The organism is Rathayibacter sp. VKM Ac-2805 (assembly GCF_009834265.1).
Classification (GTDB): Bacteria; Actinomycetota; Actinomycetes; order Actinomycetales; family Microbacteriaceae; genus Rathayibacter.
On sequence record NZ_CP047185.1, the window covers coordinates 3,164,954 to 3,387,739 of the forward strand.

Below are 222,786 nucleotides of genomic sequence, written 5' to 3' on the forward strand. Positions count from 1 at the left end.
CGACGAGGCCCGAGAGCAGCACTGCTCCGAGGCCGAGCGCGGCGAGCGCTGCGCGCAGCGGCGCTCGCCGCGCGGGGGTGGTGGTGGGCATGGTGCTCCTTCAGTGGAGTGGTGCGGTTCGTGGGGAGGGTCTCGGGGTGCCCGACCCGTGCCGGTCGAGCAGCCCCGCCAGGGGCGTATCGAGACCCGTGCACGACGCAGGGTGGTCTCGATACGCCGCTGCGCGGCTGCTCGACCGGCGGAGGTCGCCGCTGCGAGGCTGCTCGACCGGCAGGAGGGGTCAGCCGCAGGTGAGGGCGGGGTGGCTCGCGGTGACGGTCGCGGTGCGGCCGGCGTCGTCGGCGCCCGCGACGGCGACCGTCGTGGATCCTGCGGGGACGCTCGCCTGGCGGGTCGTCACGGCGGTCGACGTGCTCACTCCGCCGGCGAGCGCGGTGACCCGCTTCGCCGCGGTGCCGGTGCCGATCGTGACGTCGACGGGCAGGTCGTCCGCGTTCCTCACGACCGTGGTGACGACGACCTTGCCGGCGACGCAGCGCGCGGCCGAGGTCGCCACCGGCTGCAGCGGCACCGTCGACGCCGGGGCGCCGAGCGAGACGCGGAAGCGCTGGCAGTCGTTGTTCAGGACGCTCCACTGCCCGATCCGGGTGCCGTTCTGCGCGGAGCAGTTCGACAGGTCGAGCGCCTTGCCGCTGTGCGCGGCCCGCAGCTCGACGGTGCCGTCGTTGCCCGGGCGGAGGCGCCAGCTGCTGCCCGCGACGCCGCACGCGCCCTGGGTGACGGTCGCGCCGTCGGCGGTGGAGCCTCCGGTGACCGCGAGGCACTTGGCGGCGGCCGAGACGGGGTGCATCTCGAGCGCGCCGTCGGCGGCGGAGCCGAAGGTGACGCGCTGGCAGGGCGAGCCGAGCCAGTCCTGCTGCTGGAGCAGGGCGCCGTCGGCCGTGGAGCAGTTCGGCAGGTCGAAGGACTTGCCGGTGACGAAGGACGTGACGGCGACGGGCCCGGCGGGACGCAGCACCCACTCCTGAGCCGCGGCGGAGGTGGCGGCCGCCTGGCGGACGGTCGAGCCGGACGCTTCCAGCAGCTTGCCGCTGGTGCGGTTCGTCAGGGTCGAGTAGCCGCCGGTGGCCGGGGCGACCGTCCACTGCTGGCAGCTCGTGGTGAGCCACGCGGACTGCTGGAGCCCGGCGGTGCCGGTGGCGCAGCCGACCGGGCCGAGCGCCTTGCCGCTCGAGGCGTTCATCACGCGGAGGGTGCCCTCGCCGGTGGCGTCGAGCATCCAGTTCGCGCGCGGAGTCGAGCAGGAGCCCTGCACGACGCCGGCGCCGTCGCCGCTCTGCGCGGAGGAGACGGTGGCGCAGAGGCCGGTGCTGCGGCTGACCAGCTGCCACGGGGCGCCCTCGACGCGAGCGGTGATCGGGGCGTTCTCGCCGCTGGGGACGGGGATGCGGGCCGCCGTGCCGAGCGGGGCGCCGAAGTCGGGCTCGCCGGTCGCGGTCCAGTCCACGATGTGCGCGCGGGCCGAGCGCTGACGGCCGCAGCCGTCGTTCGGGCCGGGGTTCGCGTGGTACAGGTTCCAGGTCTCGGTGCCGTCGGGCGAGTCGAAGAAGTCGTTGTGGCCGGTGCCGTACTCGCCGTTCGCCTTCGAGAAGACGGGCCCGTCGCTCTTGGTCCAGGAGGAGGCGAGCACCGGGTCGCCGGTGCCGTCGTACTCGAGGGTTCCCAGCTGGTAGTCCTCGGTGCCGCAGAAGCTCGCCGAGTAGACGATCCAGGTGCGGCCGTCCTTCTGCAGCGGTATCGGTCCCTCGTTGACGGGCATGCCGATGGTCTCCCACGGCTCGACCGGCTCCGAGAGGACGTTGCCGGTGCTGGTCGCCGTCCACGGGTCCGACATCCGGGCGATGTAGTTGCTCTGCAGGCCGTTCCCGGGCTGGAACTCGGACCAGGTCATGAACAGCTCGCCGTTCAGCTCGAGGTACGCGCCGTCGATGTTCCACCGGTCGGTCGGCACCGGGCGCCCCTTGTAGGTGTACGGCCCCATCGGGTCGTCCCCGGCGCTCTCGATCACCTGCAGGTGCTGGCCGTCGAAGTTCCCCGCGGCCCCCATCGTGTACATGAGGTACCAGCGCCAGCCGTTCGGGCCCTGGAGCCGCTGCAGCTCGGGCGCCCACATGTTGGCGTTCCGGCCGGGGTTCGTGTCGGTGTAGACCGTGGTCGGAGCGGTGGTGCCGAGCGCCGCGAGGGTGGGCGCCTTCCGCATCACGACGCGGTTGTCCCAGGTCGTCGCGACCATGTAGTAGTTGCCGTCGTGGAACTCGATCGTCGGGTCGGCGGTGTCCGGCGCGATCGGGTTGGTGAAGGTCGGCTCGCCGAGCGCGACGGCAGGGGAGGCGGCGGTGAAGGGCAGTGCCACCACCGCGGCGAGCAGGATCAGCAGGCCCGCCGTGAGGCGGCGCCGGAGCCCCGCGGATCGGGGGCGCTCGGCGTCGGCGGGCGTCGGTGCGGTCGTCATCGTGACTCCATCGTCAGGGGGCGGCGTGGGGCCCGGAGGCGCACCGTGGAGCGGCGCGCCCCCGGGGGCGAAGGGGCTCCGGAGGGACGCCGGAGGGCGCCGCGGAGAGAGGCCCGGTGGGCCTCGGAGAGGGACTGGCCGTGCCTCGCAGGATCCGGCGCGACCTCCACCTCGAGGTCTCCGACGCCGCCTGCCGCACGGTTTGTTCACGGTAACAGGGCACTTGCGCAAACTCAACGGCCCCCGTTAGCGGGGGGGCATCGCCTCACGGCGCCTACGGCCCCCGGTCGCGTTCGCAGCGGAGGAAGGATTCGCGGCGCCCGCGGAACGGCGCGGGCGGAGAGGGCCGGATCGGACGTTCTTCCTCCGTTCTGAACACCACCGTCGCCTCGAGCCGCCGCCCCGGCCCCCCACCGCCGCTGTCAAGAGGGGAGAGACGGGCCGCGCCCCTCGCCTAGGGTGCCGGGATGCCCCGCACCCGGACGTCCCGCACCGCCCTCGCCTGGCGGGAGGCGCTCACCGGCGCGCGCCTGATGCTCGCGCTCAAGACGGCGCTGGCGGTGGGCATCGCCTGGGCCGTCGCGCCGCTCGCCCCCGGAGTCGCGGAGCAGTACCCGTACTACGCGCCGCTGGGCGCCCTCGTCAGCATGTACCCGACGCTGATGGGCTCGGTCCGGACCGGGATGCAGACCCTGCTCGGACTCGCGGCGGGGATCGGGCTCGCCGCCCTCGTGGTGGCCACAGTCGGCCCGACCTGGTGGACGATCCCGCTCGTCGTGGGGATCGGCGTGGTCCTCTCGGGGACCGGCTGGTTCGGCGCGGGCCGCGAGTACGTGCCGATGGCGGCGCTCTTCGTGCTGATCATCGGCGGGGCCGACGCCGAGGACTACTCCCTCGGCTACCTCGTGCAGATGGCGGTCGGCGTGCTGGTGGGACTGCTGGTGAACGTGGTCGTCGCCCCCGGGCTCACCGTCGAGGCGGCCTCCGCCCGGGTCGACGCGTTCCAGCGCGAGCTCGCGGAGCACCTGCGCCAGCTGGCCGCCGCGCTCGAGGAGACGTGGCCGCCCGAGCACGAGGCCTGGGCGCGCAACGGCGAGGAGCTGGCCCGGACGGCGGAGGAGGTCCGCGCGGCCCTCGCGGACGCGGACGAGAGCCGCAAGGGCAACCCGCGCGCGCTGCTGCACCGGCGCGACTCCCGGCCCGACCACCTCCGCCTCGAGACGCTCGACGCGATCCTCTTCCACGTCCGCGATCTGAGCGGCGCCCTCGCGGACACCATCTGGGAGCGGCCGGGCGCGCTCCCGTTCGATCCGGCGCTCGGCCCGCCGCTGAGCGAGGCCTGCCGGGCGGTCGCCGACGCGATCGACCGCGACGACGCCGGCTCCCCCGCCGCGCACCGGGCGATCGGAGGCGCGGCCCGCGCGGTCCGGCACCTCGTGCAGGTCGTCGACGAGCGGACCGCCGCGACCTCTCGGACCCTCGGGCCCGGCGTCCTCGCGGCGATGCACCTCCGCCGTGTCCTCGTGCGCCTGCAGCACGACAGCGCGGAGCCGCAGGAGGCGTGAGCCATCGGCTCGGCCTGTGACGACGCCCGCGGGGCGCGTCCCCCGACCTCAGCCCTGGTCGGTCGGAGGGGTCCCGAGCCGCTTCGCGTAGCAGCGGGCGTTCGGCTCGTCGCCCCAGTAGCCGTAGCCCGCGATGGGCTCGTAGCCGGCGCTCGCGTAGAGGGCCATCGCCTCCGGCTGCTCCGTGCCGGTGACCAGCCGGAGCAGCTCCACGCCCTCGCGCGCCGCCAGCCGCTCGACGCCGGCGAGCAGCACGCGGCTGAGCCCGCGGCCCCGCGCGGCGCTCACCACGAACATCCGCTTGATCTCGCCGATGCCGTCCTCGACCGCGAGCGCCACGCAGCCGACGAGCCCGCCGTCGCCCTCGAGCAGCAGGGTCGGGGCCTCCGCCGGGGGACGCGGACCGGTGTCGTCGCCGCCGTAGCGGGCGAGGAGGTCGGCCTCCTGCAGGGCGAAGAGCTCCGTGGCTGCCGGGTCTCCGGCCGTGGTCTCGATCAGGCGGGGCACGGCTCGATGCTACGGCGCGGCGGCGAGACCCGCGGCGATCCCGGTCAACTGCTCGAGCACGACCCGCACGGCCGAGCGCTCCAGCGTCTCGGGTCGGGCGAGGCAGTCGATGTGGCGGCCGAGCCCCGGGATCCCGAGCGGCCGCAGCACCACCTCCGGCGTGCGCCGCAGGTCGGTCGTGTACCGCGGCAGCAGCGCGACGCCTTTGCCCGCCGCCACGACGGCCGCCGCGACCAGGAAGTCGTTGATCCGGTGCGGGATCCGCGCGTCGCCGCCCGCGAGGACCGCGATGGCGTCGATCGCCCGCTCCAGGGGGAAGCCCTCGTGCACCGCGACCCACTCCTCGTCGCGGAGGTCGGCGGGGCGGATCACGTCCTTCGCGGCGAGCGGATGGTCGCGCCGCAGCGCGAGGTCGAGCGGCTCGAAGAGGAGGGGCGTCGACCGCACGGTCCCGGGCCACTCGGCGCTGCCGGCGAGCCGGTGGGCGACGACCAGGTCGTGGTCCGCGGTGAGCCCGGCGAAGGCGCTCTGCGCCACGTCGAAGTCGGCGAGCGCGACGCCCGGCCGCCCGGGTGGGCGCAGCGCCTCCAGCAGCGGGCCGAACATCGCCAGCCCCGCGCTGTGGAACGCGGCGACCGAGACCGTGCCGCTCGGCTCCCCCTCGAAATCAGCGACAGCCCGGGCCGCGCGCTCGAGCGCCACCTCCACCTCGACCACCGCCGCGGCGAGAGCGCGGCCGGCGGGGGTCAGCGCGGTCCGGCGCCCGTCGCGGAAGGTCAGCGCTGTCGGCGTGCGGCGCTGCAGCGCGCTGATCTGCTGCGAGACGGAGGAGGGGGACACCCGCATCGCGGCGGCGACGGCGGCGATGCTCCCGCGCTCGCCGAGCTCCCGCAGGGCTCTGAGCTGTCCGAGTTCCATGAGTTCCAACTTACGCGTCGGCGAAGAAGATGCAGTCTTGTCCTGCGGGTCTTCGTGCCGCCACCATGAGCCGTGCGCGCTCTCCTCTCCCGCTTCCGGGTCGACCTCCTCCTGCTCGTGGTCGCCGCTTCCTGGGGCTCGACCTACTTCGCGGCGAAGGAGCTCGTCACCGACTCCAGCGTGATGGCGCTGCTCGGCTCCCGGATGACCCTCGCCGCCCTGTGCCTGGCCGTGATCGTCGCGGCGCGGCGGCACCGGATCACCGCGGCGGAATGGCGGGTCGGCGTGACCATCGGGGCGCTGCTCGCGACGATCTTCGCCCTCGAGACCTACGGCATCGCCGGCACCTCCGCCACCAACGCGGGCCTGATCATCAGCCTGACGATCGTGATCACGCCGATCCTCGACTCCGCCGTCTCGAAGCGCCGGCTCCCGGGCCGCTTCCTGCTCGCGTGCCTCGTCGGGGTCGTCGGAGTCGCGCTGCTCGCGGGCAACGGCGCCCTCCGCCCGCTCTCCCCCGGCGACCTGCTGATCCTCGGCGCCGCCGTCGTGCGGGCCGTGCACGTCACGTCGATGCACCGCCTCTCGGCGCGGGCGCCGATGGACTCCCTCCGCCTGACCACGGTGCAGCTCGGCACCTGCGCCGTCGTGTTCAGCGCGGCCTCGCTCATCGTCGGCGTGCCGATGCCCGAGTACGTCGCGGGGCTCGATCCCGTGGGCGCCGGCCTGTTCCTCTACCTCGTCCTGGTCTGCACCGTCTTCGGCTTCCTCGTGCAGACCTGGGCGGTCCGCCGCACCTCGCCCTCACGGGTCAGCCTGCTGCTGGGCACCGAGCCGGTGTGGGCCGCGGTCGTCGGAGTCGCGCTCGCCCGCGACCCGATCGCGCCGGTCGGCTTCCTCGGCATCGCGCTGATCCTCGCGGGCACCGCCTGGGGCCGCTCCCTCGAGCAGCGGATGCCCGCCGACGTGCCGACCGTGGCCGCCGCCCCGGAGGCGCTGCTCGCCCCCGCGCCGGAGGACGAGCAGCGGCGTCCCGTCGAGCGGTAGCCGGGTCAAGGGACTCGCGCGCGGCGCCCCGATGTGGGGGAATCGGGTCGGAAGGCGTCCGCCGCGGGCGCCGCCGGAGGAGGATCCATGTCGCTCAGCGTGCTGTTCATCGGCGGGACGGGCATCATCAGCGCCGCCTGCGTCCGCGAGGCGCTGCGGCTCGGCCACGACGTGACCGTGCTGAACCGGGGGCGGACGTCGCTCCGCCCGCTGCCCGAGGGCGTCCGCGAGGTGCAGGCCGACGGCCGCGACCGCGACTCCGTCACCGGCGCCCTCGGCGACCGGAGCTTCGACGCCGTGATCGACTTCGTCGCCTTCACCCCCGAGCACGTGCAGCAGGACATCGACCTGTTCGCCGGCCGCACGGGCCAGTACGTCTTCATCAGCTCGGCCTCGGCCTACCAGAAGCCGCCGCGCAGCCTCCCGGTCACCGAGTCGACTCCGCTCCGGAACCCCTACTGGCAGTACTCCCGCGACAAGATCGCGTGCGAGGACCTGCTGATGGCCGAGTACCGCGCGAGCGGCTTCCCGGTCACGATCGTCCGCCCCTCGCACACCTACGACCGCACCGCGCTGCCCGTCGACGGAGGCTGGACCGTCGTCGACCGGATGCGCCGCGGCCAGGAGGTGGTCGTCCTCGGCGACGGCACCTCGCTCTGGACGCTCACGCACGCGGACGACGTGGCGGTCGGCCTGGTCGGCCTGCTCGGCGCCTCCGCGGCGATCGGCGAGGCCTTCCACATCACCGGCGACGAGACGCCGACCTGGGACCAGATCCACCGCGACCTCGCCGCGGCGGCCGGAGTCGAGCCGCGCCTCGTGCACGTCGCCTCCGACGCGATCGCCGCGGCCGACCCCGAGCTCGGCGCCGGGATCATCGGCGACAAGGCGCACTCGATGGTGTTCGACAACGCGAAGATCCGCCGACTCGTGCCCGCCTACTCCCCCTCCGTGCGCTTCAGCGACGGCGCCCGCGAGATCGTGGAGTGGTACGACGCCGACGAGTCGCGCCGCGTGGTCGACGAGCGGATGAACGGCCTGTTCGACGCGCTGATCGAGCGGTACCGGCCGCGCCCGCTGTGAGGGTCGGGCGGAGGGGGTGCGCGAGTCCGCCGGCTCCGCCCCTCCCGGCCGCTGCACCCCGCTCGGCTCCTCCACCTGCGCCGGCGCCCCCGCTCAGCCGATCGGCTCGAGCCGCACCAGGAACCCGCCCGGCACTCCCGGCTGCAGCTCCTGGTACTCGGACGGCACGCGGTAGGAGCCCTCGCCGACCGCGGTCACGGTGAACGCGTCGTCCGTGCGGGTCCCCGCGAGGAAGACGGTGTAGACGTCGGTGCCGTCCTCGGTGGTGCGCTTCCCGGCCGCCGCGCCGACCCAGCGGTGCCCGCCCGGATCGGCCGTCGCCGTCTCCCCGAGGGTCGCGTCGATCGCGGCCGGGTCGACGCCCACAGTGCGGATCCCGTCCTGGCACTCGCGCCAGACGCCCGTGAATCCCGGGTCGGGGTCGGAGTAGCAGAACATCATCGACCCGTCGGGCGCGACGTGCAGGTCGCCGTAGCCGCCGACCACCTGCCCGGAGACGGGGGCGGCCGTGGGCCCGGTCGTCGGCTCGGGGTCGGCCGGCGCGGTGCACCCGGCGAGCGCGAGGACGAGCACCGCCACCGCTCCTGCTCGCCACCTCATGTGCGCAACCTACTGGAGCCGCGCCCCCGCCCGTCCGTGTGCCGAGCCGAGCGTCGGCCGAGCGTCCGCCGGGAGGCGGCCCGCCCTCAGACCAGCCGGCGGCCGCTGAAGCGGTCGACGGGGGCGTCGTGGCGCATCGCCCGCTCGTACATCCGCCGGAACGGCTCGGTGAGCACGCCGTTCGTGCGGTCCAGCGAGTCCTGCCAGGCCACGATCTCCCCCAGCTGCGCGGCGAGATCCGCGCGGAGGGCCGCCTCGTCGACGGTGGTCGAGACGCCCTTCGAGACGACGATCCGGCCCGCGACGATCACGGTGTCGATCGACGAGCCGTTCTCGGAGTAGACGAGCTGGTTCTCGAGCCGCTGGCGCGGGGTGAAGTTCAGCGTCTCGAGGTCGTAGACGACGAGGTCGGCCTGCTTGCCGACCTCGATGCTGCCGGTGACGTCGTCGAGCACGGCGCTGCGCGCGCCTCCGATCGTGCCGGCGGTGAGCACCTCGGACACGGTCGGCCAGGTGGCGATGTCCGGATCCGTGACCTTGTGCAGGAGCGCCGCGGCCTTCACGACGTCGAGCATGCGCGGCGAGTCGCTGCTCGAGCAGCCGTCGGTGCCGAGGCCGAGGTTCACGCCCGCGTCGTGCAGCGCGCGCCACGGGGCGATGCCCGAGCCGAGCTTGAGGTTCGAGATCGGGTTGTGCGAGACGGACGTGCCGGCGGCGGCGATCCGCTCCATGTCGGAGTCGGTGAGCCAGATCCCGTGGGCGAAGGTCGTGTTCGGCGAGAGCGCGCCGATCCGCTCCATGTACTCGACCAGGGTCGAGCCGTAGGACAGCTCGCCGGTCACCAGCTGCGTCTTCGTCTCGACGACGTGGATGTGGCACTCCGCCCCGTGCTCGAGCGCCAGCTCGGTCGCCCCCACGAGCAGCTCGGGCCCGCACCGCTGAGGAGCGGACGGGGCGACCATGTAGCGCAGCCGCCCGCCTCCCCTCCCGTGCTGGGTCGCGAACGCCTCGCGGCTGAAGGCGAGGTAGCCCTCCGTCGTCGGGCGCGACGCCGACCGCGCCTGGTCGAGGATCTCCGCGGGCACGTACTCCTCGAGGAACGGCATCGTCTCGTGGAAGGGCCTGCTGATCACGTGGCCCGAGATGTTGGCGCGGACTCCGATCTCGTCGTACGCGTCGAAGACCGCGGCGAGCTGCTCCGCGTCCTGGTCCGGGTTCTCGAGCACGTCGTCGACCAGGGTCGTGACCCCGGCCTTCAGCGATTCGAGGGCGAAGAGCGACGAGCGCAGCCGCACCAGATCCGGAGCGACGCGGCTGTTCCCGAGGATCGGGTACGACAGCAGCATCCACAGCTCGAGCGGCAGGTTGTCGTAGCGGCCCTTGTAGAGGTACTCCCACGAGTGGGTGTGGGCGTTGACGAAGCCGGGGACGACCAGGCGGTCGCGCCCGTCGATCACCTCGTCGCCCGGCTCGGGGACGAGGCCCGGGCCGATCGCGACGATCAGCTCGTCGACGATGCGGATGCTCGCCGTGATCGGGACGGCGCCCGAGACCGGGTCCATGGTGATCACGGCGGCGTCGGAGAGGAAGAGGGGCATGGCGGTTCCGTTCGTGGTGCTGGAGGGGACGGGGCGGGCCGGCTCGCGGACGAGCCGACCCGCGGACGGGCGGGCGGGGTCAGCCGCGGACGGGCTCGGGCTGCGCGGCGCGCGGAGCCGCCTCCGCCTCCCTGCGCTCGACCCAGCCGGGGGCGTCCCGCCCGAGGAGGAGGTACGCGACGCCGGCCGAGACGCCGCCCGCGAGCCACGAGACGTCGATCCCGCCGAGTGCGGTCGCGGCTGGACCCTGCAGGGCGGGCACCGAGCCGTTCATGAACAGCCAGGTCAGGGTCGCGCCGATCGCGAAGGAGAGCAGCGCCCGCCAGCGGACGTCCGGCAGCAGCGGCGAGCCGACCGGGGCGAAGAGGTGGCCGAACGAGCGGACCCGCGGCTCGAACACCGTGTAGTGGACCAGGACGATCGCGCCCCAGGGGGCGACCCAGCCGACGAGGCCGACGAGCCACGCGTCGAGGGTGGTGGCGAGGTCGTCCTGGAAGACGAAGAACACCGAGGCGGCGAACGCCAGCACTCCGACGATCAGGCTGAGCGTGCGGCGCCCGAGCCGGATGTCGAGGGCCTGCGTGGCCATCCCGAACGAGTAGATGTTCAGCACGTTGGTCGCGATGGGTCCGTGCACCACGAGCAGCAGCACCGGGATCGCCAGCGCGCCGAAGTTCTCGACGATCAGCTGCCCGGGGTCGACCGAGCCGTTCTTCGTCGCGAGGGTCGCGCCGAGAACGCCCAGCCAGACGACCGGGATGAACTGGCCGAGGACGCTCGCGAAGTAGAGCTTCCGCTTCGAGGATCGGGGGCCGACGAAGCGGGAGTAGTCGCCGGCGTAGGCGAGCCAGGTGAGTCCCCAGCCGATGCCGATCGCGGTCATCACGATGGACATGGCCGCGAGGCGGTCGGCTCCGGTGAGCGCCCCCTCCGCGGGACCGGCGTAGGACCAGTCGATGTCGAGGAAGAACCAGGCGACGATCGACATGATCGCCAGCACGAGGAGGGTCGGCGGCACGGTCCACCGCTCGAAGGCGGCGATCGCGCGGTAGCCGAGGAAGGAGATCGCGACCTGCACCGCCATGATCACCGCCGCCACCGCGATCTTCCAGCCGACGTTCGCCTGCTCCGGGTCGACGACGCCGACGGAGCCGAGGAGCGCGATGACCAGGTCGAGGACGATCCAGGTGTTGATGGCGCACCAGCCGATCACGACCACGGCCTGGATCGCGGCCGGGACGTAGTTGCCGCGCCGGCCGAAGATCGCCCGTCCCACGAGCATCCCGGTCGCCCCCGTCCGCTGGCCGAGGAGGACGAAGAAGCCGAACACCGCCATCCCGACCACGTTGCCGAGCACGAGGACGGTGACGGTGTCCGCCAGGCCGAGGCCCATGTTAACGCCGAGGGCGCCGAGCACCCAGTTGATGGGGGCGATGTTGGCGCCGGCCCAGATCCAGAACTGCCCGTCGAGCCGGGCGGTGCGCCGGGAGTCGGGCAGGGGACTCAGCGCGTCCTCGGCGTCGGCGGTGCCGTGCAGGGTGTCGGTGCTCATGGCGGATCCTCTCGGGGAGGGGGATGGCGGGGAGGGCGGGGCGCCCGGTGAGGCTCCACTCTCGTGCGGACCCGTTTCGGGCGGCGCGTCCGCGTGTAAATTCGCCGTGACGCGAGAGGACGTTCTGTATGGCCTACCTGCTGTCGGACGCGATGCGGGATCCGCGCCTCGCCGCCATGCTCCCGGTGGTGGCCGCCGGGCACGCGGCCGCCGAGCGCGCCGTGATCCGCTGGGCCCACACGAGCGAGCAGCTCGACATCGCGCCCCTCCTCCTCGGAGGCGAGCTGCTCCTGATGGAGGGCGCGCTCCTCTCGACCGACCAGGACCCGGCGGAGTGCCGCGAGTACGTGCGGTCTCTGGTCGACGCGGGAGTCGGCGCCCTCGCTCTCGAGCTCTCGCCGCGCCTGCCCGCGGTGCCGCCGGCGATCGTCGCGGCGGCGGACGAGCTCGGGCTGCCGGTGCTCGCCCTGCCGCGCCGGGTCCCCTTCGTGCAGGTGTGCGAGAGCATCAACACCCACCTCACCGAGCAGAAGTTCCGGAGCATCCGCCTGGCGGACAGAGTGTCCGGCCTCCTCGCCGACGCGGCCTCCTCGGACGCGGGTATCGACGAGCTCCTGCAGGTCGTCGCCACCGCGACCGGCGCCTCCGCCTCACTCGTCTCGCTCACGGGCGACGAGATCGCCCGCGCGTCGCCCGGGCCGGAGATCGACACGGAGCCGACGGCCGGGACGTTCTCGAACGTGCTGCACGCGGGCGACTCTCTGCTGGGGACCCTGCACCTGCGGGCCCACGCCGACGCCGACCTCCACGCCGTCGCCGTCGCGCTCGACCGGGCGCCGGACGTCCTCGCGATCGCGGTGCTCCGGCACCGTCCGCCGTCGGTCACCGAGCGGCTGACCGCCCAGCTCTTCGCGATCGCATCTGTCGAGCGCGCGGACCCGGCGGCCGACCTCCAGATCGACGCCTTCCTCGGCCGCCTCGGCGCCGGCTCCCGGGAGCGCTACCTCGGCGTCCGGGCCGACACCGGTCACGACGACCGGCGGCTCCGCGCTCTGCTCCGCCTCCTGACGGGCGCAGGAGCGGATCCCGGCCCGGTGCTCTGCGTGGTCGGCTCCGAGCTGCTGGCGCTGCTGCCGTTCGCCACCGCCGCCGCGATGGAGGAGGGCCGCGCGGAGCTGCTGCGCCTCGGCGCCGCCCTCGACTCGGACGCTCTGCTCTGCGTCGGAAGCGGGCTCGGCGGGCAGGAGCGGGTGCCCCGGGAGCTGGCGGAGGTGCGCGGCGCGCTCGAGTGGGCGCCCGCGGGCGGAGTCGTCGACTCGCGCCAGTACCGCCTGGAGCGGTTCGCGAGCTCCCTGCAGGACGACGCGGAGGCGGACGACCTCGTCGAGGAGGTGCTCGGGCCCCTGCGCGCCCAGCGCGGCGAGCTGCTCGCCACCCTCGAGGCCTTCGCGTCGCTGTGGGGGAGCAAGACGGCGACGGCGTCCGCGCTCGGCATCGGCCGGCAGACCCTCTACGACCGGCTCGCGCGGATCGAGGAGCTGATCGGCCCGCTCGACTCGTCGCCGGCCCGCGCCCGGGTCGTCATGACCGCCGTCTTCCTGCACCGGGCGCGAGCGGCGCTGCCGGCGGGCTCGCCACCGGTCGGGCGGGCGTTCCCGCCTCCCGCCGATCGCTGACGCGGCCGGACCGATCAGGCGGGCAGCAGCTCCGCGACGAGCGCCTGCACGCGGGCCCTGATGTCGTCGCGGATCGAGCGGACCTCCTCGAGCGGTCGGCCCTTCGGGTCGGCGAGGTCCCAGTCCTCGTAGCGCTTGCCGGGGAAGACGGGGCAGACGTCGCCGCAGCCCATCGTGATCACGACGTCGGAGGCCTGGACCTGCTCGGTGGTCATCAGCTGCGGGACGGCCTGCGAGATGTCGATGCCCTCCTCCGCCATCGCCTCGATCGCGATCGGGTTGATGCTGTCGCCGGGCTCGGAGCCGCCGGAGCGGACCTCGACGGCGCCGCCGGAGAGGGCGCGGAGGTAGCCGGCGGCCATCTGCGAGCGGCCGGCGTTGTGGATGCAGACGAAGAGGACGGTGGGGGCGGCCATCGGGGCTCCTGGTGTCGAGGGGCGGTGCTCGGAGGAGCACGGGGCGAGGGTAGCGCGCCCGGGCGAACGGCTCGCGCGCCTGCGGAGCCGCAGGAGACTCCGACGGCCGGGTCGGGAATATACCCCCCGGGGGTATGTTGCACTCCCCTGGACCGAACCGGAGGAGACACCATGACCGACCACGCCCACCACCACCCGACCACCTGGCGCGCCGCCGCCCTCGCGACCCTGCACTGCCTGACCGGCTGCGCGATCGGCGAGGTCCTCGGCATGGTGATCGGCTCCGCCCTGGGTCTGCCCGCCCTGGCGACGGTCGCCCTCTCGATCGTCCTCGCGTTCGTGTTCGGCTACGCGCTCACGCTGAGGGGCGTGCTCCGCTCCGGAGTGACGTGGCGCGCCGCCGTCGGCATCGCTCTGGCGGCCGACACCGTCTCGATCGCCGTGATGGAGGTCGTCGACAACACGGCGGTGCTCGCGATCCCCGGAGCGATGGACGCGGGCCTCTCGTCCGGCCTCTTCTGGGGCTCGCTCGCCGGCGCCCTGGCCCTGGCCTTCGTCGTCACGACCCCGGTGAACCGCCTGCTCATCTCCCGCGGCCGCGGCCACGCGGTCGTCCACGGCCTGCACGGCTGAGCCGCGCGGGTCTCGACAGGGCGCCTGCGGCGGCTGCTCGACCAGCAGGAGGCGCGTGCCGATCGAGCCGCCCGGGCCGCGGGCGCCGCGAGATCCCGTCGGCCGTCAGTCCTGCAGGCGGCGGTAGTGGCGGTTGCGGACCGAGAGGATCGCGCCTCCGATCACCGCCGCGAGGAACGAGCCGGCCAGGACGCCGACCTTCACGTGGTCGTCGGACTCGCTGCCCGCGCCGAACGAGAGCTCGCCGACGAGCAGCGACACCGTGAATCCGATGCCGGCCACGAACGCCATGCCGATCACGTCCACCCAGCGCAGCGACGGATCCAGGCCGATGCCGCGGAACCGGGTCAGGAGGAAAGTGCTCCCGGCGATGCCGAGCGGCTTGCCGAGCACGAGGCCCGCGATGATGCCCACGGCGATCGAGTCCTGGAACGAGTCGACCAGGCCCGCGACTCCGCCGACCGTCACTCCGGCCGAGAAGAACGCGAAGACCGGCACCGCGACCGCGGTCGAGAGGACGCTCCAGCGATCGGCGAAGTGCGCGGCGAGGCCGTCGTAGACCGGGCGCCCCTCCGCATCCGACCCCACCTGCACCCGGGCGCGCTTCGTCGCGACGACCGGCACGGTGAAGCCGAGCAGCACGCCCGCGACCGTGGCGTGGATCCCCGAGGCGTGCACGAGCGCCCACGTCGCCACTCCGAGCGGGATCAGCACCCACCAGGCGCGCACGCCGCGCTGCACGCAGACCGCGAAGGCCGCCAGCGGCACCAGCGCGAGCAGGAGCATCACCACGTCGATGCCGGCGGTGTAGAAGACGGCGATGATCGTGATCGCGATGAGGTCGTCCACCACGGCGAGCGTGAGGAGGAACGTCCGCAGCGCCGGCGGGAGGAACCGGCCGACCACGGCGATCACCGCGACTGCGAAGGCGATGTCGGTGGCGGCGGGGATCGCCCAGCCGTCCAGCGCGGCTCCTCCGCGGGGCAGGTTCACCGCGGTGAAGATCAGGGCGGGGACGGCCACGCCGCCGACGGCCGCGACGATCGGCACGAGCGCCGTCTTCGGGTCGCGGAGCTTGCCGGCGACGAACTCCTCCTTGAGCTCGAGCCCGACGACGAAGAAGAAGATCGCGAGCAGGCCGTCGGCCGCCCACGACCCGACGCTCAGCTCGAGGTGCAGGGCCTCGGGGCCGAAGCGGAAGTCGCGGACCGCGCTGTAGAGCGCGGACGCGGGGCTGTTGGCGACGATCAGGGCGAGGAGGGTCGCGGTGAGCAGGAACGCTCCGCCGACCGTGTCCTTCTGGAGGGTCTGGCGGAGTCCCCGCCAGATCGAGTGGGGGGCCTGATCGGCGGGCAGGGGCTGGTGCGGCATGAGGGGTTCCGTCCGGAGGGGTGGGCGTGCGCGGGGACGCGGCCGCGGGCTCCGGAGGAGGGGCGGTCGCGGGTCAGCCGCGCGGCGGCGGGCAGCCGGCGATCTCGCCGTGCGCGTTCGTCCCCCACGAGCTGAGCCATCCGTTCGTGCCCGAGGCGCGCTTGGTCAGCAGCAGCCGGGCCGGGTACGCCGCGGCGGCGCGCGCGCGGGCGCGGCTCAGCGGAGGGAGGGTCAGGGGCACCGGACCAGGGTACCGGTGGCACCCGCGAGGGGGCCGGGTGTGCACGAGCGCTCGGAGGAGGAGCCGCCCCTCCCGCAGCCGAGCCACCCCGCCCCGTCCGCTCAGGGGACCTCGTGCCCCGGGCCCGGCTGCCCGCCGAGCAGCGGGCGCAGCGCGGTCGCGACGGCGTCGGCGCGCTCCTCGCCGCCGAACCACGCGTTGCCGGCCCGCACGAGCGGGTAGGCGGCCGCGAGGAGGTCGCGCCCCGCCGGGGTCAGGGCGATCCGGGAGTGACGGCCGCGGCCGCGCTCGGCGCCCCGGTCGAGCAGGCCCCGCTCCGCCAGCCCGGCGACCAGGGCGGTCATGCTCTGCGGGCGGACGCCGACGGCGCGGGCGAGGTCGGCCTGCGTCAGCCCGTCGGCCGCCGAGAGCTGCGCCAGCACGCCGAACTCGACCGGGCTGAGCCCGACCGGCGCGAGCGCGTCGCCGACCCGCCTCGCCAGGTCGCGGGCGGCGCGGATGACCGTCCAGGCGGCGATCGCGTCGACGTCGTCGCGGGTCAGGGAGAACTCCGAGGACATGGACCGAGCGTAGCGGCGTAGTCTTCGAGTATCAGTTAGGTGATACCTGGGAGGAATCATGAGCGACGTGATCGCGATCACCGGAGTCACCGGCGACGTCGGCGGAAAGACCTTCGAGCGGCTCGTGGCGGCCGGCGCGCCCGTCCGGGCGATCGTCCGCCGGCCGGAGCAGGCGGCGGCCCTCGCGGCCCGCGGCCTCGACGCGCGGATCGCCGACCTCGGCGACGGGGCCGCACTGACCGCCGCCCTCCGGGGCGCCGACCAGCTCTTCCTGGTCACCGCCGCCACCCCGCGCCAGGCCGAGCACGGCGCCACCGCCGTCCGCGCCGCCCAGGAGGCGGGCGTCCGCGCGCTCGTGCAGCTCTCCGGCGGCGACGCGGCCGAGCACTCGCCGCTCCCCTGGGGCCGCGCGATCTGGCGGACCGACGAGCGGGTGCGCGCCTCCGGGCTGCCCGCGACGATCCTCCACGCCTCGGGCTTCCTGACGAACCTCGAGCCCTCGGCACCCGCGATCTCGCGCGGTCTGCTCCCGCAGACGATGGGGCGCGGCGTCATCCCGTGGATCGACACCGCCGACATCGCCCGGGTCGCCGCGCGCGTCCTCGAGGCGGGAGGGCACACCGGCGCCGAGCCCGTCCTCACCGGACCGGCCCTGCTCGACGGGCCCGGCGCCGCCCGCGAGCTGACCGCGGGCCTCGGGCGGCGCGTCCGCTACCTGCACCTGCCCAGCCGCGTGTTCGCCGGTGTCCTGCGCCTCACCGGCATGTCCGCGTGGCAGGCGGAGGGGCTCCGCCGGCAGTTCGGAGTCGTCGCCCGCCGCGGCCTGGACGGCGTCGACGTGCTCACCGACGAGGTCGAGCGGATCACGGGGACGCCGGCCCGCTCGACGGCCGACTGGGCGCGGTCCCGCTGCTCCGTGCTCCTCGGGCGGGAGCAGCCGCGACCCCTGCACGCTCCACCCGGCACCGGTACCCCTACCCGTGGATCCGCCGCAGGCGCATCGTAGGGCTGTGAAGCAGATCCAGTACGCCGGCGCGACCTTCCAGGTGGGGGACGCGGTCGCCGACGCACTCGTCTCCTACGCCTCCGGGCTCGCCGCCCACGGCCGCACCGACAGTGTCGAGCTCCCCGTGCTCGGCGGCGACGGCCACGCGACGGTCGTGACGCTGCTGCTCAACTCCGCGACGAGCCTCTTCGTCTCCGGCGCCGCAGGCCTCCTGCCCGGGCTCGACGAGAAGGCCGTCGCCGCCGACCTCCGCCAGCGGACGCAGTGGCTGGACGCGGTCCCGGCGGTCACCGCCGTGGAGCCGAGCGCTCCGGAGGACCTGATCTGGCTCGAGTTCCCGGAGGTCGCGGCCCTGATGGACCCCGAGACCGGCGCCCACTCCCCCGCGACGCTCCACCTCGTCGAGCACTCGCCGCGGCGCGACTCCCTCGTCTTCACCGTCGTCTACGTCAGCACCCTCGACCGCGACCTGGGCTCGGGGGAGATCCGCCGGCTGCTCGAGACGAGCCGCCGCAACAACGTCGAGCACGGCGTCTCGGGGATGCTCGTCTTCCGCGGCCGCCGCGTGATGCAGCTGCTCGAGGGCGAGGAGTCCGACGTGCGCTCGCTCTACGCGCGGATCCTCGCCGACCCGCGGCACGAGGGAGTGGTCACCGTCTGGACCAGCGTGCACGAGCAGCGCCGGTTCCCGGACTGGTCGATGGGCTTCGACGAGCTCGACCTGCCCGTCGAGCGGCCCGCCTCCTGGCCCGAGCCGGACCTCCCCGAGCAGTCGATCGACGCCGTGGCGGACGACTACCTCCGCCGCCGGTCGGAGGCGCTGCGGAGCGCGCTGGTGAGCAGCGACCCCCTCGTCGCGAGCCTCGCCGTCATCCTGCACGGGCACCGCCCCGAGCGCGTCCTCGAGGGCGGCGCCGGAGTGCGGCTGCGCTGCGCCGAGTGCCGCGCCTTCGACGCCCACGACGGGTACGACTCCTACCCCTGCGCGACCGCGAGGACCGCGATCCAGGCGCTCGAGGCGGCCTGACGCGAGCCGGGCGGCCGTGCGGGATCACCGTCCCGGGGCGCTCCGAGCGCACCCCCTTCCGGGTCTGCGCAAGCCCGTCCGCTCGCCCCGGCGCGCCCCTAGGGTGAGGCCATGACCGATCCCGGCGCGGCCCGCCACGACGTCCTCATCATCGGCGGCGGCAACGCCGGACTCTCGACCGCGGGGCGGCTGCGGCGCTCCGGAGTGGACGACGTCGCGGTGATCGAGCCCCGGTCGACCCACGTCTACCAGCCGATGCTCTCCCACGTCGCGGGCGGCACCGCACCCGCCTCCGCGGCGACCCGGCCCCAGGGCTCGGTGACGCCGAAGGGGGTCGTCTGGATCCAGGACCGCGTCGAGACGCTCGACCCGGTCGCGCACACGGTCACCCTCCTCTCCGGCCGCACCGTCGGCTACGGGCAGCTCGTCGTCTGCCCCGGGATCCAGAAGGACTGGGCCGCGGTCCCCGGGCTCCAGGAGGCGATGGACTCGCCGTTCGGAGTGTCCAACTACGAGTACGAGTACGCCCGCAAGGCGTCGCAGGTGCTCCGCGAGGTCCGCTCCGGCACCGTCGTCTTCACGCAGCCCGGCGGCCCCGGCACCTGCTCCGGCGCCTCGCAGAAGCCGATGTACCTCGCCTGCGACTACTGGCGCGCGACCGGCGTCCTCGACCGCATCCGCGTCGTGCTCGTCGTGCCGACCCCCACCCTGTTCGGGATGCCGCTGATCGACTCCGAGCTCGAGCGGAAGGTGGCGGAGTACGGGATCGAGGTCCGCTACGGCCGCGAGCTGGTCGAGGTCGACGCGGCCGAGCGGCGGGTCGTCCTCGCCGTCGACGAGCGCGCGACCGCCCTCCCCGGCCCCGACCGCGCGCGGCGCTCGACCGACGGCCCGCGCGAGACGCTGTCGTACGACGTGCTGCACGCCGTGCCCCCGCAGTCGGCCCCCGACTGGCTGGCCGGCACCGGACTGGCCGCCGAGGGCGACGAGGGCGGCTTCGTCGAGGTCGACCCGCTGACCCTGCGGCACCCGCGGTTCCCCGACGTGTGGGCGCTCGGCGACGCGGCAGCCACGGTCAACTCGAAGTCCGGAGGAGCGCTGCGCCAGCAGACCACCACGCTCGCGAAGAACCTCGTCGCCGCGCAGAAGGGGCGCCCGCTCCCCCGCGTGTACAACGGCTACTCCGTCTGCCCCTTCGTGGTCTCGCGCTCGAGCGTGGTGTTCGCCGAGTTCGACGACCGCTACCGCCCGAAGCCGACCGTCCCCTTCTGGACGGGCCTGGCGAAGGAGCGGCGCCTCACCTACCTCGCCGACCGCCGCGTCCTGCCGTGGGTGTACTGGAACCTGATCCTGCAGGGACGGGCCTGAGCGTCCTCTTCCGGACATGTCCGGAAGAGGCGCTTGCCGCTGCCGGAGGCGCTCCCGAGACTGAGGGGTCGGAACCATCGTCCGACGTGCCCCCTCGTCTCCTGGAGGACCCGATGCGGCCCAGCCCGACTCCCGACCGCTCCGGCACCGCGCGATGACGACCGCGCAGGACTGGGGGCCCTCGACCGACGCGGACTCCGCCGGCGGTCCGCCCGCGTCGCGGAGGCAGCGCGTGCGCGCCTGGATGCGCGGCGGCTCCTTCGGGCCGACCGGCCTCACCCGGCGCGGCTGCCTCCTGGTGCTGGCGTCGGTGCTCGTGGTGGCGGTGCCGATCGTCGCGCTGACGCTCGCGCATGTCGATCCGCACGCGTCGCTCAAGGTCTGGATCCTGGCGATCACGCTGATCGCGCTGGTCGGAGCGCTGCTCCGGGTCGTCGCCGACGCCGGTCCGGACCCGCAGGCCGACCTCGACCGCGCGGGCAAGGCGGTCGGAGCAGTGGCCGCGGCCTACACGGCGCTGGCCGTGATCATCGACTGGGGGATGCTGCACCTCTGAGGCGCGGTCAGCGGGCCTCGTCGCGCGGGTCGTCCGTGCCGTCGGGAGCGCTGCCGATCACGTCCGGTGTGCCGCCGGTGCCGCCCTGCGCGCTCCCGGTCCCGCCCTGCGCCGCTCGCTCGTCCTCGCGCCGGCTGAGCCAGCCCGGGCCCTCGCGCCGCAGCCGCTCCGCCTCCGGACTCGGGACGGGCGGCGCCGCCGGCCGCCGCAGGAGCCGCACCTGCCGGACCGCGCCGAGCACCACTCCGGCGCCGAACAGCGGCAGGCCGAGCAGGAGCACCAGCCACAGCGGCGCGTGCCGGCGTCCGCCGCCGACGACCGCGCCGAGATCCCAGCCCGCGTCCGCCGCCAGCCAGAGCATCCCCGCCACGAAGACGGCGCTCACCAGCGAGAGCGCCCAGGGCTGCGCGAGGAGGAGCGCCTGCGTGCGCTCCGTGCGGAAACCCTTCGCCATGCGCCGATCCTAGGCGGGCGTCAGCCGGCGAGGATCCGGTCGACCAGCCCCTGCGCGTCGCCCTCCGCGGGAACGATCTGCACGGTGTCGCCCTCGATCGGCTGCATCACGGAGAGCGCCGACTCGACCCGGTCGCCCACGCGGAGGAGGAGCCGGGCGTCGGCCCCCTCGTCGATGGCCGCCTGCGAGCCGCGGCGCAGGAGGGCGGCGCCCGCCTCGTCGAACCGGACGTCGACGACTCCCGTGCTCGGATCGGCCTCGACCGCGGCGACGCCCGCGCGGGTGAAGTCCTCGGGATCGACGAGGACGTCCTGCCCGCCGACCGGGACGCACTGCGGATCGGAGCCGGGCTCGCAGAGCGCCGAGACGGCGACCCCGAGGCCGCCGACGGGCTCCGGAGTGGCGGACGGGGACGCCGCGGGCGACGACCCGTCGGAGCAGCCGGTCAGGGCGAGCAGGAGGAGCGCGGCGGCTCCGGGGGCGGTGCGGCGGATCACGGGATCTCCTCGGGTCGCGTCGGAGCGCGCCACGATACCGAGGCTCCGGCGCTGCGGCCACTCGGCGGCACGGCTCGGGCGGAGCGGCTGCGGCGGGCGGCGGCGGACCGGAGGAACCCGGCCGGATCCCCGGGCTGGTCGCTCGGGGCCGGACCCCGCTCGATCCCTCCGCACGGGTCCGGTCGGAGCCCGGCCTCCCGGAGCCCGCCCCTCAGAGGCGGACGACCAGCTTCACCGCCGACACACCCTCGTGCAGCCGGTCGAGGGCGGGCTGCAGCGCGGCGAGCCCCTCACCCACCACCTCGGGCGCCGGGGCGCAGACGTGACGGCCCTCGGCGAGCGCCGCCGGCAGGTGGTCGCGCCACAGCATCGGCCCCACCTCGTTCGTCATCAGCGAGCCGCCCCAGACGAAGCGGGCGCGGATGCCGCGGCGCCGGGCCGCGATCTGCAGCGCCGCGGTGCCGCCGGCCACGCGCAGCATCGTCCGCACGAAGGCGGCGCTGACACCGCGCCGACGCGGGAGCGAGCCGAACGAGACGGAGGGGCTGGCCAGGGCGACGCGTCGCGCTCCGGTGCCCGCGGCCACCGCCACCGACGGGGCACCGGAGCCCGTCCCGATCGCGAGCACCCCCGCGACCTCGTGGCCCGCGAGCGCCGCCACCAGGTCGGCGACGACGGTGGGGCTGCGGTAGTCGAGCACGATCTCGGCGCCCAGCTCGCGCATCCGCTCGTGGTTGCGGGGCGACGCGGTCGTCGCCACGCGGTGCCCGGAGGCGACGGCGAGCTGGATCGCGTTGCTCCCCACGCTCGTCGTCCCGCCCCAGACCACGACCGTCCTGCCCGTCGGCCGGACCGGGACGCTCGGGTGCGGCAGGGCGAGGTGGTCCCGCTGGAACAGCGCCGTCGCCGCCGTCGAGACCGCGAGCGGCAGCACCGCCGCCTCCTCGAAGCCCAGCCGGTCGGGGATCGGCGCCGCCAGGTCCTCGCGCACGACCGTGTACTCCTGGAAGGCGCCCTCGTCGCGGTTCCGCCGCCCGCGCTCCATCCCGACCGCGTAGGCGACGACCCGGTCGCCGACGGCGAAGCGCGTCACTCCAGGGCCGACCGCCTCGACCACTCCCGCCACGTCCTCCCCGAGCACCGCCGGGTACGGCACCCATCGGAACATCAGATCGCCCGTCCACTGCTTCATCTCGTCGACCGGATTCACGGCCAGGGCGCGGTTGCGCAGCAGGACCTCCCCCGGACCGGGGACGGGCATCGGAGCGGGGCGGACGACGAGGTCGGCGCGCGGGGCGGTCAGCAGGGCGGCGGCGTTCTCGGGCACGGGCGGCTCCAGTCGGAAGTGATGGCAGGACGTGTCGTCACTCTACTCCTGATGACACGTCGTGTCGTCAGCTATCCTGGGCGGATGTCACGCTGGGCTCCCGACGCCGCCCTCCGCCTCGAGCAGGCGGCGATGGAGCTCTTCGCCGAGCACGGCTACGCGGGCACCACCGTCCCCGCGATCGCGGAGCGCGCCGGGCTCACCACCCGCACCTTCTTCCGCCACTTCGCCGACAAGCGCGACGTCCTCTTCCTCCGCGAGCGCGAGCTCCCCGAGGTCGTCGGCCGCCTGCTCGCCGGCGCCCCCGCCGGCCTCGCGCCGATGGACCTCGTGATGCACGGCCTCGAGGCGGCCGCCTCGGGCGACCTCCAGACCTGGCGCGCTCCGATCGCCGCCCGCCGTGCCGTCGTGCGCTCCGAGCCGCAGCTCCGCGAGCGCGAGCTCCTGAAGTCGGCCGCCCTCGCCGAGAGCATGCGCGCCGCCCTCGTCGACGCCGGAGTCGCGCCGGAGGACGCGGCCCTCGCCGCCCTCGCGGCCTCCGCCCTCTTCGACCTCGCCCTGGAGCGCTGGCTCGCCGCGCCCGAGGGGTCCCTCCTGGTCGACGTCCTCCGCGCCGAGCGCGCACGCCTCGGCGCGCTGCTCGCGCGCTGACCCGCACGACGCTGTCGAGGCGTCGCGAACGGTCGTCCTCCGCGGCGGGAGGCGGCCGTTCGCGACGCCTCGGACCGGCGAGCGGGGGACGATCCGCTCAGAGCGCCCAGGGGAACGCGGGGGCGTTCGAGCGGGCGCCCTGCGCGGCCTTCGAGCGGCCGGGCTCGCCGAGCTCGGCGAGCAGCGACTCCGACTCGCCGACGAGGACCGCGAGCGCGCCGGGCGTGAACCAGTCGGGGCGCAGGGCGAACAGGAGGTCCTCGGTCGCCGTGTTGCCGCTCGCACCCGGCGCGAAGGGGCAGCCGCCGAGGCCGCCGAGCGCGCCGTCGACCACCGCGGCCCCGGCCTGCACGGCCGCGATCGCGTTCGCGACGCCCGAGCCCCAGGTGTCGTGCCCGTGGAACACGATCTCGCGGGGCGGGGTCTCCGCCGCCACACGCGAGACGAGCGACGCCACCTGGCCGGCGTGCGCCTGCCCGAGCGTGTCGCAGACGACCACGTCGGCCGCTCCCTCCGCCCGCGGGTCGCGCGCGATCGCGAGCACGCGCTCCGGGTCGACCGGGCCCTCGAACGGGCAGGTGAAGGAGGTGGCGATGCACAGCTGGATCCGCCCGCCGACGCTCTCGGCGAGCGCGACCGCCTCCGGCATCGCGGCCAGGCTCGCCTCGGTCGGCCTGCCGACGTTGGCGAGGTTGTGCGAGTCGGACGCCGAGAAGCAGTACTGGAAGCGGCGCGCCCCCGCGGCGGCCGCACGCTCGACGTGGCGCGGAGTCGCGACCCACACCCAGCACCGCTCCAGCTCCTCGGGAGTGAGCGCGGCGATCACGTCGAGGGTGTCGGCCATCGGAGGGACGAGGTCGCCGCGCGCGAGCGAGCCGATCTCGAGCTCGGGCACTCCCGCGGCGAGCAGCGTGCGCGCGAGGTCGACCTTGCGCTCGGTCGTCAGGAGCTTGCCGGTGAGCTGCAGGCCGTCGCGGAGGGTGACGTCTCGCAGGCGCGCGGAGGCGAGCGCGGTCACCGGCCGGCCTCCTCGGCAGCGGCGGCGGAGGGAGGAGCAGCAGGAGCCCCGGCGGCGGAGGGAGCAGCAGCAGCGGCCGGAGCTGCAGCAGCAGCCCCGCCGGCGGAGGGAGCAGCGGGACCGGTGCGCCGGAGCATCCCCAGCACCTCCTCGGTGTCCTGGCCCAGGTCGGGCGCGAGCGAGCGGATGGGGAGGGAGCGGCCGCCGAGCACCGGCACGATCCCCGGGAAGCCCACGCCGCGCAGAGTGCCGCCGGCGTCCTCGACGTCGAAGGGCTGGATCATGTCGCGCGCCGCGTACTGCTCGCTCGCGCTGATGTCGGCGGCCGTGTAGATCGGGCCGGAGGGGACGCCCTCGTCGTCGAGGACCGCGAGCGCCTCGGCGGCGGTGCGGCCCGCCGTCCACGCGCCGATCGCCGCGTCCAGCTCGTCGCGCCGGGCCCAGCGCTGCTCGTTCGAGGCGAGCGCCGGGTCCCCGCCCAGGTCGGCGCGGCCGATCACCGCCATCAGCCGCTGGAAGATCGCGTCCGCGTTCCCCGCGATCACGATGCTCGCCCCGTCGGCGCAGGTGTAGGCGTTGGTCGGGGCGATGCCCTCCATCCGCCCGCCGACGCGCTCCCGGACGATGCCGTGCGCCTGGAAGTCGGGGATCAGCGACTCCGTCATCGAGAACATCGCCTCGTGCAGCGCCACGTCGACGACCCGCTCCGCCAGCGGTGCCGGATCCAGCCCGGCGGAGCGGCGGGTCTCGCGCTGGAACAGCGCCATCATCACTCCGTAGCCCGCGTACAGCCCGGCGATCGAGTCGCCGATCGAGACGCCGACGCGCACGGGCGGCCGGTCCGGGTCGCCGACCAGCTCGCGGAACCCGCCCATCGCCTCCGCGACCGCCGCGAACCCGGGCCGGGCCGACAGCGGGCCGGTCTGCCCGAAGGCGGAGATGCGGCCGATCACGATGCCGGGCCGGGCCTCGTCGAGCACGTCCGGCCCGATCCCCCAGCGCTCGAGCGTGCCGGGCCGGAAGTTCTCGAGCACTACGTCGCACTCGGCGACCAGGCGGCGGACGGCGTCGCGCCCCTCGTCCGTGCGCAGGTCGAGCGCGATCGAGCGCTTGTTGCGGTTGATCGTGTGGAACAGGAGCGAGGTCTCGGACCCCTCGTGCAGCCGCCAGCGGCGCAGCTCGTCCCCCGTGCCGGGCCGCTCCACCTTGATCACCTCGGCGCCGAAGTCGGCGAGCAGCCGGCCAGCCGTGGGCGCCGCGATGAAGTTGCCGAGCTCGAGGACGCGGACGCCCGCGAGCGGGAGGGGTGCGGTCATGGCACGGCCTTTCGCTCCCGTCGAGGCTAGCGCGGAGGACGGCGCCACCCCCTGCCCTCACGCGGACGCCCGACCTACACTTGCCGGACATCATGCGCAGACACACCCTCACTCCGCGACCGGACTGGCGAGCCCGCTGCGACGAGATCGGCTTCAGCTTCTACGACCTCCCCTCCGAGGGCGGCCGCCCCTACTGGAACGAGTCCGCGGCGTACTCCTTCGAGCCCGCCGAGATCGACCTGCTCGAGCGCACGACCTCGGAGCTCTTCGACCTCTGCATGGAGGCGTGCGAGCTCGTGGTGCGGAAGGGCCGCTTCGCCGAGTTCGGCATCCCGCCCCGCTTCCACGACCTGGTGCGCACCTCGTGGGACGAGGACGACCCCACGGTCTACGGCCGCTTCGACCTCGCCTACGACGGCGCGGGCGCGGTGAAGCTGCTCGAGTTCAACGCCGACACCCCGACCTCGCTGGTCGAGACGGCCGCGGCCCAGTGGCAGTGGCTCGTCGAGACGAAGGGGCCCGACGCCGACCAGTTCAACAGCCTGCACGAGCAGCTCGTCGAGCAGTGGCGCCACCTCCGCCTCGAGCGCTGGAGCCTCGACGAGGGCGCCCGCCTGCACCTCGCGTCGCTGCACGACTCCGGAGACGGCGAGCTGATCGTCGAGGACGCCGACACCGTCGCCTACATGGCCGAGACCGCGGCGCAGGCCGGCTTCGACCCCAAGCTGATCTTCGTCGAGGACATCCGCTACGAGCTCGACGGCGCCGGCTTCCTCGACGGCGACGGCGAGCCGATCCGCCACGTCTTCAAGCTGTACCCGTGGGAGTGGATGCTCGGCGAGCAGTTCGGCGGCCTCCTCCTCGACCGGCGCGAGCGCACCCGCTGGGTCGAGCCGGCGTGGAAGCTCCTGCTCAGCAACAAGCAGCTGCTGGTGGTGCTGTGGGAGATGTTCCGCGGCCACCCGAACCTGCTGCCCGCCTCCGTGCATCCGCTGCCCGGCACCGCGCAGGTGCGCAAGCCGCGCCTGGGCCGGGAGGGCGCCAACGTGACGGTCCTCGACGCCGACGGCTCGGTCGTCGCCGAGAACGGCGGGAGCTACGGCGCCGAGGGCTTCATCCACCAGGAGCGCGCCGAGCTGGCCCGGGTCGACGGGAAGACCGTCGTCATCGGCAGCTGGATCGTCGGCGAGACCCCGGCCGGCATCGACGTGCGCGAGACGAGCGGCCTGATCACCGGCGACCTGGCGGAGTTCGTCCCCCACTACATCGAGGGCGGACGGAGCGACGGGGCCGCGACGGACGCGGACGCCGCGTCGGCCGCCTCCCACCCCGAGCACGGCGCCGCCCCCGCCTACGGCGCTCCCGCGCCCGGCACCCCCGCGCCTGAGTACGGCGCCCCCGAGCACGACCGGCCGCAGGACACCCGCGCGGCCCGCCCGCAGGACGAGGAGACCCGATGACGGACGACGACCGCACCCCCGGCGATTCGGGGACGCCGAGCTCCGGGAACGACTGGGGCAGCCGCGAGCCCGGGGCGGGCCCCGGCACGTCGAGCGGCGGCTCGAGCGGCGGTACCGGCCGCGGCGACGGCTCAACCCGCACCGCTCCCCACCGCTCCCGGAGCGTCGGCATCAGCGGCATCGCGAAGAACCGTCGCGGCCTGCTCATCGGCGGCGCGGTCGCGGTCGGCGCGGTCGGCCTCGCCGTCGCCCTCGCGAACGGCGGCCCCTCGACCGACGGCGTCGTCGCCACGGGAGCCGACGGCCAGGACTACGTCATCCCCGAGAACGCCGAGCGCCCCGTCTACGCGAGCCGCGAGGACTGCCTCGCCGACGTGCGGGAGCAGATCGCCCAGCTCCAGGCGCAGGGCGAGGAGGTCGGCGACGACCCCGAGCAGCTGTGCGAGGCCACCGACGAGTACCGCGGGCACTACGCCGGCGGCTTCTGGCTCGGCCCGCTGATCTTCGCGTCCTCGCGCTGGAACTCGACGCGGGCGACCAGCTGGGCGCCCGTCGCGTCCGGCGGCTTCGCGGCCCGCGGAGCGACCCAGCCCGACGTCGTGCAGCGCGCGCCGGCCGGCTCGACCGTCGGCTCGAAGGCGACCCTCTCCGGCGGCTTCGGCTCCTCCGGCAAGTCCGGCTTCGGCTCCACCGTCGGCGGCTGACCCCGCCGCACCTCCGCCCTCGCGCCCGCGACGCGCGGCGAGGCGTCCGCCTGCCGCCGGGACACCGCTCGCAAGCCGGCGTCTCGACGATCACCGGGACGGCTCGCCGCCGCTCCCGCTCTCAGGAGGAGGGCGTCGCGCTCGGGAAGAAGTGCCGCTCGACGGGATCGCCGTCGGCGTGGGTCAGCGCCGCCGCGCGGATCTCGCGGTCGCGGCCGGTCAGCCGCTGGGTCTCCTGCCGCCGGAACTCGCCCCACGAGGGCACCATGAACGTCTCCAGCTGCACGTCGGCCTCCTCCCCGCTCCGGTAGAGCGCCCACCGCGAGGCGCCGGTCCGGCGGCGGGAGCTCTCCAGCAGCCGCATGGCCGATCGGAAGTCCGCGAGGGAGTCGGGGCGGACCGTCCACGAGATCTGCACCATCACCGGCCCGTCCGTCGGCTCCGGCTCGAACACCAGCGTGGGCGTGGGCCACGACATCGAGATGCTGCGGTCGACGGTGCCCGTCCCCGGCAGCAGGGGCAGCACCCGCACGCTGGCCGCCACGAGGAGGAGCAGAGCGGCCGCCGCGGCGTACGCGGGCGCGGTGCCGAGCACCTGCGCGGCCAGGCCCCAGCCGATCGAGCCGACCGCCATGGTCCCCATGAAGACCAGGATGTAGATCGAGGCTCCGCGGGACCGCACCCACTGCGGCAGTGTGAGCTGCAGCGCCGCGTTCAGCACGGTGAGGGTGCCGATCCAGGCCAGCCCCGCGAGGACCAGCAGCAGCAGCGCCGGGACGAGGGGCAGGAAGGCCGCCGCGAGCGTCCCCGCCGCGAACAGCACGGCGCTCGCCCCGATGACGACGTCGTCCGAGAGCTTCCGGCGGGCGAGCGGCAGGGCGAACACGCCGAGCACGGCACCGGCCCCGAGGGCCCCGAGGAGGAAGCCGTAGCCGCTGGAGTCGAGCTGGAGGCGCTTCGCGGTGAGCGGCAGCAGCGCCCAGAGCGCACTGGCGGGCAGGGCGAAGAGCGCGGAGCGGAGGAGGATCCGGCGGACGAGGTGCGCGGAGGCGACGTACCGGATCCCTCCCTTCAGCGCGGCGCCGAACTGCTCGCGGTCGTCGAGGCCGGTCTGCGCCGGCCGCTTCCACCAGAGCAGGGCGAGCACGGCGCCGATGAAGCTCAGGGCGTTGATGCCGAAGACCACCGGAGCGCCGAACGCCGAGAGGACGACTCCCGCCAGGGCCGGGCCGACCGCGCGGGCGCCGTTCACCGTCACCCCTCCGAGGGCCGACGACGCCGCGATCAGGTTCCGGGGCACGAGCTCCGGCTGGATCGCCTGCCAGGCGGGCGAGGTCAGGGTGGAGGTGATGCCGAGGAGGAAGGTGAAGGCCAGGATCGTCCACGGCGTCAGCGCGCCGACCGCCGCCACGACCGTCAGAGCGGCCGCCAGCAGGGCGCTGGCCGACGACCCCCAGATGAGCAGCCGCCGCCGGTCGAGCGAGTCGGCCAGCACGCCCGCGGGGAGGGCGACGAGGATCGAGGGCGCCAGGCTCGCCGTCTGCACGAGCGCGACGACCGCCGCGCCCGCGGCCGCCTCGACCAGGTACCACTGGGCTCCGACGGTCTGCATCCAGGTGCCGATGTTGCTGCCCAGCTGGGCGAACCACAGCACGCGGAAGGCGGTGATCGCCATGGGCGCCCAGGCCGACGGCTGCGCCGGCGCGGACGTCTGCGCCGGGGCGGCGGGAGCGGGAGCCGGAGCGACGTCCTCAGTCACGGGGCACGGCCTGCCGCACGGAGAAGAGGTTGCCGAACGGGTCCAGCAGCTGGCACAGCCGCTCCCCCGTGAACACCGTCTTCGGACCGCGGTGGGCGACGGCGCCGTTCGCCGTCCAGTCGGCGACGACGGCGTCGACGTCGGGGACCGTCCAGTACGGGCTCGTGCCGTCGGGTCCGGGCCGGTTCAGCTCGTCCCGCTCGTGCAGCGTCAGGCGGGTGCCGTCCAGGTCGTAGGCCACGAGCGCCCCGCCGCGGACGACGGGCTCGCGCCCGAGCCGCGCCGAGTACCAGGCGATCGCGGCGTCGAGGTCGTCGACGAAGTAGAAGACGTTTCCGACTCCGGCGAACTCCGTCGTCGTCATGCTCGGGCCGGCGGGAGGGCGTCGCGGAGGAAGGCGAGCGAGGGGCCGATGGCCGCCTCCGTGTACCCCTCGGCGTGACGGGTGCCCGGGATCAGCTGCAGCGTGCTGGCGACTCCGACCGCGGAGAGCGCCGCCTGCATGGCCTGCGCGTCGCTCACGGGGACGAACTCGCCGAGCGAGTTGGCCAGGAACACCGGCCCGCCGTCCGGGGAGGCGTGGCGCGTCGTGGAGGCGGCGGTGAGCAGCCCGCGGTCGCCCCCGACCTCGTTGAGGATCGTCCAGCGCAGGAAGGCGTCGTTCCGGCCGGTCTGGTTGATGTCGGCGCTCTTCATGGCGTCGAGGTCCTGCGTCGTCGGCGTGGCCGGGAGGTCGTCGGTCGCCTCGACGATGCCGAGGAGGTCGAACATCCCCGACCAGCTGACGGCGGGCCGACCGGTGGCGATCGCGGCCTCCACGACCAGGTTCCCGCCCGCCGATCCGCCGAAGAACGCCAGCCTGCTCCGGTCGAACGCCCACTCGGACGCGACCGCCCACCGCTCCGCGGCGAGCACGTCGTCCCTGCTGGCCGGGAAGACCGAGTCCGGAGCCTCGCGGTAGTCCGCCGCGAACACGAGGTAGCCGGCGTCGACCAGCATCGTCGCGAGCGCCCGCTCCTTGCTCTTGTCCCCCCGGAACCACCCGCCGCCGTGGATCAGCACGACGGCCGGCCGAGCAGCGTTCTCGGCCGGGGACACCGACCTGCTGTACACGTCCAGCACCTGTGGCGACGACCCCCCTTCGACGTACGGAACCCCGATGCTCACTGACGGCTCGTCCGACACGGTGACCCCCTCCGGTCCGGATTCTCGACTGCAGTCAGACCGTAGGAGCCGGGGGCGGCGCGAGCCAGGCCCTGCCGGGGTCACCCAGGAGGGCGGGCGCAGGCCCGCCCGCCGCGGCTGGGCGGATCGCGACTAGCCTCGGAGGGTGTTCCTGACCGAGCCGTACGGCTTCCGCGACCGCTCCGCCCTCGACGAGCGCCGGGCCCTGCTCGAGGACGAGCCCTCGGTGCAGCCCCTCCGGGCGTTCCGCGAGGAGCTCCTCGCCCGGCGCACCCGCAGGCATCCGGGTGCCGTGGTGCCCGACTTCGACCCGGCCGAGGCCGGCGTCGAGGCGCGTGCGCTCATCGTGCTGGAGGCCCCGGGACCGATGTCGACCGGCCCCGACGGCTCCGGCTTCGTCTCGGTCGACAACGACGACGCGACGGCCGCTTCGACCTGGACCCTCCGCGACGAGGTCGGACTGCACGCCCGCACCCTGATCTGGAACATCGTGCCGTGGCAGCTCGACGGCGCCCCCGACGCGGACGAGGTGCGGCAGGGCGCGATGGAGCTGCGCCGGCTCCTGCCGCTGCTCCCCGACCTGCGGGTCGTCGTCAACGCCGGGACCGCGCCGACCAGCGGCTGGAAGAAGAACATCGAGCCGTACCTGGTCGACGGCCCGACGGTCATCGACTCCTGGAGCCCCGGCCAGCGGGCGATGAGCCAGCCTCGCAAGCGCGACGAGCTGAAGCGCGCCTTCGAGCGCGCGACGCACCTGGTCGGCTGAGCCCCCGGGGCTCCGAGGCGTCACGAACGGTCGTCATCGGAGCCGGGAGGCGGCCCTTCGCGACGCCTCGACCGCCGGCGGGCGGTCCGCTCAGGCCGAGCGGGCGTCCCGCAGCGCGTCGGCCGACTGCTGCGCGGCGCGGCGGACGTCGCGGTCCGGGTTGCGGAGCATGCCCGTCAGGACGGCCTCGACGCTCGCCGCGAACTCGCCCTTCGCGTCGCGACCGGAGGAGATCCCCGCCAGAGCGGCCGCCACGAGAGCGCGCGCTCCGGCCGCGCGGACCCGGGGGTGCTCGTCGGTGGTCAGGCGGGACAGCTTCTTCTGCCCGCCCAGCACGCGCTCGGCGCAGACGCGGGCGCACATCTCGCGGACGCGCCAGGAGGGGTTCGCGAGTCCGGCGGTCACCGCGTCGGCGGCGGCGTCGTCCCAGACGTAGAGGAGCGCGCGGGCGCCCCAGAGCTCGGGCCAGTAGAGGGAGGGCGCTCCCTTGAGGATCCCGTCGGCGTGCTCGCCGCCCACGGTGAGGAGGAAGGACTCGCCCTCGTACCCGCCGGTGAGCAGGGCCGCGGATCGCAGAGCGACGTTGCGCTCCCCCTCCCGGGCGACCTGCGCGCGCAGGCGCTCCTCGAGCGGATCGGTGAGGGTGACGGTCGGTTCGTTGTCGCGTGCCATGAGGCTCCCGAGAGTACTCGCCCGCCCCGCGCCTTCGAAGACCCGCAGCGTTCGGCGCCGCGGCGGTCGGCCCTCTCCGTCCTGCGGCGATGGTCCGATCAGCACTCGTGCCACCTGCTGGTCGAGTGGCGCCGCAGGGACCACGGCTGAGGGACGCCTGGTAAATTCGATCCGATCGACCCCCTCCCAAGCCTCTCCGCGATGCTCACATGGGAGGGGCCTTTTTCTTCGGCACCGAGGTACTGCGATGGCACGGAAACCGAGCCTGTCGTGGAAGCAGCAGGTCCAGCTCCTCCGTGACCGCGGGCTCGGCATCGCCGACGGGGAGGCCTGCACGAGCTACCTGGCCGCGCAGAACTACTACCGCTTCTCCGGGTACGCCCGCTACTTCCAGCGGGCTCCGCACGACGGGGACGACTCGTTCGCGGACGGAGTCTCGTTCGAGGACGTCCGAGCGGTCTGCGACGCAGATGAAGCGCTGCGGCAGAGCCTGCGTGCTCGACTGGCCCGTGCCGAGATCCTTCTCCGCAGCCGTACGGCTCATGTCATCGCTCGTGAGCACGGCCCGTACGAGTGCTATCTCGAGAAGAGCTTCTACTCCGAGTCTCCGAACGCGGAGTCGACAGTCGATTCGTGCCTCCGCGACATCGAGCGCAGCAGGGAACGGCATGTCCTTCGCTTCACGGAGCTCCCCGGCGGCAGGGGCGCGGCCGCCTTCGGCGAGCTACCGGTGTGGTCGGCCGTCGAGGCCTGGTCCTTCGGAACTCTGTCGAGATGCATCGAGCGAGGGGCACGAGGATCGCTTGCGGGGGACGTCGCGTCCGGTCTGGGAGGCGCCCGAGCCGGTTTCGCCTACCGGGTCCGCGCACTCGTCTACCTGCGCGACCGGTGCGCTCACCACAGCCGGCTCTGGAACCACTCCGTGATCGATGCGGGCCCCACGCCCAACAACGTCCGCGCGAAGGCGAAACGTCTCGCCGGGCAGTTCACTCCGCGCTCGGTCGTGGACGTCATCGCTTCGTTGGACGACATCCTCCTACGAGGAGCGGACGCGGCCCCGATCCTTCCGGAGCTCGTCGCCGAGCATTCCCTGCACGACGTGTTCTGGCGAGGGCTCACGACGCTCCGGAGCCCCCTCGATCATCGAGGACCGCAGTGAGAGCGACGCGACCGGGACGGTCCCGCCCGCCCCGCGCCACGGCGGATCCCGCAGCGGAACGGACGATGCCCGCCCGCTCAGGAGGCGCCCACCGGGAGGTCGGCCCCGCCTGACTATGCTGGTGCCACCCCCGGCAGCCGAGCCCTCTGAGCCTCGTCCGCGCCGGGGTGGCGCGGCTCACCCGCCCGGGGAGCGGAGGAGGTCCTCTCATGGCCGATCGGCCGAACCTCCGCCATGTCGCGGCGGTCGCGGGCGTCTCGCACATGACCGTGTCGCGTGTGCTCAGCGGGCACCCCAACATCAAGGAGTCGACCCGCCAGAAGGTCCTCGAGGCGGTCGACGAGCTCAACTACCGGCCGAACATCGCCGCCCGCTCCCTCGTCACGCAGCGCACCGACCGCATCGGCGTGATGATCGAGAGCGGCGCCGAGTACGGGCCGTCGAGCACCCTCCGCGCGATCGAGCGCGCCGCCCGCGAGAAGGGGTACTCGATCACCTCCGTCGCGCTGCGGCCGGACCTCGAGATGACCCCCACCGACGCGATCGACCACCTGATGGGCCTCGGGATCGACGCGCTCTGCGTGATCGCGCCGCGCTCCTCCTCGGTGGCGACCCTCCGCACCGTCGAGATCGGCGTGCCGACGCTCGTGGTGAAGAGCGACAAGGACCCGAGCTTCCTCACCGTCTCGGTCGACCAGCAGGCCGGCATGTTCCAGGCCGTCGACCACCTGGGCAACCTCGGCCACCGCGACGTGCTGCACCTCTCCGGCCCCCTCGACTGGCTCGACGCACGGGCCCGCGAGCGCGCCTTCCACAGCCGCGCGAAGTCGTGGGGGATGCACGAGCGCCCGATCGTCATCGGCGACTGGACCCCGGATTCCGGGTACGACTTCGCCGCGAGCCTGCAGTCGGTCCCCGACTTCACCGCGATGGTCGTCGCGAACGACGAGATGGCGCTCGGAGTGATCCACGGCCTCGTCGAGCGGGGGATCCGCGTGCCCGAGGACGTGAGCATCGTCGGCTTCGACGACCTGCCCACCGCGCGCCACTTCCTCCCGCCGCTGACGACGGTCCGCCAGGACTTCGACAAGCTCGGGACCACGGTCGCCGAGGTGATCCACGCGCGGATCCGCGGCCAGGAGATCCCGCAGCGCACCCGGATCCCCACGGAGCTGGTGATCCGCTCCTCCACGGCCGCTCCCCGATCGTGACCCTCCTGTTCCCGTCCCGCCGCACGCGCTCGCGTATCATCGGCGGCAGCCCCTGGCACGCCGGACCCTGACGGCGCGCCGCACACGAACCGAGGACGGCACGTGGCGATCTCATCGAGGACGACCCGGAGTTCCGCGGCACCCGTCGTCGAGATGACCGGCATCCGCGTCTCCTTCGCCTCCGGACCCGCTCTGAAGGACGGGAACCTGCGGCTGGTGCCGGGCGAGATCCACGGGCTGATGGGCGAGAACGGCGCGGGCAAGTCCACGCTGATCAAGACGCTCACCGGCATCCACCAGCCCGACGCGGGCGAGATCCTCGTCGACGGCGTCGCCCGGCGCTTCAGCGGCCCGGCGGAGGCGAAGGCAGCGGGCATCACGGCCGTGTTCCAGGACGAGCGCCTCACCGACAACCTCAGCATCGGCGAGAACGTGATGCTCGGCCACGAGGTCCGCGGCCGCTTCGGCATCTCCTGGTCGCGCACCCACCACCGCGCGGCCGAGATGCTCGCCGAGCTGGGCCTGGAGGACCTCGACTCCCACCTGCCGCTGCGCTCGCTCTCGCCGGCGATCCGCCAGCTGGTCGCGATCAGCCGGGCGATGGTGGACCGGCCGCGCGTGCTGGTGCTCGACGAGCCCACCTCGAGCCTCGACCTCAGCGACGTGGCCCGCCTCTTCACCGTGCTGCGGAGGCTCCGCGACCAGGGTGTGGCGATCCTGTTCGTCTCGCACTTCCTCGAGCAGGTCCTCACCCTCAGCGACCGGCTGACCGTTCTGCGCGACGGCGGCACCGTGGGCGAGTACCCGGCCCACACCATGGACCGCGCCGAGCTGATCGCGAAGATGATCGGGAAGGACATCGACGCGCTGAGGCAGATCGGCTCCGACCGCCGCGAGCACCGCCGCCAGCCCGTCGGCCCGGCGATCTACCGCGCGCACGGCATCGGCCGCCGCGGCGCCGTGGGCCCGACGGATCTGGAGCTGCACCGCGGCGAGATCGTGGGCTTCGCGGGCCTGCGCGGCTCGGGGCGCACCGAGCTGGCGTCCCTGGTGAGCGGAGTGGAGAAGCCGGACACCGGTGAGGTGCTGATCGACGGCGAGCCCGCCCACATCTCCGATCCGGTGTCGGGCCTGCGCCACCGCATCGCGCACTCGAGCGAGAACCGGCGCGAGGACGGGATCATCGGCGACCTCTCCCTCCGCGAGAACCTCGTGCTCGGCCTGCAGGCGCTGCGCGGCTGGGCGCACCCGCTCTCGGCCGCCGAGACGGACACGCTGGTGCGCACCTACGTCGAGGCGCTGAACATCTCGCCGGCCGACCCGGACATCCCGGTGAAGTACCTCTCCGGGGGCAACCAGCAGAAGGTGGTGCTCGCGCGGTGGCTCGCGACCCGTCCGCGGCTGCTCGTGCTCGACGAGCCGGCGCGCGGGATCGACGTGGCGTCGAAGGTCGAGATCCAGGCGCACATCGCGCAGCTCGCGAAGGAGGGGGTGACCGTCGTCTACATCTCGTCCGAGCTGGAGGAGGTGGTGCGCCTCAGCGACCGCATCGTCGTCTTCAAGGACCGCGAGAAGATCGGCGAGGTCAGCAACGGCCCCTGGCTCACCGTCGACACCATCGTCGAGATGATCGCCGCCGACCGCGACGACGACCTCGACGACGACGAGGACTGACCTCCCCCGCGGATCGAGCGGGTCCCGCTCGGGCGCCGGGCCTGCGAGGATCCGGGGGTGGACGATCAGCGACCGGACGAGCTCGCGGAGCTGCAGCGGCGCGCGTACGGCCGCGGCTCCGACATCGAGCGGGACCCCGGCGCGCTCGCCAGGCTCGCCGCGCTCGAGGCCCGCGCGGATTCCGCCCCGGACGCCGTGCAACCGGACGAGGCGGCTCCCGAGGAGACCGCACTTCCCGCGGACGCCCCCGCCGATGATGCGTCCGACCCCCTCGACCACGTCCCGCCCTGCCGCTCCCGTCGGCGCGGCCTCCTCCTCCTCGCCGCGCTGGCCGCGACGGCCGCCGTCGCCGCGGGGGCCACCCTCCTCGCCACCGCCGAGGACGGACAGCCCGGCCGCGAGGTCGCCGTGCTGCCGCTGTCGAACGGCACCGACCTCCCCGGCTGGGAGGGACTGGAATTCGACGGCTCGGTGACCACCGAGGACTTCGGCGGGCTCACCGTCGTGAGGCAGAGCAGACCCGCCGACACGGGGCTCACCGTCGTCCGCCAGCGCCGATCCGCGAGCGACGGCTCGTGCCTGTACATCGTCCGCACCGCCGAGCCGCAGGACGGCCTGTTCTTCCAGGGGTGCACGGCCGGCGTGTTCCCCGCCGTCGCGCAGTTCACCGTCACCTCGACGGCGCCGGAGGCCCTGCGGGAGCGCTTCGCGGTCGGCACGTCGCTGCGCTTCACCCTCGAGGGCGACGAGATCCGCGTCCGATCCGACGCCCCCTGAGAGCCCCGCGACCGGATCGTTACCGAAGCACCGTGCCGCGCTGTTGCGTGACAAGAATTGTTCACGGTAACATTTCGACGCGGCGCTGCTTCGGCCGGCGCCCACTGCACATCCTGCACTCACCGCACCTCGGGCCGCTAGGCCCGCATTCGAGGCCCTTCGGGGTCCACCATCTCGGGCGCGCTCTTCGTGCCCGCGATCTCAAGGAGGAGATCTATGTCCAAGACGAGGCGTATCGGCCAGTTCCTGGGTTTCGCAGCAGTCGGCGCACTCGCGTTCGGGCTCGCGGGCTGCTCGGGCGGTTCCGGCTCCGATTCGGGCTCCGGCTCGAGCGGTGACCTCACCACCGTCGGCTTCGTGGCCGTCGGCCCCGAGGGCGCGTGGCGCCAGGCGAACGAGACCAACATCGAGGACACGTTCACCAAGGACGCCGGCTTCGACCTGAAGTACGCACCCGCCACCAACGGAGACCAGAAGTCGCAGATCGACTCCTTCACCTCCTTCGTGGACGAGGGCGTCGACATCATCCTGCTCTCCGCCACGGAGGGCTCCGGCTGGGAGGACTCGCTCGAGCGCGCCCAGGAGGCCGAGATCCCGGTCATCCTGATCGACCGCGGCATCGAGCCGGACAACACCGACCTCTACGTGACCCGCATCGCGCCCGACAACATCGCGGTCAGCACCTCGGTCGCCGACTGGGCCAAGACCACCTTCCCGAGCGGCGCGAAGTACTTCACGCTCGAGGGCCCCGCGGGCGTCTCGGTCGTCAACGAGCGCAACGAGGGCTGGGACGAGGTCATCGGCGCCGACTCGAAGTTCACCAAGATCGGCGCGCAGACCGCGAACTGGTCCACCGAGGAGGCCAAGAGCGTCTTCGAGACCGTCCTGAAGTCGAACAACAACGACGTCCAGCTGGTCTTCGCCCAGAACGACGAGATGGGCCTCGGCGCCGTCCAGGCCGTCCAGGAGGCCGGCCTCACCCCCGGCACCGACGTCAAGATCGCCACGATCGACGGCACCAAGAACGCCCTGCAGGCGCTGGCCGACGGCGAGCTGAGCTTCGTCGCCGAGTACAACCCGCTGTTCGGCGAGACCGCCCTCGACGCGGTCGAGAAGACCCTGGCCGGCGAGACGGTCGAGTCCTCGATCGTCGTCCCGAGCGAGACCTTCGACTCGCCCGAGGCCGCCGCCACCGCGCTGCCCGACCGCAAGTTCTAGTCGCTCAGCACCACCGGTCGCCCGGCGTCGTCCTCGACGCGGCACCACTCCCCCGGAGCGACCGGGGCCGGCCCTCCCGCCGGTCCCGGTCGCTCCGACCCTTCGGCGCACCTGTTCGGCTGCGCCCCGCTCGAGAACGGAACGACGCGACATGACAGGTTCGCCTCCGATCGTCGAGATGAAGAACATCTCGATCAGCTTCCCCGGCGTGAAAGCCCTCGACGGCGTCGACTTCCGCCTGTTCCCGGGCGAGGTCCACACCCTCATGGGTGAGAACGGCGCCGGCAAGTCCACGCTCATCAAGGCCCTCACCGGCGTCTACCGCATCGACAGCGGCGACATCGTGATCGACGGGGAGACCCGTCGCCTGACCGGCACCGCCGACTCGCAGGCCGCGGGCATCTCCACCGTGTACCAGGAGGTCAACCTGGTCACGAACCTCTCCATCGGAGAGAACGTGATGCTCGGCTACGAGGTCCGCGGACCCTTCGGCATCAACTGGAAGGCCACCCACCAGGCCGCGAAGGTCGCGCTCGAGAAGCTCGGCCTCGGCCACCTCAACACGCGCCAGTCGCTCGCCTCGCTCTCGATCGCGATGCAGCAGCTGGTCGCGATCAGCCGCTCGACGGTGAGCGACTCCAAGGTGCTCATCCTCGACGAGCCGACCTCGAGCCTGGACGCGAACGAGGTCGAGAACCTCTTCGTCGTCATCCGCCGCCTCCGTGCGGAGGGCGTCGCGATCCTCTTCGTCTCGCACTTCCTCGACCAGGTCTACGCGATCAGCGACCGCCTGACGGTGCTGCGCAACGGCACCTTCGTCGGCGAGTACCTGACCCACGAGCTCGACCGCACCTCGCTGATCTCGAAGATGATCGGCAAGGACATCGCGGCGCTGCGCTCCCTCGACTCCGAGCGCGAGAGCCAGGACCACCTCTACCGCGACGCCCCGCTCTACACCGCGAAGGGCATCGGCAAGAAGGGCTCCATCGAGAGCACCGACCTGACGCTGCACCGCGGCGAGGTCGTCGGCTTCGCCGGGCTCCTCGGCTCCGGCCGCACCGAGCTCGCGCGCCTGATCTACGGCGTCGACAAGCCCGACACCGGCGAGATCACGATGCACGGCAAGAAGATCGACGTCCCGACGCCGACCGCCGGTCTCGCCCACAAGATCGCGTTCTCGAGCGAGAACCGCCGCGACGAGGGCATCATCCGCGACCTCTCGGTCCGCGAGAACCTCATCCTCGGCGTGCAGGCCAAGCGCGGCTGGGCCCGCCCCCTCTCCAAGAAGGAGAAGGACGAGATCGTCGGCAAGTACCTCGTCGAGCTCAACGTGCGCCCGGCCGACCCCGACCGCCCGATCAGCAAGCTCTCCGGCGGCAACCAGCAGAAGGTCCTCCTCGGCCGCTGGCTCGCCACCGCCCCCGAGATCCTCATCCTCGACGAGCCGACCCGCGGCATCGACGTCGGAGCGAAGGCCGAGATCCAGGAGAAGGTCGTCGCCCTCGCCGGCGAGGGCGTCGCCGTGGTCTTCATCTCGTCCGAGCTCGACGAGGTCGTCCGCCTCAGCGACCGCATCATCGTCCTGAAGGACCACCGCGTGATCGCGGAGATCCTCAACGGTCCCGCTGTCACTGCGGAGTCGATCGTCACTACCATCGCCGCAGAGGGAGTCGTCGACGAGGACGTCGTCGTCCTCGAGAGCGCCACGCAGGAGGCCGCATCATGAGCAGCGACACCCGACCCGCCCGGGGATCCGTCCTCGGCGGGATCATCCGCCGCCAGTACTTCTGGGGAGTCGTGGCGATCGCCCTGCTCCTCCTCGTCAACGTCGTCAAGGACCCGGGCTACCTGGCCGTCTCGGTCAGCCCGACCACCGGCTACCTCGTCGGCAACGTCATCGACATCGCCCGCGCCGCCGCTCCGATCCTGATGATCGCCGTCGGCATGTGCCTGGTCGTCGCGACCGGGGGCATCGACCTCTCGGTCGGCTCGATCATGGTCGTCGCCGGCGCCGTCTCGATGGAGTTCCTCAACTCCGCGGGAGCGCCCGACTCGCTCGGCGCCGCAGCGGGAGCCTTCGCACTCGCCCTCCTGGTGGCCGCCGTGCTCGGAGCCGTGAACGGCGTCCTGGTCTCGGTGGTGGGCCTCCAGCCCTTCATCAGCACGCTGGTCGTGATGCTCGCGGGCCGCGGCCTGGCGAAGGTCATCACCGGCGGCCAGAACACCGCCGCCACCAACGAGCCCTTCCGCTGGCTCGCGAACGGGTACGTCTTCGGGCTCCCGGTCGTGTTCCTCCTCGCCATCGCCATCGTCGTGGTCGTCGGAGTCCTGGTGCGCCGCAGCGCCCTCGGCCTGATGATCGAGGCCATCGGCATGGACCCGAAGGCGGCCCGCCTCGCGGGCATCAACCGCCGGGGCCTGCTGATGACCGCCTACATCGGCAGCGGCATCCTCGCCGGAGTCGCGGGCGTGTTCGCCACGGCGAGCGTGATGACGGTCGACGTCTCGCGCACCGGCTACCAGCTCGAGCTCGACGCGATCCTCGCGGTCGTCATCGGCGGCACCTCGCTCGCCGGCGGCAAGTTCAACATCACCGGTGCCGCCGTGGGCGCGATCCTGATCGCCACCCTCGACAAGACCGTCGTGTTCCTCGGAGTCTCGTCCTCCGCGACGCCCGCCTTCAAGGCGATCGTCATCGTCGCGCTCTGCCTCCTGCAGTCCGAGCGCGTCCGCTCCGCCTTCAAGTCCCGTCGCGAGGCGCGCCGCAGCGTCCCGCAGAAAGAGGCGATCCCCGCATGAGTGCCGTGATGACCCGCTCCGCCCCTCCGGCGAGCACCAAGCGCACCTCCGGGGCGCGCGGCTGGCTGAGCCAGCACCTGGACAAGCTGCCCACCCTGGCCGCGCTGATCATCTTCTTCGGGATGATCGTCTACGGCGAGGCCGCCTACGGCCGCATCCTGCAGGCGAGCACGATCTCGAACCTGCTGGTCAACAACGCGCACCTGATCATCCTCGCCGTGGGCCTCACCTTCGTGATCCTCACCGGCGGCATCGACCTCTCGGTCGGCGCGGTGATCGCGTTCAGCAGCGTGAGCGGCGTGCTCCTGATCAACGCCGGCTGGAACCCCTGGCTCGTGATGGTCCTCATGGTCGTCATCGGCGCCCTGTTCGGCGTGATCTCCGGCGTCCTGATCCAGTACTTCAACGTGCAGCCGTTCATCGCGACGCTCGCGATGATGTTCCTGGCCCGCGGTCTGGCCTCGATGCTGAGCACCGTCCCGGAGCGCCTCCCCGAGGACTCGGCCGTGCTGAGCCTGGCCACCCCGATCAAGCTGATCGACGGCCCGAAGGTGAACGACTTCGTCATCAGCCCCGGCGTGATCATCGCGATCCTCGTCGTGGCCGGCGCGTTCTTCGTGCTGCACCGCACCCGCCTGGGCCGCACGGTGTACGCGATGGGCGGCTCCGAGCAGTCGGCGGCCCTGATGGGCCTCCCGGTCGTGCGGACCAAGCTGTTCATCTACATCATCAGCGGCACCCTCGCCGGTCTCGCCGGCGTGGTCTACACGGCCCGCCTCGGCAGCGCGCAGAACATCACCGGCACCGGCTGGGAGCTCGACGCCATCGCGGCGACCGTCATCGGCGGCACGCTGCTCACGGGCGGCGTCGGCTTCGTCCTCGGCTCGGTGGTCGGCGCCCTGGTGCTCGGCCTGATGAACGTCCTGATCACTCGCGACGGCGGCATCCCGCCGGAGGCGACCACGATCATCACCGGAGGCATCCTCCTGGTCTTCGTCCTCCTCCAGCGCGCCGTCATGGCCCGCAGCAAGACCTGACCGGGCTCGCGCCCGAGCACCCGACGCCCCCTCGTCCCCCGCGGACGAGGGGGCGTCGTCGCGCTCGGACCGTCGGGCCGTGTCAGCGGGCCCCGGCGAGCCGGTCGAGCGCGCGCACGGCCTGCCCGACCGACGCGAAGCCCGACTCCTCGGCGAGCCGCGCCAGGTCCGCGGCGGTGCGCGGCCGCGAGCCGATCCGGCGCCGGAGGGTCCCGGCCCGGCGCGTCTCGATCTCCGCGCAGGGCTCGCGGCCGAGGACCGCGAAGGCCTCCCGGAGTGCGCCCGCCGACACCTGCAGCTCGCGTTCCAGCAGGTCGGCGGTGAAGCCGGGATCCCGATGGCGCTCCTCGATCACCGCCAGGGCGTCGGCGTAGACGTGATCCGGACGGCGGCCCGAGCGCCGCGGAGCGCTGTGCTCGACGATCGCCTCGAGCATCAGCTCGCCCGCCCGCATCGCGCTCGGGGAGGCGTCGGCGCCGAGGCCGCTCTCGAGCAGACTGTTCGCGAAGGCGCGCAACGGGGACCAGACCGGCTTCGGCACCGGCACCACCTCTCCGAGGCGGTCGCAGACCCACTGGCTCCGCCGGGCGGACCCGTCGAGGTCCCAGACGTACGCGAGGGTCGACCGGGTGAAGTCGACCCGTCCGGGTGACCGGGCGTCGAGGACGACGACGGTGTCAGGCCCGAGATCGAGGCTCTCACCCCTGTGCTCGACGGAGGCTCCACCCTCGACGATCAGGACCGCGTGCACACCGGCCGAGGCGCCCGAGTGCTCGGCGCGCTCCGGGTCGAGACGGAGCCCCCTCGGCGCCCACACCCTCGTCAGGCTGCGTCCGGGCCACCCTGCGACAGCGATCCGCAGCCCCGACGCCCCCGCCGCGTGCTCCTTCCACGCCTCGACGACCTGCTCGCGAACCGCCTCCGACCGACCAGCCATCACTCCCCCTGAATTCCGAACGACAGCTTGCTTCGGGGCGTTGCGCCCCGCAGGCATGCCGACCGATCTCCCAGGAGCGGGATCGAACCGGTTCGTTCCACGGCCGAGCGGTGTCACCGCGTCAGGGACGCAGCGGAGCCCGCGGCTCGGGCGGTGCGTCAGCGGCCGTCCGCCAACCTGCGGAGCGCCCGTTGCGCGGCCTCGACGGAGGTGAACCCCGCTTCCTCCGCCTCGCGCGCGAACTCGGAAGACGCCTGCAGCCGGAGGCCCGTCCGGAGGCGGAGCGCTCCCGCCCGGCGCCGGTCGAGCTCCTCCCGGGCGGTCCTGCCCAGGAAGGAGAACGCCCGGGCGACCGTCCGCTCGGACACGAGCAGCTCCCGAGCGAGCTGCCCTGCGCTGAAGGCGGGATCGCCGTACCGGTCCTCGATCAGCGCCATCGCCTCGCCGTAGACCTGGTCGGCACCGCGACGCGTCCACGGGGCACTGCTCTCGACGACCGCCTTCAGGAGGGCCTCGCCTGCCCGCGCGATCGCCGGCTGGTCGGTGAGAGCGGGATCGCCGTCGAGGAGCCCGTTGGTCAGGCCGCGCGCCGGCGACCAGATCGCCTCCCGCACCGGCAGCACCTCGCCCAGCCGCTCCCTGATCCAGCGGCTCCCGAGCACGCTCCCGCCCAGTGACCACGCGTAGGTGACGCTCGGGCGGGGGAAGTCGATCCGCGTCTCGAGCTCCGCGTCGAGGATCACCACATGATTGCGGCGCGCCTCGAGCACCCGCCCCTCCTGGTGGACCCGCCCTCCGCCCTCGACGACCAGGAGCAGATGCGCGCCGGGACCCCGCTCGGCGTGCGGCGACGGATCGAGGCGGCAGCCCTTCGGCGCCCAGATCCGCGCGACCGCTCGACCGGGCGCGCCCGCGCCCTCCATCCGCAGCCCCGGAGCCCCGGTGCCGGCGTCCGGCCACTGGTCGTGGAGGTACTCGTACATCTCTGCTGTCCTCGACCCCATCGAGCGCCCCCCTCCGCGTGGGCACCCTGACGCCGCACCACGTGAAGGATTCGCAGACGTCGCACGCTCCGTTTGTCACGGAACCGGTCACAGCGGGCGTCGACGCTCCCATCGACCGCACCGGCGGAGTCCCTGCGGAACGGGCGATGGCCAGGACCACCTGATCAGGGCTACTTTCGCCTCCTCCCCGTCTCTCGGGACGGCGGTGGAGTCCACCCTCCCCTCCTCACCGGGACGCCACTTCCTCCTCACCTGGCCCCGACCGCTTGGGTCGACCGAGTGCCCGCGGGAAGACTCCCCCACGGTGCGGCGCCCGTCGCACCCGCCGAAGCAGCCGAGCTGACGATCCCCGTCCTCCGAGCAGGCCGCCGGCGAGAAGACAGACCGAGGAGCTTCACCGTGACTTCCGACACCACCCCCGCTGGACAGGGTCCGCTGACGCGACGCACCGTCGTCGCCGGCGCCACCTGGTCCCTGCCCGTGATCGCGGCAGCGACGGCCACCCCGGCCGCCGCCGCTTCGACCACCCAGACACTCGCCTTCAGCTCCGTCCCGTCGAACAGCATCGCCTGCACGGCCACCACGGCGCCGATCACGATGACGCTCAGCGGCGGCACCGTCTCGAACGTGCCCGTGCGGGTGACGCTCCCGGCCGGCTTCCGGTTCCGATCGGGCGCGACCGGCACCTACCTGACCGATGGGAGCGGAGTCGCCACCATCCCGGCGGGCGACGTCATCGCCGGCCCCTCGACCGGCACCGTCACCGCCGCCGGCGGCTCCGCGCAGACGAGCACCTCGCTCCCGGTCCGGCAGACCGGCGTGCTGCAGTACGGCCAGGGACTCGCCTCCGTCCCGGAGAACTCCGGATTCGTGCGCACCTACTCGCAGGGCGCGGGCGGCAACGTCTCGATCAAGGCGAACGGCGATGTCTGGCAGTACACGAGGGCCAAGTCGTGGGAGAAGATCGGCACGGGCGCCTCGTCGGAGCCCGACACCGCCGGGATGACCCAGCAGAATTCGGACGGGTCCTTCAACGCCCACTGGATCAAGAACGGGGTCCTGCAGTACTACAAGGGCGCCGCGACGGTCCCGAGCAACTCCGGCTTCGTCCGCACCTACAGCAAGGGCGCGGACGGGAACGTCTCCGTGAAGGCGAACGGCGACATCTGGCAGTACGACGGGAGGAACTGGAACCCGATCGGCACCGGCGCCAGCACCGAGCCCAGTGCCGCCGGCATCACCCGGGACCCTGCGGGAGTCCTGAAAGCCGTCTGGATCAAGAACGGAGTGGTCCAGCTGGGTGACGGTCCCGCTGCAGTGGCGGGCAACTCCGGATTCGTCCGCGTCTACGCCCTGGGAGAGCGAGGCGCCGTCGCCGTGAAGTCGAACGGCGACATCTGGCAGTACACGCCCCGGAGGGACACTCCGTGGGTCCGGATCGGAACGGGCGCCAGCACCGAGCCGAGCGCAGCCGGCTTCACGCAGCAGCAGGACGGCACGTTCAACGTCCACTGGATCAAGAACGGGGTCCTGCAGTACAGCACCGGACTCGCGTCCGTCGAGCAGAACTCCGGGTTCGTCCGCACCTACGGCCAGGGCGCCGATGGGAACGTCTCTGTGAAGGCGAACGGCGACGTCTGGTACTTCGACCGCCCGGCGAACCGATGGCGCCGGATCGGCACCGGCGCCAGCACCGAGCCCAGCGCCGCCGGACTCACCCTGGCGCAGGACGGGACGGTGAGCGCCCACTGGATCAAGACGACGACCGCCTGCGCCTGATCCGCGCCCGGCGGCCCTCTCCGCCCGCGTCCCGCCGGACCGCGGGCGGGAGGGCCGCCTCCGCCCTTCCGCCACGTACGGGCGCCTCGTCCGCCGAGGAACGCGCCGCCCCGCACCGGCACCCCCTTTCCCTGCCTAGCGTGGTTCCCGCCCGCCCATCCCGTCCCCGCTGCGAAGGAGCCCGGTGACCGCTTCCGAGCAGCCGGCCGCCCTGCGCGGTCTCGTCGAGACGCTGCAGCTGAGCGGCCCCCGCGTGGAGGCCTGGCTGAGGAGCATCCGGTGGTCGGCCGATGGAGCTCCGCCCCTGCACCTCGCCGGAGACGTGCTCGCCGTCGACGGCTTCCGGCTGAGCCGCCTCTGGCACACGCCCGGCACCCTCCGGACGGATCCGCCCCTCCTCCCCCGCGACCGGGCCGAGGTCGACCTGATCGTGCCGGTCGCGGGCGAGGTCGTCGTCGACGGCCCTCTCGACTCCGCTCGCCTGCGGCCCGGCGGGCTCGCCCTCCTCCGGCGCGACGACTCCGCGCGGTTCCAGGCGGAGGAGGACTCCGCCTGGCTGGCGCTGAGGACGTCCTGGGGCAGACTCGGCCTCACGAGCGCGCTCGCGGACGAGCCGTCCTGCACGCTGCCCGCCGCCGACAGCTACAGCGGGGCCTTCGTCTCCCTCATCAATGCGACCCTCAACGCGGATCTCTCGGCGGGCGACCCCGGATTCGGCGAGCTGCGCCGGGCGCTCGAGGCGGCCGCATCGGCCCTCGTCAAGCAGAGCCTGCACCCCTCCCTCCCCGAGGACGGACTCGAGGGCGTGCTGCTCCGCGCGATCGCCGTCATCGAAGCGGAGGCGGGTGACGCGGACTTCACCGCGAGCGAGCTCACGAGGCGGCTCGGCGTCTCGCGGGCGACACTGGACCGCGCCTTCCACCGCTGGGGCACGACCGTGGCCGCGACCCTCCGCGAGCGGCGCGTGCACCTCGCCGCGTCGCTGCTCGCCGCGAGTCCGTCGCTCTCGCCGTCGGCCCGCGCGGCCGTGGCCGAGCAGGCCGGCTTCCGGACGCTGAGGGCGATGGACCGCGCCCTGAGCCGTTCGCGCGACGACCATCGCGACTGAGCCGGCCGGACACCGCCGACTGCTCCGCTCAGAGTTGCGCGCGAGATCGTCGAACCGGTTCGCTTCCATCGGGAGTGTCGGGAAATGTTCCGGTTAGGCTCTTCACGTTGACGTCAACATAGTGTTACCGTGAACATCGCCGCGTACGAAGCCGGCACACTCCCTCCCTCAGCAATGGTGCCGACCCTGGAGCAAAGCGCGATGAAGCCTTTCCTACGACCACTCGTCCTCGTGACGGCCGTGGCCCTCACCGTCCCCCTTCTGACGGCCCAGTCGGCGAGCGCCGCTCCCTCCGACAGCCTCGTCCTGCGCTACGCGCTCGACGAGACGAGCGGCACGACCGTCGCCGACAGCTCGGGCAAGGGCCGCACCGGCACGCTCGTCAACGGAGCCGCTCCGCGCGGAGCCGCGGGCGTCGCCCTCGACGGGACCGACGACTACGTCAAGCTGCCCGACGATCTGCTCGCGGGCCTGAACTCGATCACGGTCAGCACCGAGGTCCTGGTGAACGCGAACCAGGGCACGCCCTACTTCATCTGGGGCCTCGGCAACACGACGAACGGCGCGGGGAACGGCTACCTCTACACGACGGGCAACGGCTACAAGGCTTCGATCGCCACCGGCAACTGGACCACCGAGCAGACCGTCAACTCCAACGCGAACCTCGCGCGCAGCGTCTGGAAGACCCTCACCTACACGCTCGACGACGCGAGCGACACCGCACGCCTCTACCTCGACGGCACCCAGGTCGCGCAGCAGACAGGAGTGACCATCACTCCCGCCGCGATCGGCAACGGCACCACCACAGCGAACGCGATCGGCCGCTCCGTCTACACGGCGGACAAGACCCTCGCCGGCTCGGTCCGCGACTTCCGCGTCTACAGCACGGCGCTCAGCGCGGCCGACGTCGCGACCCTCCAGGCCCCGGACAGCACGCGCGTCTCCCGCGACTCCGCCGCCCTGGACCTCGGGAGCCTCTCCTCGGTCTCCGCGAACCTCACCCTCCCGACGACCGGCCCCAACGGCTCCGCCATCGCCTGGGCCTCGAGCAACTCCGCGGTCGTCTCGACCAGCGGAGTCGTCACGCCGCCCGCGACCGGGGTCGCCTCGGTCGAGCTGACCGCCACGACCACCCGCGGCTCGGCCACGGCCACCCGCACCTTCACCGCCACCGTGCCCGCCAAGGACGTGAACGCCGACGCCCAGAAGGCGCTCGACGCCCTCTCGATCGTCAACTCCGGCGACGTCCGCGGCAACGTGACGCTGCCCGCGAAGGCCGGCTCCTACGACGTCGCCTGGTCCTCCTCGAACACGGCCGTGCTCAGCACGACCGGCGTCGTGAAGCGCCGGTCCGCCGCCACGCCCGTCACGCTCACCGCGACGATCGCCGGCACGACCGCGACCCGGCAGCTGCCCGTCACGGTGACCGCGGCTCCCGCGGACCTCGACACCGAGTACGACGCGGGCTACCTCTGGACCCACTTCGCCTCGACCGACTACGAGAAGATCTACTTCGGCTCCAGCACCGACGGTCTGCACTGGTCGAAGCTCAACAACGACAAGGCCGTGCTCGCCAACCTCGGCGGCACCCTCGGCGTCCGCGATCCGCACCTCGTGCGCTCCCCCACCGGCGACGAGTACTGGATCATCGGCACCGACCTGCACGCCGAGGGCACCGCTCCCGGCGGCACCTGGGACCAGACCAACGCGAGCAAGAACCTCGTCGTCTGGCGCTCGACGGACCTCGTGAACTGGAGCGATCAGAGCATCGTCTTCGCCGGCTTCCCCGACGCGGGCAACGTCTGGGCTCCCGAGGCGATCTGGGACGACACGACCGGCCAGTACTACGTCTACTGGGCCGCCCGCGACAAGACGCTGACCGGCGGAGCCTCCGCCCAGCGCGTCTACGTCTCGACCACGCGCGACTTCGTCGGCTTCTCCACCCCGAAGGTCTGGCTGGACGAGAACCCCGCCGCCGGCGGCGGGAGCCGCGGCAGCATCATCGACACGACCATCGCGAAGGAGGGGGACACGTACTACCGCTTCTCCACCGCCGACTGGCGCACGGTCGTCGACAAGGCCCCGAGCCTCGCCGGCCCGTGGACCCGCGTGATCGGCTTCGGCGAGGAGAAGTCCCGCGGCCTCTCCGACCACCTCGAGGGCCTCACCGTCTACCAGCTGCCCGACGGCCGCTGGGTCGTCATGGGCGACTCGTTCGGCTACTCCGCCTACGTCACCGACACCCTCGCGGACATGCGGTTCACGGCCCTGCCCGTCGGCACCACCGGCGCGAACACGTACTCGTTCTCGAAGCCCTTCCGCCACGGCTCGGTGCTCCGCCTCTCGAGCGCCGAGGAGGCGCGACTGACGGCCGCCTACGGCACCAGCAGCACCGGCCCCGCCGCGAAGCCGGTCAACGCGGCGGGTGAGATCCTCCGCTACACCTTCGACGGCGGCTCGGGCACCACGGTGCGCGACAGCTCGGGCAACAACCAGAACGGCACGCTGCCCTCGGGCGGCACCTGGAAGGACGGCGCCCTGCAGCTCGACGGCACCGACGACTACATCAAGCTGCCGAACGACCTGCTCGCCGGAGTGACGGACCTCACGATCCAGTCCGACGTCTGGATCGACCCCGCGCAGGGCGGCGCCTACTTCCTCTACGGCCTGGGCAACACCACGAACGGCGCCGGCGACGGCTACCTCTTCACCTCGGGCAACAACTACCGCACCAGCATCGCGACCGGGAACTACACCACCGAGCAGACCGTCGCCGGCGGCTCGGCACTCCCCCGCGGCACCTGGGCGCACCTGACGTACACGCTCTCCGGCACCACCGGCACGATCTACCTCGACGGAGTGAAGGTCGCCAGCGGCACCGTCACGACCGACCCGAAGGACATCGGCGGCGGCTCCACCTCGGCGAACTACATCGGGCGCTCGAACTACGACGCCGACAACCGCTTCCGCGGCCAGATCCGCGAGTTCTCGGTCTACAACCGGGCCCTCAGCGCCTCCGAGGTGCTCGCCGCCTCCGGCAACACGTCGGCCCTGGTCGACCTGTCGCTCAGCGGCGACGTCCTGAAGACGGCCCCGATCGTCGACTCGGCGAGCAGGACGGTCACCTTCCCCGTGAAGCCGGGGACCGACCTGACGAAGCTCACCCCGACCTTCTCCACCGCGGCCGGCGTCACGGCGAGCCCCGCCTCCGGCACCGTCCGCGACCTCTCCACCCCGCAGACGGTCGTGCTCACGCCGGCCGCCGGCGGCACCGCGACCACCTGGACCCTGAAGGCCGTCGTCATGAAGTCCCCCGTCCTCGCAGGCCTGAACGCCGACCCGAACATCGCGGTCTTCGGCGACACCTACTACCTGTACGCGACCTCGGACGGCTTCGCCGGCTGGGGCGGCAAGACCTTCTACGCCTGGTCCTCGAAGAACCTCATCGACTGGACCCGCTCGGAGCAGCCCTTCCTGACGCTGGACGGCGCGAACGGCAACGTGCCGTGGGCGACCGGCAACGCCTGGGCGCCGACGATCATCGAGAAGAACGGGAAGTACTACTTCTACTTCTCCGGCGAGAACTCCTCGCTGAACCGCAAGACGATCGGAGTCGCCGTCGCGGACAGCCCGATGGGCCCGTTCACGGCGCAGCCGACCGCGATGATCACCAACGGCGAGTCCGTGCGGTCCGGCCAGGCGATCGACCCCGCCGCGTTCACCGACCCGAAGACCGGCAAGAGCTACCTCTTCTGGGGCAACGGCGACCCGCTCTACGGGGAGCTGTCCGACGACATGCTCTCGATCAAGACCGGCACGATCAAGAAGATCAGCGGTCTGACCGACTTCCGCGAGGGCTCGTTCCTCAACTACCGCGACGGTCTGTACCACCTCACCTACTCGATCGACGACACCGGCTCCGAGAACTACAAGGTCGGCTATGCGACCTCGACCAGCGTCGACGGACCGTGGACCTACCGCGGCGTGGTCCTCGAGAAGGACCCGTCGCAGGGCATCCTCGCCACGGGCCACAACTCGATCGTCAACGTGCCCGGCACGGACGACTGGTACATCGCCTACCACCGCTTCGCCATCCCCGGCGGAGACGGCCAGCACCGCGAGACGACGATCGACCGGGTGACCTTCGACAAGACGACCGGTCTCATGCAGAAGGTCGTCCCGACCCTCACCAGCGTCGCGGCGCAGACGATCGTCGACACCGCGCCGCTCGCGGCCTCGATCACGGGGAAGGCGACGGTGGGCAGCACGCTGACCGCCTCCGCCTCCTCCCCGTGGACGGCGACCGGCTTCCAGTGGAAGCGCGGCGGGACCGCGATCAGCGGGGCGACGGCGTCGAGCTACACGCTCACCGCCGCCGACCGCGGAGCGACGATCTCGGTGGCCGTGACCGCCGCGAAGCCGCAGTGGACGCCGGCGACGGCCTCCGCCTCCGTCGGGCCCGTGACCGACTCGGCACCCGCGATCGCCGTGACCACGACCTCCACGACGCGCTGCGTCGCCGGGAGGATCGTCGTCACCGCGACCGCCACGAACCCGAACGCCTTCGCTGCGAAGATCGTGATCGGCACGACGTGGGGCTCCAAGAGCTTCGCCGACGTCGCTCCCGGCGCCACCGTCTCGGCCGCCTTCACCACCCGGGCGACGAGCGTGACCGACGGATCCGCGACCGCCACGGCGACCGCGTTCGTCAACGGGAAGCCGGCCACGGCCTCCTCGACCGCCCCCTACTCCGCGGCCGGCTGCAGCTGACCCGCGGGCACGACCCACACCCACTGAGATCGAGCCGGCGACGACGCCGGCCGGAGAACGGAGAACACCCGACATGAACACCCGATCCCTTCTGATCCGCGGAGCCGCCGGACTGGCCGGAGGCGTCCTCCTGCTCGGAGTCGCCGGAACGGCCTTCGCCGCCGACACCAACTACGGCAGCGACGACGTCGACGTCAACGTCGACATCGCCGACCTCCCCGGGACCGGCGCCCTCTCGATGACCGTCGCCGGCGACTCGACGACCCTGGCCGAGGACGGCTCGGACAACGTCCGCCGCCAGTTCACCGGCACCCTGCCGACCGTCACGGTCACCGACACCCGTGACGCCGAGGACGTCTCCCCCGACTCCGCCTGGTACGTCCTCGGCACCGCCGACGACTTCACCTCGGCCGACGGCTCCATCATCGGCGCCGAGAACCTGGGCTGGGCCCCGGCTCTCGTCGACGGCGGCGAGCTGGGCGAGGTCGCCGCGGGCCAGGTCGTCGACACCGCCATCGACGGCGGCGCCAACGGCCAGGGCCTGAAGGGCGAGGAGCTGCTCGCGATCGTCGCCAGCAACTCCCAGCAGGTCAACCCCGAGGGCTCCTGGAGCGCCGACGCCGACCTCTTCCTCCGCACCCCCGTGAACGTGGACGCCGGCGCGTACTCGTCCACCATCACCCTGTCGCTCTTCGAGTGACCCGTCGCGGCCGGGGGACGCACTCCCTCGGCCGCGATCCCACCACGGCCGACGCGGCCGGGCCCGCCCGCCCGGCCGCGTCGTGCTTCCCCCGTGCGACCATGAGGTTCTGATGACTGCTCCGCGCCGCTCCGCCGCTCCCCGCCGCCCGCTCCTCCCCGCGCTGCTCGCGCTGATCGTCGCCCTCCTCGGCGCGGGCGTCGCCCCGCAGGCCGTCGCGGCCGACGGAGCGATCACCTGGGCGGTCAGCCCCTCCACCGACGGCGTCCCCGACAAGCGCGCGTGGGTCGAGCTCGAGCTCGCCCCCGGCGCGAGCGCCTCGGACGAGGCGGTCGTGCGGAACCTCAGCGACCAGCCCGTGACCTTCAGCATCACCAGCGCCGACGGCTACTTCACCGACACCGGCCGCTTCAACATGCTGAACTCCGACCAGGAGTCGGTCGACGCCGGGCTGTGGATCTCCGCCCCCGAGACCGTGACCGTCGATCCGGGCAGCAGCGGCGTGGTGCCGTTCACCGTGACGGTCCCCGACAACGCCACCCCCGGCGACCACGCCGCCGGCATCGCCGCCTCCGTGCTCTCGCAGGGCACCGAGGCGGGAGGCGCGAACGTCGGAGTGGAGAGCCGCATCGGCTTCCGCGTGATGACCCGCGTGACCGGCGAGGTGACCCCCTCCTTCTCCGTCGAGGACCTGGCCAGCGACTACCGCCTCTCCTGGAACCCGTTCCAGCCCGGCTCCCTCTCGCTCGTCGCCGACGTGGTGAACACCGGCAACGTGCGCCTGCTGCTCGACGGCACGGCGAGCGCCCAGGGCGCCACCGCCCCCGTCGTCGCGGCCGACGCGCCCCAGCAGGAGCTGCTGCCCGGCGACCGGCGCAGCGTCTCGGTGCAGCTCGACGGCATCTGGCCCCTCTTCGGAGTCGGCGCCGACCTGACCATCGCACCGACCGTCGCCGCCGCCGATCAGGAGCCGGTCGCCACCGCTCCCGTGACGGAGTCGATCACGGTCGCCGCCGTGCCGGTCCCGCAGCTGCTCGTGATCCTCGGCGTCGCCCTCATCCTCGCGGCGCTGCTCGCCGGGCGCTCGCGCTCGCGCCGCCGCATCGCCGCCCTGGTGCAGCAGGCCAAGGAGGAGGGCCTGCGCGAGGGCGCGCGCGTCTCCTCCTGAGCACCCCCTCCGCTCGCTCCCTCCCCCTCCGTGCCGCCGAGGGGACGCCGGGCCGTCGGGGGGACCCGCTACACCGGGTTCCCCCGACGGTCCAGGGTTCGCTCACCGCGCGGCCATGCGTCAGAGTGAGCGGATGACCACCACCTCCCTGGAGGCGCCGACTCGGCGTCTCGGCCTCATCGCGCTCATCGCGACCCTCGGCGGCCTCCTCTTCGGCTACGACACCGGCGTCATCAACGGCGCCCTCGAGCCGATGTCGGCCGAGCTGGGCCTCACCGCGCTGACCGAGGGGGTCGTCACCAGCTCGCTCCTCTTCGCCGCCGCGATCGGCGCGATCTCGGGCGGACGCCTCGCCGACGCCCTCGGGAGGCGGACCACGATCCGCCTGCTCGCCGTGCTCTTCCTCGTCGGCGCCCTGGTCTGCGTGGTGGCGCCGGGCTTCGGCGTGATGGTCCTCGGGCGGGCGGTCCTCGGGCTGGCCGTCGGCGGCGCCTCGGTGGTCGTGCCGATCTACCTCTCCGAGATCTCCCCCTCCGAGATCCGCGGCTCGCTCGCCGGCCGCAACGAGCTGATGATCGTGATCGGCCAGCTCGCCGCCTTCGTGGCCAACGCCGTCATCGGCACCGTCTGGGGCGAGCTGCCCGGCGTCTGGCGGATCATGCTCGCCGTCGCCGCGCTCCCCGCCGCAGCGCTCCTGCTGGGCATGACCCGGGTCCCGGAGTCGCCGCGCTGGCTGATCGCGCACGGCCGCCGCGACGAGGCGCTCGGCGTGCTCACCACCATCCGGACGCCCGACCGGGCCCACGCGGAGGCGGAGACCATCGCCCGCTCGATCGGCGCGAAGGACGGCCCGAGGATCCCCCTGCTGCAGGCGCTGCGCGAGCGCTGGGCGGTGCGCATCCTGCTGGTGGGCATCGGGATCGGAGTCGCCCAGCAGCTCACCGGCATCAACTCGATCATGTACTACGGCCAGTCGGTGCTGAAGGAGGCGGGCTTCGACCACGACGGCGCTCTCGTCGCCAACATCGCGCCCGGGGCGATCGCCGTGATCGGCGGCCTGATCGGGCTGCGGCTCATGCAGACGATGAACCGCCGCACGACCCTCCTGCTCGGCTACTCCCTGACCACCGCGATGCACTTCCTGATCGGCATCGCCTCCGTCGCGCTCCCCGTGGGGAACCCGGCGCGGCCGTACGTGATCCTGGTGCTGGTCGTCGCGTTCGTGGGGAGCATGCAGACGTTCCTCAACATCGTCACCTGGGTGATGCTGTCCGAGATCTTCCCGCTGCGGATCCGCGGAGTCGGCGTCGGCATCGCGATCTTCTGCCACTGGATCACGAACGCGGTGCTCGGCCTGTTCTTCCCCACCCTCGTCTCCGGGGTCGGCATCACCGGCACGTTCTTCCTGTTCGGCGCCGTCGGCCTGCTCGCGCTCGTCTTCATCTGGAAGCGCGTGCCCGAGACCCGCGGCCGTGCCCTCGAGGAGGTCGAGGCGGGCGTCGTCTCCGGCGAGCTCCTGCGCCGCTGACGCCCGCCCCGGGATCCGCCTACTGGTAGGTGACGAGGTCGGGGAGGGGGCGGACCTCGGCCATGGTCTCGGCGGGGGTGAGCATGGGCGCGTCCTCGTCGTAGAAGTTCTTCCAGCCCCAGCCGATGCCCTCGGGGGCGCCCTCGTGCAGCGCGTCCCAGGTCGCCTGCTTGTCGGGCTGCGAGCCCTGGCCGTCGACGTGGATGAGGAACTCCAGCTCGGGCCGGTCGCGGCGGATGCTGTCGCGGTCCTGCAGCATCGACAGCCGGAACTGGTGCAGCACGAACATCTTCGGCGGCAGCCCCTCGCTCTGCACCAGGTCGGCCAGCCACTCCGACACGCTGTCGACCTCGGCGGCCGAGACGCGCCCGATCTGCTCCAGCGGCTTCTGGCCGGGCAGCAGGCGCCACTCCGGGTCGAGCGCGAGGCCGACGTTGGGCAGCGTCAGCAGATCCGCGTACTGCTTCGCCTGGGTGAGGAAGTCGGTCAGCCCCGACTGCAGGTCGAGCACCACGTACATCCCCGCCGCCTGCGCCGCGTCGATGTAGGGGCGGATGTCGGCGGCGTCGAGCTCGTTGGAGTAGTCGCCGTCCTTGCCGGGGTCGCCCGCCGCGACCGTGGTGATGATCTCGAGGCTCGGCACGACCTGCTTGTCGGTGAGCGCCCGGTACGGCTCGGCCACCGCCTCCGCCCGCGCGACCGTGGGCTCGAGGCCCTGCTCCCCCAGCACGCCGAGGACGGGAGCGCCCGGAGTGCCGTAGATCGCGACGAAGAGGTGCCCGCCGAACATCCGCTGCCCGCCGCCCGGCAGCTGCCAGCCGCTCGCGGCCGCGCGCACGGCCCACTCGGGCTCGGGCTGGGCGGCGAGCACGGGGCCGAGCAGCAGCGTGCAGGAGGCGTCGGCCTCGGCGATCGCGGTCACGGCTCCGCCCGAGGCGAGCAGGTCGTCGCCGTCGATCACGGTGACGGGGACGCCGGCCGCGCGGGCGGTCGCCAGAGCGGCGACGTCGGCGTCCTGCGCGCGGGCGAGGGCGTGCAGGCCGGTCAGGGCGTCGGCTCGGGCCGGGAGGGCGCCGAAGGGGGCGTCGGAGGCGGTGGACGGCGCGGCGGCGGCGAGGTCGGCGAGCGCCAGGTCGGTCACGGTCAGGCCGGACGCGGTGCTGAGGGCGGCCGCGTCGGAGGCGGAGGCGACGACGTCGACGCCCTCGGGCGCGGTGACGTCGCCGATCGCGAGCACGCGGGTCACGCCGAGGCGGGCGAACTCGGCGGCGAGGGCGTCGGAGGTCGGAGCGGTGGAGGACGGAGCGACGGACGGGGTCGCGGATCCGGTCACGGAGTCGGACGGGATCGCCGAATCGGACGGCGTCTCGGAAGCCGTGGATCCCACGGCCGCGGCGTCCGCGGTCGGGGCGGCCGTCGCTCCGGATCCCGCCGAGCCGACCAGCAGCGGCACGCCCCAGGCGATGCTCACCTGGGCGGCGCGCAGGCGCGACTCGGCGACGTCCTCGACCAGGACGACCAGCGGAGCCGCAGCGAACAGGGCCGCACTCGCGGCGAGCGCGTCCGGGGCGAGCGCCACCGGCCCGCTCGGAGCCGCAGTGCGGGTGCGGGGCGCCTCCTGCTGGGCGTCGTCCGGAGCGGAGGAGTCGGGCGTGCAGGCGCTGAGCAGCGGGAGCACCGCGAGACCGCCGATCACGACGCTGCGGCGCGAGAGCCCGGAGCGGGAGGGGACGGAGCGGGGTGTCGAGGGCATGGCAGGCCTCTCCTCTCGGAGCCCGATCGGGGCTCTCTGGTGCGTGGCTGGTCCTCTCGACTATCGCAGGCTCGGCGGCGGTGAGCGCCGAGGGGGCCGTCCCGGGCGCGCCTCCGAGGCCGTCCGGACAGGCAGAAGGGGAGCGGCGCCGCAGCACCGCTCCCCTCCGAGAGGCTGGATCAGACCGTGCGGGGAGCCTTCGCGAGGTTGGCCTCGAGCTCCTCGCGGTTCTGCCGCACCACGTAGGCGGGGCGGTCGCGCTCGACCCGCCACGACTCGCTCAGCGGCGTGATCGCGACGGTGTCGAAGCCGATCCGGTCGTAGAGGTCGGTCACGAAGTGGATCGCCTCGGGGTAGTCGCTCGACGTCGCGAGAGCGCGGCGGTCGGGCGTGCCGGCCGGGGTGCCGTCGGTGGTGATGTCGGCGGCCATGATGTGGTTGAACGCCTTGACGACCTTCGACTCCGGGAGGTGCTGCTGGAGCATCTCGCTGGTCGTGGTCTCGCCCTTGTCGAGCGCCTCGATGCGGCCGTCGCGCTCGAAGTAGTAGTTGTTCGTGTCGAGGACGATCTTGCCGGCGAGCGGGGCGACCGGCACCTCCTCGAGGTTCTTCAGCGGCACCGTCACCACGGCGATCTCGGCGGCCTCGGCCGCCTCCTGTGCCGTGGCGGCGCGGGCCTTCGGGCCGAGCTCCGCGATGAGGTCGGCGAGGGTCTCGGGGCCGCGCGAGTTCGCGATGACCACCTCGTCCCCGAGGGCGATGACCGCCCGTGCGACCTGGCTGCCGATGTTGCCTGCTCCGATGATTCCGTACGTCGTCATGCTGAGGAGAACGCGGAGGGTGCCCCGGCATTCCGCTCTGCGGTGTTCTCCCACGCCGCACACAGGTGGGCCCGTCCCTCCAGTAGCCTCGGTCCTCGGGCGCCGCTGCCCGAGAAGGAGTCCGTGATGCCGCAGTACGACCTCCCGCTCGACCTCCTCGAGCAGTACGCCCCCGAGATCGCCGAGCCCGCCGGGTTCGCCGAGTTCTGGCGCGACACGATCGCCGAGGCGAGGGCCGTCGCGACCGAGCCGCGCCTCGAGCGGGTCGACGCCGGCTTCGGACTGCTCGACACCTTCGACGTCACCTACTCCGGCTTCGGCGGCCACCCGATCCGCGCGTGGCTGATCCTCCCCCGCGGCGTCGAGGGCCCCCTCCCCGGGCTCGTGACCTACATCGGCTACGGAGGCGGCCGCGGGCAGCTCGCGGAGTGGACCGCGATGTCGGCCGCCGGCTACGCGCACCTGGTCATGGACACCCGCGGCCAGGGGTCCGGGCACCGCTCCGGAGCCACGCCCGACCCAGTGGGCAGCGGGCCGCACGTCTCCGGCTTCATGACGCAGGGCATCGAGTCGCCCGCGGAGCACTTCTACCGCCGCGTCTTCACCGACGCCGTCCGCGCGCTCGACGTGCTGCGCGCGCACCCCGCGGTCGACGCCTCCCGCGTGGCCGTCTCGGGCGGCAGCCAGGGAGGCGGGATCGCTCTCGCCGTCACCGGGATCCTGGGCCTGCTCGGCGAGTCGGAGGCGGCGCGCGCCGCGATCGTCGACGTGCCGTTCCTCTCCCACATCCCGCACGCCGTGCGGCTGGTCGACACGATGCCGTACGGCGAGATCGTGCAGTACCTGCACACCCACCGCGGCGCCGAAGCGCGCGTGTTCGACACCCTCTCGTACTTCGACGGCACCTCCTTCGCCCCCTACGCGCAGTCCCCCGCGCTGTTCTCGGTGGCGCTCCGCGACGACATCTGCCCGCCGTCCACCGTCTACGCCTCCTACAACCGCTACGCCGGACCCCGCGAGATCCGGGTCTACCCCTTCAACGGCCACGAGGGCGGCGAGGCGTTCCAGATCGGCGAGCACGTGCGCTTCCTGGGGCGTGAGCTGGCGTAGGAGGAGGAGCCGCTCGGTCTGCGGACGGGGGCGGTGCTCCCCGGCGCATCACCCGTTCCGACTCTCGATCATCGCGCTGCCGATGCGGTCCTCGAGGTCGACCAGCTCGTCGAGGACGTCGCCGACCACCCAGACCTGCCGGGCGCCTCGACGGGCGCCGCTTTGTGACGCCGTGCGTCGCGCTCGGTACCCGTTCGCGGCTCCGCTGGGCACTATCGACTCCATGACCCGCCAGATCCGCTTCAACGCCTTCGACATGAACTGCGTCGCCCACCAGTCCTCGGGCATGTGGCGCCACCCCCAGGACCAGTCCTGGCGGTACAAGGACCTCTCGTACTGGACCGACCTGGCGAAGCTGCTCGAGCGCGGCACGTTCGACGGCATCTTCATCGCCGACGTGCTCGGCACCTACGACGTCTACGGCGGCTCGAACGAGGCGGCGATCCGCCACGGCGCGCAGGTCCCCGTCAACGACCCGATCCTCCTCGTCTCGGCGATGGCCGCCGCGACCGAGCACCTCGGCTTCGGCATCACCGCCGGCACCGCCTACGAGCACCCGTACCCGTTCGCGCGGCGCATGTCGACGCTCGACCACCTGACGAAGGGCCGCGTGGGCTGGAACGTCGTCACCGGCTACCTCCCCAGCGCCGCCCGCAACATGGGCCACGAGGACCAGCTCGAGCACGACGACCGCTACGACGTCGCCGACGAGTACCTCGAGGTGCTCTACAAGCTGTGGGAGGGGTCGTGGGAGGACGACGCGGTCGTCCGCGACCGCGAGTCCGGCGTGTTCACCGACCCGGCGAAGGTGCACGAGATCGGGCACCGCGGCAAGAACTTCACCGTCCCCGGCATCCACCTCTCGGAGCCGTCGGTGCAGCGGACCCCCGTCATCTACCAGGCGGGAGCGTCGCCGCGCGGCATCCGCTTCGCGGCGGGCAACGCGGAGGCGATCTTCGTCGCGTCCTCGACGAAGGCCGGCCTGAAGGCGACCGTCTCGCGCATCCGCGACGCCCTCGAGGCGGCAGGCCGCGACCGCTACTCCGCGAAGATCTACACGCTGCTGACGATCATCACCGCCGAGACCAGCGAGGCCGCGCACGAGAAGCACCGCGACTACCTCTCCTACGGGAGCGAGGAGGGGGCGCTGGTCTTCATGTCGGGCTGGATGGGCATCGACCTGTCGCAGTACGACCTCGACGAGCCGATCGGCAACGTGAAGAGCAACGCGATCCAGTCGGCCGTCGCCAACTTCCAGGAGGCGAACGAGGACGGCTCGGAGTGGAAGGTCCGCGACATCGCCAAGCTCAGCGTGATCGGCGGGCTCGGCCCGTTCGTCGTCGGCTCGCCCGCGGAGGTCGCCGACCACCTCCAGGAGTGGGTCGAGGAGACCGACGTGGACGGGTTCAACCTCGCCTACGCGATCACGCCCGGCACCTTCGAGGACGTGGTGGAGTTCATCGTGCCGGAGCTGCGAAGCCGCGGCGCGTACCCGGAGGAGTACGTCGAGGGGAGCCTCCGCCAGAAGCTGCACGGCCGCGGCGACCGGCTGCCGGAGGAGCACCTCGGCGCCGGCTTCCGCTACGCGCCGGCGGCGGTCTGACGACAGGGGGCGCCGGGCGGCCGGTGGGGGGCAGGGGTCTCGATACGCCGCTCCGCGGCCGCGCCGGACGCACGAGCACCCCGCCGCGATGCGCGACGGGGTGCTCGTGACGTGCGGAGGGGCTCAGCCCTCGAAGGTGGCGTCGAGCGTGATGTCGACTCCGGTGAGCGCCTTGCTGACGGGGCAGGTCTCCTTGGCCTCGTCGGCGGCCTTGAGGAAGGCGGCCTCGTCGATGCCGGAGACCTCGCCGCTCACGACGAGCTTGATGCCGGTGAGCTTGAATCCGCCGGCCGAGTCCGGGCCGAGCGAGACGTCGGCGCGGACGTCGAGCGCCTCGACGGTGCCGCCGGCCTGGCCGAGGACGGCCGAGAACTGCATCGCGTAGCAGGCGGAGTGGGCGGCCGCGAGGAGCTCCTCGGGGCTGGTCGAGCCGTTGGCGTCGTCGGCGGCGCGCTTGGGGAACGAGACGTCGTAGGTGCCGATCTTCGAGCTCGAGAGCTCGACCTGGCCCTCGCCGGTCTCGAGCGAGCCGTTCCAGGCGGTGCGTGCGGTACGAGTGGGCATGAGTCCTCCTTGGGGGGGCGGGGAGAACCGTAGAACGATCGTTCTCCCCTGATGAGCCGAGCCTAGGTGGAACGCGCGGCGTCCTGCAACCACCGGCCTCGGACCCTCGGCGAGATGCCAGTCCGCGCGCCTCCGTCGGCGTGTCGCGTACGGGAGCGGCCTCGCGGAGGAGAGGACGGGGCCTCGGTTCAGTGCACGAGCTTCAGGCCGACGACGCAGCCGACGATCCCGAGGACCAGCAGCGTGCGCACGAGCGAGAAGCCCTCGCCGCCGAAGAACATGCCGTAGAGCACGGTCAGCGAAGCGCCGATCCCGACCCAGACCGCGTACGCGGTGCCGGTGGGCAGCTCGCGCATCGCGTAGGCGAGGCCGGCCATGCTCGCGACGACGCCGACGCCGAAGACGACCGACGGGCCGAGCCGCGTGAACCCCTCCGACTTGCCGAGGGCGGTGGCCCACACGGCCTCGAGGACACCGGAGAGGATGAGGACGATCCAGGACATGACAGCTCCTACGAGTCAGTCTTGTCGCGTTCCGGGTACTGCTCCCTCGTCCGGTCGCCGTCATCGGCTCCGGACAGTCTGCCCGTGCGCGCTGAGCAGGCCCTGGGCAGCGCGCGGCGGGAGCGGAGCCGCCGCGACCGCGACTCCGCCCGCCGCCGTCAGCGCGGCTGAGCCGGGTTCGTCGGCACTCCGTGCGAGGGCGGATTGATCGGCGGACCGGACGTCGCCGGCGAGACCGGCGATCCGGACGACGAGCGGGACACCTCGGGCAGCGACTCCGGCACGGTGCCCGCCGGCTCCGCTCCCCCGCGCAGCTGCTCGAGTCGCGAGTGCAGGATCGTCGTCACCGGCAGGCGGTGCCCGTGCGCCTCCTCGTAGGCGAGCAGAGCGCCGAGGCCGGCCTCGTCGAGCGGGCGGATGCGCTCCGCGAGCGTGCCGAGCGGGATGTCGTTCCAGTCGGGGAGCGGCAGCTCCTCGCGGGAGGGTGTGTCGGTCATTCGTGCTCCTTCCGTTCCCCCCATCCCACGCCCCGGACGGCCGTCCGCCCAGGGGCTTGACCGGTCGCGGGGCGAACGGGGCGGTCGGGAGGGACGGTCCGGCGGAGCGGCGGCCCCGCCGGGACCGTCAGCGGATCAGGCGGTGCGGCGGGACGAACGACGGGTCGCCAGGTGCACGAGGACTCCGACCACGAGGAGGATCCCCGCGTAGAGCCAGACGATCGGGTCCTGCTGGCTGAGGAGCAGCACGCACGAGGCGACGCCGAGCACGGGGATCGCCGTCCACACGCGGAAGTGGTCGTGCTCGACCTTGTCGCGCCGCAGCACGAGCACCGAGACGTTCGTGCTGATGAACACCAGCAGGAGGAGCAGCACCACGGTCTCGGCGAGGGTCGCCAGATCGCCGACCAGGGTCAGGAGGCACGCCGCCAGCGTGGTCACCGCGATGGCCACCCACGGCGTCCGGCGCTTCGGCAGGACGCGGCCGAGCACGTCCGGGAGGAGGCCGTCCTTCGCCATGCCGTAGGTGACACGGCTCGCCATGATCATGGTCAGCAGCGCTCCGTTGGCGACCGCGACGAGCGCGATCAGGCTGAACAGCCATGCCGGCACCCCGGCTCCGCTCGCCGTCACGACGTCGAGCAGCGGGGCGGAGGATCCGGACAGCTCGTCGGCGGGCAGCGCGATCGAGCTCGCGAGGCCGACCAGGACGTACACCGCACCGGCCGTCAGCAGCGAGCCGAACAGCGCGCGCGGGTAGACGCGGCTGGGGTCGCGGATCTCCTCGGCGATGTTGGCCGAGGTCTCGAAGCCGACGAAGGAGTAGTACGCGATGATCGCCGCGCCGAGCACCGCCAGCGCCGGCGCCTGCTCGGAGCTGAGCTCGACCGTGCGGGCGAGGTCGCCGCCTCCGCCCGCCACCAGCAGCGCGACGCATCCGATCACGATCAGCAGGCCGCCGACCTCGATCACGGTCATCACCGTGTTGCTGAGCAGCGACTCCGCGACGCCCCGCGCGTTGAGGCACGCGACGAGGATCAGGAAGACGATGGCCGTCGGCCCGGTCGGCACGTCGAGGAAGGTGCCGAGGTAGTCGCCGGCGAACGCGAGCGACAGACCGGCCGCGCTGGTCACTCCGGCCGCGAGCATGGCGAAGCCGACCAGGAACGAGACGATCGGGCGCTGGAAGGCCCGCTGCGCGAACACCGCCGCGCCTCCCGCCTTCGGGTACTTGGTCACCAGCTCGGCGTAGGAGCCGGCGGTCAGCAGCGCGAGGCCGAGCGCGAGCAGGAGGGGCATCCAGACGGCTCCGCCGACCTCCGCCGAGAGCGTGCCCATGAGGGCGTAGATGCCCGCGCCGAGGACGTCGCCGAGGATGAAGAAGTAGAGCAGCGGGCCGGTGATGCGGCGGCGCAGGGAGGTGCCGCCGGCCTCTCCTGTCGCGGGGGCGTCGCTCGTGGTGGCCATGTCGTCCTCTCGTCGCGCGCTCGGGAGCGAGCACGACGGGCCACGCTAGGGAGGAGGGGGCCGGGAGGTCGAGAAGGTTGACCGGGTGGGGCCGAGGGCGCTACACGCGCGGGGCGTCTGCGGAGCGGGCGCCTGCGGGCCGGGGCGTCTGCGGAGCGGGCGCCTGCGGGCCGGGCGCGAATTGCGGGCCGGGCGCGAATTGCGGGCCGGGCGCGTTCCGCGGGCCGGCGGCGTTCCCCGATCGGGCACCGCATGCCGCGCCCCGCGCCGGCCGCTAGCCGAGGACGACGTGCTCCCCGCCGCGCTGCTCGGCGATCTCCTCGCCGACCTCCTCCGCCTCCTGGCGCGACTCGTGGTGGCTCAGCGGGACCCGGGCGTGGGCGATGCGGTTGTGCCAGCCCTGCTCGTCGGAGTAGGTCTCGATGGGGAGGACGGTCGTGGTGCTCATGGTGCTCCTTCGTGGTGGTTCCTCCATGGCACCTCGCGCCCCCGCCGCTCGGGAGAGGGTTGACGCGAGTCCGTGTCTCGAGCAGGACGGAGGCGTCTCGGCGGCACACCAGCGAGCGGCGGCGGCGCGGCGTGTCAGGGCGAGACCATGCCGCCGTTCACGTTGAGGGTCTCGCCGGCGACGAAGCTCGACTCGGCGGACGCCAGGAACACGTAGGCCGGGGCCTGCTCGGCGGGCTGCGCGGCACGGCCCATCGGCGACTCGCTGGAGCCGAAGTCGGGCAGGCTCTCGGGGTCGACGCCGCCGCTCACCTGCAGGGCGGTCCACGTCGGGCCGGGCGCCACGACGTTCACGCGGATGCCCTTCGCGGCGAGCTGCTGCGCCAGGCCCTTCGAGAGGTTGTTGATCGCGCCCTTCGTCATCGCGTAGTCGAGGCGGTCGGGGGCGGGCTTGTGCGCCTCCGCCGACGCCGTGTTGATGATGGTGGCGCCCGCGGGCAGGTGCGGGAGGGCCGCGCGGATGATCCGGAACGGAGCGAAGACGTTGACCGCGAAGGTCGCCTCGAACTGCTCGTCGGTGATGTCGAGCAGGTCCTCCTTCCAGATCTGCTTGCCGGCCACATTGACCACCGCGTCGAGCCCGCCGAGGCCCTCGACCGCCTCCGCCACGAGCCGCGTGCAGTACTCGGCACTCGTGAGATCGCCGGGGATCGGCACGGCGGTGCGCCCCTCCGCGCGGATCAGCCCGATCACGTGCTGCGCGTCCTCCTCCTCGCTCGGGAGGTAGGCGAGGGCGACGTCGGCCCCCTCGCGGGCGAAGGCGATGGCCACGGCTGCGCCGATCCCGGAGTCGGCTCCCGTGATGAGCGCGCGGCGGCCCGCGAGCCTGCCGGTACCGCGGTAGCTCTCCTCGCCGAGGTCCGGCACCGGGGTCATCCGCGACTGCAGCCCGGGCTCGGGCTGCTGCTGGACCGGCGGAGTCACGTCCGGGTACCGGGTGGCGGGGTTCGTGAACGTGTACTGGTCGGGCATTGCTCCTCCGTCCGCGGCACCCGGATCGGGCCGCTCCCCTCCATCCCAGGCGAGCCGCGCCTCCGGGGCCACCCCGTGCACGGGCGGGCGGCGCTGTGGTAGCCGGCGCCGCGCCTGCGCTGAGGACCGGCACGGCGACCCGGACGTGCCGGTGCTCCGCTCCGCGGATGAACACCGGACGACAGTGGGCTCCCCCGCGCGCCGACGCCGCGCGGGCGTGCGAGGCTTGATGGTCGTCCCCCTCCCGCCCGCCCCCGACCTCAGGACACCGTGAACCCTCAGGACACCGCGAAAGCCCCCGCCTTCCCCTGGATCGGCCTGCTCACGCTCGCCGGCGCCGTCTTCGTCTCCGTGACGAGCGAGTTCCTCCCGACCGGGCTCATCCCCGACATGTCGCGCGACCTCGGGGTGAGCATCTCGCTCACCGGCCAGCTCGTCACGATCTTCGCCGCGACCGTCGTCGTCGCGACGACTCCGCTGACCCTGGTGACCCAGCGCTTCTCGCGCAAGAGCCTCCTCCTCGTGGCGCTGTGCACCATCGCGGTCGCCAACGTCCTCGCCGCGCTCGCCCCCACCTTCGGGCTGCTCATCGGCGCGCGCATCCTCGGCGGGCTCGCCCACGGCCTCTTCTGGGCGATCGTCGCCGCCTACTCCGCGCACCTCGTCGCTCCGGAGCAGCTCGGCCGCGCGACCGCGATCACGGCGGGCGGCGGATCCGCGGCCTTCGTCCTCGGCGTCCCCCTGGGCACGGCGCTCGGGCACGCGTTCGGCTGGCGGCCCACCTTCGCGATCCTCGGCGGCGTCGTGCTCGTGCTCGCGCTGATCGTGGTGAAGTTCCTGCCCGCGGTCGACCACCACATCCCGCTGCGGACCGGCGAGATCCGCCTGCCGGCGCGGAAGGACCGGACGCTCCCCCGCATCATCGGCGTCTGCGTCGTCATCCTGCTGGTGCTGATCGGCCAGAACACCCTCTCCACCTACATCACGCCCTGGCTCGAGAACGCCTCCTTCGCCCCCGACACGGTGCCGCTCGTGCTCTTCGCGTTCGGCGGCGCAGGGGCGGTCGGACTCGTCCTGGCCGGCTTCGCGACCGACCGGTTCCCCCGCTCGGGCTTCGTGGTCGCCGCGATCGCGGTCGTGCTGGCGCTCGCGGGCCTGGCCGTCGCCGCGGGCACCGGCGCCGCCACGGCCGTGGTCGTCGCCGCGGTGATCTGGAACATCGCGTTCGGCGGCATTCCGGCGATGCTGCAGACCCGGATGCTGCGCACCTCCTCCTTCCAGCTGCGGAGCCTCGCCGCGGCGCTCCAGACGACGGCGTTCAACATCGGCATCGGCGGCGGCGCGGTCGTCGGCGGGCTGGCGATCGACGCGAGCGGGCTCGACGTGCTGCCGTGGGTCGCGATCGTCATCGTCGCTGTGGGGCTCGTCGTCAGCCTGATCGTCGACGCCCGGGCGACGGCGGCGGTGCGGGCGGAGGCGGTTCCTACTCGCTGATCCTGTTCACAACGAAGGTAGAACGTGCTCCGGCGCGCGCCGATCCGCGTGTTCACGCTCGAGCTGGAACGTTCTTCCTCCGTTGTGAGCACGGCGACCCTCCTCCGCCGCGAACACAGCGGCGTTCCTCCGGCGCGAGAACGACGCCTTCCTCCATTCCGTCACGGCGACGTTCCTGCGTCGTGAACGCCGGCATTCCTCCGGCGCGAACACCGGGATGTCGTCCGCACGGCCGACGCGGCGCCGCTGGGAGCACGGGATACGGTCGAGGGATGAGAGACGGAACCCGATGAGCTCGAGCACCCTCGAGCCGCCGCTGGCCCTCCCCTACTACGGGGCTCCGCCGATGGCGGCGCTCCGCCGCTTCTTCGGCAACTACCTCCGCTTCCGCGGGAGGGCGAGCCGGGCCGAGTACTGGTGGATCATCCTCCTCGGCAGCGTCCTCACAGGGCTGATGCAGCTGGCCGACGGCGGTCCGTGGCGCCTCGACTTCACGCTGACCCCGTACCCGAGCGGCGCGCCGTTCCAGACCTTCTGGGTGTCGCTCGCCGCGGGCGCGATCGCCCTGGCGACGTTCCTCCCGTCGCTCTCGCTGATCTGGCGGCGACTGCACGACGTGAACCGCAGCGGGCTGTGGATCCTCGCGATCCTCGTGCCGATCGCCGGCTACGTGTTCCTGCTGATCCTGTTCGTGCTGCCGCCGCGGCCGGAGGGCGCGCGGTTCGACTGAGCGGCGGACGCGTCGGCGGTGGGGTGCCGGACCCGGTCGCCGAGTCGGCAGCCGGCTGCCAGGCCGGCACCTCGGCAGTCAGGTCGACGAGCCGGTCGTCAGACCGGCCCCCTACGCGCACCAGTCGCGCGACCGCCCGTTGACGCTGCGCGCGGTGTCGCCGGTGCCGAGGTCGACGAGCACGGTCGAGGTCGCGCTGAAGCCCGGCTCGCCCGGGTAGTCGTCCGGCCGGCCCTCCACCGAAACGGTCTCGACGGCGAGGTACTGCCCGTTCGGCGAGAGGCAGACGCCGCGTATGCGCCCCGTCGGCGAGGTGCGGAACACCTCCGAGGTGCCGGACGCGTCGACGCGGACGACGGAGTACTGGGTCGCGCCCGTCTCCGGTGCGTACTCGGCCTCGAGCTCGACGTAGCTCCCGGAGTCGAGGAGCAGGATCTGCACGGGCGACGCGGTCGCGCTCACGTCCGCCGGGGGGAGGGCGAGCGTCTCGACCGAGCCGTCGGCCAGGTCGATCAGCGAGCCCGACTCCGGATCGGCGACCACGAGCCGGTTCGCGCCGGGCACGAATCCGCGCAGCTCCGCGTGCTGCCCGAGCGGGCTGATCGAGCCGGGCGTCAGCAGGTCGAGCAGGAGCACCGTGTCGTCGAGCGAGTGGGTGACGACCGAGGTGGTGCCGGGCACGAACATCCAGTCGCGCGCCCGCAGCGGCCCGCCGTCGATCCCGAGCACGGGGACCGCCTCGGCCTTCTGGTCGGTGAGGTCGTAGGAGTAGAGGGCGCGGTCGAGCGGGCCCGACGGCGCCTGCCCGGTGAAGGTCCAGCCGAGCACGCCCTTCTCGGGCGAGGAGTGCAGCTCGCGCACGGTCCCGGGGCCGGGCAGCGGAATGACGCCCTCGGAGCCGGTGTCGAGCGTGACCGTGCGGAGGAGGTTCGTGTCGTCCGGCTCGATGGTCACGACGACCAGCACCGGGCCGACGACGGCGTAGTCCTGGATCCGGTCGGCCGCGACGAGGACCCGGGCGTCGCCTCCGGAGAGCGGGCGGACGCGGACGGCGTCGGGCTGCGAGGGGTCGTCGGCGGTGCGATCGAGGGTGAAGAGGTCGGGGTCCTTCGTGGTGAAGGAGGCGGAGACGTCGGCGGCCGAGCCGGTCGCGGCGCTGCGGGCGTCGTCGATCCCGATCTCGTAGCGGGTGGCGTAGCGGAGGGTGTCGGTGAAGGTGACGGTGAGCACGCCGCCGTCGAGCTCGGCGGTGTGCGGGGCGTCCGGAACGACGCGGACGCGGTCGAGCGCGTCGGGCTCGAGCGCCTGGTCGAGGTGCAGGCGGGCTCGGGAGCCGTCGCGCTCGACCACGCCGTCGGTGCTGACCTCGAGGGAGGCGACCCGGGGCCCCTTGGCGACGGTGGCGGCGGTCAGGCCTCCGACCGCGAGGACGAGCACCGCGACGACCGCCCAGAACAGGCGGGGGAAGCGGGAGGCGCCTGCGGAGTCGAGGCCGGGAGCCCGCCGCGCGCCGCCTCCGGCCCGTCGCCCGCTCTGCGCCGACGTGCCGCCGCCGGGAGACGCGCCGCGCTCGGGAGTCGCGCCGCGCTCAGTAGACATACGGCATCGCCGGCTCGTCGATCGGAGTGAGCGCCTCCGGCTCCAGCACGACCGCCTCGGCGCTGGTGACGCTCGGGTTCGCGCCGAAGCCCCCGCTCGCCTCCAGCCACTGCCCCTCCGACCAGGTGTCGGCCCAGCCGGCCTGGTAGACCGGCACGCCCACCGGCTGCGCGTCCACCGCGCAGCAGGTGACGACGAAGCGGGCGATGTAGAAGACGTTCTCGGGGTCGGAGGCGTCGGGGGTCACGAATCCGCTCACCGTCGCCGTGCGGCCGGCGAGGAACTGCTCGCTCGCGCCCTGACGCAGCAGGGTCGCCCAGTCGCGCACGCTGAAGGAGGCCGTGTCGCCGGTGGGCGCCGCGGCGGTCACGGAGGCGTCGACGGCGCTGGTGTTGACCTCGCGCTGCGTCGCGGTCGAGGCGGTGAGGGCGGCCGGCGGGAGCACGAGCAGGGCGACGGCGGCGGAGGCGATCACCGCGACTCCGGCCGCGACCGCGACCACCCGGCGCCAGGGGCGGGCGGGCACGGGGGCGTGGAGGTGCTCGACGTCGTCCTCGTGCTCGTGGGCGTCCTCCTCGGCGCCCGGCACGACCGCGAACGCCGCGATCAGCAGCACTCCGGCGATCACCGCGAGCACCACCGAGAACTCGAAGTAGCGGGGGTGGATGTAGAGGCCGAGTCGGCCGGTCGCCGCGAGCCACAAAGTCGAGACGACGCCGATCAGGCTGAGGACGACGCCCTTCCAGCGAGCGAGGAGGCGCTCAGAGCGCATAGTTCACCGCCAGTCCCAGCACGGCCGCGGCGAGGGCGACCAGCACGGTGACGCGCACCAGCGTCGCGGCCGAGAACGTGGTGCGGAGCAGCGCGAGCATCTTGACGTCGATCATCGGGCCGAAGACGAGGAACGCGATGATGCCTCCCGGCAGGAACGTGGAGCCGAACGAGAGCACGAAGAACGCGTCGACGTTCGAGCAGATCGAGATGACGAAGGCGAGCACCATCAGCGCCAGCACCGACCAGAGCGGGTCGCCGCCGAGCGTGGTCAGCACGTCGCGCGAGACGCCGACCTGGATCAGCCCCGCGATGGCGGCGCCGACGAACAGCGCCGGCATCATCGCCCCGGTCTCCTCGGCGAACAGCAGCACGCTGCGCCGGGAGCGGTCGCGGAGGGAGCGGGAGGGCCGCTCGCCCGCCTCGCAGGCAGCGCGGAAGCGGTCGGTGAGCAGGCTCATCGGCTCGGAGTGGCGGCTGAAGATCCAGCCGACGAGGTTCGCGATCGCGAAGCCGCCGACGATGCGCCAGACGAGGATCCCGTCGGCCCAGCCGAAGGCCTGGTAGGTCGTGACGATGGTGATCGGATTCACGATCGGCGCGGCCAGGAGGAACGTCATCGACTCCGACACCGAGAGGCCCTTGACGATCAGCCCGCGCGCGAGCGGCACGTTGCCGCACTCGCAGACCGGGAGGAGCACGCCGAGCAGCGAGATCACGAGGCGCCGCGGGAGCGCCCGCTTCGGCAGGATCCTCAGCAGCACGGCCTCGGGCACCCACAGCTGCACCGCGATCGAGAGGACGATGCCGAGGAACACGAACGGCAGCGACTCGATGACGACGCTGATCGAGAGGGTGAGGAAGTCGCGCACCGCGTCCGAGAGGGCGTCGCCCGCCGCGTCCGGGGCGAGCAGGCGCGTCGCCACGAGGACGGCGACCAGGGCGAGCCCGAGGAGCGGCCCGCGCCGCGACCGCCGGGCGCCCGGGGACGCGCGGGTCGGTGCGGCGAGCGCGGATTCGGGGGACATCCCGACCCATCGTAGGCGGGGTGCGGGCGCGGGCCCCGGGCAGGCGTGCGGCGCTGCCGGGTACGCGGACAGAGGGTCAGCGCACGACTGTCCAGAAGTTGTCGCACTCGAGGGGCGAGTGCGACAACTCGTGGACACTCGCGGGAGCAGGCACGTCCGGGGCGGGGCGGCCGGCGGGTGCAGGATGAGCGCATGCCCGCCTCCCCCGCGCACCCCCTCCGCGTGCGGATGCAGCCGCGCGCGATCGACGAGGCGCACCGCGTCTCGAGTCCGCTCGAGCTGCTCGTCGACCTGACCTTCGTCGTCGCGATCGCACAGATCGCCCAGCAGCTCGCCCATGCGACCGAGGAGGGGCACCTCGCCGAGGGGCTCCTCCCCTTCGGCATGGTGTTCTTCGCGATCTGGTGGGCGTGGATGAACTTCACCTGGTTCGCCTCCGGGTACGACACCGACGACGTGCCCTACCGGCTGCTGACCCTCGCTCAGATGGGCGGCGTCCTGGTGCTCGCGGCCGGAGTCCCCGCCGGCTTCGAGGAGGGCGACTACCGCGCGATCACCATCGGCTACGCGATCATGCGTTTCGCGCTGGTGAGCCAGTGGATCCGCGTCGCCGTGTCGACTCCGGAGCACCGCACCTCCGCCGTGCGCAACGCCGTCGGCTTCTCGATCGTGCAGGTCGGCTGGCTGCTGAGGCTGCTCCTGCCCGAGGAGGTCGGGGTGGTGAGCTTCCTGCTCCTGGTCGCCTGCGAGCTGGCGGTGCCCCTCTGGGCGCAGCGGGCGGGCGACGCGAACTGGCATCCGCACCACGTCGCCGAGCGGTACGGGCTGTTCACGATCATCCTGCTCGGCGAGGGCGTCCTCGCGGCGGTGATGGGCGTGCAGCGGGCGGTGACGGAGTCGGGCGTCAGCACCTCGCTCGTGCTGGTCGCGGCCTGCGGGCTGGTGATCGTGTTCGCGCTGTGGTGGCTGTCGTTCTCGCATCCCTCCGGCGAGCTGCTGGAGCGGCGGCGCGGGCTCTCCTACCGCTGGGGCTACGCGCACTTCGCGGCGTTCGCGGCCCTCGCGGCGCTGGGATCCGGGCTGGAGGCGGCCGTCGCCGCGACCGCGGGCCACCTCGAGGCGTCCGACACGGTGATCGGCGCGGCCGTCGCGGTGCCGGTCGCCGCCTTCGTGCTGACCCTGTGGGCGGTGCACGCACCGCTCGGCGAGCACCAGCCGATGCCCGCGCGCCTGGCGCTCCCCGGTGTCGCGCTGGCGCTCGCGACTCCGCTCGTGGCGGGACTGCTCGGCGTGGGCGGGGTGCTGGTCGCGCTGGCCGCGGTGTCGGCGGGGCTGGTCGCCGCGGTGGTGGGGCGCGGGCGCACCGCGGAGTGACGGGGTCGGCGGGCGAGGCGCGGAGCCGTCGCGAGAGGCGCGTCCGTCACCTCGAGACACCGCCCTCGTCGGCGAGACGCCGGCCTGGCGGCGGTGTCCCGGCGGGGGCGGAACGCCTCGGCGAGCGCACCGCGGCAGCGGCTACCCCCGGCGCGGCAGCGGCTCCGGGCGGCGGGGCACCCAGCAGCGGACGCGCGAGCGGTAGCGCTCGAAGTCGGCTCCGAAGCGGGCGGCGAGGTCCGCCTCCTCCAGCGGGCGCACGGCCTGGTTCCAGACGACGGCGCCGAGGAGCGCGTACAGCACGACAAGCCACGACGAGAGCAGCAGCCCGACCGCCACTCCCTGCACGATGCCGGCGACCGCCATCGGGTTGCGGACCCAGCGGTAGGGGCCGGCGATCACCAGCCGGTTGGTCATCGCGATCGGCAGCGGCGTGCCGTCGCCGAGGAGCGACATCGTGAGCCCCGACCAGATCCCGAGCGCGCTCGCCGCGACCAGCAGCAGGACGCCGACGCCGACGACCGCGGGCGGCGCCACTCCGAGGCCCACGCCCCAGCGCTCCTCCAGCGCGGCGATCACCAGCGGGACGACGACCAGCGCGCCACCCCAGAACACCGCGATCTGCCCGAGGGTCGCGGCGAGGTGCGATCCGGGTCGGCGGCCCGCGGTCGCGACCCGGAAGGAGAAGGGACCGGAGGCGATCCAGCGCGTGGGCACCCGGCCGAGCAGGAGCAGGCACGCCGCGACGACGGAGCCGCCCGCCGCGGCGAGCATCGCGACGACGCCCCAGCCCGCCTCCCCCGTCGGGGTGGCCCAGACGGCCAGGGCGACCGCGACGAGGAGCGTCCAGGCCGTCGCGGTGACGGCCGCCCAGCGGATGCCCGTGGCGGCGAGAGCGGAGGCGCCGACGAACAGCGGGAGGTCGAGAGCCGCGACAGGGACGGGATCGAGGCTGCCGAGCGTCGCGATCCGCACGGCGGGGACGAGCGCCACGGCGACCCACCAGGCCGCGCCGCCGAGGGCCTGCACGGCGAAGTAGAGGCGTCCCCAGGGCATGGCTGCACGGTACTTCATAGCTGAACCCAAGGAACGACCCAGGGCGTTGACGGGCTCGGCGCCCTAGGCTCGGAACCAGTTCCCGCCGCCTCCACGAGAAGCGGCCCACCACGACGCCAAGGACGACGCCGATGAACCGCACGACCGTGATCACCGCACTCGCCTGCGGGCTCCTCCTCACCGCCGCCGCAGCCACTCCCGCTGTCGCCGCGACCTCGGACACCGCCGGGGACTCCACCCGCTCCGTCGACGAGTTCGGCGTTCTCGCCGCGACCGACGGCGACACGCTGCTGATCAACGGGCGCGCCTTCCTCCTCGAGTAGGCCCTCCGCGCCGGGCACGGCCGCGAGGACGCCACTCGCGACGCCTGCCTCCTGATCCGCCACTGCGTCGACGTCGACGCCACCCCGGCCGTCGTCCCGTCGGCCGTCACCGAGGCCACCGACGCCGACTTCCTGCCCGTGTTCCCACCGGCCGTCACCGAGCCCGCCGATACCGCGCCCCGATGGCCGGTGGGCGAAGCCTCGAGCCGGGCGACCCCGGATCGTCATCCACCCCCACTAGGGTGACGCTACTCATGCCCGGTCCTCCGGCCGTGGACCGGATCCGACACGGATCCCGCGAGGGGTGCCGCCCGGCAGTCGTCTCGCCCGTTCGCGGACCGCCCTCCCCGGGAAGGCTCCGCCTCCCCGCGGCTGGAGTCAGCATGGAGTCCCCCTTCCCCCTCGCGCACCGGCGATCCGGCACCACCGTCGGACTGCTGTCGACCTTCCCGCCCACGCGGTGCGGGCTCGCGACCTTCACCGAGGCCCTCGGCGGAGCACTGGCCGACGACCACGGCGCCGGCATCCGCACCGTCCGCGTGATGGACGAGCTCGCCGTGCCCGGATCGACGCCCGGTACGAGCGTCGTGGCCGAGCTCGTCGCGGGCGACCCGGCGAGCACCGCCCGCGCGGCCGCCGAGCTCGACTCCTGCGACGTCGCGATCATCCAGCACGAGTACGGCATCTACGGCGGACCCGACGGCGACGAGGTGATCGCGCTGATGGAGCGGCTCGCCGTGCCCGTGATCGTGGTCCTGCACACGGTGCTGGAGACGCCCACCCCCTCGCAGCGCCTCGTGCTGGAGCGGGTCGCCTCCCTCGCCGACGCGGTCGTGGTGATGACGGCCGTCGCGGCCGAGATCCTCGAGCGCCGGTACGACGTGGACGCCTCGCGCGTCGTCGTCATCGCGCACGGCGTCCCCGTCTGGAACGCGGCCGCCCGCCCCGCCGCCGCCGCGGATCCGCAGATCATCACCTGGGGCCTGATCGGCCCGGGCAAGGGCATCGAGTGGGGGATCCGCGCGATGGCCGTCCTGCGCGACGCCGGCGTCTCCGCCCACTACACCGTCTACGGGCAGACGCACCCCAAGGTCGTCGCGCACGCCGGCGAGGCCTACCGGGAGTCGCTGGCCGTCCTGATCGCCGAGCTGCGGCTCGAGGACCGGGTCGTGCTCGACGGCCGCTATTTGGATCCCTCCCAGCTCGCCGCGGCGGTCGCCGACGCCGACGCCGTCCTGCTGCCCTACGACTCCCGCAACCAGGTCACCTCGGGCGTGCTCGTGGAGGCGCTGGCCGCCGGACGACGGGTCGTCGCGACGGAGTTCCCCCACGCTCTCGAGCTGCTCGGGAACGGCCGCGGCCGCACGGTCGCGCACGAGGACCCCGCCGCGATGGCCGCGGCGCTGCGCGAGGTGCTCGCCGACTCCGCCCCCGCAGCCGCTCCGGCCGCCCTCTCCTGGCCCGCGGCCGCCGGCCTCTACCTCGATCTCGTCGAGCGCCTCCGCATCGAGCACGCGGCGTGACCGCGGGGCCCGCCCTCGCGACGGCACTCCCCTACGAGCACCTCGACGCCCTCACCGACGAGCGCGGGCTGCACGAGCACGCGCTGCTCGACGCGCCCCGTCCCGAGCACGGCTACTGCGTCGACGACGTCTCGCGCGCCCTGATCGTGGTGGCGCAGGAGCCGGAGCAGACGTTCCGGACCCGACGCCTCACGGAGCAGTACCTCCGCTTCCTCGAGGCGGCCGCCGAGCCGGACGGCACCGTGCACAACCGGCTGTCGCCCGACGGCGAGTGGGCCGACGCCTCCTCGCTCGGCGACTGGTGGGGCCGCAGCGTCTGGGCCGCGGGGGTCGTCGCCGCGCACGCCGAGCTGCCGCTGACCCGCCGCCGCGCGATGCGGCTCTTCCTCCACCTCGCGGAGGAGCGCTCGCCGGACCTGCGCGCCATGACGTTCGCGGTGCTCGGCGCGGTCGAGGTCGTCGCCGTCCGCCCGCACTCGCTGGTCGCGGTCCAGCTGCTGCACGACGCCGCGCCGATGCTCCTCTCCTGCACGGATCAGGCCTGGCCCTGGCCGGAGGCGCGCCTGCGCTACGCCAACGGCTGCGTCCCCGAGGCGCTCCTGGCGGCCGGCGAGGCCCTGCAGGATCCGCCGCTGCTCGCGCGCGGTTTCGCCGCTCTCGCCTTCCTGCTGGGCCTCGAATCGCGCGACGGCCGCCTCTCGGTGACGGGCGTGGCCGGCCGCGGGCCCGACGAGCTCGGAGTGCTCTTCGATCAGCAGCCGATCGAGGTCGCCGCCATCGCCGCCGCGTGCGCCCGCGCCCTGACGCTCGACGAGGATCCGCTCTGGCGCGAGGGCCTCGCCTCCTGCTGGGCCTGGTTCCACGGGGTCAACGACTCCGCGACCGTGATGGTCGATCCGCTCTCCGGCGCCGGGTACGACGGGCTGGAGCCGCAGGGGCGCAACGAGAACCGGGGCGCGGAGTCGACGATCGCCGCCCTGCACACCTCGCTCGTCGTGCGGCGGGCCGGCCTGCAGCCGACGCGGCCGAGCGTCCCGGCGGCCCCCGCGGCCGTCGCCGCCCGATGACCGCAGGACCCGGGGACCCGGCGGCCGGGCTGCGGATCGCGATGCTCGCGCCGGTCGCGTGGCGCACGCCGCCGCGCCACTACGGGCCGTGGGAGCAGGTCGCGAGCCTCCTGACCGAGGGGCTGGTCCGCCGCGGAGTCGACGTGACGCTCTTCGCGACCGGCGACTCCGTCACGACGGCCGCGCTCGAGTCGGTCACTCCGACGGGCTACGCCGAGTCGGGCCGCGACGGCCGCGTCTGGGAGGCGCTGCACATCGCGGCGGTCCTCGACCGCGCCCGCGAGTTCGACCTGGTGCACAACCACCTCGACTGGCTGCCGCTCGCCCTGTCGGCGCAGTGGCCCGTGCCACTCGTGACGACGGTGCACGGCTTCTCGGGGCCCGAGATCCTGCCCGCCTACCGCGAGGCGCTGCGGCATCCGCGCACCGCGCACCTGGTGTCGATCTCGGACAGCGACCGCTCCCCCGAGCTCGACTACGCGGCGACGGTGCACCACGGGATCGACGTGGACGGCTTCCCCGCCGGATCCGGAGGCGAGGACCTCGTGATCCTCGGCCGGATCCACCCCGACAAGGGCACGGCGGAGGCGATCCGGATCGCCGCCGCGGCCGGGCGCCGACTCCTCCTCTGCGGCATCGTGCAGGACGAGCGCTACTGGCGCGAGGAGGTCGAGCCGCTCGTCGACGGGACGCGCGTCGTCTACCGCGGCTCGGTCGGGCCGGAGGAGCGTGCCCTCGTGCTCGGCGGAGCGCTCGCGCTCCTGCATCCGATCGGCTTCGACGAGCCGTTCGGCCTCTCCGTCGTCGAGGCGATGGCGTGCGGGACGCCGGTGATCGCGTACCGCCGCGGATCCATGGCCGAGATCATCGACGAGGGCGTCACCGGGTACGCGGTGGGCTCCCTGTCGGAGGCGGTCGCCGCGGTCGAGCGGGTCGGACTCCTCGACCGCGCGGCCGTTCGGGAGACGGCGCGCCGCCGCTTCGCCGTGGACCGGATGGTCGACGAGTACCTGGCGGTGTACGCGGGAGTGCTGGGGCGCTGAGGCGGGCGGGGTGCGCGGCGTCGTGACGGGGGCCGGGCGTGTGCCGGGCTCGCGTGGTTCCGCTGACGCCGGGAGTCCTGCCCCGCGCTGACAGCTTTTCTCGCGTGGATCCCAGGACCGCCGTAACGAGTGACGGAGCAATCCTTCGTGAGCCGACAGTCATCTTCCGCCCGCGCCGTGGCCCACTTCTCCTCCGATCCGAGCACATGGTGGGATGAGCATCATGTGTTCCCAGAGGAGCGCGATCGAACCGACAGGAGCCGACTATGGACGACGACATTCAGCTGATCGAGGACGCTGACGGCATAGCCGTGATCGGAGAGCCTTCGGCTGTGGACCGATTTCTGCATTCGGAGGGTCTCGAATCGAAGGACCTCGGACTCGAGCGCCTCCGACCGGCAGCCGGCGCGGCGGCGGGCGTAGTGCAGGCAGCGGCCGCGATCTCGGCCGGTTCCGGTCGGTGGGTGAAACTGACCGAGCAATCCGCCACTGCGCTCCGGAAGCACGGCCACATGGTGAACTCCAAGAGCGGACTCGCGATGGGTGTCGTGCAGGGCAAGGACGGCCGGATCAAGAGCATCGTCCAGTTCGCGCAGACCGGCCCCGGGGCGCTCCTGACCAACCCGGCAGCGTTGTCGAGCGTGGCGGGGATGATGGCGCAAGCTTCCATGCAGCAGTCGATCGACGAGATAAACGACTATCTCGCGACGATCGACGAGAAGGTGGACGATCTTCTCCGCAACCAGAAGGACGCCGTACTGGCCGACATGATCGGCGTCGACCTCGTGATCGAGGAGGCGATGACCATTCGCGAGCGGACTCGTCGGGTGTCCGAGGTCACGTGGTCCAAAGTGCAGTCGACCACTTTGACCCTCGCACGCACTCAGGCCTACGCCCTGCGACAGCTCGACGCCCTGGCCGAGAAGCTCGAGCGGACGACGAAACTGGGAGACATCGCGAAGGCGACCCGGGAGGCCGAGCCGAAGGTCCGCGAGTGGCTCGCCGTGCTCGCCCGATGCATACAGCTGCAGGAATCGACCGCGATTCTCGAGATCGATCGAGTCCTGGATTCGGCTGCGGACGATCTCGATGAGCACCGCATCGGCCTGCAGACTGCTCGGAAGAACCGGCTCGACACGATCGCTCGCAGCACGGAGCGCCTGATCGCTCGTATGGACTCGGCTGCGGGCAGTGCAAATGCGCGAGTTCTGTTGAATCCGCTCGGCGCCCGTGCTGTTGTCGAATCGAGCGACCGCCTCGCGAGCGGTGTGGTCGACTTCCACCTCCACGTCGGCCTTGAACGTCTCCGCGACTCGATGAAGGCCAGGGGCTGGTTCGCCGCTGTGGCCGACGCCCGCGACAAGGTCCTCGAGACGGGCGCTGAAGGATTCGATGCAGCCCGTCGCTTCGGCGACGAGGCGGTGACTCGTGGCAGAGCAGCGACAGACGACCTCTCCATCCGCCTCGCAGAAGGCGCCTTGCGTCGTCGCGCGAATGGATCGCAGGGCGAAGACGATGCGGCTCAGACCGCGCCTTTCGACGCGCCGTCGCGAAGGAGCGACCCAGCCGAGCGGGACGAGTGACCACGGATGGGGGCTACCCCGCTCGACCCGGTCGTCCTAGGGGGGACAGGCGAGCGGGGTCGACGTCGTCGTGTCGAGACCATCTCGCGTCACCGCGTCGAGCCGGTGCGGATCGATGTCACGAGGCCGCCGGGCGAGATGCTCGCTCAGCTGGCCCGCATCGGGCGAGCGGCTGTCTGGCGGGCACGAAGCGAAACTTCTTCCGCGCTCTGACCGAGGTACCCCGTCACCGGGCTGGTCTCTCCATCGATCGACTCAACCCCGTCGGCCCCCGCCCCGCACCCCACTCCCCCAGCAGCTCCCGCTCCCGCTCCTCCCCCAGCCCGGCGCCGCGTCCCGGCACGTGCGCGGCCGCCGCGTCCCTCAGCGTCTCGGCGAGCTCGCGGCGCTCGAAGCCCGCGGCCTCGGCCCGTACCGTCGAGCGGGTGTTCATGCCGCGCCAGTCCGGGTCCGCGATCCACAGCGGGAGCGAGTCGGGGCCCGCCCACTGGCCGACGCCGCGCTCGAGCAGCCACTCCTCCGGCACCGCGACCGCCTCGGCGGACGATCCGCCGCGCGCCAGGGCCAGGTGCTCGCCGAACGGCACGGGGGTCCCGCAGACGTTCATCACGCCCTCCACCCGCGCCTCGGCGGACGCCACCAGCCAGGCGGCGAGGTCCCGCACGTCGACCACGGACGTCGGCAGCTCGGGCGCATCCGGCACCAGCACGGGCCCGGACCGCGCGCTGAAGCGCCAGGGCCAGTAGGAGGAGCGGCTCGTCGGGTCGCCGGGGCCGCCGATCAGGCCGGCGCGCGCGATCAGGGACGGCGCGGATCCGGCCAGCACGGCCTGCTCGCAGGCGGCCTTCGCGGCGCCGTACGAGGCGGAGTCGTCAGAGGGAGGGAGCAGCTCGGCGTCCTCGTCCGCTCCGACGACCGCGTTCTCGGCGTAGACGCTCGTGGTCGAGACGAGGACGAAGGCGCTGCAGCGCAGGTCGCGGACGGATCGGCGGACGTGCTGCGGGGTCGACGACACGTCGATCACCGCGTCCCACGATGCCGCAGCCACGGCGTCGAGGGCGTCCTCGCGGTCGCGGTCGGCCCGGACGAGGGACACCCCCGCGGGCACAGCCGTCCCCCGCGCGAGGCAGGTCACGTCGTGGCCGCGCCGCAGCGCCTCCGCCGCGAGGTGCCCGCCGAGCCAGCCCGTTCCTCCGAGGATCAGCGTTCTCATCCCCGCATGCTCGCACGGGCCTCCCCGCGCGAGGCCCGCTGAGGTGCCCGAGACGGTTCCGAGAACGCTGAAACAGCTTCATCCTCGGGCGACTCGACGCGGTGCGCGCCGAGCGAGCGCCTCAGCGACAAGGGCCCCCTCCACGAGCCCCCGCACACCCGACCACCCGAGCCCGCCCGCGTCCTCTGTCCGGAATCAGGCGGGCGGCTCGGGCGCCCGAGCGGCTCACACGACGACGAAGGCGTCCAGGATCAGCGAGTTGCCCGTGGAGGCGGCGTTGCGCTTGCTGCCGCGGCGGATGGTGATGGTGTGCTCGCCGGCGCTGAGGGTGCTGCTGGTGAACACGGTGCGGGCCGAGCGGTTCGTGGCGCTGTAGCGGTCGACGGAGGCCACGAGGACGCCGTCGATCAGGACCTCGTTGATGCCGGAGGTCGGGGTGACCCGGCTCACCCAGCTGACCTTCGTGCCCCGGAAGCGGAGGGTCGCCGAGGCCGTGGAGGTGCTGGAGTACGAGATGCTGCCGCCGCTGTCGGCGGTGCTCGAGAGCGTCGCCCAGGTGCCGACGGTCGCGATGACGGCGGCTCCGTTCTGGTACGTCCCCGCCGCCGGCAGCGTCGAGGTCGGGGTGGGCGTGGACGTGGCCGTCGGGGTCTCGGTCGGAGTGGGGGTGTCGGTGGGGGTCGGCGTGTCCGTCGGCGTCGGCGTGCTGGTCGGAGACGCCGTCGCGGTGGGGGTGGGGGTCGACGTGGAGACGGTGCCCGCGGTCACGACGAAGGCGTCGAGGATCAGCGTGGATCCGGTGGACGCCGGGTTGCGCGTCGTCCCCCGGCGGATCGTGACCGTGTGGGTGCCGGCGGCGATCGGCCCGCTCGTCCACACCGTCTGACCCGAGCGGGTCGTGGGGCTGTAGCGGTCGACGGTGGCGACGAGGACGCCGTCGAGCAGCACCTCGTTGATGCCGGAGGTCGCCGTCATCCGGCTCACCCAGCTGACGCCCGTGCCCGAGAAGCGGAAGCTCGCGGACGCTCCGGCCGAGCTGGAGTAGCTGATGCTCCCACCACTGTCGGCGGAGGAGGAGATCGTGCTCCAGGTGCCCGCGGTCGTGATGAGCGGCGAGGAGTTCTGGTAGGTGCCCTCGCCGGGGATCGACGAGGCGGGCTCGTCGGGCAGCGGAACGACCGGCTGCTCCGCGAGCCAGCGGTCGAACGTGTCGAGCATGTCCTTGTTCGTCAGGCTCGGCACGTTGTGGCCGTTCGGAGCGCCGTCGGTCGGCGTGTAGAGGACCACAGCCTCCTTCGCGACGGGCTTCGCGAGCGCGACCCAGGCCCCTCCGTGCACGGCGATCGGGACGAGGACGTCCTCCGTCGAGCCGGTCGTGCGGATCCGCGCCCCCGCCCACGAGGCCTGCGGCAGCAGCGCGGGGTCGGTCGCCGGGATCGTCGAGGGGTCGTTGTCGTAGTCCGGCAGGACCCGCTCCGGGTCGCGGCGGGCCATGTCGGCCATGTCGTAGACGCCGGCCGCGTGGTACGCGCCGCGGATCTCGGGGACCAGCTTGTTGCCGTACGCCCAGCAGAGCAGTGCGCCACCGCCGGAGTTCGAGCGGAGGAAGCTCGCCCCGATCCGCCACGTCTTCTGGAACCAGGCGACCGCGTCCACCTGCAGGGCGACGGCCCGCTTGTTCGTGTAGATGCTGCCGCCGTAGTTCGGGCAGATCGAGATGACGCCCTTGTCGACGGCCTGGTCGGCGCTGTACTGGTAGGCGCCGGACAGGGCCGCGTAGGTGCTCCCGTTGGCGTGGTAGTACCAGTAGACGACCCGGCCGATCCGCTGCGACGGGACCGCGGTGTGCGGGACGAAGAGCCGCGCACGGTCGGTGCCGATCATCACGTCGATGATCTGGTACGGCTTCTTCCCCACGCGCGAGATCGCCGTGTCGCTGCGCCCGAGCTCGTTGGGCAGCGGCGGGATCACGCTGTAGTCGGGCGCCGCGGACGCGGTCATCGCGTAGGCGAAGGCGGATCCGACGCCGAGGGCGGCTCCGGTGAGGACGAGACGGCGGCTGTGGCGCGCAGGAGAGGACATGGGATCCCGATGTGGATAGGGCTGCTCGGTCGGCGGAGCCTGACCGGAAGGAGTGAGGGGGGTGCTGCGGTCCGGATCGGACCACCGTGGAGGGGGCGCAGTGCGGTCCTTCGGGGGACCGTGCGGGCGGGCAGGCGCGAGTGCATCCTCCCGCGTCCGCCGCGCGACCACCAGACCCGCTTCAGGGACACCCGCGGCGGCGCTCCCACCTGGCGTCGAGCGGCGGAGCGATCCGGAGAAGGTCCTGGTGAGAGCGCTATCTCGCGCCACTGCTCTGGAGATGCCCGCCACGGGGGCGGAACTGCAACGTCCCGGTGGCGGGACTCCGGGGCGGCACGGGGCTGGCACGGATCCGGGCCGCGTTGCGCCCGGAGCGAGGGCCATGCGCACGTCAACACTCTCGCGGGAGACCCCCGGATGAGTCTCGTTATCTGAGCACGACCTGATCGCTGGTTCAGCGCCTGCTCTCCCCCTTCTGAGTGCCGACCGGATCGAGGGTCCGTCGTCCGCCGCCCACGTCCCGTCTCAGGGGGACAGGGCGACTCCGAGCCGCGACCTATCGTGATCCCGCTCCATCCGGAAGGCCCGGCGAGGCGCCCCGGGGGGAGGTCGATCCGTGTCGAACGCGCATGCCCGACCGAGCCAGGACCGCTCGATCGCCCTCGGCCTCGTCCTGCTCCTGCTCGCCGCCGTCCTCGTGGTCCTGCCCGCGTCGAGGGCCGCGGCGGCCACGGTCCTCCTCCAGGAGGGGTTCGGCGGCACCAGCGTCGCGGACTCGGCCTGGCAGCCGCTCGACGCCGCGTGCCTCACCCGGGCGACCGCGACTCCGCCGACCGGCAGCTCCCGGCTGGGCACGTGCGTGACCCCGAAGAACGCGGCGCCGGCGACCTCGACGGATCCGGGCTTCCTGCAGCTGACGGACAGCCGCGGATCCTCGAAGGGAGGCGCGGTCTTCAACCGGCCGATCCCGGCCACCGGCGGACTCGATGTGCAGTTCGACCAGTACCAGTACCAGGGCACGCTCGACGTCACCGGCGGTGACGGGATCGGGTTCTTCCTGACGGACGGCTCCCGCAGCCTCACCGCGGCGGGAGCCTCCGGCGCCTCTCTCGGATACGGGCAGTCCTCGACCAGCGACGGTGTCAGCGGCGGCTACCTCGGGATCGGACTGGACGCCTACGGGAACTTCTCGAGCACGGCGAACGGGCTGGGAGCGGGCTGCCCCACCGCTCCTCCCGGGGCGCTCGCCAACCGGATCGTCGCGCGCGGACCCGGCGACGGGAGGACCGGCTACTGCTTCATCCAGAGAGCGTCGCCCGGAACTCTGCAGTCCCTGCGCCCGACCGTCAACCTGGGGGACCCGACGAATCCGCCGGCGTCGAACGGACGCACCATCCGCATCACGGTGTCGGCAGCGGCCACGCCGGTGGTGACTGTCTACTACGGCTCCACCGCAGGCCTGGCGGCCGCCTCACTCGCGCAGGTGATGCAGTTCACGATGCCGACCGCAGCTCCGTCCACGTACAAGCTCGGCTTCACCGCCTCCACGGGAGGTTCGTTCGACACCCACCTGATCCGGAACGTCTCCGTCTCGTCCATCAACACGCTCGACGACATCACCCTCGTCAAGCAGATCGACCGCACCACCGCGCAGCCCTCCGCCTACACCGAGGGCGCTGCGATCCCCTACCAGTTCGTCGTGACGAACGGCTCGATCAAGGCGTCCCTCAGCGGGATCGTCGTCACCGATCCGAAGGTCGCGACGATCACCTGCGCGGCCACGACGCTCGCTCCGCTCGCCTCCACGATCTGCACGGGATCCCATACGGTCACGGCCGCAGAGGCGGTGGCCGGCTCCCTCGTCAACACGGCGACGGCCTCGGCCACACGGACCGCGACCGGCGAGACGACGACGACCGTCACCAGCAGGACCGCCACCGTCACCGCCCCCATCGCCGCCCCGGCTCCCGCTCTGACCCTCACCAAGACCGCCCTGCTCACCGACACGAACGGCAACGCCCAGGCCGACGCCGGAGAGCAGATCCGCTACTCCTTCCTCGCCCTCAACTCCGGCAACGTCACACTGCAGACGGTCGCCGTCGCCGACCTCAAGGTCTCCGGCATCACGCCCGCCTCGACGCAGCTGGCCCCCGGAGCGAGCGCCACCTTCACCTCGGCGGCGTACACGGTGCTGCAGACCGACATCGACAAGAACACGGCCGTCACCAACACGGCCACCGTCTCCGGCCGCACCCTGGCCGCCACTCCCGCGACGGTCACCGCGACGTCCACAGCCACCACGCCGATCCGCTACGCGCCCTCGATCTCGCTGACGAAGAACGGCACGGTCCCGACCGGGGCCGGTGCCGGCTCGACCGTCTCCTACAGCTTCACGGCCACCAACACCGGCAACACCGGGCTGGACTCCGTCGCCGTCAGCGACCCCAAGAGCGGGCTCTCCGCGCTCGCCTACTCCTGGCCGGGGACCGCCGGGCGCCTGGAGATCGGCCAGTCGGTCACCGCGACCGCCTCGTACACGCTCACGCAGGCCGACGTCGACGCGGGCCAGGTCCTCAACACCGCGACCGCGACCGGCACCCCTCCGACGGGCGCCGCCGTCACGGCCACCGCCTCGCGGACGGTGACGATCGCCCGCACGAACGACCTCGCGCTCACCAAGACCGCGAACCCCGCCTTCATCAGCGCCGCCGGCACCGTGGTGACCTACACCTTCCGCGCGTCCAACACCGGCACCACCACCCTCACCGCGGTCGCGATCAGCGACCCCAAGAGCGGGCTCTCCGCTCTCACCTACTCCTGGCCGGGCACTTCCGGACGACTGCTGCCCGGCCAGGTCGTCACCGCGACCGCCGCCTACACGACCACCGCCGCCGACGTCACCGCCGGCACGATCGCCAACACCGCCACGGCGACGGCGACCGGCCCGACCGGCGGGGCGTTCACCCGCACCGCCTCGGTGAGCATCTCGGTGATCCCCGATCCTGCCGCCGACGCCGCGACGGTCGTGCAGGGCGGATCGGTCGTGATCGACGTGCTCGCGAACGACGGGCCCGCCGCGACCGGCGCGACCTTCTCGCGCGCTCAGCTCTCGGCGACCCCGAAGGCGATCGGAGGCGCGGCGACCCCCGCCCCCGCCACTCCCGTGCAGGGGTCCGTCTCCTGCGTCGCGAGCGGAGCGACCCGCGGCCAGTGCACCTACCGCCCGATCGCCGCCTTCGTCGGCACCGACGTCTTCGACTACTCCCTCTCGGGCCAGTACGGCACCTGGAACGTGCGGGTCACGGTCACCGTCACCGCGCTGAACCGCGCGCCGGTCGCCCGACCCGACCGTGTGGTCGCGACAGCCGGCGGCCCCGCCGTCACCGTCGCTCCGCTCGCGAACGACACCGACGAGGACCCGGGCACGACCCTCGCCCTGGTCGGCACGAGCGTCTCGGCCGGGCTGCGCGGCACCTTCTCCTGCTCCGGATCCACGTGCACCTACACGCCCGCGGCCGACGGCTGGACCGGGAGCGCGACGATCGCGTACACGGTCACGGACGGCGCGCTCACAGCGGGCGGCACGATCACGGTCTGGGTCGATCCCGCTCCCCTCGTCCGGCGCGGATTCTCCGGCACCGGCAGCACGAGCGGAGCGGTCGGGCTCGGCGCCTGGACCAGCTCCTCCGTGGTCGCCACGCCCGTCGCGAGCTGCACGGCCGGTCGGCCGAGCACCCTCGTGAGCTGGTCGGCCGCCGCCGGAGCGACCGGCTGGACCCTCGAGCGCCGCCTCGCGGGGACGACGCCCGGCCCCTGGACCGTGATCGCGGCGCCCGCCGCCTCCGCGACGAGCTTCACCGACGACCGCGTCGGCGAGGGCCGCAGCTACCAGTGGCGGGTCCGCCCGGACCTGCAGCGCTGGCTCGGAGTCGCGTCCGCCGCCTCGATCGCCGTCGCCCAGCCGGCCGTCACCACCGCCGGAGGCTGCTGATGCCTCCCCGCCGACACCCCTCTCGTCCTGCACGTGTCCTCGTGAGGGAGACCACGCCCGCACCGGGCACCACCCACCAGAAAGGAACGGTCGCCATGACCACCACAGCACCCACCCGTCGCAGCCCCTGGAAGAAGATCGCCCTCACCGGCGGCGTCCTCCTCGCCGCGGGAGCCCTCGCCGGCGCCGGCGCCTTCGCCGTGTTCACCGACTCCGGGACCGCCGTCGGCAACGTCGACGCCGGCCAGACCGACATCTCGGTGACCGGAGCGTTCACGGTCGCGAACATCGCGCCCGGCGACACCGTCCAGCGCCCGATCAGCCTCGTGCTGCCGAACGCGACCAACGACGGGGACCTCGTCTCGTCGGTGCGCTTCTACCAGGACGTCACCAACGACGTCGTCGGCACGGACGCCACCGACCCGGGCCGCCAGGGCGCGTCTCTCGTCACCGGCACGAACGGCCTCGACTACCGCCTGCTGACCTGCTCCACCGCCTGGGTCCCCGCCGCCGCTCCCGCGGAGGCCGGCCCCTACACCTGCGCGGGCACGCAGACCGTCACCGGCACCGGCAAGCTCTCGACCATCGGCGGAGTCGCCAACGCGGCGAACTTCACCCCGGCGAACTTCGGCATCACCCCCACCGCGACCGGGACCTTCCCCTCGGACGCCGGTGACGTGACGCTGAACACGCTGATCGAGCTCGTCCTGCCGACCGCGGCCGACAACGCGTACGAGAACGCCTCCGCCACGGTCACCTTCACCGCCGCCGCGATCCAGCGCGCCGGCATCCAGAAGTAGACCGTCCCCCACCGCCTCCGCCCTGCCCGGCCGCCACCGGCGCGGGGCGGAGGCATCCCCCTTTCCTCCCGGAGTCGTCCCCATGCCCCACGCCCGTGCGCTCGTCGCCGTCCTCGCGGCGGTGCTCCTCGCGCCCGCGGCGAGCGCCGAGCCCGTCGGCGTGCTCGACGTGCGCGAGCTCTCGGCACCCGGATCCCTCACCGACCTCGCTCCGGGCGACCGCGCCGAGTGGGCGGTCGAGGTGACCAGCACCGGCCTGTCGCCGCAGGGGGTCTCCGTGGCCTTCGCGGTCGACGGAGGGACGCTGGCGCAGGACCCGCGCGACGGCCTCCAGCTGTCCGTCGAGCTCTGCGACTCGGCGTTCACCGTCGCCGAGGTCGTCGACGGGGGGCGCACGGTCGAGCGCTACCTCTGCCCCGACGACGCTGTGCCGCTCGGATCCGGGCCCGCGGCGACGCTCGGACGGCTCGACGGTGTCCGTCCGCTCGAGCGCGGGGCCACCGCGGGGGTGCGCGTCCGCGTCCTGTTCCCGGAGTCGGCCGGCAACGGGACCGAGCTCGCGGCGGCGTCGCTGCGGGTGCTCGTGGGCACGACGGAGGAGGATCCCTCCGCGACGCCCGGCCCCGGCTCCTTCCCCGGAGCGGCGGGCGGCGGGCTGGCCGTCACCGGCCGCGACCTGGGCGCTGCGCTCCTGGGCGGGATGCTCGCCCTCGGCTCGGGCGCCCTGCTCGCCGCGGCCGCGCGCCGTCGTCACCGGAGGGAGCAGGCGTGAAGGCCCTCCGCGCTCTCCTCGGCGGACTGGTCACGATCGTGGCCGTCGCCGGCATCGCCGTCTTCGTCCTCTCCGCGCTCGGTCTCGTGCGGCTCGTGCCGGTGCTGTCGAACTCGATGGCGCCCGGGATGCCCGTCGGCTCCCTCGCCGTCACCCTGCCCGTCGACCAGGCCGCGATCCGCGCCGGCGACGTGATCGTCTTCACCGACCCGGACGATCCGGGCCGCCGCGTCATCCACCGCGTCACCCTCGTCTACTCCGAGGAGGAGGCTGCGGCCCTCCGCGGCCGCGAGCCCGGCCAGCTGGCGCTCACCACCAAGGGCGACAACAACGAGTCGGCCGACCCGTGGATCGTGACGATCGCGGACGAGCGGATCTGGCGCGAGAGCTCGGTGGTGCCGCTGCTGGGCTGGCCGAGCATCGGCCTCGCCCACCCGGAGGCGCGGTTCGCGCTCTTCGCCGCGGGCGGCGCGGTCATCGTGGGCGCGCTCCTGATCGCCATCTGGCGCCGCCCCGCGGAGGTCGCCCCATGAGCGGCGCGCACCGCTCGTCGGACGGCACGCCGCCCCCGGAGCCCCTGCGTCCGCCCGCTGAGCACGGGCGGCACAGCGCCCGGCCGTCCTCCCGCGACCGCGGAGCCCCGCGCCACTCCCCCGAGGTCCGCCGCCGCGTGGTCTCCCGCGCCGGCCTCGCCGGACTCGTCGCCGGCGCGCTCGTCCTCGGCGCCGCCGCCACCGCGACCGCCGTGCTCCTGGACCGGGGCTCCGTGAGCGCGCGGGTCGCTTCCGGCACCGTCATCGCGACGTTCACCGGCACCGGAGCGACGACCGTGCCGGTCCCCGTCGCGGGACTCGTCCCCGGCGGCACGGCCCGGCGCCTCCTCGACCTGACGAACGCCGGGACCCTGCCGATGTCGGCCCTCCAGCTGCAGACGGCCACCGGCACCGACCTCTCGGACGGCCTGCAGCTCGCGATCGAGCGCTGCTCGCTGTCCTGGTCGGCCGACGCCGCGACCTGCCCCGGCACCGTCACCACCGTGTCGGCCGACCGCCCCGCCGCCTCCCGCCTCGACCTGCCCGGCTCCCCAGCTCTGGCCGTCGGAGCGACCGACCACCTCCGCCTGACCGTGCGCCTGTCGGAGTCCGCGCCGTCCGCCGCGCAGAGCACCTCCGCGACCCTCACCGTCACCGTCGTGGGCCTGCAGCGCCCGGGCCGCCAGCTGTAGGGCGCGAGCGGCTCACTCGGCGGCGGCGAGCCCGACGGAGTCGCACATCACGTCCGAGTCGCTCGCCTCACCGGGCAGCACCACCGCCAGGCCGTCACCCTGACGGCAGGCCACCAGCGGCGGAACGGGCCTGCGCACCCCCTGCTCCGCAGCCGCGTTCGCCGCGGCGCGGTCGAGCTCGAAGCCGCCGTCCTCCCAGACGCCGGCGCAGAGACCGACCGCGGTCTCCGCCGACAGGGGTGCACCCTCCTCCAGGGGCCGCCCGTCCTGGTCGAGGAGGGACTCGGACACCTCCCCCACCAGGCCGGTGTCCACCGGTCCTCCAGCGCCTCGGACACCTGCCTCGAGGGAGGCGGTCGGATAGCACCGCGCCCCGATCTGCGTGAGAGCAGGGGGAGTGAGCACCGCGGCAGCCGCTGCGAGGAGCACGCCCCCGGCGAGGGTGCCGGTCACCGCGACCACGGTGCGGCGACGACGGATCGCTCGGCGGTGGTCCCGCACTCTCCCGAGCACACGCTCTCGGACGAGCAGCGCGCGATCGCGTCCGGGGTAGTCGTCCGTGTTCACAGGGCACCTCTCACGTAGTCGTCGTCCCGGATCCTCCGGCGGAGGCGGGAGAGTCTGTTGCGGACAACCGAGGTGGTCACGTCCAGTTCGGCGGCGGCCTCGTCGTAGCCCAGCCCGCGCTCGAGGCATGCCGCGTAGACCCTCCGGTCGAGCTCGGGGAGCGTGGCCACGACGGCGTCGACCGATCGGAGCAGCGCGGCCACCTCGGCCGCTCGCTCCGGCCCGTCGACAGTGGGCCCGTCGAGCACGTCCGCCCCGCTCGCGAGCGGCCTCCGAGAGCCCGCTCGGATCTCGTTCATGGTCAGGTTCCGTGCGGTCACCATCAGCCACGGCAGAAGCGAGTCGCCCGCGATCCTCACCAGGTCGCGTTTCCTCCAGAGCACGACGAACGCCTCCTGCACCACGTCGTCGACGGCCGCGGCATCCGTCACCCGGCTGCCCACCAGCCGGAACACCGCCGGCGCGTGGCGGTCGTACAGCGCCCGCATCGCGGCCTCCCCTCCGCTGCCGGCGAGCCGTCGGAGCAGCTCTCGATCCTCGACCTCGTCCGTCATGTGCGCCCGTCCTGCTCCCTCGTGCCCTGCCCGGCTCGGTCCGCCGGCGGCCGGTCGGCGACTCACCCTGCCGCGGCCCTCGCTGAGAAGTCTCCGGAGGCGAGGATTCGTCTCGAAACAGTGACCTCGTCGACGAGGAGGCCTTCGTGAGCGCGCTGACGCAGCGCTGGGGTGCCCGAGACGGTCGGCGACACGCCGGAGCGGGCGACCATCTCGGGCACCTCAGCGCGAGGGCGCAGGCGGGGCTACTCCCAGAAGCCGAGGTGCGCGCTGGAGGCCTCCTCCTCGAGGTGCGGACCCGAGACGACGATGGAGCGCTGCCCGCGGGCGAACACCTCGCGGCACGGGAGCGAGAAGGTCGGGTTCTCGGGGTGGTCGCCCGTGAGCCCCAGGAGGCGGTGCTCCGAGAGGGCGTAGACCACGCGGTCCACGCCGGTCCAGTAGACGGCGCCCGAGCACATCGCGCAGGGCTCCGCGCTCGTGTAGAGGGTGCTGCCCGGCATCCCCTCGGCCCCGAGCTCGCGGAACGCGGCGGCGACCGCGCGCAGCTCGGCGTGCTGCGTGGGATCGCCCTCCGGCGGGAGGGAGTTGTTGCCGGCCTCGGCGACGACGCGGCCGGCGGCGTCGACCACCAGGGCGGCGAAGGGGTGCCTGCCCTCGGCACGGGAGCGCTCGGCGGCGGAGATGCTCCGGCGCAGGAACGCGAGGTCGTCGGTGCTGAGCTCGGTCATCGTGTCCTCCGCCTGTGTACAAGTCGTCGATCCGACGTCGAGGGGGAGCCTACTCGAGCCGCCGTGTCGCGGATTGTTACGCCGTCATTACAGGCTTCGAACTTCTCCGGACACACTTGTTCACAACTGGCCGGCGTTCCGTAACGTGCTCACCACGTCCCCTGCGGACCGACCCGCCCCCTCGCCGACCGGAGCCAGCATGCCCTCCTCCCTCACCGCTCCCCCCGCCTCCGTCCCCGCGGGGACCGGCCGGGAGCAGCGGGTCGACGAGGAGGCCGTCCGCCTGCTGCCGAAGGCGGAGGTGCACGTGCACCTCGAGGGCACGTTCGGCCTGGGCGAGATCCTCTCCCTGGCCAAGGAGAGCGGAGTGCCGCTGCCGGGACCTGCGGCCACCCTGTTCGACATCGGCACTCACGACTCGTTCGAGCGCCCCGAGGTCACCACAGGAGGAACCGCGGGCGGAGTCGGCGGCGCCGGGCTCAGCGGGTTCCTCCGCTACCTCGACTGGCAGTGCGGCCTGGTGCGCACCGCCGAGCAGGCCGCCCGCGTCGCCTACTCCTTCGCCGCCCGGCAGACCGCGTCCGGCATCCGCTACTCCGACGTCATCGTGAACCCGACGCACTGGAACGCCTGGCGGGGGCGCGAGACCGAGCTGCTCGCGGCCCTCGCGTCCGGCCTGGACGAGGCGGAGCAGGACGGGCTCTGCGTGGTGAGCATCGCGTGCTCGCTCCTGCGCTCGCAGACTGCGCTCGAGGCGGAGGCGCTCGTCGACGCACTGCGGCGGGCGCGCCCCGCCCGAGTCGTCGCGCTGAGCATCGACGGCGACGAGAAGGTCACCGGGCTCACCGGCGAGAAGTTCCGGCCCGCGTTCCGCGCAGCCGAGGCGGCCGGCCTCCGCCGGACCGTCCACGCGGGAGAGTCCAGCGGGCCGGAGGGGGTCTGGGACGCGCTCGACCAGCTGCACGCCGAGCGGATCGACCACGGTGTGCGCTCGATCGAGGATCCGGTGCTCGTGCAGCGCCTCGTCGACGAGGGCATCGCGCTCGATCTCTGCCCGCGCTCGAACGTGACGCTCGGCCTCTACCCCGACTGGGAGTCGCACCCGCTGCCGCGCCTGGTCGAGGCCGGGGTGCGCGTCACCGTCAACACCGACGACCCCGCGCCCCTCGCGAGCACCCTCGACCAGGACTGGGCGGTGACCGCCGCCGTCTTCGGCTTCGACCACGCCCGCCTGGTCGGCTTCGCGGCCGACTCGATCCACGCCTCCTTCGCCGAGGACGACCTGAAGCGCTCCCTCCTCGCCGAGCTCGACGCCCTCGTCGCCGCTCCCGACGAGGGCGGACCGTCGTGAGGCGCCGGACGCCGCTGGGCGCGGGCCTGCTCGCCGGGATCTGCGTGCTCGCCGTGGCGGGCACCGCGCCCGCCTCCCCCGCGGAGCCGGAGTGGAGCGACGGCGCCCCGGTCGCGCTCGCACCGCTCGTCGCCGCCTGGCCCGACTCCTACTCCGTCTCCGGCACCAAGTCCGAGCCGCTCTACGTCGAGCACATCACCTCCACGCGCGTCGGCCGCGACTTCGCCCTCACGATCGAGGTCGTCGCCCAGGGCGACAGCGCTCTGGGCACCCAGCGGAGCGCGGTGGAGCTCGCCGGCGACGGCAGGATCCGCTGGATCGAGGGCTGCCCCGGCTCGGCGCAGTGCTCGGACGACACCGGGCTCCGCGGCTTCCTGTCGCAGGCGGCTCTGCTCGCGACCGCTGCGCGCGGGGGTCTGCCCGACACTGGCACCGGCCGGACGCTCCACGGCCACCGCGTGGTGTGCCTCCCGGACGAGGTGCTCCACCCCGACCATCCGCCGGTCGTCCCCGGCCTCAGCCCCTGCTTCTCGATCGCGACCGGCGCCCTGCTCGGGCACTGGTCCGAGGACAGCAGCGCCTTCGTCGGCGCGACGCTCGCCGCCGGCCTGACCGACAGCGCCGGCTGACCCCGACGGCGTCGGCCGACCCCGACGACCCCACCCCGCCTCACCCCACCCCCTCCTCCGAAAGGCCCCGCCATGACCAGACGAACCGCCGGCCCTCTCCGCTCCCTCCTCGCCCTCACCGCCGCGACGCTCACCCTCGCGGGCTGCTCCTCCGCCGCCTCGTCCGGCTCCGACGCCGCGGGCTCCTCCGACGGCCCCCGGGTGATCAAGGTGGGGGCCCTCACCCCCGGCACGACCACCGACGGCGCCTTCAACCAGGCGCTCAGCGATGCGCTCGCGAAGCTGCAGAGCGAGGGCCTGATCGAGTACGAGCTGCGCGACCAGATGTCGGACCCCGCGGCGAGCGAGCCCGTGATCGCCGACTTCGCGAGCCAGGGCTACGACCTGATCATCGGCCACGGCATCGAGCTCGGCGACGCCGTCTTCTCGGTGGCCGAGCAGTTCCCCGACGTGCACTTCACCGCCTCGGGCGGCACCGACATCCTCGACAAGCACACCGCGAACGTCGAGACCTGGACCTACAGCACCCCCCAGGTCGGCTACCTCTCGGGCTACATCGCAGGACTGACCGGCGCCTCCTCGATCGGCCGCGTCGAGAGCCTGGAGCTCGACTTCGTCACGGCGACCGACTCCTACTTCCAGAAGGGGGTCGCCGCGGCGAACCCCTCGGCCACCCTCCTCCCCGTGGTCTACGCCGGCAGCTTCGACGACGCCCAGGCGGCGGCCGCCGCGACCACCGGTCTGATCGGGCAGGGCGCGGACCTCGTCTACACGACGGGCGACGGCATCGCGACCGGCGTCGGCTCCGCGGCCTCGGAGGCCGGCGTGCTCAGCGTGGGCGTCTCGCCCGCCGCCGGCGACGCCGCCCTCGCGACCAACGTCTCGACCGTCGACCTCGACATGTACCCCATCGTCAAGGCCTGGGTGGAAGAGGTCGCCGCGGGCGGCTTCGGGGACAAGGGCGTGACCTCCACGGTCGAGAACGGCGGCATCTCGTACCAGGACGTCAACACCGTCGACGGCGAGGTCCCCGCCGACACCGGCGACAAGGTCGAGCAGCTGATCGCGGGTCTGTCCGACGGCTCCGTGAGCATCGACGGCTGAGGACGGACCGGCCATGAGCAGCGGCGTCCTGGAGGCGCGGGGCGTCTCGAAGAGCTTCGGGCGCGTCCGGGCCTTGACCGACGTGGGCATCACGGTGCGGCCGGGCGCCGTGCACGCCCTCGTCGGCGAGAACGGCGCGGGCAAGTCGACGCTCGCCCGCGTCCTCGCGGGACTCGAACGCCCGGACTCGGGCACCCTCCTGCTCGACGGCGCGCCCTACGCCCCCCGCGATCGCGCCGGCGCGAAAGCGCGCGGCGTGGACCTCGTGCCGCAGCAGCTGAGCCTCGTCGGCGAGCTGAGCCTGGTCGAGAACTACCTCGTGGTGGGGCGCCGAGCGCTCGTGCGCCGGCGCTCGGCCCGGGCCCTTCTCGCCGCGACGCTCGAGCGCGCCGGAGTGCAGGTCGATCTCGACGCGCCGACCGGCTCGCTGCCGCAGGCGCACCGGCAGCTCGGGGAGATCGTCGTCGCCCTCGCGGAGGGAGCGCACACCCTGATCCTCGACGAGCCGACCGCGAGCCTGGGCCCGCTCGAGGTCGGCGGGCTGATCGCGCATCTGCGCTCCCTCTGCGCTCTCGGCACCGCGATCGTGCTGATCACCCACCGGCTCGAGGAGGTGCGGGACGTGGCGGACGACATCACGGTCCTCTCGCACGGCGCGCTCGTGCACCGCGGCAGCGCCGAGGGACTCGACGCCCCGCAGATCGCACGCCTGATGGTCGGCGACCTCCCGGCTCCCGCGCCCCGCGCCCGCCGCGCGCCGGGGGACCCGGTCCTCGAGTGCTCCGGCCTCGTGGCCACCTCGACGAGGGATGCGGATCTCGACCGAGTGACCCTCTCCGTGCGTGCGGGGGAGGTCGTCGGGATCGCGGGCGTCGCCGGCAGCGGCCAGAACCTCCTCCTGGACGTCCTCAGCGGCGTCGTCCGACCCGACGAGGGCACGGTGCGGATGGCCGGTGCGGCGCCCGGCGCCTCCGCCGTCGACCTGCTGAACGCCGGGCTCGCCTGGATGCCCGAGGAGCGCGGCGACGCGATCGTGCCCCGGATGACCCTGGCGGAGAACCTCGCCGTCTACCGCAGCGCGGTCGGCGCCCCGCGCTCCGGCGACGCACCGGCCGCCGCCGACCTCCTGGAGGCCTTCGACGTCCGCCCCGCCGACCCGCGGCTGCCCGCCGGGGGCCTCTCCGGAGGCAACCAGCAGAAGCTGCTCGCGGCCCGCGAGCTCGGCGGCTCGCCCCGGGCCGTCCTCGCGCACGGCCCGACGCAGGGGCTCGACCTCCGCGCGTCGCAGGCGATCCGCTCCCGCCTGACCGGGCTCGCCGACGGCGGGGCCGCCGTGATCGTCGCCTCCCACGACCTGGAGGAGGTGCTCGCCGTGGCCGACCGGGTCCTGGTGATGTTCGCGGGCCGCGTCGTCGCCGATCTGCCGGTCGCCGAGGCCGACACCGCCCGTCTCGGCCGCGCGATGGCCGGCCTCTCGACCACCTCCGAAGGAGACCCCCGATGACCGACCGCTCCGACCTCCTCCCGACCGCCGCCGAGCTCGGCCGGCTGCGCGCCGTGGCCGTGGGCGCCGAGCGCCCCGATCTGATCGTGCGCGGCGGGCTCGTGCAGTCCCCCGGCACCGAGGAGTGGCTGGAGTGCGACGTGCTCGTGGCGGGCCGGCACATCGCGGCACTGACCCCGTGGGGCCACGTCGCCGAGGGCGGCGAGGAGATCGACGCGCGGGGCGCCCACGTCGTCCCCGCGTTCCTCGACGCGCACCTGCACATCGAGTACACCAACCTCACTCCGGGAGAGCTCGCGCGCCTCAGCGTGGCGCGCGGCACCGGGACGGTCCTGACGGATCCGAACGGCGCCGCCAACGTCTGGGGACCGCCTGGCATGGATCTGCTCACGCGGACGACGACGCCGCTGCGGATCTTCCAGCAGGTCTCCCCGACCACCCCCGCCTCGCAGGTGCTCGAGCGCGGCGGCGCCGTCATCCCCGAGGAGACCGTCCACGCCCGGCTCCTGGACGACGTGACCACGAGTCTCGGCGAGGGCAACCCCTTCGACTACGGCGAGGTGTCGACCGCGCGCTTCGCCGCCGCGCTCGCGGCCGGTCGGAGGATCACCGGCCACACCGCAGCGCAGACGCAGGAGTCGCTGTGGGGCTACCTCGCGGCGGGGGTCGGCGACGACCACAACTCCGCCACCGTCGAGGAGGTGCTCGAGCGCGTGCGTCTCGGAGCGATGATCACCGTGATGGGCGCCTCCCTCACCGACAACACCGTCCCTCTCTTCTCCGATCTCGACCGGATCGCGCCCGCCCTGCGGAGCCTGTGCTTCTGCGCGGACGACAAGCACGTCCTCGACCTGCACGAGGAAGGGCACATCGACCACCACGTGCGCCAGGCGATCCGCTTCGGGGTCGACCCGCAGCTGGCCTACCGGATGGCGACGACGCAGCCCGCCGGGTACTACCGGCTCGACCAGATCCTCGGCCTGATCGCTCCGTCGCGTCTGGCGGATCTGCAGGTGATCCCCGACCTCGCCGAGGTGCGCCCGAGCGTCGTCGTGATGGGGGGCCGCGTGGCCGCGCGGGACGGAGTCGCTCTGTTCGAGAACACTGACACGGTCCCCGACTGGACCGCCGGCACCGTCCGGCTCCCCGAGGTCCTCGATCCCGGGCTCCTGGCCCTGCCCGCGCCCGAGGAAGGTCCTGAGCGCGTGCGGGTGCGGGCGATGGAGATGCACAAGGGCTACTTCAAGCGGGCGTTCGATGCGGAGCTGCCCGTCTCGGACGGCCTGGTGCAGTCCGACACCGCGCAGGACGTGCTCAAGGTCGCCGTGATCGACCGCCACCACGGCGAGGCCCTGGCCGGCATCGGCTTCGTGAAGGGGTTCGGGCTGCGCCGCGGTGCGATCGCGATCACGATGAACTGCCCGAACATGAACGTCGCGGTCGTCGGCGCGAACGACGCCGACATGCTGGCGGCCGTCGAGGAGCTGCGGCGGATGCACGGAGGCTTCGTCACCGTCGCCGACGGGGAGGTCCTCGCGCGGGTCCCCCTGGAGGTCGGCGGCATGATGAGCGCCGCGCCCTTCGAGGAGACCGCCGAGGCCCTGCGCCGCGGACACGCCGCGACGCACGCGCTGGGCTGCACGATCCCGTCCCCCTACATCGTCCTGTCCTTCGTCGGCCTCTACGTCGTCCCCGATCTCGGCATCACCGAGCTCGGGCTCATCGACACTCCGACCCAGGCCTTCGTCGACGTGCTGCTGCCCGGGCCCGCCGACCGCTGCGCCCACGAGGGCGGGCACCGGTGAACGGCCTGGACCGCCGGCGCTGGCTGCTCGGCGCGATCGTCGTGCTGGCCGTCGTCGCGGTGGCCGCGGCGCTCATCCTGTTCGCGGGAGCAGACCCGCTGGTCGGCCTGCGGGGACTCGTCGAGGGCGTCTCCTCCTCCCCGTACCGCGTCGGCGAGGTGCTCGTCGGCGCCGTCCCGGTCGGCGTGGTCGCCCTGACGCTCGTCCCGGCCCTCCGGGCCGGCGTCTTCTCGGTCGGCGCCGAGGGGCAGATCGTGATGGGAGCGATCGCGGCGACGGCGGCGACCCTCGGCGTCGACTCCCTCACCGGCGGAGCAGCGCCCGGGCCGGTGCTCTGGCTCGCCGGCCTGCTCGCGGGAGCGGCAGGAGGCGCCGCGACCGCGCTCCTCCCCGCGTTCCTCGCCGTGCGCTGGCGCGTCAACGAGATCCTCAGCACTCTGCTGCTCAACTACATCGCGGCCGGCTTCCTCGGCTTCACCCTGCGGACCTGGCTCTCCAGCGGAGAGGCCACGGCGACGCCGCAGAGCGCGAAGCTGCCGGAGGCGGCGGCCCTGCCGATCCTCCTGCCGGGCACCCGCGCGCACTGGGGGCTGGTGATCGTCCTCGTCGTCGCAGTCCTCCTGATGCTGTGGCTCCGTACCGCGAGCAGCGCACGCCTGCGCGTGTTCGCGGAGCGGCCGACCCTGGCGCTGAGGCTGGGCTCCTCGCGGGCGCGGACCCTCTACTCGACGATGCTCGTCTCGGGAGCGGGGGCCGGAGCGGTCGGCTGGATCCAGGTCGCGGGAGTCAACGAGCGCCTGCTGAACTCCGTGTCCGGCGGAGTCGGCTTCTCGGGGCTCGCGGTCGCGCTGCTCGGCGGCCTCGCCCCGGTCGGCGTCGTCGTCGCGGCGCTCTTCTTCTCGGCGCTGACCGCCGGTGCGGTCGGCATGCAGTCCGCGACCGGCACCGTGCCGTCCTCGATCGCCGAGGTCGTCAAGGGAGTCCTTCTGATCGGAGTCGCCTGCATCGCGGCCTACCAGCGCCGCCCGGTCGTGGCGCCCGCCGAGCCGGAGTCCGGGATCGTCGAGCCGCCCGGCGAGGGGATCGCCGGCACCGTCGTCGAGGCCGAGCGAGAGGGGAGCGGGCGATGAGCGTCGACCTGTGGCTGTCGATCCTCGCCGGGACTCTCGTCCTGGCCTCTCCGCTCGTGCTCGCGGGCATCGGCGAGGGCGTCGTGGAGCGCGCCGGGCGGATCAACCTCGGCATCGAGGGGATGATGATCCTCGGCGCGTTCGCGGGGGTCTGGGCGGGCAGTGCCGCCGGGCCGGTCGCCGGGCTCGCCGCGGGGGCGGGGGTCGGCCTCCTCCTCGCCGCCGTGATGAACGTCGTCGTGCTCCGGCTGCGCGCGAACGAGCTGGTCATCGGGCTCGCCGTCACGATGCTCGGCCTCGGGCTCAGCACGTACCTCTTCCAGCTCTGGGTGCCGGCCGGCACGACGAACGTGACCGTCGAGACCCTGCCCCGAGTCCCCCTCGGGCCGCTCGCGGACCTCCCGCTCGTGGGCCCGGCGCTCTTCGTGCAGAGCCCCCTGGTCTACCTCGCGGCGGTCCTCCTCGTGGTCGCCTGGTGGGTGATGCGCTCGACCCGCTTCGGGCTCGCCGTGCGCGCCGTCGGCGCCGACCCCGCCTCGGCGGCGCTGCGCGGGGTGCGGGTGCAGCGGACCGGTGCCGCGGCGTTCCTCGTCGGAGGGACTCTCGCAGGGCTCGGCGGTGCGGCGATCACGGTCGGCACCATCGGCTCCTTCGCCCCGGACATCACGGCCGGACGCGGGTACATCGTCCTGGCCGTGGTGATCATGGGCCGCAGCCGTCCGCTCGGGATCGCTCTGGGCGCGCTGCTGTTCGCGTTCCTCCAGAGCTTCGCCCTGCTCGCGCAGTCCACCGCCCTGACCCTGCCGAGCGAGGTCTACCAGTCGCTGCCCTACGTCGTGACCCTCCTCGTCCTCGTCGTGACGTCGCGGCGCCGGCTGCGGCACCTCGGCCGCGCACGGCCCGCGCCCGCGAGTCCCCAGGAGCGGGCAGAATCGTCCGCGGAGAAGGCGGGGACGGGATGACGACCGACAACAGGAGGGTGCTCGCGGGCGTCCTGAGGTTCGTCCGCGACGCGGCGGCGGCGGGGGCGACCCTGCGCGGAGAGGTCGAGATCGCCGAGACGCTCGGCGTGAGCCGCAAGCAGGTGCGCGATGTGCTGGCCTCGCTGGAGCAGCAGGGCATCGTCCTGCGACGCCAGGGTGCGGCGACCGAGGTGGATCCCGTCGCGACGCGGTTGAGCGTGCGCTTCGAGGACCAGCTCGAGTACAGCCTCCTGCTCCAGCAGCACGGCTACGACAGCAGCGTCGAGGTCCTGGAGGTGTCGACCGTCGCCCTGCCCAAGCCGAGCGCGGATCTGCTGCGCACTCCGGCCGAGCAGCCCGCCGCCCGGATCGTGAAGCGGTGGCGCGCCGACGGCGAGGTGGCCATGCTCTCCTTCGGCACCATGCCGCTCCCCTACCCCCGCGCGGACGTCGACCTCGGGGACTCGATCTACAGCGCGGTCAAGCAGATGTGGGGCGAGGCGATCGCCTGGGAGGTGACGACGCCCTCCGCCGAGGTCCTCGGCGAGGCCGAGTCCGAGCTCTTCGAGCACCCCGCGGGCACCGCCGTCCTGACCCTCGACATCGTGGGCGTCGGCCTCAGCGGCCGCCGCCTGTTCCACGCGCGCGAGCTCCACCATCCCGGGCTGGTCTCGTACTCGATCATGCGCACCGTCCGGCCCCCGCAGGTCTTCTCGACCGCGCGGTACCAGTTCTGACCCCTCCCCCACGAACGGAGTCGCGATGCACGCTCGACCCTCCCCCTTCGCTCCGCCCGAGTCCGAACGGCGGTGGCTGGAGGTCGCGGCGACGATCGCGGCCGAGTGCGGGGCGACCGCGGAGTCGGACGACGCCTCGGGCGAGCTGCCGCTGCAGCACCTGCGCGCACTCTCCGCGAGCGGGCTCGACGCGGCCTTCCTCCCACGCGAGCACGGCGGCGAGGCCCTCTCCTACGCGGCGCTGGCGCACACCGTCCGGCTGCTCGCCTCCGCTCACCCCGCCGTCGCGGCCGTGTGGCTGATGCACCTCGGGGCGGCGCACGCCCTGGTGATGCAGTCCTCGCCCGAGGAGGCGTCCTTCTTCGCCGCGGAGCTGCGCCGGGGAGCGCGCTTCGCGAACGCGCTGTCCGAGGCGGCCGGCGGCAACCACTTCCTGAACTCGCACCAGGACGCGCCGTCCGTGGACGGCGGCTGGTCCCTCACCGGCCGGAAGCTGTTCGTCTCCGGTGCGGAGGCGGCCGAGCACTTCCTCGTGAACGTGCGGATCGACGGGGGGCCGGCCTTCTTCGGCGTCACCCGCGACGAGACCGTGTCCCTCCCTCCGCTGGATGCGACGATGGGGATGCGGGCGACCCGCAGCCGTGCCGTCGCGTTCGAGGGCACGCTCCTGTCCGCCTCGCGTCGCTGCGGGCCGCCGCCGGCCGACTACGCGAACCTGATCACCATCGGCTTCCCCGCGCTCTCGATCGGCATCGCGGAGGCGGCGCTCGATGCGCTGGTGGCCGGAGCACAGCGCGTGCGGACTCCCGGCGCCGCGCCGCTCGCCGAGGCTCCGTGGGTGCGCTCGGAGACCGGCGCGGTCGCCGCCGAGCTGCGAGCAGGACGACTCCTCGCCGAGAGCACCGCGTGGCTCGCCGATCAGAGGGACCCGTCGGCGCGCGACGCGGCGACCGAGGCCAAGATGCTCGCCAACGAGCTCGCGAAGAAGGCCGCCGCGCTCGCGCTCTCGGTCGGCGGCGGAGGCGCCTACCTCGCGCGCTCCCCCGTGCAGCGGATCTTCCGCGACGCGCAGGCCGGCGCCCTGATGGCCTACTCCGTGCCCTTCAGCCGGGAGGCCGTGGGAGCCGCGCTGCTCGACACCTGACCGGGCGGGGGCGCTGCGCCGAGGTGCCCGGGACGGTCGTCGACACGCCCGAACGGGTGCGGGCACGTCAGCGCCCGCTACTCGCGCAGGGCCTCCACGGCCTCGTGGAAGCTCGTCACGTCCGCCCGCACCCCGTCCGGCCCCAGCACCGTCCAGGTCGTGCCCGTGCGGATCAGGACGCCCAGCTCCTCGGCGGGCCGGCGGCGGGTGCGGCGCAGCTCGAGCACGAAGACTCCGGGACGCGCCTCTCTGATCTCGGGAGTGCGCCGGTCGGGCAGCATCACGAGTCCTCCCCGAGGGTCAGCGGTAGACGCTCCACTCCTTCTTCACGATCCGGCGCTCCTCGCCGTCGACCGCGACGATCCACTCGCCGTCCTTCTTGGCCACGACCCGCCCGCGCAGGTACTGCGGCTCCCAGCCGTCGGCCTTGTTGACCCACTTCACGAACCGCGCGAACCGCCCCGGTGCCACGTCGTCTCTGGACATCTCTCGACTCCCCTCGTCGTCACCGGCACGTCCATCGCCCTCCGTCAGGAGAGCACCTCGCCCAGCGCGAGGGGGACCTCTCCTGTGAGGTCTCGAAGCCGGTTCACCGACGGTAGAACGCGCTCCTCACTACGGACGAGACCGTTGACTGATCGACGATCGTCTGGCAGTGGGGTCAGGATGCGGCAGCGGAATCAGGAGTCGAACAGCACGTGCGGCCGTCCGGCGTCGACGATCACGCGGGCGCGCACCCCGTAGACGTCCGCGATCAGCGCCGGGGTGAGCACCTCCTCCGGGGTGCCGCCCGCGACCACGCGCCCCTCGCGCAGCACCAGCAGCGCGTCGCAGAAGAGGGCCGCGAGGTTGAGGTCGTGCAGCGCGACGACCGTGGTCACCGGCAGCGCCCGCACCAGGGCCAGCAGCTCCAGCTGATGGCGGATGTCGAGGTGGTTGGTCGGCTCGTCCAGCAGCAGCTCGCGCGGCTCCTGCGCGAGCGCCCGGGCGATGTGCGCGCGCTGCCGCTCGCCGCCCGAGAGGGTGTGCCAGAGGTCGTCGGCCTTCGCCTCGAGGCCCACCTGCTCGAGGGCGCGATCGATCGCGCTCAGGTCCTCGGCCGTGTCCCCGCCCAGGAGGGAGCGGTGCGGGGTGCGCCCCAGCCGGACGACGTCGCGGACGGGGAGGTCCGCCTCCGTCTCGGCCTGCTGCGTCACCGTGGCCACGGCCCGGGCGACCTCGCGGCGGCGGAGCGAGCGGAGCGGCGCGCCGTCGAGGGTGACGACGCCGGCGTCCGGAGCCGCGGTGCCCTGCAGCAGCCGCAGCAGCGACGACTTGCCCGAGCCGTTGGGCCCGAGCAGTCCCACGGTCGAGCCGGGAGCGGGGCGGAGCGAGACCCCGTCGACCACCAGGCGGCCGCCCCGGCGCCACGAGACCCGGTCGGCCTCGAGCGTCACGAGCGGCCCCTCCGCCGCAGGAGCAGCAGCATGAACACCGGCACGCCGACGAGTGCCGTGCCGACCCCCACCGGCAGCGGAGTCGGCGCGAACGCCACCCGCGACCCTGCGTCGACCCACACCAGGAACACCGCGCCGAGCAGGATCGTCGCCGGGATCACCCGCGAGTGCCGCTGCCCGAACACGAGTCGCGCGGCGTGCGGCAGCACCAGCCCCACGAAGCCGATCGCGCCGGCGATGCTCACCAGGGTCGCCGTCAGCAGGGCCGTCACCACCAGCAGGAGGAGGCGGGTGCGGCCCACGTGCACGCCGAGCGACGCGGCCACGTCCTCCCCGAAGGCGAACGCGTCGAGCGTGCGCGCCGCGGCGAGGCAGACCACGGAGCCGAGCAGCACGACGCCCCCGCTCAGCGCCGCGTCGTCCCAGCGCATGCCCTCGAGGGAGCCGAGCAGCCAGAACATCACGCCGCGCGTCTCGTCCGAGTCGGCGAGCGCGAACACGATCAGCGAGGTCAGCGCCGAGAACAGCTGCGTGCTCGCCACCCCCGCCAGGATCACGCCGGAGGTGCCGCCCGCCGAGAACCGCGTGAGCAGCAGCACGAAGCCGAAGGCGACCAGCGCGCCGACGAAGGCGCCTCCGGAGAGCCCGACCACTCCTCCGCCGACCCCGAGCACGCCGACGAGCACCGCGCCCGTGGACGCTCCGGAGGAGACGCCCAGCACGAACGGGTCGGCGAGTGGATTGCGCAGCAGCGACTGCAGGATCACTCCGCACACGCCGAGCCCCGCCCCGCAGGCCGCGGCCACGAGTGCGCGCGGGAGGCGCTCCTGCCAGACGATCGCGTCCTCGGCCGCACGCACCGGGACGGAGGCGAGCCCGAGGTGGTTGAGGAGGATGTCGCGCACGTTCACGAGCGAGACGTCGGCCGGGCCGAGGGTCACCGCGACGCCGACCGAGAGCGCCAGCGCGAGCAGCCCGCCGACGACCAGCGCCGCGGCGACCAGGCCCCGCGGCACCCGGCGGACGAGGACCGTGCTCGTGCCCGTGCCCGTGCTCAGAGCGAGGCCCCGTTCTCGTCCCACCAGGCGCGGATCTTCTCGAGCCCGTCGACGAAGCGGATCGACGGGTTCATCTCGGCGCCGTGGAGCGCGATGAAGCGGCCGCCCTGCACCGCGGGCAGGCTGCTCGTCAGCGGGTCGGAGCGGAGGAATGCGGTCTTGTCGTCGAGGCGGTCACCGGGGAAGCGGTCGCGCTGCAGGTCGCCGAGGACCAGGACGTCCGGGTCGGCCGCGACGACGCTCTCCCAGCCGACGGCGGGCCAGTCCTCCGTGCGGTCGGCGAAGACGTTGGTCATGCCGGTCGTGGTGCCGAGCATCGAGGCGAAGTTGTAGCCGCCGGCCATGTAGGGCGTCTTGGTGTCGGCGAACCAGAAGGCGACGCTCCGGCCGCCGAGGTCGACCCCCTCGGTGGCGGCGGCGGCGCGCTCCTGCAGCTGCGCGACCAGGGCGTCACCGCGCTGCTGCACGTCGAAGACCTCGGCCAGCTCGTGGATCTCCTGATAGAGGACGTCGACGGTCAGCGGGACGGTGCGCGTGCCGCTCCCGCCGTTGACGCTCGCTCCGTTGTCGCAGTCGGAGGGGGCGAGGTAGGAGCCGATCCCCGTCTCGGCGAGGCGGTCGCGCGAGGCGACGCCCTCGGGCGCGTAGTGCCGGCCGAAGGAGGCCGTGACGAAGTCCGGGTCGGCGCCGAGCAGCACCTCGTAGGTGGGCGCGTTGTCGGCCAGGCGCGGCACGCTCTCGTTCGCGGAGGCGAGGGTCGCGAGCACGGGGTCGGTCCAGGAGGCGGTGCCGACCATCCGGTCCTCGAGGCCGAGGGACAGCAGGATCTCGGTCGAGTTCTGGTCGAGGGAGACGACCCGCTGCGGAGGGGCGGTGACGGTGGTCGTGGTGCCGCAGTCGTCCAGCGTGAGCGGGTACGAGGTCGTGCCCTCCCCCGCGGCGGCCGTGCTCTCGGGCTCGATCTGCTCGGAGGCGCCGCAGCCGGTGAGGGCGAGCAGGGTCAGGGCGGCGAGGGCGAGGGCGGCGGGGCGCCGTCGGTGCGTGGACATGGATCTCCCGTGGTTCGTGGGCGTCGGTCGTCGGCCCGGTGCGCGGGCCTTGTTCGTGGGCCCGGCGCGGAGCCGGGGTAAGCATAGCCTTACCTCACTTCGACCCGTCCATTCGCGCCAGTCGATCCGCGCCACCGACCCTCGGCCGCCCTCGGCCCGGCCCGCCGGCGACTCCGGAGGAGTCGCCGTGGTCGCGCGCGAGGACGGCGGCTGCCGAGTCCTCACCGCGCTCAGAAGGCCCGGAACAGCCGAGTAAGCGGACACCTGTCGCGCACCTCGCCTCCGCAGCCCCCAACCAGGTGGACAGCACCCCGGACACGGTTCCCCTGGGGGCGGGAGAGCGCGATCCTGGACAGCGACGCTCGACGGCGCCCGCCCCACCGCCCTCCGACCGTCACAGAAGGATCCTGTTGCCCCGCCACTCCGCCCGCACCGCCCCCTCCGGCCGGTCCGCGCTGGTGCGCAAGGCCGATGCGTCCGGCTACCGGCCCGAGATCGAGGGACTGCGCGCCGTCGCGTCCCTCCTGGTCGCGACGTTCCACATCTGGCTGGGCCGCGTCTCCGGAGGCGTCGACGTCTTCTTCGTGATCGCCGGGTTCCTCACCACCCTCACCCTCCTCGGCCAGATCCGCCGGTTCGGGCGCGTGCGTCCGATCGCCTTCCTCCGGAGGCTCGCCTCGCGGCTCTTCCCGGCGGCCGCGGTGGTGCTGGTCGTCGTCGCGGCGCTCGCTCCGCTCCTCCTGCGCCCCTCGCAGCTGCTGCAGACCTTCACCGAGGTGCTCGCCTCGACCTTCTACGTCGAGAACGTCGCGCTCGCGCGGGCCGGAGTGGACTACCTCGCGCAGGACGACTTCCACTCGCCGGTGCAGAACTTCTGGGCGATGTCGGTGCAGGGGCAGTTCTACCTGGTCTGGCTCGCCCTGGTGCTCGTCGCGACCCTCGCCGCCGTGCTGCTGCGACGACGCGCGCAGCTGCCGCGGTTCCTGCTGGCGCTCGTCGCGGCGCTCACCGTCCTCTCGTTCGCGTTCTCGGTCGTGCTGGTCGGGATCGACCAGCCGACCGCGTACTACAGCACCCTCGCCCGCTCGTGGGAGTTCGGGCTCGGCTCGCTCGCGGCCCTCGTGCTCCCGGGACTGGCGATCCCGGCGACCCTGCGGACGGTCGCCGGGTGGTTGGGGCTGATCGGAGTCGTCTCCTGCGGGTTCGTGCTCCAGGTCTCGAGTGCGTTCCCCGGCACCGCCGCGCTCTGGCCGACCCTCTCGGCGGTGCTCGTGCTCGTCGCCGGGACCGGCCCCGCCCCGGAGCGCGGCGTCGGCCGACTGCTGGCCCTGCGCCCGCTCGTGTGGCTGGGCGGCCTGAGCTACGGGATCTACCTCTGGCACTGGCCACTCCTGGTCTTCTGGCGCGAGAGCACCAGCGAGGACCCGACCGCCCTCGCGGGCCTGGGCGTCATCGCCGCCGCGATCCTCCTGGCCGCCGCCTCGAAGCGCTTCCTCGAGGACCCCCTCCACCGCCGCGCCCCCGCCGAGCGCCCGCACCGCCTCCGCGCGCTCGCCCCGGCGGCCCTGCTGGCCGTCGCCGCCCTGGTCGGAGCGACGGGCCTCACCGGAACGAACGCCGCGATCGCCGCCGACCTCACCCGCGCGCACGCCCTCCCCGTCTCGACCGAGGGCTGCGTCGGAGCCGCGGCGCTCGCGAACGCCTGCCCCGACTCCTGGACCACGAGCCTGCCCGCCGTCGACGCCTCGGAGGACGGCTCCGCCCTGAACACCGACGAGTGCAGCACGGGCAACTCCGGCACCGCGCTCAAGGAGTGCCGCTTCGGCGATCCCGACGGCCTCCGCGTGCTGCTCATCGGCAACTCGCACGCGGCGTCGTTCTTCCCGGCGCTGCGCGGCGTCGCGGAGGAGCGCGGCTGGGACCTGCACACCTACTACAAGACGGGCTGCGTCTTCTCGACCGCGGAGCGGCGCGACGACTCCGCCTCCTCCCGCCGCTCCTGCGACGTCTGGAACGGGAAGCTGCAGGAGGAGCTCGCGGGCCAGGAGCCGTACGCGCTCGTCGTCACCGCCTACTCCGCGAAGAAGTCCGTGTTCGTCGACGCGTCCGGCACCCCCGACGAGCAGGCCGGCATCGACGGGTTCCACGAGTCGTGGGCGCCGCTGATCGCCCGCGGATCCACGGTGGTCGCGATCCGCGACAATCCGGTGCTGCCCTCGCTCTCCCTGCTGGCCTGCGCCGAGGAGCCGGGCTCCGCGGCCGACTGCAGCGTGCCGCTCGACGAGGCCTTCGCCGACCGCGAGCTGATGGCCGCCGCCGCCGAGGACTGGCCGGGCGCCGCCGCCGTCGACCTCACCCGCTGGTTCTGCGACGACCGCGGCTGCCCCCTCGTGATCGGCGGAGTGAAGGTGTACCGCGACCTCGGGCACCTCACCGAGTCCTACGCCCGGACCCTGGCGCCCTACCTCGGCGAGGCGCTGGACCCGCTGGTCGGCTGAGGGCCCTCGCGCTCGCCTCCGGACGCATGCAAGACTGTTTATACGAACAGGGATCGGAGGAGCCGATGGGCCACTCTCACGGCGTTCCGGCCGGCTCCGCCGCCGCGCGGCACCGGCGTCCGCTCGTGGCCGCCTTCGTGCTGACCGCGGCGTTCATGGTCGTCGAGTTCGCGGTCGGAGTCGCGACGGGCTCGCTCGCGCTGCTCTCGGACGCCGCGCACATGGGCACCGATGTGCTGGCGCTCGGGATGTCGATCGCCGCGATCTCGCTCGCCGCCCGCCCCGCCGCGAAGGGCCGCACCTACGGCTCCTACCGCCTCGAAGTGCTGGCCGCCCTCGCCAACGGCCTGCTGCTGTTCGCTGTCGCCGCGTTCGTGATCGTCGAGGCCGTCCGCCGCTTCGCCGAGCCGCCCGCGGTGCCCGGCGGCCCCCTCCTGATCACCGCCGTCGTGGGCCTGGCGGTCAACCTCGTGAGCCTGCGCCTGCTGTCGGCCGGGGCGAAGGAGAGCATCACCCTCCGCGGAGCCTCCCTCGAGGTGCTCGGCGACGCACTCGGCTCGATCGGCGTGATCGTCGCGGCGATCGTGCTGCTCACCACCGGTTGGGCGTGGGCGGATCCGATCGTCGGCGTGCTGATCGGGCTGCTGATCCTTCCCCGCACCTGGTCGCTGACGCGGCAGGCGCTGGGGATCCTGATGGAGTCGGCCCCCGCGCACGTCGACCTCGCAGCGCTCGAGCGCGACGTCTGCGCCGTCCCCGGCGTGCTCGCGCTGCACGACCTGCACGTGTGGACGATCACCTCGGGCATGGAGAGCGCCACCGGCCACGTGGTCGTCGCCCCCGACGCCGACTACCGCACCGCGCTCTCGCGGGTGCTCGCCGTCCTCCGCGAGCGCCACGGCATCGACCACGCGACCATCCAGTGCGAGCCCGAGGCCTTCCCGGAGACGACGCACCGCGTCTGAGCGCGGGGGTGTCGCGGCGCGCGGCCGCACGCCTCCGCATGCCCACGACACTCCAGGAGTCGTCGCACCCGTCGCCGACTGCGACGACTCCCGGCTTCTCGACGCTGCGGGGCCCCGCCCACCTCTGAGCACCTTCCGATTGTTGACGTGAACATGTACAGTCGGCCGTCAGGGCGCGTTCACGTGAACATGCCCGCATTTCGATGGCGAAAGAGAGACCGCATCAATGTCGATGTCCTTCAGAAGGGTCGCCGCGCTCGCCACGAGCGCCGCCCTGGCCACAGGAGCACTGCTGGCGATCCCCGCCGCAGCGGCCCCCGCTCAGGCCGCGGACGCGTTCCGCATCACGCCGAACCCCGCCGCCGCCGGTGAGGCGTTCGAGGGCTGGGGCACCAGCCTCGTCTGGTTCGCGAACGCGACGGGCAACTACCCCGAGGCCCTCCGCGAAGACCTCTACCAGAAGGTCTTCGGCGACAGCGGCCTCGACCTCAACATCGCCCGCTACAACATCGGCGGCGGCAACGCCTCCGATGTGAAGGACTACCTCCGCCCGGGCGGCGCCGTCGAGGGCTGGTGGAAGCCGAACCCGGCCGGCGACGCGTCGACCTACGGCGGCACCTCCACGAAGCTCGCCGACCGCGACGCGCTCCTGGCCAAGTGGAACGCGGACGACCCCGCCGGCTACGACTGGACCGCCGACGAGACGCAGCGCTGGTGGGTCGAGAGGCTCGCCGAGGAGAAGCAGATCTCGCACTGGGAGGCGTTCTCCAACTCCGCCCCGTACTTCATGACCGAGAGCGGCTACGTCTCGGGCGGCTTCGACGCGAACAGCGAGCAGCTGAAGCCCGCCGCCGAGGAGCAGTTCGCGAAGTACCTCGTGAAGGTCACCGAGCACATGGAGGACGAGTACGGCATCGAGTTCGACACGCTCGACCCCTTCAACGAGCCGAACACGAACTACTGGGGCACGCAGCTCTCCAACGGCGTCCCGACCGGCGGACGCCAGGAGGGAATGCACGTCGGACCGACGCGCCAAGCGGGTCTGATCCCCGACGTCGCCGCCGCGCTGGACGCCTCGACCACCGACGCCGGCCTCGCCGCGATGGACGAGACCAACCCCGACATCTTCGCCACGAACTGGGCCGCCTACTCCGCCGCGATCCGCGCCGAGGTCGACCGGATGAACGTCCACACCTACGGCACCTCGGGCCGCCTCAAGGTCCGCGACCTCGCGAAGCAGGCCGACACCGACCTGTGGATGAGCGAGATCGAGGGCAACTGGGTCACCGGCTTCGACCCCACCAACATGGAGAACGGCCTCGGCATCGCCGGCCGCATCAACGACGACCTGCGCGAGCTCGAGCCGAAGGCGTGGGTGCTCTGGCAGCCCGTCGAGGACTACTACAACATGCAGCAGCCCAAGCCCAAGGGCGAGAACCTCAACTGGGGCTCCGTCTACATCGACCTGGACTGCAAGCCGTACCAGGAGAACGGGACCGAGGTCTGGAAGTCGGTCCGCCGCGTCGCCGACGCCGGTGGCGACTCCACCAAGGCCCCGGTCTGCGGCGTCGAGACGAACTCGAAGTTCAACACCATCCGGAACTTCACCAAGTTCATCCACGAGGGCGACCACCTGATGCCCTCGAACGACACCTCCTCCACCGCCGCCGTCCGCGGCGACGGCTCGGGCGCGACCGTCGTGCACACCAACAGCACCGCGACCGAGAAGACCGTCGTGCTCGACCTCTCCCGCTTCGGCACCATCGCCGACACCGCGACGGTCACCCCCTACGTCACCACGAAGGCCTCCTCGGCCGCCGCTCCCACGAGCAACGCCCTGGTCGCGAAGACGCCGGTGAGCGTCGACCGCATCTCGCGCACCGCCACGATCACCGTGCCCGCCAAGTCGGTCACGAGCTTCTCGATCGACGGAGTCTCGGGAGTCGCCGACTCCGCCCCCGCCCTGCGCGACGGCCACCGCTACCAGCTGGTCGGCACCCAGAGCGGCAAGGCCCTGACCGGCAACCCCTCGGGCGCCGCGACCACGATCACCGGCCTCGCCACCGACTCCGCCACGGCCGCCAAGCAGACCTGGACGGTCCGCGAGGTCGCCGCCGGCGAGCGCGAGGCCACCCGCCGCGTCGTCCTCGTCAACGGCGACGGACGCGTGCTCGGAGCCACGACCGCCGGCACCGACCTGCGCTCGCTGTCCGTCGACGCGGCGAAGACGACCGCCGCGACCCGCTGGATCGTCAACACCACCGACGGCGTGAACTTCTCGCTCGTCAACGAGTCGATCGCCCAGTCGCTCGACGTGAACGGCGGCTCCAGCGCCGACAACGCGTCGGTCGGCGTCTACACCTCCAACGGCGGAGCGAACCAGTCGTGGTCCCTCCGCGACCTCGCCCCGGCCGCCGGCCAGACGATCGCGATCCGCACCACCGCGGGCGTCGCCCCGACCCTGCCCGCGAGCATCACCCCGCAGTACTCCTGGGGAGCCGGCGCACCGCTCGCCGTCACCTGGCAGCGCCCCGCGGACTCGGCGTACGGCGCGGCCGGCCGCGTCGAGGTGCCCGGCACCGCGACCGACCTCTACGGCCAGACGATCACGGTCACCGCGCTCGTCGACATCGGCGGGCTGACCGCGACCGACCCCGTGTCGGTCACGGCCGCCGCGGGCGCCTCGGTCGCCGGAGTGAAGGCCTCGGCCCCGACCACGGTCCCCGCCCGCGTGGGCGCCTCGGCCAGCACCTTCCCGGTGCCGGTCGTCTGGGACTGGACGCCGCTCACCGCCGCCTCCCTCGCCCAGCCCGGGCAGGTGACGGTGTCGGGAACGGCGACCGCCGACGGCGCGACGCTCCCCGCCACGCTCACGGTGCTCGTCACCCAGGGCACGCTCCGCAACTTCAACCCGGACGCCGGCATCGTCGCGACCGCGTCGTCGTCGGAGTCGGGCTACGGACCGGAGCGCACCCGCAACGGCGTCGACGGCGACAAGGGCTGGTCGAACTGGACCAGCGGCACCAAGGCCGCGCAGAGCTCGCTGACCTACACCTTCCCCTCGACCCACCAGGTCGAGAAGGTGTCGGTGCAGTTCCTGGCCGACGGCGGCACCAGCTGGGCGCAGACCTACCAGCTGCAGTACCAGGCCGCTGACAGCACGACCTGGACCGCGGTCCCCGGCTACGAGTCGGCCGTGGCCCTCGCGTCGCCGGCCGGCGGAACGGCTCCGACCCTGGTCGCGTCGTTCGCGCCCGTCACGGCCAAGGCCTTCCGCGTCGTGATGAACGCCTACGACAACACGCACCTGATCGTGGCCGAGACCAAGCTCTACGAGTCGGTCGCCTCGCCCGCCGCGGTCGCCACCCTGGGCGCCCTGCGCGTCGGAGGAGCAGGCATCGCCGGATTCGACCCGGCCCGCACCTCCTACGCGGTCACCGTCGAGGGCACGGCGATGCCGGTGATCGGAGCAGTGGCGACCGACTCGGCGGCCACCGTGCGGATCACCCAGCCGACGACGGCGAACGGCGGAGTCGCGACCATCGCGGTCCGCGCGGCCGACGGCTCCGTCACCTCGACCACGACGGTGACGGTGACCCTGAAGGCGCCCGCCGCCCTCGCGGTCGCGGTCACGGCGACCACCCGCTGCATCGCCGGCAAGGTGACGCTCACCGTCGCGGCGAAGAACGAGTCCGGCGTGCCGGTCTCGATGACCATCGCGACGCCCTCCGGGTCGAAGCAGGTCACCGGAGTCGCGCCCGGCGCGAGCGGCAGCGCCGCGTTCACCACGCGCGCGGCCTCGGTGCCGGCCGGCCAGGCCACCGTCACCGCGACGGGCACGGTCGACGGTGAGCAGGTCACCTCGGTGGCGACGGGAGCGTACGCGGCCCGCAGCTGCTGACGCCCCCTCCGACACGGACCGCCTCCGCCCCTCCGGGGACGGGGGCGGTCCGTCGTTCATCGAGAGCGGCGCTGCGGGGGCGGCGCGTCGCGGGATCCCGATACGACCGCGGCGCGGGCTACTCGATCAGCGTGGATCCGTGCCGGTCGGGCAGCCGCACACCTCCGCGCCGGTGGAGCGACCGCGCACCCCCATGCCGGTCGACCGGCCGCCGCACGCGGAGTACCGAGACCCCGCTCAGTGCCCCGCGGCCGCCTCGTCGCGGGTGCGCAGGCGCGAGACGCCCAATACGACGGCCGCGATGACCAGGCCCAGCACGAGGCCGAAGATCATCGACACGAAGGTGTCCGCCAGCCACACGACGACCGGGCCCGCGCCCTCGACCGCGTGGGTGACGACGTGCACGAGGTCGTACGGACCGTGCCACACCGTCTCGGCGAGGTTCGCGACGACCAGGTGCCCGCCGACCCAGAGCATGGCGAGCGTCCCGATGATGCTGATCGCGCGGAACACGACCGGCATCGACGCGACGATCCTCGCTCCGGTGCGCCGCACGCCGCGGGCCGCGTTCTTCATCAGGCGCAGGCCCACGTCGTCGATCTTCACGAGCAGCGCGACGGCGCCGTACACGAGCACGGTCATCCCGAGCCCGACGACCAGGAGCGCGCCGAGCGTGGGCCAGATGCCGAAGTCGGGGTCGAGGCCGTCGAGCGCGATCAGCATGATCTCGGTGCTCAGGATGAGGTCGGTGCGGATGGCGCCGAAGACGAGCTTCTTCTCGTCGCGCGCCTCCGTCTCGTGGCCGCCGTGCGAGACGCCGAACCACTCGAGCACCTTCTCCGCCCCCTCGAAGCAGAGGAACGCGCCGCCGAGGATCAGCAGGTACGGCAGCACCTGCGGCGCGAACGCCGAGAGCAGCAGCGCCAGCGGGATGATGATGACGAACTTGTTGAACAGGCTCCCCAGCGCGATCCGCCCGACCACCGGGAGCTCCCGCGCGGGCGTGAGCCCCTGCACGTACTGCGGGGTGACGGCCGCGTCGTCGATCACGACGCCCGCCGTCTTGGCGCTCGCCTTCAGGGCGGCGGTGAGGATGTCATCGACAACCGCGAGCAGGCCGACCGACATGTGCGTCTCCTTGGCTGGGGTGGGGCGCCCCGCCGAGACGGCGATGAGCGGATTCACAGTATCGCGGCCTAGGCGCGCGGCTCCTCCGTGGCCTCGTCGTAGACGGCGAGCAGCCGGTCGAGGAACGACAGCACCGCGGCGCTCTCGGCCGGATCGAGGCTCGCGACGAGCTCCTCCACGCCCGCGATCAGCGGAGCGACGCGGGCCTGGGCGCGGGCCGCCGAGCGGTCGGTCGCGGTCACGATCAGCTTGCGCCCGTCGGAGGGGTGCCGGTCGCGGCGGACGTGCCCGGCCGCCTCCAGCCGGTTCAGCACGAGCGTCGTGGCGGCCGTCGAGATCCCGAGGCGGCGGGCGAGCTCGGTCGGCGTGAGCGGACCCGCGGCGAGCAGATGCGTCATGGCCGAGAGGCCGGGCGCGTCGACCGACAACGAGCGGCTCAGCGACTGCTCGAAGAGGCGCTGCCGCTCCGTCACCTGGCGCACGCGGGTGCGGATGCCGAGGTCGCCGTCCCGGGATTCCGCTGCCATCCCCACAGGATACCGGTGTAGTTTGCCAATCTCATTGATAATCAACGATTGGAGCGACATGCGCGTCCTCATCTCCGGAGCGAGCATCGCTGGCCCGGCGCTCGCCTTCTGGCTGCACCGCTACGGCTGGGAGACCACGATCGTCGAGCGCGCCCCCGCCCTGCGCCTCGGCGGCCAGAACATCGACGTCCGCGGCGCGGGCCGCGAGGTGGCCCGCCGCATGGGTCTCGAGGACGACATCCGCGCCGCGACGACGGGCGAGGTCGGCACCCGCTTCATCGGGCGCGGCGGACGGACGCTGGCGGAGTTCCCCGCGGGCACCTCCGACTCCGGAGGCGCCACCGCCGAGCTCGAGATCCTGCGGGGCGACCTGGCAGAGCTGCTCGTCGCCCGCACGGCGGAGCACACCGAGTACCGCTTCGGCGACACGATCACCGGCCTGGACCAGACCCGGGGAGGCGTCGTCGCATCCTTCGCGCACGCCTCCGACGAGCGCTTCGATCTGGTCGTCGCCGCCGACGGCATCGGCTCGAGCACCCGCCGACTCGTCGTCGGAGACGAGCCCGAGATCCGCTCGCTCGGCCTGGAGACCTCCTGGGCGACCATCCCGCGCACCGCTGCGGACGACGACTGGTGGCGCTGGTACGTCGCCGGGCGCGGCCGCAGCATCACCCTCCGCCCCGATCCGCACGGCACTCTGCGGGTGGCGTTCTCGTACCTGAGCGATCGGACGGTGCGCCGCGGCGTCGACGAGCAGCGGGCGCGGCTGCGCGAGGTCTTCGGCGACGCCGGCTGGGAGGCGCAGCGCGCGCTCGACGGGATCGACGCCGCCGACGACCTCTACTCCGAGGCCGTCGGGCAGGTGCGCGCCCCCCGCTGGTCGAGCGGCCGAGCAGTGCTCGTCGGCGACGCCGCCTACTGCGCGTCACCGGTGAGCGGGATGGGCACGAGCCTCTCGCTCACCGGCGCCTACGTCCTCGCCGGCGAGCTGGCGGCCCACGTCGATCCGCGCGACGGCCTCGCCGGCTACGAGCGCCGCCTCCGCCCGTACGTCGACCAGGCGCAGAGCCTCCCGCCGGGCACCCCGCGACTGGCCCACCCCCGCACGCGCGCCGGAGTCGCCGTGCTCGGAGCCGGCGTGCGCCTCGCAGCGACCCCTCTCGCCGGCCGGCTCGCGGGCCGCTTCTTCACGCCCCCCGCCGAGGCGATCGACCTGCCCGACTACGGCCATCTCGAACAGGCCTGACGCCGCAGGATCAGGCCGGCGCCGGTCCGGTGCTCTCGCGGACGATGAGTCGGGTCGGCACGAGCGAGACGCCGGTGCGCTCGCCCGACTCGAGCTCGCGCAGGAGGATGTCGACCGAGCGGCGGCCCGTGTCGCCGAAGAACTGGCGCACCGTCGTCAGCGGCGGCCAGAAGCTCGCCGACTCCTGCATGTCGTCGAAGCCGACGACGCTCACCTCGCCCGGCACGGCGCGTCCGGCCTCGTGCAGCGCGCGCAGCACGCCGAGCGCCATCTGGTCGTTGGCGGCGAAGATCGCGGTGACCTCCGGATCGGCGGCCAGGCGCTTGCCGAGCCGGTAGCCGGAGTCGGTGGACCAGTCTCCGACCAGCACCTCCGGCACCGGGGCGCCGCGCTCGATCAGGGTCGACTCCCACGCCTCGTGGCGGCGCTCGGCGGAGTAGGAGCGGTCCGGGCCGGCGATGTGGTGCACGGTCCGGTGGCCGAGTCCGAGCAGGTGCTCGACGGCCTGGCGGGCGCCCGACATCTGGTCGGTGTCGACCACCGGGTACTTGTCGCCCCCGGCGGAGTCGACGACCACCACGGGCAGGTCCGGAGGGAGGACGATGTCGGCCTCGTCGAGCAGGTGCGCCTCGACGATGATGATGACGCCGTCGACCGCCTCCTCGCTCAGCCGGTGGAATGCGACCGACACCTCGCCCTGGGTGGGGTGGGAGACGGGGATGAGGGTGATCGAGTAGCCCGCATCGGCGGCCGCGATCGCGATGGCGTCGAGGGTGCGCATGTTGCCGAACGAGGACAGTGTGAACATGATCACCCCGATGCTGTGGAAGCGGCCCGTCCGCAGCGCCCGCGCCGCGCTGTTGGGCCGGTAGCCGAGGGCCCGCATCGCCTCGAGGACCCGCTCGCGCGTCTCGCCGTCGACGTTCTGCTTGCCGTTCGACACCCGCGAGACCGTCTGGCCCGAGACGTTCGCGCGCCGGGCCACGTCGGCCATCGAGACGCCGCGTCGCGGCCGGGTGGACGGGGACGGGCGGTCGGTCTCGAGTGACATGGGCTTCCCTTTATAGCGCGCCGCCCGTCAACCGTGGTGCATCGTGCGCCGGATCGTGACGCAGGATCAGTCGCGGGTGGCGACGTGAACATGCTACGGTGACGCTCTGCCATGTTGACGTGAACATGACGGACCCGCACTACTCCCCCGAACGGAATCCCATGACGACGACGTCTCCCCCCGTCCCGCTGAGCGAGGTCGCCCCTCCGGCGTCCCCCCTCGCGGCCCCGAAGTCGCGGGCGAAGAGCGAGTGGAAGGGCCTGGCGTTCGTCACCCCCTTCCTCGTCGTCTTCCTCCTGGTCTTCATCGCCCCGGTCGTCTACTCGATCTACCTCAGCCTCTTCCGCGAGCAGCTGGTGGGCGGCAACTCCTTCGTCGGCTTCGCGAACTACGCCGCGATCTTCACCGACCCGAACTTCTGGGAGGGCTTCGGCCGCGTCCTGCTGTTCCTGGTCGTGCAGGTCCCCGTGATGCTCGTGCTGGCCCTCGTCGCGGCCCTTGCGATCGACAGCGGGCGCCTCCACGGCACCGGCTTCTTCCGCATCGTGGTCTTCCTCCCCTACGCCGTCCCCGCGGTCGTCGCGGTGCTGATGTGGGGCTTCATCTACGGCGACAACTTCGGCCTGGCCGCGAACGTCAACGACCTGCTCGGCTCCGACGTCGTCCAGCCCTTCTCGCGCGACTGGATCCTCGCCTCGATCGGCAACATCGTCACGTGGGAGTTCGTGGGCTACAACATGCTCATCTTCTACTCCGCGCTGAAGACGATCCCCGGCGAGCTCTACGAGGCGGCCGAGATCGACGGCGCCGGCCCGATGCGCGTCATCCGCTCGATCAAGCTGCCCGCCCTGCGCGGCGCGATCGTCATCGCCACGATCTTCTCGATCATCGGCAGCTTCCAGCTGTTCAACGAGCCGAACATCCTCCGGACGCTGGCGCCGAACATCATCACCACCTACTTCACCCCGAACATGTACGCCTACAACCTGTCCTTCGCCGGTCAGCAGTACAACGCGTCGGCCACGGTCGCCATCGTCATGGGCGTGATCACCGCGGTGATCGCCTACGTCGTGCAGCTCCGCGGCGCGCGGAAGGAGAACTGATGGCCCTCGCGACCGCTCCCCGGACGCCCGCCCGCGCCCCGAAGCGCCCGGCCGCCCGCCGCGGCTCCTCGGTGCAGCCCAAGAAGTCGATCGCCTTCACCCTGCTGATGTCGGTCTTCATCCTCTACAGCCTCGTGCCGCTGGCCTGGCTGGTCATCAACGCGACGAAGACGCAGGCCGGCCTGCTCTCGAGCTTCGGCCTCTGGTTCGACGGCGACTTCGTCTTCTTCCAGAACATCGCCGACACCCTCAGCTACCGCGACGGGATCTTCCTCCGCTGGCTCGGCAACACCCTGCTCTACGTCGTCGTCGGCGCCGGAGGAGCGACGCTCCTGGCCACGCTCGCCGGCTACGGCCTCGCGAAGTTCCGCTTCACGGGCCGCAAGGCGGTCTTCGCCGTGGTGCTCGGAGCGATCGCGGTCCCCGGCACGGCCCTCGCCGTCCCGACGTTCCTCATGTTCAGCCAGCTCGGCCTGACCAACACCCCGTGGGCGATCATCATCCCCTCGTTGATCAGCCCGTTCGGCCTGTACCTGGTGTGGGTCTACGCGGTGGAGTCGGTGCCCACCGAGCTGCTCGAAGCGGCGCGGATGGACGGGGCGGGCGAGTTCCGCACCTTCTTCACCATCTCCATCCGCCTCCTCGCCCCCGGCATCGTGACCGTGCTGCTGTTCTCGGTCGTCGCGACCTGGAACAACTACTTCCTCCCGCTGATCATGCTGAGCGACCCCACCTGGTACCCGCTCACCGTCGGCCTCAACCAGTGGAACGCGCAGGCCACCGGCGTCAGCGCGCAGCCGATCTACAACCTCGTGATCACGGGCTCGCTCCTCACGATCATCCCCATCGTCGTCGCCTTCCTCGGACTCCAGCGCTTCTGGCAGTCCGGTCTGAGCGCCGGCAGCGTCAAGGGCTGAGCCCTCCCCCTACCCATCCCCCGGCCGGAGCGTCCTGCCCCGTCCACAGCACCCGCAGCACGAAGAAGTGAAGGGAAACACCACCATGAAGATCGCCCGTTCCGCCCTCAGGCGGACCCTGACGGTCGCGGCCGTCGCGGCCCTGGCCGCCGGCTCCCTCGCGGCCTGCTCGTCCACCTCCGGTGGCGGCACGACCACGAGCGCCGGCTCCGCCGCCGACCTCGACTCCGCCCTCGAGGCCGGTGGCAAGATCACGTACTGGAGCTGGACCCCCAGCGCCGAGGCGCAGGTCGCCGCGTTCGAGAAGGCCTACCCGAAGGTCGACGTCGAGCTCGTCAACGCCGGCACCAACAAGGACGAGTACACCAAGCTCGAGAACGCGATCAAGGCCGGCTCGGGCGCCCCCGACGTCGTCCAGATCGAGTACTACGCCATGCCGCAGTTCGCGCTGTCGGACTCGCTCCTCGACCTGTCGCAGTACGGCATGGGCGACCTCGAGGACAAGTACTCCGCCTCCACCTGGGGCAGCGTCAACATCGACGGCAAGCTCGTCGGCCTCCCGCAGGACTCGGGCCCCATGGCGCTGTTCTACAACAAGACCGTCTTCGACCAGTACGGCATCGCCGTCCCCGCCACCTGGGACGAGTACGTCGCCGCGGCCGAGAAGCTGCACACCGCCGACCCGTCGAAGTACATCACCGCCGACACCGGCGACGCCGGCTTCGCGACCAGCATGATCTGGCAGGCGGGCGGCGAGCCGTTCACCACCGACGGCACGGACGTGAAGATCGACCTCGCCGACGAGGGCACCGCCAAGTGGACCGGCGTCTGGAACCAGCTCGTCGAGAAGAAGCTGCTCTCGGACACCCCCGCCTGGGGCGACGAGTGGTACAAGGGTCTCGCCGACGGCTCCATCGCCTCCCTGGTGACCGGCGCCTGGATGCCCGGCGTGCTGGAGTCCAGCGTCCCCGACGCCTCCGGCGACTGGGCCGTCGCGCCGATCCCGACCTACGACGGCACCGCCGTCAGCGCCGAGAACGGCGGTGGCGGCCAGTCCGTCACCAAGCAGAGCGAGAACCCGGCGCTGGCCGCCGCGTTCCTGCGCTGGCTGAACAGCGACCAGGCCTCGGTCGACGTCTTCCTGCAGAGCGGCGGATTCCCGTCGACCACGGCCGACCTCGACAGCTCGGACTTCACCGGTCAGGAGTCGGAGTACTTCGGCGGCCAGAAGATCAACGAGGTGCTGACCCAGGCCTCGAAGGACGTCCGCTCCGGCTGGTCGTACCTGCCCTACCAGGTCTACGCGAACAGCGTCTTCGGCGACACCGTCGGCCAGGCGTACGCCAACGGCACCAGCCTCGACCAGGGCCTCGCCGACTGGCAGAGCAAGCTCGTCCAGTACGGCAACGCGCAGGGCTTCACCGTCTCGGAGTAGCACCACTGCTCGACGAGGGGCCGGCCGGATCGCTCCGGTCGGCCCCGCGTCGTTCTCACGCTCGGACACACCGGGCACCGATCCTGAGGGGGATCCAGATGACCACCGCTCCCGAGAGCCGCTTCGCCATCGGCACCGCCGACTTCGAGCTCGACGGCCGCCCGCACCGCATCCTGTCGGGGGCGCTGCACTACTTCCGCATCCACCCGGACCTCTGGGCCGACCGGATCCGCAAGGCCCGCCTGATGGGCCTGAACACCATCGAGACCTACGTCGCCTGGAACGCGCACGAGCCGCGCCGCGGCGAGTGGCGCGAGGACGCCGGGCTCGACCTGGGCCGCTTCCTCGACCTGATCGCCGCCGAGGGCATGCACGCGATCGTGCGCCCCGGCCCCTACATCTGCGCGGAGTGGGACAACGGCGCCCTCCCGGCCTGGCTCTTCCGCGACCCCGAGGTGGGCGTGCGCCGCTCGGAGCCGAACTACCTCGCCGCGGTCAGCGACTACCTGCGCCGCGTGTACTCGATCGTGGCCCCGCGCCAGATCGACGACGGCGGGCCCGTGGTCCTCGTGCAGATCGAGAACGAGTACGGCGCGTACGGCTCCGACAAGGAGTACCTCGCCGAGCTCGTGCAGGTGACCCGCGACTCCGGCATCACAGTGCCGCTGACCACCATCGACCAGCCCACTCCGCAGATGCTCGCCGACGGCAGCCTGCCGGGCCTGCACCTCACCGGCTCGTTCGGCTCGCGGACCACGGAGCGCCTCGCGACGCTGCGCGAGTTCCAGCCCACCGGGCCGCTGATGTGCATGGAGTTCTGGTGCGGCTGGTTCGACGACTGGGGCACCCAGCACCACACGACGGACGCCGACGCCTCCGCGCAGGAGCTCGACACCCTGCTCGCGGCCGGCGGCTCGGTCAACATCTACATGTTCCACGGCGGCACCAACTTCGGCCTGACCAGCGGGGCGAACGACAAGGGCCGCTACGCCGCGATCACGACGAGCTACGACTACGACGCTCCGCTCGACGAGGGCGGCGACCCGACCGCGAAGTTCTGGGCGTTCCGCGACGTCATCGCGCGCTACGCGCCGGTGCCGGAGGAGGTGCCCGCGGTGCGCCCGCCGGCCCCCGCCCTGACCGCTCCGCTCGTCCCCGGCCCGGCGCTGCTCGGCCTCGGCCAGGCGTTCGGACCGGCCGCGCACCTCGACGCGATGGCCAGCTTCGACGACCTCGGCCACGACGACGGCTTCGTGCTCTTCACGACGACGCTCGACGGCTCCTCCGCTCCGGTCCGCCTCGTGGTGGGCGAGGAGGTGCGCGACCGCGCCTGGGTGCTGCTGGACGGCGTGCCGGTGGGCGTGCTGGCGCGCGACCACCACGAGCGGGCGCTGACGCTGCCGAGCGGACGCGGCGAGCTCGCGATCCTTGTCGAGAACCAGGGCCGGGTGAACTACGGCACGCGCATCGGCGAGCACAAGGGCCTGATCGGAGGCGTGACGCTCGACGGCGCCCCGCTGACCGGCTGGGCGGCGCGCGCCCTCGCGCTCGAGTGCCTCCCCGACCTGGCCGTCGCGGCACCGGCGTTCTCGGCCGGGCCGCAGCTCGCCTCCGGCTCGTTCGACCTCGACGAGCAGGCCGACCTGTACGTGGACACGCTGCACTGGGGCAAAGGCCTGGTCTGGGTGAACGGCTTCCTCCTCGGACGCTACTGGCGCCGCGGACCGCAGCGGACGCTGATCGTCCCCTCGCCGGTCACCCGCGCCGGCCGCAACCGCGTCGTGGTGCTGGAGCTGGAGGGCATCGCCGAGCCGGAGATCCGCCTGCTCGCGGGAGCCGAGCTCGGGCACACCGAGATCTGAGCTGCGGAGCGGAGGCGGCGGGAACGGCCGTCGAAGGCGCGGGTTCGGGGTTCCGGGCTCCGTTGTGCGGGAGGGGCCGGGCCGACTCCGATCTGCACGCGCTGTCGGACCGCCTCCGGTCTGCGGGTGCCACCGGGCCGCCTCCGTCCTGCGGGCGGTGCCGGGCCGCCTCCGGGACGCTGGGCTCTGCTAGCCTCAGGCGCCCCGGTGCGGCGCCGGCGGGCGAAGGGGGAGACATGATGTCCAAGGCACTGCTGCGCACGACTCTGATCGGAGGCGCGCTGCTGCTCGCCCTCTCGGGCTGCGCAGGGACCGCGACGAGCGGATCGACCCTCCGCCCGTTCACTCCGACGCTCCCCTCGTCTTCGGCCGCCCCGTCCGCCACCGCGACGGCCGCCGCCCCTGCCGCCGACACCGCTCAGAAGACCGGCGAGCAGGTGGCCGCCGTGCTGACCGGCGTGCAGTTCGTGCCCGGCGAGTACGCGAGCATCCAGGAGATGCTCGACTCCATCTACCCCGGCCTCACCGCGACCGACGCGAGCTGCCTCTCGCCGTTCGGCCTGGGCTGGGACACCGCGCAGCCCGCCGCCGGACTCTCGTACGGCACCAGCGCCGACCGCTCCATGACCGCCGTCGTGTCGAGCACCGGCACCGCCGACGCGGCCGCCTCACTCCTCGCGAGCGCCACCGACGCGACATCGCGCTGCGCCTCCGGCTCGACGCTCTTCGCGATGCAGGGTGTGCCGGTCGAGACGACCGTCGAGCGCACCGAGCAGACGCTGACCGGCGCCGACGAGACGCTCGGCTGGAAGGTGTCCGGAGCCGTGGGCGGCAAGCCGTTCTCGCTCGTGGGCATCACCGCGCGCGTCGGCGGCGACGCGGTCGCGCTCGTGGGCTGGGACCCGACGACGAACACCTCGTACGTCCCGCGCGCGACGCAGCTCGTCGTCGACGGACTGTAGGGCGCTGGGAGCTGGGCGCTGGACGCTGGACGCTCTGAGCTCTGGCTCTGAGCTCTGAGTCCTGCGCTCGACCGTCCTCCCCTCCGCGAGAGTCCAGGAGTCGTCGCACTCGACGCCGAGTGCGACAACTCTTGAACAGTGGGCGCGGGTCGAGCGCCGGGACTCCGAGCTCTGAGCACTCAGCGCTGCACTTCGACGCCCTCTCCTTCGCGACTGTCCAGGAGTTGTCGCACTCGACGCTGAGTGCGACAACTCGTGAACAGTGGGCGGACGATCGGGCCGAGCGCCTGAGCTCAGAGCGCTGGTCGCTGCGCGTTGGGCTTCGGGCTTCGGGCTTCGGGCTTCGACGCTCGCTCCTCCGCGAGAGTCCAGGAGTTGTCGCACTCGACGCTGAGTGCGACAACTCTTGAACAGTGGGCGCGGGTCGAGCGCCGGGGCGGAGCGGGCACCGGGCGCCGGGCACCTCGCGAGCTTCGGGCAGCCCGCACACGGCGCGGGAGCGCGGCTCAGGCCAGCCAGGAGAGGGTGCCGCCGTGGGCGGCCGCGCTCGCGAGCGGGACGCCGTCGGCGGCGAGCAGGAACGGCGTCGGCTCGGGGGCCGTGCGGTCCCCGCGCGCGGCGACGAGGTGCGGGAGCAGCGCCTCCGCCTCGAGCGTCACCAGGCTCGCGCCGCGATCGGCGACCGTCGCCAGGACGCTCTCGCGCGCGGCCCACGGCAGGTAGACCAGGGTCCCGAGCGAGACGACGACCGTCCGCAGACCCGGCGGCACCGCGTCGAGCAGGGCGGGCAGCTCGGCGGCCGCATCGCCCGCGACGATCGTGGGCGGGTCGTCCTGCAGAGTCTCCACGGCCGAGCGGAGCCGCGCGGTCCGCTCCGGGCGGTCGGGCGGGAGCAGCGCTTCCAGCCAGGCGACGTCCTCGGGCGAGCGGACGTCGAGCGGCGCCAGGTCGAGCCCCCGGCGCCACGCGACGACCGGCAGCCGTGCCGGCGCCGCGCCTCCGCTCACCGCGCACCGCAGCAGAGGCGCGCCCGACCCGAGCCGCGTCTCGCCGTCGCTCGCCGTGAAGGCGTAGGAGTACCGCTCCGGCGCCAGGCAGAGCCCCGCGGAGGCGCCGATCTCGACGAGCGCCACCGGCTCGCCGGGCTCCGTGATCCGCTCCAGCGCCGCGACCAGGGGCGCGCACCGCAGCGCCTCGTTGGTCTGCGTCCTCCGCTCGGCGGCGATCGGCGCCACCCGCGCCCATTCGCTCCGGAGCCACGCGGCGAATCCGGCGCCGTCGACGTCGGGCACGCCGAGCAGCCGCGCGACCGAGAAGAGCAGGGACGGCTGCCGGTGCTGCGCGGGCAGCTCGTCGATCAGGGCGAGGAGGCGCGCATCCTCCGCGACGGCGAGCGCCCACTCGACCTGCCGCTCGGAGGTCTGCGCGAGCTCGACGGCGGCGCGGCGGAAGCGGTCGGCGGAGGAGGGCATGCCTCCATCCTGAGGGAGCGGCGCCACGGTGCCTGCAGCCGGGCGGAGGACCTGCGCGCCGGGCGACGGCCCCGTCCCCGCGGATGTCGGTGGTCGCCGGTAGAACGGACTCATGTCCGACACCGCTCCGAACCCCGCGTCCGCGCCGGTCCGCGAGCGGCGCCTGCTCGACATCCGGCGGATCTACGCCGAGCCGGCCGCGCTCGAGCTGCCCCGCGGGCAGGATGTCGTGGCGCGCTGGCCGGGCGCCGAGATCGTGCCCGTCGAGTCGCACTGGCTGATCCCGGAGGTGCACGGCGACGAGGCGAACGTCGCGCGCTGGGTGCGCATCAAGACGGAGGCGCTCGTGCTCGGGGTGAAGAAGTCGCTCGTCACGCGCCCGAACGGCCGCTCGGCCGACTTCATCGCCCCCTCCACCGCCAACGGCTGCGCCATGGCGTGCGTCTACTGCTACGTGCCGCGGAGGAAGGGCTACAGCAACCCGATCACGCTCTTCACGAACATCGAGCAGATCCAGCGCCACCTCGCCCGGCACATCGGCAAGCAGGGCCCCAAGGCCGAGGCGAACCAGTGCGACCCGGAGGCCTGGGTCTACGACATCGGCGAGAACAGCGACTGCTCCGTCGACGCGCTGCTCAGCGAGAACGTCCGCGACCTCTGCGAGCTGTTCCGGATGTCGCCCACCGCCAAGGCGTCCTTCGCGACCAAGTACGTCAACCGCGAGCTCCTCGAGTGGGACCCGCTCGGGCGCACGCGCATCCGGTTCTCGCTGATGCCCGCCGAGACGGCGAAGGTCACCGACATCCGCACCTCGCCGATGGCCGAGCGGATCGCGGCGATCAACGACTTCGTCGACGCCGGCTACGAGGTGCACGTCAACTTCTCGCCCGTGATCCTCACCGAGACCTGGCAGCAGGACTGGACCGAGCTCTTCGACCAGCTGGACGCCGCCCTCCACCCGCGGGCGAAGGCGCAGCTCGCGGCCGAGGTGATCCTCCTCACCCACAACGAGGGCCTGCACGAGGTGAACCTCGGCTGGCACCCGAAGGCGGAGTCGCTGCTCTGGCAGCCGGGACGCCAGGAGCAGAAGGTCTCCGAGAACGGCGCCGTCAACATCCGCTACCGACGCGACCTCAAGCGCGCGGCCCTCGACCGCTTCCGCGCCCTCCTCGCCGAGCGCCTCCCCTACTGCCGCGTCCGCTACGCCTTCTGAGCGTCGGCACCCCCGCCGAGCGGTGGCGCGACGACTCGCGGAGGAGCGCACCCTCCCGCGCACGCCGAGTTACCGCCGCGGAGGCGGCGTCTCGACGGAGCCGCACGCCCTGTCCAGTGAGCGCACCGTCACGCCTCCTCCCGCTCCACACGCCCCGCCGAGACACCGCCGGCCCGCCCGACACACCGCCGTCGAGACGGCGTCTCGCGCACGAGCGCGCCGTCTCGACGCAGCCGCACCGCCCACCGGCGGCACCCCGCAACTGAGCCTCGGAGTCGCCCGGCTGGGAGTCCGCCCGGCGGCCGGGGCCACTGCTTCGCATTCCGGATAGCGGCACGTGCCCTCCGAACGAGGGGCGTACTTTCGGAGAACAGCCGGAGGGACGGCCCGACCGCCCGACTCCACGGGCCTGCAGAGCAGGCGTCAGCGGGGCTCGGCGCGACGGCATCCGGGCTCGACATCCCGGAGCCCGGCACCCCCGGATCGACACTCCGGACACTCGACTCGGCGGCACAGCACACCCCGGGTCCTGCTCCCCACGAACACCCCCACCATCTCGCACTCCCCCTCCCGGCGGCACTCGCCGGGGCACCCCACCGTCGCGGCCGGCACCCGCGACACAGCACAGAACGGCGGCACGCACCATGGGCGCTCTCCTCTACGGCACTCCCCCCACCTCGCACGAGATCGACGACCGCGCGCTCGCGCACCTCCAGATCGTCATGATCAACAAGTTCCGTCGCGACGAGGCGTTCGCCTTCCAGCTCGACGCCTCGAGCGCGCACGGCACCGGACGCCAGACGCTCTGGCTGCACCCGACCATCCCTCTCCAGTTCTCGTTCCACGGAAGCCGCATGCCGGCGATCAACGCCACCTGGGTGCGCGCACTGATGGAGGAGGCCAACAGCGGCCGGGGCCTGCGGATCGTCACCGAGCCGGCGCAGCAGCCCGAGTCCTCCGGGCTCACGCACGCTGCCTGAGCGCGCCGTGTCCAGGCGCGACGACGACGAGCCGATGGAGGTCACCGACTTCGTCGAGCTCGCCGGTGCGGTGCACGACGACGCGGGCTTCGAGTGCTCCTCCACTGTCGACGGTGTGACGGGCGCGCTCTGCGTGCTGCCCGACTCCCTGGTGCTGCGGAGCGCCGGCACCGGCGACTCGACCCGCGTCGGCACCCGCGACATCCGCTCCTGGCGGGCCACTCCGGCCGGCGCCACCTTCTCGCTCGCCGTGGAAGCCGGAGCGCGGCACACCGTGGTGCTGCTCACGCAGTTCCAGGCGGCGACCGTCCAGGCCATGACCCGCGCCGCCGGACCCGCGACTGGTTTATCCGCTTAACGAATTCCCCGTTCGGGGCACGCGGTGAGGAGCGCTCCTCGTGCGACCCTGATCGGGATGAACGAGAAGGACGAGGTCATGCGCTCCGACATCGGCGGGCGTGACATCGAGCAGGCGCGGGCCCTCTTCGAGCAGTCGTACAACGGGCACCGCTTCGTCGTCGAGCCCGGCGAGGACTTCTCGTACCGCTACACCTCCGTCGGCGACGGCGATGTGACGCTCCGCGGCAGCCAGTTCGCCGGCTCCGTGCAGGGCTCGATCCAGACCGAGGGCGAGTACGTCGTCTCGTGGCTGACCGCCGGCGCGGGCGTCACCGATCTCGACGGCGACGCGGTGACCCTCGGATTCGGGCAGCCGGCGATCTTCGTCAACGACCGCCCCAGCCGGTTCGAGTTCCACGACTACCGCCAGAACCTCATCCACTTCGACGGCGCGTACCTCGAGGGCATCGCGGAGGAGGTCGAGGGCACCCGCGGCCCCCTCCTCTTCGACACGACCTCACGGCCCGAGGGCGCGGCGCTGCGGCGCTGGTCGGCGACCGTCGCGACGGTCGCCCGGGTGATCTACGACGCCGACAGCTCGCCGCTCCTGCGCCGCGAGGCCGACCGAGCGGTCGCCGTCGCCCTGCTCGAGACCTTCCCGCACGCGACGCTGGACACCCCCGGCGACCTCGGAGTGCCCCGCTCGGGGCGCCTCCGCCAGGCGGTCGAGTACATGTACGAGCACGCCCACGAGCCGCTCCGGACCGAGCAGATCGCCGACGCGGCGGGCATGGGCCTGCGGACGCTGCAGACCGAGTTCCGGCGCGAGTTCGGCTTCACCGCGGTCGACTACCTGCGGCGGATCCGGCTGGACGGCGTGCAGAAGGAGCTGCGGGCGGGCGAGTCCGGAGTCGTCAGCGTCAGCGAGGTCGCACGGCGCTGGGGCTTCGCGCACCTCGGCCGGTTCTCGGCCTCGTACGCCCACCGCTTCGGCGAGCGCCCCAGCACCACGCTCGACACCTGAGGCGTCAGAGGTAGTCGGTCCCGCCGTCGTCCTCGCTGTCGTCGCCCTCGCCGCGCGGCTGCACGGTCGGCCGCGCGGGCTGGAGCCGTCGGGTCTTCTCGCGCATCGACTCCACCGCCTCCGGGTCGTCGAGGTCGACGCCGCGGTCGAGCGCCGGGCTGGTGAAGAGCTGGCTGGCCGGTCCGACCAGGAGACGGGTCTCGCCGCGCAGCCCCTCGTCCGAGAGCGACGGCACCACGACCAGGTCCGACTTCCCCACGTTCGCCAGCGCCTGCGCGTACTCGACGACCGCCGAGCACACCTCGTCGCCCAGCAGCACGAATCCGCTCGCGTAGTACAGCTTCTGCATCTCGCCCTCCCCTGGATCCCGGACCGCCCCTCCGGTCGGCCCGTCCCCCGACGCTAGGACGGCGCCGACCGGGCGCCCCACCCCTTGACGGGGGTGGGGAGGAGGGGTCAGAGTCCGCGCGGAGCGGGCAGTCGCAGCGCGGTCGCGAGCGCCTCGACGACCCGGGTCGCGCGCACGTCGCCGACCCCCTCCATCCGGTTGGTGAGGAACGCGAAGCCGACTCCCGCGTCCGGGTCGGCGAAGGCGACCTGTCCGCCCGCGCCGTCGTGCCCGAAGCCGCTCGGCGTGAGGTACCGGCGCGCGTCCGTGCCGAGCTGGAAGCCGCAGCCCCAGGCCGGCCACGGGCCCGGCACCGGCCACACCGGCGGGCCGCTGCTGAGCGGAGCGGTGGCCCGCTCGATCGTCGCGTCCTCGAGCAGCCGCACGCCGTCCGTCTCGGTGAACGCCGCCGACCAGATCGCGGCGAGCGCCCGGGCCGAGCCGATGCCGCCCGCTCCGGGGATCTCGGCGGCCTGCAGCACGGGGTCGTTGAAGCCCGTGCCCGGTCCGACGAGCTCGACGGGCAGCGCACCGCCGAGAGTCATCGCCCGCTCGCCCCAGTCGACGACTCCGGGGGTGCGCGCCGCGGCCTGCGCCGCCGTGAGCTCGGCGAGGGTGGGGCCGACGAGCATCGTCGCGACGCGGCCCTGCTCGGAGGCGGGCAGCCCGATCCACGCCTCCGCGCCGACCGGTCCGGCGATCCGCTCCTGGAACGCGGCGCCGACGCTCCGCCCGGTCACCCGGCGGATCACCTCGCCGATCAGCCAGCCGTGCGTGATCGGGTGGTAGGCGTACCCCGTGCCCGGCTCCCACAGGGGCTCCTGCTCGGCGAGGCGTCCGGCGACGAGGTCCCAGTCGGCGAGGTCGGCGGTCGTGAGCGGGAGGCGGGGGGCCGAGAGCCCGGCCCGGTGGGCGAGCAGGTCCTGCACGCGCACGTCGGCCTTGCCCGCCGCGGCGAACTCGGGCCAGTAGTCGGCCACCCGGGCGTCGTAGTCGAGCAGCCCCTCCTGCACGAGACGTGCGGCGAGGAGGGAGACGAGGCCCTTCGTGCACGAGAAGACGACGCTGAGGGTGTCCTCCCGCCACGGCTCCTCCGCCCCCGCCTCTCCCGCCCAGAGGTCGACGATCGGCCGGCCGTGCAGCCGCACCGCGACCGCCGCTCCCGAGCCGGGCCGGACGGCCTCGCCGAAGGCGTCTCGGACCCCCTCGAACCCGGGCTCCACGACTCCGTGCACCGCGGTCACCCCTTCACCGCGCCCTGCAGCAGAGCGGTGATGAACTGCCGCTGGAAGATCACGAAGACCAGGATCGTCGGCACGATGATCAGCAGCGCGCCCGCGTTGAGCAGCGGGATGCTGTTGCTGTACTGCCCCTGGAAGAAGGTGAGCGCTCCGGCGACGGTGCGGTCCAGCGGATCGGAGACGAGCACCACCGGCAGGAGGAACTGGTTCCAGGTCCAGAGGAACAGCAGGATCGCGAGCGCCGACAGGGCCGGGCGCGCGAGCGGCAGCTGGATCCGGCGGAACTCCTGCCAGGTCGTCGCGCCGTCCACGCGCGCCGCCTCCGAGAGCTCGGACGGGATCCGGACGAAGTGCGCGCGCATCCAGACCACGCTGAAGGGCATGTAGAGCCCGATCAGCGGCAGGATGATCGCCCACTGCGTGTTCAGCAGGCCCAGCGACTGGATCTCGTAGTACAGCGGGATGATCAGCGACTCGAACGGGATCGTGAGCCCGAGGATGAGGAACACGAAGACGAACCCGCCGCCGCGGATGCGCAGGTTGCCGAGCGCGTAGCCGGCGAGGGTCGCGAAGAGCAGGCTGATCGGGACGACTCCGAGCACGATCAGGGCGCTCGACCCCATGAGCTGCAGGACGTGCCCGGTCTCGAAGGCCTGGGCGAAGTTGCCCCACTGCGGGTCCGTCGGCCAGGCGAGGCCGGTCGGATTCACGTCCGCCGGCTGCAGCGCCGCCGAGAGCATGTTGACCAGCGGGATGACGGTCAGCACGAGCACGACGATCAGGACGACGCGGCCGATGACGACCTCGGACTTGGTGACGATCATCGGTCGCTCACTCTCGAGAGGCGCTGGAGGGGGAGGACGCAGGCGAGCACGAGCACCATCAGCACGATCCCGAAGGCGGAGGCGAGACCCACGTCGCTCTGGGTGAAGCCGATCCGGTAGATCGAGATGCCGGGCACCAGGGTCGAGCGGCCGGGGCCGCCGAGCGTGGTCGTGTAGATGATGTCGAAGCTGCTCAGCGCCGCGATCACGGTGATCGTGGTGAGCACCGAGATCTCCTGGCGCAGGCCCGGGACCGTGATGGTGAAGAACTCCCGCAGCCACGTGCCCCCGTCGAGACGGATGGCCTCGTAGAGCGAGACGTCGATCTTGCCGATGCCGGTGAGGAAGAGGACCGTGCAGAGCCCGGTGAGCACCCACGAGCCGATCAATCCGACGGCGGGGAGGGCGGTCTGGAAGTCGCCCAGCCACGGCCGCGCGAGCGAGCCGAGCCCGACGGCCTGCAGGATCTGGTTGACCGCTCCGGTCTGCGAGTACATCCACGACCAGGCGATGCCGGCCGCGGCGAGCGGGATGATCTGCGGCAGGAACAGGATCGTCTGCGACACGCTCGAGAAGACGCCGGGGCGCATCGAGCGCAGCAGGCTCGCGAGGACCAGGCCCGCCGAGACCGGGATCACCGTGAAGTAGAGGATCAGCACGAAGGCGTTGCCGATCGAGCCGAGCAGGTCGGGATCGGTGAACACGCGGAGGTAGTTCGAGAAGCCGACCCACTCGGAGGGGCCGACGCCGTTCCACTTGTAGAACGAGTACTGCACCCCGGTGATCAGCGGGTAGATGACGAACGCGATGTAGACGAGCAGGGCCGGCACGACGAAGAGCCAGCCGACGAGGGTCGCCCGCCGCGCCGCAGTGCTCCTGCGGCGCGGCGTCCCGCTCCGGCCCCCGCGGTCGACGGCGCTCGAGACGAGAGGGCCGGCCGCGGTCATCCGGCGAGTTCCTTCGCGTAGAACTCCTGCACGGCCGTGACGAAGTCCTGGCCGGAGATCTGGCTGGTCACCAGCAGCTGCGACTCCGGGATGATCGCGCCCGCGTAGATGCCGGCGGTCGCGTTCGACATGAAGTCGACCTGGCCGTCCTCCGCGCCGATCTGCGCCGACATGGCGAGCGCCTGCTCGAGCAGCGAGCCCGACTCGACCTCGGGGAGCGCCTGGGCCGGGTCGCCGCCGGGAGCGGCACCGGTCACGTCGACGACGATCTGGCGCGCGGCCTCGTTCGTGTGGATCCAGTTGAGGAAGAAGACGATCTCGTTGAGGTGCGACGACTTCGCGGCGACCGAGAACGAGTTGGCGGCGCCCATGGCCACGTGGTTCCCGCCCTCCTCGGCCGGGGGCACCAGGAAGAAGTCGACGCCGTCGCCCATCTTGGTCTGCGTGTCGGCGGCCGCCCAGTTGCCGTTGAAGGCGAACAGGCCCTCGCCGCCCTGGAAGCGGCTGACGAAGGAGGAGTAGTCGATCGCGTTGATGTCCGAGGGGAAGTAGCCCGCGTCGGCCCAGGTGCGGACGAGCTCCGCACCCTTCACGTTGCCGTCGGTCTCGTAGGTGGCGCCGGGGACCGTGAAGATCCAGTCGGCCATCTCCTGCTTGTCGGCGTACTGGTTCATCGCCGCCTGCACGACGAAGTTGACCACTCCGTCCTTGTCGCCGGCCATGATCGGCAGGACGCCGCCGGCCTTCGCCTTCGCGAGGTCCTCCTCGAACTCGGCGAGCGTGGTCGGCGGGGCGTCGATCCCGAGCTGCTTCGCGAGCTCGAGGTTCATGTAGATGCCGGTGACGCTGTAGCCCAGGCCCAGCTGGTAGAGCGAGCCCTTCCCGCGGACGCCGTCGGAGTCGACGCGGAGCGGGGCGAGCTGCGAGGCCGACCAGGCGTCCCAGCCGTAGGCGTCGAACCACGGGTCGAGGTCGGCGAGGAGGCCGTCCTTGACGGTGTCGCCGATGGTGGGCAGGCGGATGAGGTCCGGCGGGGTGTCGCTCGCGAGCAGCTTCGGCGAGTTGGCGGTGAGGTTCGCGAAGGTGTCGCGGTTGATGGTGAAGGTGACGTTCGGGAACTGCTTCGTGAACTCCTCCGTCAGCTTGTCGGTGACGGGGAAGCCGGTCTCGTCGGCGATGACGAGCTCGACGGTGTCGCTGGTGAGCTCGGTGCTCACGTCGACCGAGGAGCTCGCTGCCGGAGCGCTCGAGCCTCCGGGCGCGCAGGCGGCGAGGGTGAACAGGGCCGCGACCGAGCCGGCGCCGACCAGGACGGTCCTGCGGCCGATCGGCGTGCCGGGGGTGGGGAAAGACATGCGGTGACTCCTTCGTCGTGGGTGCAGGTGCTGCTGGTGCCCGGCCGCCCGGAGGGGCTCGAGCCGCGGCTCCGGACGGCCGCCTGAAACCTTTGAGCGGGGGACTAAAAGGTTTCAGGTGTGGATATAGTCTGTGCACACGGAAGACTTGTCAAGGGCGACGGCAGGAGGCGACGGGCATGGCGAAGAAGCGCGTGACGCTCGCTGACGTGGCCCGCGAGGCGGGGCTGTCGATCTCGGCCGCGTCGATGATCCTCAACGGGAAGCCCGAGACCGGGCTGTCGAAGGACGCCCACGAGCGCGTGTTCGCCGCCGCCGAGGCGCTGCACTACCGGCCCAACGTCGCCGCCCGCGGGCTCCGCACCGACAAGACCCGCACGATCGGCTTCATCTCGGACCAGATCGCGACCACGCGCTTCGCCGGCGGCCTGATCAAGGGTGCGCTCACGGCGGCCGAGGCGGCACGGCACGTCGTCCTGCTCCTCGAGACCGGCGGCGATCCGGCGCGCGAGGCCGAGGCCGTCGACGCGGTGCTCGACCGCCAGGTCGACGGCATCATCTTCGCCTCGATGCGCTCCCGCGAGTTCTACGTGCCGGAGCTGCCCGCCTCCACCTCCGTGGTGATGCTCAACGCGACGAACTCGCAGCACCCGGCGTCGATCCTGCCCGACGAGTACGCGGGCGGACGTGCCGCGGTGGAGCTGCTGCACGCGCACGGCTACCGCGACGGGATCGCGCTGATCGGGCAGAACGACGAGGTCGAGCGCGACCGCTTCCGCTCGGCGACGGTGGCCGAGCGCGTCGCCGGAATCCGCGACGCCATGACCGAGAAGGGGCTCGCGTTCGTCGCCGAGGAGTCGATCCCCGACTGGGAGCCCGAGCACGGCCACCGCGCGGTCGCCGACCTGCTGGCCCGGCGCGACGACATCCGCCTCCTGCTCTGCCTCAACGACCGGATGGCGTTCGGCGCGTATCAGGCGGTCGCGGAGGCGGGGCTCTCGATCCCGGGCGACGTCGCCGTGGTGTCGTTCGACGACGACGAGCTGGCCGCCTACCTCCGCCCCGGGCTGACGACCGTGGCGCTGCCGCACGAGGAGATGGGCCGCCGGGCGGTCGAGCTGCTGCTGAGCGGCGCTCCGGGAGAGCGGGTGCTGGTGCCGATGCCGCTGGTGGAGCGGGCGTCGACGCGGCGGGTCTGACGGGCGGGGCCTGGGGCGGGGCTGATCGGGGACGGCGGGCGGGCCGGGTCGAGTCGGGCCAGCCGCCTCAGCCGGCCGAGCGGATCCCTCCGGTCGGACCCCAGGCGACTCCGGTGCCGCCCGCGTCGCCCTGGTAGTCGTCGGGCGAGAGGGTCATGCCGCTCGCGACGAAGTCCGCGGTCGCCGCGCAGTCCGTGACGACGACGTCGCCGTCGGAGCGCGCGAGCCCGTAGAGGCAGACGGACTCGTCGGCGAGCTCCGCGGCCGAGAAGGAGTCGAGGCTGAGGGTGGCGAAGTAGTCGACTCCGGCGATGCTGCCCAGGTAGCGCGTCGGGCCCCAGTGGAAGACGCGGAGGCTCGCGAGGGTCGACAGCGGGCGCGTGGCGACGTCGTCCGGGACGGCCCAGGGCTCGGTGAAGACCTCCAGCGACGGGCGAGGGGCCAGCGCGACGGAGGCGGCCGTGCCGAGGGCGGCGAGCCCGAGCACGGCGACGAGCGCAGCGATCACCCCGAGGCGGCGGCGCGGTCGGGACGTGGCGGAGGTGCGGGAGTCGGCGTCGTCGCCTCCGGTGGTCTCGCCGTTCTCGTCCCCACCGGTCCGGCCGCTCGCCGTCCCGCGGCCGATCCGGCCCTGGGCCGCTGCGGGCCCGACGGACGCGGCCAGTCCCGCGACCGCGGCGTCGAGCGCCTCCTCCCGCTCGCGGCGCTGCGCCCGCAGCAGTGCCAGCTCCTCGAGCGCCGCGGGGTCCGCCTCCGCGCTGAACGCCCGGCGCTCGAGCGCGGCCCGCTGCCTCCGCTCCTCCGGCGACGCCCCGTCGCGGCGCCGCTGCAAGGCGGCCCGGCCCCGACCGCGACCGCCCAGGGCCACGTCGAGCGCCGCCTCCGTCGCGGCATCGAGCTCGTCGAGCAGCCGCGCCGCGCGGGCCGGCGTGACCGCGGTGCCGACGGACGCCGGCACGTCAGCCCCGGTCGCGGACGGCGCGCGCCAGCGACTCGAGGCGCTCCCGGTACTCCGGCCACCACTTTTCCGGCACCGGCGGGAGGTTGTCGCCGGGCGTCCGGAGCCCGACCCGCCCGTCGATCAACTCGCGGACGATGTCGGCGTGGCCGGCGTGCCGGTGCGTCTCCGCGGTGATGTGGACGAGGATCCGGTGCAGCGTCACGTCGCGGTTCGTCCACCAGGGGACCTGCCCGGGAGCGTCGAGCGGGAGGGCCGCGACCGTCGCGTCGGAGTGGGCCCACACACGGCGGTACAGCGCGACGACGTCGGCCGTCGACTCGTCGGCCGTCGCCCACATGTCCGAGTTCGGCTCCGACTCGTCCTCCATCCACGGCATCGGCTCCGGGAACGGCCGCCCGAACACGGCGCCGAGGTAGCCCGCCTCGGTGCCCGCCACGTGCTTCACCAGGCCGAGCAGGTTCGTGCCCGTCGCGACCAGCGGCCGCCGCACGTCGTACTCGTCGAGCCCGTCGAGCTTCTGCAGCAGGGCGTCGCGCCCCTCCTGCAGGTAGCGGAGGAGGGTCTGCTTCGCGTCGTCGCTCATCCCCCCAGCCTGCCGCGCCCGTCCGAGCCGCGCCAGAGCGGTGCCGGAGCCGCGCCGTGCTCAGACCGCAGGAAGGAGCGCCCCGCGGGCACCGGGATCCGCGGATCCACGGCCCGCCGGAGCGATCCTTCCAGCGTTGTGCACGGGTCAGGCCGGGACGCCCGCTCCCGCCCGCTGGACCCGCGTGCCGACGAGGCGCTGCGAGGAGGCGTCGACAGCGGCGGCCGGGCCGACCAGCTCGAGCGCCGTCTCCGTCTCGCGCGTCGCGCAGTCCGGGCCCACCCACAGTTCGACGCTGCCGGGCTCGACGATCCGCACGCCCTCGCGTCCGGTGAAGGCCAGGCGCGCGGCCGGGACCTCGAACCGGACCTCCGCCTCCTCGCCGGGCTCGAGCGCGACCCGCGCGTAGCCGAGCAGCTGCGCCACCGGCCGGGTCACGCTCGCGAAGACGTCGCGGGCGTACAGCTGCACCAGGTCGGTGCCCGCCCGCTCGCCCGTGTTGCGCACGCGCACGGTCGCCGTGAAGGAGCCGTCCGTCGGGGCGGACTCGTCGACCGCCAGCTCCGTCCGGGCGAAGGCCGTGTACGAGAGGCCGTGGCCGAACGGCCGCACCGGCGTGCTGTCGGCGGAGGTCACGTCCGACGGCCCGCCGAGGATCGGGTGCAGGTACGAGAACGGCTGCGCTCCGGCGGAGCGCGGCAGCGAGACCGGCAGGTGGCCGGAGGGGTCGACCCGTCCCGAGACGACGCCCGCGATCGCGCCGGCGCCCTCCTCCCCCGGGAAGAACGCCTGCAGCACGGCGGCGGGAGCCGACGGCCCGTCGAGCGCCCAGCCCACGGCGTAGGGGCGGCCGGTCAGCAGCACGAGCACGACCGGGGTCCCCGTCGCCACGACGGCCTCGACCAGCTCGCGCTGGCGGCCCGGGAGCTCGAGGCTCTCGACGTCGTTGCCCTCGCCGACCGTGCCGCGGCCGAACAGGCCCGCCCGGTCGCCGACGACCACGATCGCCACGTCGGAGTCGGCGGCCGCCCGGACCGCCTCGGCGATCCCGGAGGCGTCGTCCCCCTCGACCGAGCAGCCCTCGGCGAGCAGCAGCTCGGCCGAGCCGAACTCGTCCGCCAGCGCGTCCGCGACCGTCGGGATCTCGAAGCCCAGCGGCACGCCCGGGTGGTGCGCCAGCACGTGGTTGGCGAAGGAGTAGCAGCCCATGAGCGCCGGCGCGCTGTCGGCGTTGGGGCCGATCAGCGCGAGGCGGCGCGGCGCAGCGAGCGGCAGGACGCCGTCGTTCGCGAGCAGCACCACCGACTCCTCGGCCAGCCGGCGGGCGATGTCGCGGTGGGCCGGCGAGTCGAGGTCGATCGACTCGGGGGCGTCGTCGAAGCGCGCGTCGAGCAGGCCGAGCCGCTCCTTCTGCGCGAGCACCCGCAGCACGGCCCGGTCGACGAGCGCCTCGTCGGCCTCCCCGGCCCGGATCCGCGCGGCCAGCGGCGCGAGGAACGCGTCGCCCGTGGGAAGCTCCACGTCGATCCCCGCGGCGAGCGCCAGCTCGGCCGCCTCGCCCAGATCGGCGGCGACAGCGTGCATGAGGTGGAGGAACGCGACCGAGAAGTAGTCGGCGACGACCACGCCGTCGAAGCCCCAGCGCTCGCGCAGCACGCCCGTGAGGTAGGCGGGCGTCGCTCCGACCGGGTCCCCGTCGATCTCGGCGTAGGAGTTCATCACCGAGCGGGCGCCCCCGTCGCGGATCGCCATCTCGAACGGCGGCAGCAGCACGTCCGCGATCTCGCGCGGTCCGGCGTGCACCGGCGCGTGGTTGCGGCCGCCGCGGGAGGCGGAGTAGCCGATGAAGTGCTTCAGCGTCGCGTCGACGCCGGTGGACTGCAGTCCCTGCACGTACGCGGTGCCGATCGTGCCGACCACGTACGGGTCCTCAGCGATGCACTCGTCGACCCGGCCCCAGCGGGGGTCGCGGATCACGTCGAGCACGGGCGCCAGGCCCTGGTGGATCCCGAGCTCGCGCATCGAGCCGCCGATCACGGCGCCGAGCTCGGCCACGAGCTCCGGGTCGAAGGAGGCGCCCCAGGCGAGCGGAGTCGGGAACGTCGCGGCCTGCCAGGCGGCGAGCCCGGTCAGGCACTCCTCGTGGACGATCGCCGGGATGCCCAGCCGCGTCTCCTCGACGAGCCGGCGCTGCTCCGCCCACAGCCACTGAGCGCGCTCGAGCGGATCGACGGGGCGCGTGCCGTAGACGCGGGTCAGCTGGCCGATCCCCTCGCGGGTCGCCTCGGCGTACCCGGTCGAGGTGGCCATCTCGCCGGCGAGCGGGGCGACGACCTCGCCGCCCTGGTCGACCCAGTATCCGACCAGCTGGGAGAGCTTCTCCTCCAGCGTCATCCGGCCCAGCAGCTCGGTGGTGCGGGCGGACGGGGCCTGGGGGTCCTCTGGTGCGTGCGGTGCGGTCACGGTGCGACCCTCTCTGCGGGTGGGGCGACGGGTGCGGACGGGACGGGGGACGCGGCGGACGGGCGGAGCGATCCGCTCATCCCTTCACCGCCCCCGTCAGCCCGCCGACGATGCGGCGCTCGAAGACGCTGAAGAAGATCAGCGCCGGGATCATCGACAGCGACACGAAGGCCAGCACCTTCGCCGTGTCGACCGAGTACTGCGACGAGAACGCCTGCACTCCGAGCGGGAGCGTGAAGGTGGACTCGTTGTTGAGGATGAACAGGGGCAGCAGGTAGCTGTTCCAGCTCGCGATGAACGCGAGGATCCCCGTGGTGATCACGCCGGGCATCGCCAGGCGCACGACCATCCGGAAGAAGAAGCCGATCCGGCTGCAGCCGTCGATGAAGGCCGCCTCCTGGATCTCGTCCGGGATCGCGCGGAGGAACGGCACCAGGATGATGATCGTGGTCGGCAGGCCGAACGCGATCTGCGGCAGCACCACTCCGGCGAGCGAGTTCATCAGGCCGAGGCTCTTGATCACCAGGTAGAGAGGAGTGATCGCCACGGTCATCGGGAACATCAGGCCGGCGGCGAAGAGCGCGTAGAACACGCCGCGCCCGGTGAAGTCGTAGCGGGCCAGGACGTAGCTCGCCATCAGGCCGAGCACGACCACGCCGAGCGTCGTCGCGAGGCCGGCGATGGTGGAGTTGCCCACCTCCTGCCAGAAGACGCCGCCGGTGATCACGTCGAGGTAGTTCTGCACGTTCCACGGCGAGGGCAGGCCCGCCGGGTCGGTGGTGATCTGCGCGTTCGTGCGGAAGCCGCCGAGGATGATGTACGCCACCGGGGCGAGCATCAGCGCGATCACGACGATCGCCACGACGTAGGCGATCGTGGTGCCGCGGCCCAGGGGCTGCCGGCGCCGCTTCACCGCGAGAGGCCGAGGGGTCTCCGGAGTGATCGGCGGGGCCGTCATCGTCGTGCCGGTCATCGCTTGTCTCCCGTCAGTGCGCCCGCCGTGTCGCGCCGGAGCACGAAGCGCTGGTAGAGCAGCGCCACCACGAGCGAGATCAGGAACAGGACCACCGCGACGGCGTTCCCGTACCCGTAGTTGCCGGCGTTGCGGCCGTTGGTGACCAGGTAGATCGCCATGGTCGAGGTGCCCGCGGTCGAGGACACGTACTGGCCCCAGATGATGTAGACGAGGTCGAACAGCTGCAGTGCGCCGATGATCGACAGGAACGCCCAGATCCGCAGGGTCGGCGCGAGCAGGGGCAGGGTGATCCGCCGCTGCACCTGCCAGTAGGAGGCGCCGTCGATGGCCGCGGCCTCGGACAGCTCCTCGGGGATGCCCTGCAGACCCGCGAGGAAGAGGATCACGGCGAAGCCGATGTACTTCCACGTGATGATCAGCATCAGCGTCCAGATCGCGATCGCCGGATCCGAGAGCCAGTCCTGCTTCAGCGCGCCGAGGCCGACCTTCTCGAGCAGGCCGTTGACCGCGCCGCTGGTCTGGAGCATCAGGCTCCAGCCGGTGCCGACGACGACCTCCGAGATCACGTACGGCACGAAGATCAGGACGCGGATGATCGACTGCCCGCGCAGCTTGCGGTTCAGCAGCAGCGCCAGGAGGATCGCGACCGGCCCCTGGAGCACGAGCGAGAGCACCACGATGATGCCGTTGTGCGCGAGGGCGTCGTGGAAGGTGGAGTCCTGCAGGATCGTCAGGTAGTTGCGGAAGCCGACGAAGTCCGTCGGCACTCCGTAGCCCTGCCAGCTGAAGAAGCCGTAGTAGGCCGCCATCACGACCGGGAAGATAACGAAGGCGAGGAAGACGATCAGCGCCGGGCCGACCAGGAGCGCGATCTCGAAGCGCCCCGCCCAGCCCACGCTGCGGCGGCGCCGGCGCACCGGAGGCGTCGAGGTGACGCCTCCGGTGCGCGCGGTCCCGCGGGGCTCATCCACTCCGAGGAGCGGGCTCTCGCGGAGTGCCATGGTGGCTAGGCCTTCGCCGCGGCGGCGTTGACGGCCTCGACCAGCTGCTCGGGGTCGCTCTTGCCGGCCAGCAGGTCGACGACTCCGACGTTCAGCGCGTTGCCGACGTTGAGGCCGTAGACGGTGTCGAGCCACTGCGAGACGTACGGGGCCGAGTTGTAGGCCTCGAGGATCTGCTGCAGGTACGGCTCGGTGACCGCCTCCTGCGCCACGGTGTTCACCGGGGGCGCGTTGAAGGCCGCGTAGTACTCCTTCTGCACGTCGGAGGTGGCCAGGTAGTTGAGGAAGTCGACGCACTCGTCGGGAGCGCCCGCGGAGCAGGAGTAGCCGTCGACGCCGCCCATGATCGCGCCGGCCTCGCCGTCGCCGCCGTCGATCTCGGGGAACGGGAACCAGCCCAGGTCGGGCAGCGGCTTCTCGTCGGGGGTGAGGGAGGCGATCACGCCCGGGTCCCACGCGCCCATGAGCTCCATCGACGCCTGGTGGTTGGCGAGGAGCCCGGCCGAGCTGCCCGCGCCCTGCTGGGCGGCGGTGGTGAGGAAGCCCTCGTTGAACGGCTCGGTCGCCGCGAAGTCCTGCAGGTCCTCGCCCGCGCGGACCCAGCAGTCGTCCGAGAAGTCCTTGGTGTCGGCCGCCTCGGCCATGGTGTCGGCGCTGCACTCGCGCAGCGCGAAGAAGTAGTACCAGTGCGCGGCGGGCCAGGCGTCCTTCGCGCCGAGCGCGACGGCCTGGGCTCCGCTGCCCTTGATCTTCGTGATCGCCGAGTCGAGCTCGTCGATGGTCTTCGGCGTCTCGGTGACTCCCGCCGCCGTGAAGACGTCCTGGCTGTAGAACAGGCCGCCCGGGAGGACGGCGACCGGCATCGCCCAGACCTTGTCGTCGAGCGTGTTCGCCGAGAACGAGCCCTCGGGGATCTCGCTGCGCGCCTGGTCCGAGATGCCGCCGGTGAGGTCCTTCAGCTGTCCGCCCGCGACCATGGCGGCGAGCTTGCCGCCTCCGCGCTGGAGGAAGACGTCGGGGGCGTCGCCCGAGTTGAGCGCCGTCTGGAGCTTGCCGTCGAGGTCCTCGTTCTGGATGGCCTGCGACTCGATGGTCACTCCGGGGTTCGCGGCCTCGAAGTCCGCGATCGTCTTGTCCCAGAACTCCTGGCCGGGGCCCGTGGTCGAGTTCTGCCAGAGGGTCATCGCGACGGTGCCGTCGCTCGATCCCGAGTCCTGGGCCGAGCAGCCGGTGAGGGCCGCGACCGTGCCGAGCAGGGCTGCTGTCGCCACTGCGATCTTCCTGAACTTCATCGTCCAACCGTTCTCTTCATCGAGGGCGCCGCCTGGTGCACCGGCGCCGTGGGGGTTCCCGCCTTCGCGGGTGGAGTCAGTGTCCGCAGTGCTTGCGAAAGTGGTCAAACGTTTTCGAAATGGTTTTCGAAGCACGGGTTACAGTCGGCCACATGACCACCCGACCGACCATCCACGACGTCGCCGCTGCCGCCGGCGTCTCGGTGGCGACGGTGTCCAAGGCCGTGAACGGCCGCTACGGCATCGCCCCCTCCACCGCCACCCGCGTGCTCGAGGTCGTGCGCGAGCTCGGCTACGAGTCGAGCCTCGTCGCGAGCAGCATGCGCTCCCGGCGCACGGGCGTGATCGGCGTGCTCGTCGCGGGGTTCGAGCCGTTCAGCGCCGAGATCCTGAAGGGCGTGGGGTCGGTGCTGGCGGAGTCGCGGTTCGACCTGCTCGCCTACTCGGGCTCCCACGAGGGCGAGCAGGAGGACTGGGAGCGGCGCTCGCTCAGCCGGCTCAGCGGCACCCTCATCGACGGGGCGATCATGGTCACGCCGAGCGTGGTGAGCGCGCCCTCCGACATCCCGCTCGTCGCCGTGGACCCGCACACCGGCCGCGCCGACCTGCCGACCGTCGAGTCCGACAACTTCGGCGGCGCCCTGCTCGCCACCCGCCACCTCGTCGCCCTCGGGCACCGCCGCATCGGCTTCGTCGCGGGTCGCGGCGACCTGCGCTCGGCGCGGCTGCGCGAGGCCGGCTACCGGGCGGCGCTGGCGGAGGCCGGCATCGCCTTCGACGAGCGCCTGCTGCGGGTGGGCAACTACCACCGCGACACCGCCCGGCGGCCCGCCTCCTCGCTCCTGTCGCTGCCCGACCGGCCGACCGCGGTCTTCGCCGCCAACGACGTCTCGGCGCTGGCGATCATCGAGACCGCCGCGCACCTTGGCCTCGCCGTGCCCCACGACCTGTCGGTGATCGGCTTCGACGACGTGCCCGAGGCCGCTCGCTTCGATCCGCCGCTGACCACCGTCCGCCAGCCGATGCAGACGCTCGGAGCGACCGCCGCCGAGATGCTGATCGCCCTGATGGCCGGGCGCGAGCCGCGCTCGCTGCACGTGCAGCTGCCGACGCAGCTCGTCCGCCGCGCGACGACGGGACCGCCGGCATGAGCGGCGACGGGACCGCCGGCAGGGGCGACGAGCTGGAGGACGACGGCCCGACCGCGGTGCACGCCGCCCTCTTCGACGCGCTGGAGCTGGTGGACCTGCCCGCGCTCGAGGCGCTGCTCGACGAGCGCTTCGTGATCGAGCACCCGACGGGCATGGTGCAGTCGCGGGAGGAGTGGCTCGCCGACATCGACGAGGCGCGCAAGGAGTACCACGAGATCGACCACGTCGAGAGCGCCCTCTCGGGCGGCGCCGCGCACCCGGTGCTCACCTCCCGCACCATCACCGAGGCGACCATCGGCCGCCTGCACGCGACCTGGCGGCTCCAGCTGACGAGCCGCCTCGTCCGCCGCGACGAGGGCTGGGTGATCACGCGGACCGTGGTGACGAGCTGGTGAGGCGGGCGGACCGGCGCGTCCGCGGCCGGCTGCAGGCGCGGCGGGCAGGATCGACACCGTGCTCCTCCAGGTCGTGACCCGCTCCGCCCGCCCGGCCGCCGAGATGTTCGACCGGGCGCGCGACATCGACCTGCACACCGCCTCGCAGGCCGGCGCTCGCGAGCGCGCGGTGTCCGGGACGACCACCGGGCTGATCGGGCTCGGCGAGCACGTGACCTGGAGCGCCCGGCACTTCGGCGTCCCGCTCCGGCTGACCAGCACCGTCGCCGCGCTCGACGCCCCGCACTCCTTCGTCGACGAGCAGACCCGCGGGCCCTTCGCGACCTTCCGGCACGAGCACCGCTTCGAGTCCGACGGCTCCGGCTCCGGCTCCGTGATGATCGACCGGCTCGAGTACTCCGCCCCGCTCGGCGTCCTCGGGCGGATCGCGGAGCGGCTGGTGCTCGACCGGCACCTGCGGCTGCTGCTGGAGGAGCGCGGCGCGTTCCTCGCCGGACGCGACCGGTGAGGCTCCTGATCCGGACCCTGCTGACGCTCGTCGCCGTCGCCGGCGTCCTCTCGCTCGCGACGACCTCGGTCCTGTTCGCCCTGTCCTCCCTCGACACCGGCCGGGACGCCGGCGATCTGCTCCTCCCGCTGGCCCGAGCGCTTCTGGCGACCGCCGTGACGGCGGCCGTCGGCGGGCTCCCCTACTCCGCGGGACGGGGTCGCGCGCCCTGGCCGGTCCTCTGGACCGCTTCTACGGTCTGCATCCTCGCGATCGCCTGGATCGTGGTCTCGATCGCGGCGTGGACTGACGCGGGCGACGGGACGGACGCCGTCGTCACGCTGCTGACCGTGGTGCCCGCGGCCTGCTGCTCGATCGCCGCGGTGCCGGTGACCGAGCTCGTCCTCCGGGTGGGAACGCGCAGGATCGGCGCCCGTTAGCGGATCCGTCCCCGCCGCTTGACGTTGACGTCGCGTCAACCCGTACCGTCGCTTCCATCGCCGCCGGAGTCCCCGGCGACGCGGAGACGGAGGGCGCTGTGGAGCAGGAGTGGACCGTGCACCAGGTGGCGCGGCTGGCCGGCACGACCAGCAGGACGCTGCGGCATTACGGGGCCGAGGGGCTGCTGCCGCCGAGCCGGGTGGGCGCGAACGGCTACCGCTACTACGACGGCGCCGCGCTCGTGACGCTGCAGCGGATCCTGCTGCTGCGCGACCTCGGTCTCGGGCTGCCCGAGATCGGGCGGATCCTGCGGCGCGACGCGGAGCCGGTGGCCGCTCTCGAGCGGCACCTCGACGTGCTCCAGGAGGAGAGCCGACGGCTCGACCGCCGCATCCGGGCGGTCGCCGGGACGATCACCACGATGAGAGAAGGGAACGGGCCGATGGCCGAGGAGATGTTCGACGGGTTCGACCACGCGGAGCACCGCGAGGAGGTGGAGCGCCGCTGGGGTGCCCCGGCGTACGCCGTCGGCGACCGCTGGTGGCGCTCGATGAGCGCGGAGGACCGCGAGCAGTGGCAGCGGCGGCAGGCGGACCTCGCCGACGCGTGGATCGCCGCGGCGGCGAGCGGGGCGGATCCGACCGGGGAGGAGGCGCTCGCGCTGGCCGAGCGGCACCGCGCCTGGCTCGCCGAGGTGCCGGGCACGCCCCGCGACGCGACCGGCGGCCCGAGCGACGAGTACCTGCTCGGGCTCGGCGAGATGTACGTCGACGACGAGCGGTTCGCGGCGCACTACGGCGGAGTCGCCGGCGCCCGGTTCGTCCGCGACGCGCTGCGGGCACTGGTCGAACGGCGGGGATGACGGAGGTTCCGTCGGCCGGGCCGGGGCCCCGCTCCGGAACGGCATGATCGCCTCATGGGACGCATCCGATTCAGCAGTCCGGGCTGGGACGAGGACACTGATCGGGGGCCTGCGCCCGACCCCGACCGTGCCCGGTACTCCCGGGACGACGGGGCGAGGTTCACCGCGATCACGCTCACCTGCCTGTCGGTCCTCCCCGCGATCGTCCTCACGGCCACGCTCCTCCTCGTGCGGCTCCCCCCGCTCGACCGCGACGACCAGCCCGACTGGACGGCGTCAGGCGCGGAGGTCCTGGCTCCGTGGCTGCTGCTGTTCCTGCTCCCGCCGCTGGTCACGGGGTTGCTCGCCCGTCTGGTCGGTGGGCGGGACTCCTCCCACGGGTTCGGTCGCTCCGCCGCGGTCTGCCTCGTGGTGATGGCGCCGTTCCTCGGGCTCTCGGCCCTCTCGCTCCTCGGCTAGGCGCCGCCGCTCACGCCTGCAGGACCACCGCGCCGTAGTGCGTGCCCGCGCCCGTGCCCACCAGCAGCACCGACTCCCCCGGCCGCACGCGCGAGCGGTGCAGGGCCAGCGGGATCGCGCTGCCGATCGTGTTGCCGACCTCGCCGAGCGTGATCGTCATCCGGTCGCGACCCCAGAGGCGGGCCATGCCCTCGAGCCCGGCCGCGCTGGTCTGGTGCGGGACCACCCGGTCGATGCCGGGGAGCCCGCTCGAGAGGCCCGGCCGCACCTCCTCGAGGAACGCCGGGAAGTGCCGCAGCGCGTCGACGAGCAGCGCCTTGCCCTGCATGTCGAAGCGGAAGTCGGCGAGCCGGTCGGGCGCCTCCTCGATGCGGATCCGCGAGCCGAAGCCGCGCAGCTCCGCGTGGCGCACACCGCTCGGGCGGGTGCGGAAGTGCGTGGTGACCAGGCCCTGGCCCGGAGTCTCGGCGCGCCCGATCACGACGGCGGCGGCCGCGTCGCCGAAGAGCAGGGCGCTCTCGGGCTGGCCCGGGTCGATGCCGCGGCTGCCGCAGTCGGTCGAGACGATGAGCACGGTGTCGGCGCGACCCGTGGCGAGGAGGAACCCCGCCTCCTGCAGAGCGAAGAGGAACGACAGGCAGGTGGCGCCGACGCTGTACGCCGAGACGTCGTCGAGGCCGAGTCCCGCCGCGAGCAGCGCGCCTCCGTCCGGGATCGCCTGCAGCTGAGTGCCCGAGGCGTTGAGCACCACGTCGACCGTGTCGAGCCCGGCCGCCGCGAGCGCCCGGCGGGCGGCGAGCAGGCCGAGCTCCAGCGGGTCCTCGTCGTCGGTGACCCAGTGGCGGGTGCGCACGCCGGAGCGGCGCTCGGCCTCGTCGGCGGGCAGGCCGCAGAGCGCGGCGACCTCGGCGGTCGTGACGATCCGCTCGGGCAGCGCTTCACCCGTGCCGAGGATGCGGAGCGGGAGGAGGTCGGGCACGCGGGCCCCTTCCTGCCCCGGGACGTGCGGAGCGAATCCCTGTATAGCGCGCCTCTGCACTTCTTCGTGCCGTGTCGGCGCGGTTTGACGGCACGGGCCCCCGCCGACACCATGGTCCCGGAGCGGGGGACGGATGGACGCGCGCGGTTTCTGGGTGGTCGTGCCCTTCCTCGACGAGGAGAAGCTGCTCGGCGGCGCCCTCGACGCGCTCGCCCGCCAGACCGATCCTGACTTCACCCTCCTGCTCGTCGACAACGGCAGCACCGACGGCTCGCGCGCCGTGATCGAGGAGTTCCGCCGTCGGCGCCCGGAGCGCCAGGTCGCCGTGATCGACGAGGCGCAGAAGGGCACGGGAGCCGCCTCCGACACCGGCTTCCGCCACGCGATCGCCGAGGGCGCGTCGGCCGTCGCCCGCACCGACGCCGACTGCCTGCCGAACGCCGACTGGGTGGCGCGCCTGAAGGCCGACCTCCGCGGCGGCGCCCGCTTCGTCGGCGGCCGCCTGTCCCCGCGGCGGGACGAAGCCGTCTACCGCTGGTACGACGGCGTGCTCGGCACCGCGCTGATCCGCCTGATGGAGCACGCGCCGGCCGTCTTCTACCGCCGCCGCGGCCAGCGGTACCGGATGTTCATGGCCGCCGGGTGCAACCTCGCGATCGACGCCGCGCTGTACCTCCAGGTCGACGGCTTCCCGCGCTCGAGCATCGACGACACCGACGAGGACCTGGAGCTGCACCTCAAGGTCTGCCAGGTGATCGGGCGGAGCGAGGCGGTGCTCGACACGCGCGCGGTCGTGCTGATGTCGATCCGGAAGGGCAAGGCGCTCGGATACCTCGGGATCCTGCTCTGGTACTGGGGCCGCAAGCGCGGGCTGGAGGTCGTCGATGTCCGCTGAGCGCCGGCGCCGCGTGCTGATCACCGGGGCGACGGGCTTCCTCGGCGGCTACGCGGTGCGCGAGTTCCTGGCCGCGGGCGACGACGTGCTCGCCACCGGTCGCGCCCCCGAGGCGCTGGCGCGGCTGGAGGAGGAGGGCGCCACGGTCCTCCGCGCCGACCTCGCCGAGCTGGGCGCGACGGACGTCGACGCCGACGTGCTCGTGCACGCCGCGGCGCTCTCGAGCCCGTGGGGCACGTGGAGCGAGTTCGAGCGCGCGAACGTCGCGGGGACGGAGGCGATGATCGCGCTGGCCGAGCGCTGCGGGATCCGCCGCTTCGTCTTCGTCTCCTCGCCGAGCATCTACTCCGCCCGGCGCCACCAGTACCTGGTGCGGGAGGAGGAGGTCGACACCGGCAGCCGGATGAGCCTCTACATCCGCAGCAAGATCGAGGCCGAGCGGCTGCTGCAGGAGGCGCACCGCTCCGGCCGGATCCCCGAGCTCGTGATCCTGCGCCCCCGCGGCCTGATCGGCGTCGGCGACCCCAGCCTCCTCCCCCGCTTCGTCGCCGCGAGCCGCCGCCGCGGCATCCCCCTCTTCGACGGCGGCCGGAACCCCGTCGACATCACCTGCGTCGAGAACGCCGCGCACGCGCTGGTCCTCGCGGCCGACGCTCCCGTGGCCGACGGCGGCGTCTACAACATCACCAACGGCGAGCCCGCTCCGCTCGGCGACCTGCTCGAGCGCTTCTTCGCCGCGATGGGCGAGGAGCCGCGCTTCATCCGGGTGGACCTGCGCGTGCTGACCGCGCTCGCCGAGATCCTGGAGCGCGTGTACCGGCTGCTGCCCGGCCGCGAGCCGCCGTTCACCCGCTACACCGTGGCGACCCTCGCCTACGCGCAGACCCTCGACATCTCGCGGGCGCGGACCGAGCTCGGCTACGAGCCGACCGTGCCGCTGGCCGAGGGCATCCGCCGGGTCGGCGAGCACCTGAGGGGGACGCGTGGCTGAGTCGTCGCTGCAGGTGATGGCGTGCGGGAGCACCGTCTTCCCGCTGTCCCGGGTGTTCCGCGGGAAGGGGCTCCCCCGCCGCGTCTTCCCCTCGAACGTCTTCCTCTACACGCACGCGAGCGGCCGGCGGGTGCTCGTGGACACGGGCTACCCGCCGACGTTCCGCGGAACGGGCCTCGTCGGACGGCTGTACGAGCGCATCCTGCCCGCGACGGTGCCGGACGACGAGACCGTCGACCAGCGGCTGCTCGCCCTCGGCCTGACCCCGGCCGACGTGGAGTTCGTGGTGCTCACGCACCTGCACCCGGACCACGTGGGCGGCGTGCGCTGGTTCCCGGACGCGACGTTCGTGCTGTCGTCGGGCCAGGTCGCCTCCGTGCGGCGGAACCGGGTGCGCGAGGGCATCTTCCGCGCGCTGCTGCCGCCGTGGTTCGGGGCCGGGATCGTGGCGGACGAGCAGCCCGTGACGACGATCAAGGGGCTGACCGGATTGGACCTGTTCGGCGACGGATCGCTGCTCGTGGTGCCGCTCCCGGGGCACGCACGCGGTCACCTGGGGGCGCTCGTCGAGGGTCGCGTACTGGTCGCGGGGGACGCGGCCTGGGGACGGGAGTTCCTGGGCTGGTCGGCGCGGCTGCGCCGGCTGCCGCGGTTCATCAGCGACGACGCGCGGGCGCACGAGCGGACGTCCGCGATGCTCGAGCGGGTGGAGGCGGCGGGCGTGCGGCTGTGCTTCTCGCACGATGCGTATCCGGAGGGGGATGTCGAGCTGGGTGGGGCGGCGGCGAGTGGCGGACAGGACCTCATCGACCTCGACGGTGAGAGCTCCCGTCTCCGCTAGACGGGAGGCGACTCAGGTTCACGCGGTCCTCGGCGGATCAGCCGTTCGGCCGTCCCGCGAGAGGGCCTGTCACCGGGCCTGTCGTCGGGCAGGTCTTTCGGGGCGCTGCGGGCCGCGAGATCTCGAGTTCCGAGGCTCGACCAGCCGGCGGTCGTCAGCGGGGCAGGTGCTCGTAGGGGACGCGGCGGCTCAGCCAGGCGAGCAGCCCGGCGGCGAGCGCCGCGATCGCCGCCGGGATGAGCAGCAGCCAGAGGGCCGATGTCACGGCGACGAGGACGAGCGCCGCCGTGGCGACGCCGGCGCCGATCGCGAAGTTCCAGCGCACATCCGTCGCCACTCCGCCCTCAGGACGCGCCCACAGCACGACGAGGGCCGTCGCGATCGGCCCGAGCAGCAGCCCCAGCACGAACCAGCGCCAGCGCGAGCGGCCCTTCTGCTCGGCGAGACCGGCGGTGACGATCGCGAGTCCGAACCAGATCCAACCGGAGTCCTCGGTGAGTGTCATGCGTGGAGCCTAGGGCGCCGACAGGATCGCCCCGGAGAGGTCGCCGGTCGGGAGCGTGGGCCTGTCGCCCGCGTCTCCCGCCCAGCGGTCCACGGCGCGGCCGCTGACCCCCACCGCTACCCGGGCACCACCACGAAGGCGACTCCGACGACGACGCCCAGCACGAGAGCCACCGAGCCGAACCCGATCAGGAGGGCGAACGTCAGCGGACGGGTCTCGCGGAAGCTCATCGTCCCGGGGATCAGCTCGTTGATCTCGGAGGGGCTGAGCGTCTTCTCCGCGGCGGGCGGCGCCTCGATCTCCTGCCGACGAGCGGCTCCGGTCAGGCGCGCCCACACGCTCCGGCTACCGGTGTGCACGCCACGCGCCGCCGGCAAGAGCGGCGTCGTCACGGCGGCGACGACGGCCCGCAGATCCTCGATCTCCCAGTCCGCCCCGCGGAGCCGCAGCGACCGGCTCCCGTCCGACAGGAACAGGATCAGCGACGGGGGGAGATTGATCCCCTCACTGTTGGGGCCGGCGGGCACCCACGCGAGCAGCGCCTTCACCGACGGGTCGGCGCGCTCGAAAGTCACGACCCTGCCTCGAGCGTCTGTGCACTCGATCGCCCGGTCCGAGATCCGGAGCGACGCGGTGGCGAGGAACCGCCGGTTGCGAAGCGCCAGCACTCCGACGATCACCAGAGCCACCACGGTGGCGAAGCCGAACAGCCCGAGGTAGACGGCCAGCGCGGCACCGCGGTCGTCGGCGACGACGACTCCCCAGACGCTCCCCGCCAGCAGGACCAGCGCGGGGAGGACGGCGACGGGCCTCAGCCGTCGCGACTCGTTCTTCTGCCGGGCCCTCGAGGGCCGGAACTCGCGAACCGGCTCCGAGCGGTCCGTCCGTCGCCGCTCCATCAGGCGGACGCGACGGACGGAGAGCCGGTGCGGACGCGGTTCCGAAGAGGGTCGTCGAGGCTGCGGCGCATGGCGTCAGGGTAGCGGTGGCGCATCGTCGGGCCGCGCTCGCGACCCAGCATTCGCGTGGTTCCGGCTTCGCGCGATCCACGTCGTGTCCTCTCCCTCCTTCGACGCCCCTCGCCCAGTCACCGGAGGGTGAGCGGACGCGGCGCGCCTGTCGATCCGCGGGACGTCACCGCACGACAGGTCGACCTCTCCCGAGGTGCTGCCGCCGAGCACGATCATCCGAGCGAGGGCGCGTCCGGGTCGACAGACTGGGCTGGTGTCCTCACCGACGACGATCCGAGCAGTGCCGACCTCGGCCCAGCGTGAGGAGATGCACCTCAGGCTCCGTCGCACGGAGATCAGCCCCGCGCGAGGCCTCGCGGCATTCCCCGGCGATCGGCCTCCTCAGGACGTCGCGTGCAGGACCGCGCACTCGACGCACGCGCGACGCCGGGCGCGGCGGCAGCCCGCCGGGGGCCGAGCGCCCTGACGCGACTCCCGCGCCGCCGGCGACACGACGCCCCCACTCGACGCACGCACCTACCCACTCCAGACAGGACCCGCCATGACCTCCTCCCTCTCCCACCCGGCGAGCCGCTGGGCTCTCGACCACATGCCCCTCACCGCGCAGGCCGTCCGGGAGCTTGCTCCGGTGCTCTCCAGGAAGAAGCTGGCGATCTGCCTCCACGTCGAGCCCAAGACCGCTGCCCTCGTGTCGCTCCTCGTCGAGGCCGGGATGGACATCGCTCTGACGGGCTCGCCCGGAACCACGAAGGACGACGTCGCCGACGACCTCCGCGCCCTCGGCGTGCACGTGCACACGAAGCAGAGCGACGGCGAGGCGGAGCACCTCCGCAACATCGAGGAGGTGCTCGAGCACGACCCCGACCTCACCCTCGACAACGGCGCCGACCTCACCCTCCGCCTGATCAAGTCGGGCGTCCCGGACCACTACCTCGGCGGCACCGAGGAGACCACCACCGGCGGCATCCGCCTGCGGGAGAACAGCGCGACCCTCTCGCGACCGGTCGTCGTCATCAACGACTCGCCCCTCAAGCTGATCGTCGAGAACGAGTACGGGGTCGGCCAGAGCGTCGTCCAGGGCTTCATGAACGCCACGAACCTCATGATCCCGGGCACCCGCGCCGCGGTCGTCGGCTACGGCCCGTGCGGACGCGGAGTCGCCGACACCCTCGCGCAGCTCGGAGCCCGGGTCTCCGTCGCCGACGTCGACCCGATCCGCTCGCTGCAGGCGATCCTCCGCGGCCACCGCGTCGGACCCGTCGCCGACGTCCTCTCGGACGCGCAGTTCGTCTTCACCGCCACCGGCGCACCCGGCGTCATCGGCGCGGCGGAGATCGACGCGTTCGCCGACGGCGCCGTGATCGCCGGCGTCGGCCACTTCCCGTGGGAGATCGACGAGGACGCCCTCGCGGCCGCCACGGAGTCGACCACCGAGTTCGCCGACGGACAGCGCCGGCAGGGCATCCGCCTGAAGAACGGCAAGCAGATCGTCCGCCTCGAGAACGGCCGGATGATCAACCTCACCGCGGCCGGCGGCAACCCGATCCAGGCGATGGACCTCGGCCTGACCCTGCAGGCCCGGAGCCTCGCCGCTGTCGTCACCGCGGACCTCGACGCCGCCGTGCAGCCCGTCCCGGCCGACGTCGAGCACCGCATCGCGACCGACCTCGTCGCCCTCCTCAGCCGCTGAGGGGCGCCGGGCAGGAGGGGCTCGCCGGGCGCAGCGGGTCGGGATCGCGACCCGGCTGCGCCGACGTCGGCGCGGTTGCCGGCAGCAGGAGCAGGCGTCCGTGGCCGCTCCCGCGAGGCCGAACCAGCGGGCCCGCCCGGCTCACGGGACCGTCACTCGCGGCCGAGCCAGTCCGTGATCGCACCGACGACGCGGTCGAGGTGGGACTCGAGCAGGAAGTGACCGCCGTCGACGAGCTCGATGCGCGCGTGAGGGGCGTCGCGGAGGAACGCCTGGGCGCCGGCGGGGGCGAAGATCTCGTCGTTCCGGCCCCAGACGGCGAGGACGGGGACTCCGGACTCGCGGATCCAGGCGTGCACGGCGGGATAGAGCTCGCGGTTCGTGGCGTAGTCGCGGAAGAGCGCCAGCTGCACGTCGTCCTGGCCGGGGCGGGCGAGGAGCGCGAGGTCGTGCTCCCAGGCGTCCGGATCGACGGTGGTGGTGTCGGGGACACCGTGGGTGTACTGCCATTCGACGGCCTCCCGGCCGAGAGCCGGCCGGAGGGCGTCGCGCGTCCCGGCGGTCCGCTCGGCGGCGTCGGCCCAGATCGGGTCCCAGAAGCCGGGCACGAAGCCCTCCTCGTAGGCGTTGCCGTTCTGCGAGATCACGGCGACGACCGCGGACGGATCGGTGAGGGCGAGGCGCCAGCCGACGGGGGCGCCGTAGTCCTGGACGTAGATCGTGTACCGGGTCACCCCGATGGTCTCGAGGAAGCGGCCGGTCACCGCGGTCAGGGCGGCGAACGTGTAGTCGAAGTCCTCGATGGAGGGCGCGGACGAGCGCCCGAAGCCGATGTGGTCGGGGGCGATGACGCGGTAGTGGCCGGCGAGGGCGGGGAGGAGGTGGCGGAACATGTGCGAGCTGCTCGGGTACCCGTGCAGCAGCAGGAGGACGGGCGCGTCGACGGGCCCGGCCTCGCGCCAGAAGACGTCGAGTCCGTCGACGGACACGGTGCGGTGATGGACGACGACCATGGCTAACCCCTTAAAGTAGATTTACTGGTTAGTCGGACGCTAGCATGGATCGAACGGGCCGCACGGCGCGGGAGGACGGGGAACGATGGATCGGGACGAGGAGCTGCTCCTGGCGGTGCTGAACAGCGCGCCCGTGGTGGACGGACGGCCGACGGACGACCTCGGCGACGCGGCCGGTCGCGAGCTCGCCCGGCGGTGGGGCGGAGTCGGCACCGAGGACGAGCTCGAGCAGCTGCGCCGTGCCCGCGACGCGCTCCAAGCGGTCGTGCGCTCGGGCGCGCCCGAATCCGTCGCGGAGCTCGCGGACCTGGTCGCGCACGCCGTGCGCACCCCGCGCGTCACCGGTGAAGGCGTCGTGTGGGAGCTGAGCGCTCCCGAGCCGGATCGCCTCGCGGTGCAGGCGGTCCTCGCCTGGTCCGCTGTGAACGCCCGGTTCCCCGGGCGGCTCCACGCCTGTGCGAACGACGAGTGCAACCTCTTCCTCCTCGACCGCAGCCGCCCCGGCACCGCCAAGTGGTGCTCGATGGCGACGTGCGGCAACCGGATGAAGGCCCGCGCGCACGCGAGCCGGTCGCGGGACTGAGCGCGGCCGGGAGGCGGACGCCGTCGATCTAGCGGGGTCGCACGTCGTAGGTGACCCGGAGGAGCCCGTCCCCCTCGCTGCTGTGATGGCCTCGGAGAGTGAGGAGCACGTCGCCGGTGAGGTCGCCGAAGAGGCGGTGACCCTGTCCGATCAGCACGGGAGCGATCGAGACGGTCAGCTCGTCGACGAGGCCCGCCCTCAGGAACGCCTGGATGGTGCGGCCTCCGTCGATGTAGACGCGGTCTGCCGCTCCGGCGTCGAGCAGCAGCGCCGCCTCCTCGACGGAGTGAGCCACCTCCACTCTGCCGTCCGCCTCGATCGTGGTGCTCAGCACGACGACCCGCTTCCCCTCGAACGGCCAGGCGTCGAAGCCGAGGACCGTCTCGTAGGTGGAGCGCCCCATGACGAGGGTGTCGATCGTCGGGAAGAACGTTTCCCAGATGAGCGCGGGGTGGGCCGTCGCCTCCGCGGTGTGAGGTCGCGGGGCGGGATCGGTGAGCCAGTCGAGGTCTCCGCCCGGTCGCGCGATGAAGCCGTCGAGACTCGTGCCGATGAACACGCATCCCGTCCACGATCGGTTCTCTGCCATGTCCAGCCTTTCCGAAGAGCGTCGAGTGCGAGGGCAATGATGGCAGGGGAGGCGTCGCGACCGGACGGCCATCGGGGTCCCGGCGCGGCATCGGCGGTCGGCCGTCCGAGACGCTCGGCCGCGCGCGGATCCGCTGAGTACGCTCGGGCCATGCAGCGCACGGTGGGCGGAGTCGTCACCGAGGTCGTCCACTCGAGGACCGGTGACGCGACCCGGACTCCCGACGGCCCGATCCAGCTGTGGAGGATCACCCTCTCCGGAGCAGGCATCGATCACACCGCGACGGTCGCCGTCGCCGGCACGTCGACGGAGCCGGACGACGACGTGCTCGCCACCGTCCTCGAGGTGGCCGTCGTGGAGTACGTCCCCGTATCCGAGGATTCGAGCACGACTCCGGCGTTCCGCGAGTGGAAGCGGGACCACGCGTCTGAACTGCGGCAGCTCGTGGCGGCACTTCGATCGGGCAGCTGACTCCTGCCGGGCGCGCGACGGATGCTAGGCGCCGCGCAGCCGGGCCGTCGATGCGGACGCCTGCGCTCGAGCGCGCCGCAGGGCCTCCTCGCGTACGGCCGCGTCGAGGCGGGCGGGACCGTAGGTGACCACCGGGGGCAGGACGTCGTACCCGACGAACTCGAGCATCCCGCGATGGATGTGGAAGAGGAACGACTGCAGGTCGCCGTAGCCGTCGGCGGCGCCGGGCGCGAAGGCCGCTTCGCCGCCGCCCGTCGTCAGCAGGAGCATCGCGCTCCTGCCGCGCAGGCCGCCCTCGGCGAAGACGCCGTGCTCGCCTCCGAACGTCGCGCCCATCACGAAGACCCGGTCGATCCAGCCCTTCATGATCGCCGGCATCGAGAACCACCACAGGGGGAACGAGAGCACCAGGAGATCCGCCTGCAGCAGCTCGTCGAGATCGCTCGCGACGGGCTCCCCGAGCGTCTTCTCGAGGACCGCGGTCATCTGCTGCGCCTGCGGCTTGAAGTAGCCGGAGCCGGACGCGAACTGGTCGCGGTGCAGCACCGGGTCCCGGCCCTCGGCGTACAAGTCGAGCCGACGCACCTCCATGCCGTCGGCCCTCAGCTGCTCGAGGACCGCGTCCGCCTGCGCCGAGGAGAAGGACCGCTCCTCGGGATGGGCGTGGACGAGCAGAGCACGGCGAGCGGGAGCGGCCTCGAAAGCATCGGTCATGCGGCCGATCATATCGACGATTCGCGATATGTCGCTAGATCGAGGCTCCGAGCCGCTTCAGGAGCCCGTCGACGTCGGGGTCGCTCCTCCGGTAGTGGGTGTACTTCCCGACGCGCGTCGAGCGGACGAGGCCCGCGCGCTCCAGGGATCCCATGTACGACGAGATGGTCGACTGCGCGAGACCGCTCTTCGCGGCGAGATGCGTGACGCAGACCCCGAACTCGGCGCGGTCGGCGATCGGCTCGAACTCGCTGAACGACGCCTCGGGAGAGCGGAGCCACTCCATGATCTGCAGTCGCGTGGGATTGCCCAGCGCCTTCAGCACCTCGACCAGTCCCGTGTCCACCGCGCCATTCTCCCCTGCTCGCCGCCCGGGCGCCTCCGCGCCGGAATCACCCTCCGCCCGGACGCACCCCGCTCATGGCAGCAGGATCACCTTGCCGTCGAGCGTCCGGGACTCGGCGAGCTCCATCGCCTCGACGATCCCGGTGAGCGGGAAGCGGGCGGCGATGTTGGCCGTCAGCGAGCCGTCGGCGAGGAGTCCGAGCACGCGGCCGAGGTCCTCCTCGAGCCGCGCACGGAAGCGCGCGGGGCGCATCGAGTGGCCCGCCCAGAGGTCGTAGAAGGCCGCGCGCCGGCCGTTGGGGGCCAGCTGGTAGGCCTGGATCCGCGCGAGCTGGCGGAGGAACGGGGGCCAGATGCTCCCGGTGCTCGCGCTGACGATCGCGTACGCGACGAGGGTGCCGCCGGGCGCGAGCAGCGACCACGCCAGCCGGGTCGTCCCTCCGCCGACGTTGTCGAAGACGGCCTGCACTCCGCCGGGAGTGAGCTCGCGCACGCGAGCGGCGAGGTCGGGATCGGCGTAGTCGACGGGCTCCACTCCGGCCGCTCGGAGGGCCTCGTGGTGGCGGGGCGAGGCGGCGCCGATCACGCGGATCCCCTCGAGGCGGGCGAGGCGGTGCACGAGGCCGCCGACTCCGCCGTTCGCGCCGAACAGGAGGATCGTGTCGCCGCGGGAGACCCGGGCCGAGCGGTGCAGCATCTGCCACGCCGTCACTCCGTTGACCACGACGGCCTCGGCGTCCTCGGACGCGACTCCGTCGGGGACGAGAACGCAGTCGCGGGCGGCGACGCGGGCGTGACCCGTCCAACCGCCGGTCTTGGTGAGGGCGGCGACCCGGCGGCCCTCGAGCGACGCGTCGCCGCCGGGGCCGACCGCGAGGACCCGGCCGACGAGGTCGTAGCCGGGCGTGAAGGGGAACGGCGGCTGGGCGAAGTAGCGGCCGCGGCGCATCGACTGCTCGGCGAACGAGATGCCGGTGGCCTCGACGGCGACGAGCAGCTCGCCGGCCGTCGGCGGCTCGACCGGTGCCTGCTCGAGGAGCAGTCCGGACGGCTCGACGATCCCGGGGAGGACGACGCGGGTGGTGGTGCGGGGAAGGGTGGTGGACATGAGGGGCTCCTGGAGGTTGTCGTGAGTGACTGGACAGTCACAAACGCGGACATGAAAGGGGAGGGTGGTGAAGAGGAGGAGAAGGAGGAGGGGAAGGAGAAGAGGGCAGACGAGAGGACCGCGGACTCAGTCGCGGTGCCGGATGCCGTCGGAGACGATGCGGGCCCACTCGGAGTCGACGCCGCCGAGGTCGGTCTGCACGATCAGGTGGCAGAGCTGCCCGTAGGCGACGAAGCGCTGCACGGCCGGGCCGTCGGCTCCGGAGACGACGGTGACCGTTCGGACGACCGAGGAGATCCCGCGGCGCACTGCCTCGCGGATCTCGGGGACCTCGCACGCGCTCTGCGCCTGCGACTGCAGCATGATCAGGTCACGGTCGGCGATCAGGTCGATGTAGGCGACGGTCATCGCCTCGAGCCGGTCGGCCGGGTCCGAGGAGGGCGAAGCCTCCCCCGCCGCCGCGAGCGTGGACGCCACCTGCTCGTAGCAGCGGTCGACCGCGGCGACGAAGACGCCGAGCTTGCCCGGGAACAGGCGGAAGACGTAGGCGGGCGAGACGCCGGCCTCGGCCGCGACCTCGGTGATCGGAGTCGCGGCGTAGCCGGTGCGCGCGAACACGTGGAGCGCCGCCGCGGTGATCCGCTCGCGCTGCGCCTCGGCGGTGGAGCGGGAGGAGAGTGAAGGCATGTGACTGATCGAACACTTACTTCGCTCGACTGTCAAGAGGGGGACGGTCTGATCGAGGCGACGAGCCGACCGATGATCATCCCGCACCACCTCATAATCCGATCGACATCGCCGTCGACTGGGATACACCGCGCCATCGGCCTGCCCAGCGACGGCAGTCGCGATGTCCGCGTCGCACCTCGCATCCTCGCGCAGGCCCCGACGTGCCGTCGGCGCCCTTGGGGAGGCCGGGTCGCCATCCTCCGCCTGCGATGCCGGTCTCCGCAGCGAGTCCTGTCAGAGAAATAGATAGCACACCCCCGCGGCAGCGAAGCTGCAGCCGGTCAAGATCCTGAAAGAGAGGATCCACCTGTCCGGGATCTTGGCATAAAGGCTCACGAGGACCGCCGACAGCCAAGCCAGCCACAAGACGCCCATTACGACCGCGATTCCAGGATGACGCGGGAATGCTCCCGTCTGGTGATACCCGAACGTCAGAATCGCAACACCGAACAAGCCCGCCGAAGAAAGGATCCGCAGCCTCTTCGATGCGTTTCGAGGTGCACGTTGCTCGTTCATCGCAGATGACTTCGTTTCGGTGGCTTCGGAGTCAGTTGGAGCAGCATGCGTAGACCCAGCCGCGACAGTTCTGCGACATGCACACTGAACAGAAGATCATTGCACAAGCCACGAAGGCGGGAAGATTCCCTGTGAAGACACAGGGTCCGCAGCAAGTGAAGACCTTCCCTACGTCGAATTCTCGACACGTGCGGCAGGAATGAGTTCCAGATCCGCAAGCAGCACGCACAACACCACTTTCAGTGGCGGTGTAAGCGGTCTTTCCAGACGCGGCGATCACAGCAGTGCTGTCGGCCGTGACCACATCCACGATGGTGACAGCCGACTGCGCAATCCGGCCTCGCCCTGATATCCGAGCATGTTGCACATAGACCCGATCACGCTCGGGGATCACTCAGCGCGATCACGGCGTTCGGACCATCGGTGATCGACATATTGGTGACACCATCCGCACGCCTCCCGAATCGAGCTTCCGCCTCTTGGAGGTCGCTTTCGAAGTAGCGCGAGTATTCGGCGCGCTCTTCTGTTGTCATCTGGCGGGCCGCATCAGGCTGCCACTGCCAGGCTTCCCTTCCGGCCACCGACAGGGGCGAGGTGGTGCTGTCAGCGCGAGCAATCTCTGGAAACAGAGTCGCGATGATCGCCCCCGCGCCGGCATCGAAAATCGTACGTCGATTGATCTTCACACTCACATCTCTTCTCTTCACTGATGAATTAGGGGACTATCGGACCGGGCTTCTGTAGCTGTCGTTGTCAGTCACCGCTCGACCGACACGCACGAGCCGCCAACCGCACGACGCGATGATGCATGCGATCATCGCTAAATTCAATGACATGCTATTCACACTCGCACCCCACCAGAGACTGGGTGCTAGCAGCGCCATGAAGACCGCGTTGCGCACAACAAGAGCGGGGCTCGATCTGCGCCGCATAACGGCCCCGAAGCAACCACAGTCGTTCGTCATCCGTCGCGCCAGAGCTGCGATAATCGCCAACGTGTACGCCGCGAGGAGGCCGAGGCCGGCGGTTGTCCACATGACGCCCAGGCCGAAGATGATTGCCACGCCTACGACGACCTCGAGTGGCGGGAGGACCGCCGAGGCCACGGGCAGGAGATGTGACGGCAATATTTTGAAAGAGTCGATGGACGCCTGGAGTCGTCCGCTCCCCTCCCGATACTTGATGATTCCCGCGACAACGATAAGGGCACCGACGAGCACTCGAGCAATGTCGACATATAACACGATTGATCTCCAAAGCCGTTGATCCACCTTGAGACGTCTCTGCGACCGAAGTCATGTGGACGCACTTCTTCAACGTATAGATTCATCGGCGGAATTGCACCCCTTCTCAACGTGTTGGCGCGCTACAGCCATCACACGGCGCACCTACCGTTCTTCAGCGGGAGCCGTCGGCGACGAGAACGAATAAAGATGGTTCATCTCTCGGCATGGCGGTTTTCACGACGACTCGCTGGGTTTTTCGACAGATGGCCTTTCCATTGCAAACAGGCCCATGCACGCAGCTACCGCCGCGAACACTCAGGGGCGCGTCTCCTTTACGGCTGCGTCCTTCCGCAGAGCGCGCTACGGCCGGTAGTGGCGCCCTCCTGCTTCCGCATACACCCCCTACCCCGCACCCCCATCCCGCCCCTAGGTTGGGGGGACCCGCATCGCCGACCGCGCACCACTGAGTTCCGATGGAGGAACGCCATGGCCACGACACCCGTGCTTCGCAGGATCGCGATCGCGCTGGTCGCGGTCGTCGCAGTGGGAGTGGCGGGTGCCGCACCGGCGTCCGCTCTCGACAGGCCCGTCTCCGGATACCTGAAGGACAGCGGGCTCACGCCCGAGAAGATCCGCGACTTCCTCGGCGGACCCCTCATCTCGCCCTCGACGCAGGTGGGCTACGGCGGAGCGGTCTCGAGCGTCGACGCGAACGCGAGCCGCGTGGGAATGGAGGTGCTGAAGCGCGGCGGCAACGCCGCCGACGCCGCCGTCGCCACGGCCGCCGCCCTCGGCGTGAGCGAGCCCTACAGCGCCGGCATCGGCGGCGGCGGGTACTTCGTCTACTTCGACAAGGCCTCCGGCGAGGTCAGCACCATCGACGGACGCGAGACAGCGCCGGCCGGCATCACCTCGGACGCGTTCCTCGACCCCGCGACCGGAGCCCCGTACCCGTTCACCCCGGACCTCGTCTCCTCCGGCGTCGCGGTCGGCGTGCCCGGCACGGTGGCGACCTGGGACACCGCGGTCGACCGCTTCGGAACCCTGCCGCTCCCCGTCGTGCTGGCGCCCTCTATCGCGCTCGCGGCGAAGGGCTTCCGGGTGGACGAGACCTTCCGCAACCAGACGCTCGACAACCTCGAGCGGTTCCAGGCGTTCCCCGACACGGCCGAGCTCTTCCTCCCCGGTGGGGACGCGCCGAAGGTGGGCAGCACCTTCCGCAACCTCGACCTCGCGAAGACGCTGACCTCCATCGCCGTCCACGGGCCGGACGCGTTCTACGAGGGCGCGCTGGCCGCCGAGATCGCCGACACGGTCCAGAACCCGCGGATCGCCGAGGGGTCGGACCTCCCCGCCCCGGCCGGCACGATGACCGCCGCCGACCTCGCGGCGTACTCGGTCGCCGAGCAGGCGCCGACCCGCGTCTCCTACCGCGGACTCGACGTCTACGGGATGGCACCCTCCTCCTCCGGCGGGATCGCGGTCGGCGAGACCCTCAACATCCTCGAGAACCACGACCTCGCGGCCGAGGACACGGGCAGCGCCCTGCACCTCTACCTCGAGGCGTCCGCCCGCGCCTTCGCCGACCGCGGCGCCTACGTCGGCGACCCGGCCTTCGTCGACGTGCCCACCGAGACGCTCCTCAGCCAGGAGTTCGCGGACTCGCGGGACTGCACGATCGACCCGGCGACCGCCTCCGTCCGCCCGGTCGCGCCCGGCGCTCTCGACGGCTCCGGATGCGCGACCGCCCCCGCCGCGGAGGAGTCGGACACCGAGAACCTCTCCACCACCCACCTCTCGGTCGTCGACAAGTGGGGCAACGCGGCCTCCTACACGCTGACGATCGAGCAGACCGGCGGCTCGGCGATGACCGTCCCCGGACGCGGCTTCCTCCTCAACAACGAGATGACCGACTTCTCCCCCACCTTCGTCGACGGGGACCCGAACCGGATCGAGCCGGGCAAGCGCCCGCGCTCGTCGATGTCGCCGACGATCGTGCTCGACGGCGGGGACGTGCGGTTCGTCGTCGGCTCGCCGGGCGGATCCACGATCATCACAACGGTCCTGCAGACCCTGGTCAACCGCATCGACCTCGGCATGACGCTCCCCGAGGCGGTCGCGGCGCCCCGCGCCTCCCAGCGCAACGGCGCGACGACCTCGGCCGAGCCCGAGTTCATCGAGGCGTACGCCGACGACCTCGCTCCCTTCGGCCAGCAGCTGGTCCCCTCGGGCGACACCTTCACCTCGGCCGCGCAGATCGGGGCGGTGGCCGCCATCGAGGTCGACCCCTCCGGCCGGATGACCGCGGTCGCCGAACCGGTGCGGCGCGGCGGCGGCGTCGGGCTGGTGGTCCGGCCCGAGAAGTGACGCCCCGGAGCCTCCGCGGCCCGCTGAGAGGAACCGTCGCCCGGCCGCTCCTCTCGCCCGGGAGCGGTCCTCCGGGAAGGAGGCTTCTGCGACACTGGGGAGATGTCGTCGTCGCGCCCGCTGCGCACCCTCCGGGGTGTCGTCGCGGCGACGGTGGCGACGCTCGTCGCACTGTTCTCGCACGTGGCCGGCGGCGGCCAGATCCCGGGTCCGCTCGGTGTCGCGATGCCGCTCGTCCTGTCGGTCCTGGTGTGCGTGGCGCTCGCCGGGCGCAGGCTCTCCCTGGTCCGCCTGGCGGTCTCGGTGGGAGTCAGCCAGTTCCTGTTCCACACGCTCTTCACGATCGGGACCTTCACGGGGCCGGTCGATGCGCCGATGGTGCACGCGCACCACGGTGCCGTGATCGACGTCAGCGCGGCGATGACGCACAGCGGGATGACCGGCTCCTCGATGTGGGCGGCGCACCTCGTCGCCGCCGTCGCGACGACCGCGGCGCTCCACCGCGGCGAGTCCCTCCTCGTCAGGGTCGCCGCGACGACGAGCCACCTCGTCACCCGCCTGGTGCGGGTCCTGCCGACTCCGGTGGCCGCTCCTCGACCCGCGCGACGCTCCTCCTTCGAGCTGCGCGACGTGCTCCCCCTCGCCTCGGGCGTCTTCCCCCAGGCGGCGCTGCGGCGCGGCCCCCCTCTGCAGCCCGCCTCCTGATCATCGACGCGAGCCGCGGCGAGGACCTCCCCGGAGGTCTCCGCGGCGTCTGACCGACCCGTCTCCTCCCCCGCAGGGGTCTCCGAGGGACGCCGGCCGGTCGGCGTCTCGGCGACTCCTCCCGGACGGATCGTCCTGGCCCGGCGCTCCTGCGCGCCGGCGGAGGGGTCAGTGGAGCGTCCCCTCGGGGACGCCCGTGAAGGGAGCCACGCCTGTGGCACAAGCATCGACACCGGTCGACGACGACCTCCTCCCGCCTCAGCGGCCGCTCGCCGCTCCTCTCCGCGGGGCGGAGGCGTCCCTCCTGCTCGCGATACCGGCGGCGGTCGCCGTCGCCCTGCTGGGCCTGTCGTACACCGGGGCGTTCTCGGTGGAGACGCGGCTGATCGACCCCGGCGACCTGGTGACGCGGGGCCTGCCGATCGCGCGGGTCCTGCACGACTCCGCCGCGTCTCTGACCATCGGCCTGCTCACCGCGGCCACCTTCCTGCTGCCCGGGCAGCGCATCGCGCCGGGCGTCGTCTCGTACTCGCAGAACCGCGCCCTGCGCTGGGCGACCTGGTCGGCCGCGGTCTGGGTGGCGTCCGCGATCGCTGTCCTCGTGTTCACGGCGGCGAACACGATCGGGCAGCCGCTGGACGCGCCGGGCTTCCGGACGCAGCTCGTGTTCTACGCCACGCAGATCGAGCTGGGGCAGACGCTCGTGGCCTCGACGGCGTGCGCGACGGCCGTCCTCCTCCTCACCCTGTTCTCGCGGCGGCTGGCCTGGGTGGCGGCGGCGACCGCGATCGCGGTGCTGGCGCTGCTCCCCCTCTCGCTCTCCGGGCACGCCGCCGGCGCCGACGAGCACGCGAACGCGGTGAACAGCCTGGCCGTGCACCTGATCGGAGTGACGGCCTGGGCCGGCGGGCTCGCCGCGGTGATCCTGCTGCGGCGGACCGTCGGCGCCCAGCTCGGCGTGGTCGTCGCGCGCTACTCGGTGCTGGCCGGCTGGGCGTTCGGGGCGGTCGCCTTCTCGGGTCTGGTGAACGCGTCGCTCCGGATCGAGGACCTCGACGACCTGGGCACGCCCTACGGGCAGCTGCTGATCGTCAAGGCCGTCGCGCTGCTCGCCCTCGGCGGCGCGGGCCTCGGGCACCGGCTGCGGCTGATCCCGCGGCTGCGCGCCGACCCGGCCGACCGCCGCGCGTTCGTCGCGATCGCGGTCGGCGAGGTGGTGGTGATGGCGCTGACCATCGGCGTCTCGGTGGCGCTCTCGAACAGCGCGCCGCCGGTCTCGCAGGACCCGATCAGCGGAGACGTCCGGCGCAGTCTGCTCGGCTTCCGCTACCCGCCCGAGGTCACGCCCGAGCGGATGCTCGACCAGTGGCACCTCGACGCCGTCTGGCTCGGGATCGCGGTCGTCGGCGCCGCCCTCTACGTGTCGGCGGTCCTGAGGCTGCGGCGCCGCGGCGACGCCTGGCCGCTCGGGCGCACCGTCGCCTGGGTGGCCGGCTGCGCGGCCCTCGCCTACACGACCAGCGGCGGCCCGGCCGTGTACGGGCAGGTGCACTTCAGCACCCACATGATCCAGCACATGCTGCTGATGATGGTCGTGCCGCCGCTGCTCGTGCTCGGCGGACCGGTGCTGCTCGCTCTGCGGGTGCTGCCGGTGCGCCGCGACGGCGGGCGCGGGCTGCGCGAGTGGATCCTCGCCGTCGTGCACTCCCGCTACCTCGCCGTGCTGTCGCGGGCGCCCGTCGCCGCCGTTCTCTTCGCCGGCAGCCTGGTCGTCTTCTACTACACCGGCTGGTTCGAGTGGGCGATGTTCAGCCACCAGGGCCACGTCCTGATGACCCTGCACTTCCTCGCCACGGGCTACCTCTTCTTCTGGGTCCTGATCGGCGTCGACCCCGGCCCGAACCGGCCCGGCCACGTGCTGAGGCTGCTGGTGATGCTCGCGACGCTGGCGTTCCACGCCTTCTTCGGCCTGGCGATCATGTCGCAGACCACCGTGCTGGCCGCGTCCTGGTGGACCGCGCTCGGGTTCACCGACACGGAGGCGCTGATCGCCGACCAGGGCGTCGGCGGCGGGATCGCCTGGTCGGCGGGCGAGATCCCGATGGTGCTGATCGCCCTGGTCGTGGTCGCGCAGTGGGTGCGCTCCGAGGAGCGGACCGCGAAGCGCTACGACCGGCGCGCCGACCGCGACGGCGAGTCCGAGCTCACCGCCTACAACGACCACCTGAACCGGCTCGACAGCCGGAGCACTCCCCGTCCGACCACCACGAAGGAGACCGACCGATGACCTCTCGACCCCTGCGACGGCTTCCCGCCGCGCTGGCAGCCCTCGCCCTGGCGGGCGTCCTGATCGGGACGGCCGGGCCCGTCCAGGCGCACGACCAGCTGATCAGCAGCACTCCCGGCTCCGGTGAGCACTTCACGAACTCGCCCGCGGAGGTGACGCTGACGTACTCCGAGGACGTCCTCACGATCGGCGCGCTGGTCCTCGTCACCGACATGGACGGCATCGACCACGTGTCCGGCCCGGTCGAGCTGACCGACTCGACGGTCACCGCTCCGCTCGAGGCGGCGCTTCCGGGCGGCTCCTACGACCTCAAGTGGCGGGTGGTCTCCGCCGACGGCCACCCGATCGCGGGCGTCGTCCCCTTCACCGTCGGCGACGGCGCCTCGGCGCAGGCCGCGGCCGTGGCGGAATCGACCCCGACCGTCGAGCCGACCGTCGTCGCAGCCGCCTCCTCGCAGGCCCCGCCGGACGTCCTCCGACCGGTCCTCATCGGTCTGACCGGCGCGGTCCTCGCCGTCGCTGCCTTCCTCCTCATCACCCGCCGCCGCGGGCGGCCCTCGACCACCACCGAAGACCGGACGTCGTCGTGACCGCCGACGTCCTCCACCCACCGCACCACCTCACAGGAAGGCGCCACACCATGCGCACTCGACACATCACCGCCCTCTCCGCCCTCTCGACCGCAGCCCTGCTCGCCCTGACCGGCTGCAGTGCCGGAGCCTCCGGCAGCACCTCCGCCGAGGTCGCGCCCGCTGCGACCGAGGTGAGCATCACCGACGGCTGGGTGAAGGCCGCCGACTCCGGCATGTCCGCCGCGTTCGGTGAGCTGGAGAACTCCGGCACCGAGGACGTCACCGTCGTGTCCGCCACCTCCGCCGCGTCCTCCGAGCTGGAGCTGCACGAGACCGTGGCGAACGAGTCGGGCGAGATGGTGATGCGCGCCAAGGAGAGCGGCTTCACGATCCCCGCCGGCGGCAGCCTCGAGCTCGCCCCCGGCGGGAACCACATCATGCTGATGGACCTCGCCGCGCCGATCGTCGCCGGAGACGAGGTCACCGTCACCCTCACCTTCTCGGACGACTCCACGACGGAGTTCACCGTCCCGGCGCGCGACTACGCCGGCGCGAACGAGGACTACGAGGGCGGCGACATGGACATGGACATGGGCGGAGAGGGCTGATGAGCGAGGACCGCGAGACCGGCCACGGCGCCGACGAGCGCCCGCGCAGCGCCGTCAGCCGGCGACGGCTCCTCCTCGGCGGAGCAGTCGCCGGCATCGGCGCGGCCGGTGCGATCGGAGCGGACCAGCTGCTCGGCCGCGGCGGCGCTGCGCCGGCAGCGGCCGCGGCGCTGAACGGCGACGAGACGATCCCCTTCCACGGTGCGCACCAGGCGGGGATCGCCGCGACACCGCAGGCGCACGCGACCTTCGTCGCCCTCGATCTGCGCGAGAGCACCGACCGGGACGGGCTGCGGCGGATGCTGCGCATCCTGTCCGACGACGCCGCGCGCCTCACCCAGGGGCAGCCGGCCCTGGCCGACTCCGAGCCCGAGCTCGGCGTGGTCCCCGCCCGCCTCACCGTGACCTTCGGGTTCGGGCCGAGGCTCGTGTCCCTCGCGGCCGGCGAGGCGGCGAAGCCGGCCTGGCTGGCACCGCTGCCCGCGTTCGGGATCGACCGGCTCGAGGAGCAGTGGAACGACGGGGACCTGCTGCTGCAGTTCCACGCCGACGACGCGTTCACGATCGCGCACGCGCTGCGGATGCTGCTGAAGAACACCCGCACCTTCGCGACCGTCCGCTGGACCCAGACCGGGTTCCGCCGGGCGCACGGCTCCGAGAAGGCCGGCACCACGATGCGGAACCTGTTCGGCCAGGTCGACGGGACCGTCAATCCGCGCCCCGAGGACGTCGACTTCGACGAACTGGTCTGGGTCCGCGACGGCTGGCTCGCCGGCGGCACCGGGCTGGTGCTGCGCCGGATCCGGATGGACCTCGACAAGTGGGACCGCCTGGACCGCGGCGGCCGGGAGCAGTCCGTCGGGCGGACCCTCGCGAACGGCGCGCCCCTCACCGGGACGGCGGAGGCCGACGAGCCCGACTTCGAGGCGACGACGACCATCGGCTTCCCGGTGATCCCCGAGTTCTCGCATATGAGGCGCGCCCGCTCGGAGAACACCGCCGAGCGCTTCCACCGCCGCGCCTACAACTACGACGACACCCCGACGGGCGAGGACATCTCGAACTCCGGGCTGATCTTCGCGGCGTACCAGGCCGACGTCACCGCGCAGTTCGTGCCGATCCAGAAGCGCCTGGACGAGCTGGACCTGCTCAACGAGTGGACGACGCCGATCGGCTCCGCCGTCTTCGCGATCCCGCCGGGCTGCGTCGAGGGCGGCTACATCGGCGACACCCTCCTCTGACCCTCACCGGCACCCGCCACAGCACCGAAGGACCAGAAGCATGACCACCACCGCCACGAGACCCCGCGACTCCGCCGACACCCCGCCCCCGCCGCGCAGAAGCAGCACAGGCTGGCTCGGACAGCTGCTGCTGCGCCTGCACTTCTCCGCCGCCCTGTTCGTCGGGCCGTTCATCCTCGTCGCCGCGACCAGCGGAGCGCTCTACGCACTCACCCCGCAGCTCGAGCAGGTCGTCTACGCGCAGGAGCTGCACGCCCCCGAAGCGGACACCTACCTGCCGCTGGCCGACCAGATCGACGCCGCCGACGCGTACACCGGAGGCGGGCAGAGCATCGTCGCCGTCCGCCCCGCACCGAACCCCGGCGACACCACCCGGGTGATGTACGCGGACCCGTCGCTCGGCGCCAGCGAGACCCGCGCGGTCTTCATCGACCCGGCCACCGCCGACGTCCGCGGCGAGCTCACCGCCTACGGCACCAGCGGCGCCCTGCCGTTGCGGACCTGGGTCAGCGACCTGCACCGGACGCTGCACCTCGGGGACGTGGGCCGCTACTACAGCGAGCTCGCCGCCTCCTGGCTGGGGATCGTCGCCCTCGCCGGCCTGGGCCTCTGGATCATCCGCCTCCGCCGAGCCCGCGTGAAGAGGGACCTGCTGCGCCCCGCGCCGAGGACCACCGGCTACAAGCGCCTGTTCTCCTGGCACGCCTCCACCGGCGTCTGGCTGCTCGTCGGCGCCCTGTTCCTCTCGACCACCGGCATCACCTGGTCGCTCTACGGAGGCGGGAACTTCGAGACCCTCCGCTCCGCAGTCGGCTGGACCACGCCCTCGCTGGGGACGACGCTCGGCGACCGGACCGGCGAGGTGGCCGACGAGCACGCCGGGCACGCCGGACACGGCGCGGCCACCGGCGACGCCGTCGAGTCGACGGCGGGCTACTCGCCGGCCGCCTACGACTCGGTGCTCTCGGTCGCCCGCGAGGTCAACGTGAACACGGGACTGGTCGAGATCCGGCCACCCGCGGCGGAGGGCTCGGCCTGGGTCGTGCAGGAGATCCAGCGCAGCTTCCCGACCGAGGTCGACGGCGTCGCGATCGACGGGAGCACGATGCAGGTCGTCGACCGGGTCGACTTCGCCGACTTCGGCCTCGTCGCCAAGCTCTCCCGCTGGGGCATCGACACGCACATGGGCTCGATGTTCGGGCTGCCCAACCAGCTGCTGCTGTTCGTCACCGCGGCCGGCATCGCCACGATGGTCGTGCTCGGGTACCTGATGTGGTGGAAGCGCCGCCCCACCCGCGGCCCCCGACGGCTCGGCGGCACCCCGCCGGCCCGGGGAGCGCTCCGGCGCGCGCCGTGGTGGGGAGTCGCGTCCGTCCTGGTCGTCGCCGCCGCGGTCGGGCTGTTCCTCCCGCTCCTGGGGGCGAGCCTCGCGGCCTTCGTGGTCGTCGACACGCTGCTGGGGCTCCGACCCGCGCACCGCTGAGCGCGCGGGCGCCGGCCCGGTGAGGTGCACCGGGCCGGCGTCACAGCCCCTTCGGGAAGCCGAGGGAGCGCAGCGCGGGGGCGAGGCCCTCCCACTGGTGACGCCGCTCCGCGTCCCGGTCGGCGTCGCTCCCCCGGAGTCCGACCGCCTTCGCGGCGTACACGGCGGCGTGCGAGCAGTGATCGACCATGTGCGCGACGGCTGCGGCCTGCCCGGCCGCCCGCGCGGCAGCGGTGGCGGCCCGCTCGCCCGCCTGCGTCGCGGCACGGGCTGCGGCGTGCGCCGCGAAGGCCGCCGTGCGGCACTCCGTCATCGGAGCCTCGCCCCGCCCCCAGGCGAGGAGGACGTCGAGCGCGCGCCGGGGCCGGGGATCGTCCGGGTCCCACTCCTCGAACGCCGGGAGGGCGCGCTCCGCGCACTCCGCCGCCCACCGCGCGAGCGCCCGGTGGACCTCCGGCTCCGGATCCGCCCAGGCCGGCTCCTCCGCTCCGCTCACCTGTCTTCCTCCGGTTCCAGCGCTCAGCTCAGGCGCTCGGTCAGGTGGACGGTGACGACGTCGCCGAGGTCCTTGCCGATCGTCTTCCGCAGTTTCGCGCTGATCGACAGCATGTGACCGCCGGCGCCGGTCGGCAGCAGGCCCGCGGTCACCGGCTCGCCGTCGACGGTGGCGACCACCTTCACGGACCTCCCTGTGCCGAGCATCTCGACGGAGCCGGGCACCTCGACGCACGACCAGAGGTCGCCCTTGACGGTGACGCCGATCGGAGCGGTGAAGGCGAGGTCCAGGGGGCCGGCGCTCATGCGCTCTCCTCCGCGGACGCCGCGCTCTCGCCGGAGGAGCCCTGCCCGCTGTACCGGTCGAGGATCTCGTCGTACATCGCGTCGTCGAGCAGACCATGGGACAGGGCCCGGCGGACCTCCTCGAACTCCCCCGGGTCGAGGGTCGTCCAGTCGAAGCCGTCGCTCGGCGATCCGGGCCGGTAGCGCCGGCGGCCGAGCTCGTCGACGGCCTGCTCCCGCGTCAGCTCCCCCGCGGCGAAGCGCTGCGCGATCCCGTACGGTGTCGCGCCGGAGAAGCCGGAGCGCACGTGCGGCAGCGCGGCGGCGGCCTCGATCCCGTCGGACACCTCGTCGATCGACATGCGGACCCCTCCCGTCCGAGGGTCCACCGACCCTCCCGTCGACCCTACGACGAGACGTCGCATCCCGGTCGGGCCGGGCGACGCGCACTGCCCTCGACTTGCGGCTACCGTTCCTCCATGACCGGACGCGCCGCTACGTCCCGGCACGAGTTCCGCGTCGACTCGCGCACGCTCGTCGCCCACGACCTCCCCGGCACTCGAGCCCCCCGCGCTGTCGTCGTCTGGTGCGGAGGGACACCGCACACCGGCGCACTCCTCGCTCCCCACGTCGACGCCGCTGCGGCGCGCGGCATCCGGCTCGTCTCCGTCGCCCGTCCCGGCTTCGGCGGCTCGATGCGGGCTCCCGGACGGAGCATCGCGGACGCGGCCGCCGATGTGCTCCGCGTCGCCGACCTGCTCGGGATCGAGCGCTTCGCAGTGACGGGCTACTCCGGCGGCGGCCCGCACGCGCTGGCCGTCGGGGCTCTCGGAGGTGATCGCGTCCGGGGCGTCGCGACGTTCGGCAGCCCGGCGCCCTTCAGCGACGACGGAGCGTGGTTCGAGGGCATGCAGGATCCGGGCGCTCTTCTCAGCGCGCGCGACGGCCGGGCTGCGCGCGAGGAGTGGGGGGCGACTGCCCGCTTCGATCCGGAGCAGTTCACCGGTGACGACTACTCGGCCCTCGACGGCCCGCTGACTGCGCTCGGCGCAGAGGCCGGACGCGCCTCGGAGCTCGAACAGGGCGGGAGCGTCGACGACGACCTCGCTCTCGTCATGCCCTGGGGAGTCGACCTCTCGCGCCTCGCGGCGCCGGTCCTCCTCCACCACGGCGCGGCGGACAGGGTGGTCCCGGTCGCGCACGCGGAGCGGATCCGCCGCCTCCACCCGGCCGCGGAGCTCACGATCCGGCCCGGTCGAGGCCACATCGGCGTCCTGCTCGACTGGCCGGACGTCCTCGACCGCCTCCTCGCGGACGGGTTCCCCGGGGACCGCTCCGGCAGCGGAGGCTGAGCGTCTCATCGCGGCCGGCAGCGGATCCGACGCGCAAGGTGGGCCTGGAAGGGCCACGCTTCGGGAGGGCTCCCTCCGCGAGGATCACGGCATGGCCCCCCACACGGATCCCCGCCGATGACTCTGCAGGACCTCGCCGACGAGCTCGCCCAGGCTCTCGACCGCCCGGTGACGATCGAGGACGCCTCGAGCCGGGTGCTGGCCGCGACGCGCGCGCGCGAGGAGGCTCCTCACGACGGCGTGTTCCCCGTCCAGGATCCGCGGGGCCGGCTCGCGACCCTCCTCCTCCCCCGGGAGCGGCCCGCGCCGCTCACTCCGGCCGAGTACTCGCTCATCGACGCGGCCGTCGGAGCGATCCGCCGCCTCCTCGGCCCCTCGACGCGGGCGGGCGGCAGCTCCCGGCGCGCGGACGTCCTCGCGGCGCTCCTGTCGGGCGACGGCGGCACCCGGCGCGCCTCCTTCGCCGAGGCGGTCGAGCGCCGCTGGCTGCGCCGGGACGCCCAGACCGTGGTCCGCGCGGTGCGGCTGACCGGCCCGACCGGCTCCCTGCAGCGGACGGCGCTGGCGCGGCGGATCGACGCGAGCGCCGCCTCCGGCCTGACGTTCCTCGGCGACCAGGAGGGTGTGCTGTTCTTCGTGAGCGTGGAGGCGCCCGAGGCCGCTGCGGAGGCGGACGACGTCCTGCGGGCGGAGGCGCGCGGCCGCGGCACGGCCGTCGACGCGATCGGCTCGGCCCGCTTCGACGTCCGCGACGACGACCTCCTGCCGACCGCCGAGCGGGCCGCTCTCGCGGCGACCATCGTCGGCTCCCTGCCCGACAGCCGTAGCCGGGCCGACATCGCCGAGCTCGGGGCCTGGGTGCTCCTCGCCTCGATCGGGGCGGACAGCTCGCAGCTCGCCATGCTCTCGCCGGCCGCGGCGACGCTGCTCGAGCGGGGCGACGAGGTGCAGCGGCGGACCGTGGAGGCCTACCTCGACGTGCGCGGCAGCGTGCGGGAGGCGTGCGGGCTCCTCCACATCCACCGCACCACGCTCTACTACCGCCTCGACAACCTGCCCGAGGCGGTCCGGGACGCGCTCGACGACGGCCTCGCCCGCAGCACGCTGCACCTCTGCCTCAAGCTGATGAAGTTCCGCGACGGGCTCGAGCGGCGGCGTGCCTCGTGACCGTGCCCGGGGACCTCCCGCAGGTCCGCCTCTACGGGCGGCGCGAGAGCCGCGACGCGTGGGAGATCCGCGACCTCCTCTCGCGCAGCGTCGTCTCGTTCTCGTGGACGCCGATCGACACGGACGAGCAGTGCCTCGCCGTCGCCGGGCACCCGCTCGCCACCGCGTCACTCCCCCTCGTGGTGTTCCCGGACGGCAGCCGCGCCTCCGATCCGACGCTCGCCGAGGTCGCGGCCCGGCTCGGCTGGGTCGGCTCGCCGCGGCTCGCGGAGTACGACCTCTCCATCTACGGAGCCGGCCCGGCCGGGCTCTCGGCCGCCGTGTACGCCGCCTCGGAGGGGCTGAAGGTCGTGGTCCTCGAGCGCTCGGCCATCGGCGGGCAGGCCGGCTCCAGCAGCCTGATCGAGAACTACCTCGGCTTCCCGCACGGGATAGCGGGAGCCGATCTGGCCGAGCGCGCGCGGCAGCAGGCCGTCTCGTTCGGCGCCGAGCTGCTGCGGATGCGCGAGGGGATCCGCGGGCGCTTCTCCGACGACCGGATCCACGCGCTGCTCGCCGACGGGACGACCGTCGTCGCCCGCACCAACATCTGCGCCACGGGCATCCAGTGGCGCCGGCTCGGCCTCGAGCGCGAGGACGAGCTGCTCGGCGTCGGCCTCTACTACGGCGCCGGCACGAGCGAGGCGCCGCTCTGCGAGGGCGAGGACGTCGTGGTCGTCGGAGGCGGCAACTCGGCCGGGCAGGCCGTGATGAACCTCTCGGCGCACGCTCGGCACGTGACCATGCTGGTCCGCGGCCCGGATCTGGCCGACAGCCTCTCCTCCTACCTCGCGGAGCGCGTCGTCCGGCAGCCGAACGTGACGATCCTGCTCGACTCCCGCGTCACCCGCCTGCACGGCGCCGACGCCCTCGAGTCGATCGAGGTCGAGAACTCGGCGACCGGCGCGCACGGGGCGCTGGCCACCTCCCACCTCTTCGTCTGCATCGGCGGCGAGCCGGACACCACGTGGGCGGCGGAGACCGCGATCGTCCGCGACACCGGCGGCTACCTCGTGACCGGACCGGATCTCGCCGGCGAGCACGCGGCTCGCGACTGGCCGCTCGAGCGGGCGCCGTTCTACCTCGAGACCAGCGTCCCCGGCTCCTTCGCCGCGGGGGACGTGCGCCGCAGCTCGGTCAAGCGCGTCGCCTCCGCCGTCGGCGAGGGCGCGATGGCCGTCACCTTCGCCCACCGCCACCTGCAGGAGACCTCGTGAGCCGCCGGCTGCCGACGGTGCGCCACGGCGTCGGCTTCTGGATCGTCGCCGCGACCTTCCTGCTCGTGATGGCCTACTCGACGGTGCCGACTCCGCTCTACCCGCTCTACCAGCAGCTCGACGGCTTCCCGCCGTTCGTGATCACCGTCGTCTTCGCCGCCTACGCGGTCGGAGTGATCGTGAGCCTGTGCCTCGCCGGTCACGTCAGCGACTGGCTCGGCCGCCGCCGAGTGCTGCTGATCGCGGTGCTCGTCTCGGCGATCTCGGCCGTGCTCTTCTCGCTGACGACGGAGGTGCCGGGGCTGATCGTCGCCCGCTTCGTCAACGGCGTCAGCATCGGGATGCTCACCGCCACCGCGACCGCCCATCTGGGCGAGCTGCGCGCCCGCGCCCGGCCGGACGAGAACACGATCGTCGCCGCGTCGATCTCGGGCGCGGTGAACCTCGGCGGACTCTCGCTGGGCCCGCTGCTCGGAGGGGTCTTCGCCGAGTTCCTGCCCGATCCGCTCCTCCTGCCGCACCAGGTGTTCCTGGTCGCGCTGCTCGTGGCGGGCCTCGCGCTGCTCCTCGTGCCCGAGACGGTCGACGTGCCGGAGACGGCGCCCGCCTACCGGCCGCAGCGGCTCTCGGTGCCGGCGGACGCGCGCAGGGCGTTCCTGCTCGCGGCGTTCGGAGCGTTCTCGGCCTTCTCCGTCCTCGGCCTCTTCACCTCGCTCGCACCGACGTTCCTGGTGCAGACCTTCCAGGTGCGCGACCACCTGCTGGCCGGCGCGACGTCCTTCGCCGTGTTCGCCTCCGCGGCCCTCGGCCAGCTGCTGCTCGTGAAGGTGGGGACGCGCCTGCAGCTCTCGATCGCGGTGGCGGGCTGCGCGGTCGGGCTCGCGGCGGTCGCGGCCGGAGCGATCGCTCCGCAGCTGGGGGTGTTCCTCGCCGGCGCCGTCGTCTCGGGCTTCGGGGTGGGGCTGCTCTTCAAGGGGTCGATCGGCACAGCGGTCGCGCTCGCGGATCCGGCCCGCCGGGGCGAGACCCTGGCGGTGGTGTTCCTGGTCGCGTACACGGGGCTCGCGGTGCCCGCACTGGCAGCGGGAGCGGCGCTCGACCTCGTCGCCGCGACGACGGTGCTGACGGTGTTCGCGGCGCTCGTGCTGGCGGCGACCGCGACGGCCGGCGTGCTGCTGCGCGCCCGCAGCGCGGCGGCCGGGCGATGAGCGGCGGAGCGGGGTGGCGCTGCGGGGTGCGGGCCGGCGGCCGTCCGGGTGCCGGCCGCGTGCACCCCGGACGGCCGCCCGCCGCGTCAGAAGTCCTCGCGCCGCTCCTGCTCGGCCTCGGCGGCCGGCTCGAGCGCGGCGAGATCCCCGAGCGCGAGGCGCAGCTGGCGCAGCAGCCACTCCTCGGTCAGCGCACCCGCGTCGAGCGCGTCCAGCCGGCGGAGGCGCTCGGCCGCCGACCCGGTGAGGTCGGCGGGCGTCCCGGCGCTCATGCGCCGTACCCCGCTCCGCGGAGCAGGCGGCGCAGGTCGACGAGCTGCTGCTCGTCCACGTCCTTGCGGTGCGGCCGGTGGAGGGTCTCGGTCGTCGAGCCGACCGTCACCGAGAAGGCGCCGTCGTGCTTCTCGTGGACGGTGCCGACGGCCTCGAGCAGCGTCAGCACGTCCGCCCAGAGGACGTTGTGGCTCGGCGAGTCCTCGAGCAGCCGCTCGAGGGTGTCTCGCTGGTTCGAGTGGAGGTGGCGGGTGTCGGTCATGAACGGCCCTTCGGTGTCTGCGCACGCGCCCTGGTGGCGGTGCTCGGCGTCGCGTCCGACGGTAGGCGCGCGGGTGGAGCCGGTGCGCGAGTCGGATGACTCGAAGAGCGGACGCCGCGGGGCGGCCCCGCGAGAGGTGCGGCCGTGAATCCGGAGCCGGGCGACCGCCTCGACGAGGAGGACTCTCCCCGCACGCCCGCGCTGCCCGAGGCCGCCGTCTCCGCCGCGTCGCTCCCCGACCGTCCGGCCGCGTTCCTCAACGCCCTGCTGACCGAGCACTTCGTGCTGGAGTCGGCGCGCGGCATCACCGTGACGGAGTCGAGCAGCCGCGCCTCGCTCTACCTGACGATGCTCTCCAGCTCGCTCGTGGCCTTCGGCTTCCTCGCCCCGACCCGGTACGCGATGGGGTTCCTCGCGGTGATCATCCCGGTCGTCGTGCTGCTGGGGGTGTTCACCTACGAGCGGCTGGTGCAGACCTCGATGGAGGACGTCGCCGCGCTGACGGCCATCCAGCGCATCCGTCGCTACTACGGGACCCTGCTGCCGGGCGCGGGCGCCTACTTCGCGGTGCCGCGCGGCCGCCACGCGCCGAACGAGCTGCTCGAGATCGGCCGGCGGCAGAGCTGGCGGGGCATCTTCTTCACGATGTCCTCGGCGATCGCGGTGGTCAACTCGATCGTGGCGGGCGCCGGAGTCGCGCTCGCGCTGACGCAGAGCGGCGCGGACGAGGTCCCCGCGATCGCGTGCGGGATGGCGGCCGCCGTCGTCCTCGCGGTGCTGCACGGGGTGTACCAGTTCCACCGCTATCGGCAGATGCGGCTGCGGATCGCCGAGGCGGAGGCGCTGGACGGGGTCGAGAGGGGGTGACGGGGCGGGGCTCGGCCGGCGGGGTCCGGAGCTGACGAACGCCGATCAGGCGCGGCGTCGGCCGCCGGCTGGTCAGCTGGCTCCGACCTGCTCCCGCGACTGCTCCCGCGACTGCTCAAGAGTTGTCGCACTCGACGCCCAGTGCGACAACTCCTGGACTCTCGTGGCGATCGCTCGTCGGCGGGCCGCCGCGAACATCCAGAAGTCGCCGTGGTCGGTCGCGAGCACGGCGACTCCTGGCTACTCGCCGTCTGCGGACGAGCGTTGGGTGTCGGCGGCTCCGACGGCCGCGACTGCTCGAGAGTTGTCGCAGTCGACGCCCAGTGCGACAACTTCTGGACTCTCGTGGCGATCGCTCCTGGGCGGGCCGCCGCGACCATCCAGAAGTAGCCGTCGTCGGTCTCGAGCACGGCGACTTCTGTCTGCACGCCGCCTGCGGACGTGCGCAGGGAGCCGGCGGCCGGCGACTGTCCAGGAGTTGTCGCAGTCGATGCCGAGTGCGACAACTCCTGGACTCTCGCGAAAGTCCTGCGCTCTCGCGGAGGCGCGCGGCTCAGCCGCGCTCGGCGCGCTCGGCGAGGAGGTACTGCCAGTCGCGCGGCACGCGGTCCTTGGGCCCCGGGGTGGTCTGGCTCGCCGGGTGGCTCTGCGGATCGGCCAGGGCGGGGCCGTCGGCGTAGTCGTCGGTCCGGTAGTCCCAGAACCAGTCCTCGCCGGGCTCGAAGCTGCGGATGACCGCGTGGCCGGTCGAGTGGTAGTGGGCCGTCGCGTGGCGGTTCAGCGAGTCGTCGCAGCAGCCGATGTGCCCGCAGAGCGCGCAGCGGCGCAGGTGCAGCCACCACGAGCCGGACTGCTCGCACTCGACGCAGCCGGGGCCGCTCGGCGGGACGGAGGGGTCGATCATCTGCTGCGACGTCATGCGCTCAGCATGCGCCTCCCGCGGCGGCAGGCACCAGGTCGGATGACTCGATCCTGCGGCTCCGTCACGCGCTCCGGGCGTCCTCGAGGCTGAGGAGCGCGTCGCGGAGCCCGGCCCGCGAGGTCACCCCGAGCTTGGGGAAGATCCGGTACAGGTGCCCGCTGACGGTGCGGGGCGAGACGAAGAGCTGCTGGGCGATCTGCTTGTTCGACAGGCCGGCAGCGGCCAGGGAGACCACGCGCCGCTCCTGCTCGCTGAGGTCGGCGGCGACCGGCGCCTCCCCCGCTCCGCCCGCCGCCCGCAGCTCGTGCCGGGCGCGGGCGAGCCAGAGCTCGGCCCCCACCGCGGCGAACCCCGCGGCGGCCTGGCGGAACCGGGTGCGCGCCTCCAGCGGGCGCATCCGGCGGCGCAGCCACTCGCCGTGGCAGAGCTGGACGCGCGCCCGCTCGAACGGCCACTCCTCGGAGGCCGGGTCGAGGGAGCGCTCGAAGAGGGCGTCCGCGCCGCCGGTCGGATCGAGGACCGCGGTCGCCGCGAGGGCGAGCATCCGCCCGCGGGGAGCGAGGGGCCGCGCGGCGAGGTCCGCCGCGGCCGCCGCCAGCTCGGCGCAGTGCTCGGGCAGGCGGAGGCGCGAGGCGGCCTCGGCTGCGTCGAGGAGCTCCAGCGGATCGCCGCCGAGGCGGAAGGAGGAGCGGGCGTGCGCCTCCTCGAAACGGCCGCCGCCGAGGTCGAGCGAGCACAGGGCGTGATCGGCGGCGCGCGCGACCGACGCCGCTCCGTGCCGCAGCGCCCAGGCCGTCGCGCGCTCGGCGCACTCGAGGGTGCGTTCCCGGTCGCCCTGCACGGCGTGGACCCGGGCGCGAGTCGCGTCGATCAGCGCGCGCACGGCGGGCAGGTCGTCGGCGCGGGCGGCCGCGCGGTCGAGGTCGGCCGAGGCGTCGTCGAGGCGACCGCCGTCGAGGGCGGTGGTGCCGCGGCGGAGGAGGGCGAGGGCGCCGGGCAGGCCGTCCGCCTCCTCCCCGCCGTCGAGGAGCCCGGCGAGGCGGTCGCGGCGCTCGTCCGAGACCTCGAGCAGCGACCAGGCGAGGTGCAGCGCGACCGTCTTCCACGGGTCGCCCGTGACCACGGAGTCCTCGGCGAGCCGCAGGCGACCCTCCCACTCCTCGCCAGGGACCGGCCGCACGCAGGCCTCCACCAGGCGCAGGACGGGATCGAGGGGGTGCTCCTCGCCGACGGCGAGCGCCTCCTGCCACCACGCGGGATCGCCGCGGAGCGTGCAGGCGATGTGGAGGACGGTCGCCAGCAGGTCGACGGCGGCGTCGTGAGGGGCTGCGTGGTCGGCGGAGATGCTGCCGGCGTCGTCGCGGGAGGCGTCGGTCTCGGAGGGAGAGGCACCACCGACAGGAGAGGCACCACAGACAGGAGAGGCACCACCGACTCCCGAGTCCCCTCGCCCCACCCGAGCGCCGAGCCCCCGGAGGGCCGCGCGGCGGACCCCGCTCACGTCCCCCGTGCGGAGCAGCGCATCGGCCAGCCGCGCCGCCTCGACGCCGGTCCCGGGAACCCCGCCGTCCTCCCGCGAGCGCTCGACCACCCGCTCGAGGGCCGCCGCGTCGCCGGTGAAGGCCGCGACGGCGGCCGCGCGCGTCTCGAGCTCCTCCCGCAGAGCAGCACCGCGCGCACTCGAGCGCGCCTCGGCGAGGAGGAGCAGCGCCTCCTGCGGCCGACCCGCGCGGAGTCGCTCCTCCGCCGCGTCCCTCAGCAGCCGCGCCCGCTCCTCCGGCCCGGCCGCGTCGTCCGCCGCGAGCAGCAGGCGGAGGTGCGGGGCCGACTCCGGGCGCTCGGCGAGCCGCCTCCGTGCCGCCCGCAGCGCTCGGGGCATCGCCGTCGAGAGCACCACGGCGCGGACCACCGGGTCGCGGAACGCACGGCCGCCCGCCGTCAGGATCCCCGCCTGCACCAGGGCGCTGTCCCCGTCTCCGCGGGCCGACCCGATGCTCTCCGGGAACTCGGCGCCCGCCACCGCGGCGACCAGGAGCGCCTCCCGGCTCGGCTCCGACAGCGGAGCCAGCAGATCGAGCACCCGGGTCTCGGCCTGCTCGAGCCGCGGGTAGACCGGGAAGGGCGAGGGAGCGTCCTCGTCGGCCCAGGCCCGCCCGAGGACGTCGAGGAGCAGCGGATTCCCCTCCGCGACCCGCAGCAGGCGCGCCTCGACGGCGAGCGGCCGCCGGCCGCCGTGGGCGCGCAGGAAGCCGCGGGCCGCCTCCGCGTCGAGGGGCTCGGTGCGACGGTGCCGGAGGCCCTCCCAGCCGGCGAGGACGCGACGGTCGCTGGTGGCGAGGAGGCAGGCGGCACCGACCTCGTCGACCAGCCGGGTCACCAGGGCCTGGAGGGTCTCGCGGGCGGCGACGTCGAACCGCTCCCAGTCGTCGACGACGATCAGGAAGCCGGGGTCGCAGGGCGAGGCGGAGGAGTCGCGCACCCGCTGCAGACGGCCGATCAGCGTGGCGAACAGCGCGAGCGAGGACGCGCCGATCACGGCGTCGCCCCGGTCCGGCCGCACCTCCACGACCTCGCAGCCGGCGGCGCGAGCGGTGGCCGCGGCGGAGCGCAGCATGTGCGTCCGGCCCGAGCCGATCCCGCCCTCGACCACCAGGAGCCGCTCCCGCGCGGGCGACGCCGAGCTCAGCATCCGGACCACCACGTCCTCGGGTGCGCTCGGGTGCGCGGGCGGCGAGGAGAGTGCACTGATCGTCATAGCGACTCCTGAGGGACGGGTTCCGAGGACCCCATGCTGACCGCCGGGCGCGGCCGCGCTCTCCTCCCTCTGTCGGAACCCTCCGGAGCGCTCCCTCTGTCGAACCGTCCCGACCGCCCGGCCCCCGGTGGGCGCCGGGCAGGAGGCACAGGAGGGCAGTGGGCCCCGCGAGCGCCCGACGGTACTCTGTGTCCCACCGGACGACCGGTACGGCCCCACCCCCGCACGACCGCCGCTCGACCCGGCGGGTGATCCGATGGAGTCGCACGATGAGCTCTCGCAGCCCCCTCGCGGAGTTCCTCCGCGCTCGCCGGGCGGCGCTGCGGCCGGAGCAGGTCGGCGTGGCGACCGCGGGCACCCGGCGGCGGGTGCCGGGCCTGCGCCGCGAGGAGGTCGCCGACCGCGCCCGGATCAGCCGCGACTACTACCTCCGCGTCGAGCAGGGGCACGCGGTCGCCCCGTCCGACCAGGTGCTGAACGCCCTCGCCGAGGCGCTCGCCTTCGACGAGTTCGAGCGCGCCTACCTCTTCCGGCTGGCCCGGCTGCGCCCCGGCCCGCGCGATCCCGACTCCCCTCCGCCGGGCCAGGGCGTGAAGTCGCTGCTCGCCCACTGGCCGAGGACCCCGGCGTACGCGTTCGACCGCAACCTCGACGTCCTCGGCGCGAACGACCTGATGAGCCGTCTCGCCCCCGACAAGGGCGTGCCCGGCGCCAACATGCTGCTCTCCACGTCCCGCGGCTACGTGCGCGCCGTGGCGAACGGCGACCCGCCGGACCAGCTGCAGGCGTGGGGCCAGGTCTTCCGTGAGCTGATCGCCGCGCTGCGGTTCTACAGCGACCCCGACGATCCGCGGCTGCACGAGATCGTCGGCGAGTGCTCGGTCGAGAATCCGCTGTTCCGGTCGATCTGGGCCGAGTACCAGGTCCGCCCCTTCACCCACCGGTGGATCCGCGTCCACGTCGAGCCGTTCGGCTGGCTCGACCTCGAGATGCAGACCCTGGAGCTCGCCGGCGCTCCGGGCCGGTACGTCGTGACCTACCTCGCGGCAGCGGGGACTCCGGCGGCCGCGGCCGTCGACGTCCTCGCCTCGCTGCGGCCCGCTCCGGAGGCGGGCACCGCGCTGGCCGCCCCGGCCGGCGCCTGACGCGTGCCCGCGAGCCGGGCGAGAGCCTCGCGATCCGTCGCGTCACCCGCCTCGAACAGGAGCAGGAGGCGCGCGCCGTCCCGGACCAGCCGGTAGTCCATCGGAACAGAGCCGACCACGGTGTCGAGGAACACGACCGAGCCGCGCGCCCCGGCCTCCGCCCCGGCCGCCCACGAGTCCGCGAACCGCGGGCTCCTCGCCGAGAGCTCCCCGACGACCGTCAGGAACTCCCGGTCCCCCCTGTGCCGGTCGAGCGAGTCCCGGAGCATAGCCGCGACCTGGTCGGCGGCGGAGCCCCAGCAGGGCAGGTCCTCGACCTCGGACGAGTCCAGGAAGGTGAAGCGGGCGATGCTCACTCCCGCGGCGAAGGCGGGCGAGAGCGCCTGCGCGAGCGGAGTCGCGGCCAGCACCCGCAGGTGCCGGTCCAGCAGCACCGCCGCCCTCCCCGCCCACGGCGCCGGCGCCGCCTCGTGATCCTCGGCCATGTCCCCCTCCGTCCGACCCGCCCGTTCCTCCGTCAGCGCAGCGGAGTGATCCCCTGCGTCCCGGGCGGGAAGGTCGCCAGCACCTCCTCCGGGATGTTCAGGTGCTGCGCGACCAGCGACGGCGGCAGGTGGCTCAGCCACTGGGCGAGCGACACCTCCTCGTAGCGGGAGCTCTTGAAGGTCTCGATGTAGACGAGCGTGTCGTCGCCGGTGTTCTCCACGTAGTGGCCGAAGTTGCGGCGCACGACGCCCACGTCTCCGGCGTGGAAGTCGGTCGTGTTGGCGTGCGGGCCGGTGTTGAAGACGGTCATCCGAGCGGATCCGCGGAGGTAGTACTGCCACTCGTCGGCGTTGGGGTGCCAGTGCAGCTCGCGCATCGAGCCGGGCTCGACGGTCGTCAGCGCGGCCGAGACCGTGCGCGAGGCCGGGAAGTTCGTGCTGTCGGCGATCTGGATCCGGCCGCCGCTGTTCTGGTACACGGGCTCGGAGCGGGAGAGCCGGAAGATCACCGCCTCGTCGCCGTCCTGCACCCCGGCCGCGGCCCGGTCGGCCTGGAGGTCGCCGGGCACGTCGCCCGGGAAGATCCAGAGGTCGTGCAGCGGGATGTCGCGGAAGACCTCCTGCGCGACGCCGAAGTTCTTCGCCAGCACGTCAGGCGGCGTGTGCGCGAACCAGTCGGTGAGCAGGAGCGTGTTGCTCTCGGACTGCTCGCCGTCGTCGAACGCGAGCACGAACTCCGCCCCGTCCGGGCCGAGGCCCTGCAGGGAGTGCGGCAGGCCGGGCGGGAAGTACCAGAGATCCCCCTCCTGCACATCGTCGACGCTGGGCCGGCCGGTGCGGCTGAGCGTGGTGATGCGGCAGTTCCCCTTGGTCATCAGCGCCCACTCGGCGCTCTGGTGCCAGTGCAGCTCGCGGATCCCGCCGGCCTCGAGGTACATGTTCACGCCGGCGATCTCGTTCGAGATCGCGAAGTCGGCCTGCGTGAGCTCGCGCGCCCAGCCTCCCCGCTGCACCCGCCGCGGCGAGATGTTGAAGGAGGACCAGAAGAACGGCTGCGTGCTGATGTCCGTCGCGGGCGCGGCGATCTGGTTCGGGAACAGTCCCTCCAGGACGCGGTTCTGCGGGCCGGTCATCGTGTTCGCCGAGGGATCGCCCTCGGTGTTCACGATCCCCTCCTGGGGGAGGTCCGGGTCTCCGAAACCGGGGGTCTCGTGGTGCGGAGCGGTGCTGTCGTCGGGTTCCACGGCGTTCTCCCTGCTGATCGTCCTGCGCGCCTGCGCTGCTCCGATCCCACCGCTCCGGCCCGGGCGGCACCACGGTCATCCGACTCGATCCGCCCCCCGACGACCGGCCGCGCTCAGCCGCCCAGGCCCTCGAGCACGTCCCGCGAGGGCACGAAGTAGACCCCGCCGGTCGTCGCGGTCGAGAAGTCGAGGAGGCGGTCGTGCCGGCCTGCGGGCACGCCGACGAACATCCGCGTCAGCATCGTCTCGATCACCGACAGGTCGGCGGCCAGGCCGAGGAAGTAGGTGCCGAACTCGCCCCTGCCGGGTCGGCCGAAGGGCATGTTGTCGCGGAGGATGTCGTGCTCGGTCCCGCCGGCGTCGACCACGGTCGCGAGCCCCTTGTGCGAGAGCTGCGCCGGATCGTCCTCGCGCTCGACGTTGTCGGCCCTGCTCCGGCCGATGACCCGCTCCTGCTGCTCGGTGGTGAGCGCGTGCCAGGCCGTCAGGTCGTGCAGGTACTTCTGCACGACCAGGTAGCTGCCGCCCGCGAACGCCGCGTCCTCCGCGCCGATCAGCGCGACGCGGGGCAGCGCCTCCCCGGTCGGGTTCTCGGTGCCGTCGACGAAGCCCAGCAGGTCGCGGTTGTCGAAGTAACGGAAGCCGACCACCTCGTCGCGGACGACGACGTCCTCGCCGAGCGCGTCGAGCAGGAGTCGCTCGAACTCGAAGCAGGCGTCGTCGCGCTCCGCCCGGATGTGGAACAGGAGGTCGGTCTGCGTCGAGACGGCCGTGTGCGCCGCGCCCACCACCTCCCTGAACGGGTGCAGCTGCGCGGGGCGCCCCTCCCCGCCGAAGCGGTCCCACGCGTCGCTCCCGATCCCGACCAGGCAGGAGAGGCGCAGGCCCAGGTCGCGGAAGCCGACCGCGCGGAGGATCCCGCCCACGTCGGCGACGACGTCCCGCACGCGGTCCGCGGCGTCCTGCCCGCCGACGATGTCGAGCGAGAGGAAGACGGCGGACCGGCTGAGCGGAGCGACGACCGCCTGCGGCTCGATCGGGACGCGGTCCTCGACGGTCACCGGAGCACCGCCGGCCGGGGCGTCGTCGTCCTGGGCGTCGGCAGGGCCGTCGTCGTGGGCGTCGTCGTGGGCATCGCGACCTCCGATCCGCGCGCCGAGGGAGGGCGCGTCCGCCGCGATCCTGTCAGCGTCCGCGGTGCGGGTCACGAGTCATCCGACCCCACACGGCGTGCGCGGCCGGCGGCCTCGCCACCGCCCATGCGACCAGGTCTGGACGATCGTCGGAACATCTCCCCGCGCTCTTCAGGGAGCGCTCCCACGCGCCTATCGTGGAGCCGCTCCCCACCCTCATCCGGGGAGGCACCACCTTGGACACGACCCGGGCCGGGCTCGGGATCGACACGAGCACGGAGGTTCGAAGATGCCGTTTGTGACCACGGACGACGACGTCGAGATCTACTACAAGGACTGGGGCAGCACCGACGCGCAGCCCATCGTCTTCCACCACGGCTGGCCGCTGTCGTCCGACGACTGGGACGCGCAGATGCTGTTCTTCCACGCGCACGGCTACCGCGTCATCGCGACCGACCGCCGCGGGCACGGACGCTCGACCCAGGTCGGCACCGGACACGACATGGACCACTACGCCAGCGACGTGAACGCGGTCGTCGAGCACCTCGACCTGCGGAACGCGATCCACATCGGCCACTCCACCGGAGGCGGTCAGGTCGCGCGCTACGTCGCGAAGTACGGCGAGCCCCAGGGCCGCGTGGCCAAGGCCGTCCTCGTCTCGTCGGTCCCGCCGCTGATGGTGCAGACCGAGGCTAACCCCGAGGGCACGCCGATCTCGGTGTTCGACGGCTTCCGCGACGCTCTCGCGGCGAACCGCGCCGAGTTCTACCAGGCCGTGGCCTCCGGGCCCTTCTACGGCTTCAACCGCGAGGGCGTCGAGCTCTCGCAGCCCGTGGTCGACAACTGGTGGCGCCAGGGCATGACCGGATCCGCGCTCGCGCACTACGAGGGCATCAAGGCCTTCTCGGAGACGGACCAGACCGAGGACCTGAAGGCGATCACCGTCCCCGTCCTCGTCACCCAGGGCGACGACGACCAGGTCGTCCCCTACAAGGACGCCGCGCTCAAGCAGCACGAGCTGCTGCAGAACTCGACGCTCAAGATCTACGAGGGCTACCCGCACGGCATGCTGACCGTCCACGCCGACGTCATCAACCCCGACCTGCTGGCCTTCATCCAGGAGTAGCGCGGCACGCTCGCAGGCGCGTCCCGGCCGTTCCGGGGCGCGCCTGCGCGTCTGCGCTCGAACGGGGGCCGGGTGCCCCTGCGAGCGGAGTCCGGCCTCAGGCGTCGGCGCCCGCGTCCCTCCCGAGCACCGCGGCGAGCTCGCCCCGCCCGCCGATCCCGAGCTTGCGGTACGCCGCGTACAGGTGCGCGCCGACCGTGCGCGGCGAGAGGAACAGGTTCTGCGCGATCGCGCGGTTCGACAGCCCCGTGCTCGCGAGAGCGCAGATGCGCAGCTCCTGCGGGGTCAGCGTGGCAGCGGCCGGCGACGGCGCGTCCGCGATCCTCCCTCCGGCGGCCCGGAGCGCGTCACGGGCCCGATCGGCCCAGGCGTGGATCGGCAGCTCCTCGAGCATCGCCAGTGCCTCGCGGAGGAGGGGCCGCGCCTCCGCCGCCCGACCGGCCCGGTGCAGCCCGTCGCCCACGAGCAGCAGCGCCCGCGCCCGCACGTACGGGAGCGGCGGCGGAGTCCGGCGGAGCAGCCCGGCCGCGGCGTCCGGCGCTCCATCGGCGAGCGCCACCGCGACCTGCGCGTAGCGCACCGCCGCCTCGATCATCGGCTGGTGCCAGCGCTCGAAGAGCGATTCCAGCCTCGCGGCGTGCAGGCGCACGACTCCGACGTCCCCGGTCGCGAGAGCCGCGTCGACGAGATCGGGCGTGGTCAGGATCGCGAAGCCGGGGTTCAGGGAGTCGTCGTCCGTGTCGAGGAGGGGCAGGAGCTCCGGCACGGCGTCGCCCGGTCGAGACTCGAGGACCGCCACCGCCGCTCTCGATCCGCGGAGAGTCGCCCGCATCACGCTCGAGCAGAGGACGGCCGCGCCGATCGCGCTCCCTGCGCTGATCGCCTCGGGATCGGGCGCGACGCCCTCCATCGCGTCGAACCAGGCCAGGCAGGCCCGGGAGGCGGTCTCGAAGCCGACGTCCCCCAGGTCGCTCCCGAGGACGAGCGCCTCCTCGGCGAAGGAGCGGGCGCGCGAGAAGCGGCCGGCGAGCGACGTGGTCATCGAGGCGGCGAGGAGCGCCTGCGGGAGGATCCGGATGTCGCCGCGCGCGCGCAGCCCGGTGATCGCCTCCTCCAGGAGCTCCCGGGCGACCTCGACCTCGCCCGCCGTGTTCAGCGCGTAGCCGAGCCACCACGCCTCCTCCGGACCGCTCGCCCCGCCGGCCGCCGCGAGCGCCCGGCGGACGACCTCGTCGCCGCGGGCGATCGGCTCGGTGACCGCCGCGAGCAGGACGGCGCGCGGGTCGGAGTCGTCGAGGGCGAGCGCGCGCACCGCCTGGATCATCGGCTCGCCCGGCGACGCCTCTCGGTTGTGGTCCCAGGCGATGGCGGCGAGGTGCAGGAGCGCGGCGGTCGCGGCGTCGACGGCTCCGTGGCTCTGCAGCGCGGTCACCGCGGCGAGCGCGGGCGAGAGGTCTCCCCGCGAGAGGGCCGTGCGCCCGGTCGGCAGCGTCTCGCGCGTCCAGGCGGCGCGGGCGGTGAGCACCGGATCGACGGTCTCGCCCGCCGCGCGGTGCACGAGCAGCGCCGCCTCCGCGGTCCGGCCGGCGAGTCCGGAGTACTCGGCCGCGTCGATCAGGCGCGAGACGCGCAGCGGCCCCGCGGGGGTCAGCTCCGCCGCCCGCTCCATCGCCTGAGCCGCAAGGACGACGTCGCCCGTCGCGAGGCCGGACGCCGCGAGACCGGCGAGCTCCTCGCCGACCGGCCCGTCCGAGCCGGTCGCGAGCTCCGACCGCCACCAGAGCGTCCGGCTCGGGTCGTCGCGGTGCTCCTGGACGAGCGTGCGGAGCACGGCGGCGCGCTCGGAGGGTCGGCTCACGCTCGTCACCGCGGACTGCACGAGAGGGTGCCGGAAGCGGAGTCCGCTCCCCGGCGTCCAGCTGAGCAGCGACGCGGCGACGGCCCTGTCGATCCAGGAGGGGTCGGGGTGGCGGCCGATCGCCAGGTTCGCCAGCCGGCTCGCCTCCTCCGCCGTCGCGACGTCGCCCAGCGCCACGGCCAGCACGGCGAGCCGCGAGGGCTGGTCGAGCTCCGCGAAGCGCTCGGCGAAGGCCGACTCGAGGCGTCCGGTCACCGCGCGGTCCTCCGCCTCGTCGGCGGACGGGTCGCGCCCGGTCAGCTCCACCAGGGCGAGCGGATTCCCGCGGGCGAGGTCGAGCAGAGCGCGCCGGGCGGCGCCGCGAGGAGGATGCGGGAGCGTGTCGAGGAGGGCGGCCGAGTCGGCGGCCGACAGCGGCCCGAGGTGGAGGTGCTCGAGGCCGGAGTCCTCCTCGGGCCGGTCCCGCGTCGTCATCACGACGACGACGCGGTCCTCGCCGATGCGCCGGGCGAGCATCCGCAGCGCCCACGCCGACTCCGGGTCGATCCGGTGCAGGTCCTCGACGACGACCAGCAGGGGCCGATCGGCGGCGGCGTCGCTCAGGAGGGTCAGGGCCGAGAGGCCCGCCAGGAGCGGCGTCGGCTGCACTCCGTCCGCCAGGTGGAAGGCCACGCGGAGCGCGTCCCGCTGCGGCAGGGGCAGGCCGTCGAGGCCCGGGCGGAGCGGGTGCAGGAGGAGCTGCAGCGCCGCGTACTGGTCGCCCGACTCCGCTGCGGAGCCCGCGGTCCGCAGCACCCGCACGTCGCGTGCGCGGGCGTAGGCGACGACCTCCTCGACCAGGGTGGTCTTGCCGACCCCGGCGTCCCCGTCGATGACGAGCGCCGACCCGTGGGCGGCGATGCCGTCGACCATCAGACGGAGCCGCGCGAGCTCCGATCCCCGACCGACGACGAGCGCGTCCCGCTTCACGCGTCGAGTATCGCACCCTCGCGCAGACACTCCTCGACCCGGTGGCGGGCCCGGATGAAATCGATCGCGGCGGCCGCGGCGCTGCCGGGGGCGCCGAAGAAGGAGGTCAGGAAGTGGTCGCCTCCGTGCACCTCCAGGGTCTGCCAGCGGAAGGCGATGAAGCCGAAGGGGTCGACGCGCACCGGCGACGAGCCCTCGCGGAGCGGATACGCCTCCTGGCTCGCCCAGACGCGGCGGAAGACCCGCGAGCGGCCGCCGAGCGAGGCGACCAGGACCCGCAGGCGCGGGTCCGCCGGGTCGGAGTGGAAGCGGAGGGCGGCCGCCATCACGGCGATCGTGCGGTCCCAGTCCTCGTGCCGCTCGGCGTCGGTCTCGAGCGCCGCGGCGTCGATGACGGCCTCGATCATGTTGGTCCCCTGCTCGCAGGCCAAGGGCAGGAACAGGCGGCCGAGCTCGTTCACGGCGACGAGGTCCTGGTAGCGGTCGACCACGTAGGCGGGCGTCGTGGTCCAGGACGAGACCATGCTCGTCAGGCTGCCGACCTGCGCCGGCGTCGGCCCGGCCTGTGCCCAGCCCGGCGAGCGGCGCGGCGCGGCGTGCCCGCCGAGCCGGAAGAGGTAGTCCCGCCCGTCCGCGTCGAGACGGAACGCGCGGGCCAGAGCGTCCAGGACCTGCGCCGAGGGGCGGCGGTCCTTGCCCTGCTCGAGCCGCAGGTAGTAGTCCGGGCTGATCCCCGCGAGCACCGCGACCTCCTGCCGGCGCAGCCCGCTGACCCGGCGACGTCCGTCGGTCCCCAGGCCGACCTCGTCGGGGCGCAGCCGGTCGCGGTGCCCCCGGAGGTAGGCGCCGAGCCGTGCGGTGTCCGTGTCCACGATCCCGCCCTTCTCTCCCTTCGAGGCTAGGGAGGCGGCGGGCCAGGCTCCACGCGACGCCGACCTAGATCCGCGGCGGGAGTACCTAGATCGGCGGGGCGTGCTTCAGGGTGGGGGTGGTGCGCGGCGGGGTGCGGAGGAGCGCACCGGAACGCAGCGCACCCCTCCGCGATCGGTAAGACTCCGCGGTCAGCTCAGCTCCGCCGCGGCGTCGGTGATGACCCGCGCGACCTCCTCCGGGTGCGAGCGCATCACCAGGTGCGGCGCGTCGAGCTCGACGACCGAGCGCACGCCCGCCCGCCGGTAGCCGAACCGCTCGACGTCCGGGTTGATCGTCCGGTCCGCGGCCGCGACGACGCCCCAGCTCGGCCGGGTCCGCCAGGCGGCGACGGGAGCGGCCTCACCGAAGGCCAGAGCGGCGAGCGGGCGCTGGCCGACCGCGAGCACGGCCGCCTCGGCCGGATCGATCCCGGCCGCGAACACCTCCGGGAACGCCGACACCGCGACCGACACGTCCGTGCCCGGCTCCGCTCCGTCGATCGGGAACGGTGTGTAGACGAGGTTCGCCGGGAGGTCGGAGTCGGGGAAGGCGCCCTGCAGCTGCCCGAGGCTCTCCCCCTCCTCGAGCGCGTAGGCCGCGAGATAGACGAGGCCGACCACGTTCTCGGCGGCGCCCGCCACCGTGATCACGGCGCCGCCGTAGGAGTGGCCCGCCAGCAGGACCGGCCCGTCGAGCTGCTCCACGAAGGAGCGGAGGTACTCCGCGTCGCCCAGCAGGCTGCGGTTCGGCACGGCCGGGACGCGCACGGCGTGGCCGGCGTCGAGCAGGATCCGCGTGACCGGGGCGAAGCTCGCGGCGTCGGCGAACGCTCCGTGGACGAGGACGATGGTGGGTGCGGTCATGGGGCTGTCCTTCCGGTCGGGCGGCGGTCCGGCAGCCGGCTGCGCAGCCGATCCGGACCCGGACCGAACCTAGGACGGCGCACGGCGCGCGTCGTGACCCCGCGACTCCCCTGCCGACCGGGCGGCCGCCTGTCGCCCGCCCGAGGACACGCTCCAGCGCTCGTCCCGCCCGCTCACGGCGGGCCCGGCCCGCCGCTGCGTCCGCGTCCTGGTCCCGGCGGGGTCACCCTTCGACGGCTGGACCGCCCGGGATCGCGGCGCGGTCGGCCAGCGGCCTCTCCGGCCGGATCGCCGGCGACAGCGGCGGATCGGCTCGCGGACTCCTGCGGCTCGAGATCCGGGCCGCGGTGCGTCAGCTCGCGAACTCCTCCGGCCAGCCCAGCGCGGCCAGCGACCGGCGCACGCGCTCGATGTCCTCCTCCGAGGGCAGCTCCGAGGTCACTCCGGCGATCGCGGTGCCGACGTCCGCGCGGGAGGCGGGCGCGTCGGCGGCGAGACCGGCGGCCACCTCGGCCACCTCCTCGTCGCTCAGACGGCGGCGGAGGAGCGCCAGCAGCGGCACGAAGTCCTGCTCGGGCAGCCCGGCCGGATAGCCGGCGCGCAGCCAGCGGACGATGCGCGCGACCAGGCCCTCGCGGGTGTCCGGCTCGGCCAGCGACTCCGGGCCCGCCAGCGGCCAGCCCGCGCTCGCGAGCCGCGAGGAGACGCGGGCGACGTCCTCGGGCATCGCCGGTCCGAGCAGCAGCTGCTCGATCCGCTCGCGGACCACGGCCCGTGAGACGACCGTCTCGGCCCGCTCCGACTCCGACAGGAGCCGCGCGACGACCTGCTCGACCTCGTCCGTCGTGAGGCTGCGGCGCAGCAGGCCCAGCAGCGGCAGGTAGTCCTGCTCCGGCACGCCGGACGGGTAGCCCGCGCGCAGCCAGCCGACCACGCGGGCGACGATCCCCTCCCGCGCCGCGATCGGATCGGTCGAGGCCATGCTCAGCCCTTGGGCACGAAGGTCGGGATCACGTGCTCGAAGCTCACCGACTGGCCGAGGCCCGTCGCGATGATGACGCTCAGGCCGATCACGACGGAGCCGACGACGAGGGCGAAGCAGAGCACGCCGATCCCGCGCAGCACCGGGGCGGGCAGACCGCTCGGGACCGCGGGCGCGTCGGACCCGCCCGAGGCGGGAGCACCGGCGGCGACGGCGAAGGAGCGGACGCCGACGGCGAACAGCACGGGCAGGCCTGCTCCGAGGAGCACGGCGACGAGGGCCACCTGGCCGGCGGCGGAGAGGAAGAGGGAGAGCACGGTGCGGATCCTTTCGCTCAGACGCCGGCGGTCTCGGGTGCGGGGCGTGCCGCCGCGTCCTGCCACTCGTCGTTGACGTTGTGCGCGCCGATGCTGTCGCGGCGCGAGCGGATGTAGATGAGGGAGGCGACGGCGACGAGGATCGCGGCCATCAGGAGGCCGCCTGCCGCGCCTCCGACGAGGTGGCCGATCCACCACATCACGGCGCCGACGAGAGCGGCGGCCGGGAGCGTGATGACCCAGGCGATCACCATGCGCAGCGCCACGCGCCAGCGCACCTGCGCGCCGGGGCGGCCGACTCCGGAGCCGAGGATCGAGCCGGTCGCGACGTGGGTGGTCGAGAGGGCGAAGCCGAGGTGGCTGGAGGCGAGGATGACCGCGGCGGAGGCGCTCTCGGCGGCCATGCCCTGCGGGGTGTCGATCTCGACGAGGCCCTTGCCGACGGTGCGGATGATCCGCCAGCCGCCGATGTAGGTGCCGAGCGAGATGGCCAGCGCGCAGCTGAGCTTGACCCAGAAGGGGACCGACTCGGTGTCGCTCCAGCCGCCGGCGGCGATCAGCGCAAGCGTGATCACTCCCATCGTCTTCTGCGCGTCGTTGGTGCCGTGCGCGAGCGAGACGAGGGAGGCGCTGCCGATCTGGCCGAAGCGGAAGCCGCGGTGGAGGCTCTTCTCGGCGAGGTTGCCGATCACCCGGAAGACGAGCCAGGTGCCGATCGCCGCGACCGCGCCGGCGAGCACGGGCGACATCAGCGCCGGGAGGATCACCTTGCCGACGACGCCGTCGAGCTTCGTGCCGTCGCCGGCCCAGTTCACGCCGTTGAGGCCGAGGCCCGCGAGAGCGGAGCCGATCAGGCCGCCGAAGAGGGCGTGCGACGAGCTCGAGGGAAGGCCGAGCAGCCAGGTCAGCAGGTTCCAGACGATGCCGCCGATGAGGCCGGCCAGCACGATCAGCAGCAGAGCGGATCCGCCGTCCTCGAGCAGCGCCGGATCGGGTGCGCCCGAGGAGTCCTGGATCTTCACGACCGCGTTGGTGACGGTCAGCGCCACCTCGATGCTGAGGAACGCACCGACGAGGTTCAGCGACGCCGAGAGGGCCACGGCGGTGCGGGGCTTCAGGGCACCGGTCGCGATGGACGTGGCCATCGCGTTCGCCGTGTCATGGAAGCCGTTGGTGAAGTCGAAGGCGAGAGCCGTGACGACGACGAGCGCGAGCAGGATGAAGGGATCCACGCAGACATGATGCTCCCGCGGCGGGAGGCGTTCCGGCGTGGTCGCGAGGCTTCACCTGCTGTTCACCTCGCGGGGCACGCCCGCCCGAGTAGTCTGTGCGGATTCTCAGGCGGGCGGCGCTTCTGAGGGTGCGATCCACCCGAGCCCGCACTGACGTGCGGCGCTCAGACGGGTGCGCTCAGGAGGCCGAGCGCGGCATCGGCGGGGTGAGGTCCGGGGTGTGCGCGGGGTCGGAGTCGGGGGCCGGCTCCTGCTGGGCGGTGGACTCGGCCGCGGCGCCGGCGTCCTCGGCGGACTCCTGATCCTCGGCGGGCTCCTGCGAGCCGGGCAGCGGCGGGGTGAGGTCGAGGGCGCCGACCGCCGGCTCGGCGGCGTGCTTCGGCGTGGTCGGGCGGTTCTCGGCCGCGGCCGCCTTCTTCGCCGCCTTCTCCTGGGTCCGCTTGAGCTTCTCGGTCTGCTCGGCCAGCTTGCGGGCCTTCTTGCGCAGCTTCTTGCTGGAGTCGCGGACCGCCTCGTGCGCCGCGCGCACCGACTTCTCGGCCTTCTTCAGCGCCTTCTTCGCGCGCTTCTGCGCCGCCTTGTCGCGTGCGTCCTTGTCCTTGCCGGTCCCGGCCATGTCCGCTCCTCCGCTCGTCGACCGCTCCGGCCGACTCCCCCACGCTACCGAGCGGCACCCGCCCCGCGAACCCGCTGGCGAGCGCGCCCGGGCCGCGCTAGGCGCGCGGCCGGCCCCGCGAGATGCCCCCCCCGCCGCGAGATGCCACCCCCGTTCCGCGAGATGCCACCCCGCGTGCCGCGAGATGCCACTTGTGCGGGCGACACGCCGAGCCGAGCGGACCCAAGTGGCATCTCGCGGGGAGCCGGGTGGCATCTCGCGGGGAGAAGCGCGCACCGGAGGGGGCAGCGCCGTGGAGGGGGCGGCGCCATTCGCGGCTGGGAGTCGCGGGCGAGTCGGCCCCGAGAGGAGCGCGGGTTCGGCAGGCTGGGCGGATGGTCTTCCAGCACGATCCCGGCGGCTACCAGGGCCGCGCCGGCCTCCGGCGTCCCATGCGCGGACCCAGGCGCGACAAGTGGATGTGGTGGCGCCTGGGCTCCGGAGTCGCGGCGACGGTCGCCGGCGTGATCGCCCTGCTCGTCTTCACCGCCAACCGCTGAGCACGCCTACCGCTGAGCACGCCCACCGCCGATCCCGCGCACTCCCGTCGCCGCTCGTCGAGCGCTCCCGCCTCGCCCGCGCCGAAGCACCGCCGAACGCACCGAGACGCCGGCGAGAGGGCGGCGTCTCGGCGGTCGGCGGCGTCTCGGCGGCAACCGTTGCGCCTCCCGTGGCCGCTCGCTCCTGACGCGCGGGGTCGAGATCCGATCGTTCGCGCGCACCCGGAAACGGCGACGCCGAAGTACCGCCGAACGCACCGGGACACCTGCGAGTGGGCGGCGTCTCGACACGTCGACGGCGTCTCGTCGGCAGCCGAAGTGTCGCCCCGCGCGACCGCCCCGCCCAGCACCCTGCACCGCCGCGCCGACCCGGCCACCACGGATCGAGAGCCGATCGATGCGCTCAACCGCTTGACTCCGGAGGTTTCTCTCAGGTCGGATCCGGCGGAACGCGGGTAGCTTGGAGGGTCGCATCGGCTCAGCCGTGCGATCAGCCCCACTGCCCCACCCGGCGCTCGCCTCCCCCCTCGAGCGTCGGCAGACCTGGAACCTCCTCTGCATGCACCGTTCGTCACGCGCCTCGACTCCCACCCCCGCAGGAGCCGAGACCGGCAGTCCGTCCGCCCTCCCGACCCGTCGCTCGCTCCGTGACCAGGAGTCCCGCAGCCGCCGCGCCTCCCGCCGCCCGTCGCGCCCCCGCGTCTCCGCCGTCGCCGCGATGACCCTCGTGGCCGGCATCGCGATCACGTCGACGATGCCCGCGTTCGCCGTGGGCGGCACCGCCGACTCCGAGCTGACCCGCGACACGGCCACCGCCGTCGCTGCGGCCCGCCCGCAGAGCTTCGTGGCGGCCGGAGTCGTGCAGCAGAGCGTCACCCGCGACGCCTTCGCCGCCGAGGCCAAGCCCGAGGTCCTCGTGCCCACCGCGTCCCTCGACGCGATCACGGCCACCTCCGGCGAGTCGACCGCGGCCGCCGCCGGAGCGTCCGGAGCGTGGGTCGTCCCGATCTCCGGTCACATCAGCAGCAGCTACGGCCCCCGCCCCGACGCGCCGGTCGCCGGCGTGAACCTGTTCCACAAGGGCACCGATCTCGCCGGCGCCTGCGGCACGCCCGTCCTCGCGGCCTCCAGCGGCACCGTCGAGGAGGCGTCGTACCAGGGCAGCTACGGCAACTGGATCCTGCTCGACAACGGCGGCGGCATCGAGACCGGCTACGCCCACAACAGCGAGCTGATGGTGTCGGTCGGCGAGACCGTCACCGTCGGCCAGGTCATCGCGCTGCGCGGCTCGACCGGCGCCTCCACCGGCTGCCACCTGCACTTCGAGACGCGGGTCGACGGCGAGGCGGTCGACGCCGTGCCGTTCATGGCCGAGCTCGGCGTCCCGATCGGCTGACGCCCCGGGCGACTCGAGAACCCGGACGTCGCGGTGGCCGCTCTCGACCACCGCGACTTATCTGTTCTCGTGAGCGCGCAGGCCGGCGTCAGGGCCCGGGGACGGCCCGCGCCCCGGTCGAGACGGCGGCCGACCAGTGCGCGTCGTCCGGCACCGTCGTCACCCTGATCTCGGCGTCCTGCTCGACGGCGATCTGCATGGTGCCCGTGTTGCCGCCTCCGGTGCCGGTGCGGGTCGTGCTCGGGCTGTAGACGCACGACGATCCGCTCGTCATCAGGCCGACGACCTCGATCGTCACCTCGGCGTCCTCGGTGTCGCAGGCGACCGAGACGGTGATGTGCAGCGGGTCGCCGCTGAGGTACACGCTCTGCGGATCGACGGGGCCGACCTGGTCGGTCCAGCGCACGGCGGCGGTCGCGCCCTCGGGCAGCGTCACGGGCCCGAGCGGAGCCTCGGTGGGCGTCGCGGTCGGAGCGGCGGTCGTCGGAGCAGCGGTGCCGGGAACGGCGGGTGTCGCCTCCTCCGCCTGGTCGGCGCCGCTCGTGCAGCCGCTCAGAGCGAGCGCCGCGAGCAGTGCCGAGGCGCCCAGCACGGTCGCGCGCCGTCCGGCCCGGAGTCCCGTCGCCCGGCGCGGAGCGGTCGTTCTCGTGGTGTCCATGGTGGTTCCCCCTGTCCACTGGCGTCCCTCCGGTCTACCCGAGCCCGCGCGGCCGCGGATCGCACTCTGCGGCGGTTGCCAGGGTCGGGAGCCGTGCTGCGGATCGATGTGGAGCTCCTCCGTACCGGCGCGGCGGCCCGTCGATCCACTCGGGTGCCGCGGATGATCGGCACCGGGCGGATCCGACGCCCGCCGCACCCGGCGCACCCCGCCGAGCCGCCCCTCTGCACCCGGCGCACCCCGCCGAGCCGCCCCTCTGCACCCGGAAGGCACCGCCATGATCGCCTCGAACACCTACCCCTTCGCCGGACGCACCGTCCTGATCACCGGAGCCGGCTCCGGTATCGGCCGCTCCATCGCACGCGCCTTCCTCGAGCAGGGCGCGAGCGTCGCGGTCGCCGGGCGCACCCCCGCCACGCTCGAGGAGACCGTCGCCGGCTTCCCGGCCGAGCGCGTCCTGGTCGTGCCCACCGACGTCTCGGTCCGAGCCGAGGTCGACGCGCTCGTCGAGGGCACCGTCGCGAGGTTCGGCGGGATCGACGTCCTCGTGAACAACGCGGCCGGCCACCTCGGCGGCCCGATCGAGGAGGTGGAGGACGACGCCTGGCGCTCGCTCTTCGCCACGAACGTCGACGCCCTCTTCTACGCGGTGAAGGCGGCGCTCCCGCACCTCAAGGCGAGCCGCGGCAACATCGTCGTCGTCTCCTCCGTGTCGGGCATCCGCGGCGACTGGGGCCAGGCCGCCTACAACGCGACCAAGGGCGCGATCACGACCTTCGTGCAGTCGCTGGCCCTCGACTTCGGCGCGCACGGTGTGCGGGTCAACGCCGTCGCGCCCGCCTTCACGCAGACGCCGCTGACCGAGTCGATGGCCTCGACCCCCGAGGAGCTCGCGCCCTTCATCGACCGCATCGCCCTCGGACGCCCCGGGCAGCCGGACGACATCGCCCCGCCGGTGCTGTTCCTCGCCAGCGCGGACGCGGCGTACATCACCGGCGCGATCCTCGCCGTGGACGGCGGAACGAGCGCCTCGACGGGGCAGCCGCACCTGTAGGCGGGCGTGCGGCGGATCGGGGTCGGGGGGGGCGGGGCCGGGGGCTCTGCCCAGAACCCGAGTGCTCGCATCGGATCCTGCGGCCCCGCTCGCGAGGGTCCACGGGCTCGACTGCGGGCGCCCACAGCCCGGATCGCTCCCTCCCTGACCGCGCACTCAGACTCAACCGACACCTGTGGCGTATCGTGGAGTCAATTGCATGCAGACGCATGGATACGGACTCGCCGACCGCACGGCCTCCGAGCCCATCCCTCTTCGAGCAGGAGTCGTCATGACCACCACCAGCACCCGCTTCACCGACCGCGTCGTCCTCATCACCGGAGGTGGATCCGGCCTGGGCCGCGCCGCCGCCGTCCGCCTCGCCCAGGAGGGCGCGAAGCTCGCCCTCGTCGACATCTCCGAGCAGGGCCTCGCCGCCACGGTCGACGTTCTGCCCGAGGGCACCGAGTCGATCACCGTCCTCGCCGACGTGTCGAAGGAGGCGGACGTCGACGCCTACGTCGCGCGCACCCTCGAAGCGTTCGGCCGCATCGACGGCTTCTTCAACAACGCCGGCATCGAGGGCCGCCAGAACCTCACCGAGGACTTCACGGCCGACGAGTTCGACAAGGTCGTCGCGATCAACCTGCGCGGCGTGTTCCTCGGCCTCGAGAAGGTGCTGAAGGTGATGCGCGAGCAGGGCTCGGGCATGGTCGTCAACACCGCGAGCGTCGGCGGCATCACCGCGATCGGCAACCAGTCCGGCTACGCGGCCGCCAAGCACGGCGTCGTCGGCCTCACCCGCAACTCCGCGATCGAGTACGGCGAGTTCGGCATCCGCATCAACGCGATCGCGCCCGGGGCCATCTGGACCCCGATGGTCGAGAACTCGATGAAGCAGCTCGACCCGCAGAACCCGCGCAAGGCGGCCGAGGAGTTCATCCAGGTCAACCCGACCAAGCGCTACGGCGAGGCCGACGAGATCGCCTCGGTCGTCGCGTTCCTCCTCTCGGACGACGCCTCCTACGTGAACGCGACCGTCCTCCCCATCGACGGCGGGCAGTCGATCAAGTACTGAGGCCTGCTCCGCGGAGGGAGCGCCTGCCCCGGCGGGCGGCCCCCTCCGCTCCCGCTGCCTCTCCCGTGGGACCCGGCCCGACGGCTCCTCCACACGGCGCTTCCCGCTCGGGGGTCTCCTCGAGCGGCACGTGCCGCGCATCGCCCGTCGCGCGGCGGGAGCAGAATGGGGTCGGTCCCGCCGGACCTCGACCGCTACGGAGACATGCATGAACCCCACCGGGAGCTTCCGCGCCGCCCGCGACACCCTCCTGCAGCACCGCACCGATGCGGTCGCCGCGAACGAGGCCTTCCAGTGGCCGGACGTCGGGCCCCGCTTCAACTGGGCGGTGGACTGGTTCGACGCGATCGCCATCGGCAACGAGCGCCCCGCCCTCTGGATCGTGGAGGAGGACGGCTCCGAGGAGAAGTACTCCTTCGACCGGATGCGCTGGCGCTCCGACGAGGTCGCCGCCTGGCTTCACTCGGTCGGCGTCGAGCAGGGCGATCACGTGATGCTCATGCTCGGCAACCGCCTCGAGCTGTGGGAGTCGATGCTCGCGATCATGAAGCTCGGCGCGGTCATCCTCCCCACGACGACCCTGCTCTCACCCGCCGACCTGGCCGACCGCCTCGAGCGCGGCGAGGTCGCGCACGTCATCGCGGACGCCTCCGAGACAGCCAAGTTCGACGAGATGGAGGGCGGCTTCGGCCGCATCGCGGTCGGCGGCGCCGTCGAGGGCTGGCTCGACTACGCCGACTCGCTCGAGCCCTTCGGCATCAGCCCGACGGTGGTCGTCGAGAGCTCCGATCCGTGCCTGATCTACTTCACCTCCGGCACCACCTCGAAGCCCAAGATGGTCGTGCACACGCACGAGTCGTACCCCGTGGGGCACCTCAGCACGATGTACTGGCTCGGCGTGCAGCCGGGCGACGTGCACATGGCGATCAGCTCGCCGGGCTGGGGCAAGCACGCGTGGAGCTGCTTCTTCGCGCCGTGGAACGCCGAGGCGACGGTGTTCGTCTACAACTACAGCCGCTTCTCCCCCACCGCTCTGCACCAGCAGCTCGACCGGGCCGAGGTCACCACGTTCTGCGCGCCGCCGACCGTGTGGCGGATGCTGATCCAGTCGGCGCTCGGAGCGAAGCCGCGCGCGCTGACCGAGATCCTCTCGGCGGGCGAGCCGCTCAACCCCGAGGTCATCGCGACCGTCGAGCGGGAGTGGGGACTCACCATCCGCGACGGCTACGGCCAGACCGAGACCACCGCGATCATCGCGAACCCGCCCGGCGCTCCCGTGGTCCCCGGAGCGATGGGCCGCGCGCTGCCCGGCGTCGCCATCGCCCTCGTCGATCCGCTGACCGGCGAGCCCGCCTCCACCGGTGAGATCTGCCTCGACCTCTCCGTCGAGCCCGTCAACCTGATGTCCGGCTACCTCGGCGACGAGGACCGCACCGAGCGCGCCCGTGCCGACGGCTACTTCCACACCGGCGACGTGGCGGTCCGCGCGGTCGACGGCACGATCACCTTCGTGGGCCGCACCGACGACATCTTCAAGTCCTCCGACTTCAAGATCTCGCCGTTCGAGGTCGAGAGCGTGCTGCTGCAGCACCCCGCCGTCGCCGAGTCCGCGGTGGTGCCGGCTCCGGACGAGGTGCGCCACAGCGTGGTGAAGGCGTACGTCACCCTCGCCGAGGGCTGGGAGCCGACCGCCGAGACGGCGAGCGCGATCTTCGCCCACACCCGCGAGCTGCTCTCCTCCTTCGAGCGGGTGCGGCGCCTCGAGTTCCACCCCCTGCCCAAGACGATCTCGGGCAAGATCCGCCGCGTCGAGCTGCGCGAGCGCGAGGAGGAGGCGTTCCGCCGCGGCGAGGAGATCCCCACGGAGTGGCGCGCCGACCGCCTCTAGGCGCGGCGGCCCTCGTCCGCCGGGACACCGCCGAAGCACCGCCGAGACGGCGGCGTCTCGGCGAGGCGGTGGTGTCTCGGCGGGATGCGGTCGGCCGGGACGTCGGCCGCCGGTGACCAGCAGGAGCGGGTGCCGTCAGCGCGGAACCAGCGCGGTGTCGGCGGCGTCCGGATCAGAGGCCGGCGATCAGCTCGGCGTCAGCGCGGGAGTACAGCGATCAGCTCGCCGTGGTCGCGGACGCCGGGGGCGCTGCGGCGGAGGGAGTGGGTCACCTCGAGGCCGGCCTGCTCGGCGAGCGCGCGCATCTCGGCGAGCGGGTGAAACCACGCCGGTGCGACGGCGTGCGCGAACGCCTCCGTGCGCGGCCCTTCGAAGAAGCCGATCAGCAGGCTTCCGCCCGGTCGGAGGTGCGCGGCGAGCGCCGCGACCGCGCCGCGCAGCTCCGCCGGCGGCAGGTGGATGAGCGAGTACCACGCGAGAACGCCCCCCAGGCCGTCGACGTCGAGTTCGAGCGCCGAGCCGAGCCGGAACGGGACGTCCGGGAACCGCGCTCGAGCCAGCGCGACGAACTCCGGCACCGGGTCGACGCCGACCGCGGCGGCTCCGCGGCGCTGGAGGAACTCCGTCCAGTGCCCGGGCCCGCAGCCCACGTCGGTGACCGTGCCCTCCAGCCCGTCGGCCCACGACCCGATCAGCTCGCGATCGGCCGCGGGCCCCGCGTCGACCGATCCGAGCAGCGCCGCGTACTCCTCCGCCCGCGCGCCGTACGCGTCCCGCACCTCGTCCATCCGGTGAGCGTAGGCCGTCTCGAAACGGCGCGCAGCGGGCACTCGGAGGCGCGTGGCACGTTCCGCGGTGCCGTTGGCACGGCTCTGCGGCACGGTCCGCTGGCGCGTTCTGACGTTCTGGCGCGCCTGCCTCGTGAGCGTTCGCGCCCGGCGTCCCGAGGCGCTTCGCGAGGACGGATCATCGAGGTGCCGCGCGCCCCGTCCCCGCCCCGAAGGAGACCCGATGACCCCTGCCGACGCCGCCCCCGCCCTGCCCGCCGCCGCCCTCGTCTTCCCTCTGCTCGTCGGCGTCGCGCTGCTCGCCTCGGGCGCGACCGCCCTGCTCCGCGCCGCTGGTCCTCATGGCGTCCGGAGGCGCCTCGAGGAGTCCCGCGCCCGCGCCGCGGCCCTCGGCGGAGGTCCGGGCGCGCGCGGATGCAGCGCTCCCGGCGTCCTCCCGGCCTGCCTGCGGGTCGTCGTCGGCGCCCTCCTCCTCCTGGCCGCCGGCCCGGCCTACACCGCGGCCGCCCTCGTCGCCGCAGCCCTCTGCGCACTCGCCCTCGCGCACGCCGTCCGCCGCTTCGCCCAGGACTCGGAGGGCGACCCGCCCACCCCGGCCGCGGTCGCCGCCACGGCCGCGATGCTCGCCTTCGCCACCGTCGCCGCGGCCCAGGGGATCCTCGGATTCACTGGCGTCCCGGCGCACCTCCGGGAGTTCGACCAGCAGGACCTGAGCTGGGCGGCCGCCCTCGTCGGAGTGGTCGCCGCGTGCGGCCTCCTGCAGTTGGCGGGACGCGCAGCGCAACCGGTGGCCGCACCGGCGGCGGGCGTCAGGCGGCGCGGCTGATGCTCGGAGCTCCGACGCTCGATGCGCCCCCGCACCTCGTCCTCGACGGCAGCGCGGTGCGGCTCGCGCCCGCCCGCGGGTCCGTCGCCGTGATCACCTTCTGGATGCAGTTCCACAACTCCGGCACCGCCGCCCTGCACGATCTCGCCCTGTTCTGCGGCTCCTTCACCGACGGCTCGGGCGTCGAGCTCGACTACGACGAGGCCCCGGTCACCGTCGTCGGCCGGCCCGAGCGGGTCGCCCCGGGAGCGGGATTCGTGGCCGTCGCGCACTACACGATCGCGCCGCTGCGGGCGCCCCGGACGCTCCGCCACTCCATCGTGCTGCGGGGCCGCACGAGCGACGACCGGCCCTTCACCGACGTCGCCGCGCTCGAGGTCCACGTCGATCCGAGGCGCACCCCGGAGGTGCGGTTCCGTCCCCCGATGGCGGGATCCGACACCTTGCGGTGGAGGTGAGCGACGATGCGATCGCATGAAGACTTCTCACCACCGGACCGGATCGGCCAGGGTAGAGGGATCGCGTCGTACGGAGGACGCGCCAGAGGAAAGGACTCCGCCGTGAGGGGAATCGCAGAAGGCAGCCGACCGATCGTCGATCGCGGGGTGTCCCGCCGGGACACCGCGGCGGCCGCGTGGCTGGCCCAGAGCGGCGTCGACGTCCGCGCGAACGGCGCGTTCCGCATCGTGGCCGACACCCTCTGCAGCGACGGCGTCGACGTGCTCCGGATCTGGCACTCGCCGGCCCGCCTGCACCGCACCTCCGCCATCGGCCCGGGCGTCCGCCTGATCATCCCGCTCGAGGGCGCGCTCGTGATCCAGCCGGACGATCCGGCGGCGCTCGAGGTCCGCGTCGCGCCGGGCGACATCGCCTTCCTCCACTGCGACTCCCCGTTCACGATCGTGACCGACACCCCGAGCGCCCGCACCGAGATCGCCCTCGACCGCCCGCTGCTGGGCCTGGTCGACTCGGCCGACCGTGGCGCCGTCGTCACCGAGGCCGACCCGGCCAGCCGCGGCATCCTGCTCTCGACCGTCAACGCGACCTTCGGCTCCACCCTCGACGCCGACTCCCCCGCCTTCCCCCTGGTGCGGGCCGCCGTCGAGCAGCTGGCGGGCGCTGTGCTGGCGACCTCGCTGCCGCGCGAGAGCAGCGAGGACGTCTACACGCGCGCCCTCGCCCTGATCGCCGCGATGTCCACCGACCCCCGCCTCTCGGTCCAGGAGATCTGCGAGCGCCTCGGCGTCCCGAAGCGGACGCTGCAGCGCACCTTCGCGCGGAACGGCACCACGGTGTTCGACGAGATCCGCCGCGCACGCCTCACGACCGCGCGCGCCCTCCTCGGCGGGAGTGACTCCCCGCCCTCGCCCGAGCACGTGCTGAGCAGCTACGTCCGCTCGCAGCGCCTGCGCCGCGACCTGCTCCACCTCGAGACGGTGCCCGCCTCGAAGCTGGGCTGACCCCGGGGCCGCAGCGCTCGCCGCGTCGACAGCCCCGTCGGCGGCGGAGGTCACCGCGCGGGCGCACGCCCCCGGTCCGGACGCTCCGGCTCGGAGGCACCGTCGCCGCCCCCGCGCTCAGCCCGGGTACGGCACCGACGCCGCCGGCCACCCCGACGCCGCGAGCTCCGCGCGCAGCCGATGGTGGTGCTGCACGGCGCCGAGGGAGTCGGTGCGGAAGGCGATGGCGAGGGCCGCGTCGGCCCAGTAGGCGTCCCAGCCGGAGTAGCGCTCGAAGACGCGGTCGCCGACCGCGGCCAGCAGCTCCCAGGCCCGCGCCGCCGGGAGGTAGCCGGCGACGTAGGCGTAGCGGATCGCGCCGATCGTGCGCTCGGCGTCGCCCGCGAGCAGGAGGAGCGGCGGACGCCCGTCGACCGCCTGGGCGAGCTCGAGGAGGTGGAACTCGCTGCCGCCCGTGAGCGCGGCGACTCGGGAGCGCATCCGCTCGGCGTCGGCGGAGGCCGAGACCTCGGCGAAGCGGGTCGAGAGCGGCCCGCGGGTGAGCACGTCGGCGACCAGCAGCTCGACGTCGTCGGCCGAGGCGATGCGGAAGTCGCGGTCGAGCGCGACCCGGTGCTCGACGAGCGGATGCAGCGGCAGCTGCTGCCACGGCGCTCCCTTCGCTCCGTCGGCGTATCGGCGCCGCAGCTCCTCCGGGAGCTCGGCCCACGAGGGCTGGAACGCGAGGGAGGAGTTCCAGCCGGCGAACGAGAAGTCGCTGACCGCGTCGAGCGCGAGCAGCTGCTGCTGGCGGAGGGACGGGGTCGGCGAGCCGGCCGCGCCGAGGTACGCGAGCTGCTCGCGGCGCGGCGCGCGCGCATCCCACTGCTGGAAGCCGACCGTGGCGGCGAGCAGCCCGAAGGCCAGAGCGAACGCGAACGCTGTGAACGCGACGACGCTCTCGCCGCCGCCGAGCGCGAGCCCCCATGCGAAGCCGACCAGGCCCACCGGAGCCGCGAAGGCGGTCACCAGAAGCGCGCGGCGTCCGGCGCCCTGACCGCGCCGGTGGGCATCGGCCGCCCGCGCGTAGCGCAGCCGGGGTCGGACGGGGAACTCGACGTCTCCGGGATGGTTCTGCAGCGGCACGGTCGCAGCCTAGGGGCGCGGGTCGCGTCGATGTGTGCTTGCCTGGTCGCATGACTCTCGCCGAAGCACTCCTCGAGCGGGCCGACCTGCAGAAGCGGATCGAGGCCCTCCAGTCGCGGATCGTCGCGAACGCCTCCTACCAGGAGGGAGAGGAGCCGACCGAGGACCCGGCCGAGCTGCTCGCCGACTGCACGCGCGCACTGGGCGAGCTCGAGCGGCTGGTCACGGCGATCAACCTCACCAACGCGACGGCGACCACTCCCACCGGAGAGGTGCTGACCGCGGCGCTCGCCCGGCGCGAGGCCCTGCGCGCCCGGCACAGCCTCCTGACCCGCGCGGCCGACGCGGCCGCCGGCGAGCGCGGCTACCGCCAGCTCCGGAGCGAGCTGCGCCGCCTGCCCGCGCTGCCGGTGCGGGAGCTGCGCGAGCAGGCCGACGCCGTGGCGCGCGAGCTGCGCGGGCTCGACGCCGACGTCCAGAGGACGAACTGGGGGGTCGAGCTGCAGAGCTGACACGAGACGCGGTGAGTCGGTAGGCGCACCGGAGCGAGCACGCACCGTCGGGCCGGCGGTTCATCCGGCCCTCTGTCACGCGGTGGGCAGCGTCCCGGCTCCGGCCGTCACTCACAGCCCAGCACCGAGGACCGGTGACCGCGCAGACAGGACACCTCATCACCATGTGCTGGCCGGTGCGCCGAGGGCGGGTTCGGGGACCTCACCGCGTCTCGGGCGTGCGCGGACGCACGTCGAGTCGGGCCGGGACCTTCCCGAACGGGCGCGTGGGCGCACGCCGGGCTCGGGGCTGCGGCTCCTCGAACGGACAAGTGGACGCCCGCCGGGTCCGGGCCGGCGTCCGGCCGCCTCCGCCCGGCCGCGCCCGCCCGCCCCACCGCTCAGTACTCGATGCGCCCGCGCCGGTCGTGGAACTCGCCCGTCGGCCCGTCGGAGCCGAGCAGAGCCAGCGCGACGGTCGCGTCCGTGCCCTCGGTGACGGTCTGGTGGCCGCCGTGTCCGTTGAAGTCGGTCGCGGTGTAGCCGGGGTCGCTCGCGTTGATCCGCATCGCCGGCAGGTTCTTCGCGTACTGCACGGTGAGCGCGACGACCGCCGCCTTCGAGGCCGCGTAGGGGATCGCGGTGACGGGGAACTCGTCGTGGCCCTCGGTGCTCAGCCAGCGCGGCCAGCCGACTCCGGACGCCACGTTCACGACGACCGGGGCCGCGGAGGCCTGCAGCAGCGGGAGCGCGGCCTGTGTGACGCGGACGATGCCGACGACGTTCGTCTCGAGGACGCCCGCCATCGCCTCCGGGGTGAGGTCGTCGACGCCGAACGAGGTGCCCAGCACTCCGGCGTTGTTGACGAGCACGTCGAGCCCGGGCAGGGAGGCGATCGCGGAGTCGACGCTCGCCTGATCGGTGACGTCGAGGCGGACGGGGTGGGCGCCGAGCGCGCGGGCGGCGTCGCCGTCGGCGGTGTCGCGCATGCCGGCGTAGACGGTGTGGCCCGCCTCGAGGAGTCGGCGGGCGGTCTCGAGGCCGAGGGAGCGGTTCGCTCCGGTGATGAGTGTCGTGGTCATGCGCCCATCCTGCGCGGGTGGTCGAGCCTCGACCAGGCCGCGCTCGACGGGGGGACCGGCAGTACCTGGCTCGGCGATGGCGGGCGGAGGAGGATGGGCGGCATGGAGGAGTTCGCCACGGTGCTGCGCTCGTGGCGCGACCGCATCCGTCCCGCCGACGTCGGCCTGCCCGCGGGCTCGGGCCGCCGAGCCACGGGCCTGCGCCGCGAGGAGCTGGCGGCGCTCTCGGGCGTGAGCGTCGACTACCTGGTGCGGCTCGAGCAGGGACGCGCGCGGAACCCCTCGCCGTCGATGCTCCGCTCGCTCGCAGTCGCGCTCCGGCTCACGGACAGCGAGCGCGACCACCTCTACCGGGTCGCCGGTGCCGCCGTCCCCTCGCCGGGCGTCGTGCCGCAGCACGTGAGCCCGGGCGTGCAGCGGATCGTCGACCGCCTGGGCGACGTGCCGCTCGCGGTGTTCACGGCGGCCCACGACATCCTGCTGTGGAACCCGCTCTGGGCCGCCTTGAACGGCGACCCCTCGGTGTACACCGGGCTGGAGCGGAACCTCGTCTGGCGGCACTTCACCTCCGGACACGCGGGCACCGAGTTCGACGCGCAGCACGAGGAGGACTTCGCGAGCGACCTCGCGGCCGACCTGCGCGCGGCGACCGGGCGCTACCCGCGCGATCCGGCGCTCGCCGCCCTCGTCGCCCGGCTGCGGGAGGAGTCGCCCGAGTTCGAGCGGCGCTGGGCGGAGGCGCGCATCGCCGAGCACCGCGCGAGCCGGAAGACGGTGACGCGGACGCCCGTCGGACCGGTCACGATCGACTGCGACGTGCTCACGGCTCCGGGCACCGACCTGCGGATCGTCGTCTACACGGTGGCGCCGGGCAGCGAGGACGAGGCGCGGCTCGACCTGCTGCGGGTGACGGGGCTGCAGGCGCTGAGCACGGCGCCGGCGTGAAGCGGACGGGCGCGGCTGGGGCGCGCACAGCGGAGCGGGGCGCTGAACCGGGCTGAGCTGAGTCGAGCGGGCTGAGCCGAGCCGAGCCGGGCGGGGCAGGCCGGGCTCGTCCCACGGCGGGCGGGACCGGCTCGGCGCGGCCGACGGCGCAACCTGCCGATGCGGGCGAGCGGCGGCGAGTGACGGCCGAGGTGCACGGCGAGGCGCGTCTGCGGGGACGTCCGCACCCCCGGACCCCCGCCTCCCCGCTCAGGACGCGCAGTACGCGGTGATGAACGCGTAGAGCTCGCCCTTCTGCTCGGGGGTCGCGGCGACGACGACGGTGCCCTGCCGGCCCGCGGTCTCGACGGTGACCGGCAGGCGCGTGCCGACCTTGTCCTCGGCGAGCGCGTGGGTGTCGCAGCGGGTGGGGACGGCGTCCAGGACCACGGAGTCGAGGGTCCCGGCGGGCACGGAGCGGTCGAGGGTCCAGGCGTCGGCGGCGTCGGGCGGCTGCAGCAGGATCGTGGCGTCGACGCTGCGGAGCACGACGGGGGTGCCCCGTACGTCGGCGGTGATGGTGAGGCGCGCCGGCTCGTGCGCGGCGCCTCCGGACGTGTCGATCCGCAGGGCGAGGTCGGCGTCGACGGTGCGGGCGAAGCAGCCGGACCGGGCGAGAGCGTCGACGAACGAGAACGGGTCGTCGGCGGGGTACGCGTGCTCGCCGTGGCCGTCGATGGCGAGGACGACCTCGAGCGCAGTGGGCGCCTCCGCGACCGGGCAGGCGGGCTCGGGCACGTCGACGCGGAGGTCGCGCGAGGTCCCGTCGGGGACGCCCGTGCCGCCGGTCCAGGTGAGCGGGACGGCGAGGCGCGGGTCCGTGAGGCGGGCCGCCGTGACCTCGATCGGGGCGCCGCTGCCGTTGTGGACCTCGAAGGCCATGGTGCCGCCGGCGATGTCGGAGCGGTTCTGCTGGACGGAGACGGTGACCCCGGGAGCCGGGGCGGACGAGGCGGAGGAGCGGGCCGGGTCGGGGGCGGCCTGAGACGGGGTGGCGGTGGTCGGAGCCACGGTGGCCGCCGGGGTGCCGCTCGGGGCGCCTGTCGCGCCTGCCGGCGCGCAGGCCGCGAGGGCGGGCAGGAGGAGCAGCGCGGCGGCGAGGGCGCGGAGGCTTCGCATCGTGCCTCCCTCCGCTCGCCGTCAGTCTGGCGCCCCGGCCCCCTCTCCGCGAGCGCCGCCACCGGAGTCTCGACGTCAGTCCCAGACCGATCGATGCGTCACGAACGGTCGGCACGGCGGCCGGATGACGGCCGCTCGTGACGACTGAGACGTCGGACGGGGGAGAGAGGGGCGCGACGCCGCTCCGCTCGATCGCTGCCGCGGGGGCGGGGCACTGCGTCAGGCGGCGCCGCCCTGTTCCGCGGCGCCCGCCCACGGACCCTTCGTGTCCCGCGGCTGCGCGGCGACCGGAGCGAGGACGGCGCGGACGGATCCGCCCGACTCCGAGGTCCGCACGGGCCGGCCGAGCTCACGGGCCGCAGAGCGCGCGATCCAGCGCCAGTCCTCGACCGAGACGGTCAGCGCCGCGATCGAGGCCTCGGCGGACTCGGCGAGCGCGTAGGCGGCGAGGATCGAGCGGCGGAGGTCGCGGCGGGCCTGCACGGACGATTCGCCGCGCATCGGCGGTCGGGGGCCGGGCAGGAGGGCGGGGACGGCCGCCATCGGCACCACCCGACCCGGTCGTGCAGGCGCGCCGCTCATGGGATCAGCCCTCCTGGTTGTAGTAGGGCCAGGGCAGGAAGCGCCGCTCGCCCCTGCGGTCGGGACCCGTCAGAGTGACCTCGCCGGTCGCCGCCCACTCGACACCGCGGGGGAGCATCCGGATGAACTCGATGCGGCGGAAGGTGTCGATGTCGTGTCCGATCGTGATCGTGAACGAGCGGCCCGCGCCGTACTCGTTGATCCAGGCCAGGGGCTGGTCCGTGTTCATGCCGGGGAGGTCCGCGAGGCCGGTCTCGGGGATCGCGACCGGGTAGTGCGACATCGGCCACATCGGGGCCCGCTGGTACGACTTCAGATCGTCGAAGGTCGTGATCAGCACCTCGGCACCGTCGTACATCTCGACTCCGGTCAGGATGTCGTCGCCGGTGACGGTCCAGGTGGCGCTGATCCCCTCGGTGATCGCGTGACGCGGCTCCGCTGTCGAGAGGAGCGCCTCGCCCCATGGGCGCGGCCGAATGCCGGTGGGCACGCTGAGCTTCGCGCCGCGCATGACGTTGTACTCCTCCGGGTACCCCCAGTCGTCCTCCTGCACGGCCGAGCCGTGGAACCAGACGATCCCCTTGCCCTCGTCGTGGATGAAGCGCAGGATCGCGGCGTCGGTCTCGGGGCCGAAGCCGGTGGCCCTGTCGCGGTAGCCGTCCCGTCCCTCGTACACCACGATCAGGACGTCGTAGCGGTCGATGACGGCGGAGGTGAGACCGCGCGGATCCTCGGTGACGCGGACCCGGAAGCGCCCAGTGTCCTCGAGGAGGGTCGTGAGCCACTGGTTGTGCGCACGGAAGCTGCGGAACTCGTTGTCGTGCTCCACCGTCATGTGGCCGGAGAGGATGAGCACGTCGAGGGTGTCGGGCATGGAGGCCTCCAGAGGTGAGGTGCGCGGGCGGGTCCGTCTCGTCGGTGAGCGGCCTGTCGACCTCTAGTCCATTTACTACAGACTATTGTCTGAAACCAGCAGAACGAAGGAAGCGCCTACAACGATCCGTGATGCGCGGCATCGCCGTTCACTATTCGGGGCCGCTTCTGACGAATTCAGACATAAGCTGGCGTGACCGCCGCGATCGCGAGCGGCCACCGAACCGAGGACTCCCATGGCGACGCACAACATCCTGATCGACGACCACAGCCTGCGCGTCCACCCCGAGGGGGCCGTGCTCCTGCTCCACCTGCCCTGGTACCGCAGTCTCTGGCTGTCGTCCGTGGACGGCCTCGAGGTCTCGATCGACGGGACGACGGTGCCGGGCGACCGCCTCCGGTTCGAGCTCGGCGGCTCCGTCTTCCGCGTGGACCAGCTCCGCGAGCAGTGGGACGTGCTCTGGTTCCTCTCGGACGCGGCGGTACTGGTCGTCGCCCTCGACGAGCCGCTCGCCGCGGGCTCGGTCCACCGCGTCGTCGCCTCCGCCCGGCTGAGCCTGCCCTACATGCAGATCAAGCCCGAGACCTACGTGCCCCAGGTGGTCCACCAGACACGCGACCTCGTCGTCCGCACCGCCGATGAGCCGGTGCGCGACGAGCTGCGGCTGGAGACGACGACGGTCGAGGCGGTCGAGGCGCAGCCCGGTGAGCCGTTCAAGCTCGGCCTCACGCTCTACTCGGCGACGTCCGAGCTCAACGCGGGGCAGTACGACCTCGAGTCCCTCCTCGACCGCGTGGCCGCCGAGGGGGTGGGGCCGGGGATCGAGATCGTCGCCTCGCAGACCCTCCGGCAGTACCCGGTGGTGACCCCCGACTTCGTCTCGACCTGGCGCGCCGCGTTCGACCGCCACGGGTTCGAAGCCAGCGCGTTCGGCGCGAACCTCGACATGGGGCGCCTGCGCACGCGCGACATGGACGACGACGAGGAGTACGAGTTCTCGGCGGAGCTGCTCCGGGGCGCGCACCGCCTCGGGTTCCCGCTGATGCGGATCCAGAGCGCTCGCCGGACGCTGCTCCAGCGGCTGCTCCCCCTCGCGGAGTCGCTCGACGTCGCGCTCGGCTACGAGATCCACGCCCCGTCCGGCCCCAACGCGCCGGCCGTGCAGGAGATCCGCGAGCTCTACGCCGAGCTCGACTCGCCGCTGCTCGGCTTCGTCGCCGACTTCTCCTCGACGATGCACGCGATGTCGCCGGCCCTCCTCCGGACCATGCGGCGCATGGGGCTCGACGCCGAGGCGACGGCGGAGCTGCAGCGGATCTGGGCGCAGGACGCCCCGGGCCGGGAGCGGCAGGGCGAGTTCCTCGCCTACCTGGGATCGCGGGGCATCGACCCGGGCGACTTCGGCTCGTTCGCGTTCCTCGCCTTCAACATGCACGGACACGTCCCCGTCGAGGAGTGGGCCGACATCATGCCGCAGATCCTGCACGTGCACGCGAAGTTCTACGACATCGACGACGAGGGCCAGGAGCCCGCGATCGACTACCCGGCGATCGTCGACGTGTTCGTACGCGGCGGCTTCCGCGGGTACATGTCGAGCGAGTGGGAGGGCCACGCCTTCCTCGATCTCGGCGAGGTCGACCCGATCGCCCTCGTGCGCCGTCAGCACAACCTGATCCGGCGGTCGATGCACGCGAGCCTCGCAGCGGTCTGAGGGACGCGGCGGCCTGAGCCCCACGGGCGGTCCGGGCGGACGCGGACCGCCCGGCCGGCTGAACGGCGCCCGGACGGGCGCCACGTCGAGCACGAGCGCACTCCTGCTGGCGACCCCACCTCGCCGGCCGGGTCCACCCGTAGGCCGTCTCTCCCCCGCGGGCGGCCCCGGCTTGCAGGCGGCCCCTCCCCCGCGCCGTCCTTCCTCCGCAGCGGCTCCTATTCGCAGGCGGCCCAGACCGCCGCGAGCCCCTGGCCGCCGCCGATGCACATGGTCTCGAGGAGGTGGCGGCCGCCGGTGCGCACGAGGTGCCGGGAGCCGGTGGCGAGCATCCGCGCCCCGGTCGCGCCGACCGGGTGGCCGAGCGAGATGCCGGAGCCGAGCGGGTTGGTCCGCTCCCAGTCGTCCTCGGTGAAGCCCCACTCGCGGCTCACCGCGAGGACCTGGGCGGCGAAGGCCTCGTTGAGCTCGATCAGGTCCATGTCGGCGAGCGAGAGGCCGGCGCGCTGGAGGGCCCGCGCCGTCGCGGCGACGGGGGCGATCCCCATCCGCTCCGGCTCGACGCCCGCGCGCGCCCACGAGACCAGCCGGACGAGGGGGCGCAGGCCCAGCTCGGCGGCGCGCTCGGGGGTGGTGACGATGCACGCCGCGGCCGCGTCGTTCTGGCCGGAGGCGTTGCCCGCGGTGACGGTGGCCTCGGGATCGACGTCGCGCCGCACGGGCGAGAGCCGGGCCAGCGCCTCGAGCGTCGTGTCGGCGCGGGGCCCCTCGTCGTGGTCGACGACGGTGACGGCGCCCCGGCGGCCCGGGACGGAGACGGAGACGATCTCCTCGGCGGAGTAGCCCGCCTCCGCCGCCGCGACCGCCCGGCGGTGCGAGCGCAGCGCGAGGGCGTCCTGCTCGTCGCGGGGGATGCGGTACTCGCGGCGGAGGTTCTCCGCCGTCTCGATCATGCCGCCGGGGATCGGGTGGTGGCGCCCGCCCGCGGTCTCGCGGCCGCGGCCGAGCGCGTCCCGGAGGAGCAGCCCGTTCGTGCCCGGCACGCCCCACCGGGCGTCGACCGAGTACAGCGGCGCCGAGCTCATGGAGTCGACCCCGCCCGCGAGGCAGAGGTCGCTGACGCCCGTCTGGATCTGCATGGCCGCATCCAGCACCGCCTGGAGGCCGGAGCCGCAGCGCCGGTCGACCTGCGACCCGCCGACCGTCACCGGCAGCCCCGCGTCGAGAGCGGCGACCCGGCCGATCGGCGGCGCCTCGGCCGTCGGGTAGCCCTGGCCGAGGATCACGTCGTCGACGTCCCCGCCGTCGAGCCCGGCCCGCTCGACGATCGCCAGGAGAACGGTCGCGGCGAGCTCCGCCGGCGCGACCGAGCGCAGTGCCCCGCCGAAGCGGCCGATGGGCGTGCGCAGCGGCTCGCAGACCACGACCTCGCGCAGCAGCGTCATCGTGCCGCCTCCGCGAGGGCGACGATCAGCGGTGCCCCGGTCGCGGCCTCGACCTCGGCGACGCTCACTCCGGGGGCGGTCTCGCGCAGGACGAGCCCCTCCTCGGTGACGTCGATCACGGCGAGATCCGTGATGATCCGGTCGACGACCCTCCGCCCGGTGAGCGGGAGGAGGCACTCGGGCACGATCTTGTGCTCGCCCGTCTTCGTCACGTGCTCCATCAGCACGATGACGCGGTCGGCGCCGTGGACGAGGTCCATCGCCCCGCCCATGCCCTTGACCATCCGGCCGGGCACGGCCCAGTTGGCGATGTCGCCGTGCGCCGAGACCTGCATGGCGCCGAGGACGGCGACGTCCACGCGGCCGCTCCGGATCATGGCGAAGCTCTGCGCGGAGTCGAAGTAGGCGGCGCCGGGCTCGACCGTGATCGTCTCCTTGCCCGCGTTGATGAGGGTCGGATCCTCCTCGCCCTCCCACGGGTAGGGGCCCACGCCCAGCACGCCGTTCTCGGAGTGCAGGGTCACCGTGACTCCGGCGGGGATGTGGTTCGGGATGAGCGTGGGCAGCCCGATGCCGAGGTTGACGTACGCGCCGTCGGTGAGCTCGAGGGCCGCGCGGGCGGCCGTCTCGTCGCGGGTGAGCGGGGTCATGCGCGGTCCTCCTCTCGCGAGGCGCGGGGCCTCACGGTGCGCTTCTCGATCGGCAGGTCGGCGGCCTCCTCGGGCGAGAGCTCGACGATGCGGTCGACGTAGATGCCGGGCAGGTGGATGTCGTCGGGGTCGAGCTCGCCCGGCTCGACGAGCTCGCCGACCTCGGCGATCGTGATCCGCCCCGCCATCGCGGCCGGCGGGTTGAAGTTGCGGGCCGACTTCGAGAAGACGAGGTTGCCGTGGCGGTCGCCGCGGGCGGCGCGGACGAGGGCGAAGTCGGTGACGATGGCCTCCTCGAGCACGTACTGCGTCGGCTTCCCGAGCGACTCGAAGACGCGGACCTCCTTGGGGTCGCTGCGCACGAGCACGCTCCCGTCGGCGGCGTAGCGCCAGGGGAGCCCGCCCTCGGCGACCATCGTGCCGACGCCGCTAGCGGTGTAGAACGCGGGGATGCCGCTGCCGCCCGCCCGGAGGCGCTCGGCGAGCGTGCCCTGCGGGGTCAGCTCGACCTCGAGCTCGCCGCCGAGGTAGCGCCGCGCGAAGTCCTTGTTCTCGCCGATGTAGGAGGCGGTGACGCGGTCGATCCGGCCCGCGGAGAGCAGCTCGCCGAGTCCCCAGCCGTCGACGCCGCAGTTGTTCGAGACGACCGAGAGCCCGCGCGTGCCCTGGGCGAGCAGCGCGCGGATCAGCACGATCGGCACGCCGACCAGGCCGAAGCCGCCCACGGCGATCGAGGCCCCGTCGGGGATGTCGGCGACGGCCTCCGCCGCGCTCGTCCTGCCCTTGTCCAGCGTCATCGTCGGTCCTCTGCTTCGTCGTCGGTGGTCGTGGCGGCGGCCGGCTCGTCCGGTCCTCCGTCGGCGTCGAGGTCGGCCAGGACCGCCCGGAGCCGCGCGAACGCGGCGTTGGCGGCCGGCAGTCCCGCGTAGAGCGCGGTGTGCAGCAGCACCTCCGCGATCTCGGCGCGGGTGACGCCGTTGCGGAGGGCTCCGCGCAGGTGCATCGGGATCTCGTCCTCGGCGCGGAGGGAGACCAGCGCGGCGAGCGTGATCATGCTGCGCTCGCGGCGGCCGAGCCCGGGCCTCGTCCAGACCTCGCCCCAGGCGTACCGGGTGAGGAACTCCTGGAAGTCGGCGGTCTCGGGGGTGATGCGGGCGGCGGCCGCGTCGACGTGCGCGTCGCCGAGCACCGCCCGCCGGGTCGTGCCGCCGAGGGAGGCGCGGCGGGAGACGATCGCCGCCAGCCGCTCGGGCGCCTCGTAGCCGGGGAGGTGGCCGACGCCGTCGAGCACCTCGACGCGGGCGCCGGGCATCGCCTCGGCCTGCTCCCGGATGCTCGCGAGCGGCAGGGCGGCGTCGAGTGCGCCGGCCACCAGGAGCACGTCGCGGGCGGCGGCGAGGCCCGACGGGTGGGCGAGGGCCTCGCAGCAGAGGGCGTACGACTCGTCGTCGACGTCCACCAGCTCGCCCAGAGCGGCGCCGACGGTGTCCGGGGAGGACCGGACGAACGCGGGCGCGAACCAGCGCTCGGCGCTGAGCGTCACCAGGGACGCGGTGCCGCTCCGTCGCGCTGTCCCGGCCCGGTCCGCCCAGCCGTCGGGCGTTCCGATGCGCGGCGCCGAGCAGATCGCGGTGACGGAGGCGAGCCGCTCGGGGGCGTCGACCGCGAGCCCGAGGCCGATCGCGCCGCCGAGCGAGATGCCCGCGTAGTGGAAGGCGCCGCCGCCGGCCGCGTCGACGAGGCCGAGGACCGCCTCCGCCAGCTCGGCGATCGAGAACGGCGCGGTCGCGGCGGGGCTCCGGCCGTGGCCGGGGAGGTCGAAGCGGAGGATCCGGAACGAGCGGGCGAGCTCGGGGAGCGCCGCCTCCCAGAGCCGGGTGGTCGTGCCCAGCGAGGGGCCGAGCACGAGCAGGGGCGCGTCGCTGCGGAGGGACGTGGTGGCCGTGGTGAGGCCGGAGAGCACGGGGACGGTCATGGTGCGGTCTCTCCCTCGGGGGCGGCCGCGGAGTCGCGGACCGTGGCGAAGCCGGCGATCGCCGCGTCGATCCAGGCGCCGGTGACGCCCGGCGAGGAGGAGGGCTCGAAGGCCCGGGCGACGCGCTCCTGGAGGGCCTCGTCCGGGCCGAGCAGGCCCGAGACGACGACGCGGAGCGGGCGGCCGGTCGCGGCGCTCTCCCGCGAGGCCCGTCCGAGAAGGGCGAACGCCTCCGCCCGCCCGAGGCGCTCGCCGAGCAGCGTCGCGACGTCCTCGCTGAACACGGAGCCGTCGCCGGAGACGAGGTGCTCGCGCATGGCGTCGGCGCGCACCTCGAGCGAGGCGACCAGGTCCGCGGCGCCCGTGACCGCGCCGAGCGCCGCCTCCTGGAGCTGCTGCAGCGGACGCCACTCGGCGTGCCACGCGCCGCTCGGCCGCTGGTCCTCGGCGGCGAGCGCCGCGAAGAGCGAGCCGACGAGCCCGGGGGCCTGCCGGGCTGCGGCGACGACCAGGACCGCGCCGATCGGGTTGCGCTTGTGCGGCATGGCCGAGGAGCCGCCCTCGCCCGCTCCGAGGCTCTCGCCGAGCTCGGCGGTCTCGGTGCGGGCGAGCAGGGTGACGTCGAGGGCCACGGCGCCCGCGGCTCCGGCGGCGAGCCCGAGTGCGGAGGCCAGCTCGACGACGGGGGTGCGGTCGGTGTGCCAGACGGCGGCCGGTGCGCGGAGTCCGAGGCGGTCGGCGTATCCGGCGACCACGCGGAGGGTCCGCTCGACGGCGTCGGCGGGGGAGGTGCGCTCGCCGACGATCGCCACGATCGCCACGAGCGCCGCGAGGGTTCCGACCGCTCCGCCGAGCTGGGCGGGCAGGGCGGCCCGGGTGCGCCGGACGGCGGCGAGGGCCGAGGTGACCGCGCCGAGGCGTTCGGCGGAGACGGCTCCGAAGACGGTGGGGGCGGCGTGCTGACCGAGCGTGCGGCCGACCATCGGCGTCGCCCGGTGCCGGTCGGCGAGCGCCGCCAGAGCGTCGCCCAGCCGGACGAGCTCCTCGTCGATCCGCTCGAGGACGGCCGCGGCGCGGACCATCACGGCCGTGTCGACGACGTCCTGGCTGGTAGCGCCCAGGTGGAGCGAGGCGCCGGAGCCGGGGGAGGCGGCCTCGGCGGCGGCGCGGAGGCGCGGCACGAGGGGGATGACCGGGTTGCCGCCCGCTCGGGCCTCCTCGGCGACGGCGTCGAGCTGCTCCAGCACCGCGGATCGGATCTCCTCCGCGTGCGGAGAGAGGTCGGCGTCGACCACTCCCTCCTCCCGGAGGGCGGCCGCGAGGGCGAGCTCGGCGTCGATCATCGCGCCGAGCAGCGCCTCGTCGCCGGTCAGCTCACGGATCGCGGGCGAGGCCAGCGGGTCGACGAGGCTCCGACGCTCAGCCATCGAGTCCTCCCGAGAGGTCGAGGAAGACGGTCTCGCCCTCGCCCTGCAGCCGGATGTCGAACCGCACGACCGGCAGGCCGGTCGCCGCGCCCTCCTCGACGACGAGCAGGGTGCGCCGGCGGGCCGGCTCGAGCGCGCGGAGGAGCGCGTCCTCGCCCGCGAAGTAGGCGCGGGTCCCGAGGTGGTGGGTGACGCCGCGGGCGAAGACGGTGACGACGACGAAGGACGCGCCTCCCTCCGCTGCCCCCGGTCGGAGCGTGGTGAAGGCGTACTCGCCGGCGCGGGTGGTGGCCGTGCGGCCGAATCCCGTGAAGGCGATCCCGTCGCGCAGGAGGCTGCCGCGCTCGCGGGGGATGCGGCCCTCCGCGTCGCGCTGCCAGATCTCGACGACCGCGTCGGGGACGGGCTCGCCCGCGCCGTCGGTGATCGTGCCGCGCAGGCGGATCGCTCCGGGGTGCGTCGCCGCGACGAGCTCCGGCCCGCCGTCGTAGGGCAGCGCGTAGCCGAAGAAGGGGCCGACCGTCTGCGACGGCGTGGGTGCGAGCTCAGGCATCGTCGTCCTCCGCTTCGAGGGGGGTCGACCGCGCCCCGGTGAGCACGACGTCCCAGCGGTAGCCGAGCGAGGACTCGGGCGTGCTCGCCTCGTGGTCGTAGCTGCCGACGAGCCGCTCGCGCGCCGCCGGGTCGGTGATCGACTGCAGGATCGGGTCGAGCGGGAAGAGCGGATCGCCGGGGAAGTACATCTGCGTGATCAGGCGCTGCGTGAACGCGGTGCCGAAGAAGGAGAAGTGGATGTGCGCGGGCCGCCAGGCGTTCCGGTGGTTGCGCCACGGGTAGGCGCCGGGCTTGATCGTCGTGAAGCGGTAGCCGCCGTCCGGCCCGGTGATGAGCCTGCCGACCCCGGTGAAGTTCGGGTCGAGCGGCGCCGGGTGCTGGTCGCGCTTGTGCACGTAGCGGCCCGAGGAGTTGGCCTGCCAGAGCTCGACGAGCTGCCCGGCCACCGGCCGCCCGTCGCCGTCGAGCACACGGCCCGACACGGTGATCCGCTCGCCGAGGGGCTCGCCCGTGTGCTGGATCGTCAGGTCGCTCTCGTACTCGTCGACGTCGGTGTGGCCGAACGCCGGCGAGGTGAGCTCGATCTCCTCCGGATCGGCGCGCACCAGCTCGTGCGTCGGGTGCCGGAGGGCGGTGCTCCGGTACGGCGGGTAGTCGCGGCGCGGGTGCACCTCGGCGGCGCCGCCCGAGCGGACGCGGTCGCGCGCCTCCTGCTCGATCGCGGCGATCTCAGCCGAGACGGCGGCCTGGCCGAGCGGCTCCGGCGCGCTCACAGCGGCAGTCCCGTGTACTGCTCCGCGAGCGAGCGCTGGGCGTGCACCGAGCCGATCACGTAGTCGAGGCGCCCGAGCTGCGCGCGGAAGTCGAACTCGCCGCCCGCCTCGAGGGTCGGCCGGTGCAGCAGCTCGGTCATCCACACCGAGAACTGCTGGACCCGCCACTGGCGGGCGAGGGCGGCCGCCTCGTAGCCCTCCAGCAGCGTCTCGTCGCCCCCGTCGGCCGCGATCAGGCCGCGCACCAGCAGGACGACGTCGGCGATGGCCGAGTTCAGACCCTTGGCTCCCGTCGGCGGGACGATGTGGCCCGCGTCCCCGACGAGGAACAGGCGGCCGTGGGCGAGGCGGGACGAGACGAAGCTCCGCATCGGAGTGATCGACTTCTCGGTGATCGGCCCCTCCTGCAGGGTCCAGCCCTCGACGCCCAGGCGCTCCTGCAGCGCCGCCCAGATGCGCTCGTCCGGCCAGGCCGCGATGTCGTCGTCGGGGTCGACCTGGAGGTAGAGGCGCGAGACCGAGGGGCTGCGCATCGAGTGCATGGCGAAGCCGTCGGGGTGCAGCGCGTAGATGAGCTCGTCGGTCGACGGCGCGACGTCGGCGAGGACGCCGAGCCAGGCGTAGGGATAGGCGCGGTCGAGCTCGGCGCGCTCGGCCGCCGGGATGCTGGGGCGGCTGATCCCGTGGAAGCCGTCGGCCCCCACGATGTACGCCGCCTCGAGCCGGTGCTCCTCGCCGTCGTGCGTGAAGGTCACGGACGGCCGATCGCTCTCGAGGTCGTGCAGCGCCACGTCGGAGACGCCGTAGCGGACGTCCGAGCCCTCGGCCTCGTGCGCGGCGACGAGGTCCTTGACCACCTCCTGCTGGCCGTAGACCGTGACGGTCCGGCCGATCAGCTCGTCGAAGTCGACGTGGTGGCGCCGGCTGACGCCCTGCGCATCCGGGCCCTGGAGGTAGATGCCGCTGTGCTGCATCCCCTCGCGCGCCAGGCGCTCGCCGAGGCCGAGACCGGTGAGCACGTCGACCGAGCTCTGCTCGAGCACGCCGGCGCGGATGCGCGAGAGGACGTAGTCGCGCGAGCGGTTCTCGAGGACGACGGAGTCGATGCCGGCGCGCCGGAGCGCCCAGCTGAGCAGCAGGCCCGCGGGCCCGGCGCCGATGACGGCGACGCGTGTGGTGGGAGTGGGCACGGGGTTCCTCGCGACGGTAACAGGGACACCACGATGCTCGGGGCCGGACCGGTCGCGGGGAGCGGGGTTTCCATCCAGTGGAAGGAACGTGCTCGAGCCCGCCTGGGGAGGAGCCTCGCCGGACGCGCTCACGCGACCACCGAGCGCCGGTAGCCGAGCGCCCGGCTCACTCCGGCCGCAGCGGCGCGCACCTCGCGCTCGAGGAGGTCGTCCGGCCGCGGATCCGAGCCCGTGACCACCGAGAGCGCGGCGACGACGCGGGAGGCGCGGTCGCGGATGGGAGCAGCCACCGAGCTCGTCCCCGCCGTCATCTCCTCGGAGGAGAGCGCGACGCCGCAGTGCCGGATCTCGGCCAGCCGCCGGCGCAGCGTCTCGGGCGAGGTCACCGTGCGCGGGAGGAAGCGCGGGAGGTCGCGGGCGACGTACTCCTCGAGGTCCTCGGCCGGGGCGTGCGCGAGGAGCACCAGTCCGACTCCGGTCGCGTGCAGGGGCAGGCGCGCCCCGACGCTCGAGACCACGGGCACCGCGCGGTGCGCCGACAGCTTCTCGATGTAGAGCGCCTCGGCGCCGTCGAGCACGGCGAGGTGGACGTGCTGGTGGGTCGCCTCGTACAGGTCCTCGAGGAACGGCAGGGCGATCGCGCGGAGCGACCGGGTCGCGGGAACGCGGGTCCCGAGCTCCCACAGGCGCAGGCCCAGCGTGTACCGGCCGTCGTCGCGGCGCGCGAGCCCGCCCCACTCCACGAGCTCGGCGAGCATCCGGTGCACGGTCGACAGCGGCAGGCCCGTCCGCTGGGCGATCTCCGAGAGGCTGAGCGAGGCCCGCGCCACGGGCTCGGCGAACACGTCGAGGATGGACAGCAGCCTCGACGCCACCGACACCGGCGCGGTCACGGCCTCAGTCCACGGCCGAGAGGACGAGCGCGGAGCCCTGGCCGCCGCCGCCGCAGATGCCCGCGGCGCCGATCGAGCCGGGTCCGAGCGCGGCGAGCCGGCGGGCGAGGTGGCCGACGATCCGGGCGCCGGACGCGCCGATGGGATGTCCGAGAGCGATCGCGCCGCCGTGCGGGTTCACCAGGGCGGGATCCACGCCGAGGTCGGCGGTCGACTGCACGGCCACCGCGGCGAAGGCCTCGTTGATCTCGACCGCGGCGAGGTCCGCGACGCTCCACGGCGTCCGCTCGAGGGCGCGGAGGATCGCCGCGGAGGGCTGCGAGTGCAGGGTGAGCCGGGGGCCGGCGACCATCGCGGCCGCCTCCACGCGGGCGAGCGGGACGAGGCCGCGGCGTCGCGCCTCCGACTCCTCCATCAGCACGAGGGCGGCGGCGCCGTCGGTGATCTGCGAGGAGTTGCCCGCCGTGATCGTGCCGCCGGCGGCGAACGCGGGGCGGAGGGCGCCGAGCGTCTCGACCGTGCTGTCGGGGCGCACGCCGTCGTCCGCCGACACGACCGCTCCGTCGCGGCCGTGCGTGGTGAGCGGAGCGATCTCCTCGGCCAGCACGTCGGCCGCGGCCGCCGCCCGGGCGTGCGAGGAGGCGGCGAACGCGTCCTGCTCGGCGCGGCCGAGGCCGAGCCGTCCGTTCTCCTCCTCGGTCGACGCTCCCATCGAGCGGCGCTCGAACGCGTCGCTCAGGCCGTCGACCTCCATCGTGTCCAGCATCGCCACCTCGCCGAAGCGGCGGCCGCGGCGAGAGCCCGGCCAGACGTGCGGGGCGAGCGACATCGACTCCTGGCCCCCGGCGACCGCGACGTCGACCTCGCCGAGCACGATGCGGCGCGCCGCGTCGGCGACCGCCTCCGCCCCCGAGAGGCAGACGGCGTTCAGCGTCAGGGCCGGGACGTGCAGCGGGACGCCCGCACCCCGGGCGGTCTGCCGTGCCGGGTTCTGGCCGGCCCCGGCCTGCAGCACCTGGCCCATCAGCACGATCTCGACGTCGTCGGGCGAGACGCCCGAGCGCGAGAGGGCCGCGGCGACGGCGTGGGCGCCGAGCTCCGTGGCGGGAAGGGAGGCGAAGCGGCCGAGGTACCGCGCGAACGGGGTCCGGGCGTAGCCGACGACGACGGCGCGGCGGGTGGGCGTGGTGATCATCGGCGATCCTCCGGTCGAGCAGGGCTGCCTTCATCCTCGCCGTGCGGATCGCGCCTGCGAAGACGCGATCGGTGATGCCGCGCTTCGTCCCCGTGGATGCGCTCGAGCCACTTCTGTTCTTCTTCGTCATGGTGTTGTCTGTTTCCTGCACAAGTGCGATTCCGCACGACCCGACGGAGAGGACGACGATGTTCCTGGAAAGAGAGCTCATCCAATCGGTGGGCTTCGCGAACGTCCGCGAGGGCGACGAGGTGACGGGCTTCCGCCTCCATCTGCGCATGCCCTCGTACCGCGGCCTGGCCGCCAGCCTGATCGACGGGGTCTCGGTGCGCGTCGACGACGTGGTCGACGTCGGCCACGACACTCCGCTCTGGCGGTTCGACGGCCGGGACATCGGCATCGACGAGCTCCGGCGGAGCGACGGCCTGCGCTGGCAGCTCGAGGAGCCCGGCGTCGTGACCGTGCCGCACCCCGGCGGTCTCGCCCCCGGCGTCCACGAGGTCGAGGTGGAGCTGCTCCTCCGCGCCTCCTACATCCCGATCGAGCACCAGCCGTCGCGGTACCGCAGCACCAGGAAGGTGACGATCGTCCGATGAGCGCAGACACTCCCGGCTTCCAGTACGGAGTCAGCCTCTACAGCTTCATGGGCGACTACGGCACCGTCCTCGGCCTCGAGGAGGCGCTCACCGTCGTCGCCGACCTCGGCGCGACCGGCGTCGAGATCCTCGGCGAGGGCCACGTCCCCGGCTACCCCGAGCCCACCACTGCCTGGATCGACGCGTGGTTCGCGTCCCTCGAGCGGCACCGCCTCGAGCCGACCAACTACGGCTCCTGGATCGACACCCGGCTCCACCGCGACCGTGACATGACGGTCGAGGAGGGGACCGCGATCCTCACGCGCGATCTGCGGCTCGCGTCGAGGCTCGGCTTCCGCTTCGTCCGCCCCAAGATCGGGGTCGTCTCGAGCGATCTCGTCCCCCACCCGATCTGGACCGAGGTCGTCGAGCGCAGCCTGTCCACGGCCGAGGAGCTCGACGTCGTGATCTGCCCCGAGATCCACTCGCCGACCCCGATCAAGCACCCCGTCGTCGACGACTACCTGGCCTTCATCGAGCGCACCGGCACGAAGCACTTCGGCCTGCTCATCGACACCGGGATCTTCCAGGACCGGCCGATCCCCCTCCGCCCGGGCGAAACCCGCGAGACGCGTCCCGCCTTCCTCGACGGGATCGGCGTGGATCCGCGCGACCTGCTCGACGTCATCGACCACGTCGTCTTCGTGCAGGCCAAGTTCCACGACATCGACGACGACCTCGTCGATCAGAACATCCCCTGGCGCCCCGTGCTCCAGGCGCTCAAGGACGGCGGCTACACGGGCTACCTCTCGAGCGAGTACGAGGGAGACCGGGACCCGTGGCGCTCGATCGAGCAGCTGCGCCGACAGCACGCGCTGATGCGCGGGATCGAGGCGACGCTGGAGGGATGACGCCGCGCTACCGTGGGGGCGGCGCATCGACGCGCCCCGAGGAGGAACCATGAGCACCCGATCAGGGGCACAGGACGTCCGGGCATGAGCACCGGGCGGATGAGTCCGCGACCCGACATGAACCTCCTCGTGGTGCTCGACGCCCTCCTCGCGGAGCGCAGCGTCACCCGCGCCGCGCAGAGCCTGGGCCTCAGCCAGCCGGCGGTGAGCGCCTCCCTCGCGCGGCTGCGGATCCACTTCGACGACCAGATCCTCACCCGTGACGGCAACACCTACCGCCTCACGCCCCTCGCCATCCGGCTGATCGATCAGACCAGCTCGGCCCTCGAGGCGACGCGAATGGTCTTCTCGACCGCCGCGCTCTTCGACCCCGCCACGTCGCCGCGCGAGTTCCACCTCTACGGCTCGGACTACTCGTTCGGAATCGTCGGCAGCCGCGTCTCGATCGCGGTGCGCGACGCGGCTCCGCACGTGCGGTTCCGCTTCTCCCTGCACAACCCCTCGATCGTCGAGGACCCGATGAACACACTCCGCAACGTCGACGGGATGCTCCTCCCCCGCGGCTTCGCGAGCGACCTGCCGTCGATGGACCTCTACGAGGACGACTGGCTCGCCGTGGTCTGGGCGGGCAACGACTCCGTCGGCGACGCGCTGACCCTGGAGGACCTGCACCGGCTGCCGTGGGTGTTCACCTACAAGACCCGCAGCGCCTTCACCGCCGCGTCCCGCCAGCTCGAGACGATCGGCATCGAGCCGCGGGTCGACGTCGTGGTCGAGGGGTTCCTGGCGCTGCCCTATTTCATCGTCGGGACGGACCGGATCGGGATCGTGCAGAAGCGCCTCGCCGACCGCATGCTCTCGGCCGGTGACCTCCGCGTGCTGCCGCTGCCGTTCGAGGCGCTCCGGCTCTCGGGAGCGCTGTGGTGGCATCCGATGCACAACGACGACCCGGGTCACCAGTGGATGCGGCAGCAGTTCCGCCGGCACGGGCGGGTGCTCGAGGAGGAGTGACGCGGGGTCGCGACCCCGGTCGCGCCGGGTCACTCCACCCGCGGCCACCCGCTCGTGAGGGAGGCCTCGATCGCCCGGTGCCGGAAGGAGTACAGCGTTCCGCGGTCGACGATCCCCCGCACGGTGTCGAGGCGCTGCGCCGTCGTCCCGAGCTCCGCGGCCTTCGCCAGTCCGAGGGCGCGCGCGATCCGGGTGAGCGTCCTCTGCTCCGGGGGGAGCGCCGCCATCGCCTCGAGGAACGCGCGCTCCCGCGGAGGGAGGCGGCCGAGGATCCTCTCGACGTGAGCGGAGGCCTCGCGCTGCGCCCCGCGCCAGCCGGAGACGACCTGCTCCCGCGTGATCAGGGTGCCGCTGCCGGCGTACCAGGCGCTCTCGCCGGCGAGCTGGAACAGGAAGGGCTCGCCGCGGCAGAGGTCGACGATCGCCGCGACCGCCTCCGCATCCATGCGGATCCGGTCCGATCCCCCGCGGCCGTCCGGCACAGCCCACCCGGGCAGGACGAAGTCCTGCAGGGCCGCCACGATGTCCTCGTCGTCGATCGCGGTGAGCACCGTGGTCTTGAAGCGGCGCGCGAAGGTTGCGCCCTTCTGCGCGCCCGCCCTGTCCTCGAAGTCCGGCAGACCGGTGAGGTACACGGCGAGGGGGAGGGAGCGCGTCGCCGTGACGCCTCCGGGCAGCTCGACGGACACCTCGTGGGTGACGGCGTCGCCGAGGGCGATGAGGAGCTGCGACAGGGCGCCCTCGTCAGCGATGTTCTGCACCTCGTCGAGGTGGATCAGGACGACGACCTCGCGCGCGATCGCGGCCCGTCCCACCTCCACGAGCAGATCGGTCAGTGCGCGGTGCGGCTCCGGCCCCTCCTGACCGCGGAGGGTGAGGGAGAGGCCCGACGCGGCGACGGACTGCACCCGCTCGAGGATCGTCGCGATGCGCTTCTCGCGAGCGGTGGGCAGACCGGCGGCGTCGGCCAGCTCGAGCAGTGCCGCCGCGGTGAGCTTCAGCGGGTCGGCGCCCGACGGGATCCGGAGCTGCGGAGTCACCCAGTCGCCGCGCTCGGCGGCGTCCTGGGCGATGCGGCGGACGAGGGAGGACTTGCCGAGACCCGGCTCGCCGAGCACGGTGCGGCCGCGCTCGGGCAGGCCGCGGAGCAGGCGCGGTCGGAGGATGTCGCGCCAGTCGCTCAGCTGGGCCGTCCGGCCGGCCCAGATCTCGGGGACGGTGTCGGCACCGGGGCTGAACGGATTGTCGAGGGAGTCGCGCACGGCGGTAACATTACCAGCGTGGCTGGCGTCGATAATGTTACCAACCGGTCTGATGACGCCTCCGGAACCCTCCGCGGATCAGCCCGCGGATCAGCCCGCGGAGCGCGCCCGAGCCGCGGGGGACCCCGGCCGGCGCCGGGCCCGCGCCAGCGGCGGCACCGGCTGAGCCGCTCCGACCACGGTCGTGATCGTCCCGAGCCGGTCCACGGTCATCGTCACCTTGTCTCCCGCCCGCAGCGGAGGCGGCGTCAACGATCCCGCCCGGCCCCACAGCTCCGCCAGGCAGCCAGTGCCCGCCGTCCCCGACCCGAGCACGTCGCCCGCCGCGAGCCGCGAGTCGCGG

General features: G+C 73.3%; 211 protein-coding genes and 1 riboswitch (2 of these 212 only partly in view). Of the genes, 105 read left to right on the top strand and 106 right to left on the bottom strand.

The annotated features are described in order from the left end of the window. On the bottom strand, window positions 1–91 hold the 5' portion of the coding sequence (locus GSU40_RS14820) for a LamG-like jellyroll fold domain-containing protein (RefSeq protein ID WP_160035554.1). The gene continues 2,552 nt to the left of window position 1, outside the view; the window shows 91 of its 2,643 coding nt (coding positions 1–91); it begins with the start codon at window positions 89–91; its stop codon lies beyond the left edge, outside the window. Between the two features lie 189 nt (window positions 92–280). Beyond that, on the bottom strand, window positions 281–2,512 hold the full coding sequence (locus GSU40_RS14825; protein WP_160035556.1) for an RICIN domain-containing protein: 2,232 nt from the start codon (window positions 2,510–2,512) through the stop codon (window positions 281–283). Window positions 2,513–2,979: 467 nt separating this feature from the next. Between GSU40_RS14825 and GSU40_RS14830 the strand changes: the two genes are divergently transcribed. Beyond that, the gene (locus GSU40_RS14830; protein ID WP_160035558.1) at window positions 2,980–4,077 is read left to right on the top strand and encodes an aromatic acid exporter family protein; all 1,098 of its coding nucleotides are present in this window, start codon (window positions 2,980–2,982) and stop codon (window positions 4,075–4,077) included. 48 nt (window positions 4,078–4,125) lie between these two features. Here the strand turns inward: GSU40_RS14830 and GSU40_RS14835 are convergent, their stop codons facing one another. Beyond that, window positions 4,126–4,584, bottom strand: a complete 459-nt coding sequence (locus GSU40_RS14835) for a GNAT family N-acetyltransferase (RefSeq protein ID WP_208543328.1) — start codon at window positions 4,582–4,584, stop codon at window positions 4,126–4,128. A 9-nt stretch (window positions 4,585–4,593) separates the two neighbouring features. Beyond that, on the bottom strand, window positions 4,594–5,502 hold the full coding sequence (locus GSU40_RS14840; RefSeq protein ID WP_160035560.1) for a LysR family transcriptional regulator: 909 nt from the start codon (window positions 5,500–5,502) through the stop codon (window positions 4,594–4,596). Window positions 5,503–5,574: 72 nt separating this feature from the next. On the opposite strand from GSU40_RS14840, the gene GSU40_RS14845 reads away from it, so the two are divergent. Both GSU40_RS14845 and GSU40_RS14850 read left to right on the top strand, forming a co-directional pair. Then, complete coding sequence (locus GSU40_RS14845; protein WP_208543329.1) at window positions 5,575–6,549, top strand: DMT family transporter; 975 nt, start codon at window positions 5,575–5,577, stop codon at window positions 6,547–6,549. An 87-nt stretch (window positions 6,550–6,636) separates the two neighbouring features. Beyond that, the gene (locus GSU40_RS14850; protein ID WP_160035562.1) at window positions 6,637–7,632 is read left to right on the top strand and encodes an SDR family oxidoreductase; all 996 of its coding nucleotides are present in this window, start codon (window positions 6,637–6,639) and stop codon (window positions 7,630–7,632) included. A gap of 93 nt (window positions 7,633–7,725) precedes the next feature. On the opposite strand, the gene GSU40_RS14855 is transcribed toward GSU40_RS14850, so the two are convergent. The 3 genes from GSU40_RS14855 to GSU40_RS14865 form a co-directional block, all read right to left on the bottom strand. Continuing rightward, window positions 7,726–8,232 (bottom strand): hypothetical protein, encoded by a 507-nt coding sequence (locus GSU40_RS14855; protein WP_160035564.1) that lies wholly within the window; start codon window positions 8,230–8,232, stop codon window positions 7,726–7,728. 86 nt (window positions 8,233–8,318) lie between these two features. Continuing rightward, window positions 8,319–9,830 carry an amidohydrolase gene (locus GSU40_RS14860; RefSeq protein WP_160035566.1) on the bottom strand — a complete coding sequence of 504 codons (1,512 nt, stop codon included), beginning with the start codon at window positions 9,828–9,830 and terminating at the stop codon, window positions 8,319–8,321. A gap of 79 nt (window positions 9,831–9,909) precedes the next feature. After that, the gene (locus GSU40_RS14865; protein WP_160035568.1) at window positions 9,910–11,382 is read right to left on the bottom strand and encodes a cytosine permease; all 1,473 of its coding nucleotides are present in this window, start codon (window positions 11,380–11,382) and stop codon (window positions 9,910–9,912) included. Between the two features lie 128 nt (window positions 11,383–11,510). Between GSU40_RS14865 and GSU40_RS14870 the strand changes: the two genes are divergently transcribed. Then, window positions 11,511–13,058 (top strand): PucR family transcriptional regulator, encoded by a 1,548-nt coding sequence (locus GSU40_RS14870; RefSeq protein WP_160035570.1) that lies wholly within the window; start codon window positions 11,511–11,513, stop codon window positions 13,056–13,058. Between the two features lie 14 nt (window positions 13,059–13,072). On the opposite strand, the gene GSU40_RS14875 is transcribed toward GSU40_RS14870, so the two are convergent. Next, complete coding sequence (locus GSU40_RS14875; RefSeq protein WP_104222419.1) at window positions 13,073–13,474, bottom strand: arsenate reductase ArsC; 402 nt, start codon at window positions 13,472–13,474, stop codon at window positions 13,073–13,075. 171 nt (window positions 13,475–13,645) lie between these two features. Between GSU40_RS14875 and GSU40_RS14880 the strand changes: the two genes are divergently transcribed. Beyond that, complete coding sequence (locus GSU40_RS14880) at window positions 13,646–14,107, top strand: DUF4396 domain-containing protein (protein WP_160035572.1); 462 nt, start codon at window positions 13,646–13,648, stop codon at window positions 14,105–14,107. Window positions 14,108–14,212: 105 nt separating this feature from the next. Here the strand turns inward: GSU40_RS14880 and nhaA are convergent, their stop codons facing one another. From nhaA to GSU40_RS14895, 3 genes are all read right to left on the bottom strand, one after another. After that, window positions 14,213–15,478: a Na+/H+ antiporter NhaA gene (nhaA, locus tag GSU40_RS14885; RefSeq protein WP_160035574.1), complete on the bottom strand. Its 1,266-nt coding sequence runs from the start codon at window positions 15,476–15,478 to the stop codon at window positions 14,213–14,215. 73 nt (window positions 15,479–15,551) lie between these two features. After that, the gene (locus tag GSU40_RS14890) at window positions 15,552–15,719 is read right to left on the bottom strand and encodes a hypothetical protein (protein WP_160035576.1); all 168 of its coding nucleotides are present in this window, start codon (window positions 15,717–15,719) and stop codon (window positions 15,552–15,554) included. Window positions 15,720–15,820: 101 nt separating this feature from the next. Then, window positions 15,821–16,279, bottom strand: coding sequence for a MarR family transcriptional regulator (locus tag GSU40_RS14895; protein ID WP_160035578.1), 459 nt, complete (start codon window positions 16,277–16,279; stop codon window positions 15,821–15,823). A gap of 58 nt (window positions 16,280–16,337) precedes the next feature. On the opposite strand from GSU40_RS14895, the gene GSU40_RS14900 reads away from it, so the two are divergent. From GSU40_RS14900 to GSU40_RS14915, 4 genes are all read left to right on the top strand, one after another. After that, a complete protein-coding gene (locus tag GSU40_RS14900) occupies window positions 16,338–17,285 on the top strand; it encodes an NAD(P)H-binding protein (RefSeq protein ID WP_160035580.1) in 948 nt (315 codons plus the stop codon). A gap of 4 nt (window positions 17,286–17,289) precedes the next feature. Then, window positions 17,290–18,312, top strand: coding sequence for a BLUF domain-containing protein (locus tag GSU40_RS14905; protein WP_104257740.1), 1,023 nt, complete (start codon window positions 17,290–17,292; stop codon window positions 18,310–18,312). A gap of 111 nt (window positions 18,313–18,423) precedes the next feature. Further along, complete coding sequence (locus GSU40_RS14910; RefSeq protein ID WP_104269292.1) at window positions 18,424–19,680, top strand: FAD/NAD(P)-binding oxidoreductase; 1,257 nt, start codon at window positions 18,424–18,426, stop codon at window positions 19,678–19,680. A 154-nt stretch (window positions 19,681–19,834) separates the two neighbouring features. Beyond that, window positions 19,835–20,236: a hypothetical protein gene (locus GSU40_RS14915; RefSeq protein ID WP_160035582.1), complete on the top strand. Its 402-nt coding sequence runs from the start codon at window positions 19,835–19,837 to the stop codon at window positions 20,234–20,236. 7 nt (window positions 20,237–20,243) lie between these two features. On the opposite strand, the gene GSU40_RS14920 is transcribed toward GSU40_RS14915, so the two are convergent. The 3 genes from GSU40_RS14920 to GSU40_RS14930 form a co-directional block, all read right to left on the bottom strand. Continuing rightward, entirely contained in the window at window positions 20,244–20,690 is a 447-nt protein-coding gene (locus tag GSU40_RS14920) for a hypothetical protein (RefSeq protein ID WP_104247793.1), read from the bottom strand. Between the two features lie 20 nt (window positions 20,691–20,710). After that, complete coding sequence (locus GSU40_RS14925; protein WP_160035584.1) at window positions 20,711–21,187, bottom strand: hypothetical protein; 477 nt, start codon at window positions 21,185–21,187, stop codon at window positions 20,711–20,713. A 211-nt stretch (window positions 21,188–21,398) separates the two neighbouring features. Continuing rightward, window positions 21,399–22,514 carry a zinc-binding alcohol dehydrogenase family protein gene (locus GSU40_RS14930; protein WP_160035586.1) on the bottom strand — a complete coding sequence of 372 codons (1,116 nt, stop codon included), beginning with the start codon at window positions 22,512–22,514 and terminating at the stop codon, window positions 21,399–21,401. An 84-nt stretch (window positions 22,515–22,598) separates the two neighbouring features. On the opposite strand from GSU40_RS14930, the gene GSU40_RS14935 reads away from it, so the two are divergent. Further along, window positions 22,599–23,165: a TetR/AcrR family transcriptional regulator gene (locus tag GSU40_RS14935; RefSeq protein ID WP_160035588.1), complete on the top strand. Its 567-nt coding sequence runs from the start codon at window positions 22,599–22,601 to the stop codon at window positions 23,163–23,165. Window positions 23,166–23,262: 97 nt separating this feature from the next. Here the strand turns inward: GSU40_RS14935 and GSU40_RS14940 are convergent, their stop codons facing one another. Both GSU40_RS14940 and GSU40_RS14945 read right to left on the bottom strand, forming a co-directional pair. After that, entirely contained in the window at window positions 23,263–24,183 is a 921-nt protein-coding gene (locus GSU40_RS14940; protein ID WP_208543330.1) for a hydroxymethylglutaryl-CoA lyase, read from the bottom strand. Further along, window positions 24,180–25,499 carry a CoA transferase gene (locus tag GSU40_RS14945; RefSeq protein ID WP_160035590.1) on the bottom strand — a complete coding sequence of 440 codons (1,320 nt, stop codon included), beginning with the start codon at window positions 25,497–25,499 and terminating at the stop codon, window positions 24,180–24,182. Before GSU40_RS14945 ends, GSU40_RS14940 begins: the two co-directional genes overlap by 4 nt. Before the next feature lie 92 nt (window positions 25,500–25,591). On the opposite strand from GSU40_RS14945, the gene GSU40_RS14950 reads away from it, so the two are divergent. After that, window positions 25,592–26,959, top strand: a complete 1,368-nt coding sequence (locus tag GSU40_RS14950; protein ID WP_160035592.1) for a glutathionylspermidine synthase family protein — start codon at window positions 25,592–25,594, stop codon at window positions 26,957–26,959. After that, window positions 26,956–27,663, top strand: coding sequence for a hypothetical protein (locus tag GSU40_RS14955; protein WP_160035594.1), 708 nt, complete (start codon window positions 26,956–26,958; stop codon window positions 27,661–27,663). The genes GSU40_RS14950 and GSU40_RS14955 overlap by 4 nt, the downstream gene beginning before the upstream one ends. A gap of 121 nt (window positions 27,664–27,784) precedes the next feature. On the opposite strand, the gene GSU40_RS14960 is transcribed toward GSU40_RS14955, so the two are convergent. From GSU40_RS14960 to GSU40_RS14970, 3 genes are read right to left on the bottom strand one after another with little or no spacing between them, the layout of a single operon-like run. Beyond that, on the bottom strand, window positions 27,785–29,422 hold the full coding sequence (locus tag GSU40_RS14960; protein WP_244229506.1) for an MFS transporter: 1,638 nt from the start codon (window positions 29,420–29,422) through the stop codon (window positions 27,785–27,787). Continuing rightward, window positions 29,415–29,786 carry a VOC family protein gene (locus GSU40_RS14965; RefSeq protein WP_104250023.1) on the bottom strand — a complete coding sequence of 124 codons (372 nt, stop codon included), beginning with the start codon at window positions 29,784–29,786 and terminating at the stop codon, window positions 29,415–29,417. Before GSU40_RS14965 ends, GSU40_RS14960 begins: the two co-directional genes overlap by 8 nt. Then, window positions 29,783–30,520 carry an alpha/beta hydrolase gene (locus GSU40_RS14970; protein ID WP_208543331.1) on the bottom strand — a complete coding sequence of 246 codons (738 nt, stop codon included), beginning with the start codon at window positions 30,518–30,520 and terminating at the stop codon, window positions 29,783–29,785. The genes GSU40_RS14965 and GSU40_RS14970 overlap by 4 nt, the downstream gene beginning before the upstream one ends. 232 nt (window positions 30,521–30,752) lie before the next feature. On the opposite strand from GSU40_RS14970, the gene GSU40_RS14975 reads away from it, so the two are divergent. After that, window positions 30,753–31,373, top strand: coding sequence for a hypothetical protein (locus GSU40_RS14975; RefSeq protein WP_104250025.1), 621 nt, complete (start codon window positions 30,753–30,755; stop codon window positions 31,371–31,373). Between the two features lie 90 nt (window positions 31,374–31,463). Here the strand turns inward: GSU40_RS14975 and GSU40_RS14980 are convergent, their stop codons facing one another. Next, on the bottom strand, window positions 31,464–32,045 hold the full coding sequence (locus GSU40_RS14980; RefSeq protein ID WP_244229507.1) for a HEAT repeat domain-containing protein: 582 nt from the start codon (window positions 32,043–32,045) through the stop codon (window positions 31,464–31,466). A gap of 247 nt (window positions 32,046–32,292) precedes the next feature. Between GSU40_RS14980 and GSU40_RS14985 the strand changes: the two genes are divergently transcribed. From GSU40_RS14985 to GSU40_RS15020, 8 genes are all read left to right on the top strand, one after another. Next, window positions 32,293–33,204 (top strand): Abi family protein, encoded by a 912-nt coding sequence (locus GSU40_RS14985; RefSeq protein WP_160035598.1) that lies wholly within the window; start codon window positions 32,293–32,295, stop codon window positions 33,202–33,204. 209 nt (window positions 33,205–33,413) lie between these two features. Continuing rightward, a complete protein-coding gene (locus GSU40_RS14990) occupies window positions 33,414–34,415 on the top strand; it encodes a LacI family DNA-binding transcriptional regulator (protein WP_104238662.1) in 1,002 nt (333 codons plus the stop codon). Between the two features lie 102 nt (window positions 34,416–34,517). Beyond that, entirely contained in the window at window positions 34,518–36,089 is a 1,572-nt protein-coding gene (locus GSU40_RS14995) for a sugar ABC transporter ATP-binding protein (protein WP_348271953.1), read from the top strand. 57 nt (window positions 36,090–36,146) lie between these two features. Further along, the gene (locus GSU40_RS15000) at window positions 36,147–36,866 is read left to right on the top strand and encodes a hypothetical protein (protein WP_160035600.1); all 720 of its coding nucleotides are present in this window, start codon (window positions 36,147–36,149) and stop codon (window positions 36,864–36,866) included. Window positions 36,867–37,082: 216 nt separating this feature from the next. Continuing rightward, on the top strand, window positions 37,083–38,084 hold the full coding sequence (locus tag GSU40_RS15005; protein WP_104238659.1) for an ABC transporter substrate-binding protein: 1,002 nt from the start codon (window positions 37,083–37,085) through the stop codon (window positions 38,082–38,084). Window positions 38,085–38,235: 151 nt separating this feature from the next. Beyond that, window positions 38,236–39,810 (top strand): sugar ABC transporter ATP-binding protein, encoded by a 1,575-nt coding sequence (locus GSU40_RS15010; protein WP_104222393.1) that lies wholly within the window; start codon window positions 38,236–38,238, stop codon window positions 39,808–39,810. Further along, window positions 39,807–40,883: an ABC transporter permease gene (locus GSU40_RS15015; protein ID WP_104273673.1), complete on the top strand. Its 1,077-nt coding sequence runs from the start codon at window positions 39,807–39,809 to the stop codon at window positions 40,881–40,883. The genes GSU40_RS15010 and GSU40_RS15015 overlap by 4 nt, the downstream gene beginning before the upstream one ends. Beyond that, the gene (locus GSU40_RS15020) at window positions 40,880–41,920 is read left to right on the top strand and encodes a sugar ABC transporter permease (protein WP_104222391.1); all 1,041 of its coding nucleotides are present in this window, start codon (window positions 40,880–40,882) and stop codon (window positions 41,918–41,920) included. The genes GSU40_RS15015 and GSU40_RS15020 overlap by 4 nt, the downstream gene beginning before the upstream one ends. 82 nt (window positions 41,921–42,002) lie before the next feature. Here the strand turns inward: GSU40_RS15020 and GSU40_RS15025 are convergent, their stop codons facing one another. Both GSU40_RS15025 and GSU40_RS15030 read right to left on the bottom strand, forming a co-directional pair. Continuing rightward, complete coding sequence (locus GSU40_RS15025) at window positions 42,003–42,857, bottom strand: hypothetical protein (protein WP_160035602.1); 855 nt, start codon at window positions 42,855–42,857, stop codon at window positions 42,003–42,005. A gap of 158 nt (window positions 42,858–43,015) precedes the next feature. Then, a complete protein-coding gene (locus tag GSU40_RS15030) occupies window positions 43,016–43,840 on the bottom strand; it encodes a hypothetical protein (RefSeq protein ID WP_160035604.1) in 825 nt (274 codons plus the stop codon). Between the two features lie 420 nt (window positions 43,841–44,260). On the opposite strand from GSU40_RS15030, the gene GSU40_RS15035 reads away from it, so the two are divergent. The 6 genes from GSU40_RS15035 (at window position 44,261) to GSU40_RS15060 (ending at window position 54,914) form a co-directional block, all read left to right on the top strand. Next, a complete protein-coding gene (locus GSU40_RS15035) occupies window positions 44,261–45,640 on the top strand; it encodes a hypothetical protein (RefSeq protein ID WP_160035606.1) in 1,380 nt (459 codons plus the stop codon). Between the two features lie 184 nt (window positions 45,641–45,824). Continuing rightward, a complete protein-coding gene (locus GSU40_RS15040) occupies window positions 45,825–46,748 on the top strand; it encodes a helix-turn-helix domain-containing protein (RefSeq protein ID WP_160035608.1) in 924 nt (307 codons plus the stop codon). A 201-nt stretch (window positions 46,749–46,949) separates the two neighbouring features. Beyond that, window positions 46,950–51,518: a family 43 glycosylhydrolase gene (locus tag GSU40_RS15045; protein WP_160035610.1), complete on the top strand. Its 4,569-nt coding sequence runs from the start codon at window positions 46,950–46,952 to the stop codon at window positions 51,516–51,518. Window positions 51,519–51,591: 73 nt separating this feature from the next. Continuing rightward, entirely contained in the window at window positions 51,592–52,218 is a 627-nt protein-coding gene (locus GSU40_RS15050) for a hypothetical protein (protein WP_160035613.1), read from the top strand. A gap of 112 nt (window positions 52,219–52,330) precedes the next feature. After that, window positions 52,331–53,386, top strand: a complete 1,056-nt coding sequence (locus tag GSU40_RS15055; protein ID WP_104345795.1) for a DUF916 domain-containing protein — start codon at window positions 52,331–52,333, stop codon at window positions 53,384–53,386. Between the two features lie 133 nt (window positions 53,387–53,519). Continuing rightward, window positions 53,520–54,914, top strand: coding sequence for a sugar porter family MFS transporter (locus GSU40_RS15060; RefSeq protein ID WP_244229508.1), 1,395 nt, complete (start codon window positions 53,520–53,522; stop codon window positions 54,912–54,914). 19 nt (window positions 54,915–54,933) lie between these two features. Here GSU40_RS15060 and GSU40_RS15065 read toward each other — a convergent pair whose 3' ends face one another. Together GSU40_RS15065 and GSU40_RS15070 are read right to left on the bottom strand one after the other, a co-directional pair. Next, window positions 54,934–56,667 (bottom strand): hypothetical protein, encoded by a 1,734-nt coding sequence (locus tag GSU40_RS15065; protein ID WP_160035615.1) that lies wholly within the window; start codon window positions 56,665–56,667, stop codon window positions 54,934–54,936. 179 nt (window positions 56,668–56,846) lie between these two features. After that, a complete protein-coding gene (locus tag GSU40_RS15070) occupies window positions 56,847–57,488 on the bottom strand; it encodes an NAD(P)-binding domain-containing protein (protein WP_104227021.1) in 642 nt (213 codons plus the stop codon). A gap of 126 nt (window positions 57,489–57,614) precedes the next feature. On the opposite strand from GSU40_RS15070, the gene GSU40_RS15075 reads away from it, so the two are divergent. Further along, entirely contained in the window at window positions 57,615–58,598 is a 984-nt protein-coding gene (locus GSU40_RS15075; RefSeq protein ID WP_160035617.1) for an acetylxylan esterase, read from the top strand. 48 nt (window positions 58,599–58,646) lie between these two features. On the opposite strand, the gene GSU40_RS15080 is transcribed toward GSU40_RS15075, so the two are convergent. Next, window positions 58,647–58,811, bottom strand: coding sequence for a hypothetical protein (locus GSU40_RS15080; RefSeq protein WP_160035619.1), 165 nt, complete (start codon window positions 58,809–58,811; stop codon window positions 58,647–58,649). Between the two features lie 10 nt (window positions 58,812–58,821). Between GSU40_RS15080 and GSU40_RS15085 the strand changes: the two genes are divergently transcribed. Next, entirely contained in the window at window positions 58,822–60,201 is a 1,380-nt protein-coding gene (locus GSU40_RS15085; protein WP_104222379.1) for an LLM class flavin-dependent oxidoreductase, read from the top strand. Window positions 60,202–60,324: 123 nt separating this feature from the next. On the opposite strand, the gene GSU40_RS15090 is transcribed toward GSU40_RS15085, so the two are convergent. The 6 genes from GSU40_RS15090 to GSU40_RS15115 form a co-directional block, all read right to left on the bottom strand. Next, the gene (locus GSU40_RS15090) at window positions 60,325–60,765 is read right to left on the bottom strand and encodes an OsmC family peroxiredoxin (protein WP_104247811.1); all 441 of its coding nucleotides are present in this window, start codon (window positions 60,763–60,765) and stop codon (window positions 60,325–60,327) included. A gap of 188 nt (window positions 60,766–60,953) precedes the next feature. Beyond that, window positions 60,954–61,268, bottom strand: coding sequence for a multidrug efflux SMR transporter (locus GSU40_RS15095; RefSeq protein ID WP_104222377.1), 315 nt, complete (start codon window positions 61,266–61,268; stop codon window positions 60,954–60,956). A gap of 9 nt (window positions 61,269–61,277) precedes the next feature. Then, window positions 61,278–61,341, bottom strand: a riboswitch (guanidine-III (ykkC-III) riboswitch). An 85-nt stretch (window positions 61,342–61,426) separates the two neighbouring features. Next, the gene (locus GSU40_RS15100; RefSeq protein ID WP_160035621.1) at window positions 61,427–61,765 is read right to left on the bottom strand and encodes a hypothetical protein; all 339 of its coding nucleotides are present in this window, start codon (window positions 61,763–61,765) and stop codon (window positions 61,427–61,429) included. 135 nt (window positions 61,766–61,900) lie between these two features. After that, entirely contained in the window at window positions 61,901–63,232 is a 1,332-nt protein-coding gene (locus tag GSU40_RS15105) for an APC family permease (protein ID WP_160035623.1), read from the bottom strand. A 274-nt stretch (window positions 63,233–63,506) separates the two neighbouring features. Next, the gene (locus GSU40_RS15110; protein ID WP_159940661.1) at window positions 63,507–63,680 is read right to left on the bottom strand and encodes a DUF2188 domain-containing protein; all 174 of its coding nucleotides are present in this window, start codon (window positions 63,678–63,680) and stop codon (window positions 63,507–63,509) included. A gap of 134 nt (window positions 63,681–63,814) precedes the next feature. Beyond that, window positions 63,815–64,711: an SDR family oxidoreductase gene (locus tag GSU40_RS15115; RefSeq protein WP_104263331.1), complete on the bottom strand. Its 897-nt coding sequence runs from the start codon at window positions 64,709–64,711 to the stop codon at window positions 63,815–63,817. A gap of 270 nt (window positions 64,712–64,981) precedes the next feature. On the opposite strand from GSU40_RS15115, the gene GSU40_RS15120 reads away from it, so the two are divergent. Continuing rightward, the gene (locus GSU40_RS15120; RefSeq protein ID WP_104226411.1) at window positions 64,982–66,205 is read left to right on the top strand and encodes an MFS transporter; all 1,224 of its coding nucleotides are present in this window, start codon (window positions 64,982–64,984) and stop codon (window positions 66,203–66,205) included. Between the two features lie 289 nt (window positions 66,206–66,494). Continuing rightward, window positions 66,495–66,935: a DUF805 domain-containing protein gene (locus tag GSU40_RS15125; protein ID WP_160035625.1), complete on the top strand. Its 441-nt coding sequence runs from the start codon at window positions 66,495–66,497 to the stop codon at window positions 66,933–66,935. Window positions 66,936–67,046: 111 nt separating this feature from the next. On the opposite strand, the gene GSU40_RS15130 is transcribed toward GSU40_RS15125, so the two are convergent. The 3 genes from GSU40_RS15130 to GSU40_RS15140 are packed head-to-tail and all read right to left on the bottom strand — an operon-like array spanning window position 67,047 to window position 70,333. Further along, the gene (locus tag GSU40_RS15130; RefSeq protein WP_160035627.1) at window positions 67,047–68,534 is read right to left on the bottom strand and encodes a hypothetical protein; all 1,488 of its coding nucleotides are present in this window, start codon (window positions 68,532–68,534) and stop codon (window positions 67,047–67,049) included. After that, window positions 68,524–69,306: a TIGR03943 family protein gene (locus GSU40_RS15135; protein WP_104226373.1), complete on the bottom strand. Its 783-nt coding sequence runs from the start codon at window positions 69,304–69,306 to the stop codon at window positions 68,524–68,526. The genes GSU40_RS15130 and GSU40_RS15135 overlap by 11 nt, the downstream gene beginning before the upstream one ends. After that, a complete protein-coding gene (locus GSU40_RS15140) occupies window positions 69,296–70,333 on the bottom strand; it encodes a permease (protein WP_104223382.1) in 1,038 nt (345 codons plus the stop codon). Before GSU40_RS15140 ends, GSU40_RS15135 begins: the two co-directional genes overlap by 11 nt. Window positions 70,334–70,525: 192 nt before the next feature. Here GSU40_RS15140 and GSU40_RS15145 point away from each other — a divergent pair, with 192 nt between their 5' ends. Continuing rightward, a complete protein-coding gene (locus GSU40_RS15145) occupies window positions 70,526–71,707 on the top strand; it encodes a low temperature requirement protein A (protein WP_208543332.1) in 1,182 nt (393 codons plus the stop codon). 141 nt (window positions 71,708–71,848) lie between these two features. On the opposite strand, the gene GSU40_RS15150 is transcribed toward GSU40_RS15145, so the two are convergent. Next, window positions 71,849–72,763 carry a methyltransferase gene (locus tag GSU40_RS15150; RefSeq protein WP_160035629.1) on the bottom strand — a complete coding sequence of 305 codons (915 nt, stop codon included), beginning with the start codon at window positions 72,761–72,763 and terminating at the stop codon, window positions 71,849–71,851. 131 nt (window positions 72,764–72,894) lie between these two features. Between GSU40_RS15150 and GSU40_RS15155 the strand changes: the two genes are divergently transcribed. The 5 genes from GSU40_RS15155 (at window position 72,895) to GSU40_RS15175 (ending at window position 78,302) form a co-directional block, all read left to right on the top strand. Continuing rightward, window positions 72,895–73,086 carry a hypothetical protein gene (locus GSU40_RS15155; RefSeq protein WP_104223384.1) on the top strand — a complete coding sequence of 64 codons (192 nt, stop codon included), beginning with the start codon at window positions 72,895–72,897 and terminating at the stop codon, window positions 73,084–73,086. Between the two features lie 383 nt (window positions 73,087–73,469). Then, on the top strand, window positions 73,470–74,609 hold the full coding sequence (locus GSU40_RS15160; protein ID WP_160035631.1) for a glycosyltransferase: 1,140 nt from the start codon (window positions 73,470–73,472) through the stop codon (window positions 74,607–74,609). Continuing rightward, window positions 74,606–75,676 (top strand): glycosyltransferase, encoded by a 1,071-nt coding sequence (locus GSU40_RS15165; RefSeq protein ID WP_181072780.1) that lies wholly within the window; start codon window positions 74,606–74,608, stop codon window positions 75,674–75,676. The genes GSU40_RS15160 and GSU40_RS15165 overlap by 4 nt, the downstream gene beginning before the upstream one ends. Beyond that, entirely contained in the window at window positions 75,673–76,719 is a 1,047-nt protein-coding gene (locus tag GSU40_RS15170; protein WP_244229509.1) for a glycosyltransferase family 4 protein, read from the top strand. The genes GSU40_RS15165 and GSU40_RS15170 overlap by 4 nt, the downstream gene beginning before the upstream one ends. Window positions 76,720–76,985: 266 nt before the next feature. Then, complete coding sequence (locus GSU40_RS15175) at window positions 76,986–78,302, top strand: hypothetical protein (RefSeq protein ID WP_208543333.1); 1,317 nt, start codon at window positions 76,986–76,988, stop codon at window positions 78,300–78,302. A gap of 226 nt (window positions 78,303–78,528) precedes the next feature. On the opposite strand, the gene GSU40_RS15180 is transcribed toward GSU40_RS15175, so the two are convergent. Together GSU40_RS15180 and GSU40_RS15185 are read right to left on the bottom strand one after the other, a co-directional pair. Beyond that, the gene (locus GSU40_RS15180) at window positions 78,529–79,515 is read right to left on the bottom strand and encodes an NAD-dependent epimerase/dehydratase family protein (RefSeq protein ID WP_160035634.1); all 987 of its coding nucleotides are present in this window, start codon (window positions 79,513–79,515) and stop codon (window positions 78,529–78,531) included. Between the two features lie 225 nt (window positions 79,516–79,740). After that, a complete protein-coding gene (locus GSU40_RS15185) occupies window positions 79,741–81,597 on the bottom strand; it encodes a hypothetical protein (RefSeq protein ID WP_160035636.1) in 1,857 nt (618 codons plus the stop codon). A gap of 616 nt (window positions 81,598–82,213) precedes the next feature. Here GSU40_RS15185 and GSU40_RS15190 point away from each other — a divergent pair. From GSU40_RS15190 to GSU40_RS15210, 5 genes are all read left to right on the top strand, one after another. Next, window positions 82,214–85,588: an Ig-like domain-containing protein gene (locus GSU40_RS15190; protein WP_160035638.1), complete on the top strand. Its 3,375-nt coding sequence runs from the start codon at window positions 82,214–82,216 to the stop codon at window positions 85,586–85,588. 95 nt (window positions 85,589–85,683) lie between these two features. Next, on the top strand, window positions 85,684–86,388 hold the full coding sequence (locus GSU40_RS15195) for a TasA family protein (RefSeq protein WP_160035640.1): 705 nt from the start codon (window positions 85,684–85,686) through the stop codon (window positions 86,386–86,388). A gap of 82 nt (window positions 86,389–86,470) precedes the next feature. After that, complete coding sequence (locus tag GSU40_RS15200; RefSeq protein ID WP_160035642.1) at window positions 86,471–87,160, top strand: hypothetical protein; 690 nt, start codon at window positions 86,471–86,473, stop codon at window positions 87,158–87,160. Next, a complete protein-coding gene (locus GSU40_RS15205) occupies window positions 87,157–87,693 on the top strand; it encodes a signal peptidase I (RefSeq protein ID WP_104223395.1) in 537 nt (178 codons plus the stop codon). Before GSU40_RS15200 ends, GSU40_RS15205 begins: the two co-directional genes overlap by 4 nt. Continuing rightward, window positions 87,690–88,385 carry a peptidase gene (locus GSU40_RS15210; protein ID WP_104329563.1) on the top strand — a complete coding sequence of 232 codons (696 nt, stop codon included), beginning with the start codon at window positions 87,690–87,692 and terminating at the stop codon, window positions 88,383–88,385. Before GSU40_RS15205 ends, GSU40_RS15210 begins: the two co-directional genes overlap by 4 nt. Before the next feature lie 12 nt (window positions 88,386–88,397). On the opposite strand, the gene GSU40_RS15215 is transcribed toward GSU40_RS15210, so the two are convergent. The 3 genes from GSU40_RS15215 to GSU40_RS15225 form a co-directional block, all read right to left on the bottom strand. Then, window positions 88,398–88,838, bottom strand: coding sequence for a hypothetical protein (locus tag GSU40_RS15215; protein ID WP_146082171.1), 441 nt, complete (start codon window positions 88,836–88,838; stop codon window positions 88,398–88,400). Between the two features lie 110 nt (window positions 88,839–88,948). After that, a complete protein-coding gene (locus tag GSU40_RS15220; RefSeq protein WP_104329565.1) occupies window positions 88,949–89,506 on the bottom strand; it encodes a sigma-70 family RNA polymerase sigma factor in 558 nt (185 codons plus the stop codon). A gap of 245 nt (window positions 89,507–89,751) precedes the next feature. After that, entirely contained in the window at window positions 89,752–90,237 is a 486-nt protein-coding gene (locus GSU40_RS15225) for a nucleoside deaminase (protein ID WP_104329566.1), read from the bottom strand. A gap of 199 nt (window positions 90,238–90,436) precedes the next feature. Between GSU40_RS15225 and add the strand changes: the two genes are divergently transcribed. From add to GSU40_RS15270, 9 genes are all read left to right on the top strand, one after another. Beyond that, on the top strand, window positions 90,437–91,588 hold the full coding sequence (add, locus tag GSU40_RS15230) for an adenosine deaminase (protein WP_160035644.1): 1,152 nt from the start codon (window positions 90,437–90,439) through the stop codon (window positions 91,586–91,588). Then, the gene (locus tag GSU40_RS15235; protein WP_104329568.1) at window positions 91,585–92,217 is read left to right on the top strand and encodes a hypothetical protein; all 633 of its coding nucleotides are present in this window, start codon (window positions 91,585–91,587) and stop codon (window positions 92,215–92,217) included. Before add ends, GSU40_RS15235 begins: the two co-directional genes overlap by 4 nt. Before the next feature lie 72 nt (window positions 92,218–92,289). Next, window positions 92,290–93,321, top strand: a complete 1,032-nt coding sequence (locus GSU40_RS15240) for a BMP family ABC transporter substrate-binding protein (protein ID WP_104329803.1) — start codon at window positions 92,290–92,292, stop codon at window positions 93,319–93,321. Between the two features lie 13 nt (window positions 93,322–93,334). Beyond that, complete coding sequence (locus GSU40_RS15245) at window positions 93,335–94,825, top strand: ATP-binding cassette domain-containing protein (protein WP_160035646.1); 1,491 nt, start codon at window positions 93,335–93,337, stop codon at window positions 94,823–94,825. Then, window positions 94,822–96,630, top strand: a complete 1,809-nt coding sequence (locus tag GSU40_RS15250; protein ID WP_104329801.1) for an adenine deaminase C-terminal domain-containing protein — start codon at window positions 94,822–94,824, stop codon at window positions 96,628–96,630. The genes GSU40_RS15245 and GSU40_RS15250 overlap by 4 nt, the downstream gene beginning before the upstream one ends. Beyond that, window positions 96,627–97,760 carry a hypothetical protein gene (locus GSU40_RS15255; RefSeq protein WP_160035648.1) on the top strand — a complete coding sequence of 378 codons (1,134 nt, stop codon included), beginning with the start codon at window positions 96,627–96,629 and terminating at the stop codon, window positions 97,758–97,760. The genes GSU40_RS15250 and GSU40_RS15255 overlap by 4 nt, the downstream gene beginning before the upstream one ends. Further along, on the top strand, window positions 97,757–98,722 hold the full coding sequence (locus tag GSU40_RS15260; protein WP_160035650.1) for an ABC transporter permease: 966 nt from the start codon (window positions 97,757–97,759) through the stop codon (window positions 98,720–98,722). Before GSU40_RS15255 ends, GSU40_RS15260 begins: the two co-directional genes overlap by 4 nt. Next, window positions 98,719–99,459, top strand: coding sequence for a GntR family transcriptional regulator (locus tag GSU40_RS15265; RefSeq protein WP_160035652.1), 741 nt, complete (start codon window positions 98,719–98,721; stop codon window positions 99,457–99,459). The genes GSU40_RS15260 and GSU40_RS15265 overlap by 4 nt, the downstream gene beginning before the upstream one ends. 25 nt (window positions 99,460–99,484) lie before the next feature. Continuing rightward, a complete protein-coding gene (locus GSU40_RS15270) occupies window positions 99,485–100,603 on the top strand; it encodes an acyl-CoA dehydrogenase family protein (protein WP_160035654.1) in 1,119 nt (372 codons plus the stop codon). A 77-nt stretch (window positions 100,604–100,680) separates the two neighbouring features. Here GSU40_RS15270 and GSU40_RS15275 read toward each other — a convergent pair whose 3' ends face one another. The 5 genes from GSU40_RS15275 to GSU40_RS15295 all read right to left on the bottom strand — a co-directional run bounded on the left by GSU40_RS15275 (window position 100,681) and on the right by GSU40_RS15295 (window position 104,146). Next, a complete protein-coding gene (locus tag GSU40_RS15275; protein WP_160035656.1) occupies window positions 100,681–100,887 on the bottom strand; it encodes a hypothetical protein in 207 nt (68 codons plus the stop codon). 16 nt (window positions 100,888–100,903) lie between these two features. After that, window positions 100,904–101,089, bottom strand: coding sequence for a hypothetical protein (locus GSU40_RS15280; RefSeq protein WP_104223398.1), 186 nt, complete (start codon window positions 101,087–101,089; stop codon window positions 100,904–100,906). 194 nt (window positions 101,090–101,283) lie between these two features. Then, window positions 101,284–102,039, bottom strand: coding sequence for an ABC transporter ATP-binding protein (locus GSU40_RS15285; RefSeq protein ID WP_160035658.1), 756 nt, complete (start codon window positions 102,037–102,039; stop codon window positions 101,284–101,286). Further along, window positions 102,036–103,055, bottom strand: a complete 1,020-nt coding sequence (locus GSU40_RS15290) for an iron chelate uptake ABC transporter family permease subunit (RefSeq protein ID WP_244229682.1) — start codon at window positions 103,053–103,055, stop codon at window positions 102,036–102,038. Before GSU40_RS15290 ends, GSU40_RS15285 begins: the two co-directional genes overlap by 4 nt. Window positions 103,056–103,093: 38 nt before the next feature. Beyond that, complete coding sequence (locus tag GSU40_RS15295) at window positions 103,094–104,146, bottom strand: ABC transporter substrate-binding protein (protein WP_160035662.1); 1,053 nt, start codon at window positions 104,144–104,146, stop codon at window positions 103,094–103,096. A 410-nt stretch (window positions 104,147–104,556) separates the two neighbouring features. Here GSU40_RS15295 and GSU40_RS15300 point away from each other — a divergent pair, with 410 nt between their 5' ends. The 3 genes from GSU40_RS15300 to GSU40_RS15310 all read left to right on the top strand — a co-directional run bounded on the left by GSU40_RS15300 (window position 104,557) and on the right by GSU40_RS15310 (window position 111,510). After that, on the top strand, window positions 104,557–106,644 hold the full coding sequence (locus tag GSU40_RS15300; protein ID WP_160035664.1) for an acyltransferase family protein: 2,088 nt from the start codon (window positions 104,557–104,559) through the stop codon (window positions 106,642–106,644). A 65-nt stretch (window positions 106,645–106,709) separates the two neighbouring features. Next, window positions 106,710–107,609, top strand: coding sequence for a cation diffusion facilitator family transporter (locus GSU40_RS15305; protein ID WP_104226358.1), 900 nt, complete (start codon window positions 106,710–106,712; stop codon window positions 107,607–107,609). A gap of 232 nt (window positions 107,610–107,841) precedes the next feature. After that, the gene (locus GSU40_RS15310) at window positions 107,842–111,510 is read left to right on the top strand and encodes a glycoside hydrolase (RefSeq protein ID WP_160035666.1); all 3,669 of its coding nucleotides are present in this window, start codon (window positions 107,842–107,844) and stop codon (window positions 111,508–111,510) included. A gap of 237 nt (window positions 111,511–111,747) precedes the next feature. On the opposite strand, the gene GSU40_RS15315 is transcribed toward GSU40_RS15310, so the two are convergent. Both GSU40_RS15315 and GSU40_RS15320 read right to left on the bottom strand, forming a co-directional pair. Beyond that, on the bottom strand, window positions 111,748–112,638 hold the full coding sequence (locus tag GSU40_RS15315) for a DUF808 domain-containing protein (protein WP_160035668.1): 891 nt from the start codon (window positions 112,636–112,638) through the stop codon (window positions 111,748–111,750). Between the two features lie 68 nt (window positions 112,639–112,706). After that, window positions 112,707–113,165 carry a MarR family transcriptional regulator gene (locus tag GSU40_RS15320; RefSeq protein ID WP_159916193.1) on the bottom strand — a complete coding sequence of 153 codons (459 nt, stop codon included), beginning with the start codon at window positions 113,163–113,165 and terminating at the stop codon, window positions 112,707–112,709. A gap of 58 nt (window positions 113,166–113,223) precedes the next feature. Here GSU40_RS15320 and GSU40_RS15325 point away from each other — a divergent pair, with 58 nt between their 5' ends. Then, complete coding sequence (locus tag GSU40_RS15325; RefSeq protein WP_160035670.1) at window positions 113,224–114,411, top strand: FAD-dependent monooxygenase; 1,188 nt, start codon at window positions 113,224–113,226, stop codon at window positions 114,409–114,411. Between the two features lie 10 nt (window positions 114,412–114,421). On the opposite strand, the gene GSU40_RS15330 is transcribed toward GSU40_RS15325, so the two are convergent. Continuing rightward, window positions 114,422–115,462 (bottom strand): LacI family DNA-binding transcriptional regulator, encoded by a 1,041-nt coding sequence (locus GSU40_RS15330; protein ID WP_160035672.1) that lies wholly within the window; start codon window positions 115,460–115,462, stop codon window positions 114,422–114,424. Between the two features lie 161 nt (window positions 115,463–115,623). On the opposite strand from GSU40_RS15330, the gene GSU40_RS15335 reads away from it, so the two are divergent. The 5 genes from GSU40_RS15335 (at window position 115,624) to GSU40_RS15355 (ending at window position 121,741) form a co-directional block, all read left to right on the top strand. Continuing rightward, window positions 115,624–116,565 carry a sugar ABC transporter permease gene (locus tag GSU40_RS15335; RefSeq protein WP_160035674.1) on the top strand — a complete coding sequence of 314 codons (942 nt, stop codon included), beginning with the start codon at window positions 115,624–115,626 and terminating at the stop codon, window positions 116,563–116,565. Further along, on the top strand, window positions 116,565–117,482 hold the full coding sequence (locus GSU40_RS15340) for a carbohydrate ABC transporter permease (protein ID WP_104223406.1): 918 nt from the start codon (window positions 116,565–116,567) through the stop codon (window positions 117,480–117,482). The genes GSU40_RS15335 and GSU40_RS15340 overlap by 1 nt, the downstream gene beginning before the upstream one ends. Before the next feature lie 85 nt (window positions 117,483–117,567). Then, window positions 117,568–118,917 (top strand): sugar ABC transporter substrate-binding protein, encoded by a 1,350-nt coding sequence (locus tag GSU40_RS15345; protein ID WP_104223423.1) that lies wholly within the window; start codon window positions 117,568–117,570, stop codon window positions 118,915–118,917. A 98-nt stretch (window positions 118,918–119,015) separates the two neighbouring features. After that, a complete protein-coding gene (locus GSU40_RS15350; RefSeq protein WP_160035676.1) occupies window positions 119,016–120,779 on the top strand; it encodes a beta-galactosidase family protein in 1,764 nt (587 codons plus the stop codon). 236 nt (window positions 120,780–121,015) lie between these two features. Further along, window positions 121,016–121,741: a hypothetical protein gene (locus tag GSU40_RS15355; RefSeq protein ID WP_160035678.1), complete on the top strand. Its 726-nt coding sequence runs from the start codon at window positions 121,016–121,018 to the stop codon at window positions 121,739–121,741. A 506-nt stretch (window positions 121,742–122,247) separates the two neighbouring features. Here the strand turns inward: GSU40_RS15355 and GSU40_RS15360 are convergent. After that, window positions 122,248–123,213: a DUF2332 domain-containing protein gene (locus GSU40_RS15360; protein WP_160035680.1), complete on the bottom strand. Its 966-nt coding sequence runs from the start codon at window positions 123,211–123,213 to the stop codon at window positions 122,248–122,250. A gap of 112 nt (window positions 123,214–123,325) precedes the next feature. Between GSU40_RS15360 and GSU40_RS15365 the strand changes: the two genes are divergently transcribed. From GSU40_RS15365 to GSU40_RS15380, 4 genes are all read left to right on the top strand, one after another. Next, the gene (locus tag GSU40_RS15365) at window positions 123,326–124,426 is read left to right on the top strand and encodes a spore photoproduct lyase family protein (protein ID WP_160035682.1); all 1,101 of its coding nucleotides are present in this window, start codon (window positions 123,326–123,328) and stop codon (window positions 124,424–124,426) included. A 644-nt stretch (window positions 124,427–125,070) separates the two neighbouring features. Next, window positions 125,071–125,406, top strand: a complete 336-nt coding sequence (locus GSU40_RS15370) for an ATP-dependent DNA ligase (RefSeq protein ID WP_104223411.1) — start codon at window positions 125,071–125,073, stop codon at window positions 125,404–125,406. A gap of 7 nt (window positions 125,407–125,413) precedes the next feature. Beyond that, on the top strand, window positions 125,414–125,764 hold the full coding sequence (locus GSU40_RS15375; RefSeq protein WP_104223412.1) for a hypothetical protein: 351 nt from the start codon (window positions 125,414–125,416) through the stop codon (window positions 125,762–125,764). Window positions 125,765–125,821: 57 nt separating this feature from the next. Further along, window positions 125,822–126,769: an AraC family transcriptional regulator gene (locus tag GSU40_RS15380; protein WP_160035684.1), complete on the top strand. Its 948-nt coding sequence runs from the start codon at window positions 125,822–125,824 to the stop codon at window positions 126,767–126,769. A 4-nt stretch (window positions 126,770–126,773) separates the two neighbouring features. Here the strand turns inward: GSU40_RS15380 and GSU40_RS15385 are convergent, their stop codons facing one another. The 5 genes from GSU40_RS15385 to GSU40_RS15405 form a co-directional block, all read right to left on the bottom strand. After that, a complete protein-coding gene (locus tag GSU40_RS15385; RefSeq protein ID WP_104223414.1) occupies window positions 126,774–127,118 on the bottom strand; it encodes a hypothetical protein in 345 nt (114 codons plus the stop codon). Window positions 127,119–127,225: 107 nt separating this feature from the next. Continuing rightward, the gene (locus GSU40_RS15390) at window positions 127,226–128,401 is read right to left on the bottom strand and encodes a serine hydrolase domain-containing protein (protein ID WP_160035686.1); all 1,176 of its coding nucleotides are present in this window, start codon (window positions 128,399–128,401) and stop codon (window positions 127,226–127,228) included. Then, window positions 128,398–129,222 (bottom strand): carbohydrate ABC transporter permease, encoded by an 825-nt coding sequence (locus GSU40_RS15395; RefSeq protein ID WP_160035688.1) that lies wholly within the window; start codon window positions 129,220–129,222, stop codon window positions 128,398–128,400. The genes GSU40_RS15390 and GSU40_RS15395 overlap by 4 nt, the downstream gene beginning before the upstream one ends. Continuing rightward, window positions 129,219–130,169: a sugar ABC transporter permease gene (locus GSU40_RS15400; RefSeq protein ID WP_104250415.1), complete on the bottom strand. Its 951-nt coding sequence runs from the start codon at window positions 130,167–130,169 to the stop codon at window positions 129,219–129,221. Before GSU40_RS15400 ends, GSU40_RS15395 begins: the two co-directional genes overlap by 4 nt. Beyond that, window positions 130,166–131,524, bottom strand: coding sequence for an extracellular solute-binding protein (locus GSU40_RS15405; RefSeq protein WP_104250416.1), 1,359 nt, complete (start codon window positions 131,522–131,524; stop codon window positions 130,166–130,168). Before GSU40_RS15405 ends, GSU40_RS15400 begins: the two co-directional genes overlap by 4 nt. A gap of 179 nt (window positions 131,525–131,703) precedes the next feature. Here GSU40_RS15405 and GSU40_RS15410 point away from each other — a divergent pair, with 179 nt between their 5' ends. Beyond that, entirely contained in the window at window positions 131,704–132,723 is a 1,020-nt protein-coding gene (locus tag GSU40_RS15410) for a LacI family DNA-binding transcriptional regulator (protein WP_104345894.1), read from the top strand. Window positions 132,724–132,790: 67 nt separating this feature from the next. Here GSU40_RS15410 and GSU40_RS15415 read toward each other — a convergent pair whose 3' ends face one another. From GSU40_RS15415 to GSU40_RS15440, 6 genes are all read right to left on the bottom strand, one after another. Continuing rightward, window positions 132,791–133,681, bottom strand: coding sequence for a hypothetical protein (locus GSU40_RS15415; RefSeq protein WP_160035690.1), 891 nt, complete (start codon window positions 133,679–133,681; stop codon window positions 132,791–132,793). 1 nt (window position 133,682) lies between these two features. Then, window positions 133,683–134,267: a DinB family protein gene (locus tag GSU40_RS15420; protein WP_160035692.1), complete on the bottom strand. Its 585-nt coding sequence runs from the start codon at window positions 134,265–134,267 to the stop codon at window positions 133,683–133,685. A gap of 147 nt (window positions 134,268–134,414) precedes the next feature. After that, window positions 134,415–136,661 (bottom strand): glycoside hydrolase family 3 N-terminal domain-containing protein, encoded by a 2,247-nt coding sequence (locus GSU40_RS15425; RefSeq protein WP_160036279.1) that lies wholly within the window; start codon window positions 136,659–136,661, stop codon window positions 134,415–134,417. 145 nt (window positions 136,662–136,806) lie between these two features. Then, a complete protein-coding gene (locus GSU40_RS15430; RefSeq protein ID WP_181027256.1) occupies window positions 136,807–137,688 on the bottom strand; it encodes a carbohydrate ABC transporter permease in 882 nt (293 codons plus the stop codon). A gap of 11 nt (window positions 137,689–137,699) precedes the next feature. Then, window positions 137,700–138,707: a sugar ABC transporter permease gene (locus tag GSU40_RS15435; RefSeq protein ID WP_160035694.1), complete on the bottom strand. Its 1,008-nt coding sequence runs from the start codon at window positions 138,705–138,707 to the stop codon at window positions 137,700–137,702. Between the two features lie 5 nt (window positions 138,708–138,712). After that, the gene (locus tag GSU40_RS15440; RefSeq protein WP_104275792.1) at window positions 138,713–139,999 is read right to left on the bottom strand and encodes an extracellular solute-binding protein; all 1,287 of its coding nucleotides are present in this window, start codon (window positions 139,997–139,999) and stop codon (window positions 138,713–138,715) included. A gap of 152 nt (window positions 140,000–140,151) precedes the next feature. On the opposite strand from GSU40_RS15440, the gene GSU40_RS15445 reads away from it, so the two are divergent. The 6 genes from GSU40_RS15445 to GSU40_RS15470 all read left to right on the top strand — a co-directional run bounded on the left by GSU40_RS15445 (window position 140,152) and on the right by GSU40_RS15470 (window position 143,794). After that, window positions 140,152–141,150 (top strand): LacI family DNA-binding transcriptional regulator, encoded by a 999-nt coding sequence (locus GSU40_RS15445; protein WP_160035696.1) that lies wholly within the window; start codon window positions 140,152–140,154, stop codon window positions 141,148–141,150. Next, window positions 141,147–141,545 carry a nuclear transport factor 2 family protein gene (locus GSU40_RS15450; RefSeq protein ID WP_160035698.1) on the top strand — a complete coding sequence of 133 codons (399 nt, stop codon included), beginning with the start codon at window positions 141,147–141,149 and terminating at the stop codon, window positions 141,543–141,545. Before GSU40_RS15445 ends, GSU40_RS15450 begins: the two co-directional genes overlap by 4 nt. 58 nt (window positions 141,546–141,603) lie before the next feature. Continuing rightward, window positions 141,604–142,053, top strand: a complete 450-nt coding sequence (locus GSU40_RS15455) for an SRPBCC family protein (RefSeq protein ID WP_244229510.1) — start codon at window positions 141,604–141,606, stop codon at window positions 142,051–142,053. After that, window positions 142,050–142,472, top strand: coding sequence for a hypothetical protein (locus GSU40_RS15460; RefSeq protein ID WP_160035700.1), 423 nt, complete (start codon window positions 142,050–142,052; stop codon window positions 142,470–142,472). Before GSU40_RS15455 ends, GSU40_RS15460 begins: the two co-directional genes overlap by 4 nt. A 98-nt stretch (window positions 142,473–142,570) precedes the next feature. Next, the gene (locus tag GSU40_RS15465) at window positions 142,571–143,335 is read left to right on the top strand and encodes a MerR family transcriptional regulator (RefSeq protein WP_160035702.1); all 765 of its coding nucleotides are present in this window, start codon (window positions 142,571–142,573) and stop codon (window positions 143,333–143,335) included. Window positions 143,336–143,389: 54 nt separating this feature from the next. Next, window positions 143,390–143,794 carry a hypothetical protein gene (locus GSU40_RS15470; RefSeq protein WP_160035704.1) on the top strand — a complete coding sequence of 135 codons (405 nt, stop codon included), beginning with the start codon at window positions 143,390–143,392 and terminating at the stop codon, window positions 143,792–143,794. Window positions 143,795–143,804: 10 nt separating this feature from the next. Here the strand turns inward: GSU40_RS15470 and GSU40_RS15475 are convergent, their stop codons facing one another. Then, window positions 143,805–144,773 (bottom strand): 3-oxoacyl-[acyl-carrier-protein] synthase III C-terminal domain-containing protein, encoded by a 969-nt coding sequence (locus GSU40_RS15475; RefSeq protein ID WP_160035706.1) that lies wholly within the window; start codon window positions 144,771–144,773, stop codon window positions 143,805–143,807. Window positions 144,774–144,906: 133 nt separating this feature from the next. Between GSU40_RS15475 and GSU40_RS15480 the strand changes: the two genes are divergently transcribed. Genes GSU40_RS15480 through GSU40_RS15490 form a run of 3 tightly spaced genes read left to right on the top strand, consistent with a single transcriptional unit; the run spans window position 144,907 to window position 147,500 of the window. Continuing rightward, window positions 144,907–145,668 carry a glycosyltransferase family A protein gene (locus GSU40_RS15480; protein WP_160035708.1) on the top strand — a complete coding sequence of 254 codons (762 nt, stop codon included), beginning with the start codon at window positions 144,907–144,909 and terminating at the stop codon, window positions 145,666–145,668. Then, window positions 145,658–146,659, top strand: a complete 1,002-nt coding sequence (locus GSU40_RS15485) for an NAD(P)-dependent oxidoreductase (protein ID WP_160035710.1) — start codon at window positions 145,658–145,660, stop codon at window positions 146,657–146,659. Before GSU40_RS15480 ends, GSU40_RS15485 begins: the two co-directional genes overlap by 11 nt. Next, entirely contained in the window at window positions 146,652–147,500 is an 849-nt protein-coding gene (locus tag GSU40_RS15490) for an MBL fold metallo-hydrolase (RefSeq protein ID WP_160035712.1), read from the top strand. The genes GSU40_RS15485 and GSU40_RS15490 overlap by 8 nt, the downstream gene beginning before the upstream one ends. A 154-nt stretch (window positions 147,501–147,654) precedes the next feature. Here GSU40_RS15490 and GSU40_RS15495 read toward each other — a convergent pair whose 3' ends face one another. Both GSU40_RS15495 and GSU40_RS15500 read right to left on the bottom strand, forming a co-directional pair. After that, window positions 147,655–148,005: a hypothetical protein gene (locus tag GSU40_RS15495; RefSeq protein WP_160035714.1), complete on the bottom strand. Its 351-nt coding sequence runs from the start codon at window positions 148,003–148,005 to the stop codon at window positions 147,655–147,657. A gap of 116 nt (window positions 148,006–148,121) precedes the next feature. Continuing rightward, a complete protein-coding gene (locus GSU40_RS15500) occupies window positions 148,122–148,904 on the bottom strand; it encodes a hypothetical protein (protein WP_160035716.1) in 783 nt (260 codons plus the stop codon). A 613-nt stretch (window positions 148,905–149,517) separates the two neighbouring features. Between GSU40_RS15500 and GSU40_RS15505 the strand changes: the two genes are divergently transcribed. Then, window positions 149,518–150,666 carry an adenosylhomocysteinase gene (locus GSU40_RS15505; RefSeq protein ID WP_160035718.1) on the top strand — a complete coding sequence of 383 codons (1,149 nt, stop codon included), beginning with the start codon at window positions 149,518–149,520 and terminating at the stop codon, window positions 150,664–150,666. Window positions 150,667–150,818: 152 nt separating this feature from the next. Here the strand turns inward: GSU40_RS15505 and GSU40_RS15510 are convergent, their stop codons facing one another. Then, window positions 150,819–151,679 (bottom strand): alpha/beta hydrolase, encoded by an 861-nt coding sequence (locus tag GSU40_RS15510; RefSeq protein WP_160035720.1) that lies wholly within the window; start codon window positions 151,677–151,679, stop codon window positions 150,819–150,821. An 85-nt stretch (window positions 151,680–151,764) separates the two neighbouring features. On the opposite strand from GSU40_RS15510, the gene GSU40_RS15515 reads away from it, so the two are divergent. After that, the gene (locus GSU40_RS15515) at window positions 151,765–152,262 is read left to right on the top strand and encodes a CGNR zinc finger domain-containing protein (RefSeq protein WP_160035722.1); all 498 of its coding nucleotides are present in this window, start codon (window positions 151,765–151,767) and stop codon (window positions 152,260–152,262) included. A 28-nt stretch (window positions 152,263–152,290) separates the two neighbouring features. On the opposite strand, the gene GSU40_RS15520 is transcribed toward GSU40_RS15515, so the two are convergent. Continuing rightward, the gene (locus GSU40_RS15520; protein WP_104319554.1) at window positions 152,291–152,851 is read right to left on the bottom strand and encodes a dihydrofolate reductase family protein; all 561 of its coding nucleotides are present in this window, start codon (window positions 152,849–152,851) and stop codon (window positions 152,291–152,293) included. 150 nt (window positions 152,852–153,001) lie between these two features. Between GSU40_RS15520 and GSU40_RS15525 the strand changes: the two genes are divergently transcribed. Further along, window positions 153,002–153,322: a hypothetical protein gene (locus GSU40_RS15525; protein ID WP_160035724.1), complete on the top strand. Its 321-nt coding sequence runs from the start codon at window positions 153,002–153,004 to the stop codon at window positions 153,320–153,322. A 24-nt stretch (window positions 153,323–153,346) separates the two neighbouring features. On the opposite strand, the gene GSU40_RS15530 is transcribed toward GSU40_RS15525, so the two are convergent. From GSU40_RS15530 to GSU40_RS15550, 5 genes are all read right to left on the bottom strand, one after another. After that, window positions 153,347–154,036, bottom strand: a complete 690-nt coding sequence (locus tag GSU40_RS15530; protein ID WP_160035726.1) for an NAD(P)H-dependent oxidoreductase — start codon at window positions 154,034–154,036, stop codon at window positions 153,347–153,349. Window positions 154,037–154,070: 34 nt separating this feature from the next. Next, window positions 154,071–154,382 (bottom strand): metalloregulator ArsR/SmtB family transcription factor, encoded by a 312-nt coding sequence (locus tag GSU40_RS15535; protein ID WP_244229511.1) that lies wholly within the window; start codon window positions 154,380–154,382, stop codon window positions 154,071–154,073. Between the two features lie 72 nt (window positions 154,383–154,454). Continuing rightward, on the bottom strand, window positions 154,455–155,489 hold the full coding sequence (locus tag GSU40_RS15540) for a medium chain dehydrogenase/reductase family protein (protein ID WP_160035728.1): 1,035 nt from the start codon (window positions 155,487–155,489) through the stop codon (window positions 154,455–154,457). Window positions 155,490–155,615: 126 nt separating this feature from the next. After that, window positions 155,616–156,176, bottom strand: a complete 561-nt coding sequence (locus GSU40_RS15545; protein WP_160035730.1) for a TetR/AcrR family transcriptional regulator — start codon at window positions 156,174–156,176, stop codon at window positions 155,616–155,618. Window positions 156,177–157,111: 935 nt separating this feature from the next. After that, window positions 157,112–157,426 (bottom strand): hypothetical protein, encoded by a 315-nt coding sequence (locus GSU40_RS15550; protein ID WP_160035732.1) that lies wholly within the window; start codon window positions 157,424–157,426, stop codon window positions 157,112–157,114. A gap of 1,020 nt (window positions 157,427–158,446) precedes the next feature. Here GSU40_RS15550 and ggt point away from each other — a divergent pair. The 7 genes from ggt to GSU40_RS15590 all read left to right on the top strand — a co-directional run bounded on the left by ggt (window position 158,447) and on the right by GSU40_RS15590 (window position 167,223). Then, window positions 158,447–160,327 (top strand): gamma-glutamyltransferase, encoded by a 1,881-nt coding sequence (ggt, locus tag GSU40_RS15560; protein WP_160035736.1) that lies wholly within the window; start codon window positions 158,447–158,449, stop codon window positions 160,325–160,327. Window positions 160,328–160,429: 102 nt separating this feature from the next. Continuing rightward, window positions 160,430–161,032 carry a hypothetical protein gene (locus GSU40_RS15565; RefSeq protein ID WP_104353296.1) on the top strand — a complete coding sequence of 201 codons (603 nt, stop codon included), beginning with the start codon at window positions 160,430–160,432 and terminating at the stop codon, window positions 161,030–161,032. Window positions 161,033–161,246: 214 nt separating this feature from the next. Beyond that, window positions 161,247–163,319 (top strand): cytochrome c oxidase assembly protein, encoded by a 2,073-nt coding sequence (locus tag GSU40_RS15570; RefSeq protein WP_244229512.1) that lies wholly within the window; start codon window positions 161,247–161,249, stop codon window positions 163,317–163,319. Further along, window positions 163,316–163,909 carry a copper resistance protein CopC gene (locus GSU40_RS15575; RefSeq protein WP_104250440.1) on the top strand — a complete coding sequence of 198 codons (594 nt, stop codon included), beginning with the start codon at window positions 163,316–163,318 and terminating at the stop codon, window positions 163,907–163,909. The genes GSU40_RS15570 and GSU40_RS15575 overlap by 4 nt, the downstream gene beginning before the upstream one ends. A 50-nt stretch (window positions 163,910–163,959) precedes the next feature. Continuing rightward, window positions 163,960–164,499 (top strand): copper chaperone PCu(A)C, encoded by a 540-nt coding sequence (locus GSU40_RS15580; RefSeq protein ID WP_160035740.1) that lies wholly within the window; start codon window positions 163,960–163,962, stop codon window positions 164,497–164,499. Continuing rightward, window positions 164,499–165,740, top strand: coding sequence for a Dyp-type peroxidase (locus tag GSU40_RS15585; RefSeq protein ID WP_160035742.1), 1,242 nt, complete (start codon window positions 164,499–164,501; stop codon window positions 165,738–165,740). Before GSU40_RS15580 ends, GSU40_RS15585 begins: the two co-directional genes overlap by 1 nt. Before the next feature lie 40 nt (window positions 165,741–165,780). Further along, window positions 165,781–167,223 carry a PepSY-associated TM helix domain-containing protein gene (locus GSU40_RS15590; RefSeq protein WP_160035744.1) on the top strand — a complete coding sequence of 481 codons (1,443 nt, stop codon included), beginning with the start codon at window positions 165,781–165,783 and terminating at the stop codon, window positions 167,221–167,223. Between the two features lie 40 nt (window positions 167,224–167,263). Here GSU40_RS15590 and GSU40_RS15595 read toward each other — a convergent pair whose 3' ends face one another. From GSU40_RS15595 to GSU40_RS15605, 3 genes are read right to left on the bottom strand one after another with little or no spacing between them, the layout of a single operon-like run. Continuing rightward, window positions 167,264–167,719 (bottom strand): putative immunity protein, encoded by a 456-nt coding sequence (locus GSU40_RS15595; protein WP_160035746.1) that lies wholly within the window; start codon window positions 167,717–167,719, stop codon window positions 167,264–167,266. A gap of 23 nt (window positions 167,720–167,742) precedes the next feature. Further along, a complete protein-coding gene (locus tag GSU40_RS15600) occupies window positions 167,743–168,024 on the bottom strand; it encodes a DUF1905 domain-containing protein (protein ID WP_160035748.1) in 282 nt (93 codons plus the stop codon). Beyond that, complete coding sequence (locus tag GSU40_RS15605; RefSeq protein ID WP_160035750.1) at window positions 168,021–168,365, bottom strand: hypothetical protein; 345 nt, start codon at window positions 168,363–168,365, stop codon at window positions 168,021–168,023. Before GSU40_RS15605 ends, GSU40_RS15600 begins: the two co-directional genes overlap by 4 nt. Window positions 168,366–168,482: 117 nt before the next feature. Between GSU40_RS15605 and GSU40_RS15610 the strand changes: the two genes are divergently transcribed. The 4 genes from GSU40_RS15610 to GSU40_RS15625 all read left to right on the top strand — a co-directional run bounded on the left by GSU40_RS15610 (window position 168,483) and on the right by GSU40_RS15625 (window position 172,986). Then, on the top strand, window positions 168,483–169,355 hold the full coding sequence (locus GSU40_RS15610; RefSeq protein ID WP_160035752.1) for an alpha/beta hydrolase: 873 nt from the start codon (window positions 168,483–168,485) through the stop codon (window positions 169,353–169,355). Between the two features lie 117 nt (window positions 169,356–169,472). After that, window positions 169,473–170,522 carry a helix-turn-helix domain-containing protein gene (locus GSU40_RS15615; protein ID WP_160035754.1) on the top strand — a complete coding sequence of 350 codons (1,050 nt, stop codon included), beginning with the start codon at window positions 169,473–169,475 and terminating at the stop codon, window positions 170,520–170,522. Beyond that, the gene (locus tag GSU40_RS15620; RefSeq protein WP_208543335.1) at window positions 170,519–171,778 is read left to right on the top strand and encodes an FAD-dependent oxidoreductase; all 1,260 of its coding nucleotides are present in this window, start codon (window positions 170,519–170,521) and stop codon (window positions 171,776–171,778) included. The genes GSU40_RS15615 and GSU40_RS15620 overlap by 4 nt, the downstream gene beginning before the upstream one ends. Then, complete coding sequence (locus tag GSU40_RS15625; RefSeq protein ID WP_244229513.1) at window positions 171,775–172,986, top strand: MFS transporter; 1,212 nt, start codon at window positions 171,775–171,777, stop codon at window positions 172,984–172,986. Before GSU40_RS15620 ends, GSU40_RS15625 begins: the two co-directional genes overlap by 4 nt. A gap of 86 nt (window positions 172,987–173,072) precedes the next feature. On the opposite strand, the gene GSU40_RS15630 is transcribed toward GSU40_RS15625, so the two are convergent. Together GSU40_RS15630 and GSU40_RS15635 are read right to left on the bottom strand one after the other, a co-directional pair. Further along, complete coding sequence (locus GSU40_RS15630) at window positions 173,073–173,258, bottom strand: hypothetical protein (RefSeq protein ID WP_104224778.1); 186 nt, start codon at window positions 173,256–173,258, stop codon at window positions 173,073–173,075. After that, window positions 173,255–173,521: a hypothetical protein gene (locus GSU40_RS15635; protein WP_104234134.1), complete on the bottom strand. Its 267-nt coding sequence runs from the start codon at window positions 173,519–173,521 to the stop codon at window positions 173,255–173,257. Before GSU40_RS15635 ends, GSU40_RS15630 begins: the two co-directional genes overlap by 4 nt. Before the next feature lie 144 nt (window positions 173,522–173,665). On the opposite strand from GSU40_RS15635, the gene GSU40_RS15640 reads away from it, so the two are divergent. Beyond that, window positions 173,666–174,388 (top strand): hypothetical protein, encoded by a 723-nt coding sequence (locus GSU40_RS15640; protein ID WP_160035756.1) that lies wholly within the window; start codon window positions 173,666–173,668, stop codon window positions 174,386–174,388. A 553-nt stretch (window positions 174,389–174,941) separates the two neighbouring features. On the opposite strand, the gene GSU40_RS15645 is transcribed toward GSU40_RS15640, so the two are convergent. Together GSU40_RS15645 and GSU40_RS15650 are read right to left on the bottom strand one after the other, a co-directional pair. Beyond that, a complete protein-coding gene (locus tag GSU40_RS15645; protein ID WP_104227372.1) occupies window positions 174,942–175,307 on the bottom strand; it encodes a UBP-type zinc finger domain-containing protein in 366 nt (121 codons plus the stop codon). Window positions 175,308–175,371: 64 nt separating this feature from the next. Beyond that, the gene (locus GSU40_RS15650; protein ID WP_160035758.1) at window positions 175,372–178,065 is read right to left on the bottom strand and encodes a LuxR C-terminal-related transcriptional regulator; all 2,694 of its coding nucleotides are present in this window, start codon (window positions 178,063–178,065) and stop codon (window positions 175,372–175,374) included. A gap of 269 nt (window positions 178,066–178,334) precedes the next feature. On the opposite strand from GSU40_RS15650, the gene GSU40_RS15655 reads away from it, so the two are divergent. Further along, window positions 178,335–179,210: a helix-turn-helix transcriptional regulator gene (locus GSU40_RS15655; protein ID WP_160035760.1), complete on the top strand. Its 876-nt coding sequence runs from the start codon at window positions 178,335–178,337 to the stop codon at window positions 179,208–179,210. Here GSU40_RS15655 and GSU40_RS15660 read toward each other — a convergent pair. The 3 genes from GSU40_RS15660 to GSU40_RS15670 all read right to left on the bottom strand — a co-directional run bounded on the left by GSU40_RS15660 (window position 179,102) and on the right by GSU40_RS15670 (window position 182,147). Beyond that, window positions 179,102–179,695: a hypothetical protein gene (locus tag GSU40_RS15660; protein ID WP_160035762.1), complete on the bottom strand. Its 594-nt coding sequence runs from the start codon at window positions 179,693–179,695 to the stop codon at window positions 179,102–179,104. The genes GSU40_RS15655 and GSU40_RS15660 overlap by 109 nt on opposite strands. A 32-nt stretch (window positions 179,696–179,727) precedes the next feature. Further along, entirely contained in the window at window positions 179,728–180,939 is a 1,212-nt protein-coding gene (locus GSU40_RS15665) for a cupin domain-containing protein (protein ID WP_244229514.1), read from the bottom strand. 113 nt (window positions 180,940–181,052) lie between these two features. Beyond that, the gene (locus GSU40_RS15670) at window positions 181,053–182,147 is read right to left on the bottom strand and encodes a Dyp-type peroxidase (RefSeq protein WP_348271954.1); all 1,095 of its coding nucleotides are present in this window, start codon (window positions 182,145–182,147) and stop codon (window positions 181,053–181,055) included. A 214-nt stretch (window positions 182,148–182,361) separates the two neighbouring features. On the opposite strand from GSU40_RS15670, the gene GSU40_RS15675 reads away from it, so the two are divergent. Continuing rightward, a complete protein-coding gene (locus GSU40_RS15675; protein ID WP_104224006.1) occupies window positions 182,362–183,198 on the top strand; it encodes an alpha/beta hydrolase in 837 nt (278 codons plus the stop codon). A 97-nt stretch (window positions 183,199–183,295) separates the two neighbouring features. Here the strand turns inward: GSU40_RS15675 and GSU40_RS15680 are convergent, their stop codons facing one another. The 7 genes from GSU40_RS15680 to GSU40_RS15710 form a co-directional block, all read right to left on the bottom strand. Further along, complete coding sequence (locus GSU40_RS15680; protein ID WP_160035764.1) at window positions 183,296–186,025, bottom strand: LuxR family transcriptional regulator; 2,730 nt, start codon at window positions 186,023–186,025, stop codon at window positions 183,296–183,298. After that, the gene (locus GSU40_RS15685; protein WP_159940537.1) at window positions 186,022–186,897 is read right to left on the bottom strand and encodes a helix-turn-helix transcriptional regulator; all 876 of its coding nucleotides are present in this window, start codon (window positions 186,895–186,897) and stop codon (window positions 186,022–186,024) included. Before GSU40_RS15685 ends, GSU40_RS15680 begins: the two co-directional genes overlap by 4 nt. Window positions 186,898–187,086: 189 nt before the next feature. After that, the gene (locus GSU40_RS15690; RefSeq protein ID WP_160035766.1) at window positions 187,087–187,800 is read right to left on the bottom strand and encodes an alpha/beta hydrolase; all 714 of its coding nucleotides are present in this window, start codon (window positions 187,798–187,800) and stop codon (window positions 187,087–187,089) included. A 352-nt stretch (window positions 187,801–188,152) separates the two neighbouring features. After that, on the bottom strand, window positions 188,153–188,782 hold the full coding sequence (locus GSU40_RS15695) for a DUF3349 domain-containing protein (protein WP_104224010.1): 630 nt from the start codon (window positions 188,780–188,782) through the stop codon (window positions 188,153–188,155). A 2-nt stretch (window positions 188,783–188,784) separates the two neighbouring features. Next, the gene (locus GSU40_RS15700; RefSeq protein WP_160035768.1) at window positions 188,785–189,099 is read right to left on the bottom strand and encodes a hypothetical protein; all 315 of its coding nucleotides are present in this window, start codon (window positions 189,097–189,099) and stop codon (window positions 188,785–188,787) included. Window positions 189,100–189,116: 17 nt separating this feature from the next. Then, a complete protein-coding gene (locus tag GSU40_RS15705; RefSeq protein ID WP_104224012.1) occupies window positions 189,117–190,331 on the bottom strand; it encodes an inorganic phosphate transporter in 1,215 nt (404 codons plus the stop codon). Window positions 190,332–190,509: 178 nt separating this feature from the next. After that, window positions 190,510–190,947, bottom strand: coding sequence for a hypothetical protein (locus GSU40_RS15710; RefSeq protein ID WP_160035770.1), 438 nt, complete (start codon window positions 190,945–190,947; stop codon window positions 190,510–190,512). Between the two features lie 374 nt (window positions 190,948–191,321). On the opposite strand from GSU40_RS15710, the gene GSU40_RS15715 reads away from it, so the two are divergent. Together GSU40_RS15715 and GSU40_RS15720 are read left to right on the top strand one after the other, a co-directional pair. Beyond that, the gene (locus GSU40_RS15715; protein WP_159916337.1) at window positions 191,322–191,486 is read left to right on the top strand and encodes a hypothetical protein; all 165 of its coding nucleotides are present in this window, start codon (window positions 191,322–191,324) and stop codon (window positions 191,484–191,486) included. A 559-nt stretch (window positions 191,487–192,045) separates the two neighbouring features. After that, window positions 192,046–192,882, top strand: a complete 837-nt coding sequence (locus GSU40_RS15720; protein ID WP_160035772.1) for a M23 family metallopeptidase — start codon at window positions 192,046–192,048, stop codon at window positions 192,880–192,882. An 88-nt stretch (window positions 192,883–192,970) separates the two neighbouring features. On the opposite strand, the gene GSU40_RS15725 is transcribed toward GSU40_RS15720, so the two are convergent. Beyond that, window positions 192,971–193,540: a hypothetical protein gene (locus tag GSU40_RS15725; RefSeq protein WP_160035774.1), complete on the bottom strand. Its 570-nt coding sequence runs from the start codon at window positions 193,538–193,540 to the stop codon at window positions 192,971–192,973. Between the two features lie 277 nt (window positions 193,541–193,817). Between GSU40_RS15725 and GSU40_RS15730 the strand changes: the two genes are divergently transcribed. From GSU40_RS15730 to GSU40_RS15740, 3 genes are all read left to right on the top strand, one after another. Continuing rightward, window positions 193,818–194,594, top strand: a complete 777-nt coding sequence (locus GSU40_RS15730; protein WP_244229515.1) for an SDR family NAD(P)-dependent oxidoreductase — start codon at window positions 193,818–193,820, stop codon at window positions 194,592–194,594. Between the two features lie 271 nt (window positions 194,595–194,865). Next, window positions 194,866–195,651 (top strand): glucose 1-dehydrogenase, encoded by a 786-nt coding sequence (locus tag GSU40_RS15735; RefSeq protein WP_167299040.1) that lies wholly within the window; start codon window positions 194,866–194,868, stop codon window positions 195,649–195,651. Between the two features lie 208 nt (window positions 195,652–195,859). Further along, the gene (locus GSU40_RS15740; protein ID WP_104348603.1) at window positions 195,860–197,539 is read left to right on the top strand and encodes an AMP-binding protein; all 1,680 of its coding nucleotides are present in this window, start codon (window positions 195,860–195,862) and stop codon (window positions 197,537–197,539) included. Window positions 197,540–197,736: 197 nt separating this feature from the next. On the opposite strand, the gene GSU40_RS15745 is transcribed toward GSU40_RS15740, so the two are convergent. Next, complete coding sequence (locus tag GSU40_RS15745) at window positions 197,737–198,327, bottom strand: class I SAM-dependent methyltransferase (RefSeq protein WP_160035776.1); 591 nt, start codon at window positions 198,325–198,327, stop codon at window positions 197,737–197,739. 223 nt (window positions 198,328–198,550) lie between these two features. Here GSU40_RS15745 and GSU40_RS15750 point away from each other — a divergent pair, with 223 nt between their 5' ends. The 3 genes from GSU40_RS15750 to GSU40_RS15760 all read left to right on the top strand — a co-directional run bounded on the left by GSU40_RS15750 (window position 198,551) and on the right by GSU40_RS15760 (window position 200,613). Then, on the top strand, window positions 198,551–199,153 hold the full coding sequence (locus tag GSU40_RS15750) for a hypothetical protein (protein ID WP_104308297.1): 603 nt from the start codon (window positions 198,551–198,553) through the stop codon (window positions 199,151–199,153). Continuing rightward, window positions 199,153–199,611 (top strand): hypothetical protein, encoded by a 459-nt coding sequence (locus GSU40_RS15755; protein WP_104282897.1) that lies wholly within the window; start codon window positions 199,153–199,155, stop codon window positions 199,609–199,611. Before GSU40_RS15750 ends, GSU40_RS15755 begins: the two co-directional genes overlap by 1 nt. Window positions 199,612–199,758: 147 nt before the next feature. Next, window positions 199,759–200,613 (top strand): helix-turn-helix domain-containing protein, encoded by an 855-nt coding sequence (locus GSU40_RS15760; protein ID WP_160035778.1) that lies wholly within the window; start codon window positions 199,759–199,761, stop codon window positions 200,611–200,613. A gap of 117 nt (window positions 200,614–200,730) precedes the next feature. On the opposite strand, the gene GSU40_RS15765 is transcribed toward GSU40_RS15760, so the two are convergent. After that, window positions 200,731–201,738, bottom strand: coding sequence for a DUF1266 domain-containing protein (locus GSU40_RS15765; RefSeq protein ID WP_104314648.1), 1,008 nt, complete (start codon window positions 201,736–201,738; stop codon window positions 200,731–200,733). 50 nt (window positions 201,739–201,788) lie between these two features. On the opposite strand from GSU40_RS15765, the gene GSU40_RS15770 reads away from it, so the two are divergent. Continuing rightward, a complete protein-coding gene (locus GSU40_RS15770) occupies window positions 201,789–202,250 on the top strand; it encodes a DIP1984 family protein (RefSeq protein WP_104224023.1) in 462 nt (153 codons plus the stop codon). Between the two features lie 380 nt (window positions 202,251–202,630). Here the strand turns inward: GSU40_RS15770 and GSU40_RS15775 are convergent, their stop codons facing one another. Then, the gene (locus GSU40_RS15775; RefSeq protein WP_104232897.1) at window positions 202,631–203,311 is read right to left on the bottom strand and encodes an SDR family NAD(P)-dependent oxidoreductase; all 681 of its coding nucleotides are present in this window, start codon (window positions 203,309–203,311) and stop codon (window positions 202,631–202,633) included. A gap of 102 nt (window positions 203,312–203,413) precedes the next feature. Here GSU40_RS15775 and GSU40_RS15780 point away from each other — a divergent pair, with 102 nt between their 5' ends. Next, window positions 203,414–204,256 carry a helix-turn-helix transcriptional regulator gene (locus tag GSU40_RS15780; protein WP_104257455.1) on the top strand — a complete coding sequence of 281 codons (843 nt, stop codon included), beginning with the start codon at window positions 203,414–203,416 and terminating at the stop codon, window positions 204,254–204,256. Window positions 204,257–204,505: 249 nt separating this feature from the next. Here GSU40_RS15780 and GSU40_RS15785 read toward each other — a convergent pair whose 3' ends face one another. The 3 genes from GSU40_RS15785 to GSU40_RS15795 all read right to left on the bottom strand — a co-directional run bounded on the left by GSU40_RS15785 (window position 204,506) and on the right by GSU40_RS15795 (window position 206,870). Continuing rightward, the gene (locus GSU40_RS15785; protein WP_160035780.1) at window positions 204,506–205,414 is read right to left on the bottom strand and encodes a hypothetical protein; all 909 of its coding nucleotides are present in this window, start codon (window positions 205,412–205,414) and stop codon (window positions 204,506–204,508) included. Between the two features lie 219 nt (window positions 205,415–205,633). Continuing rightward, window positions 205,634–205,996 (bottom strand): hypothetical protein, encoded by a 363-nt coding sequence (locus GSU40_RS15790; RefSeq protein ID WP_146083861.1) that lies wholly within the window; start codon window positions 205,994–205,996, stop codon window positions 205,634–205,636. 4 nt (window positions 205,997–206,000) lie between these two features. Then, on the bottom strand, window positions 206,001–206,870 hold the full coding sequence (locus GSU40_RS15795; RefSeq protein ID WP_160035782.1) for a ThuA domain-containing protein: 870 nt from the start codon (window positions 206,868–206,870) through the stop codon (window positions 206,001–206,003). Between the two features lie 235 nt (window positions 206,871–207,105). On the opposite strand from GSU40_RS15795, the gene GSU40_RS15800 reads away from it, so the two are divergent. Continuing rightward, window positions 207,106–208,581, top strand: a complete 1,476-nt coding sequence (locus GSU40_RS15800; protein WP_160035784.1) for a DUF6379 domain-containing protein — start codon at window positions 207,106–207,108, stop codon at window positions 208,579–208,581. A 218-nt stretch (window positions 208,582–208,799) separates the two neighbouring features. Here the strand turns inward: GSU40_RS15800 and GSU40_RS15805 are convergent, their stop codons facing one another. The 10 genes from GSU40_RS15805 to GSU40_RS15850 form a co-directional block, all read right to left on the bottom strand. After that, the gene (locus tag GSU40_RS15805) at window positions 208,800–210,026 is read right to left on the bottom strand and encodes an acetyl-CoA C-acetyltransferase (RefSeq protein WP_244229516.1); all 1,227 of its coding nucleotides are present in this window, start codon (window positions 210,024–210,026) and stop codon (window positions 208,800–208,802) included. Next, window positions 210,023–210,676, bottom strand: a complete 654-nt coding sequence (locus GSU40_RS15810) for a CoA transferase subunit B (protein WP_104282555.1) — start codon at window positions 210,674–210,676, stop codon at window positions 210,023–210,025. The genes GSU40_RS15805 and GSU40_RS15810 overlap by 4 nt, the downstream gene beginning before the upstream one ends. Next, entirely contained in the window at window positions 210,673–211,467 is a 795-nt protein-coding gene (locus GSU40_RS15815) for a CoA transferase subunit A (RefSeq protein ID WP_160036293.1), read from the bottom strand. Before GSU40_RS15815 ends, GSU40_RS15810 begins: the two co-directional genes overlap by 4 nt. A 2-nt stretch (window positions 211,468–211,469) precedes the next feature. Then, window positions 211,470–212,651 carry an alpha/beta fold hydrolase gene (locus GSU40_RS17115; RefSeq protein ID WP_160035786.1) on the bottom strand — a complete coding sequence of 394 codons (1,182 nt, stop codon included), beginning with the start codon at window positions 212,649–212,651 and terminating at the stop codon, window positions 211,470–211,472. Then, window positions 212,648–214,078 carry a lyase family protein gene (locus tag GSU40_RS15825; protein ID WP_160035788.1) on the bottom strand — a complete coding sequence of 477 codons (1,431 nt, stop codon included), beginning with the start codon at window positions 214,076–214,078 and terminating at the stop codon, window positions 212,648–212,650. The genes GSU40_RS17115 and GSU40_RS15825 overlap by 4 nt, the downstream gene beginning before the upstream one ends. After that, window positions 214,071–214,631: a protocatechuate 3,4-dioxygenase subunit alpha gene (gene pcaG / locus GSU40_RS15830; RefSeq protein ID WP_160035790.1), complete on the bottom strand. Its 561-nt coding sequence runs from the start codon at window positions 214,629–214,631 to the stop codon at window positions 214,071–214,073. The genes GSU40_RS15825 and pcaG overlap by 8 nt, the downstream gene beginning before the upstream one ends. Further along, the gene (pcaH, locus tag GSU40_RS15835; RefSeq protein ID WP_160035792.1) at window positions 214,624–215,406 is read right to left on the bottom strand and encodes a protocatechuate 3,4-dioxygenase subunit beta; all 783 of its coding nucleotides are present in this window, start codon (window positions 215,404–215,406) and stop codon (window positions 214,624–214,626) included. Before pcaH ends, pcaG begins: the two co-directional genes overlap by 8 nt. After that, window positions 215,403–216,596 (bottom strand): 4-hydroxybenzoate 3-monooxygenase, encoded by a 1,194-nt coding sequence (locus GSU40_RS15840; protein WP_160035794.1) that lies wholly within the window; start codon window positions 216,594–216,596, stop codon window positions 215,403–215,405. Before GSU40_RS15840 ends, pcaH begins: the two co-directional genes overlap by 4 nt. Before the next feature lie 128 nt (window positions 216,597–216,724). Next, window positions 216,725–217,489 carry an IclR family transcriptional regulator gene (locus tag GSU40_RS15845; protein WP_160035796.1) on the bottom strand — a complete coding sequence of 255 codons (765 nt, stop codon included), beginning with the start codon at window positions 217,487–217,489 and terminating at the stop codon, window positions 216,725–216,727. A 4-nt stretch (window positions 217,490–217,493) separates the two neighbouring features. Then, window positions 217,494–218,684, bottom strand: coding sequence for an acetyl-CoA C-acyltransferase (locus tag GSU40_RS15850; protein WP_160035798.1), 1,191 nt, complete (start codon window positions 218,682–218,684; stop codon window positions 217,494–217,496). A 188-nt stretch (window positions 218,685–218,872) separates the two neighbouring features. Between GSU40_RS15850 and GSU40_RS17120 the strand changes: the two genes are divergently transcribed. From GSU40_RS17120 to GSU40_RS15860, 3 genes are all read left to right on the top strand, one after another. Then, window positions 218,873–219,280: a DUF6379 domain-containing protein gene (locus tag GSU40_RS17120; RefSeq protein ID WP_244229517.1), complete on the top strand. Its 408-nt coding sequence runs from the start codon at window positions 218,873–218,875 to the stop codon at window positions 219,278–219,280. Further along, the gene (locus GSU40_RS15855) at window positions 219,277–220,170 is read left to right on the top strand and encodes a TIM barrel protein (RefSeq protein WP_244229518.1); all 894 of its coding nucleotides are present in this window, start codon (window positions 219,277–219,279) and stop codon (window positions 220,168–220,170) included. Before GSU40_RS17120 ends, GSU40_RS15855 begins: the two co-directional genes overlap by 4 nt. Before the next feature lie 99 nt (window positions 220,171–220,269). Next, on the top strand, window positions 220,270–221,181 hold the full coding sequence (locus GSU40_RS15860) for a LysR family transcriptional regulator (protein ID WP_244229519.1): 912 nt from the start codon (window positions 220,270–220,272) through the stop codon (window positions 221,179–221,181). A gap of 29 nt (window positions 221,182–221,210) precedes the next feature. On the opposite strand, the gene GSU40_RS15865 is transcribed toward GSU40_RS15860, so the two are convergent. Next, window positions 221,211–222,443, bottom strand: coding sequence for an AAA family ATPase (locus GSU40_RS15865; protein ID WP_160035800.1), 1,233 nt, complete (start codon window positions 222,441–222,443; stop codon window positions 221,211–221,213). A gap of 90 nt (window positions 222,444–222,533) precedes the next feature. After that, window positions 222,534–222,786: the 3' end of a fumarylacetoacetate hydrolase family protein gene (locus GSU40_RS15870; protein WP_160035802.1), read on the bottom strand. 731 nt of this gene lie beyond the right edge of the window; only the last 253 of its 984 coding nucleotides appear in the window; its start codon lies off the right edge, out of view; its stop codon occupies window positions 222,534–222,536.

Excerpts from the sequence above, each read along its gene's own strand:
- GSU40_RS15050 (WP_160035613.1), top strand. The coding sequence starts at position 51,592 with ATGAACACCCGATCCCTTCTGATCCGCGGAGCCGCCGGACTGGCCGGA.
- GSU40_RS14855 (WP_160035564.1), bottom strand. The coding sequence starts at position 8,232 with ATGAGGTGGCGAGCAGGAGCGGTGGCGGTGCTCGTCCTCGCGCTCGCC.
- GSU40_RS15210 (WP_104329563.1), top strand. The coding sequence starts at position 87,690 with ATGAGCGGCGCGCACCGCTCGTCGGACGGCACGCCGCCCCCGGAGCCC.
- GSU40_RS15070 (WP_104227021.1), bottom strand. The coding sequence starts at position 57,488 with ATGACGACGTACGGAATCATCGGAGCAGGCAACATCGGCAGCCAGGTC.
- GSU40_RS15030 (WP_160035604.1), bottom strand. The coding sequence starts at position 43,840 with ATGTACGAGTACCTCCACGACCAGTGGCCGGACGCCGGCACCGGGGCT.
- GSU40_RS15045 (WP_160035610.1), top strand. The coding sequence starts at position 46,950 with ATGAAGCCTTTCCTACGACCACTCGTCCTCGTGACGGCCGTGGCCCTC.
- GSU40_RS15650 (WP_160035758.1), bottom strand. The coding sequence starts at position 178,065 with ATGACGATCAGTGCACTCTCCTCGCCGCCCGCGCACCCGAGCGCACCC.
- GSU40_RS15690 (WP_160035766.1), bottom strand. The coding sequence starts at position 187,800 with ATGACCGCACCCACCATCGTCCTCGTCCACGGAGCGTTCGCCGACGCC.
- GSU40_RS15635 (WP_104234134.1), bottom strand. The coding sequence starts at position 173,521 with ATGACCGACACCCGCCACCTCCACTCGAACCAGCGAGACACCCTCGAG.
- GSU40_RS14850 (WP_160035562.1), top strand. The coding sequence starts at position 6,637 with ATGTCGCTCAGCGTGCTGTTCATCGGCGGGACGGGCATCATCAGCGCC.
- GSU40_RS15525 (WP_160035724.1), top strand. The coding sequence starts at position 153,002 with ATGCAGCGCACGGTGGGCGGAGTCGTCACCGAGGTCGTCCACTCGAGG.
- GSU40_RS15005 (WP_104238659.1), top strand. The coding sequence starts at position 37,083 with ATGTCCAAGACGAGGCGTATCGGCCAGTTCCTGGGTTTCGCAGCAGTC.
- GSU40_RS14920 (WP_104247793.1), bottom strand. The coding sequence starts at position 20,690 with ATGGCGAAGGGTTTCCGCACGGAGCGCACGCAGGCGCTCCTCCTCGCG.
- GSU40_RS15245 (WP_160035646.1), top strand. The coding sequence starts at position 93,335 with ATGAGCAGCGGCGTCCTGGAGGCGCGGGGCGTCTCGAAGAGCTTCGGG.
- GSU40_RS14900 (WP_160035580.1), top strand. The coding sequence starts at position 16,338 with ATGAGCGACGTGATCGCGATCACCGGAGTCACCGGCGACGTCGGCGGA.
- ggt (WP_160035736.1), top strand. The coding sequence starts at position 158,447 with ATGGCCACGACACCCGTGCTTCGCAGGATCGCGATCGCGCTGGTCGCG.
- GSU40_RS15105 (WP_160035623.1), bottom strand. The coding sequence starts at position 63,232 with ATGGCCACCACGAGCGACGCCCCCGCGACAGGAGAGGCCGGCGGCACC.
- GSU40_RS15430 (WP_181027256.1), bottom strand. The coding sequence starts at position 137,688 with ATGACGGCCCCGCCGATCACTCCGGAGACCCCTCGGCCTCTCGCGGTG.
- GSU40_RS15810 (WP_104282555.1), bottom strand. The coding sequence starts at position 210,676 with ATGACCCCGCTCACCCGCGACGAGACGGCCGCCCGCGCGGCCCTCGAG.
- GSU40_RS15515 (WP_160035722.1), top strand. The coding sequence starts at position 151,765 with ATGGATCGGGACGAGGAGCTGCTCCTGGCGGTGCTGAACAGCGCGCCC.
- GSU40_RS15240 (WP_104329803.1), top strand. The coding sequence starts at position 92,290 with ATGACCAGACGAACCGCCGGCCCTCTCCGCTCCCTCCTCGCCCTCACC.
- GSU40_RS15600 (WP_160035748.1), bottom strand. The coding sequence starts at position 168,024 with ATGAGCGCCGGCCCCCTGGACCTCGCCTTCACCGCTCCGATCGGCGTC.
- GSU40_RS15695 (WP_104224010.1), bottom strand. The coding sequence starts at position 188,782 with ATGGCCTCGACCGATCCGATCGCGGCGCGGGAGGGGATCGTCGCCCGC.
- GSU40_RS14840 (WP_160035560.1), bottom strand. The coding sequence starts at position 5,502 with ATGGAACTCGGACAGCTCAGAGCCCTGCGGGAGCTCGGCGAGCGCGGG.
- GSU40_RS15140 (WP_104223382.1), bottom strand. The coding sequence starts at position 70,333 with ATGTCCCCCGAATCCGCGCTCGCCGCACCGACCCGCGCGTCCCCGGGC.
- GSU40_RS15750 (WP_104308297.1), top strand. The coding sequence starts at position 198,551 with ATGACCCCTGCCGACGCCGCCCCCGCCCTGCCCGCCGCCGCCCTCGTC.
- GSU40_RS15580 (WP_160035740.1), top strand. The coding sequence starts at position 163,960 with ATGCGCACTCGACACATCACCGCCCTCTCCGCCCTCTCGACCGCAGCC.
- GSU40_RS14955 (WP_160035594.1), top strand. The coding sequence starts at position 26,956 with ATGACGGACGACGACCGCACCCCCGGCGATTCGGGGACGCCGAGCTCC.
- GSU40_RS15435 (WP_160035694.1), bottom strand. The coding sequence starts at position 138,707 with ATGGCACTCCGCGAGAGCCCGCTCCTCGGAGTGGATGAGCCCCGCGGG.
- GSU40_RS15180 (WP_160035634.1), bottom strand. The coding sequence starts at position 79,515 with ATGAGAACGCTGATCCTCGGAGGAACGGGCTGGCTCGGCGGGCACCTC.
- GSU40_RS15530 (WP_160035726.1), bottom strand. The coding sequence starts at position 154,036 with ATGACCGATGCTTTCGAGGCCGCTCCCGCTCGCCGTGCTCTGCTCGTC.
- GSU40_RS15735 (WP_167299040.1), top strand. The coding sequence starts at position 194,866 with ATGACCACCACCAGCACCCGCTTCACCGACCGCGTCGTCCTCATCACC.
- GSU40_RS15610 (WP_160035752.1), top strand. The coding sequence starts at position 168,483 with ATGACCGGACGCGCCGCTACGTCCCGGCACGAGTTCCGCGTCGACTCG.
- GSU40_RS14965 (WP_104250023.1), bottom strand. The coding sequence starts at position 29,786 with ATGACGACGACGGAGTTCGCCGGAGTCGGAAACGTCTTCTACTTCGTC.
- GSU40_RS14865 (WP_160035568.1), bottom strand. The coding sequence starts at position 11,382 with ATGAGCACCGACACCCTGCACGGCACCGCCGACGCCGAGGACGCGCTG.
- GSU40_RS15325 (WP_160035670.1), top strand. The coding sequence starts at position 113,224 with ATGCGCGTCCTCATCTCCGGAGCGAGCATCGCTGGCCCGGCGCTCGCC.
- GSU40_RS15740 (WP_104348603.1), top strand. The coding sequence starts at position 195,860 with ATGAACCCCACCGGGAGCTTCCGCGCCGCCCGCGACACCCTCCTGCAG.
- GSU40_RS15745 (WP_160035776.1), bottom strand. The coding sequence starts at position 198,327 with ATGGACGAGGTGCGGGACGCGTACGGCGCGCGGGCGGAGGAGTACGCG.
- GSU40_RS15015 (WP_104273673.1), top strand. The coding sequence starts at position 39,807 with ATGAGCAGCGACACCCGACCCGCCCGGGGATCCGTCCTCGGCGGGATC.
- GSU40_RS15720 (WP_160035772.1), top strand. The coding sequence starts at position 192,046 with ATGCACCGTTCGTCACGCGCCTCGACTCCCACCCCCGCAGGAGCCGAG.
- GSU40_RS15155 (WP_104223384.1), top strand. The coding sequence starts at position 72,895 with ATGAACCGCACGACCGTGATCACCGCACTCGCCTGCGGGCTCCTCCTC.
- GSU40_RS15025 (WP_160035602.1), bottom strand. The coding sequence starts at position 42,857 with ATGGCTGGTCGGTCGGAGGCGGTTCGCGAGCAGGTCGTCGAGGCGTGG.
- GSU40_RS14985 (WP_160035598.1), top strand. The coding sequence starts at position 32,293 with ATGGCACGGAAACCGAGCCTGTCGTGGAAGCAGCAGGTCCAGCTCCTC.
- GSU40_RS15565 (WP_104353296.1), top strand. The coding sequence starts at position 160,430 with ATGTCGTCGTCGCGCCCGCTGCGCACCCTCCGGGGTGTCGTCGCGGCG.
- GSU40_RS17120 (WP_244229517.1), top strand. The coding sequence starts at position 218,873 with ATGTTCCTGGAAAGAGAGCTCATCCAATCGGTGGGCTTCGCGAACGTC.
- GSU40_RS14895 (WP_160035578.1), bottom strand. The coding sequence starts at position 16,279 with ATGTCCTCGGAGTTCTCCCTGACCCGCGACGACGTCGACGCGATCGCC.
- GSU40_RS15060 (WP_244229508.1), top strand. The coding sequence starts at position 53,520 with ATGACCACCACCTCCCTGGAGGCGCCGACTCGGCGTCTCGGCCTCATC.
- GSU40_RS15780 (WP_104257455.1), top strand. The coding sequence starts at position 203,414 with ATGGAGGAGTTCGCCACGGTGCTGCGCTCGTGGCGCGACCGCATCCGT.
- GSU40_RS15350 (WP_160035676.1), top strand. The coding sequence starts at position 119,016 with ATGACCACCGCTCCCGAGAGCCGCTTCGCCATCGGCACCGCCGACTTC.
- GSU40_RS15225 (WP_104329566.1), bottom strand. The coding sequence starts at position 90,237 with ATGACCGAGCTCAGCACCGACGACCTCGCGTTCCTGCGCCGGAGCATC.
- GSU40_RS15130 (WP_160035627.1), bottom strand. The coding sequence starts at position 68,534 with ATGTCTACTGAGCGCGGCGCGACTCCCGAGCGCGGCGCGTCTCCCGGC.
- GSU40_RS15630 (WP_104224778.1), bottom strand. The coding sequence starts at position 173,258 with ATGAGCGCCGGGACGCCCGCCGACCTCACCGGGTCGGCGGCCGAGCGC.
- GSU40_RS15485 (WP_160035710.1), top strand. The coding sequence starts at position 145,658 with ATGTCCGCTGAGCGCCGGCGCCGCGTGCTGATCACCGGGGCGACGGGC.
- GSU40_RS15135 (WP_104226373.1), bottom strand. The coding sequence starts at position 69,306 with ATGCGCTCTGAGCGCCTCCTCGCTCGCTGGAAGGGCGTCGTCCTCAGC.
- GSU40_RS15590 (WP_160035744.1), top strand. The coding sequence starts at position 165,781 with ATGACCACCACCGCCACGAGACCCCGCGACTCCGCCGACACCCCGCCC.
- GSU40_RS15755 (WP_104282897.1), top strand. The coding sequence starts at position 199,153 with ATGCTCGGAGCTCCGACGCTCGATGCGCCCCCGCACCTCGTCCTCGAC.
- GSU40_RS15385 (WP_104223414.1), bottom strand. The coding sequence starts at position 127,118 with ATGCAGAAGCTGTACTACGCGAGCGGATTCGTGCTGCTGGGCGACGAG.
- GSU40_RS15085 (WP_104222379.1), top strand. The coding sequence starts at position 58,822 with ATGACCCGCCAGATCCGCTTCAACGCCTTCGACATGAACTGCGTCGCC.
- GSU40_RS15675 (WP_104224006.1), top strand. The coding sequence starts at position 182,362 with ATGCCGTTTGTGACCACGGACGACGACGTCGAGATCTACTACAAGGAC.
- GSU40_RS15220 (WP_104329565.1), bottom strand. The coding sequence starts at position 89,506 with ATGACGGACGAGGTCGAGGATCGAGAGCTGCTCCGACGGCTCGCCGGC.
- GSU40_RS15785 (WP_160035780.1), bottom strand. The coding sequence starts at position 205,414 with ATGCGAAGCCTCCGCGCCCTCGCCGCCGCGCTGCTCCTCCTGCCCGCC.
- GSU40_RS15055 (WP_104345795.1), top strand. The coding sequence starts at position 52,331 with ATGACTGCTCCGCGCCGCTCCGCCGCTCCCCGCCGCCCGCTCCTCCCC.
- nhaA (WP_160035574.1), bottom strand. The coding sequence starts at position 15,478 with ATGCCGCACCAGCCCCTGCCCGCCGATCAGGCCCCCCACTCGATCTGG.
- GSU40_RS15310 (WP_160035666.1), top strand. The coding sequence starts at position 107,842 with ATGTCCTTCAGAAGGGTCGCCGCGCTCGCCACGAGCGCCGCCCTGGCC.
- GSU40_RS15545 (WP_160035730.1), bottom strand. The coding sequence starts at position 156,176 with ATGCCTTCACTCTCCTCCCGCTCCACCGCCGAGGCGCAGCGCGAGCGG.
- GSU40_RS15195 (WP_160035640.1), top strand. The coding sequence starts at position 85,684 with ATGACCACCACAGCACCCACCCGTCGCAGCCCCTGGAAGAAGATCGCC.
- GSU40_RS15425 (WP_160036279.1), bottom strand. The coding sequence starts at position 136,661 with ATGACGCTGGAGGAGAAGCTCTCCCAGCTGGTCGGATACTGGGTCGAC.
- GSU40_RS15855 (WP_244229518.1), top strand. The coding sequence starts at position 219,277 with ATGAGCGCAGACACTCCCGGCTTCCAGTACGGAGTCAGCCTCTACAGC.
- GSU40_RS15540 (WP_160035728.1), bottom strand. The coding sequence starts at position 155,489 with ATGTCCACCACCCTTCCCCGCACCACCACCCGCGTCGTCCTCCCCGGG.
- GSU40_RS15020 (WP_104222391.1), top strand. The coding sequence starts at position 40,880 with ATGAGTGCCGTGATGACCCGCTCCGCCCCTCCGGCGAGCACCAAGCGC.
- GSU40_RS15010 (WP_104222393.1), top strand. The coding sequence starts at position 38,236 with ATGACAGGTTCGCCTCCGATCGTCGAGATGAAGAACATCTCGATCAGC.
- GSU40_RS15605 (WP_160035750.1), bottom strand. The coding sequence starts at position 168,365 with ATGTCGATCGACGAGGTGTCCGACGGGATCGAGGCCGCCGCCGCGCTG.
- GSU40_RS15770 (WP_104224023.1), top strand. The coding sequence starts at position 201,789 with ATGACTCTCGCCGAAGCACTCCTCGAGCGGGCCGACCTGCAGAAGCGG.
- GSU40_RS15330 (WP_160035672.1), bottom strand. The coding sequence starts at position 115,462 with ATGTCACTCGAGACCGACCGCCCGTCCCCGTCCACCCGGCCGCGACGC.
- GSU40_RS14990 (WP_104238662.1), top strand. The coding sequence starts at position 33,414 with ATGGCCGATCGGCCGAACCTCCGCCATGTCGCGGCGGTCGCGGGCGTC.
- GSU40_RS15065 (WP_160035615.1), bottom strand. The coding sequence starts at position 56,667 with ATGCCCTCGACACCCCGCTCCGTCCCCTCCCGCTCCGGGCTCTCGCGC.
- GSU40_RS15250 (WP_104329801.1), top strand. The coding sequence starts at position 94,822 with ATGACCGACCGCTCCGACCTCCTCCCGACCGCCGCCGAGCTCGGCCGG.
- GSU40_RS17115 (WP_160035786.1), bottom strand. The coding sequence starts at position 212,651 with ATGACCGTCCCCGTGCTCTCCGGCCTCACCACGGCCACCACGTCCCTC.
- GSU40_RS15150 (WP_160035629.1), bottom strand. The coding sequence starts at position 72,763 with ATGCCCTGGGGACGCCTCTACTTCGCCGTGCAGGCCCTCGGCGGCGCG.
- GSU40_RS15420 (WP_160035692.1), bottom strand. The coding sequence starts at position 134,267 with ATGAGCGACGACGCGAAGCAGACCCTCCTCCGCTACCTGCAGGAGGGG.
- GSU40_RS15825 (WP_160035788.1), bottom strand. The coding sequence starts at position 214,078 with ATGGCTGAGCGTCGGAGCCTCGTCGACCCGCTGGCCTCGCCCGCGATC.
- GSU40_RS15320 (WP_159916193.1), bottom strand. The coding sequence starts at position 113,165 with ATGGCAGCGGAATCCCGGGACGGCGACCTCGGCATCCGCACCCGCGTG.
- GSU40_RS15470 (WP_160035704.1), top strand. The coding sequence starts at position 143,390 with ATGGGACGCATCCGATTCAGCAGTCCGGGCTGGGACGAGGACACTGAT.
- GSU40_RS15655 (WP_160035760.1), top strand. The coding sequence starts at position 178,335 with ATGAGCTCTCGCAGCCCCCTCGCGGAGTTCCTCCGCGCTCGCCGGGCG.
- GSU40_RS15295 (WP_160035662.1), bottom strand. The coding sequence starts at position 104,146 with ATGTCCACGCACCGACGGCGCCCCGCCGCCCTCGCCCTCGCCGCCCTG.
- GSU40_RS15715 (WP_159916337.1), top strand. The coding sequence starts at position 191,322 with ATGGTCTTCCAGCACGATCCCGGCGGCTACCAGGGCCGCGCCGGCCTC.
- GSU40_RS14830 (WP_160035558.1), top strand. The coding sequence starts at position 2,980 with ATGCCCCGCACCCGGACGTCCCGCACCGCCCTCGCCTGGCGGGAGGCG.
- GSU40_RS15500 (WP_160035716.1), bottom strand. The coding sequence starts at position 148,904 with ATGGAGCGGCGACGGACGGACCGCTCGGAGCCGGTTCGCGAGTTCCGG.
- GSU40_RS15090 (WP_104247811.1), bottom strand. The coding sequence starts at position 60,765 with ATGCCCACTCGTACCGCACGCACCGCCTGGAACGGCTCGCTCGAGACC.
- GSU40_RS15110 (WP_159940661.1), bottom strand. The coding sequence starts at position 63,680 with ATGAGCACCACGACCGTCCTCCCCATCGAGACCTACTCCGACGAGCAG.
- GSU40_RS14860 (WP_160035566.1), bottom strand. The coding sequence starts at position 9,830 with ATGCCCCTCTTCCTCTCCGACGCCGCCGTGATCACCATGGACCCGGTC.
- GSU40_RS15440 (WP_104275792.1), bottom strand. The coding sequence starts at position 139,999 with ATGAAGTTCAGGAAGATCGCAGTGGCGACAGCAGCCCTGCTCGGCACG.
- GSU40_RS15200 (WP_160035642.1), top strand. The coding sequence starts at position 86,471 with ATGCCCCACGCCCGTGCGCTCGTCGCCGTCCTCGCGGCGGTGCTCCTC.
- GSU40_RS15410 (WP_104345894.1), top strand. The coding sequence starts at position 131,704 with ATGGCGAAGAAGCGCGTGACGCTCGCTGACGTGGCCCGCGAGGCGGGG.
- GSU40_RS15265 (WP_160035652.1), top strand. The coding sequence starts at position 98,719 with ATGACGACCGACAACAGGAGGGTGCTCGCGGGCGTCCTGAGGTTCGTC.
- GSU40_RS14875 (WP_104222419.1), bottom strand. The coding sequence starts at position 13,474 with ATGGCCGCCCCCACCGTCCTCTTCGTCTGCATCCACAACGCCGGCCGC.
- GSU40_RS15145 (WP_208543332.1), top strand. The coding sequence starts at position 70,526 with ATGCCCGCCTCCCCCGCGCACCCCCTCCGCGTGCGGATGCAGCCGCGC.
- GSU40_RS15100 (WP_160035621.1), bottom strand. The coding sequence starts at position 61,765 with ATGACCGACACACCCTCCCGCGAGGAGCTGCCGCTCCCCGACTGGAAC.
- GSU40_RS14945 (WP_160035590.1), bottom strand. The coding sequence starts at position 25,499 with ATGACCGCACCCCTCCCGCTCGCGGGCGTCCGCGTCCTCGAGCTCGGC.
- GSU40_RS15315 (WP_160035668.1), bottom strand. The coding sequence starts at position 112,638 with ATGTCGGTCGGCCTGCTCGCGGTTGTCGATGACATCCTCACCGCCGCC.
- GSU40_RS15795 (WP_160035782.1), bottom strand. The coding sequence starts at position 206,870 with ATGCCCGACACCCTCGACGTGCTCATCCTCTCCGGCCACATGACGGTG.
- GSU40_RS15615 (WP_160035754.1), top strand. The coding sequence starts at position 169,473 with ATGACTCTGCAGGACCTCGCCGACGAGCTCGCCCAGGCTCTCGACCGC.
- GSU40_RS15270 (WP_160035654.1), top strand. The coding sequence starts at position 99,485 with ATGCACGCTCGACCCTCCCCCTTCGCTCCGCCCGAGTCCGAACGGCGG.
- GSU40_RS14880 (WP_160035572.1), top strand. The coding sequence starts at position 13,646 with ATGACCGACCACGCCCACCACCACCCGACCACCTGGCGCGCCGCCGCC.
- GSU40_RS15260 (WP_160035650.1), top strand. The coding sequence starts at position 97,757 with ATGAGCGTCGACCTGTGGCTGTCGATCCTCGCCGGGACTCTCGTCCTG.
- GSU40_RS15480 (WP_160035708.1), top strand. The coding sequence starts at position 144,907 with ATGGACGCGCGCGGTTTCTGGGTGGTCGTGCCCTTCCTCGACGAGGAG.
- add (WP_160035644.1), top strand. The coding sequence starts at position 90,437 with ATGCCCTCCTCCCTCACCGCTCCCCCCGCCTCCGTCCCCGCGGGGACC.
- GSU40_RS15185 (WP_160035636.1), bottom strand. The coding sequence starts at position 81,597 with ATGTCCTCTCCTGCGCGCCACAGCCGCCGTCTCGTCCTCACCGGAGCC.
- GSU40_RS15575 (WP_104250440.1), top strand. The coding sequence starts at position 163,316 with ATGACCTCTCGACCCCTGCGACGGCTTCCCGCCGCGCTGGCAGCCCTC.
- GSU40_RS14910 (WP_104269292.1), top strand. The coding sequence starts at position 18,424 with ATGACCGATCCCGGCGCGGCCCGCCACGACGTCCTCATCATCGGCGGC.
- GSU40_RS15660 (WP_160035762.1), bottom strand. The coding sequence starts at position 179,695 with ATGGCCGAGGATCACGAGGCGGCGCCGGCGCCGTGGGCGGGGAGGGCG.
- GSU40_RS15790 (WP_146083861.1), bottom strand. The coding sequence starts at position 205,996 with ATGAGCGGCGCGCCTGCACGACCGGGTCGGGTGGTGCCGATGGCGGCC.
- GSU40_RS15585 (WP_160035742.1), top strand. The coding sequence starts at position 164,499 with ATGAGCGAGGACCGCGAGACCGGCCACGGCGCCGACGAGCGCCCGCGC.
- GSU40_RS15730 (WP_244229515.1), top strand. The coding sequence starts at position 193,818 with ATGATCGCCTCGAACACCTACCCCTTCGCCGGACGCACCGTCCTGATC.
- GSU40_RS15355 (WP_160035678.1), top strand. The coding sequence starts at position 121,016 with ATGATGTCCAAGGCACTGCTGCGCACGACTCTGATCGGAGGCGCGCTG.
- GSU40_RS15495 (WP_160035714.1), bottom strand. The coding sequence starts at position 148,005 with ATGACACTCACCGAGGACTCCGGTTGGATCTGGTTCGGACTCGCGATC.
- GSU40_RS15340 (WP_104223406.1), top strand. The coding sequence starts at position 116,565 with ATGGCCCTCGCGACCGCTCCCCGGACGCCCGCCCGCGCCCCGAAGCGC.
- GSU40_RS15395 (WP_160035688.1), bottom strand. The coding sequence starts at position 129,222 with ATGATCGTCACCAAGTCCGAGGTCGTCATCGGCCGCGTCGTCCTGATC.
- GSU40_RS15805 (WP_244229516.1), bottom strand. The coding sequence starts at position 210,026 with ATGACGCTGCTGCGCGAGGTCGTGGTCTGCGAGCCGCTGCGCACGCCC.
- GSU40_RS15115 (WP_104263331.1), bottom strand. The coding sequence starts at position 64,711 with ATGCCCGACCAGTACACGTTCACGAACCCCGCCACCCGGTACCCGGAC.
- GSU40_RS15345 (WP_104223423.1), top strand. The coding sequence starts at position 117,568 with ATGAAGATCGCCCGTTCCGCCCTCAGGCGGACCCTGACGGTCGCGGCC.
- GSU40_RS14950 (WP_160035592.1), top strand. The coding sequence starts at position 25,592 with ATGCGCAGACACACCCTCACTCCGCGACCGGACTGGCGAGCCCGCTGC.
- GSU40_RS15380 (WP_160035684.1), top strand. The coding sequence starts at position 125,822 with ATGAACGAGAAGGACGAGGTCATGCGCTCCGACATCGGCGGGCGTGAC.
- GSU40_RS15280 (WP_104223398.1), bottom strand. The coding sequence starts at position 101,089 with ATGTCCAGAGACGACGTGGCACCGGGGCGGTTCGCGCGGTTCGTGAAG.
- GSU40_RS15335 (WP_160035674.1), top strand. The coding sequence starts at position 115,624 with ATGACGACGACGTCTCCCCCCGTCCCGCTGAGCGAGGTCGCCCCTCCG.
- GSU40_RS15800 (WP_160035784.1), top strand. The coding sequence starts at position 207,106 with ATGGCGACGCACAACATCCTGATCGACGACCACAGCCTGCGCGTCCAC.
- GSU40_RS15305 (WP_104226358.1), top strand. The coding sequence starts at position 106,710 with ATGGGCCACTCTCACGGCGTTCCGGCCGGCTCCGCCGCCGCGCGGCAC.
- GSU40_RS15850 (WP_160035798.1), bottom strand. The coding sequence starts at position 218,684 with ATGATCACCACGCCCACCCGCCGCGCCGTCGTCGTCGGCTACGCCCGG.
- GSU40_RS15725 (WP_160035774.1), bottom strand. The coding sequence starts at position 193,540 with ATGGACACCACGAGAACGACCGCTCCGCGCCGGGCGACGGGACTCCGG.
- GSU40_RS15710 (WP_160035770.1), bottom strand. The coding sequence starts at position 190,947 with ATGGCCGGGACCGGCAAGGACAAGGACGCACGCGACAAGGCGGCGCAG.
- GSU40_RS14935 (WP_160035588.1), top strand. The coding sequence starts at position 22,599 with ATGTCACGCTGGGCTCCCGACGCCGCCCTCCGCCTCGAGCAGGCGGCG.
- GSU40_RS14825 (WP_160035556.1), bottom strand. The coding sequence starts at position 2,512 with ATGACGACCGCACCGACGCCCGCCGACGCCGAGCGCCCCCGATCCGCG.
- GSU40_RS15360 (WP_160035680.1), bottom strand. The coding sequence starts at position 123,213 with ATGCCCTCCTCCGCCGACCGCTTCCGCCGCGCCGCCGTCGAGCTCGCG.
- GSU40_RS15520 (WP_104319554.1), bottom strand. The coding sequence starts at position 152,851 with ATGGCAGAGAACCGATCGTGGACGGGATGCGTGTTCATCGGCACGAGT.
- GSU40_RS15075 (WP_160035617.1), top strand. The coding sequence starts at position 57,615 with ATGCCGCAGTACGACCTCCCGCTCGACCTCCTCGAGCAGTACGCCCCC.
- GSU40_RS15125 (WP_160035625.1), top strand. The coding sequence starts at position 66,495 with ATGAGCTCGAGCACCCTCGAGCCGCCGCTGGCCCTCCCCTACTACGGG.
- GSU40_RS15505 (WP_160035718.1), top strand. The coding sequence starts at position 149,518 with ATGACCTCCTCCCTCTCCCACCCGGCGAGCCGCTGGGCTCTCGACCAC.
- GSU40_RS15370 (WP_104223411.1), top strand. The coding sequence starts at position 125,071 with ATGGGCGCTCTCCTCTACGGCACTCCCCCCACCTCGCACGAGATCGAC.
- GSU40_RS15175 (WP_208543333.1), top strand. The coding sequence starts at position 76,986 with ATGGACGACGACATTCAGCTGATCGAGGACGCTGACGGCATAGCCGTG.
- GSU40_RS15095 (WP_104222377.1), bottom strand. The coding sequence starts at position 61,268 with ATGTCCTGGATCGTCCTCATCCTCTCCGGTGTCCTCGAGGCCGTGTGG.
- GSU40_RS14870 (WP_160035570.1), top strand. The coding sequence starts at position 11,511 with ATGGCCTACCTGCTGTCGGACGCGATGCGGGATCCGCGCCTCGCCGCC.
- GSU40_RS15365 (WP_160035682.1), top strand. The coding sequence starts at position 123,326 with ATGTCCGACACCGCTCCGAACCCCGCGTCCGCGCCGGTCCGCGAGCGG.
- GSU40_RS14915 (WP_160035582.1), top strand. The coding sequence starts at position 19,835 with ATGACGACCGCGCAGGACTGGGGGCCCTCGACCGACGCGGACTCCGCC.
- GSU40_RS15170 (WP_244229509.1), top strand. The coding sequence starts at position 75,673 with ATGACCGCAGGACCCGGGGACCCGGCGGCCGGGCTGCGGATCGCGATG.
- GSU40_RS15775 (WP_104232897.1), bottom strand. The coding sequence starts at position 203,311 with ATGACCACGACACTCATCACCGGAGCGAACCGCTCCCTCGGCCTCGAG.
- GSU40_RS15400 (WP_104250415.1), bottom strand. The coding sequence starts at position 130,169 with ATGACCGCGGCCGGCCCTCTCGTCTCGAGCGCCGTCGACCGCGGGGGC.
- GSU40_RS15645 (WP_104227372.1), bottom strand. The coding sequence starts at position 175,307 with ATGACGTCGCAGCAGATGATCGACCCCTCCGTCCCGCCGAGCGGCCCC.
- GSU40_RS15160 (WP_160035631.1), top strand. The coding sequence starts at position 73,470 with ATGGAGTCCCCCTTCCCCCTCGCGCACCGGCGATCCGGCACCACCGTC.
- GSU40_RS15510 (WP_160035720.1), bottom strand. The coding sequence starts at position 151,679 with ATGGTCGTCGTCCATCACCGCACCGTGTCCGTCGACGGACTCGACGTC.
- GSU40_RS15450 (WP_160035698.1), top strand. The coding sequence starts at position 141,147 with ATGAGCGGCGACGGGACCGCCGGCAGGGGCGACGAGCTGGAGGACGAC.
- GSU40_RS14980 (WP_244229507.1), bottom strand. The coding sequence starts at position 32,045 with ATGGCACGCGACAACGAACCGACCGTCACCCTCACCGATCCGCTCGAG.
- GSU40_RS15860 (WP_244229519.1), top strand. The coding sequence starts at position 220,270 with ATGAGTCCGCGACCCGACATGAACCTCCTCGTGGTGCTCGACGCCCTC.
- GSU40_RS15405 (WP_104250416.1), bottom strand. The coding sequence starts at position 131,524 with ATGTCTTTCCCCACCCCCGGCACGCCGATCGGCCGCAGGACCGTCCTG.
- GSU40_RS15445 (WP_160035696.1), top strand. The coding sequence starts at position 140,152 with ATGACCACCCGACCGACCATCCACGACGTCGCCGCTGCCGCCGGCGTC.
- pcaG (WP_160035790.1), bottom strand. The coding sequence starts at position 214,631 with ATGCCTGAGCTCGCACCCACGCCGTCGCAGACGGTCGGCCCCTTCTTC.